Origin of the sequence: Pseudomonas sp. NC02 (genome assembly GCF_002874965.1) — a bacterium.
In the GTDB taxonomy this organism is placed as follows: Bacteria; Pseudomonadota; Gammaproteobacteria; order Pseudomonadales; family Pseudomonadaceae; genus Aquipseudomonas.
On the sequence record NZ_CP025624.1, the window covers coordinates 4451313 to 4681998 of the forward strand.

The 230686-nt window shown below is 62.0% G+C and carries 202 protein-coding genes, 4 tRNA genes and 1 pseudogene (2 of these 207 only partly in view); 104 read left to right on the plus strand and 103 right to left on the minus strand.

Annotated elements, in window-relative coordinates:
- Positions 1 to 956 carry the 5' portion of a non-ribosomal peptide synthetase gene (locus C0058_RS20865; RefSeq protein ID WP_102369470.1) on the minus strand. 5326 nt of this gene lie to the left of the window's left edge, so 956 of the gene's 6282 nt are visible here — the first part of the coding sequence; it begins with the start codon at positions 954 to 956; the stop codon falls past the left edge of the window.
- A gap of 486 nt (positions 957 to 1442) precedes the next feature.
- Here C0058_RS20865 and C0058_RS20870 point away from each other — a divergent pair, with 486 nt between their 5' ends.
- Both C0058_RS20870 and C0058_RS20875 read left to right on the plus strand, forming a co-directional pair.
- On the plus strand, positions 1443 to 2237 hold the full coding sequence (locus tag C0058_RS20870; RefSeq protein ID WP_008430236.1) for a helix-turn-helix transcriptional regulator: 795 nt from the start codon (positions 1443 to 1445) through the stop codon (positions 2235 to 2237).
- The gene (locus C0058_RS20875) at positions 2237 to 3718 is read left to right on the plus strand and encodes an efflux transporter outer membrane subunit (protein ID WP_256579502.1); all 1482 of its coding nucleotides are present in this window, start codon (positions 2237 to 2239) and stop codon (positions 3716 to 3718) included. The genes C0058_RS20870 and C0058_RS20875 overlap by 1 nt, the downstream gene beginning before the upstream one ends.
- A gap of 186 nt (positions 3719 to 3904) precedes the next feature.
- Here the strand turns inward: C0058_RS20875 and C0058_RS20880 are convergent, their stop codons facing one another.
- The 6 genes from C0058_RS20880 to C0058_RS20910 all read right to left on the minus strand — a co-directional run bounded on the left by C0058_RS20880 (position 3905) and on the right by C0058_RS20910 (position 9950).
- Positions 3905 to 5245: a sorbosone dehydrogenase family protein gene (locus tag C0058_RS20880; RefSeq protein ID WP_087692536.1), complete on the minus strand. Its 1341-nt coding sequence runs from the start codon at positions 5243 to 5245 to the stop codon at positions 3905 to 3907.
- Between the two features lie 133 nt (positions 5246 to 5378).
- Positions 5379 to 6344 (minus strand): pyridoxamine 5'-phosphate oxidase family protein, encoded by a 966-nt coding sequence (locus C0058_RS20885; RefSeq protein ID WP_102369472.1) that lies wholly within the window; start codon positions 6342 to 6344, stop codon positions 5379 to 5381.
- Between the two features lie 2 nt (positions 6345 to 6346).
- The gene (locus tag C0058_RS20890; protein WP_102369473.1) at positions 6347 to 7246 is read right to left on the minus strand and encodes a LysR family transcriptional regulator; all 900 of its coding nucleotides are present in this window, start codon (positions 7244 to 7246) and stop codon (positions 6347 to 6349) included.
- Positions 7246 to 8163, minus strand: a complete 918-nt coding sequence (locus C0058_RS20895) for a LysR family transcriptional regulator (RefSeq protein ID WP_102369474.1) — start codon at positions 8161 to 8163, stop codon at positions 7246 to 7248. The genes C0058_RS20890 and C0058_RS20895 overlap by 1 nt, the downstream gene beginning before the upstream one ends.
- 168 nt (positions 8164 to 8331) lie before the next feature.
- On the minus strand, positions 8332 to 8952 hold the full coding sequence (locus C0058_RS20905; protein WP_102369476.1) for a glutathione S-transferase family protein: 621 nt from the start codon (positions 8950 to 8952) through the stop codon (positions 8332 to 8334).
- Between the two features lie 125 nt (positions 8953 to 9077).
- Positions 9078 to 9950: a LysR family transcriptional regulator gene (locus C0058_RS20910; protein WP_003208273.1), complete on the minus strand. Its 873-nt coding sequence runs from the start codon at positions 9948 to 9950 to the stop codon at positions 9078 to 9080.
- Between the two features lie 191 nt (positions 9951 to 10141).
- Here C0058_RS20910 and C0058_RS20915 point away from each other — a divergent pair, with 191 nt between their 5' ends.
- Complete coding sequence (locus C0058_RS20915; protein ID WP_087692542.1) at positions 10142 to 10915, plus strand: glucose 1-dehydrogenase; 774 nt, start codon at positions 10142 to 10144, stop codon at positions 10913 to 10915.
- Between the two features lie 13 nt (positions 10916 to 10928).
- Positions 10929 to 11975 carry an L-idonate 5-dehydrogenase gene (locus tag C0058_RS20920; protein WP_102369477.1) on the plus strand — a complete coding sequence of 349 codons (1047 nt, stop codon included), beginning with the start codon at positions 10929 to 10931 and terminating at the stop codon, positions 11973 to 11975.
- 61 nt (positions 11976 to 12036) lie between these two features.
- Here the strand turns inward: C0058_RS20920 and fetB are convergent, their stop codons facing one another.
- From fetB to C0058_RS20935, 3 genes are all read right to left on the minus strand, one after another.
- Complete coding sequence (gene fetB / locus C0058_RS20925) at positions 12037 to 12831, minus strand: iron export ABC transporter permease subunit FetB (protein WP_003208279.1); 795 nt, start codon at positions 12829 to 12831, stop codon at positions 12037 to 12039.
- Complete coding sequence (locus C0058_RS20930) at positions 12828 to 13505, minus strand: ATP-binding cassette domain-containing protein (protein ID WP_003208280.1); 678 nt, start codon at positions 13503 to 13505, stop codon at positions 12828 to 12830. Before C0058_RS20930 ends, fetB begins: the two co-directional genes overlap by 4 nt.
- A 231-nt stretch (positions 13506 to 13736) precedes the next feature.
- The gene (locus tag C0058_RS20935) at positions 13737 to 14201 is read right to left on the minus strand and encodes a metallophosphoesterase family protein (RefSeq protein ID WP_102369478.1); all 465 of its coding nucleotides are present in this window, start codon (positions 14199 to 14201) and stop codon (positions 13737 to 13739) included.
- 193 nt (positions 14202 to 14394) lie between these two features.
- Between C0058_RS20935 and C0058_RS20940 the strand changes: the two genes are divergently transcribed.
- The 14 genes from C0058_RS20940 (at position 14395) to C0058_RS21005 (ending at position 31654) form a co-directional block, all read left to right on the plus strand.
- Positions 14395 to 15600: a DUF1835 domain-containing protein gene (locus tag C0058_RS20940; RefSeq protein ID WP_102369479.1), complete on the plus strand. Its 1206-nt coding sequence runs from the start codon at positions 14395 to 14397 to the stop codon at positions 15598 to 15600.
- Between the two features lie 59 nt (positions 15601 to 15659).
- Positions 15660 to 16586 carry a LysR family transcriptional regulator gene (locus tag C0058_RS20945; RefSeq protein WP_003208286.1) on the plus strand — a complete coding sequence of 309 codons (927 nt, stop codon included), beginning with the start codon at positions 15660 to 15662 and terminating at the stop codon, positions 16584 to 16586.
- A 111-nt stretch (positions 16587 to 16697) separates the two neighbouring features.
- Positions 16698 to 17981, plus strand: coding sequence for an NAD(P)/FAD-dependent oxidoreductase (locus C0058_RS20950; RefSeq protein WP_102369480.1), 1284 nt, complete (start codon positions 16698 to 16700; stop codon positions 17979 to 17981).
- A 13-nt stretch (positions 17982 to 17994) separates the two neighbouring features.
- Positions 17995 to 18708: an SDR family NAD(P)-dependent oxidoreductase gene (locus tag C0058_RS20955; protein WP_003208289.1), complete on the plus strand. Its 714-nt coding sequence runs from the start codon at positions 17995 to 17997 to the stop codon at positions 18706 to 18708.
- Positions 18709 to 18799: 91 nt separating this feature from the next.
- Positions 18800 to 20149 (plus strand): MFS transporter, encoded by a 1350-nt coding sequence (locus tag C0058_RS20960; RefSeq protein WP_008433139.1) that lies wholly within the window; start codon positions 18800 to 18802, stop codon positions 20147 to 20149.
- 8 nt (positions 20150 to 20157) lie between these two features.
- The gene (locus C0058_RS20965) at positions 20158 to 20550 is read left to right on the plus strand and encodes a Rid family hydrolase (RefSeq protein ID WP_003208292.1); all 393 of its coding nucleotides are present in this window, start codon (positions 20158 to 20160) and stop codon (positions 20548 to 20550) included.
- Between the two features lie 147 nt (positions 20551 to 20697).
- Complete coding sequence (locus C0058_RS20970; protein WP_102369481.1) at positions 20698 to 21618, plus strand: ABC transporter substrate-binding protein; 921 nt, start codon at positions 20698 to 20700, stop codon at positions 21616 to 21618.
- On the plus strand, positions 21615 to 22733 hold the full coding sequence (locus C0058_RS20975; RefSeq protein ID WP_102369482.1) for a phosphotransferase: 1119 nt from the start codon (positions 21615 to 21617) through the stop codon (positions 22731 to 22733). The genes C0058_RS20970 and C0058_RS20975 overlap by 4 nt, the downstream gene beginning before the upstream one ends.
- Positions 22730 to 23602: a sulfurtransferase gene (locus C0058_RS20980; RefSeq protein ID WP_102369483.1), complete on the plus strand. Its 873-nt coding sequence runs from the start codon at positions 22730 to 22732 to the stop codon at positions 23600 to 23602. Before C0058_RS20975 ends, C0058_RS20980 begins: the two co-directional genes overlap by 4 nt.
- 126 nt (positions 23603 to 23728) lie before the next feature.
- Complete coding sequence (locus C0058_RS20985) at positions 23729 to 25876, plus strand: TonB-dependent siderophore receptor (RefSeq protein ID WP_102369484.1); 2148 nt, start codon at positions 23729 to 23731, stop codon at positions 25874 to 25876.
- Between the two features lie 12 nt (positions 25877 to 25888).
- Positions 25889 to 26725, plus strand: coding sequence for a 5'-nucleotidase, lipoprotein e(P4) family (locus C0058_RS20990; RefSeq protein ID WP_102369485.1), 837 nt, complete (start codon positions 25889 to 25891; stop codon positions 26723 to 26725).
- A 15-nt stretch (positions 26726 to 26740) separates the two neighbouring features.
- The gene (pnuC, locus tag C0058_RS20995) at positions 26741 to 27307 is read left to right on the plus strand and encodes a nicotinamide riboside transporter PnuC (RefSeq protein WP_102369486.1); all 567 of its coding nucleotides are present in this window, start codon (positions 26741 to 26743) and stop codon (positions 27305 to 27307) included.
- A gap of 38 nt (positions 27308 to 27345) precedes the next feature.
- Entirely contained in the window at positions 27346 to 28077 is a 732-nt protein-coding gene (locus C0058_RS21000; protein ID WP_003208308.1) for a UTRA domain-containing protein, read from the plus strand.
- A gap of 106 nt (positions 28078 to 28183) precedes the next feature.
- The gene (locus C0058_RS21005) at positions 28184 to 31654 is read left to right on the plus strand and encodes a hypothetical protein (protein ID WP_102369487.1); all 3471 of its coding nucleotides are present in this window, start codon (positions 28184 to 28186) and stop codon (positions 31652 to 31654) included.
- Positions 31655 to 31738: 84 nt separating this feature from the next.
- On the opposite strand, the gene C0058_RS21010 is transcribed toward C0058_RS21005, so the two are convergent.
- The 13 genes from C0058_RS21010 to C0058_RS21070 form a co-directional block, all read right to left on the minus strand.
- A complete protein-coding gene (locus tag C0058_RS21010; RefSeq protein WP_102369488.1) occupies positions 31739 to 32785 on the minus strand; it encodes an EscU/YscU/HrcU family type III secretion system export apparatus switch protein in 1047 nt (348 codons plus the stop codon).
- 3 nt (positions 32786 to 32788) lie between these two features.
- Positions 32789 to 33601, minus strand: coding sequence for a type III secretion system export apparatus subunit SctT (sctT, locus tag C0058_RS21015; RefSeq protein WP_003208312.1), 813 nt, complete (start codon positions 33599 to 33601; stop codon positions 32789 to 32791).
- A gap of 6 nt (positions 33602 to 33607) precedes the next feature.
- Positions 33608 to 33877, minus strand: coding sequence for a type III secretion system export apparatus subunit SctS (gene sctS, locus C0058_RS21020; RefSeq protein WP_003208314.1), 270 nt, complete (start codon positions 33875 to 33877; stop codon positions 33608 to 33610).
- Between the two features lie 10 nt (positions 33878 to 33887).
- Positions 33888 to 34541 (minus strand): type III secretion system export apparatus subunit SctR, encoded by a 654-nt coding sequence (gene sctR, locus C0058_RS21025; RefSeq protein WP_003208316.1) that lies wholly within the window; start codon positions 34539 to 34541, stop codon positions 33888 to 33890.
- Positions 34538 to 35539, minus strand: coding sequence for a type III secretion system cytoplasmic ring protein SctQ (gene sctQ / locus C0058_RS21030; RefSeq protein WP_102369489.1), 1002 nt, complete (start codon positions 35537 to 35539; stop codon positions 34538 to 34540). Before sctQ ends, sctR begins: the two co-directional genes overlap by 4 nt.
- Entirely contained in the window at positions 35536 to 35985 is a 450-nt protein-coding gene (locus C0058_RS21035) for a hypothetical protein (protein WP_102369490.1), read from the minus strand. Before C0058_RS21035 ends, sctQ begins: the two co-directional genes overlap by 4 nt.
- Before the next feature lie 192 nt (positions 35986 to 36177).
- Positions 36178 to 37500, minus strand: a complete 1323-nt coding sequence (locus C0058_RS21040; RefSeq protein ID WP_102369491.1) for a FliI/YscN family ATPase — start codon at positions 37498 to 37500, stop codon at positions 36178 to 36180.
- Positions 37497 to 38075 carry a FliH/SctL family protein gene (locus tag C0058_RS21045; RefSeq protein ID WP_102369492.1) on the minus strand — a complete coding sequence of 193 codons (579 nt, stop codon included), beginning with the start codon at positions 38073 to 38075 and terminating at the stop codon, positions 37497 to 37499. The genes C0058_RS21040 and C0058_RS21045 overlap by 4 nt, the downstream gene beginning before the upstream one ends.
- Positions 38068 to 38685 carry a hypothetical protein gene (locus C0058_RS21050; protein WP_003208324.1) on the minus strand — a complete coding sequence of 206 codons (618 nt, stop codon included), beginning with the start codon at positions 38683 to 38685 and terminating at the stop codon, positions 38068 to 38070. Before C0058_RS21050 ends, C0058_RS21045 begins: the two co-directional genes overlap by 8 nt.
- Complete coding sequence (sctJ, locus tag C0058_RS21055) at positions 38682 to 39464, minus strand: type III secretion system inner membrane ring lipoprotein SctJ (RefSeq protein WP_003208326.1); 783 nt, start codon at positions 39462 to 39464, stop codon at positions 38682 to 38684. The genes C0058_RS21050 and sctJ overlap by 4 nt, the downstream gene beginning before the upstream one ends.
- A gap of 4 nt (positions 39465 to 39468) precedes the next feature.
- On the minus strand, positions 39469 to 39906 hold the full coding sequence (locus C0058_RS21060; protein WP_003208328.1) for a hypothetical protein: 438 nt from the start codon (positions 39904 to 39906) through the stop codon (positions 39469 to 39471).
- A 9-nt stretch (positions 39907 to 39915) separates the two neighbouring features.
- Positions 39916 to 40146 (minus strand): hypothetical protein, encoded by a 231-nt coding sequence (locus C0058_RS21065; protein ID WP_003208330.1) that lies wholly within the window; start codon positions 40144 to 40146, stop codon positions 39916 to 39918.
- Between the two features lie 31 nt (positions 40147 to 40177).
- Positions 40178 to 40744: a type III secretion protein gene (locus C0058_RS21070; protein ID WP_102369493.1), complete on the minus strand. Its 567-nt coding sequence runs from the start codon at positions 40742 to 40744 to the stop codon at positions 40178 to 40180.
- Positions 40745 to 40792: 48 nt separating this feature from the next.
- On the opposite strand from C0058_RS21070, the gene C0058_RS21075 reads away from it, so the two are divergent.
- Positions 40793 to 41557 (plus strand): tetratricopeptide repeat protein, encoded by a 765-nt coding sequence (locus C0058_RS21075; RefSeq protein WP_102369494.1) that lies wholly within the window; start codon positions 40793 to 40795, stop codon positions 41555 to 41557.
- 473 nt (positions 41558 to 42030) lie between these two features.
- Here C0058_RS21075 and C0058_RS21085 read toward each other — a convergent pair whose 3' ends face one another.
- The 7 genes from C0058_RS21085 to C0058_RS32825 all read right to left on the minus strand — a co-directional run bounded on the left by C0058_RS21085 (position 42031) and on the right by C0058_RS32825 (position 47728).
- Positions 42031 to 42411, minus strand: a complete 381-nt coding sequence (locus tag C0058_RS21085) for a hypothetical protein (RefSeq protein ID WP_003207261.1) — start codon at positions 42409 to 42411, stop codon at positions 42031 to 42033.
- Positions 42412 to 42425: 14 nt separating this feature from the next.
- Positions 42426 to 43706, minus strand: a complete 1281-nt coding sequence (locus C0058_RS21090) for a type II and III secretion system protein family protein (protein ID WP_008433173.1) — start codon at positions 43704 to 43706, stop codon at positions 42426 to 42428.
- Positions 43703 to 45841, minus strand: coding sequence for a type III secretion system export apparatus subunit SctV (gene sctV, locus C0058_RS21095; RefSeq protein WP_008433174.1), 2139 nt, complete (start codon positions 45839 to 45841; stop codon positions 43703 to 43705). Before sctV ends, C0058_RS21090 begins: the two co-directional genes overlap by 4 nt.
- Positions 45838 to 46173 carry a lipopolysaccharide assembly protein LapB gene (locus tag C0058_RS21100; RefSeq protein WP_003207267.1) on the minus strand — a complete coding sequence of 112 codons (336 nt, stop codon included), beginning with the start codon at positions 46171 to 46173 and terminating at the stop codon, positions 45838 to 45840. The genes sctV and C0058_RS21100 overlap by 4 nt, the downstream gene beginning before the upstream one ends.
- Positions 46173 to 46529: a hypothetical protein gene (locus C0058_RS21105; protein ID WP_003207269.1), complete on the minus strand. Its 357-nt coding sequence runs from the start codon at positions 46527 to 46529 to the stop codon at positions 46173 to 46175. Before C0058_RS21105 ends, C0058_RS21100 begins: the two co-directional genes overlap by 1 nt.
- A 28-nt stretch (positions 46530 to 46557) precedes the next feature.
- Entirely contained in the window at positions 46558 to 47451 is an 894-nt protein-coding gene (locus C0058_RS21110; RefSeq protein ID WP_102369495.1) for an FHA domain-containing protein, read from the minus strand.
- A 115-nt stretch (positions 47452 to 47566) separates the two neighbouring features.
- Positions 47567 to 47728, minus strand: a complete 162-nt coding sequence (locus C0058_RS32825; protein WP_003207273.1) for a hypothetical protein — start codon at positions 47726 to 47728, stop codon at positions 47567 to 47569.
- 563 nt (positions 47729 to 48291) lie between these two features.
- On the opposite strand from C0058_RS32825, the gene C0058_RS21115 reads away from it, so the two are divergent.
- Together C0058_RS21115 and C0058_RS21120 are read left to right on the plus strand one after the other, a co-directional pair.
- Positions 48292 to 51510, plus strand: a complete 3219-nt coding sequence (locus tag C0058_RS21115) for a type III effector HrpK domain-containing protein (RefSeq protein WP_102369496.1) — start codon at positions 48292 to 48294, stop codon at positions 51508 to 51510.
- A 72-nt stretch (positions 51511 to 51582) separates the two neighbouring features.
- Entirely contained in the window at positions 51583 to 52035 is a 453-nt protein-coding gene (locus tag C0058_RS21120) for a winged helix-turn-helix domain-containing protein (protein ID WP_102369497.1), read from the plus strand.
- A 752-nt stretch (positions 52036 to 52787) separates the two neighbouring features.
- Here C0058_RS21120 and C0058_RS21140 read toward each other — a convergent pair.
- On the minus strand, positions 52788 to 53648 hold the full coding sequence (locus C0058_RS21140; protein ID WP_102369500.1) for a Dyp-type peroxidase: 861 nt from the start codon (positions 53646 to 53648) through the stop codon (positions 52788 to 52790).
- A gap of 159 nt (positions 53649 to 53807) precedes the next feature.
- On the opposite strand from C0058_RS21140, the gene C0058_RS21145 reads away from it, so the two are divergent.
- On the plus strand, positions 53808 to 55433 hold the full coding sequence (locus tag C0058_RS21145) for an NADP-dependent glyceraldehyde-3-phosphate dehydrogenase (protein ID WP_102369501.1): 1626 nt from the start codon (positions 53808 to 53810) through the stop codon (positions 55431 to 55433).
- 154 nt (positions 55434 to 55587) lie between these two features.
- Positions 55588 to 56649, plus strand: a complete 1062-nt coding sequence (locus C0058_RS21150) for an FUSC family protein (protein ID WP_003211716.1) — start codon at positions 55588 to 55590, stop codon at positions 56647 to 56649.
- Here C0058_RS21150 and C0058_RS21155 read toward each other — a convergent pair whose 3' ends face one another.
- Both C0058_RS21155 and C0058_RS21165 read right to left on the minus strand, forming a co-directional pair.
- Positions 56650 to 57249 carry a LysR family transcriptional regulator substrate-binding protein gene (locus tag C0058_RS21155; protein WP_256579503.1) on the minus strand — a complete coding sequence of 200 codons (600 nt, stop codon included), beginning with the start codon at positions 57247 to 57249 and terminating at the stop codon, positions 56650 to 56652.
- A gap of 373 nt (positions 57250 to 57622) precedes the next feature.
- Entirely contained in the window at positions 57623 to 58399 is a 777-nt protein-coding gene (locus tag C0058_RS21165) for a TetR/AcrR family transcriptional regulator (protein ID WP_102369502.1), read from the minus strand.
- A gap of 363 nt (positions 58400 to 58762) precedes the next feature.
- On the opposite strand from C0058_RS21165, the gene C0058_RS21170 reads away from it, so the two are divergent.
- The 4 genes from C0058_RS21170 to C0058_RS21185 are packed head-to-tail and all read left to right on the plus strand — an operon-like array spanning position 58763 to position 63395.
- On the plus strand, positions 58763 to 59470 hold the full coding sequence (locus C0058_RS21170) for an ABC transporter ATP-binding protein (protein ID WP_023658970.1): 708 nt from the start codon (positions 58763 to 58765) through the stop codon (positions 59468 to 59470).
- Entirely contained in the window at positions 59467 to 60666 is a 1200-nt protein-coding gene (locus tag C0058_RS21175) for an ABC transporter permease (RefSeq protein WP_003211725.1), read from the plus strand. The genes C0058_RS21170 and C0058_RS21175 overlap by 4 nt, the downstream gene beginning before the upstream one ends.
- Complete coding sequence (locus C0058_RS21180) at positions 60659 to 62140, plus strand: TolC family protein (protein WP_102369503.1); 1482 nt, start codon at positions 60659 to 60661, stop codon at positions 62138 to 62140. Before C0058_RS21175 ends, C0058_RS21180 begins: the two co-directional genes overlap by 8 nt.
- Complete coding sequence (locus C0058_RS21185) at positions 62130 to 63395, plus strand: efflux RND transporter periplasmic adaptor subunit (protein WP_102369504.1); 1266 nt, start codon at positions 62130 to 62132, stop codon at positions 63393 to 63395. The genes C0058_RS21180 and C0058_RS21185 overlap by 11 nt, the downstream gene beginning before the upstream one ends.
- A 103-nt stretch (positions 63396 to 63498) precedes the next feature.
- Here the strand turns inward: C0058_RS21185 and C0058_RS21190 are convergent, their stop codons facing one another.
- The 6 genes from C0058_RS21190 to C0058_RS21215 form a co-directional block, all read right to left on the minus strand.
- Entirely contained in the window at positions 63499 to 64917 is a 1419-nt protein-coding gene (locus C0058_RS21190; RefSeq protein WP_102369505.1) for an FAD/NAD(P)-binding protein, read from the minus strand.
- An 86-nt stretch (positions 64918 to 65003) separates the two neighbouring features.
- A complete protein-coding gene (locus tag C0058_RS21195; RefSeq protein ID WP_003211733.1) occupies positions 65004 to 65591 on the minus strand; it encodes an AMP-binding protein in 588 nt (195 codons plus the stop codon).
- Positions 65592 to 65714: 123 nt separating this feature from the next.
- On the minus strand, positions 65715 to 67130 hold the full coding sequence (locus C0058_RS21200; RefSeq protein ID WP_003211735.1) for an LLM class flavin-dependent oxidoreductase: 1416 nt from the start codon (positions 67128 to 67130) through the stop codon (positions 65715 to 65717).
- A complete protein-coding gene (locus C0058_RS21205; RefSeq protein ID WP_003211737.1) occupies positions 67130 to 67471 on the minus strand; it encodes a hypothetical protein in 342 nt (113 codons plus the stop codon). Before C0058_RS21205 ends, C0058_RS21200 begins: the two co-directional genes overlap by 1 nt.
- 12 nt (positions 67472 to 67483) lie before the next feature.
- Complete coding sequence (locus C0058_RS21210) at positions 67484 to 68680, minus strand: SfnB family sulfur acquisition oxidoreductase (RefSeq protein ID WP_003211739.1); 1197 nt, start codon at positions 68678 to 68680, stop codon at positions 67484 to 67486.
- Positions 68681 to 68834: 154 nt separating this feature from the next.
- Positions 68835 to 69398 carry a helix-turn-helix domain-containing protein gene (locus C0058_RS21215; protein ID WP_003211741.1) on the minus strand — a complete coding sequence of 188 codons (564 nt, stop codon included), beginning with the start codon at positions 69396 to 69398 and terminating at the stop codon, positions 68835 to 68837.
- A gap of 92 nt (positions 69399 to 69490) precedes the next feature.
- On the opposite strand from C0058_RS21215, the gene C0058_RS21220 reads away from it, so the two are divergent.
- Positions 69491 to 70411, plus strand: coding sequence for a DMT family transporter (locus C0058_RS21220; RefSeq protein ID WP_008432448.1), 921 nt, complete (start codon positions 69491 to 69493; stop codon positions 70409 to 70411).
- A gap of 6 nt (positions 70412 to 70417) precedes the next feature.
- Here C0058_RS21220 and C0058_RS21225 read toward each other — a convergent pair.
- Positions 70418 to 71995 (minus strand): annotated as a pseudogene (locus C0058_RS21225) (ATP-binding cassette domain-containing protein).
- A gap of 186 nt (positions 71996 to 72181) precedes the next feature.
- On the opposite strand from C0058_RS21225, the gene C0058_RS21230 reads away from it, so the two are divergent.
- The 10 genes from C0058_RS21230 to C0058_RS21275 all read left to right on the plus strand — a co-directional run bounded on the left by C0058_RS21230 (position 72182) and on the right by C0058_RS21275 (position 81844).
- Complete coding sequence (locus C0058_RS21230; RefSeq protein WP_003211746.1) at positions 72182 to 75103, plus strand: monovalent cation/H+ antiporter subunit A; 2922 nt, start codon at positions 72182 to 72184, stop codon at positions 75101 to 75103.
- The gene (locus C0058_RS21235; protein WP_003192163.1) at positions 75103 to 75447 is read left to right on the plus strand and encodes a Na+/H+ antiporter subunit C; all 345 of its coding nucleotides are present in this window, start codon (positions 75103 to 75105) and stop codon (positions 75445 to 75447) included. Before C0058_RS21230 ends, C0058_RS21235 begins: the two co-directional genes overlap by 1 nt.
- Positions 75444 to 77126: a monovalent cation/H+ antiporter subunit D gene (locus C0058_RS21240; RefSeq protein WP_102369506.1), complete on the plus strand. Its 1683-nt coding sequence runs from the start codon at positions 75444 to 75446 to the stop codon at positions 77124 to 77126. Before C0058_RS21235 ends, C0058_RS21240 begins: the two co-directional genes overlap by 4 nt.
- The gene (locus C0058_RS21245; RefSeq protein WP_003211750.1) at positions 77123 to 77611 is read left to right on the plus strand and encodes a Na+/H+ antiporter subunit E; all 489 of its coding nucleotides are present in this window, start codon (positions 77123 to 77125) and stop codon (positions 77609 to 77611) included. Before C0058_RS21240 ends, C0058_RS21245 begins: the two co-directional genes overlap by 4 nt.
- Entirely contained in the window at positions 77608 to 77886 is a 279-nt protein-coding gene (locus tag C0058_RS21250) for a K+/H+ antiporter subunit F (protein ID WP_003211751.1), read from the plus strand. The genes C0058_RS21245 and C0058_RS21250 overlap by 4 nt, the downstream gene beginning before the upstream one ends.
- Positions 77883 to 78251, plus strand: a complete 369-nt coding sequence (locus tag C0058_RS21255; protein WP_003211753.1) for a Na+/H+ antiporter subunit G — start codon at positions 77883 to 77885, stop codon at positions 78249 to 78251. The genes C0058_RS21250 and C0058_RS21255 overlap by 4 nt, the downstream gene beginning before the upstream one ends.
- A 106-nt stretch (positions 78252 to 78357) precedes the next feature.
- Complete coding sequence (locus tag C0058_RS21260; RefSeq protein WP_003211755.1) at positions 78358 to 79293, plus strand: alpha/beta hydrolase; 936 nt, start codon at positions 78358 to 78360, stop codon at positions 79291 to 79293.
- A 115-nt stretch (positions 79294 to 79408) separates the two neighbouring features.
- Positions 79409 to 80338 (plus strand): hypothetical protein, encoded by a 930-nt coding sequence (locus C0058_RS21265; protein WP_168197515.1) that lies wholly within the window; start codon positions 79409 to 79411, stop codon positions 80336 to 80338.
- 134 nt (positions 80339 to 80472) lie between these two features.
- Positions 80473 to 81225: a 3-oxoacyl-ACP reductase family protein gene (locus C0058_RS21270; RefSeq protein WP_102369508.1), complete on the plus strand. Its 753-nt coding sequence runs from the start codon at positions 80473 to 80475 to the stop codon at positions 81223 to 81225.
- 31 nt (positions 81226 to 81256) lie between these two features.
- Positions 81257 to 81844, plus strand: coding sequence for a TetR/AcrR family transcriptional regulator (locus C0058_RS21275; protein ID WP_102369509.1), 588 nt, complete (start codon positions 81257 to 81259; stop codon positions 81842 to 81844).
- An 8-nt stretch (positions 81845 to 81852) separates the two neighbouring features.
- On the opposite strand, the gene lepB is transcribed toward C0058_RS21275, so the two are convergent.
- Positions 81853 to 82521, minus strand: a complete 669-nt coding sequence (gene lepB, locus C0058_RS21280) for a signal peptidase I (RefSeq protein WP_008432435.1) — start codon at positions 82519 to 82521, stop codon at positions 81853 to 81855.
- A 160-nt stretch (positions 82522 to 82681) separates the two neighbouring features.
- On the opposite strand from lepB, the gene C0058_RS21285 reads away from it, so the two are divergent.
- On the plus strand, positions 82682 to 83233 hold the full coding sequence (locus tag C0058_RS21285) for a dihydrofolate reductase family protein (protein ID WP_102369510.1): 552 nt from the start codon (positions 82682 to 82684) through the stop codon (positions 83231 to 83233).
- Positions 83234 to 83489: 256 nt separating this feature from the next.
- On the opposite strand, the gene cysS is transcribed toward C0058_RS21285, so the two are convergent.
- Together cysS and C0058_RS21295 are read right to left on the minus strand one after the other, a co-directional pair.
- A complete protein-coding gene (gene cysS, locus C0058_RS21290; protein WP_008432427.1) occupies positions 83490 to 84878 on the minus strand; it encodes a cysteine--tRNA ligase in 1389 nt (462 codons plus the stop codon).
- Positions 84879 to 84898: 20 nt separating this feature from the next.
- Complete coding sequence (locus C0058_RS21295) at positions 84899 to 86599, minus strand: glutamine--tRNA ligase/YqeY domain fusion protein (protein ID WP_008432425.1); 1701 nt, start codon at positions 86597 to 86599, stop codon at positions 84899 to 84901.
- 246 nt (positions 86600 to 86845) lie between these two features.
- Here C0058_RS21295 and C0058_RS21300 point away from each other — a divergent pair, with 246 nt between their 5' ends.
- Together C0058_RS21300 and lpxH are read left to right on the plus strand one after the other, a co-directional pair.
- Entirely contained in the window at positions 86846 to 87349 is a 504-nt protein-coding gene (locus tag C0058_RS21300; protein WP_003211783.1) for a peptidylprolyl isomerase, read from the plus strand.
- A complete protein-coding gene (gene lpxH / locus C0058_RS21305; RefSeq protein ID WP_102369511.1) occupies positions 87346 to 88095 on the plus strand; it encodes a UDP-2,3-diacylglucosamine diphosphatase in 750 nt (249 codons plus the stop codon). The genes C0058_RS21300 and lpxH overlap by 4 nt, the downstream gene beginning before the upstream one ends.
- Positions 88096 to 88263: 168 nt before the next feature.
- Here lpxH and C0058_RS21310 read toward each other — a convergent pair whose 3' ends face one another.
- The 7 genes from C0058_RS21310 to C0058_RS21340 form a co-directional block, all read right to left on the minus strand.
- Complete coding sequence (locus C0058_RS21310) at positions 88264 to 89796, minus strand: DHA2 family efflux MFS transporter permease subunit (RefSeq protein WP_003211786.1); 1533 nt, start codon at positions 89794 to 89796, stop codon at positions 88264 to 88266.
- A 64-nt stretch (positions 89797 to 89860) separates the two neighbouring features.
- The gene (locus C0058_RS21315; RefSeq protein WP_087694799.1) at positions 89861 to 91078 is read right to left on the minus strand and encodes an efflux RND transporter periplasmic adaptor subunit; all 1218 of its coding nucleotides are present in this window, start codon (positions 91076 to 91078) and stop codon (positions 89861 to 89863) included.
- A 15-nt stretch (positions 91079 to 91093) separates the two neighbouring features.
- A complete protein-coding gene (locus C0058_RS21320; RefSeq protein WP_008432421.1) occupies positions 91094 to 92557 on the minus strand; it encodes an efflux transporter outer membrane subunit in 1464 nt (487 codons plus the stop codon).
- Positions 92554 to 93027 carry a MarR family winged helix-turn-helix transcriptional regulator gene (locus C0058_RS21325; protein WP_003211792.1) on the minus strand — a complete coding sequence of 158 codons (474 nt, stop codon included), beginning with the start codon at positions 93025 to 93027 and terminating at the stop codon, positions 92554 to 92556. Before C0058_RS21325 ends, C0058_RS21320 begins: the two co-directional genes overlap by 4 nt.
- 145 nt (positions 93028 to 93172) lie before the next feature.
- On the minus strand, positions 93173 to 96856 hold the full coding sequence (locus tag C0058_RS21330; RefSeq protein ID WP_102369512.1) for a translocation/assembly module TamB domain-containing protein: 3684 nt from the start codon (positions 96854 to 96856) through the stop codon (positions 93173 to 93175).
- Positions 96856 to 98583 (minus strand): autotransporter assembly complex family protein, encoded by a 1728-nt coding sequence (locus C0058_RS21335; RefSeq protein ID WP_102369513.1) that lies wholly within the window; start codon positions 98581 to 98583, stop codon positions 96856 to 96858. Before C0058_RS21335 ends, C0058_RS21330 begins: the two co-directional genes overlap by 1 nt.
- Positions 98584 to 98647: 64 nt before the next feature.
- Entirely contained in the window at positions 98648 to 99298 is a 651-nt protein-coding gene (locus C0058_RS21340) for an N-acetyltransferase (protein ID WP_102369514.1), read from the minus strand.
- Positions 99299 to 99501: 203 nt separating this feature from the next.
- On the opposite strand from C0058_RS21340, the gene xthA reads away from it, so the two are divergent.
- Positions 99502 to 100314, plus strand: a complete 813-nt coding sequence (gene xthA, locus C0058_RS21345) for an exodeoxyribonuclease III (RefSeq protein ID WP_102369515.1) — start codon at positions 99502 to 99504, stop codon at positions 100312 to 100314.
- Positions 100315 to 100515: 201 nt separating this feature from the next.
- The gene (locus C0058_RS21350) at positions 100516 to 101856 is read left to right on the plus strand and encodes a substrate-binding domain-containing protein (RefSeq protein ID WP_102369516.1); all 1341 of its coding nucleotides are present in this window, start codon (positions 100516 to 100518) and stop codon (positions 101854 to 101856) included.
- Between the two features lie 139 nt (positions 101857 to 101995).
- Here the strand turns inward: C0058_RS21350 and C0058_RS21360 are convergent, their stop codons facing one another.
- Positions 101996 to 103225 carry an acyl-CoA dehydrogenase gene (locus tag C0058_RS21360; protein WP_003211803.1) on the minus strand — a complete coding sequence of 410 codons (1230 nt, stop codon included), beginning with the start codon at positions 103223 to 103225 and terminating at the stop codon, positions 101996 to 101998.
- Positions 103226 to 103375: 150 nt separating this feature from the next.
- Between C0058_RS21360 and C0058_RS21365 the strand changes: the two genes are divergently transcribed.
- The 3 genes from C0058_RS21365 to C0058_RS21375 all read left to right on the plus strand — a co-directional run bounded on the left by C0058_RS21365 (position 103376) and on the right by C0058_RS21375 (position 105683).
- On the plus strand, positions 103376 to 104305 hold the full coding sequence (locus C0058_RS21365) for a LysR family transcriptional regulator (protein WP_003211805.1): 930 nt from the start codon (positions 103376 to 103378) through the stop codon (positions 104303 to 104305).
- Positions 104306 to 104372: 67 nt separating this feature from the next.
- Positions 104373 to 104771: a MerR family DNA-binding transcriptional regulator gene (locus C0058_RS21370; protein WP_102369517.1), complete on the plus strand. Its 399-nt coding sequence runs from the start codon at positions 104373 to 104375 to the stop codon at positions 104769 to 104771.
- 12 nt (positions 104772 to 104783) lie between these two features.
- Positions 104784 to 105683, plus strand: a complete 900-nt coding sequence (locus tag C0058_RS21375) for a hydroxymethylglutaryl-CoA lyase (RefSeq protein ID WP_102369518.1) — start codon at positions 104784 to 104786, stop codon at positions 105681 to 105683.
- Between the two features lie 1369 nt (positions 105684 to 107052).
- Here the strand turns inward: C0058_RS21375 and C0058_RS21390 are convergent.
- Positions 107053 to 108684: an AMP-binding protein gene (locus C0058_RS21390; protein ID WP_102369519.1), complete on the minus strand. Its 1632-nt coding sequence runs from the start codon at positions 108682 to 108684 to the stop codon at positions 107053 to 107055.
- 145 nt (positions 108685 to 108829) lie between these two features.
- Here C0058_RS21390 and C0058_RS21395 point away from each other — a divergent pair, with 145 nt between their 5' ends.
- Genes C0058_RS21395 through C0058_RS21410 form a run of 4 tightly spaced genes read left to right on the plus strand, consistent with a single transcriptional unit; the run spans position 108830 to position 114371 of the window.
- Positions 108830 to 109993, plus strand: coding sequence for an isovaleryl-CoA dehydrogenase (locus C0058_RS21395; protein ID WP_003212472.1), 1164 nt, complete (start codon positions 108830 to 108832; stop codon positions 109991 to 109993).
- A gap of 14 nt (positions 109994 to 110007) precedes the next feature.
- Positions 110008 to 111615, plus strand: coding sequence for a carboxyl transferase domain-containing protein (locus C0058_RS21400; protein ID WP_003212470.1), 1608 nt, complete (start codon positions 110008 to 110010; stop codon positions 111613 to 111615).
- Positions 111616 to 111630: 15 nt separating this feature from the next.
- Positions 111631 to 112437, plus strand: coding sequence for a gamma-carboxygeranoyl-CoA hydratase (locus C0058_RS21405; RefSeq protein WP_102369520.1), 807 nt, complete (start codon positions 111631 to 111633; stop codon positions 112435 to 112437).
- On the plus strand, positions 112434 to 114371 hold the full coding sequence (locus tag C0058_RS21410) for an acetyl/propionyl/methylcrotonyl-CoA carboxylase subunit alpha (protein ID WP_102369521.1): 1938 nt from the start codon (positions 112434 to 112436) through the stop codon (positions 114369 to 114371). The genes C0058_RS21405 and C0058_RS21410 overlap by 4 nt, the downstream gene beginning before the upstream one ends.
- On the opposite strand, the gene C0058_RS21415 is transcribed toward C0058_RS21410, so the two are convergent.
- Positions 114368 to 115015 (minus strand): LexA family transcriptional regulator, encoded by a 648-nt coding sequence (locus C0058_RS21415; protein WP_102369522.1) that lies wholly within the window; start codon positions 115013 to 115015, stop codon positions 114368 to 114370. The two genes, C0058_RS21410 and C0058_RS21415, sit on opposite strands and share 4 nt — an antisense overlap.
- Positions 115016 to 115144: 129 nt before the next feature.
- Here C0058_RS21415 and C0058_RS21420 point away from each other — a divergent pair, with 129 nt between their 5' ends.
- Both C0058_RS21420 and C0058_RS21425 read left to right on the plus strand, forming a co-directional pair.
- Positions 115145 to 115507, plus strand: a complete 363-nt coding sequence (locus C0058_RS21420; RefSeq protein WP_102369523.1) for a DUF6124 family protein — start codon at positions 115145 to 115147, stop codon at positions 115505 to 115507.
- 467 nt (positions 115508 to 115974) lie between these two features.
- Positions 115975 to 117126: a M14-type cytosolic carboxypeptidase gene (locus tag C0058_RS21425; protein ID WP_003212460.1), complete on the plus strand. Its 1152-nt coding sequence runs from the start codon at positions 115975 to 115977 to the stop codon at positions 117124 to 117126.
- 54 nt (positions 117127 to 117180) lie between these two features.
- Here the strand turns inward: C0058_RS21425 and C0058_RS21430 are convergent, their stop codons facing one another.
- Positions 117181 to 117720, minus strand: coding sequence for a cytochrome b (locus tag C0058_RS21430; protein WP_003212459.1), 540 nt, complete (start codon positions 117718 to 117720; stop codon positions 117181 to 117183).
- Positions 117717 to 118799, minus strand: a complete 1083-nt coding sequence (locus tag C0058_RS21435) for a catalase family peroxidase (RefSeq protein WP_008431493.1) — start codon at positions 118797 to 118799, stop codon at positions 117717 to 117719. Before C0058_RS21435 ends, C0058_RS21430 begins: the two co-directional genes overlap by 4 nt.
- Before the next feature lie 171 nt (positions 118800 to 118970).
- Between C0058_RS21435 and C0058_RS21440 the strand changes: the two genes are divergently transcribed.
- Together C0058_RS21440 and C0058_RS21445 are read left to right on the plus strand one after the other, a co-directional pair.
- Complete coding sequence (locus C0058_RS21440; protein WP_003212456.1) at positions 118971 to 119477, plus strand: RNA polymerase sigma factor; 507 nt, start codon at positions 118971 to 118973, stop codon at positions 119475 to 119477.
- Positions 119474 to 120226 (plus strand): anti-sigma factor, encoded by a 753-nt coding sequence (locus C0058_RS21445; protein ID WP_003212454.1) that lies wholly within the window; start codon positions 119474 to 119476, stop codon positions 120224 to 120226. The genes C0058_RS21440 and C0058_RS21445 overlap by 4 nt, the downstream gene beginning before the upstream one ends.
- Here the strand turns inward: C0058_RS21445 and C0058_RS21450 are convergent.
- Genes C0058_RS21450 through C0058_RS21480 form a run of 7 tightly spaced genes read right to left on the minus strand, consistent with a single transcriptional unit; the run spans position 120223 to position 126557 of the window.
- On the minus strand, positions 120223 to 121206 hold the full coding sequence (locus C0058_RS21450) for a spore coat U domain-containing protein (protein WP_256579507.1): 984 nt from the start codon (positions 121204 to 121206) through the stop codon (positions 120223 to 120225). The two genes, C0058_RS21445 and C0058_RS21450, sit on opposite strands and share 4 nt — an antisense overlap.
- A 16-nt stretch (positions 121207 to 121222) precedes the next feature.
- Positions 121223 to 123616, minus strand: coding sequence for a fimbria/pilus outer membrane usher protein (locus tag C0058_RS21455; RefSeq protein WP_102369525.1), 2394 nt, complete (start codon positions 123614 to 123616; stop codon positions 121223 to 121225).
- Positions 123617 to 123657: 41 nt separating this feature from the next.
- Complete coding sequence (locus C0058_RS21460; RefSeq protein WP_102369526.1) at positions 123658 to 124443, minus strand: molecular chaperone; 786 nt, start codon at positions 124441 to 124443, stop codon at positions 123658 to 123660.
- Positions 124444 to 124469: 26 nt separating this feature from the next.
- Positions 124470 to 124970 carry a spore coat U domain-containing protein gene (locus C0058_RS21465; RefSeq protein WP_008431486.1) on the minus strand — a complete coding sequence of 167 codons (501 nt, stop codon included), beginning with the start codon at positions 124968 to 124970 and terminating at the stop codon, positions 124470 to 124472.
- A gap of 4 nt (positions 124971 to 124974) precedes the next feature.
- The gene (locus C0058_RS21470; RefSeq protein ID WP_032898768.1) at positions 124975 to 125511 is read right to left on the minus strand and encodes a spore coat protein U domain-containing protein; all 537 of its coding nucleotides are present in this window, start codon (positions 125509 to 125511) and stop codon (positions 124975 to 124977) included.
- A gap of 18 nt (positions 125512 to 125529) precedes the next feature.
- Positions 125530 to 126072 carry a spore coat protein U domain-containing protein gene (locus tag C0058_RS21475; RefSeq protein ID WP_003212440.1) on the minus strand — a complete coding sequence of 181 codons (543 nt, stop codon included), beginning with the start codon at positions 126070 to 126072 and terminating at the stop codon, positions 125530 to 125532.
- Positions 126066 to 126557 (minus strand): spore coat U domain-containing protein, encoded by a 492-nt coding sequence (locus C0058_RS21480; protein WP_218166240.1) that lies wholly within the window; start codon positions 126555 to 126557, stop codon positions 126066 to 126068. Before C0058_RS21480 ends, C0058_RS21475 begins: the two co-directional genes overlap by 7 nt.
- Positions 126558 to 126786: 229 nt before the next feature.
- Between C0058_RS21480 and zapE the strand changes: the two genes are divergently transcribed.
- Both zapE and C0058_RS21490 read left to right on the plus strand, forming a co-directional pair.
- Positions 126787 to 127902 (plus strand): cell division protein ZapE, encoded by a 1116-nt coding sequence (gene zapE / locus C0058_RS21485; RefSeq protein WP_102369527.1) that lies wholly within the window; start codon positions 126787 to 126789, stop codon positions 127900 to 127902.
- A gap of 10 nt (positions 127903 to 127912) precedes the next feature.
- Entirely contained in the window at positions 127913 to 129235 is a 1323-nt protein-coding gene (locus C0058_RS21490; protein ID WP_102370289.1) for a leucine-rich repeat-containing protein kinase family protein, read from the plus strand.
- Between the two features lie 123 nt (positions 129236 to 129358).
- Here the strand turns inward: C0058_RS21490 and C0058_RS21495 are convergent, their stop codons facing one another.
- Together C0058_RS21495 and C0058_RS21500 are read right to left on the minus strand one after the other, a co-directional pair.
- The gene (locus C0058_RS21495; RefSeq protein WP_102369528.1) at positions 129359 to 130066 is read right to left on the minus strand and encodes a YebC/PmpR family DNA-binding transcriptional regulator; all 708 of its coding nucleotides are present in this window, start codon (positions 130064 to 130066) and stop codon (positions 129359 to 129361) included.
- A 109-nt stretch (positions 130067 to 130175) separates the two neighbouring features.
- Entirely contained in the window at positions 130176 to 131489 is a 1314-nt protein-coding gene (locus C0058_RS21500) for an MFS transporter (protein WP_102369529.1), read from the minus strand.
- Positions 131490 to 131755: 266 nt separating this feature from the next.
- Here C0058_RS21500 and C0058_RS21505 point away from each other — a divergent pair, with 266 nt between their 5' ends.
- Entirely contained in the window at positions 131756 to 132628 is an 873-nt protein-coding gene (locus tag C0058_RS21505) for a LysR substrate-binding domain-containing protein (protein WP_003212428.1), read from the plus strand.
- A gap of 125 nt (positions 132629 to 132753) precedes the next feature.
- Here C0058_RS21505 and C0058_RS21510 read toward each other — a convergent pair whose 3' ends face one another.
- Positions 132754 to 133611 (minus strand): LysR substrate-binding domain-containing protein, encoded by an 858-nt coding sequence (locus C0058_RS21510; RefSeq protein WP_003212427.1) that lies wholly within the window; start codon positions 133609 to 133611, stop codon positions 132754 to 132756.
- A gap of 112 nt (positions 133612 to 133723) precedes the next feature.
- Between C0058_RS21510 and C0058_RS21515 the strand changes: the two genes are divergently transcribed.
- From C0058_RS21515 to C0058_RS21525, 3 genes are all read left to right on the plus strand, one after another.
- A complete protein-coding gene (locus C0058_RS21515) occupies positions 133724 to 134833 on the plus strand; it encodes a 2-aminoethylphosphonate--pyruvate transaminase (RefSeq protein ID WP_003212425.1) in 1110 nt (369 codons plus the stop codon).
- 27 nt (positions 134834 to 134860) lie between these two features.
- Positions 134861 to 135688, plus strand: coding sequence for a phosphonoacetaldehyde hydrolase (phnX, locus tag C0058_RS21520; RefSeq protein ID WP_003212423.1), 828 nt, complete (start codon positions 134861 to 134863; stop codon positions 135686 to 135688).
- Positions 135689 to 135811: 123 nt separating this feature from the next.
- A complete protein-coding gene (locus C0058_RS21525; protein ID WP_102369530.1) occupies positions 135812 to 136372 on the plus strand; it encodes a cytochrome b in 561 nt (186 codons plus the stop codon).
- Between the two features lie 117 nt (positions 136373 to 136489).
- On the opposite strand, the gene C0058_RS21530 is transcribed toward C0058_RS21525, so the two are convergent.
- The 3 genes from C0058_RS21530 to C0058_RS21540 form a co-directional block, all read right to left on the minus strand.
- On the minus strand, positions 136490 to 137389 hold the full coding sequence (locus C0058_RS21530) for a 1-aminocyclopropane-1-carboxylate deaminase/D-cysteine desulfhydrase (RefSeq protein WP_102369531.1): 900 nt from the start codon (positions 137387 to 137389) through the stop codon (positions 136490 to 136492).
- Between the two features lie 57 nt (positions 137390 to 137446).
- Positions 137447 to 139486 (minus strand): NADPH-dependent 2,4-dienoyl-CoA reductase, encoded by a 2040-nt coding sequence (locus C0058_RS21535; protein ID WP_102369532.1) that lies wholly within the window; start codon positions 139484 to 139486, stop codon positions 137447 to 137449.
- 117 nt (positions 139487 to 139603) lie between these two features.
- Positions 139604 to 140542: a LysR substrate-binding domain-containing protein gene (locus C0058_RS21540; RefSeq protein WP_003212414.1), complete on the minus strand. Its 939-nt coding sequence runs from the start codon at positions 140540 to 140542 to the stop codon at positions 139604 to 139606.
- 135 nt (positions 140543 to 140677) lie between these two features.
- Here C0058_RS21540 and hutH point away from each other — a divergent pair, with 135 nt between their 5' ends.
- The 3 genes from hutH (at position 140678) to C0058_RS21555 (ending at position 143940) form a co-directional block, all read left to right on the plus strand.
- Entirely contained in the window at positions 140678 to 142219 is a 1542-nt protein-coding gene (hutH, locus tag C0058_RS21545) for a histidine ammonia-lyase (protein WP_023658981.1), read from the plus strand.
- 92 nt (positions 142220 to 142311) lie between these two features.
- Positions 142312 to 142821, plus strand: coding sequence for a prolyl-tRNA synthetase associated domain-containing protein (locus C0058_RS21550; protein ID WP_102369533.1), 510 nt, complete (start codon positions 142312 to 142314; stop codon positions 142819 to 142821).
- 354 nt (positions 142822 to 143175) lie between these two features.
- Positions 143176 to 143940, plus strand: a complete 765-nt coding sequence (locus C0058_RS21555) for a transporter substrate-binding domain-containing protein (protein WP_003212408.1) — start codon at positions 143176 to 143178, stop codon at positions 143938 to 143940.
- A 522-nt stretch (positions 143941 to 144462) separates the two neighbouring features.
- Here C0058_RS21555 and C0058_RS21565 read toward each other — a convergent pair.
- From C0058_RS21565 to hutU, 4 genes are all read right to left on the minus strand, one after another.
- Positions 144463 to 145254, minus strand: coding sequence for an ABC transporter ATP-binding protein (locus C0058_RS21565; protein ID WP_102369534.1), 792 nt, complete (start codon positions 145252 to 145254; stop codon positions 144463 to 144465).
- 17 nt (positions 145255 to 145271) lie between these two features.
- Positions 145272 to 146009: an ABC transporter permease gene (locus C0058_RS21570; RefSeq protein WP_102369535.1), complete on the minus strand. Its 738-nt coding sequence runs from the start codon at positions 146007 to 146009 to the stop codon at positions 145272 to 145274.
- 16 nt (positions 146010 to 146025) lie between these two features.
- Positions 146026 to 146748, minus strand: coding sequence for an ABC transporter permease (locus C0058_RS21575; RefSeq protein ID WP_003220032.1), 723 nt, complete (start codon positions 146746 to 146748; stop codon positions 146026 to 146028).
- A gap of 100 nt (positions 146749 to 146848) precedes the next feature.
- The gene (hutU, locus tag C0058_RS21580; protein ID WP_008431964.1) at positions 146849 to 148519 is read right to left on the minus strand and encodes a urocanate hydratase; all 1671 of its coding nucleotides are present in this window, start codon (positions 148517 to 148519) and stop codon (positions 146849 to 146851) included.
- Positions 148520 to 148995: 476 nt separating this feature from the next.
- On the opposite strand from hutU, the gene C0058_RS21585 reads away from it, so the two are divergent.
- From C0058_RS21585 to C0058_RS21595, 3 genes are all read left to right on the plus strand, one after another.
- On the plus strand, positions 148996 to 150126 hold the full coding sequence (locus C0058_RS21585) for a carbon-nitrogen hydrolase family protein (RefSeq protein ID WP_003207875.1): 1131 nt from the start codon (positions 148996 to 148998) through the stop codon (positions 150124 to 150126).
- A 4-nt stretch (positions 150127 to 150130) separates the two neighbouring features.
- Entirely contained in the window at positions 150131 to 151165 is a 1035-nt protein-coding gene (locus C0058_RS21590) for an AraC family transcriptional regulator (RefSeq protein WP_008431962.1), read from the plus strand.
- Positions 151166 to 151465: 300 nt separating this feature from the next.
- Complete coding sequence (locus C0058_RS21595; protein ID WP_102369536.1) at positions 151466 to 152485, plus strand: pyruvate dehydrogenase; 1020 nt, start codon at positions 151466 to 151468, stop codon at positions 152483 to 152485.
- Positions 152486 to 152629: 144 nt separating this feature from the next.
- On the opposite strand, the gene C0058_RS21600 is transcribed toward C0058_RS21595, so the two are convergent.
- The gene (locus tag C0058_RS21600; RefSeq protein ID WP_003207868.1) at positions 152630 to 153100 is read right to left on the minus strand and encodes a MarR family winged helix-turn-helix transcriptional regulator; all 471 of its coding nucleotides are present in this window, start codon (positions 153098 to 153100) and stop codon (positions 152630 to 152632) included.
- A gap of 145 nt (positions 153101 to 153245) precedes the next feature.
- On the opposite strand from C0058_RS21600, the gene aceE reads away from it, so the two are divergent.
- Entirely contained in the window at positions 153246 to 155915 is a 2670-nt protein-coding gene (gene aceE, locus C0058_RS21605) for a pyruvate dehydrogenase (acetyl-transferring), homodimeric type (protein ID WP_102369537.1), read from the plus strand.
- Here aceE and C0058_RS21610 read toward each other — a convergent pair whose 3' ends face one another.
- Both C0058_RS21610 and C0058_RS21615 read right to left on the minus strand, forming a co-directional pair.
- On the minus strand, positions 155916 to 156755 hold the full coding sequence (locus C0058_RS21610; RefSeq protein ID WP_003207865.1) for a DUF2242 domain-containing protein: 840 nt from the start codon (positions 156753 to 156755) through the stop codon (positions 155916 to 155918).
- Positions 156756 to 156844: 89 nt separating this feature from the next.
- Entirely contained in the window at positions 156845 to 157744 is a 900-nt protein-coding gene (locus C0058_RS21615; protein ID WP_102369538.1) for a LysR family transcriptional regulator, read from the minus strand.
- A 127-nt stretch (positions 157745 to 157871) separates the two neighbouring features.
- On the opposite strand from C0058_RS21615, the gene C0058_RS21620 reads away from it, so the two are divergent.
- On the plus strand, positions 157872 to 159050 hold the full coding sequence (locus C0058_RS21620) for an MFS transporter (protein WP_102369539.1): 1179 nt from the start codon (positions 157872 to 157874) through the stop codon (positions 159048 to 159050).
- Between the two features lie 115 nt (positions 159051 to 159165).
- Entirely contained in the window at positions 159166 to 160500 is a 1335-nt protein-coding gene (nhaA, locus tag C0058_RS21625; RefSeq protein WP_087693206.1) for a Na+/H+ antiporter NhaA, read from the plus strand.
- 89 nt (positions 160501 to 160589) lie between these two features.
- Here nhaA and C0058_RS21630 read toward each other — a convergent pair whose 3' ends face one another.
- From C0058_RS21630 to C0058_RS21675, 10 genes are all read right to left on the minus strand, one after another.
- The gene (locus C0058_RS21630; protein WP_102369540.1) at positions 160590 to 162464 is read right to left on the minus strand and encodes a SurA N-terminal domain-containing protein; all 1875 of its coding nucleotides are present in this window, start codon (positions 162462 to 162464) and stop codon (positions 160590 to 160592) included.
- A gap of 230 nt (positions 162465 to 162694) precedes the next feature.
- The gene (locus tag C0058_RS21635) at positions 162695 to 162967 is read right to left on the minus strand and encodes an HU family DNA-binding protein (protein WP_003174819.1); all 273 of its coding nucleotides are present in this window, start codon (positions 162965 to 162967) and stop codon (positions 162695 to 162697) included.
- A gap of 146 nt (positions 162968 to 163113) precedes the next feature.
- Positions 163114 to 165510: an endopeptidase La gene (gene lon / locus C0058_RS21640; protein WP_003207858.1), complete on the minus strand. Its 2397-nt coding sequence runs from the start codon at positions 165508 to 165510 to the stop codon at positions 163114 to 163116.
- 151 nt (positions 165511 to 165661) lie between these two features.
- Positions 165662 to 166945 carry an ATP-dependent Clp protease ATP-binding subunit ClpX gene (gene clpX / locus C0058_RS21645; protein WP_003207856.1) on the minus strand — a complete coding sequence of 428 codons (1284 nt, stop codon included), beginning with the start codon at positions 166943 to 166945 and terminating at the stop codon, positions 165662 to 165664.
- 112 nt (positions 166946 to 167057) lie between these two features.
- Complete coding sequence (gene clpP, locus C0058_RS21650; RefSeq protein WP_003174822.1) at positions 167058 to 167693, minus strand: ATP-dependent Clp endopeptidase proteolytic subunit ClpP; 636 nt, start codon at positions 167691 to 167693, stop codon at positions 167058 to 167060.
- Between the two features lie 92 nt (positions 167694 to 167785).
- Positions 167786 to 169096 (minus strand): trigger factor, encoded by a 1311-nt coding sequence (gene tig / locus C0058_RS21655; RefSeq protein ID WP_003207855.1) that lies wholly within the window; start codon positions 169094 to 169096, stop codon positions 167786 to 167788.
- A 401-nt stretch (positions 169097 to 169497) separates the two neighbouring features.
- Positions 169498 to 169573, minus strand: a tRNA-His gene (locus C0058_RS21660).
- Positions 169574 to 169655: 82 nt separating this feature from the next.
- Positions 169656 to 169740, minus strand: a tRNA-Leu gene (locus C0058_RS21665).
- A gap of 56 nt (positions 169741 to 169796) precedes the next feature.
- Positions 169797 to 169872: transfer RNA gene (locus tag C0058_RS21670), tRNA-His, on the minus strand.
- A gap of 32 nt (positions 169873 to 169904) precedes the next feature.
- Positions 169905 to 169981 (minus strand) — tRNA-Arg (locus C0058_RS21675).
- A gap of 230 nt (positions 169982 to 170211) precedes the next feature.
- On the opposite strand from C0058_RS21675, the gene folD reads away from it, so the two are divergent.
- Positions 170212 to 171066 (plus strand): bifunctional methylenetetrahydrofolate dehydrogenase/methenyltetrahydrofolate cyclohydrolase FolD, encoded by an 855-nt coding sequence (gene folD, locus C0058_RS21680; protein ID WP_003207853.1) that lies wholly within the window; start codon positions 170212 to 170214, stop codon positions 171064 to 171066.
- A gap of 208 nt (positions 171067 to 171274) precedes the next feature.
- Positions 171275 to 172207, plus strand: a complete 933-nt coding sequence (gene pbpG / locus C0058_RS21685; protein WP_102369541.1) for a D-alanyl-D-alanine endopeptidase — start codon at positions 171275 to 171277, stop codon at positions 172205 to 172207.
- 45 nt (positions 172208 to 172252) lie between these two features.
- On the opposite strand, the gene C0058_RS21690 is transcribed toward pbpG, so the two are convergent.
- Positions 172253 to 172882 carry a peptidase C39 family protein gene (locus C0058_RS21690; RefSeq protein ID WP_102370290.1) on the minus strand — a complete coding sequence of 210 codons (630 nt, stop codon included), beginning with the start codon at positions 172880 to 172882 and terminating at the stop codon, positions 172253 to 172255.
- Between the two features lie 263 nt (positions 172883 to 173145).
- Between C0058_RS21690 and C0058_RS32830 the strand changes: the two genes are divergently transcribed.
- Positions 173146 to 173307, plus strand: coding sequence for a hypothetical protein (locus C0058_RS32830; RefSeq protein WP_168197517.1), 162 nt, complete (start codon positions 173146 to 173148; stop codon positions 173305 to 173307).
- Between the two features lie 4 nt (positions 173308 to 173311).
- Here C0058_RS32830 and C0058_RS21695 read toward each other — a convergent pair whose 3' ends face one another.
- Positions 173312 to 173722: a hypothetical protein gene (locus C0058_RS21695; protein WP_102369542.1), complete on the minus strand. Its 411-nt coding sequence runs from the start codon at positions 173720 to 173722 to the stop codon at positions 173312 to 173314.
- 216 nt (positions 173723 to 173938) lie between these two features.
- Between C0058_RS21695 and C0058_RS21700 the strand changes: the two genes are divergently transcribed.
- Genes C0058_RS21700 through C0058_RS21710 form a run of 3 tightly spaced genes read left to right on the plus strand, consistent with a single transcriptional unit; the run spans position 173939 to position 179718 of the window.
- A complete protein-coding gene (locus C0058_RS21700) occupies positions 173939 to 177160 on the plus strand; it encodes an efflux RND transporter permease subunit (RefSeq protein WP_087693205.1) in 3222 nt (1073 codons plus the stop codon).
- Positions 177150 to 178316 (plus strand): efflux RND transporter periplasmic adaptor subunit, encoded by a 1167-nt coding sequence (locus C0058_RS21705; protein WP_102369543.1) that lies wholly within the window; start codon positions 177150 to 177152, stop codon positions 178314 to 178316. Before C0058_RS21700 ends, C0058_RS21705 begins: the two co-directional genes overlap by 11 nt.
- Positions 178300 to 179718 carry an efflux transporter outer membrane subunit gene (locus C0058_RS21710; RefSeq protein ID WP_003207839.1) on the plus strand — a complete coding sequence of 473 codons (1419 nt, stop codon included), beginning with the start codon at positions 178300 to 178302 and terminating at the stop codon, positions 179716 to 179718. The genes C0058_RS21705 and C0058_RS21710 overlap by 17 nt, the downstream gene beginning before the upstream one ends.
- Positions 179719 to 179860: 142 nt before the next feature.
- Here the strand turns inward: C0058_RS21710 and C0058_RS21715 are convergent, their stop codons facing one another.
- The gene (locus tag C0058_RS21715) at positions 179861 to 181144 is read right to left on the minus strand and encodes a Zn-dependent hydrolase (protein ID WP_087693198.1); all 1284 of its coding nucleotides are present in this window, start codon (positions 181142 to 181144) and stop codon (positions 179861 to 179863) included.
- Positions 181145 to 181323: 179 nt separating this feature from the next.
- Positions 181324 to 182811, minus strand: coding sequence for an NCS1 family nucleobase:cation symporter-1 (locus C0058_RS21720; protein WP_102369544.1), 1488 nt, complete (start codon positions 182809 to 182811; stop codon positions 181324 to 181326).
- A 601-nt stretch (positions 182812 to 183412) separates the two neighbouring features.
- Between C0058_RS21720 and hydA the strand changes: the two genes are divergently transcribed.
- The 3 genes from hydA (at position 183413) to preA (ending at position 187657) form a co-directional block, all read left to right on the plus strand.
- The gene (gene hydA, locus C0058_RS21725) at positions 183413 to 184852 is read left to right on the plus strand and encodes a dihydropyrimidinase (RefSeq protein WP_102369545.1); all 1440 of its coding nucleotides are present in this window, start codon (positions 183413 to 183415) and stop codon (positions 184850 to 184852) included.
- Positions 184853 to 185015: 163 nt separating this feature from the next.
- A complete protein-coding gene (locus C0058_RS21730) occupies positions 185016 to 186383 on the plus strand; it encodes an NAD(P)-dependent oxidoreductase (protein WP_087694481.1) in 1368 nt (455 codons plus the stop codon).
- Entirely contained in the window at positions 186383 to 187657 is a 1275-nt protein-coding gene (gene preA, locus C0058_RS21735) for an NAD-dependent dihydropyrimidine dehydrogenase subunit PreA (RefSeq protein WP_003207829.1), read from the plus strand. Before C0058_RS21730 ends, preA begins: the two co-directional genes overlap by 1 nt.
- A 119-nt stretch (positions 187658 to 187776) precedes the next feature.
- Here preA and C0058_RS21740 read toward each other — a convergent pair whose 3' ends face one another.
- Positions 187777 to 188397, minus strand: coding sequence for a TetR/AcrR family transcriptional regulator (locus tag C0058_RS21740; protein WP_003207828.1), 621 nt, complete (start codon positions 188395 to 188397; stop codon positions 187777 to 187779).
- A 144-nt stretch (positions 188398 to 188541) separates the two neighbouring features.
- Between C0058_RS21740 and C0058_RS21745 the strand changes: the two genes are divergently transcribed.
- The 10 genes from C0058_RS21745 to C0058_RS21790 all read left to right on the plus strand — a co-directional run bounded on the left by C0058_RS21745 (position 188542) and on the right by C0058_RS21790 (position 197606).
- Positions 188542 to 188985, plus strand: coding sequence for a GNAT family N-acetyltransferase (locus C0058_RS21745; RefSeq protein WP_003207827.1), 444 nt, complete (start codon positions 188542 to 188544; stop codon positions 188983 to 188985).
- 23 nt (positions 188986 to 189008) lie between these two features.
- Complete coding sequence (gene copC / locus C0058_RS21750) at positions 189009 to 189374, plus strand: copper homeostasis periplasmic binding protein CopC (protein ID WP_003207825.1); 366 nt, start codon at positions 189009 to 189011, stop codon at positions 189372 to 189374.
- A 3-nt stretch (positions 189375 to 189377) separates the two neighbouring features.
- Positions 189378 to 190235, plus strand: coding sequence for a copper homeostasis membrane protein CopD (gene copD, locus C0058_RS21755; RefSeq protein WP_102369546.1), 858 nt, complete (start codon positions 189378 to 189380; stop codon positions 190233 to 190235).
- Between the two features lie 148 nt (positions 190236 to 190383).
- Complete coding sequence (locus C0058_RS21760) at positions 190384 to 191652, plus strand: OprD family porin (RefSeq protein WP_102369547.1); 1269 nt, start codon at positions 190384 to 190386, stop codon at positions 191650 to 191652.
- Between the two features lie 341 nt (positions 191653 to 191993).
- The gene (locus C0058_RS21765; RefSeq protein WP_003207819.1) at positions 191994 to 192815 is read left to right on the plus strand and encodes an NAD(P)-dependent oxidoreductase; all 822 of its coding nucleotides are present in this window, start codon (positions 191994 to 191996) and stop codon (positions 192813 to 192815) included.
- A 30-nt stretch (positions 192816 to 192845) separates the two neighbouring features.
- Positions 192846 to 193721 (plus strand): SMP-30/gluconolactonase/LRE family protein, encoded by an 876-nt coding sequence (locus C0058_RS21770; protein WP_003207816.1) that lies wholly within the window; start codon positions 192846 to 192848, stop codon positions 193719 to 193721.
- Between the two features lie 51 nt (positions 193722 to 193772).
- Positions 193773 to 194744, plus strand: a complete 972-nt coding sequence (locus tag C0058_RS21775) for a TRAP transporter substrate-binding protein (protein ID WP_102369548.1) — start codon at positions 193773 to 193775, stop codon at positions 194742 to 194744.
- Positions 194745 to 194811: 67 nt separating this feature from the next.
- Complete coding sequence (locus tag C0058_RS21780) at positions 194812 to 195339, plus strand: TRAP transporter small permease (protein ID WP_003207813.1); 528 nt, start codon at positions 194812 to 194814, stop codon at positions 195337 to 195339.
- Positions 195340 to 196620 (plus strand): TRAP transporter large permease, encoded by a 1281-nt coding sequence (locus C0058_RS21785; protein ID WP_102369549.1) that lies wholly within the window; start codon positions 195340 to 195342, stop codon positions 196618 to 196620. It abuts the gene before it with no gap.
- Between the two features lie 128 nt (positions 196621 to 196748).
- On the plus strand, positions 196749 to 197606 hold the full coding sequence (locus tag C0058_RS21790) for an aldose 1-epimerase (RefSeq protein ID WP_102369550.1): 858 nt from the start codon (positions 196749 to 196751) through the stop codon (positions 197604 to 197606).
- Positions 197607 to 197726: 120 nt separating this feature from the next.
- On the opposite strand, the gene C0058_RS21800 is transcribed toward C0058_RS21790, so the two are convergent.
- From C0058_RS21800 to ercA, 5 genes are all read right to left on the minus strand, one after another.
- Positions 197727 to 198872, minus strand: coding sequence for an HlyD family secretion protein (locus C0058_RS21800; RefSeq protein WP_003207807.1), 1146 nt, complete (start codon positions 198870 to 198872; stop codon positions 197727 to 197729).
- Entirely contained in the window at positions 198869 to 200527 is a 1659-nt protein-coding gene (locus C0058_RS21805; protein ID WP_102369551.1) for an MFS transporter, read from the minus strand. Before C0058_RS21805 ends, C0058_RS21800 begins: the two co-directional genes overlap by 4 nt.
- A gap of 656 nt (positions 200528 to 201183) precedes the next feature.
- On the minus strand, positions 201184 to 202662 hold the full coding sequence (locus C0058_RS21810) for a DASS family sodium-coupled anion symporter (RefSeq protein ID WP_102369552.1): 1479 nt from the start codon (positions 202660 to 202662) through the stop codon (positions 201184 to 201186).
- A gap of 79 nt (positions 202663 to 202741) precedes the next feature.
- A complete protein-coding gene (locus C0058_RS21815; protein WP_003207799.1) occupies positions 202742 to 204112 on the minus strand; it encodes a hybrid sensor histidine kinase/response regulator in 1371 nt (456 codons plus the stop codon).
- The gene (ercA, locus tag C0058_RS21820; RefSeq protein WP_102369553.1) at positions 204096 to 205259 is read right to left on the minus strand and encodes an alcohol dehydrogenase-like regulatory protein ErcA; all 1164 of its coding nucleotides are present in this window, start codon (positions 205257 to 205259) and stop codon (positions 204096 to 204098) included. The genes C0058_RS21815 and ercA overlap by 17 nt, the downstream gene beginning before the upstream one ends.
- Before the next feature lie 237 nt (positions 205260 to 205496).
- On the opposite strand from ercA, the gene C0058_RS21825 reads away from it, so the two are divergent.
- Positions 205497 to 206162 carry a response regulator transcription factor gene (locus C0058_RS21825; protein ID WP_102369554.1) on the plus strand — a complete coding sequence of 222 codons (666 nt, stop codon included), beginning with the start codon at positions 205497 to 205499 and terminating at the stop codon, positions 206160 to 206162.
- A 30-nt stretch (positions 206163 to 206192) separates the two neighbouring features.
- Here C0058_RS21825 and C0058_RS21830 read toward each other — a convergent pair whose 3' ends face one another.
- Entirely contained in the window at positions 206193 to 207008 is an 816-nt protein-coding gene (locus C0058_RS21830) for a sulfite exporter TauE/SafE family protein (RefSeq protein ID WP_102369555.1), read from the minus strand.
- A 9-nt stretch (positions 207009 to 207017) separates the two neighbouring features.
- The gene (locus C0058_RS21835) at positions 207018 to 208262 is read right to left on the minus strand and encodes an FAD/NAD(P)-binding oxidoreductase (RefSeq protein ID WP_102369556.1); all 1245 of its coding nucleotides are present in this window, start codon (positions 208260 to 208262) and stop codon (positions 207018 to 207020) included.
- A gap of 179 nt (positions 208263 to 208441) precedes the next feature.
- Between C0058_RS21835 and C0058_RS21840 the strand changes: the two genes are divergently transcribed.
- Entirely contained in the window at positions 208442 to 209305 is an 864-nt protein-coding gene (locus C0058_RS21840) for an MBL fold metallo-hydrolase (protein WP_003207791.1), read from the plus strand.
- Between the two features lie 122 nt (positions 209306 to 209427).
- Here the strand turns inward: C0058_RS21840 and bkdR are convergent, their stop codons facing one another.
- Positions 209428 to 209913 carry a Bkd operon transcriptional regulator BkdR gene (bkdR, locus tag C0058_RS21845; RefSeq protein ID WP_003212855.1) on the minus strand — a complete coding sequence of 162 codons (486 nt, stop codon included), beginning with the start codon at positions 209911 to 209913 and terminating at the stop codon, positions 209428 to 209430.
- A gap of 195 nt (positions 209914 to 210108) precedes the next feature.
- Here bkdR and C0058_RS21850 point away from each other — a divergent pair, with 195 nt between their 5' ends.
- From C0058_RS21850 to C0058_RS21870, 5 genes are all read left to right on the plus strand, one after another.
- Positions 210109 to 211344 carry a 3-methyl-2-oxobutanoate dehydrogenase (2-methylpropanoyl-transferring) subunit alpha gene (locus tag C0058_RS21850; RefSeq protein ID WP_102369557.1) on the plus strand — a complete coding sequence of 412 codons (1236 nt, stop codon included), beginning with the start codon at positions 210109 to 210111 and terminating at the stop codon, positions 211342 to 211344.
- A gap of 1 nt (position 211345) precedes the next feature.
- Complete coding sequence (locus tag C0058_RS21855; protein WP_003212859.1) at positions 211346 to 212404, plus strand: alpha-ketoacid dehydrogenase subunit beta; 1059 nt, start codon at positions 211346 to 211348, stop codon at positions 212402 to 212404.
- Positions 212405 to 213688, plus strand: coding sequence for a dihydrolipoamide acetyltransferase family protein (locus C0058_RS21860; RefSeq protein ID WP_102369558.1), 1284 nt, complete (start codon positions 212405 to 212407; stop codon positions 213686 to 213688).
- Between the two features lie 3 nt (positions 213689 to 213691).
- Complete coding sequence (gene lpdA / locus C0058_RS21865) at positions 213692 to 215071, plus strand: dihydrolipoyl dehydrogenase (RefSeq protein ID WP_087694490.1); 1380 nt, start codon at positions 213692 to 213694, stop codon at positions 215069 to 215071.
- A gap of 195 nt (positions 215072 to 215266) precedes the next feature.
- A complete protein-coding gene (locus C0058_RS21870) occupies positions 215267 to 216286 on the plus strand; it encodes a branched-chain amino acid aminotransferase (RefSeq protein ID WP_003212864.1) in 1020 nt (339 codons plus the stop codon).
- 140 nt (positions 216287 to 216426) lie between these two features.
- Here C0058_RS21870 and C0058_RS21875 read toward each other — a convergent pair whose 3' ends face one another.
- On the minus strand, positions 216427 to 217323 hold the full coding sequence (locus C0058_RS21875; protein WP_003212866.1) for a GNAT family acetyltransferase: 897 nt from the start codon (positions 217321 to 217323) through the stop codon (positions 216427 to 216429).
- Positions 217324 to 217607: 284 nt separating this feature from the next.
- Between C0058_RS21875 and ctlX the strand changes: the two genes are divergently transcribed.
- The 7 genes from ctlX to C0058_RS21915 all read left to right on the plus strand — a co-directional run bounded on the left by ctlX (position 217608) and on the right by C0058_RS21915 (position 223659).
- A complete protein-coding gene (ctlX, locus tag C0058_RS21885) occupies positions 217608 to 218534 on the plus strand; it encodes a citrulline utilization hydrolase CtlX (RefSeq protein ID WP_087694491.1) in 927 nt (308 codons plus the stop codon).
- Positions 218535 to 218545: 11 nt separating this feature from the next.
- The gene (locus C0058_RS21890) at positions 218546 to 219592 is read left to right on the plus strand and encodes an ornithine cyclodeaminase (RefSeq protein ID WP_003212869.1); all 1047 of its coding nucleotides are present in this window, start codon (positions 218546 to 218548) and stop codon (positions 219590 to 219592) included.
- Between the two features lie 356 nt (positions 219593 to 219948).
- Complete coding sequence (locus C0058_RS21895) at positions 219949 to 220728, plus strand: ABC transporter substrate-binding protein (protein WP_003212870.1); 780 nt, start codon at positions 219949 to 219951, stop codon at positions 220726 to 220728.
- Between the two features lie 160 nt (positions 220729 to 220888).
- On the plus strand, positions 220889 to 221590 hold the full coding sequence (locus tag C0058_RS21900; protein ID WP_087694493.1) for an ABC transporter permease: 702 nt from the start codon (positions 220889 to 220891) through the stop codon (positions 221588 to 221590).
- Positions 221587 to 222300, plus strand: a complete 714-nt coding sequence (locus C0058_RS21905) for an ABC transporter permease (RefSeq protein ID WP_003208574.1) — start codon at positions 221587 to 221589, stop codon at positions 222298 to 222300. The genes C0058_RS21900 and C0058_RS21905 overlap by 4 nt, the downstream gene beginning before the upstream one ends.
- Before the next feature lie 3 nt (positions 222301 to 222303).
- A complete protein-coding gene (locus C0058_RS21910; protein WP_003208573.1) occupies positions 222304 to 223149 on the plus strand; it encodes an ABC transporter ATP-binding protein in 846 nt (281 codons plus the stop codon).
- A 12-nt stretch (positions 223150 to 223161) separates the two neighbouring features.
- The gene (locus tag C0058_RS21915; RefSeq protein WP_003208571.1) at positions 223162 to 223659 is read left to right on the plus strand and encodes an Lrp/AsnC family transcriptional regulator; all 498 of its coding nucleotides are present in this window, start codon (positions 223162 to 223164) and stop codon (positions 223657 to 223659) included.
- A 119-nt stretch (positions 223660 to 223778) separates the two neighbouring features.
- Here the strand turns inward: C0058_RS21915 and C0058_RS21920 are convergent, their stop codons facing one another.
- From C0058_RS21920 to C0058_RS21935, 4 genes are all read right to left on the minus strand, one after another.
- Entirely contained in the window at positions 223779 to 224612 is an 834-nt protein-coding gene (locus C0058_RS21920) for a TIGR03915 family putative DNA repair protein (RefSeq protein ID WP_102369559.1), read from the minus strand.
- Entirely contained in the window at positions 224609 to 225829 is a 1221-nt protein-coding gene (locus C0058_RS21925; RefSeq protein ID WP_102369560.1) for a putative DNA modification/repair radical SAM protein, read from the minus strand. The genes C0058_RS21920 and C0058_RS21925 overlap by 4 nt, the downstream gene beginning before the upstream one ends.
- 68 nt (positions 225830 to 225897) lie before the next feature.
- Positions 225898 to 227235, minus strand: coding sequence for a lysine N(6)-hydroxylase/L-ornithine N(5)-oxygenase family protein (locus C0058_RS21930; RefSeq protein WP_003208565.1), 1338 nt, complete (start codon positions 227233 to 227235; stop codon positions 225898 to 225900).
- A 127-nt stretch (positions 227236 to 227362) separates the two neighbouring features.
- Positions 227363 to 227845: a sigma-70 family RNA polymerase sigma factor gene (locus tag C0058_RS21935; RefSeq protein ID WP_102369561.1), complete on the minus strand. Its 483-nt coding sequence runs from the start codon at positions 227843 to 227845 to the stop codon at positions 227363 to 227365.
- A 256-nt stretch (positions 227846 to 228101) separates the two neighbouring features.
- Here C0058_RS21935 and C0058_RS21940 point away from each other — a divergent pair, with 256 nt between their 5' ends.
- A complete protein-coding gene (locus C0058_RS21940) occupies positions 228102 to 229274 on the plus strand; it encodes an efflux RND transporter periplasmic adaptor subunit (protein WP_102369562.1) in 1173 nt (390 codons plus the stop codon).
- Positions 229275 to 230686: the 5' portion of a MacB family efflux pump subunit gene (locus C0058_RS21945; RefSeq protein WP_102369563.1), read on the plus strand. Its footprint extends 559 nt past the window's final position; only the first 1412 of its 1971 coding nucleotides appear in the window; the start codon lies at positions 229275 to 229277; its stop codon lies off the right edge, out of view.

Consider the following 230686-nt stretch of genomic DNA (forward strand, 5'->3'; position numbering starts at 1 on the left):
TGCCGAAAATCCTGCTGGAGCTGGTCGCGCACGCCACGCACCAGGGCGCTGAAAGGCAGGTCGTCGCGGAACTGCAAGCGCACGGCACTGACCTGGGTGAACAGCCCCAGGGTCGAACGAAAGCGTGCATTGGAACGGTTGAGTATCGGCAGCCCCACCACCCACTCCTGGCGCTGGCCGGTGCGGCTGAAGTACAGGTACATCGCCGCCAATAACACATGGAACGACGACGCCTGGTAATGGTTCGCCGCCCGCGCCATGCGATTGAGCAGCGCCGCCGGAAACGGTGCTACCAGGGTGTTGCTCGGCGCATCGCCCTTGGCCTGGTAACGGCGCGTCAGCAGCGGCTCTGGCAGCGCCTGGTATTTGTCCAGCCAGTAGCTGCGGTCCCGGGCGTAACGGGCCGACTCGCGATAGCGTTCATCGTTGTCGATGAAGTCGATATAGGACGGCGCCGACAGGTCCGGTTGTCGGCCCTGCTCCAGGGCGCTGTAGATACCTGCAAGGGATTGCAGCATCTGGCCAAAGCCCCAGCCATCGAGAATCAGGTGGTGAGCCTGGGTGCCGAGGCGGTAATGCTGGTCATCGAGCTTGACCAGGAAGAAGCGGAACAACGGCTCGTCGACCAGCGCATAGGCTCGCGCCATCTGCGCCTGCAACAAGGCCTCGGCGGCCGCGTGGGGATCCGGCTGGCGCGAGACGTCATGCTGCGGCACCGATACCGCCATTGCCTCGGCAAACGCCTGCCGTGGCAAGCCATCGGCCGCCACTTGCAACACCGTACGCAATGCGTCGTGCTTGGCCACCAGGTGCTCGATGGCTCGCTGGATCAATGCGGGATTCACGGTGCCCGTGAGTTCGATATAACCCCCGATGTTGTACAGCGGCGAGTCACCGAGGCGCAGTTGGTCGAGCCAGATATCCCGCTGGGCGGCGGTCAGGGGGAAATACGTCATAAGATCCTTCTCATGTGAGGTGTCGATAAGGCGCACAACGCCCCATTGAGGCGAAATCAACGGGATTTAAGCATCGCCCCGGAGGGCCGTATGTCACCCGAAACCCGGACAGCCCGGGTACCGCGCCGGGGTTGGCTGATGGTTCAGTGCTGAAACGATTAAATGGATGTAGGAGATTGGCTACATCTGGCCGATGCCATATAGCCGAGCATTTCGAGAAAATTGAGTAAATATGTTTTATATCAACTAGTTAACAAACTCTAAAATCCTTTTACCCTGCAGCTTCAGCCTATATCCCTGTCGGAAATGACGAAATAATGGCGCGCTTTTTATGGCAGGTTGTGTCCCTCGTTTCCGCTACATACGTAGGACAAATCCACGTGGCTAAATGAAGCCTCGAGCACCGACCCAGGTTCAAGGAGAACGGGAGGCCTGCACACGTACGGGCAACCGTTGACGGTTTTCGACATCAAGGATGAGATGGCTATGAGTCTGACCAGCAGTATTCGGAATATGGAAAATCCGCATTTTTATTTCGAGTTGGGAGAGTTGATTTCAAGCACCGGCACTGAACACTTCGCAGCGAACATGCTGCAACTGGTCAACAAGCTGGTACCGGTTCACTTGGTGGACCTCAGTGAATGGACCCTCGACGAGCACCAGGCCTGCGTGCTCGATATCAAGTTACTTGGCAGCGACGGGTTGAAGCAGGACCTGCCGCCACCGCGCACCCTGCATCACCGCGACGATCATCCGCTGCTGAAAAAAATGCTCGGCATGAACGACCCGCTGTTGATCCAGATGAATGCCAAGGCCGACAGCACCCACACCCGCGGCACCTCCCATCAGTGCAACCTGGTATCGCGCCAGGCCAATCGACGCTGCGTGATTTCGTTCTACCGGCCCCACACCCAACGCGCCTTTTCCCTGGCGCAGTTGTCGTTTCTCAAGAGCCTTTCGGAAACCTTGCTGCCGTTGATCGAGCGCCACGCGCAGATCAATCGACAGGCCCCGCCGGTAGCGCCCGAGCCCTCTAAAACTCCGTTGGAGCAGTCGCAATTGCAGCGCGAATTCTATAAACGCCTGTCACTCAGTGACATCACCTTATCGGCGCGGGAACAGGAGGTTTGCCTGGGGTTGTTGACCGGCGGAACCGTACCGCAGATGGCCGAGAAACTCAGCGTGAAAAACAGCTCCATCGAAACCTACCTCAAGCGCGCGGCGGCCAAACTGGGCGTGAGTGGCCGGCATGGCCTGGCCAAATGGATGGTTGGCGCGTGATGAAAAAACTGATGCTCGGCGTGGCGTGTGTGCTTGGCGGGTGTTCGTTGATCCCGGACTATCGGCGGCCCGAGGCACCGACCCCGGCGCACTACCCGGTGCATAACGCGGACCGGGTGGGGCCATCGGCCGCCGGGCCTGACTGGCAACAGTTGTTCCGTGACCCGGTGATGCGGCAGTTGATTGGCCAGGCCCTGGTGAATAACCGTGACCTGCGGGTGGCGGCGCTGAATGTCGAAGCGTTTCAGGCGCAGTACCGCATCCAGCGTGCCGACCTGTTCCCGGCGGTGTCTGCCACGGGTGCCGAAAACCGCCAGAAAGTCCCGCGGCGCGCCACTACCACCGGCAAGTCTGCGATCACCTCTACCTATTCGGCGACATTGGGCGTCAGCGCCTACGAGCTGGATTTTTTCGGCCGTGTACGCAGCCTCAGTGAGCAGGCGATGCTGCAATACCTGGCCACTGAAGAAGCTCGGCGCAGCGCGCAACTGAGCCTGGTGGCCAACGTCGCCAACGCTTACCTGACCTGGCGCGCCGACCAGGAACTGCTGGCCCTGGCCCGGCAGACGCTGGCCTCGGACGAGCACAGCCTGCGTCTGACGTCGCGCAGTAAAACGGCGGGCAAGGCGACGTCGATTGATGTGATCCAGGCCCAGACCAGCGTCGAAAGTACCCGGGCAAGCATTGCACGCTACCAGCGGCAGGTGGCCCAGGACCTCAACAGCCTGGCGTTGCTGGTGGGTGGGCCGGTGCCGGATTCTTTGCCGGCACAGCCGCTGTCCGACGACCTGGTAGCCCGGGTGCCGGCCGGGTTGCCGTCGGACCTGCTGCAACGGCGGCCGGATATTGTGCAGGCCGAGTATCAGCTTCAGGCGGCCAACGCGAATATTGGCGCGGCGCGGGCGGCGTTTTTTCCTTCGGTTACGCTGACGGCCAACGCTGGCACCTCGAGTAAGGATCTGTCGGGATTGTTCCAGGGGGGCTCGGGGAGTTGGGGGTTCCAGCCGCAGATCAATCTGCCGATCTTCAACGCGGGCAGCCTGCGGGCCAGCCTGGATTACGCGAAGATTCAGAAGAACATTTATGTCGCGCAGTATGAGAAGTCGATTCAGACCGCGTTCCAGGAAGTCTCGGACGGGCTGGCGGCGCGGCAAACGTATAACGAGCAACTGGCGGCGCAGCGGGATTTTGTTCGGGCCAACCAGACGTATTACGACCTGGCTCAGCACCGGTATCGCAGTGGGGTGGACAGTAATCTGGTGTTTCTGGATGCGCAGCGGTCGTTGTTCAGTTCGCAGCAGGCGTTGATTGTTGATCGGTTGGCGCAGTTGGTGGCGGAGGTGAATTTGTATACGGCGTTGGGTGGGGGGTGGGAGGGTGATTCTGCTGGGGGTGGGGGTGGGGGCATATCCGTTTCTTCGGTCACGGCGGCTGATGGTTCCGCTCTTACAGCGGCTCACTTTGGAAAAGCCCCAAAGTAAGCAAAAGCAAGAGCACGGCGGCCTGAAAGCCGACCTGAGTGTTAAAAGCAAAAGCAAAGCCGCTTTGCTGTAGGAGCTGGCTTGCCGGCGATGCAGACACCTCGGTGCATCAGGTACACCCAGTTGATGCCATCGCCGGCAAGCCAGCTCCTACAGTGGACCGTGAGCCGCTGTAAGAGCAAAACCCTAAGGCCTTACCCGTGCCACCCGCCACACCTTGTTCCCCACATCATCCGCCACCAGCAACGCGCCCTGCCCGTCCAACGCTACACCCACCGGACGCCCCTGAGCCTCTCCATCACCATTTAAAAACCCAGTCAGGAAATCAACAGGCACACCCGACGGCTTTCCGTCCCGGAACGGAATAAACACCACCTTGTACCCCGCCTGCGGATTACGGTTCCAGGATCCATGCTCCCCCACAAACACCCCATCGGCAAACACCGCTGGCATCCCCCGCGCATCGGAAAAAGTCAGGCCCAACGGCGCAACGTGAGTCCCCAGCGCGTAGTCCGGTGCAATCGCCTGGGCGACCTTGTCCGGACGCGGCGGCTGCACCCGGCTGTCAACGTGAGCCCCGTAATAACTCCACGGCCAACCGTAGAAAGCGCCGTCCCGCACCGACGTCAGGTAATCCGGCACCAGATCGCTGCCGATCTCGTCGCGCTCGTTGACCACCGTCCACAACTGCGTAGAGCCGGGTTTCCACGCCAGCCCATTGGGATTGCGCAACCCACTGGCGAACAGACGCTTCTGCCCACTGGCAAGATCCAACTCCCAGATCGCAGCACGCCCTTCCTCGGCGTCAAGCCCGTTCTCACCCACATTGCTGTTGGACCCGACGGTCACATAAAGCTTGGTACCCTCAGGATTGGCCAGGACGTTTTTGGTCCAGTGATGATTGATCCCGGCCGGCAGATCAGTGACCTTCACCGGCACGGCATCGATGTGAGTCTGGCCCCGAACATAAGGCACCTTGACCACCGCATCGGCATTGCCGATATACAACTCATCCCCCACCAACGCCATGCCAAACGGCGACGTCAGCCCACCGAGAAACTCACTCTTCACCTCGGCACGCCCATCACCGTCGGCGTCCCGCAGCAGCGTGATCCGGTCGGCGCTCGGCGTATCGGCACCGACCCGCCCCATCACAAACCCCATCGCGGTACGACGCGCCCAGGCGAGCAAACCCGTGCCGCCGTCCGTGGCACCTTCAGGCATGGGCGGATGGTTACTCTCGGCTACCAGCACGTCGCCATTGGGCAAGGTGTACACCCAGCGCGGATGGTCAAGGTCCGCGGCCAACGCCGTTACCGTGAACCCATCGGGCGCCGTTGGCTGGGCATTACCGGGCCAGCCGACAGCCTTGGAAACCTTGAGTGTCGGGATCAGTGATGCAGTGGGTTCGGGCAGTTGCGGGCTTGGCCCCACACCGGCCTGAAACGGCAGTTTGGAGGAATCGCCACAGGCGCTGAGGGCAGCCGTGGCGGTGATCAGCAGCGCAAGGCGGCTTGGTGCATTCATTGGGAAACCTCGGGACAGCCCTTTATTGGGCAGGCAAAAACCCGACGGAGTATCGCGTCATTCCCCGACACCAAACACCGCCTACCGCGCAATTGAGTTTTAACTCAGTCGCACGAGTGGCTCGGCAGCACTCTCAGGCTTTCCAAGGCCCCAACGCCAGGCTGTAGGGAGAAAACCCCTCGAACTGCCAACGCAGGGCCAGCGCCGCATCCCGTCGGACCACGTGTTCCACGGTCACCTTCCACAACCGCTCAGCCCCCTCGAACGTGGCCAGTTCATCTCCTTCAAGAATCACCTCGGCCCGCCCGACCACCTGCAACACATCACCCGTAGCAAAATCCACAAACAGCAAGCCCGCAACCGGGTTGACCTGCACATTGCCCAAGGTGTTGAAAAACGAGTTGCCGGTAAAATCGGGAATCGTCAGCACCTCTCCCTCCACGCGCACAAACCCACTGTTGCCGCCTCGGTGTGAAACGTCCACCGAACGCTTGGCCGCATCTCCTTCCAGGTCCACATAGCTGGCGACGAAAAACGTATCAGCGCTGCGAATCAGCGCCCGGTCAGCGTCATCGAGCGAGTTCGCGCGCCGCACAATACCTCCCGCAGCGCGCTGCCCCCGGGCACCCGGATCCACCGCACGCAACTGGATGTACTTCGGGCAATTTCCAAACGTGTGCACCACCGCCACGGTAAATCCGTCGACGCCGGCAGCCCCGATAACCCCGTTCATGCGATTACGCCGCCGCGTATTCAGGTCAATGCCCAACAGCCCGACCGACGCGCCTTGTTTCAGCCCGCTCCCGGCGGGGTCACTCTCCGCAGGCAGGCTGTCGATACGCAAGCTGTAGGGGTCCGGCGAATACGCAAACCCCGGCGTGCCCTCCAGCAGCGTGGCCCAGGGCAGCCCCTGCTCATCCACGGCCCCCACGACCAGATAGGGCAACAACTCATAAAACGCTCGATGCTGCTCCGGCAAGTGATCCCGTATCACCTTTGCGCCGATCACCTCCATGCGCTCGGCCACGCCGGCACTTTGCTGCAACTGCCGCTCGCCGGCATGCCATGGCGAAACGGGGGACGCGTCCTGGTGATTCATGATCAAGCCCTCGGTGAATGAAACGCCGGATGTTCACGCAATGCCGCCACGCTGAAATCGACAAAACTGCGCACCCGCATCGAAGCGTTGCGCCCTTCGCGGTAGACCACATGCACCGGCAGCGGCGGCGGTTCATGGGCCTGCAATACTCGACGCAGTTGCCCGCTCGCCAGGTGCTCGTGCACCGGGTAGCTCAAGCACCGGATCAACCCTGCGCCCTGCACCGCCGCATTGATCGCGCCCTGCACCGTGGTGCAACCGAGACGCGCCCGGGCCTTGATGCTGGCGCCCTGGAAATCCCACTGCACCCAATTCGAATACGCCTGGCTGGCGACCAGCCGATGCTCCTTGAGCGCCTCCGGTTGCACCGGTTCGCCATGGCTTTGCAGATAGCCGGGGCTGGCGCAGACGATGTTGCGCACATGGCCCACGGGCCGGGCAATCAGGGATGAACCGGGCAGTTCCCCCACCAGGACTGCCACGTCCAGGCCGTCTTCATTCAGGTTCGGATAATGATCGTGGTAATGGGCAAACAGGCGGACTCCGGGATAGCGCTCCAGGTAGCCGGCCAACAGCGGCGCCATCACATAACGGCTGAACAGCAACGGAAAAAACACCCGCAGGTTTCCCTCGGCCTGCGCGTGCGCACCCTGGGCAGATGCTTCGGCGGCGCTCACGCCGTCAAGGATCCGCGAACAGTCGGCCATGAACGTCGCCCCGGCTTCGGTGAGGCGAATGCCCCGGGTGCTGCGCTGTACCAATGGCACCCGCAAGCGCGTCTCCAGCCGGTCAATCGCGCGGATCACAGTGGGCCCCGAGATGCCCAGGCAGCGGGCAGCCGCGGCCAGGCTCGGCTGCCGGGACAGCGCCTGGAAGATCTGCATGTCGCGATAACGGTCCATCAGGCCGGCCGCTGCATCGATGGGTTGAGCGCAGCATCCTGCCCCAGCCGGCTGACCAGAAAATCCACGAACGTGTTGACCTTCGCCGGTACCCGGGCGTTGTTCTGGAACACCACATGGATCGGCAAGGCCGGCGGTTCGAAGTCTTGCAGGACGATCTCCAGTGCGCCTGCACGCACATCGCTGGCCACCTGATAAGACAACACCCGTGTGACGCCCCAGCCCAGGCGCGCGAGGTTGATCGCCGCGTTGTTGGCGGTGACTACCAGGCGCGGCTCAACGGCCACGCTCAACGGCTGGCCGCCTTCCCTGAACTGCCATTCGCTGACCAACTGGCTGGAAGACGACGTGACAATCTTCGCCTCACGCAGTTGCCCGGGGTGCAGTGGCCGGTGCCGCTCAAGGTAAGCCGGCGCCGCGCACACTACGCGACGCACCTCGCCGACCTTGATCGCCTGCTGGCCGGGTTCCTGCAAATGCCCGATGCGCACGGCCACATCGACGCCTTCATCGGTCATGTTGACCACACGGTCCACCAGCAAGGCGTTGATGCTGACCTGGGCAAACAGGTCCAGGTACTCCCCCAGGATTGGCGCGACGAACAACTCGCCGAACAACACCGGCGCGGTGACCGTCAGGTGCCCCCACGGGATCGAGAAGCTGCCTGCTGCCGCTTCTTCGGCCTCAGTCAACTCCGCGAGGATGCGCCGGCAATCGTCGAGGTAACGCTGGCCGGCCTCGCTCAGGTGCAGGCTGCGGGTGGTGCGCGAAAGCAACTGGGTGCCAATACGCGCCTCCATCGCGGCAATTGCGCGGGTCACGCTGGGGGGCGAGATGTTCAGGCGCCGGGCCGCCGCGGCAAAGCCCAGTTCTTCGGCGACGGCGAGGAAAATCTGCATTTCCTGGAAACGGTCCATGGGTCCCCTTTAATCGAATGGCGTACGCCAGCCCAGTGGCTTCGCAGCGGTTGTGGCGAGGGAGCTTGCTCCCGCTGGGCAGCGTAGCGGCCCCAAAATCCTGGGAGCGCTGCGCACTGGCGCGCCAACCCGGTCCAGCGGGAGCAAGCTCCCTCGCCACAAAAATCTTCAAGCCTTGGCCAAGCCCACAGCCGTGCGTTGCATACCGATAAAACCCGGCAGCGCCTCGATGCTGTCCAGCCAGGCGCGAACCTGCGGATAGTCGTCCAGCGCGACATTCCCCTCCGGCGCATGGGCGATGTAGGTGTAGTGCGCGATATCGGCAATCGTCGGCAGGTCACCAGTGAGAAAACGACTCTGCTCCAACTGGTGCTCTACCACTTTGAGGAATGCGTGGGAGCGGCTGATGGTCGCCTCGGCATCCAGCGCGGCACCGAACACAGTGATCAATCGCGCCGCAGCCGGCCCGGTGTGCAGTGGTCCTGCCGCAGCCGAGAGCCAACGCTGCACACGGGCCTGGGCCAAAGGCTCGGTCGGCAGCCACTGGGCGGTGCCATATTGGCCGGCGAGGTACACCAGGATCGCGTTGGAGTCCGCCAGCACCACGCCGTTATCATCGATCACCGGCACCTGGCCGAAGCTGTTGAGGGTGGCCAGGAACTCAGGGGTTTTGTGCGCGCCTTGCTTCAGATCGACGTGCACCCGCTCAGCGGGCACGCCCAGCAGCGACAGCATCAACTCAACCCGGTGGGAATGGCCAGACAAGGGGTAACGGTACAGTTTGATCATGACGGGCTCCGCGATGTGCCAGGGACTCGACCCGGTGATCGGGTCGATAACGCTTATGTTCCACCGCTACGGCACGCAGCAGAATAGCCAGTTTTTACAATCCAGCATTTCACCGGATGAAACAATCAATCGCCAAACAACTCGTCGATCAGGTTGAACAGGGTGGTTTTCACCGGGCTGTCGAGCTCGGTCCACGCCAGGCCGGTCCTGGCCCGGAACGCCCCCAACGCCAGGTGCCTGGACACGCAATTGGCCGGCAGCGCCCGGGCCGCCTGCAGCGGCAACACACCCACACCCAGCCCGGCCGAGACCAGCGCCAGCATGGTGGTGAACTCGCCGAGTTCGGAGGCGATCTCCAGCGGCACGCCCATCGCCTGCACGAATTCATCGTAGAAACCCGGTGCATAACGCCGGGCCAGGATGAACACCGGCACCTTGAGCAAGTCCGTCGGCTGAATGGTTTCCTGGGTTGCCAACGGATGCTCGCCGGGCAAGGCGACCACGAAGCTTTCCTGCAGCACCTCAAGGGTCTGCACGCCGGGATAGGCCGCCGGCAAACGCATCAGGCCGAAATCCAGCTGGCCGTTTTTCAACGCAGCCGCCTGATCCGGGCCGGGCATGTCCTTGAGCTCCAGTTCAATTCGCGGATAGCGCTGGTGCACCGCACGAATCAACCCGGGCAGCAATTGCGGCAATACCGACGAGACAAACCCCAGGCGCACCCGGCCGATCTCCCCGCGGTTCGAAGCCCGGGCGGCATCGGCGGCGCGGGCAGCCTGGTGCAGGGTGGCGAGGGCTTCCGGCAGAAACACCCGCCCGGCTTCCGTCAGTGTGACCGAGTGCCGGTTGCGGTCGAGCAGGCGCACGCCCAGGCCGCTTTCGAGCAGTTTGATCTGCATGCTCAGCGCCGGTTGCACGATCGACAGCTGCGCGGCCGCCCGGCCGAAATGCAGTTCCTGGGCGAGCACGACAAAGGCACGCAGGTGCTTGAGTTCCATCAGGTTGGCTCCGGTTATCACGGTTATTGATCACCCCATCACAAATGAAAATTGGACGCCGGGCCCTGGCTGCGCTGAAGTAAGGCCCGTGATGCACGATATGACAGGGTTTGACGTATAACAATGAGAGCGGCGCCCCGCACTCGGATTGATAGTGTTGATCACCTGTCTCAGTCTTCGGAGATCGCCCCATGCAGCGTGTTTTAGACAGTTTCCGCCTCGACGGCCGCCTGGCCTTGATCACCGGCTCCAGCGCCGGCATCGGCCTGGCCATCGCCCGTGGCCTGGCCCAGGCTGGCGCACGGGTAGTGCTCAACGGGCGCAACCGCAGCACCTTGCGTGACAGTGCCGCGTTGCTGGCGGCGGAAGGCCTGGAGGTGCACACCCAGGCGTTCGATGTCACCGACGGCGCGGCGGTGTTGGCCGCCGTGGCGGAGATCGAAGAGCGCCTGGGCCCGCTGGACATCCTCGTCAACAACGCGGGCATGCAACGTCGCGGGCCGCTGGAGGACTACAGCGAAACCCACTGGCGCGAGTTGATGAGCACCAACCTGGACAGCGCCTTCCTGGTCGGCCAGGCCGTGGCCCGGGCGATGATCCCGCGCAAGCGGGGGCGCATCATCAATATCTGCTCGGTGCAAAGCGAACTGGGGCGCCCGGGCATCGCCCCGTATGCCGCCAGCAAAGGTGCGCTGAAAATGCTCACCAAAGGCATGGCCATCGACTGGGGCCCCCACGGGCTGACGGTCAATGGCATCGGCCCCGGCTATTTCAAGACCGAACTGAACGCCAACCTGGTGGCCAACCCCGAATTCAGCGACTGGCTGGTGCAGCGCACACCGAGCCGGCGCTGGGGTGACGTCGCCGAACTGGCGGGCGCTGCGGTTTTCCTTGCCAGCGACGCGGCAAGTTTCGTCAACGGTCATATCCTGTACGTGGACGGTGGCATCACCGCCTCGCTGTAACCTGGAGAATTTCATGCACGCGATTGTCTGCCATGCCTCGAAAGACCTGCGGGTAGAACCGCAAACCGAACCCCAGGCACTGACGCCCGACCAACTGCGGGTGCGCATTGCCCGGGGCGGGATCTGCGGCTCGGACCTGCATTACTACCAGCACGGCGGCTTCGGCACCGTGCGGTTGCGCGAGCCGATGGTGCTCGGCCACGAAGTATCGGCGGTGATCGAGGCGGTAGGCCGTGAAGACGGGCCGTTCAAGATTGGCCAACGCTTGTCGGTCTCGCCGTCGCGGCCTTGCGGGGGTTGCCATTATTGCCATCAAGGGCTGCCGAACCATTGCCTGAACATGCGTTTCTACGGCAGCGCGATGCCCTTCCCTCACGTGCAGGGTGCGTTTCAACAAAGCCTGGTGATCGAAACGCACCAGGCGCACCCGTTGGCCGATCATGTGAGCCTTGCCGAGGGTGCAATGGCTGAACCGTTGTCTGTGGGTTTGCATGCCATCCAGCGTGCCGGGGTGGTGTTCGGCAAACGGGTATTGGTCACCGGGTGCGGGCCCATCGGCAACCTGTTGATCGGTAGCCTGCGGGCAGCGGGCGCGGGGGAAATTGTTGCGGTGGACCTGTCCGCCGGGCCCTTGGCCTGCGCCGAAAAAATGGGCGCCAGCCGTACTCATAACCTGGCGGAAGACGCCGACGCGTTGAAGCGGTATACCGCCGAAAAAGGCTACTTCGACGTGATGTTCGAAGTCTCCGGCAGCGCCCAGGCCCTGCGCAACGGCCTGGAGTGCATGGCCCCGCGCAGCGTGCTGGTGACGGTCGGTCTGGGTGGCGAGGTCTCGCTGCCGTTGAATATGCTGGTGAGCAGGGAGATCGACTTGCGGGGCACCTTCCGCTTCCACTCGGAGTTTGCCCAGGCGGTGGATTTGCTCAATCGCCAGGTGATTGATGTGCGTCCGGTGATCTCCCACACCGTGCCGTTCAGCGAGGCGGTGCAGGCGTTTGAACTGGCGGCGGACAAGAGCCAGGCGATGAAGGTGTTGCTGGATTTTGGTGTGGGTGATTGAACCGGATCTCGACAGCTCCCACAGGGTTGCGGTGCATTTTGGGGATCCGATAGCGCCTGCGCTACACCCGCTCTTCGAGCCTGAACCGCAGGAAACGATGGCTGGCTGAAAACAGTCGACGGTAGGTCAGCAACACCGCACCTACCGTGCCCAACGCCGACGACGCAGCGATCAAAAACATAATCACAATCTGATAACGTACCGCGTCCACCGGACTTTCCCCGGCCAGCACCTGGCCAGTCATCATCCCCGGCAAGCTCACAATCCCCACCACCGTCATCTGGTTCAGCGTCGGAATCATCCCGGCCCGCACAGCCTGGCGAATCGCATCCTGCGCCGCCTCCCAGCGTGAACCACCGAGGGCCAGAATCATCTCGATGGTATTGCGACCGGAGGTCAGCTCCTGAGTCATACGCTCAATCCCCAGAGACACCCCGGTAAGCGTATTACCCAGAATCATCCCAAGGATCGGAATCGCATACTGCGGCTCGTACCACGGGTGAATCCGGATAATCGCGAACAGGCCAACAGCCGTCACCAACCAGGAACTGCCCCACACCGACACAATACTGTCGGCCCGCTGCCCCGCATAGGTCCGCTTCCCACGCCCGGCAGCCGAGAGCCCGGCGATCAGAGTCATCAGGCACATCAGCGGCAGCACCACATACCAGTAGGCAAATTCAAAGACCCAGCCCAGCAGGTAACCGATCGCCAACAACTGCACCACCGTGCGCACAGCCGCCCAGAACAGCTGACGCTCCAGCCCCAGCCGCAACAACAGCGACAGCGCACCGTTGATCAGGATCAGCGAGGCGGCGATGGCCATGTCCAGTGCCGTGAGGTCGTGATAATTCATGGCTGCACGGCCCCCGTCAGCACGCCGGCGTCCATATGCAAATGGGTGGTGCTCATGCGTTGCGCCTGCTCAAGGTCGTGGGACACCCAGATATAGGCGTGAGCGCTATCCGCTTCGGCCCAGGCACTGATCAACGCCTCGACCTCCCCGGACGATGCCGGGTCGAGAGCGGCGGTAGGTTCGTCCAGCAACAGCACATCGGGATTGAGTTGCAGGGTACGGATCAGTGACACCACCTGGGACTCACCACCGGATAAATCCCCGGCATTTTTTGCCAGAAAACCCGACTCCTTGCCCGCGTGGGCCAGCAGCGCCTTGACCGCCTGCGGGTCGAAACTCAGGTGATGCAAGGCCTTGAGGCTGTAGGGGAAACGCAAGTTGTCTTCCACCGTGCCTTCGATCAGCGCCGGGCGTTGGGAGAGGTAGCTGATGCGGCTGCGATACTGCGGGACTTGCGCGTTGGCGATGGGCTGCCCGTTCCAGAGGATATCCCCTGAGGTCGGCGCGTCGAGCAAGGCGAGCGCCCGAAGGAATACACTTTTGCCGGAGCCGGATGAACCGGTGATGGATAGGCGGTCGGCGCGGTGCAGCTGGAAGTTCGTGGGCTGCAGCAGTTGCAGCTGGCGGCGCTCGTCCATCCGCGTGAGCGCCCGGGTTTCGACTAATACGCTCATGGCGTTGATGATCCTTGTTCCTGATTCAGACGCAAATGGTAAGACAGGGCACGTCCCCCGTGGCGAGGGAGCTTGCTCCCGCTGGGCTGCGAAGCGGCCCCAATAAAGCCACTGCGATACACCTGAAAAAACACCGTTAATTTCTTGGGGCTGCTGCGCAGCCCAGCGGGAGCAAGCTCCCTCACCACAGCAGCTCCCTCACCACAACAAGCTCCCTCGCCTCAGCGTTCTTCAGCGCTTGGGCTCCAGCGACACCAGGCGCGGCTTGATGGATTTCTCGCGCACCTCAAGCAACGCCAGGGTCACCGGCAACTTGAAACGTCGCCGCCCTGCACTGCCAGGGTTGAGAAACAGCCGCTCGCCGTGCCACTCGATCAATGGTTTGTGAGAGTGGCCAGTGATCACCAGCCGGATGCCCGGATCAAGCTCCTTCGGCACCTCGGCAATGTCATGCACCAGCAACGCCCGCCAGCCGTTCAAGTCAAAATCCAGCCGGTCAGCCAAATGCTCTGCCCACGCGGCGTCGAGGTCGTTATTGCCGCGCACCACATGCAATGGCGCAATCGAGGCCAGCAACTCAAGGATCTCCGGGCTACCGATGTCCCCGGCGTGAACAATCTGCTCGCACCCTTCCAGGGCCGCCAGGGCCTCGGCACGGAGCAAGCCGTGGGTATCGGAAATCACACCAACTTTCATGAACGTCTCCTGTGCAAAACCCCGGCGCGATCCACCGGGCGGCTTGCAATCAATCATTGCACTGCCTATATTTCCCGCCTGGCGCCATCTACGCCACCATCCGCGGAAAGGGCTGCGCCCAAGACCTTGACTGAATATCACATTTCTACGACTCCCAACCTTAAAGCGGACAAGGTTTGTACAAGGAGATCGTATGTCGCAATCATTCTCGTCCACTAACGGCCGTATCAACCTTGAGCAGCAACGCAAGCGCGCCAAGGAACTTTTGCAGCGCCTGAAAAGCGCCGATGCCGCCGCAACCCCGACCTTATCCGATGCCCAATGGTCGATCGCCAAGGAACTCGGTTTTCCCAGCTGGCCCAAGCTCAAGGCCCACGTCGATGCGGTGGATTTTGCCGCCCGCCATCCAGGTTTCGACGCCAGCGATGAAGCCCGCACCACTCACTGGCGCTGCGGCAACGATATCGCCCACAGCCTGGGGGTGGCGGGGTTCAAGGGCCGCTTCCGGATGCTGATTGACCCATTGTGCATGGGCCCGGTGCAGGACCTGCCTGCCGAGCAATACCAGGCCGTTCGCAGCCGCTATATCAGCCAGGTGTTTGCCATGGATGAGGCCGAAGTGGCGCGCCGGCATGCGGACGAATATCACCATCTTGAACAACTGGGCAGCGCCGGCCACAGCGTGTTGTGGTGTGAGGCGGATGCGTACGATCAATTGTTCCTGATTCGCGCGCTGGCTGGGCTTGAGCATCTGCCTGAAAAACTGGAGTTGATCGAAGTCGATCGTATCCCCGGCGTGCAGCGTTTTATCGGCATTGGCCAACTGGCGCCTGAAGTATTGGCGTGGTTGTGGCCGCAGCGCCGACAGGTCGACGAGGACATGCTGCAACTGGCGCGACAGGCCTGGCTGGCGTATTGCGCCAGCTCGCCGATCAAGCTGGCGGAACTGGCCCGGAGTAGCTCCACCTCCCTGCCCTTCCTGGCCCCGGCATTGCGCCGACAGTTGCAGGAGTTACCAGGTGTGCAGGACGGTTTGTCCCTGACCGAGCGCCTGTCCCTGCAATACGTGGATGAAGCCGGGCCGGTGCCGTTTGGCCGGGTGTTCGCCGAGCTGATGGGCAAGCGTGAACCGCTGCCGTACCTGGGAGACATGATGTTTCATGCGCTGATGCGGCCGTTGATCGATGGCGAGAATCCCCTGTTGATCGAGTCCGGGGCCCAGTTGCCATGGCCACAGCGGGTGTTGGCGCTGACTGCGCTGGGTCGCCAGGTTCTGAACGGCGCAGCCTACTGGCCGGATCATGCAACGGAAGAACGCTGGGTAGGTGGCGTCTGCCTGCGACCGCGCCACCCGCACTGGACAATTGACGAACATGGCATGCCCGTGTGGCGTGATTGATTCTTCGCGACAGCTTTGATCTGTGTCATGTTGAGCCAAACAGGTAACGGTTCAGCGCGATGACCTTACAACAGCTCAACTACTTTCTCGCCGCCATCGAGCACGGTACGTTCTCCAAGGCGGCGGAAAGCCTGCATATTTCCCAACCCTCATTGTCCGAGCAGATCCTGCGGCTGGAGGAGCACCTGGGTACCCACGTGTTCATCCGCACCAATCGCCGACTGATGCTCACCGAAGCCGGACGCCGCCTGCAGCCATTTGCACAAGGCATGGTGACGTCAGCACGCCAGGGCTATGAAGCGGTGCAGGCTGTGCGTGAACTGTCCGGTGGCGTGGCCAGTTTTGGCACCTTCGGCACCGCCCACCACTATTTCCTCACGGACCTGATCGAGCAGTTCCGCACCCAGCACCCGGATATGCGGATCAAGATCGTCGGCTATAACTCCTCGGAAATCGCCGAGCTGGTGAGCCAGGGCGAAATTGAAGCGGGGCTGGTGATGCTGCCGATCAAGCAGCAGAACCTGACCGTCAGCGAGCCGGTCTGGTCGGCCCAGGTCGGCTATATCAGTGCCGACCCGGAGCGACTCAAGGGCCCGAAAACCATCAGCGACCTGGCGGTAGCACCGTTGATTCTCACCGAGGCGCGCTGGCGCACCGCCGACCCGATTCGCCGGTTGTTGGGGCAATTGGCGTCCAAGGGCGGCGAGGTGCTGGACCCGATCATCGAAGTGGAGCACCAGATCACCGGCTTCGAGCTGGCTGCGCGCGGACTCGGCGATGTGATTGCCACGCGCCCGATCCTGCATCAGCTGGGCTTCAATGATCGCTTGGGCTGGGTGCCGATCAGCCCGGCGATCTTCGAGGTATTCGGCTTTATCCATCGCCACGACACGCCTATTTCGCCGCCCACCCGGGTGCTGATCAACCTGATGCGCAGCCACTTGAGCCGCATCCAGAACCTGTATGCGCACCTGGAGACGCTCTAGCCATAGGGATCACCTATAGGAAACACATGACTTAGCCCATTCATCCACCTCTTGCCGAGCGGGATACTCCAGCCAGCGACGCCACAACAGGCGCTTGAATGGGGAGCCAGCATGTCCAATCACTACTGCATCATTGGTGCCGGGGCCGCAGGGCTGGCGGCGCTGAAGACCATGACCGACGCCGGTTTCGAGGTGGACTGCTTCGAAAAGTCCGCGAACATCGGCGGTCACTGGAACAGCGACTACGATGCCTTGCACCTGATCACCCCCAAGAGCAGTTCCTTCTTTGACGGGTTCCCGATGCCCGCTGACTATCCGGTGTACCCGAGCCGCGATCAGGTCAAGGCGTACATGAACGCCTACACCGACACCTTCGGCCTGCGCGAAAAGATCACCTTCAACACCGAAGTGCGCAGCCTGAAGCCCCTGGACGAGAACGGCGAAGCGGGCTGGCAGGTGACCCTGGCAGACGGCACCCACAAACACTACAGCGGCGTGCTGGTGGCCAACGGTCACCTGTGGGATTGCAAGATCCCGCAAGTAAGCAAGGGGTTCACCGGCGTGTCGATTCACTCCGGCGAATACCGCAATGTGCAGCAGGTGCAAGGCAAGGTGCTGGTGGTGGGGTTTGGCAACTCCGGATGCGACCTCGCAGTAGATGCCGCCCAGGCTCGCCTGGACACCACCATTGCGATCCGACGCGGCCAGCTGTTCCAGCCCAAGACCCTGTTCGGCCTGCCCCGGGGCGAGCTGCCGCTGCTGGGGCAATTGCCGCCAGAACAGCAGAACATGCTCATGAACATGCTGATCATGGCCAGCGTCGGCACCCACAAGAATTACCCCGGGCTACCGGCACCGGATACCTACGACCTGGATGCGCAACCGCCGGTGGTCAACACCTTGCTGCTGTACTGGATCCAGCACGGCCGAATCAAGGTCGCACCGGGTATCGAGAGCATCCAGGGCAAGACTGTCACGTTCACCGATGGCAGCCAGGTCGATTACGACACCATCGTCTGGGCTACCGGTTTCAACACGCGCCTGCCGTTCCTCGATGAACGCCTGCTGCAATGGCGCGACGGTGTTCCGCTGCGTACCGCCGCGATGACCTTGCCGACCAACCTGGAAGGCCTGTTCTACATCGGCCTGGGCGCCCCACGTGGCCCGCAATGGCCGGTGTATTGCGAGCAGACCCGGCTAGTGATGCGCTTTCTCACCCTGCGCGAGCGTGGCATGCAAGGCCTGGCGGCGAAGTTTGCCCAGTTGCAGCCGGCCGACTCACGCATCGATATCGTCAAGCGCGAATGGCTGAGCAACTACCAGGACACCCAGCGCCAACTGGATGTGCTGGAACTGGCTCTGCAACCCGGCACCCCTCTTCCTCAATACGCCTGATCGGATAGCCCTTATGAACACTGCACCGCACTCCAGCGTTATCGTCACCGGGACTTCCTCGGGCATGGGCCAGGCCGTCGCACAGCGCTTTCAGGCTGAAGGCTGGCACGTCGTCGCTGTGGACGTAACACCCAGCACACAGCCGGCGAGCCCCTTGTTTTCGCCAGTGGTCGGCGACATCACCCAGGAGGCCACACTGGCCCGTACCCTCGATGCCGCCCTGGACGGCAAGGCACCGCTGCGAGCCGTAGTGAATGCGGCGGGGATCTTTCCCACGTCATCCCTGGATAGCTTCAGCGAAGCGCTGTACCGCAAGATATTCGACATCAACGTGCTGGGCTCACTGAACATCGCACGTATCGGCACCCGTCACCTGAAAGCCGCCGGCGGAGGCGCTATCGTGTTCTTCGCCTCGGTGGATGCGTTCACCGTGTCGAAAAACCAGTTGCTCTACAGCGCCTCCAAGGCTGCTGTGGTGTCGATGACCCGCTCCCTGGCCATCGAACTGGCCGGCGACAATATTGTGGTCAACGCACTGGCCCCGGGCTGGGTGGACACCGAAGGCACCCGTGCCGGCGGGCGCATCGAGGCCGCCATCGAATCGATCCCCTTGAAACGCGCCGCGCGGGTCGAAGAAATCGCCGACTGGGTCTGGCAACTGAGCGCCAAACCCTCCTACATAACAGGCGAATCATTGTGCATCGCCGGGGGCGTGTATATGCGATGACCCCAGCCTCCGCAGGCCCCGCGCATCAGACGTGGGCCTGCCACTCCCTATTGACTGCTGCCTCACTACAATTATTCCAGAGGGCAATATCATGGGCGAAGTTCACGCTTCCTCGATTCATCAAGGGTTTCCCGCCGACCGTGCATCGGCTGAACCCTCACGCAAACGGCTGACCAAAGCGGTCGTCGGCGTGACACTGGGCAATATGGTCGAATGGTTCGACTTTGCGCTCTACTCCTCTCTCGCCGGCATCATCGGCAAGACGTTCTTCCACAACGACAACCCGACCACCCAGTTGATGGCGATCTACGCCACCTTCGCGGCGGGCTTCCTGATTCGGCCACTGGGCAGCCTGGTGTTCGGTCCCATCGGCGACAAGTTTGGCCGGCGCACGGCGCTGTCGCTGAGCATCACGCTGATGGCCGTCGCAACCTTCGCCATTGCCTTGATCCCGAGTTACGCGAGCATCGGCCTGTTTGCGCCCGTCCTGTTGATTCTCATGCGTCTGCTCCAGGGCCTGTCGGCGGGTGGCGAGTACGGCGGCTCCTGCACGTTCATCGCCGAGCATTCGCCGGACGAGCGACGCAGCTTTTTCACCAGTTGGCTGGAATTCGGCAATATCTCCGGGTTCCTGCTGGGCGGTGCAGTGGTCAGCCTGTTTACCCTGGGCCTGGGCGAACAAGCCATGCAGGACTGGGGCTGGCGCGTGCCCTTTGCGATTGGCGGCCTGCTCGGCCTGATCGCCCTCTACTTGCGCCTTGGCCTGGAAGAAACACCAGTGTTCAAGGAAATCCAGGCCAACGAAAAACTGCGAAAGGCGACGGGCGCCGAACCCAGCCTGTTCAGCTTACTGGTCAACGAATGGCCGAAAATCCTGCAATGCATGGGCCTGGTCACCGTGTTCAACGTGACCTACTACATCATCCTCGGGTACATCCCGGGTTATCTGGAAAACGTACTCGGGTACAGCAATACGTTCGCCAGGAACCTGGGGATGGCCGCGACGCTGTTCATGCTGGTGTTGATCCCGGTTTCAGGCTTGCTGGCCGACCGACTGGGCCGGAACCGGATGATCATTACCGGCTGCGTGCTGCTGATCGTCATGGCGTTCCCCTGCTTCATGCTGCTGCATACCCAGAGTGTCGGGTTGCTGCTGGCCGCCCTGCTGATCCTGACCCTCGCCCAGTTGTTTTTTGAAGGAGCGATGCCGGCCACCATGACTTCGCTGTTCAAGGCCCGCGTGCGCTACAGCGCCCTCGCCTTGAGCTACAACGTCGCGGTCTCGCTGTTCGGAGGCACGGCCCCGCTGATCAATACCTGGCTGATATCGATCACTGGCAACCAGATGATTCCCGCCTGGTACCTGATCGGCGGTGCCGTGGTCGGCCTGATTTCGATCCTGTTCGTAAAGGACTCCACCGGTAAACCCCTCCCAACATGAGAACCACCATGACCAGTAAAACCACAGCGCGGCAAACTATTTCCTCGGGCGGTCAGTACGAAAACGTGTTCGGTTATTCCCGCGCCGTTCGCGTGGGCAACCACCTGCACATCTCCGGCACCTGCGCCTCACCCGATTACGAACACAGCAATGCTTACGAACAGGCCCAGGCCATTCTCGTCACCGTCAACAAGGTGTTGGCCGAGGCGGGCATGGGCCCTGAAGACGTAGTGCGCACCGTGGTCTACCTGCGGGATATCAACGATGCCGCCTCCGTCGCCAAGGCACACAGCGAGGTGTTCGACGCCATTCGCCCGGCCAGCAGCCTGATTCAGGTGGATTCGATGCTGCGCCCCTGGCAGAAAGTCGAAATCGAAACGTACGCCATCGTTGCCGATTGACCCAGGCGATGAGTAAAAAACCGCGGCTTGGGCCGCGGTTTTTTTTGGTCCCGGTTATATCCATAGCAATAAACGATATTGGTATATACCAGATTGCTCCCTTATAAATCGCCCCCATCAAAAGACTGCAGGCTGGAGAAGCAAGCGATGGTGTCGGTAAAGGTAATGCTGGAGTACTTTCATCCCTGGCCGAATTCGGCGGGTTTGTACCTGGCGCGGGAACGCGGCTGGTACGCCGAGCTGGGCCTGGATGTGGAGTTGGTGGTGCACGACCCCTACCGTGGCGACACCCTTGAGCACCTGCTGACCGGCGCGGCGGACTTCGGCATTTTCCCCAGCAACCGCCTGCTGGTCCGGCGCGGCCAGGGGCAAGCCCTGCAAGGCATCGCGGCGATCAATCATGCGGGCCTTGAGTCGATTCAAACCCTGACCGACTCCGGTATCCGCCGCCCACGAGACCTGGTGGGCAAGCGCCTGGCGCTCAACCCCACGCCACGGGGTTTGGCGATGGTGCGTCACCTGGTGAGCAACGACGGTGGCGACCCTGATGGCGTGATCCTGGTGGACAGCGGCGTACGTGAGTTGCGGCCCGAACAGTTGGCCGAAGGCATCGCCGATGCCAGTTTCGGCGGCTACTGGGCCTGGGAAGCGTTGATGCACAGCCCCATCGAAGCAGAACGCCGGGTGGTGTTGCCGGTGGATCAGATTGGCGCACCGGCGTATCACAGCTACCTGTTGGGCGCCCACGAACAAACCCTCGCCGAGCAGCCCGGGTTGGTGCGTGATTTCCTCGCGGCCACTGCCCGTGGCTATCTCGCCGTGGCCGAAGAGCCAGCCATCGCGCTGGCAGCCTATGAGCACACTACACCGTATTTCCCGGCGGAATTGCTCAGCGCATCCCTGCACAAAATCGCTCCGACCTGGCTGCATGACGGTCGTTGGGGCGAGCAACGCCAGGCGCTGCTGAAACCTTATGCCGAGTGGCTGCACGAGCACGCGGTGCTCGACAATCCGCAGGTGTGGCAAGGGGCAACCAGCAACGCCTATCTGCCCGGGGCGACGGCATGAATCCACAACGCACCGCCCATGGCCTGGGGCTTGATCCGGTAGCTGCCGACTGGCCAGCGCTGCACGAAGCAGATATCCAACAGCTGCTGCACGAGTACCCGCAACTGGGTCAACTGCGCAGTTTGCATTGGCACAGCCCGCGACCGTTCTCCGCTGCCGGGCTGATCAATACCGGCAGCGCCACCCTGTTCGTCAAACGGCATCACCGGCACGTGCGCAAAGCCGCATGGCTGGAAGAAGAACACCGCCTGATCGCCCACCTGCATCGCCACGGCGCACCGGTTGCCGCAGTGGTGCCGAACCGCCACGGTGCAACGGCCACGACGCAAGGTGAATGGACCTACGAGATTCACCATGTCGCCGAGGGCCTTGACCTGTACCGCGATGCGCTGTCGTGGTCGCCCTTCCAAAGCACTCAACATGCGCAGGCGGCGGGTGTGGCGCTGGCTCGATTGCACCTGGCAGCCGAGCACTACAGCGCACCCCGCCGTCAAACAGAAGTGCTGCTGGCCAACGCCCGGGTGATCGAACAACCCGCGCCACTGGCCGCGATCGCCAACACCCCCGCGCTGACCGAGTACCTCGCCGACAAGGATTGGCACGCACGGCTGACCGAGTTGCTGTTGCCCTGGCACGCGCCCCTGCAACCCTTGCTGCACCAACAACCGGCGCTCTGGACCCATAACGACTGGCACGCCTCGAACCTGCTGTGGCATGCAGACGGCAACGTCGCCAGCGTGCTGGACTTCGGCCTCGCCGACCGCACCTTCGCCCTCTACGACCTGGCGACCGCCATCGAACGCAACGCCGTGCCCTGGCTGGACCTGGACAGCGGTGGACTGGCAGCAGCGGACCTCGACAGCGTCGACGCATTGCTCACCGGCTATCATCGGGGCCGGCCATTGAGCGCCCAGGACCTGCACACCCTGAGCGCCCTGCTGCCGTTGGTGCATGTGGATTTTGCCCTGTCCGAAATCGCGTACTACCAAGGCGTAGTGGGTTCCACCCGCAGCGCCGACGTGGCCTATCACGCCTACCTGCTGGGCCATCTGCAGTGGTTTGCCAGTGCCCAGGGGCAACGATTGCTCAACCACCTGCGGCGAAAATCCGTATGAGTATCCTGGTCGATACCGATTGGCTGCATGCCCACCTCGGGGAGCCCGGGCTGGTGATACTGGACGCCACCGTCGTCCTGCCGTCCCCGCGTTTTGACGGTGATTACCGGGTCGCCAGCGGACATGCCGGTTGGCTGCACGCACATATCCCCGGCGCACGGCATGCCGATTTGCTGACCGATCTGGCCGACGTTCAAGCGAGCTACAGCTTCGCCCTGCCAACACCGCAAGCCCTGATTCAGGCACTGGCGAATCTGGGTGCAGGCGTCGGCAGCAACGTGGTGATCTACGATCGCGCCGACGGTTTCTGGGCCGCACGCCTGTGGTGGATGCTGCGCGGGCTGGGCATTCACGCCGGCGTGCTGGACGGTGGTTTCAACGCCTGGCAACGGGCGGGGTTACCGCAGCACAGCGGGCAGCCTGCGAACACACCCGTCGTCGAACCCTGGCCAATCAGCACCTACGCACCACTGTGGATCGACCGCGCAGGCGTTGAGGCGGTGGCCGCAGGACAAGCACCCGGCGTACTCGTCTGCGCGTTGGGCAGCGCCTTGTTCGACGGCACCGCAGCCACCCGCTACGCCCGGCGCGGGCACATTCCCGGCAGCCACAACCTGCCGGCACGCACGCTGTTTGATGCACAGGGTCGCTACCTGCCCAAGGACGCCCTGGCCGTGGCTATCGGACCCACGCTGCTGCACAGCGACGGTCCATTGATTCTGTACTGCGGCGGCGGAATTTCCGCGGCGGCCAACGCCCTGGCCCTGACCCTGCTGGGTCGCCAGGACCTCGCACTCTACGACGGCTCGCTGCAGGAATGGGCCGCCGACGCACGCTTACCAATGACTACCGGAGCAGCTCCGGCCTGACGCCCTTTGCGGCGACCCCGGCTTTTTAATTTCGTACTGGCAACCCGTCCGTTGCGCAGCGCTGGGCCCCTTTGCGCCCAATAAAGCGCGAGGCGCCAGCGGGCAGGCCCTTGGAGCGCTCCTTTTATGGCAACACCGTACCGTCACACCCTGCTCGCCCTGAGCATCACCCTCGCCGCCACGGCCGCCCACGCCCAGGACGCGACCCTGGACACCGTCACCGTAGTCGGTGAACAGGCCACCGACTACCAGGCGAAAAAGGCCGCTGTCGCCGGCTTCGATAACGCCCCGCTGCTGGACACCCCGGCCTCGGTGGCGGTGATCACCGAGGCTCGCCTGAAAGACCAGCAAGCCCGCCTGCTCAGTGAAGTATTGAAGAATGACGCCTCGGTCGGCGACAGCTATGCGCCGGTGGGTTACTACGAGAATTTCGTGGTGCGCGGTTTCTCGTTGAACCCGGCCAGCAGCTACAAGATCAACGGTCGCACCATCACTGGCGAACAGAACGTCGCACTGGAAAACAAGCAGCAAGTGGAAGTGCTCAAGGGCCTGTCCGGGCTGCAAAGCGGCGTGTCCGAACCCGGCGGCTTGATCAACTACGTAAGCAAGCGCCCGGAGAACGTGCGCTCGGTGACTGTCTCCACCAACGAACACGGCGAGCGCTACCTGGCCACCGACGTCGGCGGCTGGCTCGGTGCCGAGCAGCAGGTGGGGGTGCGGGTCAACCTGGCCCACGAAGACATCCGTTCCTACGTCGACCACGCCGACGGCCAGCGGGATTTTGCCTCCCTGGCCCTCGACTGGAACATCAGCCCCAACGCCCTGCTGCAACTGAACGCCGAATACCAGAACCGCGAGCAACGCTCGGTGCCCGGATACCAATTGCTCGGCGGCACCACCGTGCCCCACAACGTGTCGCCACGGGATCTGCTGGGCTACCAGAGCTGGTCGAACCCGGTGGGCATCAAGTCGCTGAACCTCGACGGCCTGTTCGAATACCGCTTCAACGAGGCCTGGAAAGCCAGCTTCAGCGCCTCCCGCAGCCGCGTGGTGATCGACGACTACAGCACCTTCGCCTGGGGTTGCTACGGCGCCGCCAGTTGTGCCAACACCGCAGTGCCCAACCACTTCAGCGCCGAGGGCGACTACGACATCTCGGACTACCGCAGCCCCGATGACACCCGCAGCAACGAAGAAGCCCAGGCCGCCCTCAACGGCCAGTTCGACACCGGTTTTCTCAAGCATGACCTGACCTTCGGCACCACTGCCTTCCGCCGCCTGGTGGACCGGCGTGAATCGGTCAACGAATACATCGGCGAGGGCAATATCTACGAAAAGCCGCCGGTGCTTGACCCCTACGAGGGGCCGCTGGGCCATACCTACCGGCGCCTGGACAGCCGCCAATACGGGCTGTTCGCCAGCGACCGCATCAGCTTCAACGAGCAGTGGCAAACCATTCTCGGCGGGCGCCAGGTGCGCCTCGACGAAGAAACCTACGACCAGGCCGGCGACACCACCCGCCATACCCAGCGCAGCGTATTCCTGCCCCAGGTGGCGCTGATCTACAAGCCGCGCCCGGACACCACCCTGTACGCCAGCTACAGCAAGGGCCTGTCCCTGGGCGGCACCGCGGCATGGTTCAGCAGCAACGCCGATGAGGTCTTGCCACCGACCACCTCGCGCCAGCTGGAAGTGGGGATCAAGCGTGACTTCCAGCGCCTGAGCCTGACCGCCGCGCTGTTCCAGATCACCCAGGACCTGCAATACAACCGGCCCAACGATGACGGCAGCATCACCTTCGTACAGCAGGGCCAGCAGAAGAACGTCGGCCTGGAGCTTTCGGCCAATGGTCGGGTGACCGACAACCTGCAAGTGTCCGCCAGCGTGGCGGCGATTCGCGCCCGGGTGAGCGGCAGCGGTACCGACGACTACGACGGCCACCAGGCGATCAACGTGCCCAAGCTGCGCGCCAGCCTGCACGGCGACTACAGCATTCCCGGAATCAAGGGCCTGGCCCTGCTCGGCGGCGTGCAATACAGCGGCAGCAAGTACGCGAACCGCGAGGCCAGCGTGAAGGTCGACGACTACGCGGTGTTCGATGTCGGCGGACGCTACAGCACCAAAGTCGGTGATTACGATACTGTGCTGCGCCTGACCGTCGACAACCTGTTCGACAAACGCTACTGGCGCGATGTGGGTGAATCGGCGGGCGATGGCTACCTGTTCCTCGGCGCGCCACGCACCGCGCGGTTATCCGCCACCGTCAATTTTTGAGGCTGACTGTTCATGCGTAATCTGATTTTTGCCAGTGTGTGCCTGCTCTCCACCGCCCTCGTCGGCTGCCAGCAGCAACCGCCCGCCAACGACCAGCTGGATGCGGTGCTGTGGACCCAGACCTCCATCGAGCACGAGCTGATCTACCGCCAGGTGTTCGCCAACGCCACTCGCCAACTGGACGTGGCCCTCAAGACCCCGGACTGGGACGCCCTGCCCTTGCCACCGCGCAATCTGGCCGGGCTGCCGCCAGCGGTGATCATCGACATCGACGAGACCGTGCTCGACAACATCCCGCTGAATGCCCGGGACGTCGTCAACAACCAGGTCTACTCCTACGACCGCTGGAACACCTGGGTCGACCAGGCCAAGGCCCAGGCGCTGCCGGGCGCCGTGACGTTCCTGCAGGCCGCCAAACACAAAGGCATCACGGTGTACTACATCACCAACCGCGAGCAAAGCCAGGTCCAGGCCACCGTCAACAACCTGCGCCTGCGGGGCTTTCCGGTGGACAGCGAGCAGCAGGTACTGGCTGCCGGCACGCCCATTGGCGGCTGCGAACACGCCGGCTACGGCAAGAACTGCCGACGCCAATGGGTCGCCCAACACGCCCGCGTGCTGATCCTGGCGGGTGATTCCCTGGGGGATTTCGTGCAGGCCGAACACAACACCCTGGACGCCCAGCGCAAGGCCGCCGAACCCTACCTGGGCTGGCTCGGCCAGCGCTGGTTCGTGCTGCCCAACCCGACTTACGGCAACTGGTACAGCGCGCCGTATGGCGACCAGGAAAAACTGCCCTTTGAACGCAAGCGCCAGCTCAAGCAACAGGCGCTGCACCTGCAAAACTGACCCTGAGGGGACCGTATGACGCCGCTGGAAATAGTCGCTGTGATCTTCAATATTGCCGGGGTGTGGCTCACCGCCCGACGGGTGCGCTGGTGCTGGCCGGTCAGCGTGGTCGCGGTGTTGCTGTACGGCTGGATCTTCTTCGACGTGAAGCTGTATTCCGACATGCTCCTGCAACTGGTCTTCGCTGTGTTGCAGGGCTACGGCTGGTGGCGCTGGAGCACCGGGCGCATCGACGCGGGCAAGGTGCGGGTGGAACGGCTGCCGGTCCAGGAAGCATGGCGGCACCTGCTCGCCGGGGTGATCGGCGCGCTGCTGCTGGGCGCCGCCATGCACCACTTCACCGATGCCGCACTGCCGTGGCTCGACTCGCTGCTCACCGCTTTCAGCCTGGTGGCCAGCCTGTGGGCGGCGCGCAAGTATGTGGTGAGCTGGTGGCTGTGGATCGTGCTGGATACGGTCTACGTGGGCCTGTTTGTGTACAAGGACCTGCAACTGACCGCTGCGCTGTATGCCGGGTTTGTGGTGCTGGCGGCGTATGGGTTGGTGTCGTGGCAGCGTGACCTGCGCCAACAGGAACGGTAGAGTCACGCCCACGCCAGGCCTGCACACGGAACCCCAGGATGCCTTTCGACCCGATTTCACCGCACTACCAGCGCATTCGCGAACAGATCGCCCACGATATCGCGGCGGGTGTGCCGCAGGCGGATGAGAAATTCCCGTCCGAACGGGAGATGATCGAGCGCTTCGGCTGCACCCGGGTCACCTTGCGCCAGGCCTTGCAGCAGCTGGAAGCCGAAGGCCTGGTGTACCGGGAAAACCGTCGCGGCTGGTTTGTCAGCCCCCGGCGCATCCGCTATGACCCGACGCGCATCAGCGGCTTCATGGATTATGTGAGTGCCCAGGGCCGCACGCCGCGCACCGAATGCCTGCACGCAGAGCTGCGCCCCGCGGGCGACTGGCTGGCCAGGCGGATGGGCCTCGCGTCGGCGGATGAGCCGATGTTTTTCCTGCAACGGCGGCGCTGGATCGACCGGCGGCCGGTGTTGCTGGAGTTCAACGCGCTGCTGGCCAGCTGGTGCCCTGGGCTGCTGGACGCCGACTTGAATACCTCGCTGACCCAACTGCTGCGGGAGCGGTTTTCCCGGGTGCTGTCGCGGTGTGAGCTGGAGATGCACATTGGCACGGTGAATGAAGAACAGGCCGAGTTGCTGCAATTGTCCACCGGTTCCACCAGCGTGTATCTGGAACGCTTGAACTTCGGCGAGGATGACCAGCCGGTGGAGTTTGACCAGGAATTCTGGCGTCCGGATGCATTGTCCGTCGTGATGGAGACGCGCTACCCCGGGACGTGAATTTCACACCTGTGAAAGCTTGTGACTTGTTGCCAACGAACCCGTTTTCACTCGCTTGCAGCCCCTACTATCGAGTCCTCGTGCGCCCCTCACATGGACTGAACCGATGATCACCCGCCCCGAAAAATCCGCGTCGCCCCGCGTCGATCAACCCAACGCTCCCGAGCGGGTTTTCGACGCCGTCCTGAACAAAGCCAAAATCCTTGCCAGCACCGGGCCGGGCGACAAAACCCTTAAGCCCGAGGACTACAAGGAAGTCACCGCCCTCCCGGCCAAGCTCGACATCGACAAGCTCAAGGTCATTTCCGAAGACAAGGACGCCGGGGTGATCTACTTCGAACAGGACGGCGCCAAATACAAGATCAGCGCCGAGGGTGCGGCCAACGCCCAGGACGGCTTCGACGTATTGAAGAACCTGCGCTTCGGCCATGCCGTAGCCCCGGTCAACCAGGGCGGGCCCGACGAAGGTACCCCGCTGTACACCTTCCTCCAGACCCTGGCCGAAACCCAGGGCACCCCGGCCGGCAAGGCCATCGTCGAAAGCCTGAAGAACCCCGACCAGCAACTGCTGCGCGAAGACGGCGACGGCGTGCGCCTGGCCAACATCAAATCCGTGGGCAAGGCTGAAGACGGCATCCTCAAGGTCAGCCTTGAAAACGGCAAGACTCTGGTCATTTCCGAATTGCTCACGCCCCAGGCGTTCAGCACCTACACCCAGGCCGGGGTGACCAAGGAAGCCCTCAATGACGGCAAATCCAAAGGTTATGAAGAAGTCACCAGCCTGCCGGGCGACCTCGATTTCAGCCAGTTGAAAGTGGTGTCCGAAGACAGCAGCGCCGGAGTGATCCTGTTCGAACACCAGGGCCACAAGTACGCGATCAGCAAGTCCGAAGCCGACCTGCCGCAGCCCGGCGCCGACCTCAGCAACCCCAACCCCAACGCGGGCGGCACCTTCTACAACTTCCTCCACGCCGTGCACGCCAGCGAAGGCTCGCAGGCCTTCGACTACATCAAGAACGCCCAGTCCCTGCCCGGCCAGGAACTGCTGCGCAAGGACGAGGCCAGCCTGAAGCTGGGCGACATCAGCAAGGTCGACGCGCCCATGGACGGCATCCTGGTGGTCAACCAGGCCGACGGTAAACTGCTGGTGGTGTCCAAGGACATCACCCCCGAAGCCTTCGCCGCCTACACCAGCAAGGGCCAAACCCTGGCCGGCATCGAAAAGGCCAAGGGCGACGGCTACACCCTCGCCGCCCCGGACGCTTACCTGGCCTCCACCGAAGACATCATGAGCGTCGGCGGCGCCGGTGATTATGGCCCGGGCCTGATCGCCTTCACCCAGCACAAGCCGGGGGGCAGCGAAGAGAAAATCGTGGTGTCGCAAGACAGCAATCCACAGCTGTTCGAGCAGATTTCCAGCTACCGCAGCGACATCGCCGCGCAAACCACCGACGTCGACAAGCTGCGCACCGACAACGGCCTGCCGCCCCTCAAGGACGTCTCCGTCGATAACCTCACCACCACCGAAAAAGATGAAGGCGGCAACCCGCTGTCGGTGCAGGACCTGTCGATGAAAACCCTGGTGGACAGCTACCGCGCCGGGGTCAAGGACGGCAGCATCGGCAAGGACGACCCGCGCGCCAAGTTCCTACGGGCGGTGGAAGCCAGGAGCATGGCCGACAATGGCATGTCGATCATTCCCGAGCACGGCTTCGGCAACCAGGGCATCGCCACCACGCCCATCGACGTGACCTCGCGGGATGTACGCGACAACATCTTCGACACCAAGGCCATCGACCAGACCATCAACGACCTGCTCGGCGACTCGACCATCCAGCACGACATCAAGGCCAACCACGACGCAGCCCTGGGCAAGGTCGACGGCGGCCAGGCGAAGGTCGATGAGACCAGGCAGCGCCTGATCGACAGCACCTCCTCGGAGAACTTCACCCAGTACATCAAGTCCCTGCAGGACAGCGGCAAGACCGAACTGGCCACCCAGGAAATCCAGACCGCCTACACCGCCCTGGCCGATATCGACCCGGCCAAGGCCGACAACTTCCTGCAAAACCTGCAGATCGACGGCTACACCGATGCCGTTGAACAGCTGATGGACGATCCCACCAAGATCTCCGACGACAACACCGCCCTGGCCACCACCGACAACACCATGGCAATCCTGTCGATGCTCAAGGGCAGTGCCGACGGCCTGCCGCGCCAGGCGCTGGGTGTGTATTCGAAGTTCGTCGACCAACTGCTCAAGGACAAAAACGCCGCCGCCGATTTCGGCAAGGCGATGATTTCCCTCGGCGACACCTGGCAGAAAAACGGCGTGATCAGCTTCAGCGACATCGACAAGGCCGTGAGCAAGGAGATCATGCCGGGCCTCAGCGAAGAGAACCGCAGTTCGTTCGTGAAGAACCTCAACTTCCTCAAGGACAACGGCGTACTCGGCTCTGTGGGCGGCGCAATCGGCATGGGCCGTATCGTCTACCAACTCGCCGGGCAAGGCGGCAAGCTGGCGGATACGCCGATGAAGCGCCTGGGCATCGCCAACGACTTCCTCGGCTTCCTCGGCACCGGCTCGCACTTCGCCACGCTGGGCCTGAAGGTCTACGACAAATTGCGCGGCACCAACGCCTACAAGCTGATGGGCTTCGACCGTTCCCTGCCCGACCTGTGGGCCAAGCCCGGCGAGGGGTACCACGCGCTGCCCAAGGACGCCGAGGCGGTGCAGAAGAAGTACTTCGAGATCGTCGACCAGGCCATGGACGACGGCAAGGACGTGGGCAAGGCCCTCAACAGCGGCGGCTGGAGCGACGAAGGTGCGGCGAAGATCCAGGAAGGCATTGAAAAAGGCATCGCCAGCCGCGGCGGCGTGGCCGGGGCCGGGTTTGGCGCGAAGTTCGCCAGCAGCGCGATCAAGGTGATCGGCATGGCCACCGACGTGGCAGGCGGCGTGATCAGTGTGGTGCAGGCGGCGTTTACCTTGCGTGATGGTGTGCGCGAGAAAGACCCGGTGAAAATCGCCTCGGGCTCACTGTCGATGGCCGGTGGTGTCAGCAGCCTGGTGGGCGCGGCCGGCGGCGTGCTGGGCACGCTGGGGGTGACCGGGCGGATCATTCCGTTCCTGGGACCGGTGGGTTTCTTGATCTCCGGCGCGTTGTCGTTTGTCGGGGCGATCTTGAGCACGGTGCAGTCCCACAAGCTGCACAAGATCTCGATGCAGAACTGGGACCAGATCCAGGATTTCAAGCAGGACGGGCTGCTCAAGCCCAACGGAGATGAAGCGTACGTGTGGTTGCAGACGTACCTCTCCGACTGGGGCCAGCGGGATGCGCCGCAGGACCAGAGCATTTTTGATTTCCGCAAGGAAGAGTGGGATGCGCGGTCGAGTATCCGCGGGGGCGACCATCGGCGGGACCACCCGGACTTTATCGGGGACGGGAATAACCGTAACTCAGAGGACTACAAGTACTCGCTGAAACCGTCGGAATGGACCAATGAGAACCACGACATTATCTGGCGGGTGGGGGATGGGTATGGGGGTGAGTACCATGATGTGGACAAGCCATAACTGAACTTCCTGACACCCGGCAGAACCCATGTGGGAGCGGGCTTGCTCGCTCCCACATTTTGATCGGTGTTCGGCTCAAGATCGTCAGATCAACCGCGCCGCCACCAACCAGTCCGCCACCGCCTGGAACGAAGCATCCGGCACCGGATCCCCCGGCACCGTCTTGCGCGCAATCGCTTCCGCCAAGCCCTTGTCCGGCGCTTGCGGTATCCCTAAATCAAACGCCTCCTGCAACATCCCCAACGCGTCCTCCGGCGAAGCGCGGCACACCACCACCGGCACCGGCGTTTCACCACGCACATAACGCACGCCTATCACCCAGCCATCGGTGGTGCCGATCATCATCGACGCCCGGCCCAACCCCAGCTTGGTGGCCAGCGCCTGCATCTCCTGGCGCTGGCGTCGCCGTTCGCTCTTGATCAACGGGTCGCCGTCAATGTCCTTGCGCTCGCGCTTGGTCTCGCTGCGGGTCATTTTCATGTCGCGGCCGAACAGCCAGCGTTGCATCAACACATCCACCCCGCCCACCAGGATGAAGGCCGCGAGTACGGTAAACACCAGCGGCTTGAGCACCAGGAAAAACGTCGACTCGATACACCCCGCGCCACACCGCGACGACTCCATCAACGCCTGCAACGCATGCCGCCCCACCACGTAGAACGCCACGGCCAACACATGCACCTTGATCAGGCCCTTGATGAACTCCACAAAGTTGCGCAGGGCAAACAGCTTCTTGAAGCCTTCCGCCGGGTTGATACGCTTGAACTCCGGCTTGATCGGCTCCACGGAAAACACAAAGCCACGCATGGTGATGATATTGGTCAGGATCACCACCCCGGTGGTCACCGCCATCACCGGCAGGGTAATGCCGATCACCAGTTGCTCGGCATGGTCCAGCACCCGTGGCCAAACCGTGGCGAAGGGTTCGATGTAGATCTGCGCAGTCAGGTCGATCAGCGCCGTGACCTGGGCCTGGGCCCGGGGCGCGAGGATGGAAATGCACAGGGTGCAGAACAGGATGACCATGCCCGAGACCAGGTCCTGGCTCTTGGCGACCTGGCCTTTCTTTCGCGCGTCCTTGAGTTTTTTATCCGTGGCCGGCTGGGACTTCTCTTCGCTGGTATCGCCCATGCGCTACTCCATGCCCGCCAGGGTTTTCAGCAGCTCCACGGTGCCGCGAAATTCCGCCAACTGGTCCAGCATCAACGGAATCAGGAAGCCGATGTAGATCACCATCAGGATCGAGAAAAACAGGTTTTTCACCGGCAACGACAGGTCGAAAATATGCAGGTTCGGCGCCATCCGCGACAGGTACGCCAGCATCAAATCAGTGACCAGCAGCGAGATGATCAGCGGCGACACCATCAGCACCCCGACGCGCATGATCTGGTCGAGAATCGACAACACCGCCAGCAACGCCGAGCTGGCAAATACCGGTGTAAACGCGGTCACCGGCCACAGCTGGTAGCTGTGGTAATAACCGTCGACCATCAGGATAAAACCGCCGGACATGAAGAACAGCGTGATCAACATCACCGTCAGCAAGGTGGACATCACACTCGACTCCCCGGTGGACAACGGGTCCACCAGTTGCGCCATGGTCGAACCGCGCTGCAGGTCGATCAACTCCCCCGCCACTTCCGCCGCCCAGAACGGAATGCCGAACAACAGGCCGATCAGGATACCGATCAGGAATTCCTTGATCAGCAACCCGGCGATAAACAGGCTGCCGTGGTTGGGCATCGAGGTCATGGCGTCGAACACCGGCATGAACATCGGGATCGAAATCGCCACGGCCACGCAGCCGCGAATCATTCCGGTGAGCCCGAGGCGGTTGAACGCCGGGGTGATCACCACCACGCCCATGGCCCGGCAGGCCGCCAGCGAGGCCGAGCTGATCACCGGGTAGGCGACTTCGAGAAACTGTGCGGTAAGGCTGGCATCCATGGGCGGTCAGCGCGTCCACAAGGGAAAATTGTCCAGCACCTGGCTGCCGAGTTCCGCCACTTGCCCGGCCAGCACCGGGCCGAGAAACACGATAGTCAACAATACCGCCACCAGCTTCACCACCTGGGGCAGGGTCTGGTCCTGGATCTGGGTCAGCGCCTGGAACAGGCCCACGCTCAAACCCACGATGATCGCCACCCCCAGCGCAGGCGCGGAGAGCATCAGCACGGTCATCAGTGCCTGTTTCATCAATGACAGGAAAACGTCCTGGCCCATGGGTCGTGCCTCAGCCGTAACTCAGAATCAAACCGTGCATCAGGCGCGACCAGCCGCTCAATGACACGAACAGGAAGATTTTCAGCGGGATCGAAATCAGGTTCGGCGAGACCATCGACATGCCCATCGCCATCAGCACGTTGGACACCAGCAAGTCCACCACCAGGAACGGGATGTACAACAGGAACCCGATCTCGAAGGCCCGGGTCAGCTCCGAACTGACAAACGCCGGGATCAGCACCACGAGGTCGTCATCCCGCAGGTCGGCACGGGCTTCCGGCGACCAGATGGTCTCGGTGGCCTGCACAAAAAAGCCGCGCTCGGACTCGTTGGCAAACCGTGCCAGGTGCGCCTGTAGCGGCGGGCGCAGGGCGTCGCCGAGGTCCTTGAGTTGCTCGACGTGCTCGATATTCAGGTCGCGGCCCTCTACCTGGCGGTACATGTCGCCAATCAACGGCGTGGTGACGTACACCGAGAGAATCAGCGCGATGCCGTACAGCACCAGGTTCGGCGGCGTCTGCTGCACGCCCAGGGCGTTGCGGATCAGGAACAGCACCACCGAGATTTTCATGAAGCCGGTGAGGGTCACCACCGCCAACGGGATCAACCCGATGGTGGCAACCACCAGGATGATCTCGATCAGGTTCGGCTGATAACCGGTCATGGGGTGGCGAAACTCAGCAGGCGCACGCCCAGGCCGTCACCGATTTTCACCAGTTGGCCCTGGCCGACGCGACGGCCGTTGACCATCAGGTCGACGCCATCCACGGTCGGCGTATTCAGTTGCAGCAGGCTGCCCGCCCCCAGTTCCCGCAGTTGCGCCAGGGTCAGTTCCAGGCTGCCGACCTGGCACACCAGCTTGAGGGGCAAATCGTCCAGGGCCGCGGCGGCATCGACGTCAGTCATTGTGTTCTCCATGTCCAAAAGGGGCGTGTTCAGAGGTTCCTGCACCTGCAGCGACGAGCCGTCGCGCTGGCAGCGGGCTTGCAGGCGGCCCTCAAGGTCCAGCAGCCAGCCGCTGCCGGGTTCGAGCATCAGCACATCGCCGGGCTGCAGGCTGCGCAGCTCGCCGAGGCTCAACCATTGCCGCCCGGCCACTACCGACAGCGTGTGGCGCAACGCCGGCAACGGGTCGGCGTCGATCTGGCCGTGCTGCTCCAGCAACTGGCCCACCAGCACTGCAGCGCTTTCACTCAAGTCCAGTTGGGCGGCCATTGGTGGGTTGTTGCCGAAGGTCAATGTCAGTGCCAGATGCACTGCATAAGGCCGCAGGTCGTCACTGGTTTCGAGCAGTTGCACGGGGTGGCCGAGCAACGGTTCGAGGCGCTCGATCAGGTCCAGCACGGCCAGTTCCAGCAGCAGCGAACGCGGTAATGCCGGCAGCACTTGCGCGTCGAACTGCAACGCCAGCGGCACCAGTACTTGTTCCAGGGCGGCAGCCGAGAGTCGCAAGCGCACCGGTGACTGGCCGAGCAACAGCAACACATCCCGGGGTGTTTTCAGCGGCTGGGGATCGGCGGCCCAGGCGACGCTCAGATCCTGCCCGGCGCAGCGGCCCTGCCACGCATGCCGCCGGCGGTGCAATTGGTTATGCAGCGTGAGCAGCGCCGGGTCGTAGTGCTCAAGCCAGGGCGCCAACGGGTCGGCAAGGGCCACGATCATGTGCCGAGTCCTTGTTCTTCACGCAGCTCGCCGGCCACCCGTTCGCTGCTTTCACGCCCGTCCAGCAGGCTTTGCCAGGCATCGGACTGGCGCTGGCGGCTCAGGCGCTCCTGACGGAACAGGTCGCGCTCACGCTCCTGGGTTTGCAGGGTACTGGACACGTGGCTGACGTCGCCTTCAAGCACCTGCTCATCGTCGGCCAAGCCACGCAGGCGATCCTGGGCGGCCTGCCAACTGGCCACCGACAGGCCTTCGGTCAGCGAGGCGTAAATCTCGCCGGCTTCATGAGCAACGGCCTCACGGTGCAGGCGCAGTTGTTCCTTGGCGTCGGTCAAGGCGCCGTGGGTTTGCGCGCAGCGTTGCTGTTGCGCCGCCAACTGGCTCGCCGCCCGCTGTTCGCGCAGCACCCGCAGGGTTTGCAGGGTGCGCAGTTGTTCAGTCTTCATCGGTTCTTTTCTCCATCGTCATACCAACAGCGCACTCACTGAGTGCATGAAGATCGAATGTGGGAGCTGTCGAGCCCCGGCGAGGCTGCGATAGCGGTGGGTCAGGCAACATTGATGTTGGCTGTGCTGACGCCATCGCAGCCTCGCTGAAGCTCGACAGCTCCCACACTGGAGCTTGCTGCGCTTTCGGGCTCATGCCAGCACCTGGCGCATGCGGATCAAGGTGTGTTCGGGGCTGCTGGGTTCGTCGGCGTTCTGGCGCAGGAAGGCTTCGATTGCCCCATGGCGGGTGATCGCTTCGTCGGCCAGCGGGTCGCTGCCGGCGGAGTACTCGCCGACGCGGATCAGCATTTCGATCTCGCCGTAGCGCGCCATCAATTCACGGATGCGCATCGCCAGGCGCTTGTGTTCGTCACCGGCGACCTGCTCCATCAAGCGGCTGCGGCTGCGCAGCACGTCCACCGCCGGGAAATAGTTGCGCTGCGCCAGTTCGGCGCTGAGGGCGATATGCCCGTCGAGGATCGAACGCGCTTCCTCCGCCACCGGATCGCTGGCGGCGTCGCCTTCGGTGAGCACGGTGTACAGCGCGGTGATGCTGCCGGCAGGGCCCGGGCCGGCGCGCTCGAGCAACTTGGGCAAGGTGGCAAAAAACGACGGCGGATAACCGCGGCGGGTCGGCGGTTCACCCACGGCCAGGCCAATTTCGCGCTGGGCGCGGGCGAACCGCGTGAGGCTGTCCATCAACAGCAGTACATTGCGGCCCTGGTCGCGGTGGTACTCGGCCAGGGTGGTGGCGACAAATGCCGCGCGCACCCGCTCGGCGGCCGGGCGGTCGGAGGTGGCGACGACAGCAACGGTGCGTGCGCGGGCCGTGGCGTCCAGTTGCACATCCAGCAGTTCGCGCACTTCCCTGCCCCGCTCGCCGATCAAACCGATGACAATCACATCGGCCTCGCTGTTGCGGATGATGCTCGCCAACAAGGAGGATTTGCCCACCCCGGGCTCGCCGAAGATGCCCATGCGCTGGCCCTGGGCGAGGGTCAGCAAGCCGTCGATGGAGCGGATGCCCAACGCCATGGAGCGCACGATCAATTGCCGGGAGAACGGGGCCGGTGGCTCGGCATGCAAGGGGTAGGTCTGCAGGTTCAGGGTTGGCGGTACACCGTCACCGTCGAGAAACTCGCCCATGGGGCTGATCACTCGCCCCAATTGCGCATCGCCCACGGCCACACCCAGGCTTTCGCCGGTGGCAGTGATTTGCGTGCGGGTCGACAGGCCTTCCATGGAACCGATGGGCGACAGGATCGCTTCGTCGCCATCAAAACCGATCACTTCGGCGCTGAGGCTGCGGCCACTGACCGGGTCGCGCAGGTGGCATAGCTCACCGATGCTCGCGCCCGCCACGCTGGCCCGCAGCAACACCCCGCGAATGCTCAGCACCGTGCCCTGCATCGGACGCAAGCGGGCCTGGGACAGCCGCTCGGTCAGGCGCGGCAGCAGTTGATCGAGGTTCATGCCACGCCCTCTTCGGCAAAGGGCAACAGGCTGCGGCGCAGGCTTTGCAGTTGCGCCTCCAGTCCCAGCTCAACCGAACCCGCCGGGCTGCTCAGGCGGGCCTGGCCGGCGCCCAGTTGCGCATCGGCCTCCACGGCGATGCCGTCCTTGAGCAACTGTGGGCGCAGGGCGTTCACTTCGGCGGGCGGCACCCACAACGTCAAGCCCTGGCCCTGGCGAAACGCGCTCAGGGCCTGGCGTGTGCAACGCACCACGCGGTCGGTGTCGTCCAGTTCGCCGAGTACTTCACGCACGATGCCCAGGGCCAGGTCCGCCAGCGACGCCTCAAGCCCGGCCAGGTAATGCTGGACCTGGGCCTGGGTTTCCAGCAGCAACTGTGCAACCTGTTCGGCACCTTCGCGGCGCGCACTTTCAAAACCCTCGGCGCGGGCGGTGTGCAGCCATTGGTCGCTGTCGGCCTTGATCTGCTCGGCGTGCGCCCTGGCGGCTTGCACAAAGGCAAAGCCATCGGTCCATAACGCCGCTTCATCGGCGCGCAAAATCCGCGCGGCTGGACGGCTGGGTAATTCACTCATGGGCAAGCTCCTCGGCGAGTAACCGGGCGGCGACGGTCTGGACGATCTCCAGGTCGCGGGGCAAGCGCCCGCTGTAGCCCTTGGGTGCGACAAACCGCAGGGGCAGCCAGCCTTGCAACTCGGCAGGCTGGGCTTGCAGCCAGGCGGCGACACAGGTGAGGCCATCGCGGTCGATGGCGTCGATCAACTCGGCGGGCTCGCGCAGCAGGTCGGCCGCGCCGCCCAACTGCCGGTGCGCGAGGGCCAGGGCAAAGGCTTCCTGGCCAAGGCCCTCGCGCAATTCATTCACCACTTCGCGGCGGATCTCCCGGCTCAGGGTCGAGCCATGCCAGATCGCACCACACAGCCTGGGCAGACGCGCAAATTGCGCCGGGCTCAGCAGCAGCACCGGCAAATCAGCGGCGGGCGGCGTGACCAGATGCGCCAGCGGCGCCAGCTGATAATGGCTGGCCAGCAGTTGCTCCAGCCGCGAGCGAAAACGCGGCTGCCCATGCAGGGCTTGCAGCACCTCGACCGGCAGGCCTTCGCCAAAACACTCGCCAAGGCTTTGCTCGCGCACAAACTGCAACGGCTGGGCGATCAGCCCCTGCCAACGCTCAACCAGGCTCATTCACCCTCCTTGAGCACATACAACGCCTGGGCCTGGCGCCGCGCCCATTGCTGGCGGGCCAACACACCACCCGCGCCGAGGGCGAGCAGCAGCAAGCCACCGAACAGCAACCGCGCCTGGTTGAGGTTGTCTTCCAACAGCCACAGGCCCATGAAACGCGCGAGTCGCGGTTGCGCCGGGTTCTGGCTGATGGACACCGCGGCCTTGATCGCGGTCACCGACACACCGTCATAGCTCAGGCCGGAAATGCCGTTGGCAACCAGGGTCTTGATCTGCGGAATCAGCGTGTTGATGTCGGTGCCCGGGTCGTAGCGCACCAGCACCGAGGCCGACGACGGCGAAATCACCCGCTTGAGCAGGTCATTGTCCGGCAGCACCACGTGCACCCGCGCCGAGACGATGCCGTCGATCTGCGACACCGAGTGAGACAGTTCTTCGCTCAAGGCATAGATCATCTGCGCCCGCTCCTGCACCGGCGACGACACCAGGCCATTGCCCTTGAACACCTCGCCCATGTTGGAAAAGCTCTGCTGCGGCAGGCCGGCGTTGTCCAGCAGGGTCATGGCCTCGGCGAAGCGCTGTTCGTCGACCACCACTTTCAACTGGCCGTTGTCCTGCACCTTGCGCGTCGCCGGTATGCCGTCGCGCAGCAGCACCGCGACCATGGCGTTGGCGTCGCGCTCGCTGAGGTTGGTGTAGAGGTCCATGTCGCAGGCCTGCAAGAGGCTGGCGAGCACGCCGATCAGCAGCAGGCGCAGGGCACGATTCGGGCTTGGCATGGCGTTATTGACCCTTGAGCAGCGTGTTGGCGGAACCGGAAATCTGCGTCGCACCGCGCACCACCATCTGGGTTTCGATGGAGTAGTCGAACATCTTGCCCAGTGAATGGACGATCTGGTCGACCTGCTGCTCGGCGACTTTCTTGCCCGGTTCTGCGGTGGGCGAGGCACCCGAGGTGCGGATATCCGCAGCGGCCACTTGCGGCGGCGCCGAGGGGTTATTGGTGAGCAAATCGGCGCGCTCGGAAAAGGTCCGGGAGCGGTCGATAAAACTGTTCAGGCGCTCCATCAGCCCCGAGCCGATCTGATGGGGGCTGGCGCCCTCGGGCATGCCCTTGGCCGTATTGGCCATGTGCTCGAACAGATTCTGCGAGGCCCCGGCGGGCCCCGCGCCGGCGGACGGCGGCAAGGCCGTGGCGCTGGCAGCGAGACTGATGGTCATGGGTGCGCCCTACTCTTCGTCGTCATCGGACATGGCGTCATTCAGCATTTCCTGGGCCTTGGGCATGATGATGAATTGGCCGCCGATGGTGACTGCCTGAGTGATCAGGGCATCGGTGAATTCGGCGTCGGTCATCTCCGGTTTATCGGCGCTCTTGGCGTTGTCCACCGCGGCGTTGAACTTGGCTTCAGGGCTGGCGCCACCGGGGGCGAGGTTGCTGTCTACGGCGGTTACGGACATGGTCATGCTCCTTTACTGGGGTTGGGGTGAATCAAGGGGTTTCGGTGCTCACCTGGGCGCCGCGAAACACCCGCACGCCGTGCTCGCGCGCCACCACCGGCGCGGCGGCCTTGGGCTGCAGGTGATCCACATGCTGCTGGACCAGCGCCAGGTACGGCGGCGGCCCGGAGACGAAGACTTCATCGCCCTCGGGGCCGTTACGCATCGATAACTGCTGGCCGAACACATCGAGGTTGTTCAGATAGGCCTGCAACTGATCCAGGTTCAGGGCGTTGGCCTTGAACAGCCGGGTGGTGATTTCATCGCTGGCATTGAGGTACAGCAGGTTGCCGTCGAAATACCAGGTCAGGCCATTGGTGCTGCACAGCGTCTGCAAAAACTCCCCGGCGGTGGCTGCACGCACGGTGCTGCGGGCCTTGCCGCGGACCTTGTCGGAGAGCACCAGCGGGATATCGAGGTTGTGGCCGAACTCTTCGAGGGCGGCGCGCACGTCCTGGTCCACCAGCACATAGGCGTAGGGTTTGGCGAACCATTCGGGTTCTTCGTCGGCGTGGGCGATCGAGGCACCCAACAGCACCGACAGACATAGGAGCGCCATGGAAAATATGCTTACATGACGTCCGCCTTCGCCCAACGAGTTGTGACGATGACCAAACACTTTTTGCTTGCCGGCAGCCTGTTGCTGGCTGCCTGTTCCAATACTGCGCCGAGCGATTCCGACCGCTCGCTGAAGCTGGCCGACGACCTGAACAAACGCGGCGACTACGCCAGCGCGGCGGCGCTGTACGAACGTGCGGCCCAGCAACCGGGCGCAAGCATCGACTTGTGGCTCAAACTCGGCCAGGCACGGCTCGACGGCAACGACGCGGTCGGTGCCGAGCGCGCCTTCCAACAGGCCCTCGGCCTTCAAGCCCACAACGCCGACGCCCTGCTGGGACTGGGCACCGCGCAACTGCGCCTTGGCAAAAGCCAACGCGCCGTGACCGCCCTGGGCCAGGCCGCCGAGGCCAGCCAGTCGCCGGTCGCCTACACCCGACTGGGCATTGCCCAGGTGTTGAACGGCCAGGCGGTCGCGGCACAAACCGCGTTCGCCAAAAGCCTGGGCCTGCAACCCGACGACCTCGACAGCCGCTGCAACCTGGCCCTGGCCTACGCCCTTGGCGGCCAGGCGCAGCAGGCCTTGGACACCATCGCCCCCGTCACCCAATCGCCCCGCGCGTTGCCACGGCATCAGCGTAATGAGTTGTTGGTGCTGGTGTTGGCGGGTTACGAACAACGGGTGGCCAGCTTGCCGCTGGACGATATACCGGCGGCTGAGCGCGCACGCCTGATCACGGAAGCCAACCGCATCAAAGCCATCAGCAATCCGATTGCGCAAGCGCGGGAATTGGGGCTGGTGGATACGCACTAAATCCAACTGCTTTTGATCTTGCTGTTGCCCTGCTTTTGACGTTGCTTTTGATCTATCAGGCCCCGTTAAACCACGCTGGCCGAACGCAGGCTTTGGAGCGTGGGTAACCCGGCAGGACGCCGGGTTAGCCGCGCTGGGCCAGGGATGGCCCATCGCGGCGGCCCACGCTCCAAAGCCGGAGTGAGGGCACACCGAGCCTGAGCGAGGTGCCGAGTGGTGGGGCAAAGACCTTTTGGTTACTTTTGGGGCGTTTGCCAAAAGTGACCCGCTGTAAGAGCGGAACCCTAAGTGGCCGTTACCGCAGGAATGGATATGTACGCGGTAAGCTTCAAGATCCGGGTCGCCTATCAGTCCGCTTTCGCGAGCAAGCCCGCTCCCACATTTGGATGGTGGTGTGGCAGATGGATCTGCTGGGCCTGGAATACCGCTATCGCAGGCAAGCCAGCTCCCACAGAGGACATGTGAACGCAGGTTCATTGCTCCGCTCCCGGAGCGCCCGCCTTGGCCTCTTGCTGAGCCTGACGCCGCTGCAACTGCTCCCGATCAAACCCCTCGATATACACCTGCGCCGCCCGCCCAACCGGCGCCGCCATCGCTGGCCCGGTGGCCCGCCCCTGATTCAAATCCTGGCGCTGCTCCACCATCTGCATCAAATTCAGATTATTGGCGCAGCCTAACGGCAAGGTCGCCTTGAAATCCTCGTCCAGTCCAATCTCGTCCTTGGCCGGCGGCTGCTGGCACTGGCTTGGCACCCCGTCCGCCTGATACTGCGGCGAGTAATACACCGGCGCCAGATGCGTCTTGCAGCCCACCACCAACAGGGGCAAACACATCAACAAACGCGAAACTTTCATGCCATGCCCCCTCATCAATTCATGTAGAAACCAAACGCCCCACCACTGCGCGGCCCCGCCGCTGCGGCGGTCGCAGGCTGCGCATCCAGCGGCGTGGCCAGGGTGCGACTGCGCACCGGCTCCACCAGGTACGGCGTAATCAAAATCACCAATTCGGTTTCATTGCGCTGAAAACGCTTGGAGCGAAACAGGTTGCCCAGGATCGGCAAGTCCCCCAGCAACGGCAGCTTCTCGATGTCCTGGCTGCTCTCACGCTGGAACAAACCGGCAATCGCAAACGTCTGCCCGCTGCCCACTTCCACCCGCGTATCGGCGCGGCGCACACTGAACGACGGCACATGGAAATTGCCGAAATCCACCGTGCCGCCACTCACCACACTGCTGACCTCAGGGCGCACTTGCAGGGCGATCCGGCCGTTGGGCAGCAGCGTCGGGTTGAACAACAGCGACACGCCGAACGACTTGTATTCGATCCCCACCAGGTCCCGATTCACCGGCACCGGGATCGCCACTTCGCCGCCCGCCAGGAAGCTCGCGGTTTGCCCGGTCATGGCGGTGATGTTCGGCTCGGCCAGGATTTGCAGGATCCCGTTGGCCTGCAACGCGTCGAGCATGCCGTCGATATTGGTATTGCCCGAACCGCTGCCCGCTGCCGCCAGGCCACCGGCGGTGGCGGCGGCCAGCGGTCCGCCGGTGATCAGGCCAAAGGAGAACGTGCCGTTGCTGAACATGGCGTTCCAGTTAACCCCGTAATGCAGCAGTTCCGAGCGGGACACTTCAGCAAAGCGCACACGCAAGTTGACCTGGGCGGCACCGGCGTACTCAGTGGTGTTGACCGCGCTCTGGAAGCCCTGGCCCTGTGGGTTGAGCAAGGCATTCAAATCCGTCGCTTCTCCAACCGAACGCACCGTGCCCTTGGCGATCAATCGGTTACCGGCACCGCTGATCTGCGCGCCATTGCCGGGATGCAATTCCTGCATCGGCGCGGTCACTGCCTGGGTCGCGCTGCTGACCGCCAGGCTCAGGCTGGCAAGCTGTTTGCCGTCGCTGCCGAGGGCAATCAGGCTGGTATTGCCCGGCGCCTTGCCGAAGATATAGATCACCCCGGGCGACACCACTTGCAGGTCGGCAATCCCCGGCTCGGCCACCAGTACCGACTCCACCGGGGCCACAAAATGCAGGATCCGGCCTTCACCGGAGGCCAGGTTGATAGACCCCTGGGCACCGTTGGCGATGTCCTGGGCACTGCAGAAAAACGAGGTCAACGTCAGCAACAGCAGACAAAAACGGATCATGAGGCAGACGCCAGGGAAGTGACGGAAGCCGCGGCAGGTGCACGGCGGTTGGAGATATCGGTAAGGCTGATGGTCACCAGCGCTTGCAGGTTGTATTCGGTGGCCAGTTCGCGAAACGACAACACCGCCAGCTCCAGTTCACCGCGCAGCACCAGGCGCCGCAGGCTGCGGCGCAGTTCCGGGTGCACCAGCAATACCGCACTGTTGGCTTCAGTGGTTTTGTCGCAGGCCTGGCGCAGTTGGGCGAGCAACGCGCGGTTGACTTCCTCGGGGATCACTTCACGGCTGGGCTCCTGGCGACGCAGGGACGCACGCAACTGGTCTTCCAATCCCGGCGCCAGCACCAGGGCGCCAATCACCCGATTGCGGTCGGCGTACTGATGGCTGATCTGCCGCGCCAACCCTGCACGCAGGTGTTCGGCCAGGCGGCCGGCATCGGTTTCCCGGGCGCCCCACTCCACCATGGCTTCGAGCAAGGCCCGCTGATTGCGGATCGACACGCCCTCTCCCACCAGCAGGCGCAGGGTCTCGGCCACCCGCTGCAACGGCACCAGGCGCAGGGCTTCCTTGACCAGTTCGCCGTAGGTGGCTTCGGTGCGTTCGAGCAGCAGGCGGGTTTCCTGGATGCCGAGGAAGTCCGCGGCATAGCGGCGCAGGCTGCGTTCCAGCACGCCACGCAGGACTTCGTCCGGCAGCAGGAAACCGATGCCGGCGTTGCGCAGTGCGTCTTCGTGCTGACGCTCGATCCAGTGCGCGGCACGGCCGTTGAGGGGCGAATCGGCTTGCAGGGTGGCGATGTCCAGCAACTGCACATGCACTGGATCGTCCTGCAACAGCAGGCAGTTGATCGGCATCTCGCCTTCGCTGACGGGTACGCCTTCCAGTGACACGCGGTAGCTGCCCGGCGTGGCCTTGGCGTCCATGTGAATGCCCGGCACCGGCATATCGACGCCGAGGTCGCTGCGAATGTCGTGACACAGCGCTTCGATGCGTTGGCTCAGTAGTTGGCGCGGGGCGCTGAGGGCCAACGCACTGCCGAGGGTCAGCAATACCCGAGTGTCGGGGGCCACGCCATAATCCTGCTCGGCCTGCACTTCAACCACCGGTTCCAGGGTCTCGACCAGCGCTTCAGGCTCTACCTGGTTTTCACGGGTATGACGGCGGTACATCACGAAGGCCGCACCACCGAACACCAGCGACAACCCGAGGAACACCCAGGTCGGAAAGCCCGGTATCACGCTGACGCCGACCATGATCAGTGCGGTCAAACCGAGGGCGCGGTAGCTGGCACCCAACTGCTTGAGAATCTCGCTGCCGAGGTCACCCGCTTCGCCGTCGCTGTTGACCCGCGTGACCACGGTGCCCGCCGCTACCGAGATAAGCAGCGCCGGGATCTGTGCGATCAAACCGTCGCCCACGGTCAGCAGCGAATAGGTGTGCACCGCCGCGCCGAAGGCCATGTCGCGCTCGATCATGCCGATCAGCATGCCGCCCAGCAGGTTGACCGCGAGGATCACCAACCCGGCAATCGCATCGCCCTTGACGAACTTCATCGCCCCGTCCATCGCGCCGAACATCTGGCTCTCGCGCTCCAGGCGGGAGCGCCGGCGGCGGGCTTCGGCCTGGTCGATATCGCCGTTGCGCAGGTCGTTGTCGATGCTCATCTGTTTGCCGGGCATCGCATCCAGGGTGAAGCGCGCCGCCACTTCCGCGACCCGCTCGGCGCCCTTGGTGATCACCACGAACTGCGCCACGGTGATGATCAGGAATACCACCATGCCCACCACCACCTGGCCGGCAATCACGAAGTCACCGAAGGCCTTGACGATATGGCCAGCGTCGCCGTGCAGCAGAATCAAGCGGGTGGTGGTGATCGAAAGCGACAGGCGAAACAGGGTGCTGAGCAGGATCAGCGGCGGCAGCGCGGAGAATTCCACCGAGTGGCCGATGTAGAACGCCACGATCAGGATCAGGATGCTCAGGGCGATGTTCAAGCCGATCAGCATGTCCACCAGGTAGGTAGGCAGCGGGATGATCATCATCACGATCGCCATCAGCATGAACGCGACGATGATCACGTCGGTACGCTGGGCGGCCATGCGCGCGATGCCGTTCAGGCGATTGAGCAGGTTCATGGCGCGGCTCTCCGTGCAGCGAGGTAGCGTTTGAAGCACTGGCGCGCTTCGTCCTTGCGTTCGCCGTACCACAGCGCCCGGGCACGCAGCAGCAACAGGCTGGCAGACTCACCCTCCAGCGCGACCAGCCGATCCAGGGCCGCGAGTGCGCGGGTGAAGTCGCCGCTGTCGGTGAACGCCAGCACCAGCGAGCGCAGCAGCAGGCCATCGTCGGGCGCGACACTCACGGCAATCAGCAACATCACCAGCGCGCGCTGGGACTGGCCGTTGCGCCGGTACAGCTCGCCAATGCCCTTGAGCAATTGCACCGCGTCGTCGTTGTCCCGGGGCATCAGGCCTGGACCTCCGAGCGTTGTTGTTCGAGGGTGCGGCGCATCTCGATTTCCTCGCTGATCAGGTCATGGGCCAGCGCCTTGATCTGCGGCTCGGCGTCGAGGTTCGGCAACAGGTGCTGCATCACGTGTTCCAGCAGTTCCAGGGAACGTGCGCTGCCGAACAGCAGCGAGTCGACGCCAGCGGCGCTGGTGAGTTCTTCCAGGTCACTGCGCAGGGAGCGGCGGGACTGGACCTTGCGGGTTTTCAGCAACGCTTCGAAAGCCGTGGCCTGACGCGAGTTGACCGGGCGGATCGCCTCGACCGGCGCGCTGCGCACGTCACTGGGAATCAACGGACGGGGTTCGACTTTCATCCCGGGGCCTTAGCTGAAAAAAGCAGCGTCATAGGGTGAAGGTGAAGCGTTCTTCGCCACGGGCGAGGATCACCTGGTTGTTCTCGATGCGCTCCAGTACCCAGTTGTCCGCCAGGGCCGCGCCGGGGTACAGGCGCTTGCCGCTGTCATTGATCACGTAGGGGTTGGCGCCGAACCACACGGCTTGAAAGCGCACCCGTGGCCGGGCTGCATCTGCACGCACGGCGACCCGCGGGTTGAGCACGATCTGCTGGCCGTAACGCTGGTCGAAGGCTTGTTGCAGGGCGACCCATTGAGGCTTTTGCGCGCGCTCAAAGGAGCCGACGGCGTTGAGTTGGCCATCGATGTCGTTGACCTTCACGGCGTCCAGGTGGGCGGCCTGCAATTGCCCTTCGAACCAGGCCTTGGCCTCGGCACGGGAAGGCTTGGCTGCGGTTGTTTCGGCAACCGGCATTACGGTTTGCGCTTGCGGTGGATCGTTGCGAAATGCCAGGGCGCCAGCGCACACAAAGAGCAACGCGGTGGCGATGATCCAGGGCGTTAACGTGCGTGTCGTCGCAGGCGTTTTTTCAGGGCTGCCCGGCAGCGCCAGGCTCACACCCGCCGTGCCGATACGCAGTTGCAGCGGCAGCCGCGCGCGATGGCCGCTGCCTTGGGGAATACGGATATCGCCGGCAGTGCCGGTGATCAGTACATCGCCGCCGAGGGCCTCGACGGCCACCTGGGCCCCTTCAAAACGCAGGCGCAGGTGCAACTCGGCAATCCCGGGATCGCTGAGCTGGAGGTCGGCCGCCAGGGCGGCGCCAAGGGTGTAGACCGGCTGGTCGAGCATCAGGGAACTGCCCTGGTGCAAACCGTGGGTCACAAGCAGGGTCGGCGCGCCGTTCGCGGCGGGCAGGCCCAGGGAAATCAAGGCTGTCATGGTTGGGTTTGCCCCCTTGAGAATCACAGGCCGCAACGACGCCTGTGCCGATCAACAACGGTGCAACGGGGTAAGGCAGGTATACGGGCAGCGCCGGCGCTGCCCGCATGGCGAATCAGTTCTGCGGACGCTGTTTGGTGGCGTCGAGCTCTGCTTTTTTCGCGGTGCTGATCTCGGTGATCTTGGCCGACTTCTCGATGGCCATGTTGAAAGTTGCTTCCATCTTCGCGATAGCGTCGTCGGCGCCGCCTGCACTTACTGGTGGAGTAGTAGCCATGTTCAATCTCCTTGCATCGATAGGGAAGTTAAGCCGCATGCAAACCGAAACAAACTCCCAGCGTCAGACAGTGAGTTGGCCATGCAGCCATCGGTTTGCATGGGAACCATACTACTCACGAACAAAACGCCTTCGCTGTGAAAGCTTGTGAAACGTTCATGGCAGGTGCTGTGAAAAATCCGGCTCAACGTGCCGTTGAGAAAATCTCATCGCCGCGCGGGCGTGGAACCTTTGTTAAAAAACCAATACACGACGAGACCCAATGTTTACGGGGGCACAACCTGGAAAACGAACCAACTCGAACAATTTACGAGCCCGTTACCCCTGGGTAAAAACGTTGATCACTCAACAATTCCAGAAAATAAATCCGACAACTTCACACTTTTAACTAATAGCCATTTGCCCAACTTTGCAGATATTTCCATTTGTAACAAAACCGACTTGATCATCGCGTTTGATAGCTCGGCGCGGGTTAACCCAATAACACTTCGCAACTTTCGCCCGCCCCAGTTAGTGCACTTGCACTAAATATCGACTGATATAAAACAACTTCCAGGTGATCTATGACTGCGATCCCGAATGGCCTTGACCCTGCCGACAACAAAGGCCCGGATGGCTCCCGGAGCACGTTCGAAAAAGCCCTGTTCACCGCCGTCGACAAGCCGGTATTCGACCCCTCGAAAATCCGCGGGCCGTCCATTCCGCTGCCGTACCAGAACGTGCAGGCACCGGTGAACAACAGCATTACCTACACCCCGCTGGGCAGCGACAAACCGGTGACCCTCAAGCAGATCGACAACCCCAGGCTGTTTGAGCAATTGGTCAACCAGTACAACGCACAGCAAAGCGACGCGACCCTTGAGAAGAATCTGGCCGACAGCAAAGGCGCCGGCTACAAGGAGGCAGACGCCAGCACCGTGGCGCCTGGCCTGGGCAACTACAAGGCGATCGGCAGTACCACCGAATTGGGCCCCGGACTGATCCGCTACGAGACCAGTGCCGGCGACAAAATCGTGGTCAGCCAGAAGGAAACACCCGCGCTGTTCGCCCAGGTCAGCGGCGACTCGGCCAAGCTCTTTGCGATCAATGCCAGCCAGGCCGAGGGCTACCGCCTGGCCGGCCCCACGGAAACCATGGACCCGGCAGCGAATATCGGCCCGCCCGAAGAAGTCGGCCCGGGCCTGATTCGCTATACCACGGCGTCGGGCGACAAGGTGATCGTGTCCCAGGACATCACCCCCGCGCTGTACGACCAGGTGGCCAAACTGTATGCCGGCAGCACCGGCGCGGCGGGCGCCTCGGACACGTCCTGGATCGACACCTCATCGTTTGGCGTGTCGGGTGCCAAGGACTGGGACACCATCACCGGCAACACCAGCGGCACGCCGACCAAGGAAGAACTCGACCTGAACCGGCCCAAGGCGGCCGCGCAATTGCTCTCGCAAAACTGGGACGCCTGGGGCCTGCATGGCGCGCCGATCGACTTCGCCAACCCACCCACGACACTCCCCCCCGAGGCTCAGGCCGTACTCAAGTACGTGGCCAGCAGCCCGAGCCTGATGGCCGCGCTGGATACCGGCGGGCGTGGCAAGGCCGACAATGTGATCACCCATTCCGATGTCGACCATTTCATCGACAACGCCGGCAAGGACCTCGGCGCCGCGTCGAAATCCTATGGCAGTTTCCTCGGCAGCAAACCCGGTGACCTGGCCAAGGCGAATGCCAAGTCGGCGGCAATCCTGATGGCCAACGAGAGCCTGGCCGCTGGCGCAGGTCCGGCGATGCGCCCCGGTGACGCCAACCAGCGCAGCAACGACGGCATGCTGCGCAGCGACAACCTGCAAGCCTTGGGCAGCGATTCGGCCCTGAGCACCGAGCTGACCGGCGCGGCGGCCATGTGGTCCAGACCCGGGATGTTCCACGCCCTGGAAACCGGCGGCGACAACCCCGCCACCGGCAAGTCGGACGGCATCGGCACCCGCGACAACATCGGCGCCTGGCTCGAAAAACAGGCGCCGAAAACCGACAGCGACACCCTGACCTTCCTCGACGGTGCCGCCACTCGTGATGCCGTCGCCGGCGTCGACACCTCGGGCCTGACCGCCGACATCCTGGCCAACCCGCAGAACTACAGCGGCGAACAGAAAGCCGCGGTGCTGGTGCAGTTGACCGATGCACAAACCCGCCTGCTGGTCAGCGACTACGTGCCCCACGCCGGGTTGATGGACAAGTACACCTCGCCCCACTACGGCCTGAACCCCAACGAAGACAAAATCAAGGCACAGCTGCAAAGCGGCATCGAAACCCTCTCGGCCGACCCGGACGTGCAAGGCTTCCTGCAAAACAATCGCGGCCCGGCACTGGCCGACATCGTCGACAGCAACCCGGCGATGAAAGTCGCGATGCAGAACTACTACACCGACGACATCGAGACCGGCAAAAACCTCACCGACAATCTCAACGCCAAGGACCAGAACGGCAAGCAGATCGACATGGGCATGGGCCTGCAAAACGCGGCCAACGATACGACCATCGCCAACCTGGCGCTGGGGGGCAACGGCCATGTGGACCTGACCGGTATCGCCGACAAGGCCGGGCAAAGCGACAACATCCAGCAGTACTACAAAAACCAACTGGTGACCGGCAAGGCCTTTACCGACGCGGTGGCCGGCGGCATGGACCCCACCGTGGCGGCCAGCAGCTTCGCCGCCAGCACGGCCTCGGCCCAGGCCTTCCTCGGCGACAAGGCCTCGGCGGATGACGCCGCCACCTTGCAGGTGAATTTCAACGAAGCCCTTGGCGACGCCCTGCTCGGCGGCGCCACCACCGACACCCTGAACATCACCCTGGGGGACGGCAAGGGCAACTTCGACGAAGCCAAGGTCACTGCCGCGATCAACGACGCCCAGCAAAAAGATCCAGAGATGTTCGTCACCTCGGATGGCGGCAAGATCGACCCGGCGCAAGTGGTGTCGATGCTGCGTTCGGTATGGGACATCGGGCGCCAGGGCAACAAGATCGCCGACGCACTGCCCAAGGCCATCGAAGGCATGAAGTTCGGCGACGTCAGCCCGGCATTCAAGCAAGGCCTGCTGCACATCGGCAGTGCGGTGTTGATGAGCGGCGTGCTGATGGCCCGTTCGGCCAGCGGCAGCAACACGCCGGTGGCGGACGCGAACCGGGTATCCGCCGGGCTGCAATTTGCCGGGTTGTTGATGGAGGGCGGCACCAAATACGCCAAGGAAGCGGGTTACGGCATCACCTGGGTCAACCGCCCGGATGGCGGCACCATTGGTGACTTCCCCGGCAAGGTACCGGTGGGCAAAGGCCCGTTGAGCCCGCAGCAAATCGCCAACCTCGGCGCGGCCGGCAAGATCATTGGCTCGGCGGGCGGGATTATCGGCGGTGTGATCGGGGTGATTGGCGGTGTCGACTCGTTGAAAAAAGGCGACTACCTGAGCGGCAGTTTCTCGGTTGCCACCGGCGTGCTGGGTACGGGTGCGGCGGTGGCCGGGTTGGTGGAAGCCGGGGCCGGGTTGTACGGGGCCACGGAAATCGGCGCGGTGGCCGGGACCATCAGCGGGATCCTCGGCGGGGCTACGGCGATCCTTGGCGGGATCGGCAGCGCGTTCCTGCCCTTCGCCCTGGCTGATGCCCATGGCAAGGCGCAGGACGCGTTCTATGGCCAGCTTGCGCCGGTGCTCAAGCAATACGGCTTGACTGGCGGGCCTACGGAGCCGGGTGATTATCCTGAAGACCCGATCCCGGCGATCAACACCTGACCTTCCCTTGCAGCCTTGCGCGAAGGGAGCCGCGCGGGGTTGTGTTTTTGAACATGCACAAAGGTTAATCACATGACGTATTCACACCGCGGCCACCTTGAAGACAGCGCTATTGAAATCCACTTTGGCCCTTATCAACTGCTGCCCCGACGTCATCTGCTGCTGAAAAACGGTGAGCCGGTGAGCCTGGGGAGTCGGGCCCTGACGTTGCTGATTGCCCTCGCTTCGCGGCCTGGTGAGCTGTTGGAGAAGACCCAATTGCTGGACATCGCCTGGCCACGGTTGGTGGTGGAAGAGTGCAACCTGCGGGCGCAGATCAAGGCGATCCGCCGGGCGTTGGGGGATGATGATTCGGTGTATATCGCGACGGCGACGGGCCAGGGGTATCGGTTTGTTGCGCCGACCTGGGTGGAGCGTGGGGAGCAGAAAAAGCCGGTGGTGTTGGGGGTTTATAGTTGTCGGCGTTGTTTGGGGGGTGAGGTGAAGCCGGTGCTCGGCGTGCGGCAGGAGAGGCTTAACAGTTGAGGGGGGGATTTGGATCGGGGGCATATCCATTATTTGGGTGATGGCTTATATCGGTTCCGCTCTTACAGCGGCTCACTTTTGAACAGCGCAAAAGTAAGCAAAACGCTCTTGCCCCACCACTCGGCACCTCGCCTGGGCTCGGTGTGCCCTCACTCCGGCTTTGGACCGTGGGCCGCCGTCATGGGCCATCCTTGGCCCAGGACGGCTAACCCGGCGTCCTGCCGGGTTACCCACGCTCCAAAGCCTGCGTTCGGCCAGCGTGGTTTAACGGGGCGCCCAAGATCAAGATCAAAAGCAGATCAAAAGCACAGCGGCCTACCGGCCGGCTTGAGTGTTTAAAAGCCAAATCAAAAGCTAAAGCGGGCACGGTCCACTGTAGGAGCTGGCTTGCCTGCGATGGCATCACCTCGGTGTACCTGCAAGACCGAGTTGCCTGCATCGCCGGCAAGCCAGCTCCTACAGAAAAGCAGATCGGTTTTCGCTTTGGCTTTTGATCTGGCTTTTAACACTCAGGTCGGCTTTCAGGCCGCCGTGCTTTTGCTTTTGATTTTGATCTGCGAGCCCCGTCAACCACGATGGCCGGAGTGCGGGCATGCCGAGCCTAAGCGAGGCACCGAGTGGTGGGGCAGAGACCCTTTGGTTACTTTTGGCTGGGCCGGCATTCCGGGCGTTTGCCAAAAGTGACCCGCTGTAAGAGCGGAACCATAGGCGGCCGTTACCTAAATAATGGATATGTACCCCGAACAAAAACCTCAGCGCACCAAGCTCAAATCCACCCGCCCATCACGCACCGGCGGACACCAGTAATACCCCCCAGTCAACGGCTTGCTAATGCGATACAACCCATCAACAATCCCATCCTCAAGCCCACTCATGCGGCGCAGTTGGGCTTCAAACGCATCAAACGAATGCCCAAACGCCAGGAACATCAACCCCGCCTGACCATTCTCGGCCCATGGCATCGACCGCCGCACCACAAACGCCTCCGGGGTAAAACTCTCCTGAGCCGTACGCTTGGTGTGCGCCGACTCCGGCGCGTCCTCCAGCTCCTCATTATCGCCATGGCGCCGACCAATAATGTGGTCCCGCTCCAGAGCTGGCAACGCCGCAAACCCATCCAGATCATGCTGCCACTGCTGGATCGCCGCAAAACTCGCACCACCCTGCGCCACCGCAGCCTCCACCGCCGCATCATCATGCGGATTCTCAGTGCCGTCCTCATAGTCGGTCAGGTCAAACCCGGTCTTGTAGCGAAACCCCTCGGTCATCTGCACCAGACCAAACCCCGGCGCCAGGGCCTTCTCGAACGCCCGGCTGCGCAACAGCAACTCACCGCGATCCACACCGTGCAACCAGACCCACAGCGCCTGCTGGGTCGACGGATTCTCCGCCCCCGGCCCGCTCACATGAGGGAACGCCCGCAACCCGTCAATCCGGGCGCCAAGGGCATTGACCAGCGGCTCACCAAAACCGACCACCGCACTGGCGTCCACCAACTGCACCAGCGCATCCAGTGCGGCAGGCACGGCATCCAGCGACTCAATGGCAAAAAACAGATGGCGTGCCTGCAACGGCACCGGTGCGGCAAGAATGCCCGGCTGGTACTGACTCATGTGAACTCCTTCAAGAAAGCCGCGCAGTTTACCCGGCGAGCTCACGGTTGTGCTCAAGGTTTTCCAAGGTTCGCGGGTTAATGCGTCTAGCCCTTGCCACACGGGGCGTTGATGGGTGAATCTCTAGTCACGTTTTGCAACCACTCCAGGGGTAGCGACATGACCACCGACAACCTGCTCGCCCAGCTGTTTCCCACTGCCGCCGAGATTCCCGAGCAATTCCGGCTCGCGGCGCCCATCGAACAACGTGATTACCTGGTCGGCGGCCAGTTACATGTGTGGAACGGCCCTTTGGCCGAAGTACGCAGCCCGGTGCAGTTGCGCGGCACCGACGGTGACACGCCGGTGATCATCGGCAGCACCCCGCTGCTGGACGCCGACACCGCCTTGACCGCCCTCGACGCTGCCGTGGCCGCCTACGACCGTGGCCAGGGCGCGTGGCCGACCATGCGCGTGGTGGATCGCATCCAGCACGTCGAAGCGTTTTTGCGGCGTATGCGCGAACAGCGTGACGCAGTGGTCAAGCTGCTGATGTGGGAGATTGGCAAGAACCTCAAGGACTCGCAGAAAGAGTTCGACCGCACTTGCGACTACATCACCGACACCATCAACGCCCTCAAGGAACTCGACCGCCGCTCCAGCCGCTTCGAGCTGGAACAGGACACCCTGGGGCAGATCCGCCGGGTGCCGCTGGGCGTGGCGCTGTGCATGGGCCCCTACAACTACCCGCTGAACGAGACCTTCACCACGCTGATCCCGGCGCTGATCATGGGCAACACCGTGGTGTTCAAGCCGGCCAAGCTCGGCGTGCTGCTGATTCGCCCGTTGCTGGAGGCGTTCCGCGACAGCTTCCCGGCCGGCGTGATCAACGTGATCTACGGCAGCGGCCGCGAAACCGTCAGCGCGCTGATGGCCAGCGGCAAGATCGATATCTTTGCGTTTATCGGCACCAACAAGGCCGCCAGCGATTTGAAGAAACTGCACCCGAAACCGCACCGGCTACGCGCGGCGTTGGGCCTGGATGCAAAGAATCCCGGGATCGTGCTGCCGCAGGTCGACCTGGACAATGCGGTCAACGAAGCTGTCACCGGTTCGCTCTCGTTCAACGGCCAGCGTTGCACCGCGTTGAAGATCCTGTTTGTGCATGAGGACGTGGTCGACAGCTTTATCGAGAAATTCAACCGCAAGCTGGCGACCCTCAAGCCTGGCATGCCGTGGGAAGACGGTGTGTCGCTGACGCCACTGCCCGAGCAGGGCAAGGTGGATTACCTCGGCGGCCTGGTGACCGACGCACTGGCCCATGGCGCCAAGGTGGTGAACGAGAATGGCGGCGCCAGCCGTGGCTCGTTTTTCTACCCGGCGGTGCTGTACCCGGTGAACCCGCAGATGCGCGTGTACCACGAGGAGCAGTTCGGCCCGGTGGTGCCGATCGTGCCTTACCGCGACCTGGAGACGGTGATCGACTACGTGCTGGAGTCGGACTTCGGCCAGCAACTGAGTATCTTCGGCACCAGCCCGAGGGAAGTCGGGCGCCTGGTGGACGCGTTCGCCAACCAGGTGGGCCGGATCAACATCAATGCCCAGTGCCAGCGCGGGCCGGACAGTTTCCCGTTCAACGGGCGCAAGAACTCGGCCGAGGGCACGCTGTCGGTACATGATGCGTTGCGGGTGTTTTCGATCCGTACCCTGGTGGCGACCAAGTTCCAGGCGAGCAACAAGGAACTGGTCAGTGACATCCTGCAGGAACGCACGTCGAGCTTTCTGACCACTGACTATATTTTCTGAGCCCGACACCGATCTAAAAATGTGGGAGCGGGCTTGCTCGCGAAAGCGGTGGTTCAGTCACCGGATGTATTGACTGACACGCCGCCTTCGCGAGCAAGCCCGCTCCCACATTGGAACTGAGTGAAGCCTGAACAACGAGGTTACCCTGATACCAATGAATCTCCCTCTCTTCGCCCGCCGCTTGCTGCGTCCCTTGCTGGACCCGTACCGGCGCTACCGTCACGCCAAGTTGATCCACGCGGTGCGGGTTTCCATTGGGTTGCTCGCAACGATCCTGCTCACCACCGGCATCAACCTGCCCCATGGTGAGTGGGCCTCGGTGACGATGCTGATCGTGATCGGCGGTTTGCAGCACCACGGCAATATCGGCAAGAAAGCCGTCGAGCGCGCCTACGGCACGTTGATCGGCGCCAGCGTCGGTTTGCTGCTGGTGCTGCAACAGGCGTATCTGGGGCAGCCACTTTTGACCTATTTGCTGATGTCGGTGGTGTGCGGGTTCTTTTCCTATCACGCCATCGGCAAGGGCGGATACATCGCGTTGCTGTCGGCCATCACCGTATTTATCGTTGCGGGCCATGGCGATAATCCGATATCGGACGGGCTGTGGCGCACGGTCGACATCCTGATCGGGATCGTCCTGGCCCTGGCGTTTTCCTTCGCCCTGCCGCTGTATGCGGTGTATTCCTGGCGCTACAACCTGGCCAGTGCCTTGCGCGATTGCGCGGCGATTTATAGCCGGATCATCAGCGGCCAATCGGTCACCGATGATGAACACCTCAAGCTGCTGAATCGCCTGAACGCCGCGATGCTGCAACTACGCTCGCTGATGCCATCGGTCTCCAAGGAAGTGCGGATTTCCATGACCGAGCTGGACACCCTGCAGCGGCATTTGCGGATGTGCATCAGCACCCTGGAGATCCTCGGCAACACCCGCCCCGACCCACGGGACAAGGAAGCCCTGGCGCGCATGCAGGTGGCGTTGAAAGCCGAGCACCGGCAGATTCGGGTGCAGTTGATCGGGATGGCGCGGGCGTTGCAATCCGGGGCCACCGACCGGCTGGAACGTCCGAGCACCACGCCGACCCACGAACAGACCTTTGAAGTGCCGGTGGTCAACGCGTTGGACGGTTACCGGTTATTGACCCTACAACTGGCAGCCAATATTGACGCCATGCGCCAGCGCCTGGCCAAGAGCGCCAGCCACTGGAAAATCTGATCAGCCCCGGTGCAGCGCCTGTATCAACAGCTGCTGCAACGCCTGTAACCGAGGCGCGGGGCTGTCCTCGGCAAAGCGCAACACGTTCGCCACTTCGGGCAGCGGCATCCGCTGGTCGAAGGGGCGATACACTTCCACGCGCTTGTCGAGATGGTCACTGCTGAGCAGGCCGATGCCCAACCCGGCGGCGATGGCCGATACCACACCCTCCACCGACCCACATTCCACCACCACCTGCCAGCGAATGCCCAAGGCGCTCAGGCGTTCCTGGGCCAGTTGCCGGTAAAAACAGCCGGGGCCGAAGGTGATGAGCCGCACGCATTCGTCAGGCGCAGGCTGCCAGCCGGGCCGGGCGCACCAGTGCACCTGTTCGGTCCACAGCAATTGGTCCCGCGCTTCGATACGCGGGATAAAATCCTGATGCAGCGCCAGGTCCAGCTCGCGGTCCACCAGGGCCTGGCGAAGCACGTGGCTCTGCTCCACCACAATTCGCACATCCAGTTGGCGGTGTTGCCGGGAAAACTGGCCGAGCAAGTTCGACAACTCGGCCATCGGCACCTGTTCGGTGGCGCCCAGGCGGATGGAACCTTGTAACTGCACCGGATTGAAATGCGTCAGCGCCGCGTCGTGGGCGCCTGCGCAACGACATCCGTGGGGCCGTGCTGCAGGTGGTGCAAAACGCCGGGCACTTTCTGATGGAGGATACGCCGGAACGGGTGAGTGAGTACCTTGTAGACTTTATCGGCCAGGTTCACAGTAAACGCTGACTGCCATTTGTCGGGATTACACAAGCCAATAGACTTCACACTTTCTCTTACATATTTTTCACGTTTTATTCACATCCAGAGACGTAGGGTAAAGCCTCATCCGTTACAAACGTTGTAGTTAAAAACCCGCCGCCCCAGCGGGTTTTTTTTGCCCGGGATTTGAGTGGCCACACGGTTTCTGAAGAGAGGAGTCGAAGCAAACCGGCTCATTGCGAGCCGGTCTTGATGGGGCAACGAGCCACCTTGTTGACAGGCGACGCCGCTTGCTCACGTATCGCGCGCTGGGTATCGAGCACCCGCGCCAGGGCCGTTTCGGCTTCAGGACTTTGCTGCGGCACACGAATCGCCGCCGACACCAGGGTAATCAGCTTGGCCATGACCTCGGCATCCGTGGCCGGGCGTCCCAGGCTCATGGAGTTCATCAGCAAACGCAGCTCGGTACCGGCCATCACCCCGGAGATCGCCTTGAGGGCAAATTGCAGGCGCACCCCCAGCTCGTTGCGCGGCAAGTCCGGAAGCGCCAGGGCGAAGGCTTCGAAGAAGCGCTGGAACACCGGCTGGTAATGCACCTTGAGGTATTCCTGGATAAACGGCGACGTGTCGCTGTACACCCGCCCCAGGAACCGGATGAATGAACGCCCTTCCCCGCTGGCCGGGTCGCTGCGTTCCAGGCCCATGGCCGGGGCGAACAGCACCCCGAGCAAGGTGTCGCAATCCAGCGGGCCGTCGGATTCGGCTTCGCACCGGGCGAGCAACTCCAGGCGCTGCTCGTTGAGCGGCTCCAGGCGCTGCATCAGCAGGGTTTTCATCAGGGAGTCCTTGTCCCCGAAGTGGTAATTCACCGCAGCGAGATTGACCTGGGCCCTCTCGGTTATCTGCCGCAACAAAACAGCGTCATAGCCGTATTTGATGAAAAGAGCCTCTGTCGCATCCAGCAATCGGGTCTTGGTAACGTTTGGAGCGCTGAGTTTCTTCGCGACCATAGGGATTGGGGTTCCACTGCGGAAATATTGTTTTAAAAATTAATTTGATTTTTTATACCGGGGCCGCTGCCTGAAAGCAAGTAGTGACACAGCGCCATACTATTCAAAGCCAACAGCAACGGGCTCATTGAGGATAGCTGATGGATTTTTGCAGCGCCGGAAACGTCCCTTTGAAGAATCGTTTCAAAGGGTAAAACCGCTCTATATCCATGGCTGGCGGAACGGCTGGATCGCGGTTAGTATTCAAACAATATTTTAAAAACAAGAAATAAAACCAGTCCGTGACGTGTACCAGGCAGCTCCTGAACTTGTTACAAGGATTTTCGGGGGAAGCACGGCGCTGTCGAGGCTGCAGGCGTAGTCATGATGACAGATACCCCCGCGCACCCAGGCTTTATCTCCTTGCAAGGCATCGGCAAAAGCTATCAGCTGGCCGGTCAACACCTGTCGATTCTCAATGATGTATGCCTGGCCATCGAAACCGGTGACAGCTGCGGCATCCTCGGCGCCTCCGGCTCCGGCAAAAGTACCCTGCTCAATATTCTCGGCCTGCTGGATTTGCCCGACTGCGGCCAGTACCGCTTTGCCGGCCATGACATCTTCAGCGCCAGCCCCGATCAATTGGCGGCGATCCGCAATCAGCAGATCGGTTTCGTCTTCCAGAGTTTCAACCTGCTGCCACGCCTCAGTGCCCTGGACAACGTCGCCCTGCCCCTGAGCTACCGCGGCGTGTCACGCCACGACTCGGTGGAACAGGCCCTGCGCATGCTCGACCAGGTGGGCCTGGCCGAGCGCGCCCACCATCGCCCGGCCGACCTTTCCGGCGGCCAGCGCCAACGGGTCGCCATCGCCCGGGCATTGGTCGGCAACCCGTCGGTGATCCTCGCCGACGAACCCACCGGCAACCTCGACAGCACCACCGCCCAGGAGATCATGGACCTGTTGCTGGCGCTCAACCGCGAGCAGCAGGTGACGCTGATCATCGTCACCCACGACCCGCACATTGCCGAACGCCTGAATCGCAAGATCCTGGTGCGCAATGGTGTGGTGCAAGAGGCCGGGCGCCTATGAGCCTGCGGGTCGAACAAAGCCTGAGCCAGTTGCTGCACGAGGCGTTTGTCAGCCTGCGCACCCTGGGCAAGCGCTCGATCCTGGCCTTGCTGGGCATCGTCATCGGCAGTTCCTCGGTGGTGGCGCTGATCAATATCGGGCACAACGCCGCCGAAGACGCGGCGATGATTTTCAAGGACATGGGCACCGACACCCTGGTGGCGCAATTCCCGCCCAGGGGTGCCAGCACTGCGCAAATGCCCGCCAGCCTGGACCTGGAAGCCGTGCGCCGCAGCGTTCCAGGCATTGCCCATATCGGTGCGGTCTCGCTGTTCAGCGGGCCAGTGGTGTTCCATGGCCGTACCTGGAACGCAAGCCTCGTCGGCAGTACGCCGGACCTCAAGGATGCCATGCGCCTGTCGGTGCGCGACGGGCGCTTCCTGTCGAGTTTCGATGCTGGGGAAACCTATGCGGTCGTCGGTGACCAGGTCGTCCAGGCCTTGAGCGTGCCCGGCGACCCGCTGCAACTGGGCGACCGGGTACGTATCAACGATTACCTGTTCCTGATCGTGGGCATTCTGCACAGCCAGCCCCGGGCAATGCTGATTCCCGTACAGGCCAACGAATCGCTGTTCGTCCCCGCCCCGGGCATGCGCCGGATCTACGCCAGCCCGCAAATCGGCAACGTGATCATCCGTGCCACCCCCGGCCAGGATATGGAACGCCTCGCCCAGGACTCAGCCGTGGCACTGCGAGCCCAGCTCACCGACCACGATGTCGACATTCAGGTGCCCCAGCAAATGATCGATGGCATGACCCGCCAAAGTCGGACCTTCGCCTACCTGCTGTTGGCCCTGGGCGCGATCTCCCTGGTGGGCGGCGGCGTCGGCGTGATGAACGTGATGCTGATGAACGTCTCGGAGCGGCGCCGGGAAATCGGGATTCGCATGGCCCTCGGGGCGCGCCAGCGCGACATTCGCAACCTGTTCCTGCTGGAAGCCGTGACCCTGACCGCCGTGGGTGCGGTATGCGGCGCGGTACTGGGCATGACCGCCGCGTACCTGTATGCCAGGCTGTCCGGCTGGCAGTTTTCCCTGGCAGTGGCCGCGCTGCCGCTCGGGGTCGGCAGCACGTTGCTGGTGGGGCTGTTTTTCGGGATCTATCCGGCGGTGTCGGCCTCGCGGCTGCAGCCGGTGGAGGCCCTGCGCGATGAATAAACGGCTGCTGTTGTTGACCGCCTTGGTAAGCCTGCACAGCGTGGCCGCCGACGTGGTGATTCGCCCCTCCGCGCCCAGTACCACCCGCAGTGGCTATGAACGCAGCGTGTCGCTGAATGCCCAGTCCACCACCCTGACCCTGGGGGATGCGGTGTACCTGGGCCTGCGCAACAACCCGGCGATTCGCAGCGCGTACCTGCAACGGGTGGCGCAGAAATTCGACCTGCGGGTAGCTGAAGACACGTTCAACCCCAAGCTGACCCTGAACAGCTACTACCGCACGACTAAAGGCACTGAAGACAGCTCCCGCAACGCTAACCTCGCGCCTAATGCCACCTTGCTCGGTGAGTACGGCACGCGCCTGAGCATGAACTGGACCCAACAACTGAACAACGCCGATCGCGCCGGACGCTACCGCAGCGACGGCCTCGACCTGTCACTGATCCAACCGCTGATGCGCGGTGCCGGCTGGGACGCCACCACCGCCCCGCTGCGCCTGTCACGCCTGTCGGAACAGGCCAACCGCCTGAACCTCAAGGCCAACGTGGCGCAGACCATCAGCAACATCATCGCCACCTACCGCGAGTTGCTGCGGGCCCAGGAACAACTGAGCATCGTGCAGGACGCCCTCAAGCGCTCCGGCACCTTGCTTGAAGTGAACAAGGCGCTGATCAGCGCCGGGCGCATGGCCGAGTTCGAGATTGTGCAGACCGAAGCCGATATCGCCACCCAGCAACTGGGGGTGGAAGAAGCCCAGAACCAACTGGACACCAGCCGCCTGGCCCTGCTGCGCCTGCTGGCGCTCGACCTGTCGACACCGATACGCGCCACCGAGGCCCTTGAAGCCAAGCCCATGGACATCGACAAACGCCAGGCTTTCGTGCTGGCGCAGAACCAGCAGCCGGAATACCTCGCCACCCTGCTCGGCAGCCAGCAGGCCGACCTCAACCTGGTGATCGCCAAGGACTCCGGCCGCTGGCAAGTGGACCTGGTGGCCGGTGCCAACCAGATTCGGGCCGCCACCAATGACGATAACGGCTACAACAGCAATCGGCGCTGGGACAGCTACGCCGGCGTGCAGGTGCAGATTCCCATCGGCGACATCAGTACTCGCCAGGCCGAGGTGCACGCGCGGGTCGATGTGGAAAACCAGGAGATCATCATCGCCGACGCCCGCCAGCAACTGGAGCGCGACGTCAACGATGTGGTGCGCGACCTCGGTACCCGCTGGCGCCAGTATGAAATTTCCCAGCGGGCGGTGGAGTTGTCCAAGCGCAAGATCGAAATCGAACGGGAAAAACTCAGCGCCGGGCGCTCCACGAACTTCCAGGTATTGAGTTTCGAAACCGACCTGCGTAACGCCGAGAACTCACGGCTCAATGCGCTGATTGCCTATTTGAACGCCCAGACTCAGCTCGACCTGACCCTGGGCATGACGCTGGAAAGTTGGGAAATCGCCCTCAATGACTACTAATAAGAAGCGCCTGTTGGGCGCCGTGTTGATTGTGCTGGTGGCCGGCGTCGGCATCACGCTGCTCAGCCGTCAAAGCCCGGCCGCCAACCAGCCCGGCAACGCCGAGCAGTGGCTGGCGGTGAAGGTCGACCCGCTGGTGCATCAGATCGGCCTGGTGGGCAAGATCGAGCCTGACACCACCATCACCCTCACCGCGCCGTTCGACGGTAATGTGCAGGCCAACCTGGTGGAACAGGGCCAGCGGGTCGAGGCCGGCCAGGTGCTGCTGCGCATGGACCCGGCCACCCTCGAAGTGCAACTGCGCGACGCCCTCTCCGCCCAGCTCAAGGCCCGGCGCACGGTGCAGGAAATGCAGGACTGGGACAGTGGCCAGCAAGTCGGGCGCGCCCGCCGCACCCTGCGCACTGCCGAAATGACCGCCAGCAACACCCAGCGCAAACTGACCGAAAGCGAGAACCTGTTCAAGCGCGGCATCATCCCGCGCAACGAACTCGACGACCTGAAACAGCAGGCCACCCAGCAACAACTCGACCTGACGGCCGCCCGCGCTGAGCTGCAACAGGCAGTTGAACAAGGCCAGGGCGAATACCGGCAGATCGCCGATATGGAGCTGACCAACGCCACGGTGAAATATGAAGCCCTGCGCACCCTGCTCGATGGCAAGGAGGTCAAGGCACCGTTCTCCGGCATTGTGGTGCCGGCGCCGGGCAGTAACTCATCGACCCAGGGCGGCGGGAGCAATAGCGCGCCGGTGCAGGCCGGGAGCAAGGTCAGCCAGGGCCAGGTGCTGTTTGGACTGGCGAATATCGAGAAACTGAAAATCGTCGCCAAGGTGTCGGAGCTGGACATCAACCAGTTGCACCAAGGGCAAGCGGTGGAGGTGATGGGCGACGGGTTTGATGGGGAACGGCTGACGGGGTCGGTCAGCGTGGTCAGTGGCCTGGCAATTGCCAGCGACAGCCAGGGCAGCGCGCAGTTTCCGGTGACCCTGTCGATTCCCAAGCTGACCCCACAACAGTTGCAACGGGTAAGGTTGGGGATGAGTGCGCGGTTGACCATTGTGACCTACAACAATGACCAGGCGATTGTCGTACCGGCCCAGGCGATCAGTCGCGGGGATGGGGTGATGACGGTGGAATATCGGGCAGCGATGGATAAACCGGTGGAGCGGGTGACGGTGACCACCGGGCAGTCGACGGCCCAGGGGGTTGAAGTGTTTGGGTTGAAGCCTGGGTTTGTGAAGGTCGGTCCATGAACCCGACCTGCAGGAGCTGGCTTGCCTGCGATAGCAATCTCTCAGTTGATAAAGATGCAGCTGACCCACCGCTATCGCAGTCAAGCCAGCTCCCACATTAGATTCAGAGGTGTGCCAACCTCGCGGCCAGCGCCTTGGCCTGAATCGCGACATCCGTCACTGCGGTACTTTCCCACCACATCCCGCGCAACGGCGGGCCCATGGCAAACAGCCGCCGGCTGACATTCCCGTGGGCATCCAGCACCGCCCCCGACACATCCGCCGCAATCCCCAACGCCAACGGCCCGGGCTGAATCAGCCCGCGCTTGAGCAACTGCCTGGGCAACGGCCGGGCCACGCGCCGCCAGTCATATTCAATCCCGCTGGAGTTGATCAGCGCTGCCCCTGACACCTGCACCACATCCTGCTCTCCACGATGACGCAGGCGGATCGTCACCTCACCTTGCGAAGGTACCAGCCCCTTGTACGAAGCCGCCCGGATCCGCAGCCGCCCTTCCCCATGCAACCGCGTCACCAACTCGGCACTCAACGGCGGCGAACGGTGGTGGTGGCTTTCCCACCAGGGCCGCACATGCCGCACGAACTGACGTTTCTCGCCCTCGCTGGCCTGGCTCCACAACCGCCCGATGTTGGCACGCACGGTGTCCAGCGGCGCTTGCCAGTCAATCCCCTGCTCCAGCGCGAGCCGGCATTGGCGCCGCACCTCCCGCAGCAATTGCCGGGGGCTGCGCAGGCTGTGGTCTTCTCCCAGGAAGTCGACCCAGGCCGGCGGCTGCCGACGGACATGGGGCAACAGGCCGTGGCGCGAAAAAATCTCGATGGGCCCGCGATGGCCGGCCTGTTCCAGGGACACCACGGCGTCCACCATGGTCAGCCCGGAACCGATGATCAGCACGGTGGATTGGGGGTCCAGTTGGGTCATGGCCGGTACATCCCACGGGTCGACGGCAGCGGCATTCAAGCCGCTGGATTCGGTCTGTGGCGTGCGTGCCGCCGGGAACATGCCGGTGGCCAATACCGCACAGGCACCGCGCAGTTGCTGGCCGTCGCTCAAGGTCAGCCGTGTGGCGTGTTCATCCACCTCAAGGTCTGTCACCTCGGCGCGAATGTGCTCGACGGTCGACGCGGAAATCGCCTTGGCCTCGGCCAGCCGCTGCTGCGCGTACAGGCCAAAAATCCCGCGGGGCGGAAACAGTTCGCTGATGGGCACGTGCTGCTGGTCCGACTCGGGCCAGCCGCCGCCGGCGATGTAGGCGGTCAGCCACTGGGTCAGGTCATCGGCGTTGTCCGGGTCGACGCTCATGCGCGCGGCGTTGCCGTTCAAGGTGTGCCCAAGCTCTACCGCACTGTAGGCCTCGCCGCGCCCCAGTTCCTGGCGCGGCTCGATCACCAGGATCTGCCGCGTGCCCGGCAGGCGCAGCAACTGCACCGCCAGCATCGTCCCGCTCAGGCCGCCGCCGACAATCAGCACATCGGCGTTGCGAATGGCGCTCGTCGCCTGTCCGCGTTCGGTTTCACTCATGAAATTGCGCCCTTACTGTCTGCCTGAATGGTTGTGGTAAAAATCGCCCCGTGCAGTATCCAGCACATCGACCCGGGACGCCTAGTTCAGCCCGACTGCGGGAAGCCCAGGCTCTGGCCGCTAATCAGCCATTGCTCCAGCACCGTCGCCAGGCCGCCTTGCCAATGGGTGCTTTCCCCGCTCCACAATTCGGTCTTGCCCGAAGGCTGCCACCAGCGACAGAGCCGTTGTGAGGTGTCCACAGGGTCGATCCGTCGCACCATCGCCAACGTCTGGAACCCAGGGGCATACGCGTGGGTAGGCCGGATGCGCCACACTTGTTGCTGCAGGGCAGCGGGCTCGAGGTCATCCGCCAGGGTCAGGATCTGGCCACCGATCACCTGGGCGGCCAGGGCCAGCAGCAATAGGCCGGGTTCGAAGGCACCGCTGAGGGCCAGCCGCGACTGCTCGGTAAAGCCCTGCTGACGCAAGCCATCAGCCAGGCGCTCGACATCCCGCAACGCATCAATCCAGCGCCAGGCATACCACTGGCCGTCACGTTTGTGGCGCAGGGCGCTGTGCAAAGGGGTCACCTGTGCCCAATGGCGCAACTGCGCCAACGCCTCGGGCAACACCGTGACCCGTTCGGCGGGCCATTCCACATCCAACGCAAGTTCAAGTTCATGCACGCTCATAGGGTGATGCTCCTATTGGTGAAACAAGCATGCGGTGGTCCGCTGGCCGGATTTATGTGGGCGGCGGTGGGACGGCTCGACTCGCTCGCGAAACGGTGCGTCAGGCAACATCAATGCTGAATGTCAGTCCGCATTCGCGAGCAAGCCCGCTCCCACATTTGTTTTATGTACACCCGACAAATCACGATAGCTGGCCCCCGGATGGTTGTCCGCCAACCGCGCGCCGTCCCCAAACAATTTCTCCCGCAGGGTGCCCTGGGCATATTCGGTCTTGTATACGCCGCGCTTCTGCAACTCGGGCACCAGCAACTCGACCGCGTCGATAAAGGTCTCGTGGGTCAGTGCATAGGCCAGGTTGAAGCCGTCCACATCGGTCTCTTCAACCCATTCCTGCAACAGATCGGCCACGGTTTCCGGGCCGCCGACGAACAACGGGCCGAAGCCGCCGATGCCGACCCAGTCTGCCAGTTCATTCGGGGTCCAGACCTTGTTCGGGTCGGCAGTGGAGAAGGCTTCCACCGCCGATTGAATGGCGTTGGTATGCACATGCTTGAGGGGTTCATCGGGCTTGAACTGGCTGAAGTCGATGCCGGTCCAGCCGGAGATCAGGGCCATCGCGCCTTCGTAGCTGACGTAGGATTTGTATTCGTCGAATTTGGCCTTGGCCTTGGCATCGGTCTCGCCAACGATCACCGTCTGCAGGTTGAAGATCAGGATTTTCTTCGGATCACGGCCTGCCTCAGCCGCACGCCGACGGATGTCAGCGACGGTTTTCTTCAGCAGCACTTTCGACGGTGCGGCAACGAACACGCATTCGGCCTGTTCGGCGGCGAACTGTTTGCCACGGCTCGACGCCCCGGCCTGGTACAGCACCGGCGTGCGTTGTGGCGACGGTTCGCACAGGTGAATGCCGGGCACCTGGAAGTGTTTGCCGACGTGGCGGATCTCGTGGATCTTGCTCGGGTCGCTGAAGATCCGCCGTTCGCGGTCGCGTAACACCGCGCCCTCTTCCCAGCTGCCTTCCCAGAGCTTGTAGCAAACCTCCAGGTATTCCTCGGCGTAGTCGTAGCGCGCATCGTGTTCGGTCTGGGCTTTCTGGCCGAGGTTCTTCGCGCCGCTTTCCAGGTACGAGGTGACGATGTTCCAGCCGACGCGGCCCTTGGTCAGGTGGTCGAGGGTGGAAAGGCGCCGGGCGAACGGGTACGGGTGTTCGAAGGACAGTGAAGCGGTGAGGCCAAAACCCAGGTGTTCGGTGACCAGCGCCATGGGTGCGATCAGCGACAGCGGGTCGTTGACCGGCACCTGGGTCGCCTGGCGAATCGCTGCGTCACCGTTGCCGTTATAGACGTCGTAGATGCCCAGCACGTCGGCGATGAACAGGCCGTCGAACTTGCCGCGCTCGAGAATTTTTGCCAGGTCGGTCCAGTATTCCAGGTCCTTGTACTGCCATGAGCGGTCACGCGGGTGGGCCCACAGACCCGGCGACTGGTGGCCGACACAGTTCATGTCGAAGGCATTCAAACGGATTTCACGAGGCATTAAACGTTACTCCGGGGGGCGACACCGTTGAGGTGGTAGTTGCCGACAATCTGGTATTTCCAGCGCAGGGGATCATCAAGGGTCGGCGGCAGCGCAGTACGCTGGCCGGTGAGTTCGAATTCGGCGTTGCTGACAGCGATGAGGGCCTCGGCAGCCGCTATCTGGGCTTCTGTGAGGGCCACCGGGCCTGGGTGGGTTTCGGCACGCTCAAACAAAGCAGCCGCTACCTCCACGCGAATCTGCAAATCGCCAAAGCGGCTGATCACGTAGGGGTCATCACTTTTCTCGACAAAGCGCCGGGTGCTTTCCAGCAGTTGGCGCGCCTGATTCAGTGCGGTCATGGATGCAGCTCCTCAGTTCCAGGCATGGCGTGCGGGCTTGACGCCGTTGAGCACGAAGTTGCCGATCAGGTGGTATTTCCAGCGGGCCGGGTCGTGCAGGGTGTGGGTACGCGCGTTGCGCCAGAAGCGGTCGAGGTTGTGCTTGCCGGACACCGAGCGGGTGCCGGCCAGTTCGAAGAGTTTGCTGCTGGCGAGCAAGGCGGTTTCCGCCGACAGCACTTTGGCCTGGGCGACGACCAACGAGGCATTGGCCACGGTGTCTTCGTTGGGGTTGGCCAGGGCCTGGTCGACGGCAATGCCGGCCTTGGCGAGGATCGCTTCGGTGCCGTGGACCCGCCATTCCAGGTCGCCGATGGCGGCGATGGTGAACGGGTCTTGCCAGCCGTGATCCTGCTGGCTGTCGATCCAGGGCCGGGCCTGGCGTGCATGAATCTTGGCTTGTTCCAGGGCCCCGAGGGCGATGCCGGTGTCGACGGCCGCCTGGATGATCTGCGAAATCGGGCCGTTGGCGGTGGGTTGGTCGAAGGCCTGGTGCGCGGGGATCACCGCACTCAGCGGCACCTTCACACCGTCGAGGGTCACGCCGCCGCTGGCGGTGGTGCGCTGGCCGAAGCCGTCCCAGCTGTCGATCACTTGCAGGCCCGGCGCGTCCCGTTCGACAAAGGCGATGAACGCCTGGTCCTTTTCGTTGACGCCCACCGTCGGCACGATATGGGCGAACAGTGCGCCGGTGCAGTAGAACTTCTCGCCGTTGATGTACGCACTGTCGCCGTCAAAGCGCACTTGTGTGTCAAACGTGCCGGCGTTCTTGCTCTTGGCTTCGGAGAAGGCATTGCCGAACCGATAGCCCAGCAGGACCTTGGCGAAGTAGTGCTGCTTTTGCTCCTCGCTGGCGGTTTGCAGGAGGATGTCGACGACGCCCAGGTGGTTCTGCGGAATCTGCCCCAGGGACGGGTCGGCGGCGGAGATCAGCTTGATCACCTCGGCCACCGTCACATAGGACACTCCCGCGCCGCCGTAGGCCTTGGGAATGGTGATGCCCCACAGGCCACTGGCAGAGAATTCGTCCAGCTCGGCCACCGGCAGGCGTCGCTCGCGGTCGCGCACGCCGGCGTCCACGGCAAAACGCTTGGCCAACTCGGTGGCAACCGCAATGGCCTCGGCGTCCGAACGGATGATGTGGGCAGGTTGTAGGGGTTGGGCTGACATGGGCCGACTCCAGGCTCCAGAGAGATACTGGAGTGATTGCAGGAGTCGTGCCCGAATGCAATGTGCAATGAAATCAGCGGGTTGCCGGTATATCAGGGAAGTCGTTGGCGGTTCAAAACAGCAAAGTGTCCAACCACTGTTGCACTGCCAACAGTTAAATCACCACGTTGCGCACAAACCGCACCGCCACGTCGCCGTCATTGCGATAGGCGTGAAGGTAGCGGCTGGCGAACATCAGGAACTCACCGGTGGCGACGTTTTTTTCCTCATCCCCCAGCACCAGCGTCAGGGTGCCTTCGAACACAAACAACTGCACGCTCCAACCCTCGGGGTCCGGTTCAGGCATGTAGCGATCGCCGGGCTCCAGGCGCATCTCCCATAGTTCCACTTCGCGACGCGCGGTGGCCTTGGCCAGCAGCACGGCTTTGCTGCCGGGGATGTCACCGGCCCAGGCCAGTTCGTTGATACGGCTGTGATCAGCGGCATCCGGGGCCTGGATCAAGTCGCTGAAGGCCACGTCCAGGGCTTCGGCCACCCGGTCGAGGGTCGACAGGCTGACGTTTTTCTCCCCCGCCTCGATTGCCACCAGCATGCGCCGGCTGACGCCGGATTTTTCGGACAGCGCCGTCTGGCTCAACTCAGCCGCATGGCGCAGGCGCCGAACGTTCTGGCTGACGTGTTGCAGGACCGAGGCCCGTTGCGGATTTTCTTTGTGCACTATATTGCTCACAGGGTGGGGTTGCGCAGTATACTGCCCAGCTTGCGGCGCATTGTGCGGTCCGCGCCCTTCCTGTGCAAGACCGAGCCGCCATGACCACCTCCCCATTGTTTTCCCGTTTCAGCAAAGCCGAATGTGTATTGGTGGTGATCACCATGTTTTGGGGCGGCACCTTTTTGCTGGTGCAGCACGCCATGGCGGTCAGCGGCCCGATGTTTTTCGTCGGCCTGCGTTTTGCTGCAGCGGCGCTCATCGTCGGGGCGTTCTCATTCCGCAGCCTGCGGAACCTGACGCTGTTTGAATTGAAGGCTGGCTGCTTTATCGGTGTGGCGATCATGTTCGGCTACGGTTTGCAGACCATTGGCTTGCAGACGATCCTGAGCAGCCAGTCGGCATTTATTACTGCGCTGTATGTGCCATTCGTGCCGCTGCTGCAATGGCTGGTACTGGGACGGCGGCCGGGGTTGATGCCGAGCATCGGCATCATGCTCGCGTTTACCGGGCTGATGCTGCTGACCGGCCCGGCCGGGGCATCATTGAATTTCAGCCCCGGTGAAATCGCCACGTTGATCGGTGCGGTAGCGATTGCCGCCGAGATCATCCTGATCAGCGCCTTTGCCGGGCAGGTGGATGTACGCCGGGTAACGGTGGTGCAACTGGCCACGGCGTCGGTGCTGTCGTTCCTGATGGTGGTGCCGATGGGCGAGGCGCTGCCGGGGTTTTCCTGGTTGCTGCTGTTCAGCGCGGTGGGCCTGGGGCTGACCAGCGCGGTGATTCAGGTGGCGATGAACTGGGCGCAGAAAAGCGTCTCGCCGACTCGCGCCACGCTGATTTATGCCGGGGAGCCGGTGTGGGCCGGCGTAGTCGGGCGGATTGCCGGGGAGCGCTTCCCGCCGATTGCCATGGTGGGCGCGGCGTTGATCGTGGCGGCGGTGATTGTCAGTGAGATGAAAACCCGCCGGCAGCGGCTCGCCGAGCCCCAGGCCGAACTGGAACATGAAAACCAGGGTTAAGCGGCCTCAGAGGCGCAACTCACCGTCCAGGTTGATGGCCTGCAGGAACGCCTCGTCATGGGACACCACGATCAGCGCGCCCTGGTACTGATTGAGCATTTGCTCCAGGGCAATCCGGCTGGGCAAATCCAGATGGTTGTCGGGTTCGTCCAGCAACAACAATTGAAGCGGATGCTCGGCGTAGAGCTGTGCGGCCAGGGCAATTTTCAGACGCTCGCCGCCGCTCAGTTGGCAGGTGTCGAGCATCGCGCGGTCAGCATCAATGCCCATTTGCGCCAGCCGTGTACGCGCTTCGCTTTGCGCCAGTAGCGGATTACTTTCGTAAAGCCATTGCACCGCCGTGCGCTCGGGGTGCTCCAGCCCGGCGTGTTGGTCCAGCCAGCCGATATGGCAACTGCGCGCCAACTCACCGGCAGCCACCGGCAACTGGCCGGCAATCACCCGCAGCAGGGTCGACTTGCCACTGCCATTGGCTCCCAGGATCGCCATGCGCGTCGGGCCGGTCAGGGTGAGATTGATCGGCGCCGGGCTGCCAAACGGCAACACCACGTCGTTCAACTGCAGCACCAGCTTGCCCTGGGGCACCACGCTTTCCGGCGACAGCATCATGCGCTGGATCTCGGGCGCACACCGCGCACGCGCCTCGGCGATCCGCTGCTGTTGCTGCTCACGCGCCAGCTGCTGATTGAGGCGCAACTTGCCCTGGCTGTTTTCACTGCGCTCTTTCTGGGCGTTGGTGATCAGTTTGCTCTGGTTGCCATCCCGGGCCTGGCGGTCGCCCCGGGCATTGCGGCGCTGCTGACGCTCCATCTGGATAACCGCTTCACGCTGCTCACGTTTGGCGTGCGCGCGCTCCCCCTGCAACGCCGACTGGAACGCCTGCTGCTCCTGCTCTCGTGTCGCCGCATAGTGGCTGTAATTACCGCCGTACACCGCCAAGCCCTTGGGCGACAGTTCGACAATCTCGCCCATGTGCTCCAGCAACCCGCGATCATGGCTGATCAGCACCAGGCCGCCGGACCAGCGATCAATCTGCTGGGCAAGCTTGTGCTGCTGATCGATGTCCAGGTGGTTGCTGGGCTCATCGAGGATCAACCAGTCTGCCCTCGACAACCAGGCGCCCAGCAAAGCGACGCGCTGGCGTTCGCCGCCACTGAGGGCCGCGGTTGGCGAGTCGGCAGTCAAGTGCCCCAGGCCGATTTGCTCCAGGGCCGCCGCCAGTCGAGGCGCTCAATCCCATTGATCAACGGCCAGTGCATGGTCCTGTTCGTCCACGCTGCCCTCGGCGATGCGCGCCAACGCCGCCAGCACTTGGTCGACACCTGCCAGCGCCGCCACGCTGGAATAGCGTTCGGGCTCCAATAGTTGCGTCACCGCGTACACACTGCCCTCGCGGCGCACATGCCCGCGGGTGGGCTGCAGGGTGCCCGCGAGCATTGCGCCCAGCAAGGACTTGCCCGTCCCGTTGGCCCCCACGAGGCCGGTCGCCCGGGCGCTGAAGGCATGGTTCAGATTGTCGAACAGGCTGCGTCCATCCGGCAGGCTGCAGGCGACATGGTCAAGGTGGAGCAATCGCTGGGTCATCACACGTCCTTATGCAACAGGCTGAAAAAAACCTTTAAACAGCATACCTGCCCTGGATACGGGCATTGAAACAATGCCAAACAGCCTTTTTCAGCCTACCTTGTAGGATCCTGCCACATCTTGCCGTTTGGTGATCAAGATTCCGGCACGTATGATGCATCCCAAACTCCCGCAGATTAGAAGCCTATGTCCCTGATAGTTCTACTGCTTCTGCCTTTTATCGGCAGCTGTCTGGCGGCCTTGCTGCCGCACAACGCACGCAACACAGAGTCCCTGCTGGCCGGCCTTGTGGCCCTGGTCGGGACGGTTCAAGTCGCCCTGCTCTACCCCCAGATCGCCCACGGTGGCGTGATACGTGAAGAATTCATGTGGTTGCCCAGCCTCGGGCTGAACTTCGTATTGCGCATGGACGGTTTTGCCTGGTTGTTCTCGATGCTGGTGCTGGGCATCGGGACCCTGGTGTCGCTGTACGCCCGGTATTACATGTCGCCGGAAGACCCGGTGCCGCGCTTCTTCGCGTTTTTCCTGGCCTTCATGGGTGCGATGCTCGGCCTGGTGATCTCCGGCAACCTGATCCAGATCGTGTTTTTCTGGGAACTCACCAGCCTGTTCTCGTTCCTGCTGATCGGCTACTGGCACCACCGCGCCGATGCCCGGCGTGGCGCCTATATGGCGCTGATGGTCACCGGCGCAGGCGGCTTGTGCCTGCTGGCGGGGGTGATGCTGCTCGGGCATATCGTGGGCAGCTACGACCTGGACCAGGTCCTGGCTGCCGGTGATCAGATCCGTGCCCATTCGTTGTACCCGATCATGCTCGCCCTGGTGCTGATCGGCGCCCTGAGCAAAAGCGCGCAATTCCCCTTCCACTTCTGGCTGCCCCACGCCATGGCTGCACCGACGCCGGTGTCGGCCTACCTGCACTCGGCAACGATGGTGAAGGCCGGCGTGTTCCTGCTGGCCCGCCTGTGGCCGTCGCTGTCCGGCAGCGAAGAGTGGTTCTGGATTGTCGGCGGTGCCGGTGCCATTACCCTGCTGCTCGGCGCTTATTGCGCCATGTTCCAGAACGACCTCAAAGGCCTGCTGGCCTACTCCACCATCAGCCACCTCGGGCTGATCACCTTGCTGCTGGGCCTCAACAGCCCGCTGGCCGCTGTCGCCGCCGTATTCCATATCCTTAACCACGCCACTTTCAAGGCGTCGCTGTTCATGGCGGCGGGGATCATCGACCACGAAAGCGGCACCCGTGACATCCGCAAGCTCAGCGGCCTGTTCAAGCTGATTCCGTTTACCGCCACCCTGGCGATGGTCGCCAGTGCGTCCATGGCCGGCGTGCCGCTGCTCAACGGCTTCCTGTCCAAGGAAATGTTCTTCGCCGAAACCGTGTTTATCTCCGCCACTGCCTGGGTTGAAATCGCCCTGCCGGTCATCGCAACTATCGCCGGTACCTTCAGCGTGGCCTATGCCCTGCGCTTTACCGTGGATGTGTTCTTCGGCCCCAAGGCCACCAACCTGCCCCACACCCCGCACGAGCCGCCACGCTGGATGCGTGCGCCGGTGGAGTTGCTGGTGTTTACCTGCCTGCTGGTGGGGATTTTCCCCGCCCAGGTGGTCGGTTCGATCCTCGCCGCAGCGGCCCTGCCGGTGGTCGGCGGCGAACTGCCGGAATACAGCCTCGCCATCTGGCACGGCTGGAACGCGCCGATGATCATGAGCCTGGTGGCCATGTCCGGCGGCGTGGTGCTCTATCTGCTGCTGCGCAAGCAACTCAAGTTGGGCCGCTTCAAATACCCGCCGATCATCAGCTACTTCAATGGCAAGCGCGGCTTCGAGCGCTGCCTGGTGGTGATGATGCGCGGGGTGCGCAAGATCGAAAAACGCATCAGCACCAAACGCCTGCAAACCCAGCTGTTCCTGCTGGTGCTGGCGGCGGTGATCGCCGGGTTGATCCCGATGCTCTACAGCGGCATCAGTTGGGGCGACCGGCCGAAGATCCCGGGCTCCATCGTGTTCGTCACCCTGTGGCTGCTGGCAATCGCCTGCGCCCTGGGCGCCGCCTGGCAAGCCAAGTACCACCGGCTGGCAGCCCTGACCATGGTCAGCGTGTGCGGGATGGTGACCTGCGTGACCTTCGTCTGGTTCTCGGCGCCAGACCTGGCGCTGACGCAACTGGTGGTGGAAGTGGTCACCACCGTGCTGATCCTGCTGGGCCTGCGCTGGCTGCCACGGCGGATCGAAGAAGTTTCCCCACTGCCCAGCTCGCTGCGCAAGGCACGCATCCGCCGCCTGCGGGACTTCCTGCTGTCCACCGTGGTCGGTGGCGGCATGGCGCTGCTCTCCTACGCGATGCTGACCCGCCAGACGCCCAACGACATCTCCTCCTTCTACCTCAGCCGTGCCCTGCCAGAAGGCGGTGGCAGCAATGTGGTGAACGTGATGCTGGTGGACTTCCGGGGCTTCGACACGCTGGGAGAAATCACCGTGCTCGGCGCCGTGGCGCTGACCGTCTACGCCCTGCTGCGCCGCTTCCGCCCGTCGAAGGAAAGCATGGAACTGCCCGCGCAACAGCGCCAACTGGCACCCGACGTGGCCACCGACCTGATCAACCCGCGCCAGGCCAGCGACACCGCCCTGGGCTTCATGATGGTGCCGGCGGTGCTGGTGCGCCTGCTGCTGCCGATTGCGCTGGTTGTCTCGTTCTACCTGTTCATGCGTGGGCACAACCAACCGGGCGGCGGGTTTGTCGCCGGCCTGGTGATGTCCGTCGCGTTCATCCTGCAATACATGGTCGCCGGTACCCAGTGGGTCGAGGCACAGATGAGCCTGCGGCCGATGCGCTGGATGGGCTTTGGCTTGTTGTCGGCAACCCTGACCGGGCTGGGCGCACTGCTCGCCGGCTACCCGTTCCTCACCACGCACACCTGGCACTTCAGCCTGCCGGTGCTGGGGGACATCCACGTCGCCAGCGCGCTGTTCTTCGACGTCGGTGTGTACGCCATGGTGGTCGGCTCGACCTTGCTGATGCTCACCGCCCTCGGCCACCAATCGGTGCGCGCCCATAAACCCAGTAACCAGGCGAAAGCCGTTGCCAGCCCAGGAGGAGCCGCCTGATGGAAGAAGTCATCGCAATTGCCATTGGGGTCCTGGCGGCCTCCGGCGTCTGGCTGATCCTGCGGCCACGGACGTTCCAGGTGGTGATGGGCCTGTGCCTGCTCTCCTACGGGGTCAACCTGTTCATCTTCAGCATGGGCAGCCTGTTCATCGGCAAGGAGCCGATCATCAAGGATGGCGTGCCGCAAGACTTGCTCAACTACACCGATCCGCTGCCCCAGGCCCTGGTGCTGACGGCAATCGTGATCAGCTTCGCCATGACCGCACTGTTCCTGGTGGTGCTGCTGGCATCCCGGGGCCTGACCGGCACTGACCATGTGGACGGCCGGGAGCCCAAGGAATGACCTGGATGAATCAACTGATCATCGCGCCGATCCTGCTGCCGTTGCTGACCGCCGCGCTGATGCTGATGCTCGGAGAGAAGCACCGCCCGCTCAAGGCGCGGATCAACCTGTTCTCCAGCATGGTGGGCCTGGGCATCGCTGTGCTGTTGCTGTACTGGACCCAGAAAGGCGGCCCCGGCTCCATCGGTGTGTACCTGCCGGGCAACTGGCAGGTGCCGTTCGGCATCGTGCTGGTGGTGGACCAACTCTCGGCGATGATGCTGGTGCTCACCGGGATCATTGGCGTCAGCGCCCTGCTGTTCGCCATGGCCCGTTGGGATCGGGCCGGCACCAGTTTCCATGCGCTGTTCCAGATTCAGCTGATGGGCCTGTATGGCGCCTTTCTGACCGCCGACCTGTTCAACCTGTTCGTATTTTTCGAAGTGCTGCTGGCGGCCTCCTACGGCCTGATGCTCCACGGTTCCGGCCGGGCGCGGGTGTCGGCGGGGCTGCATTACATCTCGATCAACCTGCTGGCCTCGACCTTGTTCCTGATTGGCGCGGCGCTGATCTATGGCGTCACCGGTACCCTGAACTTTGCCGATCTGGCACTGAAAATCCCCCTGGTGCCGGAAGCCGATCGCGGCCTGCTGCATGCCGGTGCGGGCATCCTCGCCGTCGCCTTCCTGGCCAAGGCCGGGATCTGGCCGCTGAACTTCTGGCTGGCGCCTGCCTACTCCTCGGCCAGTGCGCCAGTGGCGGCGATGTTTGCGATCATGACCAAGGTCGGCGTGTACACCGTGCTGCGTCTGTGGAACCTGCTGTTCTCCGGCCAGGCGGGTGCCTCGGCGCTGTTCGGTGGCGACTGGCTGATCTACGGCGGCATGGCGACCATCGTCTGCGCGGCGCTGGCGATGATTGCCGCGCAACGCCTGGAACGCATGGCCAGCCTGAGCATTCTGGTGTCCGCCGGGATCCTGCTGTCGGCGGTGGGTTTTGCCCAGCCAAGCCTGACCGCCGGGGCGCTGTTTTATCTGGTCAGCTCCACCCTGGCGCTGAGTGCGCTGTTCCTGCTGGCCGAATTGATCGAGCGTTCGCGCTCGGCCAACGACATGCCCCTGGACGACGAAATCGAAGCCCTGCCCAAGGCCATGGAATCCCTGCATCCACCGCCCGGCACCAACCTCGACGATGAACAGAAAGCCGTGGTCGGCCAGGTGATTCCCTGGACGGTGGCGTTCCTCGGCCTGAGTTTTATCGCCTGCGCCCTGCTGATCATCGGCATGCCGCCGCTGTCCGGGTTTATCGGCAAGCTCAGCCTGCTCAGCGCCTTGATCAACCCGTTGGGCCTGGGCAATGCCATCGACGAACCGGTGCGTCCGGCCGCCTGGGGCCTGGTGGCACTGCTGATCTTCTCCGGCCTGGCTTCGCTAATCGCCTTCGCCCGCCTCGGCATCCAGCGCTTCTGGACCCCGGAAGAACGTCCATCGCCGCTGCTGCGCCGCTTCGAATGCGTGCCGATTTTCTTCCTGCTGGGCCTGAGCATCGCCCTGACGTTCAAGGCCGAGCCGCTGATGCGCTATACCCAGGCGGCCGCCGAGAGCCTGAACAACCCGGAACACTATGTGATGGCGGTCATGGCGACGCGTCCGGTGCCGAGCCCTGAAGCCAAGGCCGCCGCCCTGGAGGTGCAGCCATGAAGCGCCTGTTCCCTGCCCCGTGGCTGTCATTGGCATTGTGGTTGTTGTGGCTGGTGCTGAACCTGTCCGTCAGCCCCGGCAACCTGCTGCTGGGGGCAATCCTCGGCTTTGCCGCACCGCTGATGATGGCGCCGTTGCGCCCGCTGCCGATCCGCATCCGCCGCCCGGGGGTGATCATCCGTTTGTTCTTCCTGGTGGGACGTGACGTGATCATCTCTAACCTCGCCGTGGCCTGGGGCATCCTGACCTGCGGCTCGCGCCCACCGCGTTCGCGCTTTATCAAGATCCCCCTGGACCTGCGGGATGCCAACGGCCTGGCCGTGCTGGCGATGATCACCAGCGTGACGCCGGGCACCGTATGGTCGGAACTGGCCCTGGACCGCAGCGTCCTGCTGATCCACGTGTTCGACCTGGATGACGAAGCGCAGTTTATCGAGCACTTCAAACACGCCTACGAACGGCCCCTGATGGAGATCTTCGAATGAGCGCCCTGCTCTCCAATGCGATCCTGTTCAGCCTGTTCCTGTTCTCCCTGGCCATGGTGCTGACCCTGGTGCGCCTGTTCAAAGGCCCGTCGGCCCAGGACCGGGTGCTGGCGCTGGATTACCTGTACATCCTGGCCATGCTGATGATGCTGGTGCTGGGTATTCGGTATGCCAGTGACACGTATTTTGAAGCGGCGCTGTTGATTGCGCTGTTTGGCTTTGTGGGGTCATTTGCCCTGGCGAAATTCCTGCTGCGTGGGGAGGTGATCGAATGATCAATGTCGACGTGTTGCCGCTGTGGGTTGAAGTGATCGTCGCGGTATTGTTGGTGCTTAGCAGCCTGTTTGCGCTGATTGGGGCGATTGGGTTGTTGCGGATGAAAGACTTCTTCCAGCGCATGCACCCGCCGGCGTTGGCTTCGACCTTGGGCGCCTGGTGTGTGGCGCTGGCCTCGATCATCTACTTTTCGGTGCTCAAGTCCGGGCCGGTGTTGCACGGTTGGTTGATCCCGATCCTGCTGTCGATCACAGTGCCGGTGACGACGTTGCTGCTGGCACGCACCGCGTTGTTCCGCAAGCGCATGGCCGGGGATGATGTGCCGGCTGAAGTCAGCAGCCGTCGCACTGACAGCGGCAGCTGATCCCCACAGGCGCCGCAGTGGTGAAATTCGTTCTCCAATAGAATCCATAAAATAGAACCTCAATCGCTAATCCCGGTATCGGGATCACTTTATGAGGTTCTCCCCCATGGCATTCACTCCCCTTGTCCAGGCCCATCTCGACGCGTGGGTTGCCTGCGCCGCTGACTTCGGCCCATTTCTCACGGGCCAGGAAACCACCCTCACCCTCAATGAGCAGCGCAAGGCTTATGAGCAGGTGCTTTGTTCCCATCCGATTCCCGCCGGTGTCAGCTTTTGTGACGTCGATATGGGTGGCGTACCGGGCATGATGGTCGTGCCGGATGGGTTTGAGGGTGACCGGGTGCTGCTTTACATCCACGGCGGTGGTTATGTCGGCGGCAGCCCGCGGGGCTACCTGGGCCTTGCTGGCCACTTCGCAAAACTGCTGGGTGCAAAAGTCTACCTGCCCGACTACCGCCTGGCGCCCGAGCATCCGTTCCCCGTACCTATTGATGACACGTTGCAGGCTTATCGCTGGCTGCTCGACCAGGGCAATGACCCCAGGTCCATCGTGTTCTCGGGCGATTCGGCCGGCGGCGCAATGGTGGTGTCGGTGATGGTCAAGGCCCGCAACGCAGGCCTGCCACTGCCCGCCGGGGGCGCCGCCTTGTCGCCGTGGGCCAACCTGGAACACACCGGCGCCTCCATCGACAACCGTGACGGCCTCGACCCGCAAGCCTCCCGCCTGGGGCTGACGCTGCTTGCAAAAGCGTTTCTCAACGGCGCGCTGCCGAATGATCCCGATGCATCGCCGGTGTTCGCGGACGTCCGGGGATTGCCGCCCATTCTGGTGCAGATCGGCGAAAACGAAGTCATGCTCAGCGACGCCATGCGCCTGGCCACCCACCTGGGGGAAAACCGGGTACGCGTGTCGCTGGAGGTTTGGCCCGGGATGTTTCATGTCTGGCATTTGTTTGCGGCAATCTTGCCCGAAGGCATGCAGGCCGTGGCGAATGCGGCGTTGTTTCTGGACCAGGCAATACGTGGCAGCCGTAGCGCTTGAGGGGTTGCCCAGAGCGCGGGAAAGGCAGCGCTCCTGCCGATAACTATCTGTCACCTGGGACCCCACCGCCCCACCTACCTTTATCGGACAACGTATCCCGATACAGGTAATGATCATGTATACCCATTCCGATGCACTGACCACGCTGTTTGATTTGCTCAACTCGCTGAATGCGCTGATTTCACATTTGACGAGCCAGCAACAGGCAGCCAAGCAGCGGGGTCTCGAGTTGTATCAACTCGGTGAATTCGAAGAGTGCGAAACCCATTTGACCATCTCCGCCTCGGCCGGCGATGCGCCGTCCCAATACGCCCTGGGCGAAGCCATCCGGCGCCGGGTCGGCAGTGTCGACCCCGAGGCCCAGGCGTGGTACCGCCTGGCCGCCGCCCAGGATCATGTGTACGCCCTGATGCGCCTGGGTGGCGAAACCAACCTGGCCAAGGCCAAGGCCCTCGCCCAGGCAGGTGCCGATGCTGGCGACGGCGCAGCGATGCTGCAGCTGTATGAACTGACCAAAGATCGCTCGTGGCTGAGAAAGGCAGGTGATGCCGGCTGCGCCGAGGCCTATTACATTGCGGCGCTGTTGTACGACAAAAACCCGGAGGCCAGTGACAACCGCGACTCCATGCTCAGGTATGCGGCCTTCAAGGGCTTCCCGCAAGCGATGAAGTGGCTGGCCAACATGCAGACCTACTACCGCAACCTCTCCTACCAGCGCATACACCTGGAAAAACGGCTGGCGCTGAATGACCTTGATGGCGTCATGACCTATGCCGGTGCGCTCGGCGGGTTCGATATCGATGAAAGTGGCACCAACCGCTATCACTACCCCGAGAACAAAATCCACGCCTATGGGCTCTACTGGCTGGTCATGGACAGTACCCGGCAAAACCCACGGCACGCCGATGCCGCAGGCTACCTGCAACAACTGGCCAGCGCGCTGACTGCCGAAGAAATGGAAACAGCCAAGGCGTATGGCCGCCAGTGGAAAACCGAGCACCCGGCGCTGTCGGAGTTCAGGTTGACCTACAGCGACCTGAAATGACCGGCGTCTGATGAAGGATTCGAGAGCACATCCGGCAGTTAAAGATTAATTAATCCAAAAACAGCTTGGCTAAGTATTTCCAGGCTGGTACGGTTTAGTGGATTATTTAATCCACTAAACCTCAGGCCTCCCCCATGACAGCTCACACCCCTCGCTTCAACCACAAAGTCGCCCTGGTCACCGGCGGTTCCCGCGGTATCGGCGAAGCGATTGTCCGCCGGCTTGCAGCTGAAGGTGCAGCGGTCGCGTTTACCTATTCCTCCTCTGCCGACAAGGCGCAAGCGCTGGTTGGCCTGATCGAAAGCAAGGGCGGAAAAGCCTTGGCGATTCAGGCCGACAGCGCCGATGTGGCGGCAATAGATCGGGCGGTCGCGGCCACTGTCGAGCACTTCGGCGCCTTGAATATCCTGGTCAACAACGCCGGGATCCTGCTGATGGGCACCGTCGACACCTTCAGCCTGGAAGACTTCGACCGAATGTTTGCGGTCAATGTGCGGGCCACGTTTGCGGCGGCCAAGGCCAGCTCGGCGGTGATGCACACGGGTGACCGAATAATCACCGTCGGCAGCGTGGTCGCCCAACGTTCGGGCTTCCCGGGCTCCAGCGTCTATAGCATGACGAAGTCGGCGATCGCCGGTATGATCCGCGGCCTGGCGATTGATTTCGCGCCGCGCGGCATCACCGTCAACAACGTGCAGCCGGGCCCCACCAGCACCGACATGAACCCGGCAGACGGGCCCCATGCGGACATGATCAAAAGCCTGATCCCCTTGGGCCGCGTGGGCACCGCCGACGATGTTGCCGGCATGGTTGCTTATCTCGCGTCCGAAGAAGCGGCATTTGTCACCGGCGCAAGCATGACCATCGATGGCGGCTACCTGGCCTGAGCCTTCACCTGCATTTTCCCCCGAGGTAACCATGGCAAGACCCAGAGCATTCGACCGCGACCAGGTGCTGCGCGAGGCCATCCGGGTTTTCTGCGACAAGGGTTTTGCCGCGGCCTCGACTGAAGAACTGATGCAGGCCATGGGACTGAGCCGCCAGAGCATGTACAACACCTTTGGCGACAAACGTCAGTTGTACCTGCTGGCGATGGCCGAGTATCAGCGCACCGGCGTCGACGACTTGATCGAGCGCCTGAACCAGGGCCCGACCCCGCTGCAGGCACTGCACGACACCCTGCAATCCTTCGCCACCCGCGCCCTGCGGGAAGGAACGGCGGGTTGCATGGGCGTCAATGCCATCTGCGAGTTCGGCCTGGAAGATGATGAGATCAATCAACTCACCGCCCACAGCGCCGAACGCTTGCGCAATGCATTCGAACAGACGCTGGAGCGTGCGCAGGAACAAGGCGAATTGACCGTCGGCACCGATCTCTCGGGCGCGTGTGATTTTCTGATGGCCACCCTCAGCGGCATGAAAGTCGCCAGCAAGGGCGGCGCCACCACTGAGCAGCTGGAGCGCATTGCGGGGTTTGCACTGCGGGCGCTGAGCGCAAACGCGTGATCAGCCCACTACAGGATCGGCGCGCCAAATCGGCCCAGTCGTGGCATCCAGTGGTCCAGGATCTGCGCTGACGCCAGGATATGGTGCGCATGCCCGATCAACAGCCGACGCGGCACAAACCCGATATAACGGGAGTCATCGCTGTTATCGCGATTGTCGCCCAGCATGAAGTAACTGTCGGCAGGCACCACCACCGGGCCGAAATCGCGCAGCGCCCGTACTGTCGGCATGAACTGCACCGTGCGCTGGCTGCTGTTCGCACGCTCAGTCACCTTGATACCCGGAACTGTTTGGCCAGGCGCGATGGGCTCGCTGATGTCCTGCCCATTACTGTAGGTGGCCGGCGTACCGTTGACCCACAACACCTCGTCGCGCATTTCCAGGGTATCGCCGGGGATACCGACAATGCGTTTGATCAAGCGCGTGCCGTCCTTGGGCGAAGAGAACGTGACGACATCTCCGCGCTGGGGGTTATCCAGTCTCGCCAGGGAAATATCGGTGAGGGGCAATTTGAGGTCGTACGCGACGCGGTTGACCAGCACCACATCGCCCTCAAGTAACGTCGGGCGCATGGAACCGGACGGGATGGGATTCCAGTCAGCCAGGGAGGTGCGGAAAACCCCGAAGCACAGCCAGAAAATGATCGCGTAACGGTAGCGGATTAACCAACGGCGCATAGATCCTCGCAATACGAAAAGGCACACCGGCTTGCGCCGGGTACCCACGGTGATTTTTGGCAATGCTCGCTTATTGCATCGGAAGATTAAATTAACATTAGCGTTGCCGACCCATGACAGTCGATATTTTCAAGCACACAGAAAAGGAGTTTCACGCCCCATGGATAGCAAATGTTCGGTCTTTATCGCAGCCAGCGTCGACGGCTTTATTGCCAGGCCAGACGGTGATATCGAGTGGCTTCATCGCCCTGAGTACGAAGGCGCCGAATTGAACGGCGTGACCTATGAACACTTCATCGCCAGCGTGGATGCGCTGGTGATGGGCCGCAAGACCCTGGAAAAAGTGTTGTCCTTTCCGGAGTGGCCCTATGAGGGCACGCCGGTCATAGCACTCTCTCACCAATCGGTTGAGCTACCTGCAGCTTTGAAGGGCAAGGTTGAGGTGGTGAGCCAGGATGTCACCAGCCTCGTGGCAGCGTTGGCCGAGCGCGGGATGAAACACCTGTATATCGACGGAGGCCAGACGATTCAGCAGTTTCTTGAGGCGGGTTTGATCGACGAGATGATCATCACGCGTATTCCGGTTGTGCTGGGCCAGGGGATCCCCTTGTTCAGCCAGTTGGGTGGCGAGCATGAGCTTCGGCATATCGGCACGTATGCGTCGGATAATGGGTTTGTTCAAAGCCGGTATGAGGTCGGTGGCAAGCGCTGATGCTCATTGAGTAATTGGGTTAAATCGAGGTGTCTGTATTGCAGGCAAGCCAGCTCCCACATTAAGCAGCTATGCGCTTGATCCTGAACCGGCCTGATCTGTCCTTGAATGTGTCAACTATGTCCCCGCACAGGCGTCCGGCCCGTGGTCCGCTGCAAGCGCGGTCGCCATAGCAGCCAATACCCGAATAACGGATAGACAGGCCAAAAAAAACGCCCCGAACCAGTCGGGGCGTTTTTTATTCAGCATTCACTCATCAAGCCTGATCAGCCAACCGCCACGTCGTACCGCCCTTCCCGTCTTCCAACACCACACCCATCGCGGTCAGTTGGTCACGGATACGGTCAGACTCCGCCCAGTCCTTGTTGGCCCGGGCAGTCAAACGTGCCTGGATCAGCGCATCAACTTCAGCGGCATCCACACGCCCTTCAGCGCCCGCCTGCAGGAAGTCATCGGCTTCCATCTGCAATACGCCCAGCACGCTCGCCAGCTCTTTCAAACGTGCGGCAAGCCCCGCCGCTGCGTCGAGATCGCTCTCGCGCAGGCGGTTGATCTCACGCACCATTTCAAACAGCACCGCGCAGGCCTCAGGCGTACCGAAGTCGTCGTTCATCACTTCGGTGAACCGCGCAACAAACGCTTCGCCGCCCGCAGGCGCCACGGAGGGCAGGCCTTTCAACGCGTGGTAGAAACGCTCCAGGGCGCCCTTGGCGTCCTTGAGGTTGTCTTCCGAGTAGTTGATCGCGCTGCGGTAATGGCTCGACACCAACAGGTAGCGCACCACTTCCGGGTGGTACTTTTCCAGCACGTCGCGAATGGTGAAGAAGTTGTTCAAGGACTTGGACATCTTCTCGCCATTGATGCGAATCATGCCGCAGTGCATCCACGCGTTGGCGTAGGTCTTGCCGGTGGCCGCTTCGCTTTGGGCGATTTCGTTTTCGTGGTGCGGGAACTCAAGGTCGCTGCCGCCGCCATGAATGTCGAAGGTCTCCCCCAGGCAGCAGGTGGACATCACCGAGCATTCGATGTGCCAGCCCGGGCGCCCGGCGCCCCATGGCGACTCCCAGCTCGGCTCGCCGGGCTTGGTGCCTTTCCACAGCACGAAGTCCAGCGGGTCTTGCTTGGCTTCGTCGACTTCGATCCGCGCACCGATGCGCAGGTCTTCGATTTTCTTGCGCGACAGCTTGCCGTAGCCCATGAACTTGGCGACGCGGTAGTACACGTCGCCATTGCCCGGGGCGTAGGCGTAACCCTTGTCGATCAGGGTCTGGATCATCGCGTGCATGCCCGGGATATGGTCCGTGGCGCGCGGTTCCATGTCCGGCTTGAGGATGTTGAGGCGTGCCTCGTCCTCGTGCATCGCAGCAATCATGCGCTCGGTCAGCGCGTCGAACGACTCGCCGTTTTCGTTGGCGCGATTGATGATCTTGTCGTCGATGTCGGTGATGTTGCGCACATACGTCAGGTCATAACCGCTGAAACGCAACCAGCGGGTCACCAGGTCGAAGGCAACCATGCTGCGGCCGTGGCCGATGTGGCAGTAGTCGTACACGGTCATGCCGCACACGTACATGCGCACCTTGTTGCCATCCAGCGGCTTGAAGACTTCTTTGGTCTTGCTGAGTGTGTTGTAGATCGTTAGCACGACAGTTCCTTAAAACAGAATCACTGGCCCCACGAATCACGCAAGGTCACGGTACGGTTGAATACCGGAGCACCGGGTTTCGAGTCCTTGATATCCGCGCAGAAGTAACCTTCGCGCTCGAACTGGAAACGGTCTTCCGGCTGTGCGTCGCCAAGCGATGGCTCGGCACGACAACCCGTGAGAACTTGCAGCGAGTCAGGGTTGATGTTGTCCAGGAAACTGGCACTGTCTTCGGCCTTCTCGGGATTCGGCGAGCGGAACAGGCGATCGTACAGGCGCACTTCGCACTCGACGCTGGCCGCCGCCGGCACCCAGTGCACCACACCTTTGACCTTGCGGCCTTCCGGGTTCTTGCCCAGGGTGTCCGGGTCGTAGGAGCAACGCAGTTCGACGATGTTGCCATCGGCGTCCTTGATCGCTTCGTCGGCACGGATCACGTAGCTGCCGCGCAGGCGCACTTCGCCGTTCGGCTCCAGGCGCTTGTAGCCTTTTGGCGGCTCTTCCATGAAGTCATCGCGGTCGATGTAGATTTCACGGGCGAACGGCAGCTTGCGCACGCCGAGTTCTTCTTTCTGCGGATGACGTGGCAGTTCGAGGTTTTCGACCTGGCCTTCCGGGTAGTTGGTAATCACCACCTTCAACGGACGCAGCACGCACATGGCGCGCGGGGCGTTCGCGTCGAGGTCCTGACGGATGCTGAATTCGAGCATGCCGTAGTCGACCACGCCGTCGGAGCGGTTGGTGCCGACCATTTCGCAGAAATTGCGGATCGATGCCGGGGTGTAGCCACGGCGGCGGAAGCCCGACAGCGTCGACATGCGCGGGTCGTCCCAGCCAAACACGTGCTTTTCATCGACCAGTTGCTTGAGCTTGCGCTTGCTGGTGATGGTGTAGTTCAGGTTCAGGCGGCTGAACTCGTACTGACGCGGGTGCGCCGGTACCGGCAGGCTGTCGAGGAACCATTCGTACAGAGGACGGTGGCTTTCGAACTCCAGGGTGCAGATGGAGTGGGTGATGCCTTCGATGGCGTCCGACTGACCGTGGGTGAAGTCGTAGTTCGGGTAGATGCACCACTTGTCACCGGTCTGGTGGTGATGGGCGTGGCGGATGCGGTACATGATCGGGTCGCGCAGGTTCATGTTCGGCGAGGCCATGTCGATCTTGGCACGCAGTACGCGGGCGCCGTCCGGGAACTCGCCGGCGCGCATGCGGTTGAACCAGTCCAGGTTCTCTTCAACCGAACGGTCGCGGAACGGGCTGTTCTTGCCCGGCTCGGTCAGGGTGCCACGGTATTCCTTGGCTTGCTCCGGGGTCAGGTCGTCTACGTAGGCCTTGCCGGCCTTGATCAACTCGACGGCCCAGTCGAACAACTGGTCGAAATACTTGGAGGCATAGCGCACTTCACCGGACCATTCGAAGCCCAGCCACTTGATGTCGCTCTCGATGGCGTCGATGTATTCCTGGTCTTCCTTGGCCGGGTTGGTGTCGTCGAAACGCAGGTGCGTGACGCCACCGAACTCCTGGGCCAGGCCGAAGTTCACACAGATCGACTTGGCGTGGCCGATGTGCAGGTAACCGTTGGGCTCAGGCGGGAAGCGGGTGACGATCTGCGTGTGCTTGCCCGAATCCAGGTCCGCCTGGATGATCGGGCGCAGGAAATTGACCGGGACGGCAGGTCCGGCCTTGGAATTCGAGGTAGGGTCGACAGTGGGCTTGCTCATAGGATCCTTGAACAGACGAAGTACTTGGCCGGGTGAGGCCGACAAACAAAGGGCTTATCATAGCCGATGCTGTCAAGGCCCTGACAGAGCGTGGCCAAAAACTGCTGCATTTATTGCATGGGCGGTAAAAAACCACCTCGAAATTCCCGCAGGTCACGCTAAACTGCGCGCCTTGGCTGCCGTTTTTGCCAAGCAGGTAAGGCGCAAAACGCCCAAACCCACGAATTCCTTGAAAGAGTAGTGAACATGACTCAAGTCAAACTGACCACCAACCACGGTGACATCGTCATCGAGCTGAACGCCGAGAAAGCGCCGATCACCGTCGCCAACTTCATCGAGTACGTTAAAGCCGGCCACTACGAAAACACTGTTTTCCACCGTGTCATCGGCAACTTCATGGTCCAGGGCGGCGGTTTCGAACCTGGCATGAAAGAAAAGAAAGACAAGCGTCCAAGCATCCAGAACGAAGCGGACAACGGCCTTTCCAACGACAAGTACACCGTCGCCATGGCCCGTACCATGGAGCCGCATTCGGCCTCCGCGCAGTTCTTCATCAACGTCGCCGACAACACCTTCCTGAACCACAGCGGCAAGAACGTGCAGGGCTGGGGCTACGCGGTATTCGGTAAAGTCACCGAAGGCCAGGACGTTGTCGACAAGATCAAGGGTGTGCAAACCACCGGCAAGGCAGGTCACCAGGACGTTCCGGTAGAAGACGTTATCGTCGAGAAAGCCGAGATCGTTGAGTGATATTGCTGATTTCAGATTTGCATCTGGAAGAGGAGCGCCCGGACATAACCCGGGCGTTTCTGGATTTACTGCACGGCCGCGCCCGTTCTGCCCAGGCGTTGTACATTCTGGGGGACTTCTTTGAAGCCTGGATTGGCGACGATGGGATGACGCCCTTCCAGCGTTCGATTTGCCTGGCCCTGCGCGAGCTGAGCGACAGCGGCACCCAGATTTTCATCATGCATGGCAACCGGGATTTCCTGATCGGCAAGGCGTTCTGCAAAGCCGCAGGCGCAACCTTGCTCAAGGACCCGAGTGTGGTGCAACTCGCAGGCGAGCCCGTGCTGTTGATGCACGGCGACAGCCTGTGTACCCGCGACCTTGGCTATATGAAGCTGCGGCGCATCCTGCGTAACCCCATCACGCTGTTCATCCTGCGCCACCTGCCCTTGCGCACGCGGCACAAGCTGGCGCGCAAGCTGCGCAGTGAAAGCCGCGCGCAGACGCGGATGAAGACCAACGACATTGTCGATGTAACGCCCGAGGAAGTGCCGAAGGTGATGCAGCAGTTCGGCGTGCGTACGTTGGTGCATGGCCACACCCACCGCCCGGCGATTCACAAGTTGCAGATTGGCGAGCAAGCGGCCAAGCGCATTGTGCTGGGGGATTGGGACAAGCAAGGGTGGGCATTGCAGGTGGATGAGCAAGGGTTTCAACTGGCGGCGTTTGACTTCGTCAACCCGCAGTTGGCCTTGCCCGGTGCTTGACCCAGATCGTTCCCACGCTCTGCGCGGGAATGCATCCTGTGACGCTCTGCGTCACGACCTTCAAAAGCGGACGCAGAGCGTCCAAAGCGGCATTCCCACGCAGAGAGTGGGAACGATCATCAAAGCGGCATTCCCACGCGGAGCGTGGGAATGATCATGGATTGAGGCTTAGTGGCCAGAAGCCTCCGGCCCCGCCTTCGCTGCAAACGGCGGTTTCGCCAGCCATACAATCACGATCAACGCCATGAACATCCACCCCAGCAACGTGAAGTAATCCACGGTGGACATCATGTACGCCTGGCTCGTCAGTATCTGGTCCAACTGCGCATACGCCTTGTGCCCTGCCCCGCCGAGCGCCTGCAAGGCGTCCCGGGTGGCCGAGTCGTAGGTGGTCATGTTTTCGCTCATGTAGGCATGGTGCTGGTCCGCCCGGCGAATCCAGATCCAGGTGGTCAACGAGGCCGCAAAGCTGCCGCCCAGGGTCCGCAGGAAGGTCGCCAGGCCAGCGCCGTCGGCGATTTGCGCCGGCGGCAGGTCGGACATCAGGATGCTCAAGGTCGGCATGAAGAACAGCGCTACGCCGATCCCCATGAACAACTGCACCAGGGCGATGTGGGTGAAGTCCACTTCATTGGTAAACCCGGCGCGCATGAAGCAACTCAAGCCAATCGCCAGGAACGCCAGCCCCGCCAGCAGCCGCAGGTCGAACTTGTGCGCGTACTTGCCCACAAATGGCGACATCAACACCGGCAGAATCCCGATCGGCGCCACCGCCAGGCCCGCCCAGGTGGCGGTGTAGCCCATCTGGGTTTGCAGCCATTGCGGCAGGATCAGGTTGATCCCGAAGAAACCCGCGTACCCGAGTACCAACACAATCGTGCCGATGCGAAAGTTGCGATAGGCGAACAGCCGCAGGTTGACCACCGGGTGCTCGTCAGTCATTTCCCAGATCACGAACACCGCCAGGGCGACAGCCGAGATCACCGCGCCGATGATGATGAAATTCGACTCGAACCAGTCCAGGTCGTTGCCCTTGTCGAGGATGATCTGCAAGGCGCCGACGCCGACGATCAGGCTGAGCAAGCCGACGTAGTCCATCGGCTGGTAGCTGGTGACCACCGGGCGTTTCTTCAGTTGCGAGCGCACCACCATCACGGCAAAGATGCCGATGGGTACGTTGATAAAGAAGATCCACGGCCAGCTGTAGCTGTCGGTAATCCAGCCGCCGAGGATCGGCCCGGCAATCGGCGCCACCACCGTGACCATCGCCAGCAACGCCAGGGCCATGCCACGCCTGGCGGGGGGATAGACCGCGATCAGCAGCGTCTGGGTCATCGGGTACAACGGGCCGGCAACCAGGCCTTGCAATACCCGAAAGCCGATCAGCTCGGGCATCGAGGTGGAAATACCGCAGAGAAACGAGGCCAGCACAAACAGGATGGTGGCCCACAGAAACAGCTTCACCTCGCCGAAGCGACGGCTCAGCCAACCGGTGAGCGGCAGCGCGATGGCGTTGCTCACGGCAAACGAGGTGATGACCCAGGTGCCCTGCTCCGAACTCACGCCGAGGTTGCCGGAAATCGTCGGCAATGCCACGTTGGCGATGGTGGTGTCGAGCACCTGCATGAAGGTCGCCAGGGACAGGCCGATGGTGGCCATCAGCAAGCTGGGCGGCGTGAAGGAGGCGTTAGCGTTACTCATCGCGAATCCTGTGCAACATGATTGGCGCTACGGCCGCCGGGGCCGCAGCTGATGGATTGGCGAATCAGCGCTGGGCAGCCTTGGGAGCGGCGACGCTGTTGTCATGGATCAATTGGGTGATCATCGCGTCGGCTTCGGCCAACTGGCGGTCGTAAACGTTGGTGGTGAACGACGCCTTCTGCGGCGCCTGCTGGGCCAGTACCGGGCCGCTCTGGTCGTGCAGGTCGACGTTGACCACGGTGGACAGGCCCACCCGCAGCGGGTGCTTGGCCAACTCATCGGCGTTCACATGGATACGCACCGGCACCCGTTGCACGATCTTGATCCAGTTACCGGTGGCGTTCTGCGCCGGCAGCAAGGCAAATGCACTGCCGGTCCCCGCGCCGAGGCTGTCGACGGTGCCGCTGAATTTCACGTCGCTGCCGTAGATGTCGGATTCGATATCCACCGGCTGGCCGATACGCATATTGCGCAGCTGGGTTTCCTTGAAGTTGGCGTCGATCCACAGTTGATCCAGCGGAATCACGGCCATCAGTGCAGTACCCGGCTGGACCCGCTGGCCCAGTTGCACGGTACGCTTGGCCACATAGCCGGTCACCGGTGCGATCAGGGTGCTGCGGGCGTTGGTCAGGTAAGCCTGGCGCAACTGTGCGGCGGCAGCCTGCACGTCCGGGTGGGACGAAATCACCGTGTCATCCACCAGGGCGCTGCTGGTCTTGAACTGTTGCTGCACGTTGGCCAAGGCGTTTTGCGCCGAGGTCAGGTCGTCACGGGCGTGGGACAGTTCTTCCTGGGAAATCGCCCCGCCGGCAGCGAGGTTCTTGCGTCGGTTGTAGTTGTCCTGGGCCTTTTGCACGTTGGCTTGTTGCGCCAGCACCTGGGCTTTCATGCCATCGACGTTGCTGTACAAGCCACGCACCTGGCGCACGGTGCGGGCCAGGTTGGCCTGGGCACTTTGCAGGCCGACGGCCGCGTCGTTGGGGTCGAAGTTGATCAGCACCTGGCCTTCATGCACCAGGTCGCCGTCGTCAGCGCCGATGCTCACCACGGTGCCGGTCACCAGCGGGGTGATTTCCACCACGTTGCCGTTGACGTAGGCGTCGTCGGTGCTTTCGCTGAAGCGACCATACAATTCGTACCAACCCCACACGCCCAAGGCGCCGAGGATGACGATCAGCGCCAGCACAAACAGCATGACTTTGCGTTTGCGCGGGTTGCTGTTGTTGGGTTGTTCAGCCTTGTTTGTTTCAGGAGCGTTGTTGCTGGTTTCGGCAGTGGCCATGACAAGTACCTTGAATTATTCAGTGCGCGTGGCTGGGGTGGTCGAGGCCACGTTATCGGCGTGGAAACCGCCGCCCAGGGCCTGCATCAGTTGAATCGAAAGATCGATTTGCTCGGCATTCAGGGTGGCCAACTGACGCTGGGCCTGGAGCAGTTGCTGTTCGATGCTGAGCACGTCCAGGTAATTGCCGATACCTGAGCTGTAACGCTGGACGCCGGTGTCGTAGGACTGCTGGGCAATGTCAGCGGCGTGTTGCTGGGCCTGGATCTGGCGGCCGGTCTCGCGCAATTGCGAGAGTGTGTTGCCGATATCGCCCAAGGCTTGCACCAGGGTTTTGTTGTACTGGGCCACGGCCAGGTCGTAGTCGGCGTCGCGAGCGTCGAGGTCGGCGCGCAGTCGGCCGCCGTCGAAGATCGGCAGCGAGACGGTCGGCGCAATGCTGAAGAAGCGGCTGGCCGAACCAAACATCGCATCCCCCAGCAACGACTCGGCCCCGGCGCTCGCGCTCAGGTTGAGGTTGGGGTAGAAACGGGTCTTGCTGGCCGCGATGTTCTTGCTCGCCGCCTCCACCCGCCAGCGTGCGGCGATCAGGTCCGGGCGACGGCCCACCAGCTCGGCAGGCAACACCGAAGGCACCGCAACCGCGCTCGGCTTGAGCACGTTGGGGCGTACCAGTTCGCTGCCACGGTCCGGGCCTTTGCCGAGCAACACCGCGAGGGCGATCTTCGCGCTCTGCAGTTGTTTTTCCGCATCGATCAGTTGCGACTGGGAGCTGGCTTCCAGGCTTTCGGTTTGCTGGTACTGGTACTGGCTGTCGATCCCGGAGTTCAGGCGACGCTGGCCCAGGTCGAGCATCTGCCGGGTGCGCTTGAGGTCATCATTGGCCAGGTCACGCACGATATGGGCCTGGCCCAGGTCGCTGTAGGCCTTGGCGACGTTGGCCGCCAGGGTCAGGCGCGCGGCCTGTTGGTCGACTTCGGCGGCGCGGGCCTGGCCCAGCGCGGCTTCCCAGGCGGCGCGCTGGCCGCCCCACAGGTCGAAGTTGTAATTGAAACTGGCACCGATGTTGCGCACGGTGGCGTAGGCATCGCCCTGGCCCAACGGGTCCTGGTCCTTGGCCAGGCGCGAACGGCTGACACCGGCGCTGGCATCCAGGGTCGGCATGCGCTCGGCGTCGGCGGCATAGGCAGCGGCTTCGGCCTGGTGAGCGCGGGCGCTGGCCACTTGCATGTCGGGGCTGTTCTGCAGGGCTTCCTGGATCAGGCCGTCGAGCTGTGGATCGCCAAGGCCTTTCCACCAGTCGGCGGTGGGCCAGGCAGCGGTGGACAGGGTCACGCCGCTGAGGGATTTGCCGGTTTGCAGGTTATTGGCTTCGAGGCGTTTGCCTTCTGTGTCCAAGCCGCTGAAATTGGCACAACCGGCCATAGTCATGGCCACCAGCACAAGGCTGAGGCCGGCACGCAAGGAGCGATTGTTCATGCACTACCTACCCGCTGGATGGTGATGGGGTCACCCGCAGCTATCAGAATTTTCTTCAGGATTTTTTCCAGGGTTTGCAATTCACCCGGCTCCAGCGCGCCCGCCAACTGGTTCAAGGCCTGGGCACCGATGTGCGGCAGCATGTCGGCCACGCGCTGGCCTTCGGCGGTCAGCACCAACTGCACCTGGCGCCGGTCCTGCTCGGAACGCTTGCGCGCCAGCAGGTCCTTTTGTTCCAGGCGGTCGAGCATGCGGGTCATGGAGCCGCTGTCCAACGACAGGTTGCGGCACAGCTCGGCCGGGGTGTCGACGCCGTACTGGGCCATGATGATCAACACCTTGAACTGCGCGGCCGTGATGCCGTGGGGTTCCATGTGGGTGTCGATGATCTTGTCTTTGAGCAGCGCAGCCCGGCCCAGCAGCAGGCCGAGGTGGCAGTTGTGGAAGTTTTCGGGGGTGAAGTGCTTCATCGTGACCAGCCTATTAACTGCCTAAGCAGTGAATGTGTGACACGATGTTACTGCCTAGGCAGCGAATGTCAAACGAATAGTTAGGTTGCTTGCTAATTAGCGGATAAATGGTGGGAGCCGGGCTCCCACCATTACCGTGGACGGATCAGAAATCGCGCTTGTAGAAAATATCCAGGGAGCTGGCCACGCCGCTGGCCACTTCCAGGTACACCTTCTTGCTCAGCAGGTAGCGCAAGGCAATGGTGTTGGCCGGTTCGAAAACCCCGACGCCATAACGCAGGCTGAGCTTCTCGGAGATCTTGCCGCTGGCCACCACGGCGGTGTTGTTGCCGCTGCCCTGGGTGTCCAGCTCAAAGTCCTGGATGCCCAGGTTCTTGGCGATGTCCGAGGTGACACCGGCACTGCCCATCAACCCGAGACCCAACGCCGCTTCAGCCAGCATGTTGTTGTCCTCACCGTTGGTGGTGCGTGATCGTCCCAACACCAGGTACGACAAGGCATCCTCCTGGGCCATCGCCGGCTCCGAGAAGATTTGCGTCGTCGGCTGCTCGGCACTGCCGCTCAGACGAATACCGGCGGTGACGGTCCGGGACGGCTCGGTGGTGATCCGCACCGCTTCGATATCCAGGAACGGCTGGTCAATCGGCCCGGCAAACAACAATCGCGCGCGGCGCACAGTCAGGCGTTGGCCGTAGGCCCGGTAGCGGCCGTCGTTGAGCCACAGTTCACCACGGGTGTCCATGTTGTCGCCGATGTGCACATGGCCTTGCAGGTTGGCGGTAAGGCCAAACCCGGCGAAGCTCAGCTTGTCCTTGCCTACCTCCACATCGATGTCCATCGCCATGGCCATCGGCGGCTTGCCCTCTTCGGTCTGGCTGCCGACGATCACCGTGTCATCCGAGACCTTGACCGTCGATGGGGGCAATTCCCGCACGGTGATCTCGCCCTTGGGAATCTGCACCTTGCCGGAGATCGCCAGCTTGTCGTTCTTCATGCTGATCTTCAGGTCAGGCGCCACCTCCAGGGCCGCGTACGGTTCCACGGTGACCGGCAGTTGCGTGCCTTGCAGCGCGATATCCACCGCCAGGGCCTGGCCCCAGTCGATCTGCCCCTTGATAGTGCCCTGCCCGGCCTTGCCGCTGCGCCAGCCGCCATTGAGCTGCACGCTTTCGCCGGCAATCAACGCCTGGATATTCAGGCCTTCAATGCTGGTGGGCAGTTCCGGGCCGGAGATTTCACCCCCCACCAGGTTGATGCTGCCGTTGACCTGAGGCGCCAGCAGGCTGCCGCCAATTCGCCCGTTACCGTTGAGCTTGCCGTTGAGCTTCTCGACCATGGGTACAAAGGGGCGGGCCACCGCGAGGTCGAGGCCGGTCAGGGTGAAGTTGCCGGTGATCGGCTTGTTCTTCGCCAGCGGATTGAGCTGCGCCTGCAACAGCAACTCGCCGAGCTTGCCGCCACGGAAATTGAGCTGGGTGTCGATGCGCGTGGGGTTGAGGGTGGTTTCCAGCTTCAGCGTGTCGTAGGGGAAATCCAGCCACTGGTCCTTGTCCTTGACCCGCAGGGTACCGCCGCTGGCGTCCACCGAGACCACGCCTTTGGGGCCGCTGGCCGGCAGGTCGAGCTGCACGTCGGCATTGAGCTTGCCCTGCCAGGCGAAATCCTTGGGCAACCACTGCGCCAGGCTGTCGATTGGGAACTGCTTGAGGTGATAACGCAGCTTCGGCTCGGGCATCAGGCGCTGGTCTTCGCCGCACAGGCTCGCCGGGCCGGAGACCCAGCAGTGCGCCGCAAAGGTCAGCTTGCCATCGGCCAGGCGCTCGATCTTCGCCGGCGCTTGCAGCTTCCAGTCCTGGCCACCGGCTTGCACATCGCCGCTGGCCAGGCGCCCGCGCCAGTTGCCTTTGTCGAGGTTGCCGTCCAGGGCCAGGGCCAGCTTGAGCAACGGGCCGGCCAGGTCGAGCTGGACTTTCTGGCTTTTGATATCGCCCTGGGCGCTGGCACTGAAGGTGCCGAGCTGGGTTTCACCGGCCTGGATGCCACTGCCTTTCAGGTCGACTTTGGCGCGCTGGGCATTATCCAGGTTCGCGTCCAGGGTCAGGTTTTGCAGGCGGTTATCTTCAAACGCCAGTTGCTGGCCAACCAGGTTGAGCTTGCCTTGCGGCGCTTTCAGGGTGCCGGCGACGTCGAGGCGACCATTCATCTGCCCGCGCAGTTGCGGCCAGAGCTGGGCGAGGCGCGTCAGCTTGATGTCGATCTGCCCGGCAAGGCGCTGTTGCAGGCTGCCGCTGCCATAGATGCGGTTGTCGCCGAGGTGGATGTCCAGGGTGCCGAGGGTCCATTGCTCGCCAGCGCCTTCGGCCTTGGCCTGGAGCACGGCAGGTTGGCCACGCAGACGGCCCTTGAGGTCGAGGTCGGCATTGAGCTTGAGTTGCTCGTTCTTCATTTCACCCTTGCTGCGCAACGGGCCCGCGAGGGTGCCGGGCAACTCCGCGACCCAATACGCCGGGTTGATCGCCGACAAGTCCAGCGCCGTGTCCCAGGCGATGCCATCGGCAAATTGCAGGTTCAGGTGGCCTTCGGCCTTGCCCTGACCAGCCGCGAGTTTCAACTCGGGGAGGAACACTTGCTTGAGGTCGCCACTGAACGGGCTGGCCAGGCTGAACTTGCCCGCAGGGCCGTCGAGGTCGGCCTTGAAGTTGCCCAGGTAGTTGCCGTCCTTGTAGGAAACTTCACCATTGAAGGTACGCAAGGCCACCTGGGGTTCGTCGATCACCGGGTACAGGCGATGCCACGGGAAATCCAGCCAGTCGATTTTTGCGTCGGCGCTGAAGCCGTGCTGCCAGTCCAGATTGGCACTGAGCTTGAGGCTTTGCTTGTCACCGGCATTCAAATCCAGCCCGGCGATCTGCGCGCCCTTGGCGTCGACCTTGCCTTGCAGCAGCAGGTCCACCGGGCCTTTTTCCGCGGGCAGTACGGCTTTGCCCAGCAACTGGTAACCGTTGCTCAGGTCGCCCTTGGCGGTCAGGTCCAGCTGATTGAGTTGCAGGGTATCGGGCAAATCGGCGCTGGGTTTGAAGCCGTCGGCGGTGATGCGCAGTTGCGCCGGCAGGTTTTCCACCAGCGGTTGCAGTTCGCCGCTGAGCTTGGCCGGCAGGTAGCCGCTGCTGTCGGCGTCGAGCTTGAGGGTCTTGAGCAAATCGCCATCGACCTTGAGCGCCAGCGCCCAGGGCGCACCGCCCGGCGCGTAAGGCAGGCTCAGGTTACCGCTGGCGGTCAGCGGCCAATTGCCGGTGGGTTGCAGCAGGCCGGACAGGTCAAGGACCAAACCGTCCCGTTGCAGGTGCACCGAATCGATCTGCATCCCGGCGGCAGTCCAGTGCGCCGCCAGCTGCAGGCCCTGGAGCTCTTCGCTGCCATTGAACAGCAGGCTGCCAACGCGGATGTCCCCCAACTGAAGGGCGACCGGCAGTTTCAGGTCCGGCAGGGTAATCGGGCCGCTGCTTTCTTCGGTGCCGGGTGGAAATTGCAGGCTCACCTGCTCCACATCCAGTTGGTTGATGCACAAGGTCATGCGCATCAAACAGGCCGGCGACCAGTCGAACTTTGGCGACTGAAGCTCCACGCGGCTGCTGTCCTGCTGCCATAACAGATGGTCGGCACTCCACTGCCCGCCCAGGCGACCCTGGAAATTCTCCACGGTCAAACCCGGCACCTGGCCCAGCACCCACCGGCTGCCGGCTTGGGTACCCAGCACCGTCCACAGTGCCAGCACTATCACCGCGAGGACCGCCAGAATGGCCAGCCCCGCTATTTTCAAACCACGCATCACAGCTCAGGCCCCATGGAAAAGTGCAAACGAATGCCGCCCGGATCTTCGAGGGCATGGGCCAGGTCGAGGCGGATCGGGCCAACCGGCGACACCCAGCGCACACCCACACCCACACCGGTTTTCAGGCTTGGCATTTCCAGGGTGTTGAACGAGTTGCCTTGGTCGATAAAGGTCGCGATCCGCCATTTTTCGGCGATGGAATATTGGTACTCGGCGCTCAGGGCCACCATGTAGCGGCCGCCGATGCGGTCGCCACGATCGTTTTCCGGGGACAGGGTCTGGTACTCGTAACCCCGTACGCTCTGGTCGCCACCGGCAAAAAAGCGCAACGACGGCGGCACGGATTTGTAGCCGTTGGTGGCACTGCCGCCAAACTGCGCCCGGGCCAGGAAACGGTGGTTGTCCCACAGGGTGGTCAGGCCCTTGATCGTCGCCGTGCCGTAAAGCAGATTGGTGTCGGAACCCAGGCCTTCCTTGGCGACCTTGGCGTCGAACAGCAGGCGATAGCCGTTGTGCGGGTCGATGCGGTTGTCGCTGCGCAGGTAGGAATAACTGATGCCCGGCATCAGCAGCGTACTCAGGCCCGAGTCGTTGCCCAGGCGATACTCTTCGCGCTGCCATTTGAGCGAGATCACCCGCGTCCAGCCGCTGGGCAACTTGCTGTGCCACTCGGGGCCGAGGGTGAGCAGTTTACTCAGGGTGTCGGTGTTGGCGATTTCTTCATTCTGGTAACCGCCGGCAAAGCGAAGTTTGTCGGTCAGTGGCGGGTCCATGGGAATGTCGTACCACAACCCGACGTTCTGCCGAGGCGCGGAAAGCTCGGCTTCCCAGCCATAACTGTGGCCCTGGGGGTTGACCCAGTGGCGCGTCCAGTTGGCCTTGCCCCGCGGGCCGACGTCGGTCGAGTAACCGAGGCCCAGGCCCATGGTGCGCGGCTTGCGGGTTTCCAGTTGCACGGCCACCGGGATCACGTCATTGGTCGAGGCCGCCGGGGCGGCGTCCACGCGCACGCCCTCGAAAAAGCCGCTGGATTGCAGGTTCTGGTTGAGTTCGGCGATCAGTTCGGAGTCGTAAGGCGCGCCGCTCTTGAACGGCACCATGCGTTGCAGCAGGTCGTCATCAAACGGCGTGTCGCCGGCAAAGCTGACCTTGCCCAAGGTGTAGCGTGGGCCACTGTCGTAAATGAGTTCGATATCGGCCACCCCCGCCTTGGGGTCGACCGAGAGTTTCTGGCTGGTGAAGCGCCCGCTGAAAAAGCCGTAGCGTGACGCCTGGTTCTGGATGACGCGCTTGGCGTCTTCGTAGTTGCCGTGGTTGAGCACGGCGCCGGATTTGAGTTGGTCGCTGGCGGGCACGCGAAAGGCCTTGAGGTCGGCGGCCTGGCCGTCGACCCGAATGGTCACATTGCGCAAATGCACCGGTTCGCCGGGGTCGATGGTGAGGATCAGGCGCGGGTTCTTGCCGCCCTTCACATCGCTGGCAATCTGCGGTTGGTAGTAGCCCAGCGCCTGGGCGGCCTTGCGGGCCTGCTCCTCGGCGCCACGGCTGAACCGCAGCAGGGCTTCTTCGTCACGATCGCCGACCCCGCCGATATAGCCTTCGATGTTGGCTTTCAACGCGTCGTTTGAAGGCTTGATGCGCACATCCAATTCGCTTTGCGCCAAGGCGCCGCAGCTCGTGAACAGCAGAATCAAGCCGCTGGTAAATCTTCCTGGAAACTTCATAGCCCGGGATGCTACACGAGCTTGGGAGCGAGTTAGAACCCGGATTTGTCTGAATAATTCTGTCTTAAACCGTTGCAGCCTGTAACACCTGCGGATTTGCGTGAAAGAACACGTGTTCCAGTACCGGTCCTACAGCGACCTCGCCGATCTCTTCATAGCCCTGGCGCTTATAGAATTCCAGATAGCGAGAATTCCCCGTGTCCAGCACCACGCCCGAGGAATGCGGGTCTTCGGCGCACCAGTTGTGCACCGCTTCCAGCAGTTGCTCACCGTAGTGCTTGCCCTGGAATTGCGGGTGAATCCCCAGCAACGGCAGCACATGCACCGAATCCGAGGGCAGGCACGCCAGCACTGCCTGATGGTATTCCAGGTAACGCCGGGTACCGCGCACACCGGTACTCAGCCACATGCGCAACTGCCAGGTCCAGCTTTCGGTGATGCCCAGGCGGCGGGTCGGTGGCGCGATCAGGGCGATGCCGATCAGCCGGTCGTTGACCAACAGGCCAATCGCCGGGAGTTTCTGGAAGAAGTGCTGCTTAACCAGTTCACGCACCGTGGCGCGCACCCGCTGTTCGTAGCCGGGACGTTCGGCTTCGAAGATGTAGGCGAACGTCGGCTCATGGCGATAGGCCTGGTACAACAGCGAACGGGCTTCGCGGGAATAGCCGCTGTCGAGCATGTGGATCTGGGCGATGGCAGTCGAGGTGTCAGGCATAACAGTGAATCTCCCCTGGGCGCTGACTCAAAAGGTCGCGCTCTTGTTATTACGAACGTCTGCGGCACTGTTTCGTTCAGTGTAGCCACCAGAGGCCGCTTCGCAGCCTAACGCAGCCTCGTACCTCGGCAGCTGCTACAAGGCTGGCTCCCGTCCTACATTGTCGGCTAGCATCGCCCTTTTGCCAGACTGGACCGCCGACCATGAAAATCGTGTCTTTCAATATCAACGGGCTGCGCGCCCGCCCTCATCAGCTGGCGGCACTGATCGAGAAACACCAGCCGGACGTGATCGGCCTGCAGGAAACCAAGGTCCACGACGACCAGTTCCCGCTGGATGAGATCAAGGCCCTCGGCTATCACGTGTATTACCACGGGCAGAAAGGCCACTACGGTGTTGCCCTGCTCTCGCGCCAGGAACCGCTGGCGCTGCACAAAGGCTTTGCCAGTGACGAAGAAGACGCCCAGCGCCGGTTTATCTGGGGCACCTTCGCCGACGCCAACGGCAACCCGATTACCATCATGAACGGCTATTTCCCACAGGGCGAAAGCCGCGACCACCCCACCAAGTTCCCGGCCAAGCAGCGCTTCTACGAGGACCTGCAAACCCTCCTGGAGTCGCAGTTCAGCAATGAACAGGCCGTGGTGGTAATGGGGGATGTGAATATTTCCCCGGAAGACTGCGACATCGGCATCGGTGCCGACAACGCCAAGCGCTGGCTGAAGACCGGCAAGTGCAGCTTCCTGCCGGAAGAACGCGAGTGGATGGCCCGCCTGAAGAACTGGGGCCTGGTGGACAGCTTCCGCCACCTCAACCCGGATGTGGCAGACCGCTTCAGCTGGTTCGATTACCGCAGCCGTGGTTTTGAAGACGAGCCAAAGCGCGGGCTGCGAATCGACGTGATCCTGGCTTCCCAAGGCTTGTTGCCCCGGGTGAAGGATGCCGGTGTGGACTACGACCTGCGCGGCATGGAAAAACCCTCCGATCATGCACCGATCTGGCTGGAATTGAGCTGATTTCTTAACAGCAGCGCCGTTAAATGTGGGAGCGGGCTTGCTCGCGAATACGGAGTGTCAGTCACCGGATACGTCGACTGACACACTGTATTCGCGAGCAAGCCCGCTCCCACACTTTTTGACGGCGTGATGCCGGTCATATTGCTGAAACCTCTCTGACTTAATCTCGCGGCACTCCCTTTGGCTTGAGAAGGTGCCGGCATGATGCTGCGCGTTCTATCCCTGCTGGCACTGTTCAGCGCATTTCCCCTCGCCGCTTTTTCCACCCCTCTGCCCTTCCCCGAACATGGCCCGGCCTTGCGCATCCAGGGTTCCAACACCATCGGCGCGGCGCTTGGCCCGGCGCTGGTCAAGGGGCTGATGGAGCAACAGGGGTTGCAAGCGGTGCACAGCGAGCCATCTGACCAGGCCAACGAACAGCACATCGTCGGCAAGACTCGCCAGGGCCAGAAGGTGACGGTGGAAGTGGCGGCCCATGGTTCCAGCACCGGGTTCGCAGCCCTGAAAAACGCCAACGCCGACCTCGCGGCGTCTTCCCGGCCGATCAAGGACAGCGAACTGGTGGACCTCGAAGCCCTCGGCGACCTGAAAAGCCCCGACGCCGAACAGGTCATCGCCATTGACGGGCTGGCGATCATCCTCAACCCACGCAACCCGTTGGGGACGCTGAACACCGCGCAACTGGCGCAGATCTTCAGCGGCGAAGTCTCGACCTGGGAACAACTGGGCAGCATCGGTGGCCAGATTCACCTGTACGCGCGGGATGATCAATCCGGCACCTATGACACCTTCAAGGAACTGGTGCTCAGCCGGCGCGGCAAGTCGTTGGATGGCAGCGCCAAGCGCTTCGAATCCAGCGAGCAGTTGTCGGATGCTGTCAGCCATGACCCCCAGGGCATCGGTTTTATCGGATTGCCCTATGTGCGCCAGGCCAAGGCGGTGGCCATCGTCGATGGCGACTCGCAGCCGATGCTGCCGCTGAACAGTTTGATCGCCACCGAGGACTACCCACTGTCACGCCGGTTGTTCTTCTACCTGCCACCTGTTGCACAAAACCCCTGGGCCAAGGCCCTGGTGGACTTTGCACAAAGCAGCAAGGGCCAGGCGATCGTCGCCGCCAACGGTTTTATCGCACAGCAGGTGCAGGCCATGGCGGTGGAACCACGGGCGCCGATGCCCGGGGATTACCAGGCGATTGCCCGACAAGCGCAGCGCCTGACGGTGAATTTCCGGTTTGAGGAAGGCAGTGCCAGCCTCGACAACAAGGCGCGCCAGGACCTGATGCGGGTAGTGGCTTATATAAAGAGCCACGGCAAGCTGGACAAGCAGGTGACGCTCGTGGGGTTTGGGGATGCCAAGAGTGATGCGCAGCGGGCGGCGCTATTGTCGAAGTTGCGAGCGATGGCGGTGCGCCGGGAATTGGTCAAGAGCGGCGTGGTGCTGAGGGACATTCAGGGGTTCGGTGCCGAGATGCCGGTGGCGGCAAATACAGCGGATGAGGGACGGATCAAGAATCGGCGGGTGGAGGTTTGGGTGTATTGAGGACGCGGAGCGTCCGGGGCAGCATTCCCACGCAGAGCGTGGGAACGATCAAATGGCCTCATCGCGGCAAGCCCGGCTCCCACAGTTGACTGCATTCCCCTGTGGGAGCTGGCTTGCCTGCGATGAAGACACCTCGGTTTTACTGCCCGCTGCGCATCATTTCCCGCGGCACATACTTGCCGATCTCGAACTTGCCGATTGCTGCGCGGTGCACTTCGTCCGGGCCATCGGCCAGGCGCAGGGTGCGCTGCATGGCGTACATGTAGGCCAGCGGGAAGTCATTGGATACGCCGGCGCCACCGTGGATCTGGATGGCGCGATCGATCACCCTCAACGCCACGTTCGGCGCCACCACCTTGATCTGGGCGATTTCGCTTTTCGCGACCTTGTTGCCCACGGTGTCCATCATGTAGGCAGCTTTCAGGGTCAGCAGGCGCGCCATGTCGATTTCCATCCGCGAGTCGGCGATCTTGTCGATATTGCCACCCAGGCGGGCCAGCGGCTTGCCGAAGGCGGTACGGCTGACGGAACGCTTGCACATCAGTTCCAGCGCGCGCTCGGCCATGCCGATGGAACGCATGCAGTGGTGAATACGGCCCGGACCAAGGCGCCCCTGGGCAATTTCAAAGCCCCGGCCTTCGCCCAGCAGGACGTTTTCGTACGGCACGCGGACGTTTTCAAACAGCACTTCGGCGTGGCCATGGGGTGCGTCGTCATACCCGAACACCGGCAGCGGGCGCACGATCTTCACACCGGGCGCATCCACCGGTACCAGGATCATCGAGTGCTGCTGGTGGCGCGGCGCATCCGGGTTGCTCAGGCCCATGAAGATCAGGATCTTGCAGCGCGGGTCGCAGGCGCCGGAGGTCCACCATTTTTTACCGTTGATCACCCACTCGTCGCCGTCGCGCTCTGCACGGGCGGCCATGTTGGTGGCATCGGAGGAAGCCACGTCCGGCTCGGTCATGGCAAATGCCGAGCGGATTTCGCCGCGCAGCAGCGGTTCGAGCCAGCGCTGTTTTTGCTCTTCGTTGGCGTAGCGCACCAGCACTTCCATGTTGCCGGTATCCGGTGCCGAGCAATTGAACGGCTCCGGCCCCAGCAAGGAGCGGCCCATGATTTCGGCCAGGGGTGCGTATTCCAGGTTGGTGAGGCCGGCGCCCAATTCGGATTCCGGCAGGAACAGGTTCCACAGGCCTTCGGCTTTAGCCTTGAGCTTCAACTCTTCCATGATGGCGGTGGGCTGCCAGCGGTCACCTTCGGCAACCTGGCGTTCGAACACAGGCTCGGCCGGGTAGACGTAGGCATCCATGAACGCGGTGACGCGTTCACGCAGTTCCTGAACCTTGGGCGAATAGGCGAAATCCATGGGCAGCACCTTCTCAATGGAGGTTGTTGAGGTCATGAATCGATGCTAGAACAGCGTTGATAATTTACCTAGCCTATTCTCGGCGTGTATTAACATTCATCACCGATATATGATCGGCGTATGGACACCTAACAATAAGAGCGCAGCGAAATGAATCTGAGCAAGGTCGACCTCAACCTCTTCATCGTCTTTGACGCGATCTACACCGAAGCCAACCTGACCCGCGCCGGGCAGATTGTCGGGATTACTCAACCTGCGGTGTCGAACGCTCTGGCCCGCCTGCGGGAGACCTTCAACGACCCGCTGTTCGTGCGCACAGCCCAAGGCATGGTGCCCACACCCATGGCCCAGAACATCATTGGCCCGGTGCGTAACGCGCTGTCGCTGCTGCGGGTGTCGGTACAGGAAAGCCGGATCTTCAACCCGCAACAGGCGGCCAAGACCTACCGCATCAGCATGACCGACCTCACCGAAGCGGTGATTCTGCCGCCGCTGTTCCAGCGCCTGCGCCGCCTGGCACCGACGGTGGTAATCGAGAGCTTCCTGTCCAAGCGCCGGGAAACCACCAAAGAACTGGCGGCCGGTCGCCTGGACTTTGCCGTGGATGCGCCGCTCAACACCGACCCGCAAGTGCGCCACGTCAAGCTCATGGAAGACCGCTACGTGTGCGCCATGCGCAAGGGCCATCCGATGGCGGGCAAGGACAAACTGACGCTGGATGACTACCTGTCGCTGACCCACATTCATATCTCCAGCCGGCGCAACGGCCTGGGCCATGTCGACCTGGCGCTGGGCAAGATGGGCCTGCAACGCAAGATCGCCCTGCGCTCCCAGCACTACCTGATGGCCTCGCAGGTGCTGCAGCAAACCGACATGGTAATGACCGTGCCGGAGCGCTTCGCACGGCGCCATGAACTGCACTGGTTCAACCTGCCGGTGAATGATGTGCCGATGGTGGAAACCCATCTGTACTGGCATGAAAGCACCGACCAGGATCCGGCCAACCGCTGGATGCGCGAGCAGATGATCGAGTTGTGCCAGCAGGTGACGGCCCATGAGAAGAAGCTGGACAAACTGTAGGAGCGAGCTTGACGTTAACGTCAACCAGCCATTAGCTTAACGCTCAAGACACTCCTTGAGCGCCCTCATGAGCACGACCTACAGCATCTCCGACCTCGCCCGCGAGCTCGACATCACCACCCGCGCCATTCGTTTCTATGAAGAACAAGGCCTGCTGTCCCCGGAACGCCGGGGCCAGGAGCGCATTTATTCGCCCCGCGACAAGGTCAGCCTGAAGCTGATCCTGCGGGGCAAGCGCATCGGTTTTTCCCTGGCCGAGTGCCGGGAACTGATCGAACTCTACGACCCTACCAGCGGCAACCAGAAACAGCTGCACAGCATGCTGGCGAAAATCGCCGAGCGCCGCGAGCAGCTGGAACAACAGTTGCTCGACATCGAACAGATGAAGCTCGAACTGGACACCGCCGAAGAACGTTGCATCCAGGCGCTGGAACAGACCATTCAGGGCCAGGTTGGCCATTCATAAAAGGTAGCTGCCATGTCCCTCCCCTCTCATGTGCGCCTGGTGGAAGTGGGCCCCCGCGACGGCCTGCAGAATGAAGCGCAACCCATCAGCGTCGCCGACAAGGTGCAATTGGTGGACGCCCTGAGTGCCGCCGGCCTGGGTTACATCGAAGTCGGCAGTTTTGTGTCGCCCAAATGGGTACCGCAGATGGCCGGGTCGGCCGAGGTGTTTGCGCAGATCCAGCGCAAGCCGGGCGTGACCTATGGCGCGCTGGCGCCAAACCTGCGGGGTTTTGAAGATGCACTGGCGGCGGGCGTAAAAGAAGTGGCCGTATTTGCGGCGGCTTCCGAGGCGTTTTCCCAGCGCAATATCAACTGCTCCATCAGCGAAAGCCTGGAACGCTTCGTGCCGATCATGGACGCGGCCAGGCAGAATGGTGTGAGTGTGCGGGGTTATGTGTCGTGTGTGTTGGGTTGCCCTTATGAAGGTCAGGTCGCGCCGGAACAGGTCGCGGCAGTCGCTCGCGAGCTGTTCGCCATGGGCTGCTATGAGGTGTCCCTGGGCGACACGATTGGCACCGGCACTGCAGGCGCAACACGCCGGATGTTCGAGGTGGTCGGCGCGCAGGTGCCACGGGACAAGCTGGCCGGGCACTTCCATGACACCTATGGCCAGGCCATCGCCAATATCTACGCCAGCCTTGAGGAAGGTATCCAGGTGTTCGACAGCTCTATTGCGGGCCTCGGCGGGTGCCCCTATGCCAAAGGGGCCAGCGGTAACGTTGCCACTGAAGATGTGTTGTACCTGCTCAATGGCTTGGGCATCGAGACCGGTATCGACATGGACAAGCTGATTCTGGCGGGTCAGCAGATTTGTACGGTACTCGGCCGCCCCACCGGTTCGCGCGTGGCGAACGCTCGCAGCGCCGGTTGAGTAGTGCGCTTGTGACGATGTGTTACCTCGCGGCTACACATCGGGTAACACGGGAACATATTTTGTCGCATTTCCTGAAGGAAATTTCTCACCAAAAAATCAAGGCATTGATTTTAAAGGACTTTATAAAGTTGGCACGGCTTCTGCTATCTCTATTGCATAACAAGAATAAAAAGCACCAAACCTAATAAAAATAAGACGTAACGACTCTGACATAACAAAAACAACACGGCAGAGACGCAGCTAACAGATTTTTTTGGAGAAGATGTGCTTCGCAGGGTACGGCTTGCCGAAACCCGCAACCGGATAGAGAAGAACAAAAAACTACCTCAAGGTAGCTACCCACTGGTTGGATCGCGTGCGAAGAAGCAGATCAGCGCTCAAAAAAATACGTTTGCTCTTGACCCCGGATGGGGGTCGCCAAAAACAGCGGTAAAGGGCCACGGTTGCCAAAAACAACAATAGACCGCCCCTCAATAATAAAAAAAGAGCACGCAACGACAAATTAAAGGGGACCTTCGGGTCCCCTTTGTGCTTTCTCGGGGAAGGTGATTTGCGTGTATATCCGTTTTTTGGGTGATGGCTGAGATTGGTTCCGCTCTTACAGCGGCTCACTTTTGAAAAGCGCAAAAGTAAGCAAAACGCTCTTGCCCCACCACTCGGCACCTCGCCTAGGCTCGGTGTGCCCTCACTCCGGCTTTGGAGCGTGGGCCGCCGTCATGGGCCATCCTTGGCCCAGGACGGCTAACCCGGCGTCCTGCCGGGTTACCCACACTCCAAAGCCTGCGTTCGGCCAGCGTGGTTTAATGGGGCGCCCAAGATCAAGATCAAAAGCAGATCAAGAGCACAGCGGCCTCCCGGCCGGCTTGAGTGTTTAAAAGCCAAATCAAAAGCTAAAGCGGGCACGGTTCAAATGTGGGAGCGGGCTTGCTCGCGAAGGTCGTTAACGATGACGTGGGTATCCTGATTCAACGCGGCGCTCTCAGGTTTTTCGCGAGCAAGCCCGCTCCCACATAAAAGCAGATCTGTTTTCGCTCTGGCTTTTGATCTGGCTTTTAACACTCAGGTCGGCTCTCAGGCCGCCGTGCTTTTGATTTTGATCTTGCTCTGACTGCCCCAATAAGCCCGAGGCCGAACGCAGGTATTGCGGAGCGGGTAAACCGGCAGGACGCCGGTTTAGCCGCGCCGGGCCATGGATGGCCCGTCGCGGCGGCCCGCGGAGTAATGCCGGAGTGAGGGAACACCGAGCCTAGGCGAGGTGCCGACAGGCGGGGCAGAGCGCTTTGGTTACTTTGCCGCTTTTGCAAAGTGACTCGCTGTAAGAGCGAAACCATAAGCCGCCGTTACCTAAATAACGGATAAACACCCCTCACCCCCCCTTCAACTCTTCAATCATAATTTCCCGCATCCGAAACTTCTGGATCTTCCCCGTCACCGTCATCGGAAACTCATCCACAAATTTGAAATGCTTGGGCATCTTGAAGTGCGCAATCCGCCCCTTGCACCACGTCTGCAGCTCAAGCTCATTAGCCAAATGCCCCGGATGAAACTTGATCCACGCCACAATCGCCTCACCATAGCGCTCATCCGGAATCCCGATCACCTGCACATCCGCCACCGCCGGATGAGTAAAGAAAAACTCCTCCAACTCCCGCGGGTACACGTTCTCACCTCCGCGAATGATCATGTCCTTGTTACGCCCGGCGATGCACACATACCCATGTTCATCCATGGTCGCCAGGTCGCCGGTGTGCATCCAGCCCGCCTCGTCGATAGCCTCACGAGTGCTGTCAGGATTATTCCAGTAACCGAGCATCACGCTGTAGCCCCGGGTACACAGCTCCCCTACCTGGCCCCGAGCAACCGTGTTACCGGCGTCATCGATAATCTTGCTTTCCAGCTGTGGCTGGGTCCGGCCAACCGTCGTAACACGCCGCTCAAGGTCATCATCCGGCCCGGTCTGCAACGACACCGGGCTGGTTTCCGTCATGCCATAGGCAATCTGCACCTCACTCATGTGCATCTCGCTGATAATCCGGCGCATCACCTCGATCGGACAAGTGGCGCCCGCCATGATCCCGGTGCGCAGGCGCGACAGGTCGAACTCGGCGCGGCGCGGGTGATCAAGCATGGCGATAAACATGGTAGGCACCCCGTATAGCCCGGTGGCCTGTTCTTCGGCGACGGCAGCCAGGGTCAGCAATGGGTCGAAACCGTCACTCGGGTAGATCATCGTGGTGCCATGGGTGATGCAGCCCAGGTTACCCATCACCATGCCAAAGCAGTGATACAGCGGCACCGGGATCACCAGGCGATCTTGCGCCGTCAGGCCCAGGCTTTCGCCAACCATGTAGCCGTTATTGAGGATGTTGTGGTGACTGAGGGTGGCGCCCTTGGGGAAGCCGGTGGTGCCGGAGGTGTACTGGATATTGACGGGTTGATCGAAGTGCAGGCCGGCCTGGCGGATCTGCAATTGCTCGGGCGGGACGCCTGCCCCGAGGGCCGCCAATTGCGACCAGGGCGTAAACCCCGGGGGCGGGCTGGGATCAAGGCTGATGATGCCGCGCAGGTCAGGTTGAAGCTCCTGCAACATGCCGTGGTAATCGGAGGTCTTGAACGACCCGGCGCACACCAACCACTGGCAACCGGATTGCTTGAGTACGTACTCCAATTCACTGCTGCGATACGCCGGGTTGATATTGACCAGAATCACGCCGATTTTGGCGCTGGCGACCTGGCTGATGCACCACTCGGCGCAGTTGGGGGCCCAGATGCCCAAGCGGTCGCCGGCCTGCATCCCCAAGGCCAGGAACGCACGTGCATGCAAATCAACCGTCTCTGCCAGTTGCCGCCAGGTGTAGCGACGCTGTTGATGGCCCACGACCAAGGCTTCGCCGTCGGAGTAGCGCGAAACCGTTTGATCAAAGGCCTGGCCGATAGTCATGGCCAGCAAGGCCTTGTCCTGACAGCCGCGGCTGTAGCTCTGATTCGATTGATCCATAACGACCCCTGTTGTCTTTTTTGTAGGTTGACGTAAACGTAAACTACGATTGACAGGCCCGCAACGCAAGTTTACGTTAACGTAAAGGTGATCGCCCTCCCCGGCGTATTGGCCATACAAAAACAACGCTAGAAGGTGCCCGTCCATGAGTTACCCCTCCCTGAACTTCGCCCTCGGTGAAACCATCGACATGCTGCGCGACCAGGTGCAGTCCTTCGTGGCCAAGGAACTGGCGCCGCGCGCTGCGCAGATCGATATCGACAACCTGTTCCCCGCCGATATGTGGCGCAAGTTCGGCGATATGGGCCTGCTGGGCATCACCGTGCCGGAAGAATACGGCGGCGCCGGCCTGGGCTACCTGGCCCACGTGGTGGCCATGGAAGAAATCAGCCGGGGCTCGGCTTCGGTGGCGTTGTCCTACGGCGCGCACTCCAACCTCTGCGTCAACCAGATCAACCGCAACGGCACCCATGAGCAAAAACTCAAATACCTGCCCAAGCTGATCAGCGGCGAACACATCGGCGCACTCGCCATGAGCGAGCCGAACGCCGGCTCCGACGTGGTCTCCATGAAGCTGCGCGCCGATAAACGCGGCAGTGTGTATGTGCTCAACGGCAGCAAGACCTGGATCACCAACGGCCCTGATGCCAATACCTACGTGATCTACGCCAAGACCGACCTGGAAAAGGGTGCCCACGGCATCACCGCGTTTATCGTCGAGCGCGACTCGAAGGGCTTCAGCCGCAGCAACAAGTTCGACAAGCTCGGCATGCGCGGCTCCAACACCTGCGAGTTGTTTTTCGATGACGTCGAAGTGCCGGAAGAAAACATCCTCGGCGCACTCAATGGCGGCGTGAAAGTGCTGATGAGCGGCCTCGATTACGAACGCGTTGTGTTGTCCGGCGGCCCGACCGGGATCATGCAGGCCTGCATGGACCTGATCGTGCCCTACATCCATGACCGCAAGCAGTTCGGCCAGAGCATCGGCGAGTTCCAGCTGATCCAGGGCAAGGTCGCCGACATGTACACCCAGCTCAACGCCAGCCGCGCCTACCTGTACGCCGTGGCCCAGGCCTGCGAGCGCGGCGAAACCACGCGCAAGGACGCCGCCGGCGTGATCCTCTACAGCGCCGAACGCGCTACCCAGATGGCCCTCGACGCGATCCAGATTCTCGGCGGCAATGGCTATATCAATGAATTCCCGGCTGGCCGTCTATTGCGTGACGCCAAGCTGTATGAAATCGGTGCCGGCACCAGTGAAATCCGGCGCATGTTGATCGGTCGCGAACTGTTTAACGAAACCCGCTGAACGGAGCGCGCACCATGGCTACCCTGCACACCCAGCTCAACCCGCGCTCGGCGGAATTCGCCGCCAACAGCGCGGCGATGCTCCAACAGGTCGACGCCCTGCATACCCTGCTCGCCCAGGTGCAGCAAGGCGGCGGCGCCAAGGCCCAGGAGCGGCATACGTCGCGGGGCAAGCTGTTGCCCCGCGAGCGGATCAATCGCTTGCTCGACCCTGGCTCGCCGTTCCTTGAACTCAGCCAGCTGGCGGCTTATCAGGTGTACGGCGAAGACGTGCCCGCTGCCGGGGTGATTGCCGGGATTGGCCGGGTGGAAGGCGTCGAGTGCATGATCGTCGCCAACGACGCCACGGTGAAAGGCGGCTCGTACTACCCGCTGACCGTCAAGAAACACCTGCGCGCCCAGACCATCGCCGAGCAGAACCGCCTGCCGTGCATCTACCTGGTGGACTCCGGCGGCGCCAACCTGCCGCGTCAGGATGAAGTGTTCCCGGACCGCGAGCACTTCGGACGAATCTTCTTCAACCAGGCGAACATGAGCGCCCAGGGCATCCCGCAGATCGCGGTGGTGATGGGCTCCTGCACTGCCGGTGGTGCCTATGTGCCGGCGATGGCGGACGAAGCAATCATGGTCCGCCAGCAAGCCACCATCTTCCTCGCCGGCCCGCCGCTGGTGAAGGCGGCGACCGGAGAAGTGGTCAGCGCCGAAGACCTGGGCGGTGCCGATGTGCACTGCAAGATTTCCGGGGTGGCCGACCACTATGCCGACAGCGACGAACATGCGCTGGCCCTGGCTCGGCGCAGTGTGGCCAACCTCAACTGGCGCAAGCTGGGGCAATTGCAACAACGCACGCCGCTGGCGCCGCTTTATAGCAGCGAAGAGCTGTACGGCGTGATTCCGGCCGACGCCAAGCAACCGTTCGACGTGCGCGAAGTGATCGCGCGATTGGTGGACGGCTCGGTGTTCGATGAATTCAAGGCGTTGTTTGGCACCACACTGGTGTGCGGCTTTGCGCACCTGCACGGCTATCCGATTGCGATCCTGGCCAACAACGGCATTCTCTTCGCCGAGGCCGCGCAAAAAGGCGCGCACTTTATCGAACTGGCCTGCCAGCGCGGGATTCCGCTGTTGTTCCTGCAAAACATCACCGGCTTCATGGTCGGCCAGAAATACGAAGCCGGCGGCATCGCCAAGCACGGCGCCAAACTGGTGACAGCGGTAGCCTGTGCCAAGGTGCCGAAGTTCACCGTGATCATCGGCGGCAGCTTCGGCGCCGGTAACTACGGCATGTGTGGACGCGCCTACGACCCGCGCTTCTTGTGGATGTGGCCCAACGCACGCATCGGCGTGATGGGCGCCGAACAGGCCGCCGGCGTGCTGGTGCAGGTCAAGCGTGAGCAGGCCGAGCGCGCCGGCCAGGGTTTCAGCAGCGATGAGGAAGCGGCGATCAAGCAGCCGATCCTCGACCAGTACGAAACCCAGGGCCACCCCTACTACTCCAGCGCACGGCTGTGGGATGACGGCGTCATCGACCCGCTGCAGACCCGCGACGTGCTCGCCCTGGCCCTGTCCGCCGCGCTGAACGCCCCCATCGAGCCGAGCCGCTTCGGCGTGTTCCGCATGTAAATGGAGCTGCACCCCATGAGCGATTTCAACACCCTCGAACTGATCACCGACCCCCGTGGCTTTGCCACGCTGTGGCTCAGTCGTGAAGCCAAGAACAACGCGTTCAATGCCGAAATGATCCGCGAACTGATCATTGCCCTGGACCGGGTGCAAGGCGATCCGGCCCTGCGTTTTCTGGTACTGCGCGGGCGCGGCAAACACTTCAGCGCCGGCGCCGACCTGGCCTGGATGCAGCAGTCGGCCGAACTGGATTACCACACCAACCTGGACGATGCCCGAGAACTGGCGGAGCTGATGTACAACCTCGCCAAGCTGAAGATCCCGACGCTGGCGGTAGTCCAGGGCGCGGCCTACGGCGGTGCCCTGGGATTGATCAGTTGCTGCGACATGGCGATTGGCGCCGACGATGCGCAGTTCTGCCTGTCGGAAGTGCGCATTGGCCTGGCGCCGGCGGTGATCAGCCCGTTCGTGGTGCAGGCGATCGGTGAGCGGGCTGCCCGACGCTATGCCCTCACGGCAGATCGCTTCGGCGGCCAGCGGGCGCGGGAAATCGGGTTGTTGGCGGAGAGTTATCCCGCTGATGAGTTGGACGTACACGTCCAATTGTGGATTGCCAATCTGCTGCTCAACAGTCCGGCGGCCATGCGTGCCAGCAAGGACCTGCTACGGGAAGTCGGCCACGGTGCCCTGACGCCAGCGTTGCGTCGCTACTGCGAAAACTCCATCGCCCGGATCCGTGTCAGCGCCGAAGGCCAGGAAGGCCTGCGTGCCTTTCTGCAAAAACGCGCGCCCAACTGGCAGCCTCAGGAGCCGCGTTCATGAAGACGCTTACTACCGTATTGGTAGCCAACCGTGGCGAAATCGCCTGTCGGGTGATGCGTACCGCCAAGGCCATGGGCCTGACCACCGTGGCCGTGCACAGCGCCACCGACCGTGACGCGCGGCACGCCCGCGAGGCTGATATTCGTGTGGACCTGGGCGGCAGCAAGGCCGCCGACAGTTACCTGCAAATCGACAAACTGATCGCCGCGGCCCAGGCCAGCGGCGCCCAGGCGATTCACCCGGGTTATGGGTTTCTTTCGGAGAACGCAGGGTTTGCCCGCGCCATTGAAGCCGCCGGGTTGATCTTCCTCGGCCCGCCCGCATCGGCCATTGATGCCATGGGCAGTAAATCGGCCGCCAAGGCGTTGATGGAAACCGCCGGCGTGCCGCTGGTGCCCGGTTACCACGGCGACGCACAGGATCTGGAGACTTTCCGCCAGGCAGCCGAGCGTATCGGTTACCCGGTGCTGCTCAAGGCAACGGCAGGCGGCGGCGGCAAGGGCATGAAGGTGGTCGAGGACGTCAGCCAACTGGCCGAAGCGTTGGCCTCGGCACAGCGTGAAGCACTGTCCTCCTTTGGCAATGCGCAGATGCTGGTGGAAAAGTATTTGCTCAAGCCGCGTCACGTGGAGATCCAGGTGTTCGCCGACCAGCACGGTCACTGCCTGTACCTCAATGAGCGCGATTGCTCGATCCAGCGCCGCCATCAAAAAGTCGTCGAAGAAGCCCCGGCGCCGGGCCTGAGTGCCGAGCAGCGCAAGGCCATGGGCGAAGCGGCCGTGCGTGCGGCCCAGGCCATCGGCTACGTGGGCGCGGGCACCGTGGAGTTTCTGCTGGACGCCCGGGGCGAGTTTTTCTTCATGGAGATGAACACCCGGCTGCAGGTGGAACACCCGGTGACCGAGGCCATCACCGGCCTGGACCTGGTGGCCTGGCAGATTCGCGTGGCCCAGGGCGAGCCGCTGCCGATGACTCAGGAGCAAGTGCCGCTGCTGGGGCATGCGATTGAAGTGCGCCTGTACGCCGAGGACCCGGCCAACGATTTTCTGCCGGCCACCGGGCACCTGGCGCTGTACCGCGAATCCACGCCAGGGCCCGGGCGCCGGGTAGACAGCGGCGTCGAACAAGGCGACAACGTGTCACCGTTCTACGACCCGATGCTGGGCAAGTTGATTGCCTGGGGCGAGGACCGCGAACAGGCGCGCCTGCGGCTGCTGGGCATGCTCGATGAATTTGCCGTGGGTGGACTGAAGACCAACCTGGGCTTCTTGCGGCGCATTATCGGCCATCCGGCGTTTGCCGCTGCCGAGCTCGATACCGGGTTTATCCCGCGTTATCAGGATGAGCTGCTGCCGGCGCCTGGCGAATTGAGTGAGGCATTCTGGCAGGCCGCCGGCCAGGCGTTCATGCAGACCCAACCGAGCACTGACACCCGTTCGCCCTGGGCCGACACCCGAGGTTTTCGCGCAGGCTTGCCGGGCGAGGTTTCCCTGCACCTGAGCTGCAACGGCCAGGATCGCCTGGTAATGCTGCAAGCCGGCGTCAACCCGCCCCAGTTGCACGGCGAACAATTGCTGATCGACCAGCACAGCGTGCGCCGCTCCCATCTGGCGGTACGCGAGGGCGGCAGTGTGTTTTTGCGCTGGGACGGCGAGGTGCACAGTGTCAGCCTGTTCGACCCGATTGCCGCCGTCGATGCCAGCCAGTCCCATCAGGGCGGCCTGGCCGCACCGATGAACGGCAGCATCGTGCGAGTGCTGGTGGAAGTCGGGCAAACGGTTGAAGCCGGTACGCAGTTGGTGGTGCTGGAGGCCATGAAGATGGAACACAGCATTCGCGCGCCCCATGCCGGCGTGGTCAAGGCGCTGTACTGCCAGGAAGGCGAAATGGTCGGTGAAGGCAGCGCACTGGTGGAGCTGGAAGCCGCGAGTTAAAACCTCGTGACCGCCTGCGCCACCACGCCGATGATCCGGCACTCTTCACTGAACAGCATCTTCGGGTACGTAGGGTTGAGCGGCACCAGGTAAAGCTGGCCGCTCTGCCTGACCCATTTGCGCAAGATCGCCTGGGAATCAAATGCCCATTGGGCCACCACCAGTTTGCCGGGCTCGGGCTGGATGGCCGGGTCCACCAGAATCATCGTGCCTTCATTGATACTCAAGCCGCTGGGGGCGGTCATGGCGTCGCCAGTCACGCGCATCCAGAACGCCTTGCCACGGGCGTGATAGTCGCTCATCTGAAAACGAGTAACGCCGTACGGCCGAGGTTCTTCCTGCAATGGGTAGCCTCCCTTCCCTTCGCTCACCGGGTAACGGTAATTCGGGTTGTAGTGCGGCGCCGGCTGCAGTTCCTCGGCAACCGCCGCGAGCGCTTTTTCGCGAACCACCAGCGCGACCTCGAGCCCATCCAGGCCCAGCTCCTGCATCACCCGGTTCATATCGGCAAGGCTCGGCACCCGACGCTTGTTCAGCCAGTGGCCGACCCCGCCCTGAGACATGCCCAGGCGCGACGCCAGTTGGTCCTGCGTGACCTTGCGGTCTTTCATGTTGGCCTTGACCAACGCTATCCATTTATCCATGGGCCCTGACAATACGTTGTGTACTCACCACGACAATAAACAGTTTGTAGTAATCAATAAAACGCCATAAATACGATTAGTACTAATATCGATTGCAGGCTTTCGACACCCACACAGAGCACTGCCCTTATGACGACCACCCCGTATACCCTGCCCGACACCTGCGATGAAGACGAACGGCTGTTCCTGCGCAGCAGTGGCGCCGCCCAACGCGCGCTGGACTATTACCTGAAAGAGGATGCCGCACCGCCCTCCGTTGACGACACGTTGTTCGAGGTCAAGCCCGGCATCAGCGACGAGGAGGCCCTGGTCCACGCCTCCGACCTGCTGCGCAGCGCCGCGGCCACTGCGTACGAATCGGCAAACAGCGCCCACGGCAATAGCCGGGACCTGGCGTTTTCAGTGGTCTATTTGATCGATATGGCGAAGGTGATGGTGGAGCGGTCACTGCGGCTTTCGGCGAGGGGTGCCGAACAGCCGGCCAGCCTGTAACAGGCACGCGGGAAAAATATTTCTATCCAAGGGATAAAAACATTTGACTTGCAAATGATAATGATTATTATTGGACCTAGCTGATCGCGAGATCAGTCGATAGACCAAGAGACCTTAGGTCGGACTCTTGGAATATCTCCTCATCAGGCTAATCACGGTTTTTGACCCGGCTCTTTGGCCGGGTCTTTTTTTTGCCAGTTTTTCCCTGGCGTGACTTCAGGCTAATGAAGACTGTGTGTTGCTTGATGGCGCGCATGGTAGCAAAAGACCATCGCCAAAAGAAAGTCGATCGAGCGCTTTAGGCCGGTTCTTTCAAAAATAGCACTTGAGAATCAATCTCATAGATTCTAAGCTGCGGCGGCGTCATGGACGACGCCCCCCTCTTCACCCGCAAAAATTGCATCCAGGCTTTGCCCCGCTCCGGTGTAAAATGCCCGCCACAACACTCATATTCAGGCAACCAGACTATGACCGTGGCCTTGACCTCCATCAAGATCAGCACCGACTTCGACAGTGGCAATATCCAGGTGCTCGACGCCAGTGATGCTCACCAGTTGCTGCTGGCGATAAAGCCCGATACGCGCAGCCAGCACTACCAGTGGTTCCACTTCAAGGCCGAAGGCATGCATGTGGGTCACACCCACACCTTCCGCCTGAGCAATGCCGGCCACTCGTCCTACAAGCACGCCTGGAGCGGCTACAACGCCGTGGCGTCCTACGACCATATCAACTGGTTTCGGGTGCCCACCCGCTTTGATGGCGAGACGCTGCACATCACCCTCGAAACCCGTGAAAAACAGGCCTGGTTCGCCTACTTCGAACCCTACAGCCGCGAACGCCACGACTGGCTGATCGACCAGGCGCTGAACCGCGCCGGCACGCAATTGCTGGCCACCGGCAAAAGTGTCGAAGGCCGTGATATCCAACTGCTGCGCCGTGGCAAGGGCGAGGCCAACAAGCGCAAGGTCTGGATCATCGCCCAGCAGCATCCCGGCGAGCACATGGCCGAATGGTTTATGGAAGGCATCATCGAGCGCCTGCAACAGGACGGTGACGCCGAGCTGAAAAAGCTCCTGGCCGCCGCCGACCTGTACCTGGTACCGAACATGAACCCCGATGGCGCGTTCCATGGGCATCTGCGCACCAACGCCATGGGCCAGGACCTCAACCGCGCCTGGCAGAGTGCGAGCCAGGAGATCAGCCCCGAAGTACTGTTCGTCCAGCAACAAATGGAAAAGTACGGCGTTGACCTGTTCCTGGATATCCACGGCGACGAGGAAATCCCCTATGTGTTCACCGCCGGTTGTGAAGGCAACCCGGGCTACACGCCACGTATCGAGCAGTTGGAAAAACACTTCCGCAGCCACCTGAGCAACCTCACCCGGGATTTTCAGACCGCGCATGGCTACACCCGCGACCTGCCGGGCGAAGCCAATATGACCCTGGCGTGCAACAGCGTCGGCGAGAAGTTCGATTGCCTGTCCCTGACCCTGGAAATGCCCTTCAAGGACAACGACGACGCGCCCAACCCGCACACTGGCTGGTCGGGCAAACGCTCGATGCAGTTGGGCAAGGACGTGTTGAGCAGCGTGGCGGATATCGTCGGCGTATTGCGCTAAACATCCACGATCCCGGCGACGGCTGCATCACAGCAACCGTCGCCGGGGAAGGCTTCAGTCCTTGCTGCCGGTCATGCTTTGCAACACACCGTCACGCCGGATCAAACCGTGGAACAGCGCCGCCGCCAGGTGCAACAACACCGTCAGAAACAGCAAATACGCCAGGTAACCGTGAGCCTTGCGCAACACGGCAAACAACGGCGCATTCGCCCCCACCAGCGCCGGCAACTGCACCGAACTGCTGAGCATCACCGGGTCGCCGGCCGCTGAAATCATCGCCCAGCCCAGCAGCGGCAACACCAGCATCAACGCATACAGCACCACGTGGGAGGCCTTGGCCGCCAGCACTTGCCACAGCGGCAAGTCGGCAGGCAGCGGCGGCTGGCGCGTGGAAAAACGCACCACCAGGCGCACGATTACCAGCGCCAGGATCGCAATGCCCAGCGGCTTGTGCAGGTGGATCAGCCACTCATGGCGTTCGGAAACCGAGGCCACCATGCCCGCGCCGATAAACAGCATGGCGATGATCATCAACGCCATCAGCCAATGCAGCAGCCGCGCCAGCGGGGCGAAAAACCGGGGTTGGGCATTCATGGCTTCGACTCCTGAGGGGCGCTGTGCAGCTGGCTGACTTCGCTGGTGCGACGCAGGTAGGAACTGGCGTACGCCGCCGAACGGGCGGCCAGCAATGGGTCATTCGAGGCTTCGATACCGCTCGGCAGCACCAGTGGATCAAAGTTGATGTCACGGCAATCACCGTCCATTTGCGGCTGGCTGCTTTCCAGCACCAGGGTCCCGGCATTCAGCACCTTGTGCTCACCGGTCCAGGTCTTGCTGGCGTCATCTACCGGGTCGCCCGGGTTGGCCAGGGTGAGGTTCAACTGCCAGCGCAACGGCCCGGCTACCAGGCGCTGGGCCAGGTCTTTTTCGAGGAAGTCGCTGCCGGCGGGCGCCGTAGCCCCCGCAGCATCCTGGCTTTGCGGTACGACGCCCCAGCGCACGGCCTGGCGTTGGCCGCTGGCGTTTACCAGGTAAAACGCGTTGATGCCGTTATAGGTTTCAGTGGCATAGCTGGCAGACGGCTTGGCGGTCTTGACCCAGGCCAGGAACGGCGCGGTCTCGGGGTGCGCCGCGAAGAACGCCGGCATGCCTGCCGGGTTCGGCTTGCCGGTGGCCGGGTCAGGTGCGCCGGCCTTGAGCATCTCGAAGAAGGCCTCGGGCGTGCCCACCGGGAACACCGGCATGCTGTTCATCCCGGTGCGCCATTGCTGGCCGTTGGCCAAGTTGAACTGCAAGGCAAAACTGCGGATCGGCACGCTGCTGTCCGGCGCATACGGGTTGCCGCTGGGCAGCGCAAAACGCCCGATAACCGGGGTGCGCGCCTCGCTGAATACCTGGGCACTGGAGTACTGGCGCGCTTCGGGGCTGCTCTCGAAATAACCGGCCACGCACACGCCCTTGGCATGGTTACGCCGGTAGCCAGGGTGCAAGCCGTTGTTGGTTTCCAAGGCATTGACCAGGGTTTTGGGACGCAACCGCTGTGGGTCGAGGCTTCCGTTAACGTAGGCAAACGCCCCGGCCACGACGGCAACCACCACGCCGATGCTGGCCAACCGAATTATCAGGCTTGCGGTGCTCAACGGCGGACGGGGCGGTGATGAGTGATCTACCATGAAATAACTCCAGGGCCCAAGGCCTTGAGTGGGTGAAACATAAGGTCGGAACACTTGGGACGAACGCCAGCGCACTCTATTCCCTGGCCTGCTGTTTATTTTTATTGGCCTGGAATAACCTTCAACGCCGGACGTCTTCCTAGTCCCAGCGTAGTGACTAGCCAGAATCCCATGCACGAACTCGACGAACAGTTACGTGAACTCATCCCCAGGTTGCGGCGTTTTGCCGTGTCCCTGACGCGTAACACCAGCAGCGCCGACGACCTGGTGCAGGCGAGCCTTGAGCGCGCGATCATCAGTTGGGCCGACAAACGCCTCGAAGGCGACTTGCGCGCCTGGCTGTTCTCGATCCTCTACCGGCAGTTCCTCGACGCCCATCGGCGCTCCCGGCGGTACACACGCATGCTGGAATTTTTCACCGGCCGCGATGATTCGCAGCCGTCGGTCGAGCGCACCGTCATCGCGCAATCGACCCTGCAAGCCTTCGACAAATTGAACACCGAACAGCGCGCCCTGCTGCTGTGGGTCTCGGTGGAAGGCTTGAGCTACAAAGAAGTCGCCGACATCCTCGAGGTGCCCGTGGGCACCGTGATGTCTCGCCTGTCGCGCGCGCGCCAGGCCCTGCGCCAGCTCAGCGACGGCGAAATCACCAGCCCTGCCCTGCGGATACTCAAATGATCAGCCTGCCTCCCAGCGAACGCGATTTGCATGCCTACGTCGATCACCAGCTCCTGGACGCCGACCGCCGCCAGCTCGAAACCTGGCTGGCGGCCCACCCGGACGTCGCCGCCCAGGTGCACGCCTGGCAACAGGACGCGCAGCACCTGCGGGCATCGTTGAGCGGCGCACTGCAACAACCCGCCAACCCCGAGCTGGACCCGGCCCTGATTCGCCAGCGGGTCAAGCGCCAGTCGCGCCGCCATCTCGCAACCGCCGCCATGCTGTTGATTGCCGTCAGTGTCGGCGGCCTCGGCGGCTGGCAGGCCCGCCAGGCTACGCTGCTCGAGAGCATGGCGCCCATGAGCGACGCGATGCAGGCCTACCGCCTGTTTGCCCAGGACGGCATCTTGCCCGCCGACTACCACGTGCAAAGCGGTGGCGACATGCAAGGCTGGCTCGACCGTTATTTCAACCAGGCCTACCGCCTGCCGGACCTGAGCCAGGCCGGGTTCAAGGCGGTCAGCGGGCGCCTGCTCAGTACCGAACAAGGCGCGGCGGCCATGGTGCTGTATGAAGACCCCCAAGGGCGGCGCATCAGTTTCTATATCCGCCCGCCGGGCCCGGAAAACAAGTTCCTGCCCCGGGGCAGCCGCAGTGCCGACGGGCTGCAGGCCGAATACTGGTCGGGCGCGGGCTACAACTATGCGATGGTCAGCCCGCAAGACCCGTCGACCACGCAGATGCTCAAGCAGACGATGCGGTTCTAGAAACCCACATCCAGCACCACGTTATCGACGTAGGTACCGGCCGGCGGCGTGGCCTGGTTGCTATAGATCGCCGCGTTGTAGTTGAACACCTGGCTGCCGGTGCCCAGGCCATTCCCGGGGTTCACCTCAGCCGTGGAGCTGGCGCGCCGGGCGGTGGTCACGCTGCCCCAGCGAGTGGTGGTGGCGCTTTTGAAGATGTCGTAATTGAGGAAATTGCTCCCCGAGATCATCCGCCGCTGCCCGCCCACACTCACCGGGTTCTGGCCATCGCTGATGCCCACGGTGTAGGCACTGCCCTTGGTGCAGGCAATCGTGGCTTGCCCGTTCACACTGGAAAAACCACTGATCACCGGCGCGCTGCCGAAGCTGATGTTGGGCGCGGTGATCTGACAGTCGTTGCTCACCGTCATGCTGACCGTCAGGGAGGATGTGCCGGAGCCGGAATCCCGGAAGACACACAGCGACCCAACCCCCAGCACCGCGCAGTAGTTCCAGACCCAGGCGATGCTGAGTGTCTCCGTGTAAAGGCCGGCAGCCACGTTGCTGCCGGTGATCGATCTCAGGTAAAGCGGCAAGGTCTTCGTGCCCGGCCCGGAAACCAAGCCAACGCTTTGGGCAATGCCCGTCGCGCCGAAATCGAACTGGGTGCCACGGTTGATCGGGTAACTGGTGCTGTTATTGGCGTAAATCGTATAACCGATGACATCCCCGGTAGGGCCGACCATGCCGCTGGTGGCCGAGGTGATGGTTGCATAGAAGTGATCACTCGCCGCCAGCAGCGAAATCAACGTGGCCCCGCAGTTCAAGCCAGCGTTGGTGGTGGAACTGGTCTGGGCAGCGGTGCGCACCGTCATCGAACTGATCGAGCCAAAGCTGGCCGGCGACGTAGCTCCCGGCGCCGAACACGCGGCCATTGCCTGTAGCGAAAAACCCAGGCCCGCCAGCACCAGCAGTCCAACTATCCATTCCTTGACCCGCACACCCACACTCCTTGTCTCATTGGCAAACCAGCGGCCCGATCAGCGGCACCTGCTCCTCGTTGATATCCAAGTCGAACGTTGCCTGGCAGGTACGGCCCTCACCCACAGTGACTTGCAAGGTGTTGTGGGCCGCCAGGTTCTCCAGGTACACCAGGCCATCCCACCCCACCACCGCGCGCGCCCCGGTTTGCTCATGACGCACCTGGCTGCCCAGGGGCAGGTCCTGATGCCGGGCATCCACCAGGGTGATACTGGCCGCGATCACCCGGCGCACCGGGAACTCCAGCAGGTAGCCGCTACCGCGCCGCACCGCCACGCGCTGCTCGACATTAGGGGTCTGCACGTTGACCGGCAGGTTCAGCGGGTCGATTTCATACTTGCCGCGGTAGTACGCGCTGCTCCACGGCACCAGCAAGTGCCCGTTGCGGTCGGTTTCCCCCACCAGCTGGTTTTCATAAAGCACCGGCACACCGGAATAGCCGTCGGTGCTCACCACCACAAACGCGTCATTGACCTGGTTGGCCGTGAACACCTGATTGTCCATCCACACCAGCGAGCCACTGGCATCCGCCCAACGGGTCTCGGCGTCACTGCTACCGTACACGCCCGCCTGCAATTGCACCGACTGCATGCGCCAGGTCAGGTCGGCCTGGCGATAGGCCGGGCCGTCGCCACTGGCATAACCCAAGTTGTAGCCCACGCCGCCCTCGGACGGCACCGCCCGGCTGTAGTTGACCCGCTGGCGACTTTCGCCGGCCTGGCTGCGCTCGTTGCTCAAGGCCAGGCTCCCGTAGACGTCGAACGGGATCACCAGTTGCGCCTGCATGGCCCAGTTGCTGTCACCGACCTCACGGTTGGCCGACAGATAGAAACTGGTGTTGCGCCACAGCTGTTTGCTCCAGGTGAGGTTCATCAGCCGGGTGCGGGAGTCATCGGCCGCCTGTACATCGAAATAGCCGGCACCGATGCTGCCGAAATCGTTGAGGTTCAGGCTCAGGGTCACCTGCTCGCTGCGCTTGCTGAGGCTCGCATAAGGCGTGTCGACCAGGGTCAGGTCGGCGTACTGGTCGCGGCGTTCTACTCGCTGGTATGACAGGCTGTAGCGCTGGTTGCTGTATTGATAACCGAAGCTCAGTTGCTGGCCGGTCTCGCCATCAAACTGGCTTTGGCTGAGGGCGGTATTGAGCACCCCGAAGTTGCCCAGCCGCACGTTGCCGCCGAGCCCGCCCAGGGTCAGGTCGCCTGAGGCTTCGGCATGGCTTTCCAGGGTGAAGTAGTCCGACACCCCGTAACGAAACGTGCCGCTGGCCACGCCCGGCCCGTAGCCAAAATCCCGAATGGTGTAGTCGCGGCGCAAATTACCGGCCGCCACCGAAAAATCCGACAGCCCTTTTTGCAACAACGTACTGGTGACGTAGAACGGCACGGTGGTCGACACCTGCCGGCCCAGGGCATCGGTGGTGACCACCACCGCTTCGCCGGCGCCGTTGATAAACGGCACGTTGGTCAAGGTGTACGGGCCCGGCTGCAGATCTGCGCTGCTGGATTTGTAGCCATTGATGAACAGGTCCACCGACGACGGCACCGCCGCCTCCCCGGCAAATTGTGGCAAGGGGTAAGTCACCAGGTCCGGGCGTACGCCGAAATCCCGCGACACTTGCACCCCGCCCAGGCGTACCGAACTGCTCCACGGCAATGCGCTGCTGATCACGTCGCCCGCCTCGTAGGTCAGCAGGCGCTCATCGTCGGAAAAGCGCCAGGTGGTGTCATAGCGCCGGTAGCCATTGTTCAAAGTGCTGCCGCTGGCCTGGCCGCCAAAGGTGGTGCGGTATTGGCCGGTATTGGACAAGGTGCCCCAGGTATCGAACAGCCGCACTTCGTTGAAAATGCCCAGGTATGTGCCGGCGTCATCGGTGTCGTTCAGGTAAGCGTCATAGTTGAGCAACGCACCAAAACTGGTGAGTGCCTGGGCGCGCGGGTAGTTGTTGCGGCTGCCGATGAACTGCGCCGGCAACCACGCCGGCGGTACCGTCAACATCAGGCGCTGGCCCTGGCTGTCGTAATCGGTGTGCAGGCCCGGCAGGTGGTCCAGCGCGACCTCGGTGGTGATCTCGGCCGGCAGCTTCATGCCCACGTCCCGCAAGGTGGCCGCCGGCACAAACAGGCCGCCGGCGCGCTGATCCACGGCCACCACCCGGCCAGTGTCCATCTGGTTGACCACCAGTTCGAGGAACAACTGTGCATCGGCAACAGCCTCCATGTTGCTGGGCGGCGGCGGCAACGGCGCGGCCACGCCAAGCGGCGCAAGCACCAGGCCCGCCAGGCCGCCCACCACCCACACCGATCGCCATCGACTACGAGTCCAACCATGGCTCACCAAGGCATTGTGTCCATCAATGGACATCTCCATCCGTTAAGACCAAGGGCTGCTCCATGCCCTATTCCATTGCGTTACCGTCCCGGCGCAAGGTTCTCCAGTTGCGCTGCGCCATTGACTCGCACCTGCAGCGGCTGATCGCCCGCGACACCTTGTGGCACCGGCCAGCGCATGGTTGCGCCCGGCAGTACATAGCCGAGCAGGCCGTCTACCAGCGGCCGGGTCTGCCCGCCCTGTTTGAACGCCACATCGGTGAGCCGCGCGTGCACCGCGCCCTGGTTGCGCATCTCCACATAGTTGCGCCCGCCGACGGTGACTTTTTTCCAGCTCAGGTCAGGCTTGCCCGCGCCCTTGGGGTCGCGCTGGCGCGTCGCGTCTTCCTTGCTCCACAGGCCTGCGCCGTAGGCGAACAACGGCACCGAATAACGCATCTGAAAGCGGATGGCTGCGGCCGTCTTGCCATCGGCTGCGGGGGTTTCAGGGGTGGCGGCGGGGATTTCGTCGATGATGATCCGATAGGCCAACTCCTGGCCCGGCGGCACTTCCCGGGTCCGGGTCAGGCGCACCAATTGCTTCTGCCCCGGTTCGATCTTCGCCACCGGCGGGCTGCCGATCACGTCGCGCTGGTTCTGGTACTGCTCGTCAAACCCGCCCTGGCTCCAGGCAAATACCCGGATCTGCAGGTTGGCAGTCTCTGTACCGCGGTTCTCCAACCACAAGGCGCTGGCCTGTTGATCGGCCTCCAGCACCGGGTCAATGGGCCAGATCAGCACCGAACTGGCGGCCTGGACCTGCCCGGCGCCCAACGTCACCAGACCGATAAAACCCGCAACCCAATACCGCCGGGAAGCTGCAAACATAGATTCCACTCCTCATGCCAATCGCCTTACCAGGACAGCTGCACCTGCAGCACGTCGCTGTACGTCCCCCCAGGCTGATTACCCGGTAACACCACCCGGCCGTAAATCGGCAGGGTTATATTGTTCGCGTTGCTGTAGGCCACGCTGACGCTTTGACTGATCCCCAGGCTCTGGCTCAGGGCCGCGTCCTGAAACAGCTGGTACGCCACTTGGGCACTGCCGCTATTGAGTTGCATGTGCCGGCCACTGGCGTTGTACAAGCCGCCGTTGACGCTCATGTTCAAGGTGACTCCCGGAGTGCATTGCAGCGTTACCCCGCTGCTCAGCGCCACCGACACCGTGCTGGTGGACAACGACGAATAGCTGCCGAACGCCAGGCTGCCGTAGTTCGTGCCGCCGCCCACCACCAGGCAGCCTGCGGCAATCGTCGCGCTGACCTGGATCGTCTGGCTGGTCACCGCCAGCAACGACAACGGCATCCCCCAACCCGTGATGACCGCCAGCGTCGCCCAGCAGGCCCGCTTCATCGCACTAGAACGTCAATTGCACGGACACCGTGTCGGTGTAGGTACCCGCCGGCAGACCTGCCTTGCCCACGGCCTGGCCGTAGATGTTCACGGTTTGCGCAACGCCCGTGCTCGCGCCTACGTTGATGGTTCCGTTGATCGCCAGGAGCGTCGAATGCCCGGTGTCGGTGTAGAAGTCATACGGCACATAGTTGGCCACGCCGTCGTACAGCGCCCGGGTGCCGCCCGTGGACTGGCCGTCATGGGACCCGGCACCCACAGTGATCACCGGCGAGGTGCCCGAGGAACACTGGATCGACAACGCGCCTCCACCGCCACCCAGCACCTGGCCGGACTGCGTGGTGAACTGGCTGTTGGTGGTACCGAAATTGATCGTACCGAAGTTCAAACCGGTGGTGCCGCCCACGCCATTGACCAGGCAACTGTTGGTCAGGATCAGCGTGGAGCTGATCTGCCCGGTGACCGTCGTGGCCGCCTGGGCACCCGATACCCAGGCCAGTGCGACCAATGGGAGAACTGCTTTAGATACAAGTGCATGCATGATGTCCATCCTCATGAATTACCAATCCAGAGTCACCGTCAGGGTGTCTGTGTAGATGCCGGCCGGTAGGGCCCTGGTATTCGCCACCACCGAGCCGAATACCGGGATCGGTACCTGTGCGCCCTTGGTCACGACGAAATTGCGTTGCTGGCCGATGCTGTAGGTGCTTCGGCCCGCAGGATCGGCCGACAGCCGATACGGTATGGTTTGCCGGCCATTGCTCAAGCGCCGGGTGATGCCGTCGCCATGGGCGCCGCCGTCGATGGTCACGGTGAAACTGCTCACCACCGACGGGTTGCAGGACACAGCGAGCGCGGCCTTGTCGCCATCACTGATGCCGGCACCCAGGCCCTTGTCCCAAGTGGGTCCGTGGCTGCCGAAATCCAGCAAGGCCGAGCCGCCATCCGGGCTCACCGGCGCGCTGTCGGTGCCTTTGCTCACCTGGCAACTGGCGGTAATCACCAGCCGTGCGTGAATCTGCCCGGCGACCGCCGCCTGGGCGTCCTCGGCCAGGAGCAACAGGCCGCCCAGCGCGATGCAGGCCAGGGCGCGGCTTACCATGTCACCGTCACTTTGAGCAGGTCGGAATAACGCCCCACGGCCGGTATTTCCTTGAGCGGCTCGATGCGTCCATAAAGTGGCAAGTCCACCGTGCCGGAATCGGGCACACGGCCGCTCAACGGTACGTCCACGGCCAAGGGGATGCGGCGTGCGGCATCGGCATAAATTCGATAGGGAATGGGTTTGATCGAGGGGGCAGCAGCGCCCAGGTAACGTACTTCGCCGATGCCGCCATGCAGGCCGCCGTCGACACGCATCTGATACGGCGTATCCGGGTTGCACTCCAGGCGTGGCTGGCGCTGGCTGATCAAGGCTGCACTCAACGGGCCTGCCGGGTCATCCAGCCGGGAGCCGCTGCCGAAATCCAGTACGCCGAGCTGCTCGATCCCTGCTTCACGCGTGGTGCCGACCAATTGGCACCCCCGCTGCACGTCGATACGCACCTCAACCTGGAGCTGGGCACCATAAACCGTGTTGCAGAGCATCGCGCTCATGATTGCCAAGACTGCGTGTCCCTTCACTGCCCCAAATCCTTATACAGGGGTGACTGCTGTGTATGAGGTTAGTCACTTGAAGGGAATCCGCCAGTCAGGTCGGTGTTTTGGATCCATTGACCCATGCCTTTTCCAGATAGCTCGCGCCGTGCTTCTCTATTGGTCAAACCGCAACCGGCGCTCTAAAGTGAGCGACCACCGACATACAGAGTGACTGACATTGGCTGCTTTACCGCCCCTGCTCAAACGGTTGCTGGGTAAACCCGCGGCGACCACCGCCGCCCCCGGTATCACCGCATTCTTCCAGGGCAAGGCCCGGCAACAGGGCTATACCCTCAGCCCAAGCCAGCAACAGGTGATCGAGACCATGGCCCGGCAAACCGACCATCTGCTGGCCGGGCGCCCTACCCGCAGCCTGTACCTGCACGGCGCCGTCGGCCGGGGCAAGAGCTGGTTGCTGGACGGCTTTTTCCAGGCGTTGCCGATTGCCGAGAAACAGCGCGTGCACTTCCACGACTTTTTCGCCCGTCTGCACCAGGGAATGTTTGCCCATCGCCAGCAGCGCGATGCATTGGCCGTGACCCTGGATGAGTTGCTCGATGGCTGCCGCGTGCTGTGCTTCGACGAGTTTCACGTACATGATATCGGCGATGCGATGCTGATCAGCCGCCTGTTCAAGGCCCTGTTCCGGCGCGGAGTCTGGGTGCTGGTAACCTCCAATTATCCGCCCGCCGGGTTGCTGCCGAACCCCTTGTACCATCAGCGGTTCAAGCCGGTGATCGAGCTGATCAGCGCGCGCATGGACGTCATGGAGGTCAGCGCCCCCCAGGATTTTCGCAGCCTGGCCCAGGCCCATGGCGATCAGCGGTTCAGCGCTGGCCAGTTCGTGTGGCCGGGGACTGCCGCGCAACGCCAAGCCCTGGGCCTGCCGTCAGCGGATCAGGCCCCGGTCAGCCTGACCGTCGGAGCCCGGCAATTGACTGCCCGCTGGTACCAGGACCGCAGCATTGCCTTCACCTTCAGCGACCTGTGCGAACAACCGACCGCCGTCATGGACTACCTGCAGCTGTGCCGCGACTATGAACGCTGGATCATCGACGGCCTGCCGCACCTGGCGGACTGTCCGATTGCCGCCCAGCAACGGTTCATCAACCTGGTGGACGTGCTCTACGACCAGGACAAGCAATTGGTGCTGATCGGCGAGCAGCCGCTGGAGCAATCCCTGAGCGGCCAGGCCATCGATTTGGCGCGCACCGCCAGCCGCCTGGGGCAGTTGCAGAAGATCGGGCCGCAACCCGCTATCATGAGCGCCATTCACGCCCCTATTGCCGAGTGACGCGCCGTTCATGGATACCCTTGCCCAACTCAAGGCCGGCCAACTGGCCGGTATCAAACGCCTGGACCTGCGCTGTGGGCTGACCGAGTTCCCTCGGGAAATCTTCGACCTGGCCGACTCCCTGGAAATCCTCAACCTGACCGGCAATGCCCTGAGCAGCCTGCCGGATGACCTGCACCGCCTGCCCCATTTGCGCGTGCTGTTCTGTTCGGAAAACGCCTTTACCGAACTGCCGCAATGCCTGGGCCAGTGCGCGCAGTTGAGCATGATCGGCTTCAAGTCGAACCAGATCAGCAGTGTCCCGGCGACGTCGCTGCCACCCTTGCTGCGCTGGCTGATCCTCACCGATAACCACATCAGCCAATTGCCGGACGAACTGGGTGAACGGCCTTTGCTGCAAAAACTGATGCTGGCCGGTAACCACCTGGAGCAGTTGCCGCAAAGCCTCGCCCAGTGCAAAAACCTCGAATTGATCCGCATCGCTTCCAACCGCATGACCCGCCTGCCGGACTGGTTGCTGGGTTTGCCGAGCCTGACCTGGCTGGCCTACGCCGGTAATCCGGTAGAGATGGCCGTGGAAGAGGCCCGCCATGACGCGACGCCAAACATTCCCTGGTCCGAGCTGGAATTGAGCGAAGTGCTGGGGGAAGGCGCTTCCGGAATCATCCGAAAAGCGTACTGGGCCCCGTCAAACGGGCCGGTCAAGGCGGTCGCGGTCAAACTCTATAAAGGCAGCATTACCAGTGACGGCTCGCCCCTGCACGAAATGCACGCCTGCATCGCCGCCGGACTGCATGCCAACCTGATCAAGGTAGAAGGCCGTGTCGTCGACCACCCGGAAGGCCAGGCGGCGCTGGTGATGCAACTGATCGAACCGAGCTACCGCAACCTCGCGGCCCTGCCGAGCCTGGCGTCGTGCACCCGGGATATCTACGAGCCCACCACCCGTTTCAGCGCGGATGTGGCGCTGCGCATGGCCCGGGGCATCGCTTCGGTGGCGGCGCACCTGCACGCGCAAGGCATCACCCACGGTGATCTGTACGGCCACAACATTCTGTGGAATGAAGCCGGTGAATGTCTGCTTGGGGACTTTGGTGCAGCGTCGTTTCACGCCACGGTCGACAGCCAGGAAACCCGCGCGTTGCAGCGCATCGAAGTCAGGGCGTTCGGGGTGTTGCTGGGAGAATTGCTGGAAAGGATTGATGCGGGGTTGAGCGAGGAAAAGCGCGTGGCGCTGGAAACCTTGCGGGACAACTGCTGCCAGCCGGATGTGTTGGCCCGGCCTGGGTTCGAGGAAATCACAAGCTTGTTGCAGTCTTCCAAACTCCGCTAAACCCAATGTGGGAGCGGGCTTGCTCGCGAATGCGGTGTGTCAGTCAATACATGCTTGGCTGGTACACCGTATTCGCGAGCAAGCCCGCTCCCACATTTGGACCGGGTTCACATCAAATCAGAATCAACCCGCCAACCCGACGAACATGTCCTGCACGTCGTCATGGTTGTCCAGGCCTTCGAGGAAGGCTTCGACTTCGGCCATCTGCTCATCGCTCAAACCGCTCACCGGGTTCTTCGCGATGTAGCCGAGCTTGGCCGACAGCACGGTGAAACCCTGCTCCGGCAAGGCTTTCTGCACGGCGTCCAGGTCGGTGGTCTCGGTGATGAACAAGGTCGTGCCCTCTTCTTCGCCTGCCTCGAAATCCTGGGCACCGGCCTCAATCGCGGCCATTTCCGGATCGGCTTCCGGGCTGTCCGGCGAGGCTTCGATCAGGCCTACATGGTTGAAGTCCCAGGCCACGGAGCCGGACGCGCCGAGTTGCCCCTTGCGGAACGCCACGCGGATTTCCGCCACGGTGCGGTTGATGTTGTCGGTCACGCATTCAACGATCAGCGGCACCTGGTGCGGGGCAAAACCTTCGTAGGTTACGCGGTGGTATTGCACGGTCTCGCCGAGCAGACCGGCGCCTTTCTTGATCGCGCGTTCCAGGGTTTCCTTGGGCATCGAGGCCTTTTTGGCCTGCTCCACCACCAGGCGCAAGTGTGCGTTGGTGGCGGTGTCGGCACCGTTGCGGGCGGCAATGGTGATCTCTTTCACCAGCTTGCCGAAGATCTTGCCCTTGGCATTGGATGCCGCTTCTTTATGTTTGACTTTCCACTGTGCGCCCATGACTCACTCTCTTCTGTCCATCGCGCCGAGACGTCTACTGGCCGGCGCTTTGGGGGCAGAGTTTATAGCGCTGAAACACTCTAATCCACCAAAAAACCGGCCATGCCCCTCAGGTCCGCAAGGGATTGATGGCGCGCTCACGGTCGGGCACGAAGTCGCCCACCTGCGCCAGCACCGCCGGCCTGGCGTTCCAATAGGGCATCAACACCAGGGAGGAAAACAGCGCGGCACCGGCAAACACGATAAACACCGTGACCGTATCGAAGTAGCCCGGCAGCAAGCCGCCAAGAATCGCCCCCACCGAACCGCAGCCGTTGACGAACCCCGCCGCCGTCGCGCCGGCCTTGGCGGTGCCGAAGTCGATGGCGGCGGTGCTGCTGATCATCGAGTCCGGCCCGTACAGGGTCAGGCCCATCACAAACAGCAGCGCCATCACCAGCGCCACACTGCCGGTGTGCAAGGCGCCCATGAACAACGCCAGGGCCACGGTCAGCGCCAGCAGGCTGAGGACACAGGCCGGCATGCGCCGCGCGCCGAACAGTTTGTCGGACGCCATGCCGATCATGATCGGCCCCAGCAACCCCGCCAGCTCGAACGCCGTCGGCACAATCGCCGCGCCGACCTTGCCCACCGACGGCATCTGCTCATACACAATCACCGGCCCCCACAACAGGATCGCGTAACGCGCCGGTTTCAACAGAAAGTACGCCAGCCCCAGGGTCAACACCGTGCGGTTGCGCAAGATGGCCCGCAGCGGCTCCAGCACACTGGCGTTCTTCTCGGCGGCAGTCTGTTCCGGTTCCGGTTCCACTGCCGGTAACCCCACATCCTGTGGCGTGTTGCGCTGGAAAATGAAAAACAGCACCGCGACCACGAAGACCACAGCCGCACTGGAGATAAATGCCGCATGCCAGGTGCCGATCAGCGTATACGCCCACCATCCGGCAAACGGCGACGCCACCAGGCCACCAAAGGCGTAGCACGAGCTCCATAAACCCAGCACCCGGCCACGCTGCTGCGCCGGGAAGAAACTGCCAAGGTTCTTGCACAGCCCGGACCAGCCGGTGGACTGGGCCAGGCCCTGGATCAACATGCACGTGACAAAGATCGGTAACGTGGCAAACGTGCCCATCACCAGGGCGGCGGCGGCTGAAATCAGCAACCCGCCGAGTACCACCACACGCGGCCCGAAACGGTCGGCGAGCATGCCCCAGGTGAATTGGCCAACGGCGTAGGCCGCCAGGTAGATGCCATCCAGGTTGGCCATCATCATCTTGTCCAGCGGGAAACTCGGGTCGTCGACGATCCCCAGCTTGGCCACCGAAAAAGCCTTGCGGGTGAAATAGAAGGCCGCGTACGCCAGCCAGGTGATGGCGAAAATCTGCACGCGCCAACGCTTGATGTGACTCAAGGGAGTATTCATGGTGGTTCTGACCTCGGGTGTGAGTGTGCCGGCAGAATGAAAAGCAAACGCCTGTATTTTTATTGTTGAGCACTGCAGTACCGGCGCTTGGAGGGGCGCGGTATTGGTCAGATGAGTCCCGCTGGTGAGCACGCAGAAGACCCATGGCCGCCGAAGGTGTAGGACTCGACCTACGGCGACTGGGGCTATCAAAGCAATGGCTGACTAATAGGTAAAATCGATTTATCGTATTTCAAATATAAGCTGAGCTTGTAAGAGGATTCGCGATGTCGGTGTCTCACGCGCAACTCAAAGCCTTCCATGCGGTGGCCGTACACGGCAGTTTTACCCACGCCGCCGAACGCTTGTTCCTCAGCCAGCCGGCCATTTCCGACCAGGTGCGCAAGCTTGAGGAACGTTTCGGCGTGCTGCTGTTTCATCGCAACAAACGTTCGGTGCGCTTGACCGACCTCGGCGAGCGCCTGTTGAGCATCACCCAGCGTCTGTTTGCCGTCGCGGCGGAAGCCGAAGAGCTGTTGCAGGATTCCCGCGCCTTGCAAACCGGCACCCTGACACTCGCGGTGGACGCCCCGGTGCATGTGCTGCCGCAGATTGCGCGCTTCTGCCAGTTGTACCCGGGCATCAGCGTGAAGATCGAAACCGGCAACACCGATGAATCACTGTTTCGCCTGTACAACTACCAGGCCGACCTCGCGCTGCTGGGGCGCGATGTGGACGACGAGCGGCTGCTGTCACTGCCGCTGCCCGATGACCAATTGCTCGCGTTTGTCGCCCGCAACCACCCGTGGGCGGGCCGCGAGTCGATCTGCCTGGCGGACCTGGACGATACGCCGCTGGTGTTGCGGGAAATCGGCTCGGTGACCCGCCAGACCCTGGAGCAGGAAATGCACCAGGCCGGGCTGCGCATTCGCCCGGCGATCCAGGTGGAAGGCCGCGAAGCCGCGCGGGAGGCGGTGGTGGTGGGGATTGGCGTGGGCGTGGTGTCGGCTGCGGAGTTTGGCGCAGATTCGCGGGTGTATGCGATGCCGATCCGTGACTGTACGCAGCGGATGAAGGAAACACTGGTGTGCTTGAAGGAGCAGAGTTCGCGGCGGGTGGTGGCGACGTTTCTGGAGATTGTGCGGGAAAGTTTGCGGTGAAGTTGAGGGCCCCTTCGCGAGCAAGCCCGCTCCCACAGTTGACCGAGTTCTACCGATGGAACGCGGTCGAATGTGGGAGCGGGCTTGCTCGCGAAGGGGCCAACTAGATCTCAAGCCAACACCCTCTAAGGCGCCAACTCGAAAAACGCCTGAATCAACCGCAACTCCCGGCGCCGCTCCATGCACCCGATCACATGCCGGTTCACCAGCCCCTCGCCCTGGATCGGAATCGCGTGCACCCGCGGATCCCGGCTGACTTCCATCGACGACACCACCCCAACCCCCAACTCGGCCGCCACCGCTTCCGTCACCGCCTCACGGCTGTCCAGTTCCAGCAACACCCGGGGCTGCACGCCGGCCTGGGCGCAGGCATCGTCAAAGGTCCGCCGCGTGATCGAGCTGGGTTCACGCAACACCATGATCACCTGATCCAATTGCTCCAGCCGAATCCCCGCAGGCTCCGCCAGCCACGGATGCCCCGCAGGCACCAACGCGCAAATCCGTGACTCGATCAACGGCTGCAAGTGCAGGCCCTTGCGCGGCTCCACCTCGGTCAACACCGCCACGTCAGCCCGCTCCGACAACAGCGCCGCGAGGGTTTCCTGCGCATTGCCCAGACGCAAATTGACAGTAATCCCCGGATACCGCTGCCGTAGGCTGGCCAGCATCGGCATGACCATGTGCGGCCCGTCCGCCGCCACTTCCAGGCGCCCGGTAAGTAATTGCCGGTTGGCCTCCAGCAACGTCTGCGCCTCTTCCACCAGGCCGAAGATCGCCCGGGTGATCGCCGCGAGTTTGGTGCCCTCCTCGGTCAACTCCACCCGCCGCGCGGTACGCCGCAGCAGCGCGATCTGGTAGTGCTCCTCCAGCGCCTTGATATGCCCGGTCACCGCCGGCTGGCTGATGAACAGGCGCTCGGCCGCCCGGGTAAAACTGCCCTCGCGGGCCACCGCATCAAACGCACGCAGTTGAAACAGGTTCATAGCTATCGGCCTCACTGATAGCTCGCATAACAACAAACAATTTGATTGATGACAAGCCAAACTGCAATTTAGGCGCCGTAACTTCATCCCAATGTTTTGCGAGGACACACGAATGAGCACTGCCGCGCCGATCCTGCTGACCCCGGGGCCCTTGACCACCTCGGCCCGCACCCGCCAGGCCATGATGGTCGACTGGGGTTCATGGGATGACCGCTTCAATCAACTGACCGCCAGTCTTTGCGAGCAACTGCTGGTGATCGTCAACGGCACCGCCAGCCACCATTGCGTGCCATTGCAAGGCAGCGGCACCTTTGCCGTGGAAGCGGCCATCGGCACCCTCGTGCCACGGGACGGCAAGGTGCTGGTGCTGATCAACGGCGCCTACGGCAAGCGCCTGGCGAAGATTTGCGAAGTGCTCGGCCGCGAGTTCAGTACCTTTGAAACTGCCGAGGACGAACCCACCACCGCCGCCGACGTCGACCGCCTGTTGCACGCCGACAAGGGCATCACCCACGTCGCACTGATCCATTGCGAAACCAGCACCGGGATTCTCAACCCGTTGCCCGAGATCGCCCAGGTCATCGCCCGCCACGGCAAGCGCCTGATTATCGACGCCATGAGCTCCTTCGGCGCGCTGCCGATCGACGCCCGCGAGGTGCCGTTCGACGCGCTGATCGCCGCCTCCGGCAAGTGCCTGGAAGGCGTACCGGGGATGGGTTTTGTGTTCGCTGAAAAGCAGGCGCTGGCTGCAGCCCAAGGCAACTGCCACTCCCTGGCGATGGACCTTTTCGACCAGCACAGCTACATGGCCAAGACCGGCCAATGGCGCTTCACACCGCCGACCCACGTGGTGGCGGCGCTGCACGAAGCGCTGCTGCAATACAACGAAGAAGGCGGCCTGCCCGCCCGGCACCAGCGCTACGCCGACAACTGCCAGGCATTGCTGGACGGCATGGCCGAACTGGGCCTGCGCAGCTTCCTGCCCGCCGCGATCCAGGCGCCGATCATCGTTACCTTCCACGCGCCGAAAGACCCGCGCTACCAGTTCAAGGAGTTCTACGAACGGGTCAAGGCCAAGGGCTTCATCCTTTATCCCGGCAAATTGACCCAGGTGGAAACCTTCCGCGTGGGCTGCATCGGCCATGTGAACCAGGCCGAGATGCAAGCCGCGGTAGCGGCGGTAGCCGAGGTGCTGCAAGAAATGAACGTGCTCGACATCTGACTGCCCACTACTCACAGGATCTGAACCATGAACTACGCAAACCCAACCCAGCTTCAAGCCGCGATCCTCGACTGGGCCGGCACCGTGGTCGATTTCGGCTCGTTCGCGCCCACGCAGATTTTTGTCGAAGCCTTCGCCGAGTTCGACGTGCAGGTCTCCATCGAGGAAGCCCGTGGCCCGATGGGCATGGGCAAGTGGGACCACATCCGCACCCTGTGCGACCAGCCGCAGGTGGCCGAGCGTTACCGCAAGGCCTTCGGCCGCACACCGACTGACGATGATGTGACCGCCATCTACCAGCGCTTCATGCCGCTGCAGATCGAGAAGATCGCCGAGCACTCGGCATTGATCCCCGGTGCCCTGGACACTATCGCCAACCTGCGCCAGCAAGGGATCAAGATCGGTTCGTGCTCCGGCTACCCCAAGCAGGTGATGGACAAGGTTGTCGAACTGGCTGCCACCAATGGCTATATCGCCGACCACGTGGTCGCCACCGACGAAGTACCCAACGGCCGACCATGGCCGGCCCAGGCCCTGGCCAACGTGATCGCCCTCGGGATCGATGACGTAGCGGCCTGCGTGAAGATCGACGACACCGTGCCGGGCATCCTCGAAGGCCGTCGCGCCGGGATGTGGACCGTGGCGCTGACCTGCTCGGGCAACGCCCTGGGCCTGACCTACGAGCAGTTCCGCGCCCTCGACGCCGGCACACTCGCCAGCGAACGCACGCGTATCCAGGCCATGTTCGAAGGCTCGCGCCCACACTACATGATCGACACCATCACCGACCTGCCTGCGGTGATCGCCGACATCAACCAGCGCCTGGCACGGGGTGAAATGCCGCAGGGCAACTGATCGGTGTCAAAACATCGCTTCTTCGTCTTCCTCTCACGGGCAAACCTCGTAAAACAGGCTTACATTGAAAGGACTCCGTCGCGAAAGAACGGAGGTTTGCCCTGATGAGTGAGGAAGAAAGCGATGCCCTGGAAAAATTCCGATACGCGTTACAGCACCATGTCGATTGCGTTGCACTGGCTGATGGTGGTGCTGCTGGCGGTGGTCTACGCCTGCATTGAGTTACGCGGGCAGTTTCCCAAAGGCAGCGGCGCACGTACGTTGATCGTGGAAATGCACTTCATGTTCGGCCTGACGGTGTTTGTGCTGGTATGGCTACGGTTGTTCGCCCGCAGCCTGGGCGTGGCACCGAAGATCGTCCCTGCCCCGCCGCAATGGCAAACCCTCCTCGCCACCCTGATGCACATGGCGCTGTACGCCTTGATGATCGGCATGCCCATCGCCGGCTGGCTGATCGTCAGCGCCGAGGGGCATTCGGTGATGTTCTACGGCATCGAGTTGCCGCCGCTGATTGCCGAGAACAAAGCGTTGGCCAAGGAAATTGAAAACTGGCACGTGCTGTTCGGCAAGATCGGCTACTGGCTGATCGGGCTGCATGCGTTGGCCGGATTGGCCCATCACTATGTGCTGCGAGACAACACTGCGTTGAGGATGATGCCCGGCAAGAGAGGGAGCATTCGGTAAGCCCACGGATTGAATGTGGCAGCTGGCTAGTGTGGGAGCTGGCTTGCCTGCGATAGCATCACCTCGGTGCCACTGATACACGGCGGTGTCTGCATCGCAGGCAAGCCAGCGCCTACATTAACCGGGTGCAACAGGGAAACCCCGGCGGCCCTGCAGGCCACCGGTGTGGACGAAGATCAGGCGGGTGCCGGGGGAAAATCTCCCGGCTTCAATCTGTAGTTTCAACGCCAATAACGCTTTGCCGGTATACAGCGGCTCCAGCGCCAGGCCACAGGCTTGCTCGGTAGCGTCGATAAAGGCCAGCAACTCCGGATCAACCTTGGCAAAGCCGCCCCGGCTGGCCTCCAGCAATTCATAACCCTGCTGCACAAGCGCCTGCACCTGTTGCGCCACCCCGTGGTCGTCGGGCACCGCCAGGGCGCCATATACCGGATGCGCGCCCGCCTCCGCCAGCACCAATCCCGCCAATGTAGTACCGGTGCCTGCCGCCAGCCACCAACCGTGATAGTCCGTCCAGCCCAGGCCGTTTAATTGCGCCTGCGCCTGATTCACCAAAACTCCGCAACCCAACGCGCCCGCCAGGCCCCCGCCGCCTTCAGGTACCGGGTGCAGGTGCGGATACTGCTCGCGCCAGGGCAGCCAGAAGTCCGGCTCGTTGCGCGCGCGATAGCCGCCATACCCCAGCCAATGCAGTTGCATGCCGAAGGCCTTGAGGTCGAGCACCGTGGGAGTGTCTTGCGGATGGCCACGCAGCAAGCCAACGGTAGGAAAGCCGAAGCGTTTCCCGGCCGCCGCCAGTGCATGCAGGTGATTGGAGTAAGCGCCGCCCAGGCTGATGATCCCGCTGGCGCCCGCCGCCCGGCCTTGCGCCAGGTGCTCGGTGAGCTTGAACCACTTGTTGCCGCTGATCAGCGGGTCGATGCGATCCAGGCGCAGCACGGCGACTTCCACCGGCCCCATCCAGTCCAGCTTCAGGGGTTCAAGGGGCGCGTGGGGGAGCCAGTCGAAAGGACCCATGAGGGCGGTTCTGCACAAGAAAAGGGGCGGTAGTCTACCACCGCCCCTTTTACGTGCTTACAGCTCGGCCGCCAGGCGCGAACCCTGGTTGATGGCGCGCTTGGCATCCAGTTCGGCCGCCACGTCCGCGCCGCCGATCAGGTGCACGTTCTGCCCGGCCGCCACCAGGCCATCCTGCAATTCCCGCAGCGGGTCCTGCCCGGCGCAGATCACGATGTTGTCCACCGCCAGCACCTTCGGTTCACCCTCGGCGCCGATGCGGATGTGCAGGCCCTCATCGTCGATCTTCAGGTACTCGACACTGTTGAGCATCTGCACCTGCTTGTTCTTCAAGCCGGTGCGGTGGATCCAGCCGGTGGTCTTGCCCAGGCCGTCGCCGACCTTGGAGGTCTTGCGCTGCAACAGGAACACTTCACGCGCCGGCGCATGGCGCTCGGGCTTGATCCCGGCCACACCGCCGCGGGCTTCCAGGTGGGTGTCGATGCCCCACTCTTTCCAGAACGCCTCGCGGTCCAGGCTGGTGGACACGCCCTGGTGCACGAGGAATTCCGAGACGTCAAAACCGATACCGCCGGCACCAATCACCGCCACGCGATGGCCCACCGGCTTACGCTCCAGGATCACGTCGAGGTAGCTCAATACCTTGGCGTTTTCCACGCCGGGAATCGCCGGAATACGCGGCGCGATGCCGGTCGCGAGGATGATCTCGTCATAACCGCCCGCAACAAGCTGCTCAACGTCGACCCGGGTGTCCAGGCACAGTTCGACGTGAGTGGTCTGCAACTTGCGCTTGAAGTAGCGCAGGGTCTCGAAGAACTCTTCCTTGCCCGGCACACGCTTGGCGATGTTGAACTGGCCGCCGATCTCGCTGGCCGAATCGAACAGCGTCACTTGATGCCCACGTTCGGCGGCGACGGTGGCGGCCGCCAGGCCCGCAGGACCGGCACCGACCACGGCGATTTTCTTGATCTGCTTGACCGGCAGGTAGTTGAGCTCGGTCTCGTAGCACGCACGCGGGTTGACCAGGCAGGTGGTCAGCTTGCCGCCGAAGGTGTGGTCCAGGCAGGCCTGGTTGCAGCCGATGCAGGTGTTGATCTCATCGGCGCGGCCTTCGGCAGCCTTGTTGACGAAGTCCGGGTCGGCGAGGAATGGGCGAGCCATCGAGACCATGTCGGCATCGCCTTCGGCCAAAATCTGCTCGGCGATTTCCGGGGTGTTGATTCGGTTGGTGGTGATCAATGGAATCTGCACCGCACCGCGCAACTTCGCGGTGACCTTGCTGAACGCGCCACGCGGCACCTTGGTGGCGATGGTCGGGATCCGCGCTTCGTGCCAGCCGATGCCGGTGTTGATGATCGTTGCACCGGCCTGCTCGATGGCCTTGGCCAACTGCACGATCTCTTCCCAGGTGCTGCCGCCTTCCACCAGGTCGAGCATCGACAGGCGGAAGATGATGATGAAATTCGGGCCTACGGCTTCGCGCACCCGGCGCACGATTTCCACCGGCAGACGCATGCGGTTTTCGTAGCTGCCACCCCAACGGTCGGTGCGGTGGTTGGTGTGGGCGGCGAGGAACTGGTTGATGAAGTAGCCTTCCGAACCCATGATTTCCACGCCGTCGTACTCGGCGACCTGGGCCAGCACCGAGCAGGTGACGAAATCATTGATCTGTTTTTCGATGCCTTCTTCGTCCAGCTCTTTGGGCTTGAACGGGTTGATCGGCGCCTGGATTGCGCTCGGTGCCACCTGCTTCGGGCTGTAGGCATAACGCCCGGCGTGGAGGATCTGCATGCAGATCTTGCCGCCCGCCTCGTGCACCGCCCGGGTGACGATCTTGTGCTTCTGCGCTTCTTCGTCGGTGGTCAGCTTGGCCGCACCGCCATACACCCCACCTTCATCGTTGGGGCCAATGCCTCCGGTGACCATCAGGCCCACGCCGCCACGGGCACGTTCGGCAAAATAGGCCGCCATGCGCTCGAAGCCACCGGGTTTTTCTTCAAGGCCGGTGTGCATCGAGCCCATCAGGGTGCGGTTGCGCAGGGTGGTAAAACCCAGGTCCAACGGGGCCAGCAAGTGCGGGTAGGCAGCAGCGGTCATGGTACAGCTCCACAACGGATCATCACGGGACGTGGAGCGCTCGAATGGCACTCCATCGGTTTATGTCCCACAGACTAAGAGTCCGCCGGCTGGCGCTCAATGACCGTAAGTGACAACTTAATGATCAAAGTGCGCAGCAGAAAGCATGGCAGCGGTAATTTTCTCCTGTTTCTGCCCCTGCCCAATCATCCAGCGTTGAAACCCACGGCACTGCTGTTTGTGCAGGGTATTGGGGTGCCAACTCAGGTAGTACGGCGCCGCCAGCGGCACGGCGAACCGCCAGGGAATCACCAGCCGACCGGCGCGCAGGTCCCCGGCGATCATTGAGAACTGCGCCAGCACGATGCCTTGCCGGTCGATGGCCGCCTGGATCGCGGTAATCGATGATGAGTAATTGCGGCGGATCACGATGGGCTGGCCGGTTTGCCCTTCCAGCTCGCTGAACCATTGGGTCCACGAAGGCGGCGAATCGAATTTGGGCCGCGAGTCGATGCCGATCAGGCGGTAATCGAGCAAGTCCCGCGCGCACGCAACCCGTTCCAGCAACTGCGGTGAACAAGTGGGCACCACACAATCGCGGAACAGCGGCACGCTATGCCCGGCATGCTCGGGGTGCTCGCCATAACCGATGCGAAAGTCGGCACTTTCCTCCCCCGATGCATCATCGAGGGTGCTGTCGAGGTAGATGTCCAGGTCGGTTTCGTCCTGCCCCCACTCGTCGATCAGCGGCGACAGCCATTTGGTCATCAGCGAAGGCAGGCAACTGATATACAGGTTGTTGGGATTCTTCGCCCGCTCGGCCTCGGCCACCGCCAGCCTGAGTTCTTCGAACGCCGCGGTGCAGCGGGCGTGCAGGCGTTCGCCGACGCTGTTCAAGCGCAGGCGCTGGCCGTCCTTGAGCGTCAGCTTCATGCCCAGGGCATCTTCGAGCAGTTTCATTTGCTGGCTGACAGCGCCCACCGAGATCCCCAGGCGAATCGCCGCCTGGGACATACCGGCGCAGTGGCCCACCACTTCAAACACTTGCAACGCGCGCAACGGCGGTAAACGGCTCATGGGGAATCTCGCGACTTCAGCAGTTTAGATTTTCTACTAAAAGTAACAGAAAACCTCATATTTTCTTCAGTCAGTGCAACCCGTAGAGTTAAACCACTTCCCACCCCATTGCGTTACGCCCTGCTGGAGTCGCTGATGAAAACCCTGCCTGAACAAATTACCCATGTCGTGTTAGGCGACAGAGAACCCAGCATCGAAGAGTTCGTGGCGATCGCCCGCTATTCGGCCACTGTTTCGTTTGCCGACAGTTACAAGAACCGGGTTAAAAAGTCCCGTGGGTTGATCGAGCGATTCCTCGATGAAAACCGTTTGGTGTACGGCGTGACCACCGGTTTTGGCGACAACGTGCGGCATGTGATCTCGCCGGAAAACGCCAAGGAACTGCAAGTCAACATCGTGCGTTCCCACGCTGTTTCCGTCGGCGAACCGCTGGTGCGTGAACAGGTGCGGGCGATCCAGTTGATGGTGTTGATCAGCCTGGGCAAAGGCTACTCCGGGGTGCGCCTGGAACTGCTGGAACTGATCGCCGGCCTGCTCAACCACGACGTGGTGCCCTTTGCGCCGGGCGAAGGCTCGGTGGGTTACCTCGCGGTAGAAGGCCACCTGGCCCTGGTGCTGCTCGGCGAAGGCCGCGCCAGCGTCAAGGGCGGTGCACTGGTGGATGGCGCAACCGCCCTGCAACAGGTCGGCCTGCAACCGACCGACCTGCAGTGCAAGGAAGGCCTGGCGATGTTGAACGGCACCACGTCGGTGACCGCCATCGCTACGCTGGCGCTGTACAACGCGATGCAGGCTGCCGACCTGGCGGACGTGGCGGCGGCCATGTCGCTGGAGGCGCTCAAGGGCACCATCCGCGCGTTCGACCCGCGCTACCACTCGATCAAGGCTCACCCCGCACAGGCCGCAACCGCCGCCAATATCAAGGCTATTCTGCACGACAGCCAGCTCATCGCAGACAACATCGATTACCGCCTGCAGGACGTCTACAGCCTGCGTGCCATCCCCCAAGTGCATGGTGCTTCCCGGCAGTTCATCAACTACGCGCGGGAAACCATCGAGCGCGAAATCAATTCTTCGGGCGACAACCCGGTGATTTTCCCGCTGGACGACGGTGACGGTATCGCGATTTCCGGCGCCAACTTCGACGGCACCTACATCGGGATTGCAGCCGACACACTGTGTGTGGCGCTGACCAACCTGGCGAAAATTTCCGAGCGCCGGACCGACCGCATGATCAACTCGCACTTCAGCGAAATGCCGGCCTTCCTGGTGCGCAACCCGGGCCTGAACAGCGGCTACATGATCGTCCAGTACACCGCCGCCGGGCTGTACGCCGAAATGAAAACCCTGTCGATGCCATCGTCGATCGACAGCGTCTCTACCTGCGGCAACCAGGAAGACCCGGTCAGCCTGGCCTACAACGCGGTGATCAAGGCCTACAAAGTCTCGCAAAAACTCCAGTCGGTGGTGGCCATCGAAGTGCTGGTCGCGTGCCAGGCCCTGGATTTCCACGATGTGAACAAGGCATCGACCGCGACCAAGGCGGTCTATGACCTGGTGCGCAGTGAAGTGCCGGTGGCGGATAACGACCGCGCGTTTTACGCTGACATGGCCAGTGTGATTGACCAGGTGCGCAGCGGGAAAATCAACGACCTGGTGGCCCATCACCTGAACTGACAACCACGCCGTCAAACGGCCTGCCCTCCTTTTCGGACGGCGGGCCTTTGCCATTTTTGGCGCAGACAAAGCGATACCCGGGGACCTTGCCAATGCTTCAACCCAAAGACGTTCTACACCTGCTCGACACCTGCTCCATTGCCTATGAATACGTGGAACACAGCGCCGTGCGCACCTGCGAAGAAGCCGACAAACTGGACATCGGAATCAGCGGGCAGGCGGTCAAGAACATCTTCCTGTGCGATGCCAAAGGCTTGAATCCCACCCTGGTGGTGCTCAAGAGCGAGCAGCGCCTGGACCTGCGTGCACTCTCGCAAACCCTCGGCCTCAAGGGCCTGAGATTCGCCTCGCCGCGCCGCCTGATGGAAACCCTGGGCGTGGAGCCGGGAGCGGTGTCATTGCTGGGGTTGTGCAATGACGTGCAGCGCGTCACCCAGGTTGTGATCGCCGAAGAGGTGTGGAACGGCGACAGGATTCTCTGCCATCCACTGGTGAATACCGCGACCCTGTCGATCGCAGTCCGCGATATGGCGCGACTGCTTGAGCACCTGGGATTCACGCCAATACTCACCGCGAACCCTGCCCCCACGCCTGACACCTGACAGCGCACGGGTGGGTGCAAAACGCTACCTATCGACCCAAAACAGGGCGAAAAAACCGCGCACATTTTCTAACCATGTTTAATTTCCTTGAAAATCAACAGGTTATTTATTTTTAAAAGCTGGCAAATATTTTGCAATGACATGTATGTACATGTGGAGTCATGTGCAGACTGGAGAGCGAATCGGCCAGTCCCCAAACCTGTATGCGTTCGAGAAAAAAGTCCTAAGCCCACATCAAAACATTGGTAGGAAATAGAAATGACCGCTAAAAAATCGAATTGGTTAGGCTCTGTTGCTGTAGCGACCCTAGTGATGGCAAGTGCTTCCGGACTGCAGGCAAAGGACTGGACGTCCGTGAACATCGCGACCGAGGGCGCGTACGAGCCCTGGAACCTGACATTGCCAGGCGGGAAGATCAGTGGTTTCGAGCCTGAGCTGATGGACTACCTGTGCGCCAAGATGAAGCTGCAGTGCAAGATCACCGTGCAGAACTGGGATGGAATGATTGCCAGTCTCAACGCAGGGAAGTTTGATGTGTTGATGGATGCGATCGTTATCACTGACGACCGTAAGCAGGTCATGGATTTTTCGATTCCCTACGCGCAGACGCCGGCCAACTTTGTCGCGCAGGATGCGGCGTTGCTGCCGGGTAAAACCGGGGCGGCGAATGCGATTACGCTGAGTGCTGATCCGAAGGCGATTCACGATGCGATCGAGCCGTTGCGTCAGGCGCTGAAGGGTAAAACCATCGGGATCGCTTCAGGCATCATTTACACCAAGTTCATTGATGAGAACTTCAAGGACGTGGCGACGATTCGTGAGTACAACACGTCGGCCGATGCGATTCTTGATCTGCAATCGGGCCGTATTGACGCGATTTTTGATGACGTTACGTTCCTTGATTCGATCATGTCCAAGCCTGAGAACAAGGGGCTGGCGTATACCGGGCCGCAGATCAAAGGCCCTATCTGGGGTGATGGCGAGGGCCTGGGTTTTCGCAAGAGCGATCCGGAGTTGAAGGCCAAGTTTGATGCGGCGTTGAAAGAAGCGATTGCTGATGGGACTGTTAAGAAACTCAGCGAAAAATGGTTCAAGGTGGATTTGACGCCTAAGTCCTGAGGCGTTCCTGGTTGGGGTGGGGGCATATCCGTTATTTGGGTGATGGCTGAGATTGGTTCCGCTCTTACAGCGGCTCACTTTTGAACAGCGCAAAAGTAAGCAAAACGCTCTTGCCCCACCACTCGGCTCCTCGCTTAGGCTCGGAGTGCCCTCACTCCGGCTTTGGAGCGTGGGCCGCCGTCATGGGCCATCCCTGGCCCAGGACGGCTAACCCGGCGTCCTGCCGGGTTACCCACGCTCCAAAGCCTGCGTTCGGCCAGCGTGGTTTAACGGGGCGCCTAAGATCAAGATCAAAAGCAGATCAACAGCACAGCGGCCTACCGGCCGGCTTGAGTGTTGTGAAGCAAAGGCACAAGCAAAAATCAAAAGCGGGCACGGTCCACTGTAGGAGCTGGCTTGCCGGCGATGGCATCAACTGGGTGTACCTGATACACCGAGGTGTCTGCATCGCCGGCAAGCCAGCTCCTACAGAAAAGCAGCTCTGCTTTCGCTCTGGATCTTGCCTTTGCTTTTAACACTCCACTACTCCGCACTACGCTGCGTATGACTCGATACAAACTGCCGAAACCGCTCCGTCGGCAACCCCTCAAACAACTCCGCCGGCGTGCCCTGGGCATCAATCAACCCATTGGCCATAAACACCACCCGATTGGACACATGCCGCGCAAACCCCATCTCATGGGTCACCACCAACATGGTCCGCCCTTCCTCGGCCAGCGACCGCATCACCCGCAACACCTCCCCCACCAACTCCGGGTCCAGCGCCGACGTCGGCTCATCAAACAACATTACTTGCGGGTTCATCGCCAACGCCCGGGCAATCGCCACCCGCTGCTGCTGCCCACCCGACAAATGCGCCGGGTAATAATCACGGCGATCATAAAGCCCCACCTTGTGCAGCAGTTGCTCAGCTTCCTCCACACACTCGGCCTTCGAACGCTTGAGCACCCGCATCGGCCCCTCGATGACATTTTGCAAAACCGTCATATGCGACCACAGGTTAAAACTCTGGAACACCATGCCCAGCTTGCTGCGCATGGTCTCCACCTGCCGCGTGCTGCCAGGCAACAACCGACCGTTGCGCTGGCGCTTGAGCTCGATGGTTTCGCCGTCGAGCACAATACTGCCCTCGTCCGGGATTTCCAGCAGGTTGATACAACGCAGGAAAGTGCTCTTGCCCGAACCGCTGGCACCGAGGATGGAAATCACGTCACCTTTGTGAGCCTCCAGCGAAATCCCCTTGAGAACCTGTGCCGAACCGAAAGCCTTGTGAATGTTGTTAACCGTAAGGGCGCTCTGAATCTGAGTACTCATGACAAGCTCCGCTGCAATCAGGAATGAGAAATAGGTTCGGGGGTTTGCTTGACCGGCAGGTCTTTCGGCCGCTCACGCAGATGGGGCGACAGACGATGTTCAATCCAGGCCACCACACGCACCACCAGGAAATTCAGGATCAGGTAGATCAACGCCGCACAAATGAACACTTCCATGGTGCGGTAGGTACGCTGGATGATTTGTTGCGCCACGCCGGTGACGTCCCACACGGTGACCAGGCTGGCCAGCGCGGTGGACTTGACCAGCAAGATGGCCTCGGTGGAATAGGCCGGAAGCGCCTGGCGCAAGGTGACGGGGCCGATCACTCGCCACAGCAGGGTCCAACGCCCCATGCCTACCGCCTGCCCCGCTTCGATCTGCCCTTGAGGCACGCTCAGCAGGCCACCGCGAATGATTTCAGCGGTGTAACCGGCGGTGCACAGCGCCAGGGAGACCACGGCGCAGCCATAAGGCGACCTCAACACCACCCACAGGAAGCTGTCGCGAATCGCCGGGAACTGCCCCAGGCCGTAATAGATCAGGAACATCTGGATCATCAGCGGCGTGCCGCGAAACAGCATGATGTAGAAACGCGCCGGGTAGCTGAGGAATGGCCAGCGGCTGACGCGCATGGACACCACGCCCAGCGACAGCAGCAACCCCAGGGTCAGGGACGAAAAAAACAAGGCCAGGGTGATGGGCAAGGCACCCAGCAACTTGAGCATGGTGTCGGCAAGAAAGGCGAAATCGATCATGGCAAACGGTCCCTTCTCACGACTGTGCAGGATTGCGCCGCTGCGTACGCTGTACGCGCGCTTCGGCAATATTGAAAAGACGGCCCGAAAGTCCGGTCAGAATCAGGTAGCACACGCCGCCGACGATGTAGAACGTGAAGTACTGGCGCGTGGAACCCGCCGCCACCTGGCTGGCGCGCATCAGTTCCACCAGGCCAATCACCGAAATCAGCGCGGAGTCTTTCAGGCTCATTTGCCAGACGTTGCCCAGGCCCGGCAGCGCGTACCGCCAGATCTGCGGGATCAGCACCCGGCGAATCCGCGTTGCGCGGTTCATGCCGATCGCCAGTGCTGCCTCAAGCTCACCCTTGGCCACCGCGATAAAGGCACCGCGATAGACCTCAGCCTGATACGACGCCGAGATCAATCCGACGGCGATGGCCCCCACCATGAACGGCGGGACATCGACATAGCCTTCACCGCCAAACCAGTGATTGACGGCCGTCACCACACTGGCACCGCCGAAATAGAACAGGTAGATCACCAACAGCTCCGGAATCCCCCGGAACAGGATGGAATACGCATCCCCCAGGTATCGCAAGGCACGCTTTTTGGAAAGCTTGGCCATGGCCACCAGGCTGCCGACCAGCGCACCGACCACCAGCGCCGCAAGGGTCAACAACACGGTCATGAGGGCGGCCTTGAGCAAGGCCATCCCCCAACCCGTGTCGCCAAAACTGAGCATCTGCATGAGACTCATCAAGTCACTCCTACCGAAAACACATAAAGCACCGGAACCTTGAAATCCGTCTCAACCTGCCCGACGTCCATGAAGCAAAGGGTGCAACTGCCTGCCTGGTTTACTTGACCATCGGCAGGTTCAAACCCTGCTCCTTGGCGCAATCAATCGCGATCTGGTAGCCCGCATCCGCATGACGCATCACGCCGGTCGCCGGGTCGTTGTGCAGCACGCGCGCGATACGCTCGGCGGCTTCGTCGGTACCGTCGCAGACAATCACCATGCCCGAGTGCTGGGAGAAGCCCATGCCGACGCCGCCGCCGTGATGCAACGAAACCCAGGTCGCGCCGCTGGCGGTGTTGAGCAGGGCGTTGAGCAGTGGCCAGTCGGACACGGCGTCGGAGCCGTCCTGCATCGATTCGGTTTCACGGTTGGGGCTGGCCACCGAGCCGGAGTCCAGGTGGTCGCGGCCGATCACGATGGGTGCCGACAGCTCGCCGCTGCGCACCATTTCGTTGAATGCCAGGCCGAGCTTGGCGCGCTGGCCCAGGCCAACCCAGCAGATACGCGCCGGCAGGCCCTGGAAGCTGATGCGCTCGCGGGCCATGTCCAGCCAGTTGTGCAGGTGCGCGTCGTCCGGGATCAGCTCTTTGACTTTGGCGTCGGTCTTGTAGATGTCTTGCGGGTCGCCCGACAGTGCCGCCCAACGGAACGGGCCGATGCCACGGCAGAACAGCGGACGGATGTAGGCCGGGACGAAACCCGGGAAGTCGAAGGCGTTTTCCACGCCCACTTCTTGCGCCATCTGACGGATGTTGTTGCCGTAGTCGAACGTCGGGATGCCTTGTTTCTGGAACTCGAGCATGGCCTTGACGTGCACAGCCATCGACTGCTTGGCGGCCTTGATCACTTCGGCCGGTTCGGTCTTGGCGCGGGCGCGGTATTCGTCCCAGGTCCAGCCGGCGGGCAGGTAGCCGTTGAGCGGGTCGTGGGCGCTGGTCTGGTCGGTGACCATGTCCGGGCGCACGCCGCGCTTGACCAGTTCCGGAAGGATTTCAGCGGCGTTGCCCAGCAACGCGATGGAGATCGCCTGGCCGGCCTTGGTGTATTTGTCGATGCGCGCCAGGGCGTCGTCAAGGTCGGTGGCTTGTTCGTCGACGTAGCGGCTGCTCAGGCGGAAGTCGATGCTGACCTGCTGGCATTCGATGTTCAGCGAGCAGGCACCGGCCAGGGTCGCGGCCAGTGGCTGGGCGCCGCCCATGCCGCCGAGGCCGGCAGTCAGGACCCAACGGCCCTTGAGGTCATCGTTGTAGTGCTGGCGACCGGCTTCGACGAAGGTTTCGTAGGTGCCCTGCACGATGCCCTGGCTGCCGATGTAGATCCAGCTGCCGGCTGTCATCTGGCCGTACATGGCCAGGCCCTTGGCATCCAGTTCGTTGAAATGCTCCCAGCTCGCCCAGTGCGGTACCAGGTTGGAGTTGGCGATCAGCACGCGCGGGGCGTTGCTGTGGGTCTTGAACACGCCGACGGGTTTGCCGGATTGCACCAGCAGGGTTTCGTCGTCGTTGAGGTTGGTCAGGCTTTCGACGATCTTGTCGTAGCATTCCCAGTTACGTGCCGCACGGCCGATACCGCCGTACACCACCAGTTCTTTCGGATTTTCGGCAACCTGCGGGTCGAGGTTGTTCATCAACATGCGCAGCGGCGCTTCAGTCAGCCAGCTTTTGGCGGTCAGCGTGTTGCCGCGTGCGGCACGGATTTCAACGTCACGGTATTGGGTAGGCTTGGTCACAAAAAAATCCTCAACGATCAATGCGCGAACATTGATGGGTGCGAAGAGGATGTTCATGGACTCTTACGCACACATCTTTACTTGTACATACAAGCATATGCAAGGTTGTTGCCAACTCCACGCGTCGTTGAACAGAGAGGCCTGTAAGGCGCTGAAACACCTGAGTTGCGCGGCCAGCCCTCCGCGAACCCATCGCGCGAATCAACCTTGGCGAGGAACTTGCGCACGGTATTGAGGCACAAAGTAACAATCTGCCAGAAGCTGGTGCGCGCACGAGTAACATCCCACGGCATTGACCAGCGCGCGTGCACCTGTGGTCACAACCCGTTACTGTCGACCCTGGAAGATCCGGCCCGCGGCGAAAACACGCACTCAAGGCTTTTGAGATTTTCGTGCCAAACCACGGTTTTTCGTACCCAGCCCAGAAATTTGAGAGAAAATGCAAACCCAGCACACGGTCCGTTGTCATTTGCCCCATGCGTAAACTTCTTGGCTTCACCCTCATCATGGCCCTGGTCGCCGCCGTTTCCGCCTATCTGGTCTGGACCCAGGAGCGCCCCGTGGGCCATTACCTGTCCGACCTGCGGATCAACCTGGCCGTCGACCAGGGCGTGCCCGCCGACCGCGGCAACCTGCTGGGCATCCAGCCGGAACTGTTCCCCGCCGACTACCAGAGCCTGGAACGCCTGCACCTCAAGCTGGCGGCCTACCTGCAAAACGCCCGTGACCAGGGCCTGATCAACGACAAGACCATCGTGGTACTGCCGGAACATATCGGCACCTGGCTGATGGTCAGCGGCGAAAAGAACGAGCTGTACCAGGCCACCAACCTCAAGGAAGCGATGAACTGGTTGTCGGCGAGCAACCCGCTGCTGTTCCTGCGGGCCTTGATCAGCGCCAAGGGTGACGACCGTATCGACGACGCCTACCTGCGTATGAAGGCCCCGGCCATGGCCCGCGACTATCAAGTGCTGTTCGGTGGCCTGGCCAAGGAATTCGGCGTGACCCTGGTGGCCGGCTCCATTGCCCTGCCCAACCCGAGCGTCAGCCAGGGCCAGCTGCAGATCGGCCATGGCGCGCTGTACAACACCAGTGTGGTCTTCGACCGCGATGGCTTGCCGCTGGGCCAGCCGCAACGCCAGCTGTATCCGATTTTTGACGAGCGCGGCTTTATTGAGCCGGGCGATGAAAACAGCGTCAGCGTGGTCGATACCCCGGCCGGGCGCCTGGGCATCCTGATCGGCAGCGACAGCTGGTACCCGGACAACTACCGCAAGCTCAACGAGCAAGGCGCCCAGTTGGTGGCGGTGCCGGCCTTCGTGATTGGCCGCGAGACCTGGGACAAGCCGTGGCGCGGCTTCAAAAGCGTGTCGACGCCAGCCGAGATCAGCCTCAAGCCCGAAGAGCTCAGCGAAGGCGAAGCCTGGCACCGCCTGACCCTGATCAGCCAGCAACCCATCAGCCAGGCCACCGCCGGCATGAGCGTGTTCCTGCGCGGGCAGTTCTTTGACATGGGCAGCGCCGGGCAAAGCTTCCTCAGCAGCAACGGCCAGGTGTTCGCCGACGGCAATGCCCGTGGCGCGCGCCTGCTGAACGTGTGGCTGTAACTCAATGAAGCCGGTGCGGCTTGGGGATTTGTCGGTGGGCTTCGTCCACACCTTGGCCGATGCGATCCACAGCCATGGCCTGGACCCGCAACCGTTGCTGCTGCAATACGGCCTTGACCCGGCACGCCTGGCCGAGGCGGGTGCACGCTTGTCGATCCCGCGCTATATGCGCCTGGGCTTTGCGGCCATCCAGTTGACCGGCGACGCCAGCCTGGGCCTGCGCATGGGCCAGCTCAGCCGCCTGAGCCAGGCCGGGCTCGCCGGGGTCACCGCCGCCCAGGCGCCCACCGTGCGCGAAGCCGCCCGTACCCTGACGCGCTTCGAAGCCTTGTACGGCTCCAACTATCGCGGCCAGTCGAGCTTTCACGAGGACACGGATGGCGCCTGGTTGCGCTTCTATTCCATCAGCCCCTACAACGCCTACAACCGCTTTGTGGTGGATTCGATCATCGCCGGGTGGCTGCATCAGTTGTCGAGCCTGAGCCTGCAACCGGTGCAGGCGCAACGCATCGAAATCGAATTCGAAGCACCGGACTACAGCGAGCGCTACAGCGTGCTGGGGGACTGCCCGATCCAGTTTGGCGCCGAGCACAACCAACTGCGCCTGAGCCAGAAAACCCTGGCCCTGCGCAACCCGGAACACTGCCCGAGTACCTGGCAATTACTGGTGCAGTTGTGTGAACGGGAACTGGAGCAGTTGACGCGCACCCGCAGCCTGCGCGAGCGCATTACCCGCTTGCTCGGGCCGATGCTCAATGGTGGCCGGGAACCCGACCTGGAAGAAGTGGCGTCACGCTTGAAACTGCCGACCTGGACCCTGCGGCGCAAGCTGGCGGAAGAAGGGACTCAGTTCCGGGCGATTCTCAACGACACTCGCCGCGACCTGGCCATGACCTACATTCGCGATACCGAACTGGCGTTCGGTGAAATTGCCTATTTGCTCGGTTTTGCTTCAGCGGAAGCCTTTCAACGGGCGTTCAAGCGCTGGAACAGCCAGACCCCAGGGGAATTTCGCCGCAGTCAGCGGCATTCCGCCTGACGTCTGTCTTACAGCTCGGTGGCATCATCGGCCGGATCCAGCGGATCCAGTTCAAAGGCGTGGTACTCGAGCAATTCTTCCTGGTAATCGTCCATGGTTGACTCCTTGTTTTATGAAAAGGGGTTGCTTAGTGACCTGCACAACCAGCCTAAAGTGCCGTCATGACGAAAAAATGTCCGTGGCATGACGTTCCTGCACTTCAGGATTAAACGTAGCAGGATTGCCTTGATTTAGCCGGATGAATTTTAGATGCAACTGCAATCATTGCAATTGCAATCGTAAGCCGAATTCCTTTAGGGTATGGGCACCCGTTGCCAAGCGACCCTGCTCATGACTGCCAGCACCGAACGCTCTGCCCTGATCTGCATCGACGCCCTGAATGCAACGCAGCAGCCCCGCTGCTCGCCCCTGTATAGCGTGATGACCATGGCCAACACCCTGGAGTCCAGCCGGCAGGCGTGGGTGATTCGCGGCCAGTCGCGCTCACGCCGAGTGGTGAGCTGGCCCACCTGGTTCGCGCGCAATACCGGGGAAAAACCCATGCTGTACCTGCACACGGCCGCGTCATCGGCGCAGTTGCGTGCGCTGTCCGGCGAGACCCGTCAGCGGGGCATCCTGTGCAACGACAATGCAACCCAGCCCTCCCCTTCACTGCCCTTATGGCTGGCCAGCAATCCTCACTGCACACCTTATGACCCGGCCTCCGGCGAGGAAGCCCGGGCGATTGTGCTGGCGGGTTTGCAGGCGCTGTATGTCGACGGCGAGCCGGGGTTCTACTACCTGGCACTGCACGATCAACACGAAGGGCCAGGGCTGAGCCCGCAGGATAGTGAGCATGCGCTCAGGGGCATGTACCGGGTCTGGCGCTCATACACCAGTGAATTGAGGGTGCGGTTGCTGGGTGCGGGTCGAGCGTTTGAAGAAGTCGTGCACGCCGCGCAGTTGCTCGAGACGGATTGGAACGTCGAGGCGCAACTGTGGAGTTGCCCCAGCTATACACGGCTGGCCCGCGAAGCGGATGCAGCGCAACGCTGGAACCGCCTGCACCCGTTGGCACCGAAGCGCAGTTGTCATCTAAGGGATTGCCTGGCTGGGGATGGCGCGCCGGTGGTCGCAGTCACCGGGTATCCGCAGCCTATCGTCGATCAATTGGCGGGGCATGTGGATGCGCGTTTTGTAGCATTGGGTGCGGGCTCCGTGGAAACGTCAGCACCCAGTCGATATTGGGTAGCGGTGCTGGCATTGAAGGCGTTGGCGGATGACGGCTGGATCGAAGCAGAACAGGTGGAGAACGCCCTGAATCGATATCACCTGAAATGACGATCTGCAATCCATCGCAGATCAAATGTGGGAGCGGGCTTGCTCGCGAAGACGGTGTACCTGTTGATATTACTGTTGCTGACACACCGCTTTCGCGAGCAAGCCCGCTCCCACACGGAATCCGCGTCGCCTGGAGTCTTTGCTTCAGGTCTTACGTCGCCCGCGGGTCTGCACGCCCGCCTCCATCGCCAGCCCCGCGGTACGTTCCAATGCCTCGGCAAAAACCCGGCGTTGCTCGCTGTCGAGCTGCGACAAAAACAATTCATCCACGCTGCTTTCGTAGATTTTCCACATCTTTTTACGCAATACCCGGCCCGCGTCGGTGATCGAGACAAAGGCAGCACGCCCGTCACCGTCGGAGCGCGAACGCACCACCAGGCCGTCCTTTTCCAGGCGGTCGACCAGGCGCGTCAGGTTGTAGCGTTCGATGGCCAGCACATCGGCCAATTCGTGCATGCGCCGGGTGCCATCGGGGCCACTTTCCAGGCCCCACAAAGCGTCGTACCAGGCATACGGCGGCAGACCGGCATCGGCCAGGCGCCGTTCGATTTCACGGATGACCGTCCTGTGGGCCCGAACAAAACGGAACCAGACATCAGGCTCTTTCGACGACATGCAACACCATCCGGGGAATTTCAAGAAGGTTGCAATAGTAGCTCATCCCGCGCTAGATTCAGCCATGTAGTTGCAATTGCAACTACATTCGCAAAGCTCCCACAAGGAGCCCACACGCTGAAACCCGTCCACCCTGGAGCCTGACATGACCCCGAACACTGCAGTACGCCTCGACGACGATCCACAGGAAACCCGCGAATGGCTGGAGTCCATCGAATCGGTGCTGTCCACCGAAGGCCGCCCGCGCGCGCATTACCTGATTGATCAGTTGCTGGATTTCGACGTGGCGCGGCATGGCGACTTCTACGGGCGGGTGACCACCCCGTACGTCAACACCATCCCGGTAGACCGCCAGTTGCCCTACCCCGGCAACCTGGCCACCGAGCGCCGGCTGAATGCGTTTATTCGCTGGAACGCCATGGCCATGGTGCTGCGCGCGGGCAAACATTCCGGCGTGGGCGGGCATATCGCAACCTATGCGTCGGCTGCGGTGCTGTATGACGTAGGCTTCGACCATTTCTTCCGTGGCCGAACTGAAAGCTTCGATGGCGACCTGGTGTACATCCAGGGCCACTCCGCGCCGGGCATTTACGGGCGGGCGTACCTCGAAGGCCGGATCAGCGAAGCCCAGCTGGACAACTTCCGCCGGGAAGCCGGTGGCGACGGTTTGTCATCCTATCCGCACCCTCGCCTGATGCCGGACTTCTGGCAGTTTCCTACGGTTTCCATGGGCCTCGGACCGATTACCGCCGCGTATCAGGCGCGCTTCATGCGCTACCTGGAGTTCCGCGACCTCAAGCAGCACCAGGGCCGCAAGGTGTGGGCGTTCCTCGGTGATGGCGAGATGGATCAGCCGGAATCCCTGGCGGCCATTTCCCTGGCCGGGCGCGAGAAACTCGACAACCTGATCTTCGTGGTCAACTGCAACCTGCAACGCCTCGATGGCCCGGTTCGCGGCAATGCCAAGGTGATCCAGGAATTCGAAAGCCTGTACCGCGCCGCCGGCTGGAACGTGATCAAGGTAATCTGGGCCGGCGGTTGGGATGCGCTGCTGGAAAAGGATAAAAGCGGCTTGCTGCGCCAGCGCATGATGGAGTGCGTGGACGGCGACTATCAAAACTACAAATCACAAAACGGCGCCTACGTGCGGGAACACTTCTTCGGCAAATACCCGGAGTTGCTGGCGCTGGTGGCAGACATGTCCGACGACGACATCTGGAAACTCTCACGGGGCGGCCATGACCCGGACAAGGTCTACAACGCCTATGCCGCCGCCGTGCGTCACAGCGGCCAGCCGACGGTGATCCTGGCGAAAACCGTCAAGGGCTTCGGCATGGGCGAGGCCGGCGAAGGCCAGAACATCAACCACCAGCTGAAAAAGATGGGCGCTGAAGCCGTCAAAGCCTTCCGCGATCGCTTCGGGCTGGAAGTGGCCGACGACCAACTGGCTGAAATCCCGTATCTCAAACCGGCCGCCGACAGCGAAGAGGCCCGCTATTTCGCCGCCCGCCGCCAGTCACTGGGTGGCTACGTGCCGGCTCGCCATAGCGCGGTCGAGTCGCTGAAGATCCCGGAACTGGATGCCTTCGCCACCCAGCTCAAGGACACCGGCGAGCGCGCGATCTCCACCACCATGGCCTTTGTGCGCATCCTCGGCACCCTGCTCAAGGACCCGAACCTGGGCAAACTGATCGTGCCCATCGTGCCGGACGAGTCCCGCACCTTTGGCATGGAAAGCCTGTTCCGCCAGATCGGCATTCACTCCGCTGTCGGCCAGCTCTACACCCCACAGGATGCGGGCCAGCTGTCCTACTACAAAGAGAGCAAGGACGGACAGATCATGCAGGAAGGCCTGAATGAATCCGGCGCCATTTCCTCGTGGATCGCAGCGAGTACGTCCTACGCCAACCACGGCTTGATGACCGTGCCGTTCTACATTTTCTATTCGATGTTCGGCTTCCAGCGGGTTGGCGACCTGGCCTGGGCCGCGGGCGATGCACGGGCGCGGGGCTTCCTGCTGGGGGCGACGGCCGGGCGCACCACGCTGATGGGCGAAGGCCTGCAGCATGACGATGGCCACAGCCATGTGCTGTCGTCGGTGATCCCGTGCTGCATTTCCTACGATCCGACGTTTGCCTTCGAGCTGGCGGTGATCATTCGCGAAGGCATGCGCCGGATGTACGTCGAGCAAGAGGACATCTACTACTACATCACCCTGCTCAACGAAAACTACCCGCACCCGGCGATGCCCGAAGGCGTCGAGGACGGGATTCTCAAGGGCATGTATCGGTTGAAGGCGGCTGAAGACACCAAGCAACCACGGGTACAGCTGATGGGCAGCGGTTCGATCCTGCGGGAAGTCATCGCCGCCGCGGACCTGCTGCGCGATGATTTTGCCGTGGCCAGCGATGTGTGGAGTGTCACCAGCCTGACCGAGCTGCGCCGGGAAGGTCATGCCGTGGAGCGCTGGAACCTGCTGCATCCTGAAAGCGAACCGCGTACCAGCTATGTCGAGCAGTGCCTTGAGGGCCAGCCTGGGCCCGTGGTGGTCGCCACCGACTACATGAAAATCTTTGCCGATCAGATTCGCCCGTTTGTACCGGGCCGGCGCTTTGTGGCGCTGGGCACCGATGGCTTCGGGCAATCGGATACCCGCGAAACCTTGCGCCAGTTCTTCGAGGTGGACCGGTATTTCATTGCCCTGGCGGCCTTGAAGGCGCTGGCGGATGACGGCCTGATCAGCCGCGCCAGGGTGGCGGAGGCGATCAGCCGCTACGGGATCAACGTCGACAAGGCCAACCCCGTAGCGGTGTAGTTACTGCGCAGGCGTCGGCAGAGGCGGAATCGCTTCGGTCGGCGCCGGCAGCGCAGGAGTGGTGGCCTCTGGCGCAGGTGCCGGGGCTTCCTTTGGTGCAATCGGCGCAGGTTCCGCCGGTGGTACCACCGGCTCCGATGCCGCTGGCACTACCGCCGGCGTCACTGGGGCTGCCGGTGTGGCCGGCGCTTCTTTTGGCACTTCTTTCGGCGCTTCAACCTTATCGGCCTTATCGGCCGCCGGAGCTGCCTTAGGTTCCGGGATGCCCAGGTCAGCCTTGGGCTTCTCTGGAATATGCGCTGCCTTTTTCACTTCCTGGGGCAGGAAAACGTCCACCAGGGCGAAATAACGCTCATAAAACTTCGGCGCAGACACCGTCTCGCTGGCCACCTTGACCATGGAGTCGTCGGTGGAGCCAATCGGCATCGACACCGAACCCAACACACCCACACCGAGGCTGGCGGAGTTGTTGACCTTCTTCAAGGCGTAGCGATCCTGCAAGGCGTTGGCGAACATCGTCGAGTGATGATTGCCGCTGCCATCGTCGGCACACACCACGTTGAAGCTGATCTGCAGGTGAGTTTCGCCGGTCTGCTGGAAGCTCTTGTTACCCGCCACCAGCTTTGGATCGCTGCTGGTGATGATGTAACCCTGGCTCAACAGCGCACGCCGCGCCGCTTCGCAGGCCGCCGTGTCACTGACCGGGTAATCACGGGAAAACGTGCCGGAGTCGTCGAAGTTCTCATGTTCATAAATAGCGGTCTTGGGTGACGAGCAGCCCGCAGCGCCCGCCAGCACCAGCGCCAACCCGAGGCTACGCAAGTGAAATGATGTCGACATCGAAAATCCTGAGGAAAACAGTCAGGGCGGTATTGTGCAACAGAACGTGGCCTCGGCGCGCGAATTCCTGTCGGTAAAACGTCACAGCCTTACGGGACGGTGTCCGCAGGAAAAAGCCGCTCGCCCATATGGTCGATAAACACGCGCAATTTCGCCGAGGCATGGCGACTTGATGGCCAGAGCATCCAGAAGCTGCCGCTGTGCTCCAGGTAATAGTCCAGCACCCGTTGCAGCCGGCCCTGCTCCACCGATTCGCGGACCATGAAGTCTGGCAGGCAGGCAATCCCCAGGCCTTCATGGGCCACGTGCATCAGTGATTCGATGGTGGTGGAGACCAGCGGCGCACGCAGGGTCGGCTCCGGCAGGCCCGGCTCCGGGCGCAGTGGCCAGGTTTCCAGTTTGCCGGTGGCGCAGAATTTGTGGCGCAGGCAGGCGTGGTCGCTCAAATCCCGGGGCTGGCGCGGCGTACCGTGCAGGCGCAGGTACTCCGGGGACGCCACCAGCACCAGGCGGTAATACCCGAGGTGGCGCGCCATCAAGCGTGAGTCCTCGGGTTTGCCGGTGCGGATCACCGCGTCGAAACCCTCCTCGATCACATCCACCATGCGGTCGGAGAAGTCCACGTCCAACTCGATCTCGGGATAGGCGCGCATGAAATCCGTCAGTACCGGCATCAACAAGCCGCGCACTTGCGGCAGGCTGACGCGCAACTTGCCTCTGGGGGTGGCGGATGCCAGGCTCAGTTCCTGTTCTGCGGCTTCGACTTCCGCCAGGATGCGCCGGGAGCGTTCGAGAAACAGCGCGCCCTCGCTGGTCAACGTGATACTGCGGGTGCTGCGATGGAACAGCCGCACCCCCAGGCGCTCTTCGATGCGCGCGATGCTTTTGCCAATCGCCGAGGACGACACCCCCAGCATGCGCCCGGCCTCGGTAAAGCTGCGGGTTTCGGCCACCTGCACAAACACTGAAATACTGCCCAGGCTGTCCATCGTCTCGCTCCCGAGGATTGCGGACATTGGCGTCCGATAAGTTCGGAACCTTAGCCTGTTTTTCTCCACCGTGCAGCACCCTACTCTGGCTCCCTGCCCTTTCGTCTGAAAACCGGAGCCAAGAAACATGAGCGACAGCGCCCTATCTTCCACGACCCCCACGGTGAGCCGTGAACGACTGCCTCTGGGCGGTCTGTTGGCATTGGCTACCGCCGGTTTCATCACTATCCTCACCGAAGCCATGCCGGCGGGCTTGCTCCCGCAAATGGGCGCCGGCCTCGGGGTGCCCGAAGCGTTGGTGGGCCAGTTGGTGACCCTGTACGCCCTGGGCTCGCTGTTGGCCGCGATTCCCCTGACCATCGCCACCCGGGGCTGGCGCCGGCGGCCATTGCTGATGATTGCCATCGGCGGGTTTGCCTTGGTCAACAGTGTGACGGCGTTTTCCAGCGATTACCTGCTGACCCTGGTGGCCAGGTTCTTCGCCGGGGTGTTCGCGGGATTGCTCTGGGCGCTGCTGGCCGGTTATGCCAGCCGCATGGTTGCGCCGCACCTGCAAGGCAGGGCCATTGCCGTGGCCATGCTCGGCGCGCCATTGGCGCTGTCACTGGGTGTACCGGCCGGGACATTCCTGGGCACCACGGTTGGCTGGCGCCTGAGCTTCGCGATCATGTCCGGCCTGACGGTTGTGCTGCTGGCCTGGGTGCGCTGGCAGGTCCCGGACTTTGCCGGGCAACAGGCGGAAAAACGCCTGGGGCTGCGCCAGGTGCTGGCACTGCCAGGGATTCGTCCGGTGCTGTTTGTGACTTTCACCTACGTACTGGCTCATAACATTCTCTACACCTATATCGCGCCGTTCCTGGTACCTGCCGGGATTGCAGCGGACATCGACCAGGTGCTGCTGGTGTTTGGCCTGGCGGCGCTGCTGGGTATCTGGATCGTCGGCGCGCTGATTGATCAGCGGCTGCGCGCCTTATTGGTAATCAGCTGCGCAATGTTCGCGCTGTCGGCCCTGGCGCTGGCGTTCTGGATCACCTCGGCGACGGTGATCTACACCACGGTGGCGTTATGGGGGCTGGCGTTTGGCGGTTTGCCGGCATTGCTGCAAACGGCGCTCGCCAAGTCGGCCGGGGATTCAGCCGATGCCGCGCAGTCGATGCTGGTGACGGTGTGGAACCTGGGCATCGCCGGTGGCGGACTACTCGGCGGCATGTTGTTGCAAGGGTGGGGAGTGACATCGTTTCCATGGGCGGTCGCCGCGTTGGTCGTACTGGCGCTGATCGCGACGCTGCGTTTAACCGATGTTTAAACGAAACGTGACGTGATGTTTCTTAACTCTTATGATCGCACCGGGTGCGCTGCTGCATACGGCACAGCGCAGGTTAAAGTATAAGCATTGGTCGGGCCGCCAATGGAGACTTGTCGTGCCTGATAAACACCCTGCTATTCCGCGCCCCCAGGTTCTGGTCGAAGGCGCCCTGTCCGCATTGGAGCGGTTTTCAAGGATCGAAGCAGTCAGCGGTATCGTGTTGCTGCTGGCAGCGATCGTCGCGCTGGTCTGGGCCAACAGCCCCGTCGCAGATTCCTACGAACACTTCTGGAACACCCCACTCACTATCGGGCTGGGAGACTTCACGGTCTCACGCTCGTTGCACTTCCTGGTGAACGATGGGCTGATGACCATCTTCTTCCTGGTGGTGGGCGCCGAGATTCGCCAGGAGATCAGGGACGGCGCACTCGCCAACCTGAAACTGGCCACCCTGCCCCTCGGCGCTGCGCTGGGTGGCGTGCTGATGCCGGCACTGATTTACACCCTGCTCAACCATGGCACCGTAGCGGCCAGTGGCTGGGCAGTGCCCACTGCCACCGACATTGCATTTGCCGTGGGTGTGCTGGCGCTGTTGGGTAAATCCATCCCCGCCGGCGTGCGCATCCTGTTGCTGGCTTTGGCGATCATTGATGACATCGTCGCCATCCTGATCATCGCGATTTTCTATACCGCCAGCCTGGACTACATGGGCCTGGTGATCGCGGCCTGTGGGTTGGCGTTGGTGCTGGTTTTTCAGCGGATGGGCATTGGCAAGGCCGTTGTGTACCTGTTGCCAGGGGCGATTGTCTGGTTTGGCCTGCTCAAGACCGGCGTCCATCCGACCCTCGCGGGCGTAATGCTTGGCCTGATAACGCCCGTGACTTCCAGACCGACTCGGGAACGCCCTCTGGACACCATCGGGCGCACGTTCAACGAGCTGATGGAGCGGCTTTCACAATCGGCTGAAAGTGCCCATCAAGTCGCCAAACCGTTGAAGCAATTGAGACAGGCCCAGCGGGAAATGCTGCCGCCGGTGCAACGTATTCAAGCGGGCTTGCACCCCTGGGTGGCCTTTGGCGTCATGCCACTGTTTGCCCTGGCCAACGCCGGAGTGAGCCTGCAAGGGTTCAACCTGGACGATCCACTACCCCACGGCGTGTTCATGGGCGTGATACTGGCGCTGGTGCTCGGCAAGCCGCTCGGTGTGATGCTGGCGAGCGTGGTGCTGGTCAAACTGAACATCTGCCAATTGCCGGAGGGCGTGACCTGGAACGGCGTCGCCCTGGTGGGCCTGCTGGCGGGAATTGGTTTCACCATGTCGATTTTCATCTCGTCGCTGGCCTTCTCCGATCCGACGCTGCTGTCGGCTGCCAAGCTCAGTGTGCTGAGCGCTTCGACCCTGGCGGCTGTGATTGGCCTGAGTTGGGGCAAGCTCAAGTTTGCGCGTTGAATCAAGACTGGTTGAGTCAGCTGATTAGTGGATAAAAAAAGACCCCGGCCTCTTCAGGCCGGGGTCTTTTTATTCAGGCTGTTACGAGATCAGAACTTCTTGATCTCAGCCTTGGTTTCCAACTGCTTGCGATAGGCGGCGAAGTCTTGCTGGCCGACACGGGACGCGAGGAAGCGGCGGTACTGAGCCTTCTCGTCATCGGTCGGTGCAGCGGCTTCATTGACCGCGTTCAAGCGCACGATCACCAGGCTACCGTCTGGCAGTGTCACGCTGGTGAAGGTCGGCTTGTCCTTGGCCGCAGGCTTTGGCATGCGGAACAGGGCTTGCAGCACGGCTGGCTCGACGCCTTCCTGGCCACGGGTGGCCGCTTCGGTGACTTTCCAGGCCTGGCCATCCACCGGCTCGTTCAGCGGGGTCTTGCCATCACGCAGGTTGGCAATCAGCTCGTCCGCGTGAGTCTTCGCCGCAGCGCTCGCGCGCTCCTTGGTCAACTGGGCACGGATGGCAGTGGCAACGCTTTCCAGCGGCAGCTGGGTAGGCTTCAGGTGCTCTTTGGCACGCAGTACCACGATGGTTTCCGGGTCCAGTTCGATGGCGGTGCTGTTGGCACCCTCATCCAGTACTTCAGGGCTGAATGCAGCGGTCACCACGGCACGGTTGGCAGCGATGCCTTCGCCACCTTCACGGCCAAACGGCGCGGAGGTGTGCACGGTCAGCTTCAGATCCGACGCCGGCTGGGCCAGGTCGGAAGCTTCGAATGCAGCGTCTTCCAGTTGCTTGGTCGCGTCGACGAAACGCTGTTCAACCTGCTGGGTCTTGAGCTCGCGGGTCAGCTTGTCTTTCAGGCTGGCGAACGATGGCACTTCAGGTGCTTCAACGCCCAACAGCTTGATCAGGTGCCAGCCGAAGCTGGAACGCACCGGTGCCGAGACCTGGTCCTTGTTCAGTGCATACAGCGCTGTTTCGAAGGCAGGGTCGTAGACGCCAGGGCCAGCGAAACCGAGGTCACCGCCGTTGTTCGCAGAACCCGGATCCTGGGAGAACTCCTTGGCCAGGGCTTCGAACTTCTCGCCCTTGGCCAGGCGCGCCTGGATTTCTTCGATCTTGGCCTTGGCCTGCTCGTCGGTGGTCTTGTCGTTGACTTCAATCAGGATGTGCGCCGCGCGACGCTGTTCAGCGAGGTTGGCGGTTTCTTTCTGATAGAGGGCTTGCAGCTCATCGTCCTTGACCGCGACCTGGTCGAAGAAGGAAGCCTTCTTCAGCTCCAGATAGTCGATGACCACCTGGTCCGGGGTCATGAACTCCTTGGCGTGCTGGTCGTAGTAAGCCTTGACCTCGTCGTCAGTGATCTTCACTGCTGCAGGGTCGGCCTTGACGCTGACGGTGGCAAAATCGCGGGTCTGTTTTTCCAGACGGGCGAACGCGAGCACTTCGGCATCAGTCACAAAACCGCTGCCGGCAATGCCTGCACGAACCTGGCCGATCAGCATTTCCTGGCTCAGCATCTGACGGAATTGCATACGGCTGTAGCCCAGCTGACGGATCACCTGGTCGAAACGCTCAGCGTTGAACTCGCCATCCACCTGGAATTCCGGCGTCTGCAGGATCACTTGATCCAGCGCAGCTTCGGAGAAAGCGAATTTCGAATCGGCCGCGCCTTGCAGCAGCAGCTTGCGATCGATCAGGCCCTTGAGGGCGGCGTCGCGCAGCAGCTTTTCGTCCAGCAAGGAAGCATCGAAGTCCTTGCCCAGCTGTTGCATCAGCTGGCGACGTTGCATGTCGACGGCCTGGCCCAGTTCGCTTTGGGTGATTTCTTCACCGTTGACCTTGGCCACGTCCTGCTTGTTGTTGGTCGAAGCCTGAAAAATAGCCTCGATACCGGTGAACGCCATCAATGCGACGATGATCCCGATAATGGTCTTGGCAATCCAGCCTTGTGAATTGTCCCTGATATTCTGCAGCATGCGTCCCCCAGAAACGGTTGAACTTCAAAATTAGGCAACCGTGGAGCGTGGGTAGAGTCCGGATAGAAGAAAGGCGCATCCGAGGATGCGCCTTCTCGTAACTGGCGGAGCGGACGGGGGTTTGAACCCACACCCCCGGCGTGGCGACCCGATGGATACTCGGGTCAGCTGCCGCTCCGCTGCCAGGTCAGACCTGCGTCCGACCCGGATGGGTAAGGCTTGAGCGAAGCTTAGTTAACGGCTTCTTTCAGGGCTTTACCGGCTTTGAAACCTGGTTTTTTGGCAGCGGCGATTTGCAGAGCCTTGCCAGTCTGTGGGTTACGGCCAGTGCGAGCTGGACGATCGGTCACAGAGAAAGTACCGAAACCAACCAGTACCACAGAGTCGCCGGCCTTGAGAGCGCCAGTGACGGATTCGATTACTGCGTCCAGCGCACGGCCAGCAGCGGCTTTCGGGATATCAGCAGATGCAGCGATAGCATCAATCAGTTCCGACTTGTTCACTCTAAGTCCCCTTATATCTATTGAGTATGATTCTAAGTTTTTTGGTGAAAGCAAAAACCAGTGCTGAATGGCCTACAGACACTTAAGAGCCGCTTTATAACAAGGGCTCTAAAAAGCTGTCAAGGAAGCCCCCAGGCTTAAACGTATTAATGCGTGCTAATTCTTTCCTTAGAGTCAGTCTCGCGTTTTTCATCCTTTGCAACTATCTCAGGAGCCACATCCGGCAAGGGCTCCGGCGCGTATTGCAGCGCAATTTGCAGGACCTCGTCAATCCATTTAACCGGTTTAATCTGCAGATCCTGCTTGATGTTGTCAGGAATCTCCTTCAAGTCGCGAACATTCTCTTCAGGAATGATCACGGTCTTGATACCACCGCGGTGTGCAGCCAGCAATTTCTCTTTGAGGCCACCAATGGCCAGTACCTGGCCACGCAGGGTGATTTCCCCGGTCATGGCGACATCGGCGCGCACCGGAATGCCGGTCAGGGCTGATACCAGTGCCGTGCACATGCCTACGCCTGCGCTAGGACCGTCTTTCGGCGTTGCCCCTTCCGGCATGTGGATGTGGGTGTCGTGCTTCTCGTGGAAGTCCAGGGGGATCCCCAGGCTCTTGGCGCGGCTGCGCACCACGGTCTGCGCGGCGGTGATGGATTCAACCATCACGTCACCCAGGGAACCGGTCTTGATCAGTTGCCCTTTGCCCGGGATCACGGCGGCCTCGATGGTCAGCAATTCGCCGCCCACCTGGGTCCACGCCAGGCCAGTGACCTGGCCTACCTGGTCCTGCTGCTCAGCCAGGCCGTAGCGGAATTTGCGCACGCCCAGGAAGTGTTCCAGCAGGTCAGCGGTGACCTTCACCGAGAAGCGTTTTTCCAGCGCATGTTCCTTCACGGCCTTGCGGCAGATCTTCGCCAGTTGACGCTCAAGGCCCCGTACACCGGCCTCGCGGGTGTAGAAACGAATGATGTCGCGGATCGCGTCGGCATCAAATTCGATCTCGCCTTTTTTCAGGCCGTTGGCCGCAATCTGCTTGGGCGAGAGGTATTTGACGGCGATGTTGATCTTCTCGTCTTCGGTGTAACCCGGCAGACGAATCACCTCCATCCGGTCCAGCAAGGCTGGCGGAATATTCATCGAGTTGGAGGTGCACAGGAACATTACGTCGGACAGGTCGTAGTCCACTTCCAGGTAATGGTCGTTGAAATTGTGGTTCTGCTCGGGGTCGAGCACTTCCAGCAAAGCAGACGCCGGGTCGCCACGCATGTCGCTGCCCATCTTGTCGATTTCATCGAGCAGGAACAGCGGGTTGCGCACACCCACCTTTGTCATCTTTTGAATCAATCTTCCTGGCATCGAACCGATGTAAGTCCGGCGATGACCACGGATTTCCGCTTCATCACGCACACCGCCCAGGGCCATGCGCACGAATTTGCGGTTGGTGGCGTGGGCAATCGACTCCGCCAGCGAGGTTTTACCCACACCAGGAGGACCGACCAGGCACAACACCGGACCACGAATCTTCTTCACGCGCTTTTGCACGGCGAGGTATTCGAGGATGCGTTCCTTGACTTCCTCGAGGCCGTAGTGATCGGCATCGAGAATATCTTCGGCGCGGGCCAGGTCCAGGCGCACTTTGGTCTGGGCCTTCCACGGCACCTGCACCAGCCAGTCGATATACGAACGAACCACGGTGGCTTCGGCCGACATCGGCGACATTTGCTTGAGCTTGTTCAGCTCGGCAGTGGCCTTGGTCAACGCGTCTTTCGGCAGGCCGGCGGCATCGATGCGCTTTTTCAGCTCCTCGATTTCGTTGTGGCCTTCCTCGCTGTCGCCCAGCTCTTTCTGAATGGCCTTCATCTGCTCATTCAGGTAGTACTCGCGCTGGCTGCGCTCCATTTGCTTTTTGACACGGCCGCGAATGCGCTTCTCAACCTGCAGCAGGTCGATTTCGGCATCCAGCAGCGCCAGGACGTGTTCGACCCGGGCCGACAAATCGATGATCTCGAGAATGTCCTGCTTCTGCTCGATTTTCAGCGCCATGTGCGCGGCCATGGTGTCGACCAGGCGGCTTGGCTCATCAATGCTGTTGAGGGAAGAGAGGACTTCTGCGGGGACTTTCTTGCCCAGTTGCACGTATTGCTCGAACTGGGACAGCAGGCTGCGAACGAACACTTCGGATTCGCGCTCAGGGGCGTCGACTTCGTCGATCAGCGCCACTTCGGCACGCAGGTGGCCGTCCACTTCCATGAAGCGCTCGACCGCACCGCGCTGCTCGCCTTCCACCAGCACCTTGACGGTGCCATCAGGCAGCTTGAGCAGTTGCAGGACAGTTGCAACGGTACCAACGCGATACAGGGCATCTTCGCCCGGATCATCGTCAGCAGGATTTCTCTGGGCCAGCAGCAGGATCTGCTTGTCGCCCGTCATCGCGGCCTCGAGGGCTTCGATAGACTTCTCGCGCCCCACGAACAGCGGGATAACCATGTGCGGATAGACGACGACATCACGCAACGGCAGGAGAGGCAATTCGATGGTTGTCTTCATGATTTCGCCTCTATGACAGATGAAAGTAAGCTTGAAACCAAGATGGGGGCTGCCTGCAAAAAAAACAAGCGTAATGGCATCAGTTAAACGCAGTAAAAACAAAGGGGCCCCTTAAGGCCCCTTTATTTTGTACAGCTCGGCAGTGCAACGCTTACGCGTCTGGCGCAGCCTTGGCAGCCGGCTCACTGTTTTCGTAGATATACAGTGGCTTGGACTTGCCTTCTATAACGCTTTCGTCGATCACCACTTTACTCACCTCGGACTGCGAGGGGATTTCGTACATGGTGTCGAGCAGTACGCCTTCGAGGATCGAGCGCAAACCACGGGCGCCGGTCTTGCGCTCCAGTGCCCGCTTGGCCACCGATTTGAGCGCGTCAGCACGGAACTCGAGGTCCACACCTTCCATCTCGAACAGCTTGGCGTATTGCTTGGTCAGGGCGTTTTTCGGCTCGGTGAGGATCTGCATCAACGCAGCCTCATCCAGCTCGTCCAGCGTCGCCAGGACCGGCAGACGGCCAACGAATTCAGGGATCAGACCGAACTTGACCAAATCGTCAGGCTCGACTTCACGCAGGGATTCACCGACTTTCTTGCCTTCTTCCTTGCTGCGTACTTCTGCACTGAAGCCAATGCCGCCACGGGTGGAACGGTTTTGAATAACCTTTTCCAGGCCGGAGAACGCACCGCCACAGATGAACAGGATGTTGCGCGTATCAACCTGAAGGAATTCCTGCTGCGGGTGCTTGCGGCCGCCTTGTGGCGGTACGGAAGCAACCGTGCCTTCGATCAGTTTCAACAGCGCTTGCTGCACGCCTTCACCGGAAACGTCCCGGGTGATCGACGGGTTGTCGGATTTGCGCGAAATCTTGTCGATTTCATCGATGTAGACAATGCCCATCTGGGCCTTCTCCACGTCGTAGTCGCATTTCTGCAGCAGCTTCTGAATGATGTTCTCGACGTCTTCACCTACGTAACCGGCCTCGGTAAGAGTGGTTGCGTCGGCAATGGTGAAGGGAACGTTCAGCAGGCGAGCCAGGGTCTCTGCAAGCAGGGTTTTACCCGAGCCTGTAGGGCCGATCAGCAAGATGTTGCTTTTGCCGAGCTCGACGTCGTCACTTTTCTTGTCACGCTGGTTCAGACGCTTGTAGTGGTTGTACACCGCTACGGCCAGAACCTTCTTTGCACGCTCTTGACCAATCACATACTGATCAAGGATGCCGCTGATTTCTTTAGGCGAAGGCAATTTATGCGCGCTGCTTTCGGCCTGGGCTTCCTGCACCTCCTCACGGATGATGTCATTGCACAGGTCGACGCACTCGTCGCAGATAAAGACCGAGGGGCCGGCAATCAACTTGCGTACTTCATGCTGGCTTTTGCCACAGAAGGAGCAATAGAGCAGCTTGCCGTTGTCCTCGCCGTTGCGGGTGTCAGTCATTCGTTCGATCCAAATCCGATAGGCTTGCAACACAAGATGAAGGCTATTGAGGGCTTTTTCAAGTCCACTGGTGGTCGGACCTGCCGACCAGCCCTATTTTGAGCTGCTTATATTAAGCGGGGCGCTTTTCGATCACTGCGTCGATCAACCCGTACTCACGAGCCGCTTCGGCGCTCATGAAATTGTCACGGTTGGTGTCGCGCTCGATCTCTTCCAGGGTATGCCCGCTATGTTTGGCCATCAGCGTGTTGAGACGCTCACGAATAAAGAGGATTTCCTTGGCATGGATTTCGATGTCCGATGCCTGGCCCTGGAAACCGCCCAGTGGCTGGTGAATCATCACGCGAGAGTTCGGCAGGCAGTAACGCTTGCCCTCAGCACCAGCGGTCAGCAGGAAAGCACCCATGCTGCACGCCTGACCGATACAGGTGGTCGATACGTTCGGCTTGATGAACTGCATGGTGTCGTAGATCGACATGCCCGCTGTCACCGAACCGCCCGGGGAGTTGATGTAGAGATGGATGTCCTTGTCCGGATTTTCCGCTTCAAGGAACAGCAGCTGCGCACAAATCAGGTTGGCCATGTAGTCCTCTACCGGACCAACCAGAAAGATCACTCGCTCCTTGAGCAGGCGCGAGTAGATGTCATAGGCGCGTTCGCCACGAGCAGATTGCTCGACAACCATCGGGACCAGGCCGCCAGCGGCCTGGATATCAGAGTTCTGCTGAATATACGAATTACGGAACATGCTCTGCAGTTACTCCCAAATAGTCATGTCTTGAATACGCATAAGCCAGCGCGAGGCTGGCTTATGGGTGTATTTTCAAACGAGTTGAGCGATCAGTCGGCTTGTGCTGCTTCAGCCGGCTTGACTGCTTCTTCGTAAGAGACCGCTTTATCGGTCACCTTAGCCTTCTGCAGAACAGTATCCACAACTTGCTCTTCCAGCACAACCGAACGCACTTCGTTCAGCTGCTGGTCGTTCTTGTAGTACCAGGACACAACAGCCTCAGGCTCCTGGTAGGCCGAAGCCATTTCCTGGATCATTTCGCGAACGCGCGTTTCGTCAGGCTTGAGGTCGAATTGCTTGACCACTTCAGCCACGATCAGACCCAGTACAACGCGGCGCTTGGCCTGTTCTTCGAACAGTTCGGCCGGCAGTTGGTCAGGCTTGATGTTGCCGCCGAACTGCTGAACAGCCTGCACGCGCAGACGATCAACTTCGTTGGACAGCAGGGCCTTCGGCACTTCGATCGGGTTGGCAGCCAGCAGACCGTCCATCACCTGGTTCTTGACCTTGGATTTGATGGCCTGGCGCAGTTCACGCTCCATGTTCTTGCGAACTTCGGTGCGGAAACCTTCGATGCCGGTTTCCTTGATGCCGAACTGGTTGAAGAACTCTTCGTTCAGTTCTGGCAGCTTGGGCTCGGAAACGGTGTTGACGGTCACGGTGAACTCGGCGGTTTTGCCAGCCAGGTCCAGGTTCTGATAGTCAGCCGGGAAAGTCAGGTTCAGAACGCGCTCTTCGCCGGCTTTGGCGCCAACCAGGCCGTCTTCGAAACCAGGAATCATGCGGTTGGAACCCAGCACCAGCTGAGTACCCTTGGCGGAGCCGCCAGCGAATGCTTCGCCGTCAACCTTGCCTACGAAATCGATGTTCAGCTGGTCTTCGTTCTGGGCAGCACGATCGGCCACTTCAAAACGGGTGTTCTGCTTGCGCAGGATTTCCAGCATGTTGTCCAGGTCGGAGTCAGCAACATCAGCGCTCAGGCGCTCGATGGCGATCGAATCGAAACCGGCAACTTCGAACTCAGGGAACACTTCGAAGATTGCAACGTATTCCAGATCCTTGCCTGCTTCCAGGGACTTGGGCTCGATGGAAGGCGAGCCAGCCGGGTTCAGCTTTTGCTCGACAACGGCTTCGTAGAAGGAAGCCTGGATCACGTCACCTACAGCTTCCTGACGTGCATCAGCACCGAAGCGGCGCTTGATTTCGCTCATTGGCACTTTGCCTGGACGGAAACCAGCGATCTTGGCCTTTTGGGCAGTCTGCTGCAGACGCTTGTTGACCTGGGTCTCGATGCGCTCGGCCGGCACGGTGATGCTCATGCGGCGCTCAAGAGCAGAAGTATTTTCAACAGAAACTTGCATGGATATTCCTCGTTGCACAGACGTTAGCTGGCCGTTTCCGACCCCAGAATCAAGGGCATGCATTCTAGTGGGTCAAACTCAAGAAGTCACCCTACTGAAAACGGGTAAAAAAACAGCAGGCAATTTATAGGTGCGAATGCACGAGTGCAGCTCGCCCCGGTGGCAAATACATCCCATCATGCCAGGGCTCTGCGCCAACCCTTCTATATATAGAAGCGCTTGCCAATCATCTCCCTGACAACCGACCCTGCGGACAAGGCCGGCAAGCAGTGCGGCATCATCGCGAAACATAAATACGACGAAACGCCCTGCCCTGCAGCCCAACACCTGCGACTGCGTTGAAACTCAAACCGCTGAAACAAAAAAGGCGCCAGACTATTAATCTGGCGCCTTTCGAAATATGGGGTGGACGAAGGGGATCGAACCCTCGACAACGGGAGTCACAATCCCGTGCTCTACCAACTGAGCTACGCCCACCATATTGCGTGACCAAAAAGCCCGTCAAAAAGGCTATTTGTTGAGCTTCGCGCCGACCCGCAGGCCTTCACGAAACTTTATTTGGTGCGGATGAAGAGACTCGAACTCTTACACCTTGCGGCGCTGGAACCTAAATCCAGTGTGTCTACCAATTCCACCACATCCGCGCTTGAAGCTTTTAAAGCAAAGGCGCCAGACTATTAATCTGGCGCCTTTTCAAATATGGGGTGGACGAAGGGGATCGAACCCTCGACAACGGGAGTCACAATCCCGTGCTCTACCAACTGAGCTACGCCCACCATATTGCGCTACTTGTGCCAAAGCTGCCTAATGGCGCACCCGGCAGGACTCGAACCTGCGACCATCCGCTTAGAAGGCGGATGCTCTATCCAGCTGAGCTACGGGCGCCTTATTAATCTGTACTCTTGGAGGATTACAAACTAACCAGTGCTAGGCTGTGCCCGACAAGTGCGACGAATAGTATAGATGGACCCGAAACCCGTCAAATCCTTTTTATAAAAAATTCATTTTATTTAAGGGGTTAGGGGAATTTGCAGACCAAGCGCCTTTGCCCTCACGCCATGGCATGCGAGAATGCGCGCACTTTTCTTCCCCCTCTCGATGGTTAATCACGCGTAATGACTGCACAACTTATCGACGGCAAATCAATCGCCGCCAGCCTGCGCCAGCAGATCGCCAAACGAGTCGCCGAGCGCAGCCAACAAGGCCTGCGCACGCCGGGCCTCGCGGTGATCCTGGTCGGCAGCGATCCTGCCTCTCAGGTTTATGTCTCGCACAAGCGTAAAGACTGTGAAGAGGTCGGCTTTATTTCCAAAGCCTACGACTTGGCTGAAGACACCACCCAACAGGCCCTCACCGACCTGATCGACAGCCTGAACGACGATCCGGCCATCGACGGCATCCTGCTGCAACTGCCATTGCCCGAGCATCTGGACGCGTCGAAATTGCTCGAACGCATCCGCCCGGACAAGGACGTCGACGGTTTCCACCCTTATAACGTCGGCCGCCTGGCCCAGCGTATCCCGCTGCTGCGCCCGTGCACCCCGAAGGGCATCATGACCCTGCTGGAAAGCACCGGCGTCGATCTGTATGGCCTGGATGCCGTCGTCGTCGGCGCCTCGAACATCGTCGGTCGCCCGATGGCCATGGAACTGCTGCTGGCCGGCTGCACCGTGACCGTGACCCACCGCTTCACCAAGGACCTGGCCGGCCACGTTGGCCGCGCCGACCTGGTGGTCGTCGCCGCCGGCAAGCCGGGCCTAGTCAAGGGTGAGTGGATCAAGGAAGGCGCCATCGTCATCGACGTGGGCATCAACCGCCAGGACGATGGCAAGCTCGTGGGCGACGTGGTGTACGAAACCGCCCTGCCCCGTGCCGGCTGGATCACCCCGGTACCCGGTGGTGTCGGCCCGATGACCCGTGCCTGCCTGCTGGAAAACACCCTGTACGCCGCCGAAACCCTGCACGTCTAATAACCAGCCGTTCTGAAAGAGCCCTGCCTTATCGCAGGGCTTTTTATTGGCCGAAAAAAAGTAGTTTTTTCTTTGTTTTTAAGGGGTTTCATCTGTTTTCAGAAGAACATTCGACAGTTTCTGATCCATACTCCTAAAATGTAACGGCATTTATCAGAAAGTCCGTGCAGAACGGTATATCCCTACTTTTTTTAGCGAGTTCATCCGCGTGAAAATTCATCTTTCCATTGTCAGCCTATTTTTTGCATTGACAGGCACCTTCGCGAGCGCAAGCGAAACCACCACCACTCCCCGCGACATGTCCACCCTGCACATCGCCTCCGGCAGTGCGATGGTGGTAGACCTGCAGACCAACAAAGTCATCTATGCCAGCAACCCGGATGTCATCGTGCCGATCGCCTCGGTGAGCAAACTGATGACCGGCCTGATCGTGCTGGAAGCCAAGCAGAACATGGATGAATACATCGACATCAACATCAAGGACACGCCAGAGATGAAAGGCGTGTTCTCCCGGGTCAAGATCGGCAGCGAGATGCCGCGCAAGGAGATGTTGCTGATTGCCCTGATGTCTTCGGAAAACCGCGCCGCCGCCAGCCTTGCCCACCACTATCCGGGCGGCTACCCGGCCTTCATCGCAGCGATGAACGCCAAGGCCAAGGCACTGGGCATGACCAGTACCCATTACGTGGAACCAACCGGCCTGTCGATCCATAACGTGTCCACCGCCCGCGACCTGAGCAAGCTGCTGGCCGCCGCACGCAAGTACCCGATGCTCAGCCAGTTGAGCACCACCAAGGAAAAGACCGTCTCGTTCCGCAAACCCAACTACACCCTGGGTTTCTCCAACACTGACCACCTGATCAACCGCGCCAACTGGGACATCAAGCTGACCAAGACCGGCTTTACCAACCAGGCCGGCCATTGCCTGGTGCTGGTGACCAGCATGGGTAATCGCCCGGTGTCGCTGGTGATCCTCGATGCCTTCGGCAAATTCACCCACTTTGCCGATGCCGGGCGCATCCGCAGCTGGGTCGAAACCGGCAAGAGCGGCTCGGTGCCAGACGTCGCATTGCGCTACAAGGCTGACAAGAACCTGAAGAACCGCCCACGGGCGAATGTTCAGGTCACCGAGTCCCGCTGATCCGTAAATAGCGACATAAAAAACGGCGCCCTTGAGCGCCGTTTTTTATTTGGCCTGACTGGCCAGTGCCTTGACTGCTTGGGCCGCCGCCTGTTCCTGACCCGCCTGGGCTGTGGCGCTGGCAGCCTGCTGCCAGCGCTGGGCGTCGACCTTGACCGGCAACTGGGTGGGCCGCTGAATCAGTACCGCCCACTTGCCGCCGTCTTTCCACGCCGACTCAAACGCACTGAAATCCATCGGCATGCGTCGCGCCAACCCTGTACGCAGCAACACCATGCTCTTCTGCTTGTTGTAACCCACCACCACGACATACCGCGGACCGGCCCAGAAGGTTGAGCCCTGGGTGATACGCGCCATCACCGGGTACCCGGCCGCGACCTGTGCCAGCAGCGCCGGCAACTGATCTTCCAGCGGGTACACCAACATCCCGTATTCACGGGCCAGCACCTGCATGTTGCGCTCAAGGTCCGCTTCAGCGCCCGGCAAATGCAGTGGCTTATCCAATAGCCCCGGTGTAATCACAATGCCTTGTTGAGACAGCATGCTGGCCAGAGCGGCTGGGCCACCGAGGTAAGTCTCACCACGAAACGCCGGCACGCCCTTGAGCTCGACACTCTCCGGCAGCCCCGGGATGCTCGTGGGTTTTGGATGCGAGGAACAGGCCGCCAGCCCCATGAAACAGGCGGCGACCCACCAGGAGGTTTTAATGTTCGAGGGAAACCGCAACTTCTTCACTCACTTGATCAACGGTCGACGTGGGCCCTGATCATAGGACGCTCCGGGGCGCGGGTATAGCCTTGCAGCGCAGTAAAAGGCCGGCGATAGAGCAAACAAGTTGGACGCACACGACCATTGGTCAATAGCAGGCAACCTGCGGATAGCTAGACTGTCCATTGAGAAGACAGTGTGTGCCCGGCACCGGGCGAAAGGAGGCACTTATGAGCCTGACAACAACGATTCTGCTTTTGATCTGTGGCTGGCTGGCCGTCTCCGCCGCCATGCTGTGGGGCGTGATGCGCGTGACCCGCCGGCACCATCACCCACACGTAAAACCCGCAGCACCCGGCAAGCTGCACAAACCCGCCGGGCACCACGCCTGACGCCTTAGCCAGGCATGCAACTGAAGTCTTCGGTCTGCGCCAACTCCTTGCCGTGGCTATCCTTCAACTCGGCACGCACCGACGTACCCAGGCTGGATTCCACCAGGGTGTAATGCTCGCCGGCCTTGAAGTTGCCGTAGGTCACATGCCCGCGACAATCCTGCTGGTTATCATCCCCCGCCTCTTCTTCAAACAAGGTGACGTCCAGGCGATGCGCGCCGGGTTTCACTTCGAAGTAGCGGCCATCATTAATGTTTTTACCGTCTACCCGCTCGGCCATCAGGTCGTTGGGTGCCTCCTCTTGCAAGCCGATCCAGGCTTCGCTCGGGTCCGCCTTCGGCATCGGGCCGGCACACGCCGACAACAACAGGACCGCACTCAAGGCCGGGATCAACAACAAGGGTTTAAGCGACATGGCAGAACTCCAAATGGATAAAGAGTGAACAGGCGAAACAGCTCCCGTTCGATCGGTATCCAGCTTGTTACTGTCACCATTGTTGAACAAATGAATACATATGAAAGGATCTTCAGCCGTTAACTAAATCTTCCTTCACCTGGCTGAAAGGTGCGTGTTAGGTGGGTCCGTCAAGACTGCGAGCGTTTGCAATCCAACTCCTTTGGAGGTTACGGCATGCTCGGGCTGGTAAAGACCGCACTGCTCAAGCCCTACACGTTTATCGTGCTGGCAATTTTCATCTGCATCATCGGGCCCATGGCGGCCTTGCGTACCCCCACTGACGTATTTCCCGATATTGGCATCCCCGTCGTTGCGGTGGTTTGGCAGTACAACGGCCTGTCTCCGGACGCCATGGCCGGTCGCGTGATCTACACCTACGAACGCTCCCTGAGTACCACCGTCAACGACATCGAGCACATTGAATCGCAGTCGTTACCCGGCATGGGCATCGTGAAGATTTTCTTCCAGCCCGGCGTGGATATCCGCACCGCCAACGCCCAGGTAACAGCGGTGTCACAAACCGTGCTCAAGCAGATGCCACCGGGCATTACGCCGCCGCTGATCCTCAACTACAGCGCCTCTACGGTGCCGATTCTGCAGATGGCGTTCTCCAGCCCCAGCTTGTCGGAAGCGAAGATCCGCGACCTGGTGCAGAACAACATCCGCTTGCCCCTGAGCGCCCTGCCCGGCCTGGCCATGCCCACGCCAATGGGCGGCAAGCAACGCCAGATCACCCTCGACCTCGACCCGCAGGCGCTGGCCGCCAAAGGCCTCTCGGCGCAGGACGTAGGCAACGCCCTGGCCCTGCAGAACCAGATTATCCCGGTGGGTACCGCCAAACTCGGCCCCAACGAATACACGATTTTGCTCAACAACAGCCCGAAGGCGATTGATGAGCTCAACGACTTGCCGATCAAGACAGTCGACGGTGCGATCATCACCATCGGCCAGGTGGCCCACGTGCGTGACGGCTCGCCGCCGCAGACCAACATCGTGCGCGTCGACGGCCACCGTGCGGTGCTGATGCCGGCCCTGAAAAACGGCAGCATCTCCACCCTGTCGATCATCGACGGCATCCGCCAGATGCTGCCGCGCATCAATGAAACCCTGCCGCCGTCGCTGAAGACCTCGCTGCTCGGCGACGCCTCGGTGTTCGTCAAACAGTCGGTGGGCAGCGTGGCCCAGGAAGGCATCATCGCCGCCTTGCTGACCAGTGCGATGATCCTGCTGTTCCTCGGCAGCTGGCGCTCGACCATCATCATCGCCGCGTCGATTCCCCTCGCGGTGCTGTCGGCCATCGCCCTGCTGGCGGCCACCGGGCAAACCCTCAACGTCATGACCCTCGGCGGGCTGGCGTTGGCGGTAGGGATCCTGGTGGACGACGCCACAGTGACCATCGAGAACATCAACTGGCACCTGGAACAAGGCAAGGCGGTGAAGGACGCGATCCTCGACGGCGCCAAGCAAATCGTCGGCCCGGCGTTCGTGTCCCTGCTGTGTATCTGCATCGTGTTTGTGCCGATGTTCATGCTGCAAGGCATCGCCGGCTACCTGTTCCGCCCGATGGCATTGGCGGTGATTTTCGCCATGGCCAGCTCGTTCATTCTGTCGCGAACCCTGGTGCCGACCCTGGCGATGTTCCTGCTCAAGCCGCACGTGCCGGAGCAAGGTGAAGGTCATCACCCGGAAGATGAGTTCATCAACCATCACGAGGGCGACCAGCACAAACCGCAGCGCAACGCGGTGCTGCAATCGGTGCTGAATTTCCAGCAGGGTTTTGAGCGTCACTTCTCCAACGTGCGGGACGTTTATCACGGCCTGCTGACCCTGGCCCTCGGCGCCCGCAAGCGCTTCATCATCGGCTTCCTGGCGTGCATCCTCGCCTCGTTCCTGTTGCTGCCAAGCCTGGGCCAGGACTTCTTCCCTGCCACCGACGCCGGTGCCATGGCCCTGCACGTGCGCTTGCCGCTGGGCACACGCATCGAAGAAAGCGCCGCAGCATTTGACCGGATCGAAGCGCGGATTCGCGAGATCGTTCCCGCAGATGAACTGGACACCATCGTCGACAACATCGGCATCCCGCTGAGCGGCATCGACATGGCCTACAGCAGCAGTGGCACCATCGGCCCACAGGACGGCGATATCCAGGTCACCCTGAAAAAGGACCATGCGCCCACCGCCGACTACGTGAAAAAACTGCGTGAAGCGTTGCCCGAAAGCTTCCCCGGCAGCCAGTTCGCATTCCTCCCGGCAGACATCAGCAGCCAGATCCTCAACTTCGGTTCGCCGGCCCCGCTGGACGTGAAAATCTCCGGGCGCAGCGATGAAGAAAACCGCGCCTACGCCATCGAACTGGAACGTCGCCTGAAACACATACCGGGCATTGCCGACCTGCGAATCCAGCAGTCCACCGGCTACCCGTCACTGCAAGTCAACGTGGACCGCATGCGTGCCAACGGCCTGGGCATCACCGAGCGTGACGTAACCAACAGCATGGTTGCGTCCCTGGCCGGCAGCTCGCAAACCGCACCAACGTTCTGGCTCAACCCGGCCAACGGCGTGTCGTATTCGATCGTGGCAGCCACCCCGCAATACCGCCTCGACAGCCTGCCGTCCCTGGAAGCGTTGCCGGTAACCGGTGCCGATGGTCAGTCGCAGATCCTCGGCGGCGTGGCGACCATCTCGCGGGTACAAAGCCCGGCGGTGGTGACCCACTACAACATCGAGCCGACCCTGGACCTGTACGCCAACGTGCAAGGCCGCGACCTCGGCGGCGTCGCCAGCGATGTGCAAAAAGTGCTGAACGACATGGCCCCGATGCGCCCCAAAGGCGCGACCATCAGCCTGCACGGGCAGATCGATGCGCTGCATGAAGCGTTCAACGGCTTGAGCTTCGGCCTGCTCGGTGCGGTGGTGCTGATCTACCTGCTGATCGTGGTCAACTTCCAGTCCTGGACCGACCCGTTCGTGATCATCACCGCACTGCCGGCAGCGCTGGCGGGGATCGTGTGGATGCTGTTCCTCAGCGGCACGTCATTGTCGGTGCCCGCACTCACGGGGGCCATCCTCTGTATGGGCGTGGCCACCGCCAACTCGATCCTGGTGGTGAGCTTCTGCCGAGAGCGCCTGGCCGAACATGGCGATGCACTCAAGGCCGCACTGGAAGCCGGCTACACCCGTTTCCGCCCGGTCTGCATGACCGCCCTGGCGATGATCATCGGCATGTTGCCGCTGGCCTTGTCCGAAGAACAAAACGCGCCGCTGGGACGTGCCGTGATCGGCGGCCTGATCCTCGCCACCACTGCCACTTTGCTGTTTGTACCCGTGGTCTTCAGCCTGGTCCACGGTCGTCACCCTACTCGCGCTGCTGCTGGAGAAACTTCACATGTCGTCTGATCACAAACCCTCGCGCAAGCGTCTGATGCTCATGGGTGTCGGCGGCCTGACACTGGCTGCCCTGTTGGTCGCCAACGGCCTGCACGCCCGTACGATGCATGAAAAATCCGTCACCGCCTGGACCGAAACCGCCGCCGTGCCGCAGGTGCTGGTGTTCCAGCCCAAACAGAACGCGGCCGGCGACACCCTGCGCCTGCCCGCGCATCTGGAAGCCTGGAGCAAGGCACCGATTCATGCACGGGTCAGCGGTTACCTGAAAGACTGGAAAGTCGACATCGGCAGCCAGGTCAAGGCCGGGCAGATTCTCGCCGAGATCGACAGCCCCGACCTCGACCAGCAGGTAGCACAAACCCACGCGCGCATGGTGCAGGAACAGGCCAATGCACGACTGGCGCAAACCACTGCCACCCGCTGGAAAAACCTGCTGGACAGCCATTCGGTATCGCGCCAGGAGGCCGATGAAAAAACCTCCAACGCGCTGGCGGCCAAGGCCAACGCCCAGGCCGCCGAGGCTGACTATGCGCGGCTCTCGGCCCTGGAAGACTACAAGACCATTCGCGCGCCATTCGCCGGTGTGATCACCGCGCGCAACACTGACATCGGCCAGTTGATCAAGGCTGACAGCGACAGCGATCCGGAACTGTTCGACATCGCCGACACCCACCAACTGCGCCTCTACGTGCCGGTGCCGCAGAACTACGCCGCGGTGATTCATCCCGGGCTGGCCGCCCAACTGACGGTACCCGAGCACCCCGGCGAACACTTCAGCGCGAAGCTGATGGGCGACTCCACCGCCATCGACCGCCGCTCCGGCACCCTGCTCGCACAGTTCGTGGCCGACAACCCGGACGGCAAGTTGCTGCCCGGCGACTACGCCGAAGCCACCCTGGCGATTCCGGCGGATACCCATGGCGTGAGCATCCCGGCCAGCGCCCTGATCTTCCGCGCCGAAGGCACCCAGGTCGCGGTACTGGACGCCAAGAACCACGTGCACCTGCAAGACATCCACATCGGCCTCGACCTCGGCGAGCGCCTGGTGATTGACCAGGGCCTGAAACCCGCCGATCGCGTAGTCGACAACCCACCCGACGCACTGCGCGAAGGCGACGCCGTGCAAATGGCCGATGCCGGAGGTGCCCATGCGCCCAAGGCTTAAACCCCTCGCGGCCCTGGTATTGGTGGCACTGCACGGTTGCTCGCTGGCGCCCACCTACAAGGCGCCGACCATCGACCTGCCGGCCAAGTACCGCGAACAGACCAGCGACGGTCCGTGGCACAGCGCACAACCGTCCGACCAACTGGCGCCGAAGTGGTGGCAGCTTTACCAGGACCCACGCCTGAACGACCTGCAGGAACAACTGCTCAAGGCCAACCCGGACCTGGCCGCAGCGTTGGCGCATTTCGATGCGTCACAAGCGTATGCCAGCCAACTGCATGCCGGGCTGTTCCCGCAAATAACCGCCAGCGCGCAACCGTTGCGCCAGCGGCAATCGGACAATCGGCCACTGCGGGGTGATACCCAGCCTTCGGTGTACAACAGCAACACGGCGGGGTTTGCGCTGAGCTTCGATCTGGATCTGTGGGGCAAAATCCGCAACCAGGTGGCGGCTGGCGATGCACAGGCCCAAGCCTCCGGGGATGATTTGGCGGTGGCACGCCTGAGCCTGCAGCATCAGTTGGCGACGCTGTACGTGCAGCTCAACGGACTGGATGCCCAGAGCCGGATTCTCAGCAGTTCGCTGGATGATTTTGGCCAGGCGCTGAAACTGACCCGCAGCCGGTACGAGGGGCAGATCGCCTCGGAGCTCGACCTGACCCGGGCGCAGAATCAGCTGGCTGAAGCACAGGCGCAGCTTGACGATGTGCGCGGTCAACGCAATCTCACCGAGCATGCGATTGGTGAATTGGTGGGCGTATCCGCCAGTGAATTCCAGCTGCCGCCGAGCCAGCAATTGATCGCGCTGCCGGGGATTCCGCAACAACTGCCGAGCCACCTGCTGCAACGCCGGCCGGATATCGCGGCAGCCGAGCGACGGGTGTTTGCGGCCAACGCGAATATCGGCGTGGCCAAGGCGGCGTGGTACCCGGATTTCAGTTTGACCGGCTTGATTGGCGGGCAGACCCAAGGTGTGGGCAACTTGTTCTCCGCCGCCAATCGGTATTGGGCGCTGGGGCCGCTGGTGAATCTGCCGATCTTTGATGGCGGCCGGTTGAGCGCCAATGAGCGCCAGGCCAAGGCGGAGTTTGAAGAGGCTTCGGCGCACTATCGCAGCCAGGTGTTAAGAGCCGTGCGTGAGGTGGAAGACAACCTTGGGCAACTGCGCGACTTGCAGCAGGAGGCGATGGACGAACAAGCCGCCGCGAATGCCGCCGAACACACACAGGCACTGGCGATGAACAGTTACCAGGCGGGGGCTGTGAGTTACCTGGATGTGGTGACGGCGCAGACGGCGGCGTTGCAGGCGCAGCGCACGTTGCAGGCGGTGCAGACGCGGCAGTTGCAGGCGAGTGTGGGTTTGGTGACGGCGCTGGGCGGAGGCTGGAAGCCCGACGCCTGATACCTGTCTCAAGAACGACAGTGATCAACTGTGGGAGCGGGCTTGCTCGCGAAGGCGGTGGGTCAGCACCGGATATGCTGGCTGACACACCGCCTTCGCGAGCAAGCCCGCTCCCACATTTTATCGCAGTGACTGGACGTACTCAGGCAGCCAACTTACCGCTGGCGATTGCCACCGAAGCTGCCACCATCGCCCTCAGCAACACCGCACACCCCGCCGCCAAATCATCCGGCGCCGCGTTCTCGATTTCGTTATGGCTGATGCCACCTTCACACGGCACAAAGATCATCCCCGCGGGCCCCAGTTCCGCGACGAAGATCGCGTCGTGCCCTGCCCCGCTCACGATATCCATGTTGGACAACCCCAACCCATTGGCCGCATCACGCACGGCATCCACGCAGCCTTTGTCGAAGTACAGCGGCGGGAAGTCAGCGGTGGGTGTCATCTCGAACGTGAGGCCGTGCTTGGCGCAGGTTTCGTCAATCACTTTGCGCACCTGGGCAATCATCGAATCCAACCGCGCCGGTTCCAGATGGCGGAAGTCCAAGGTCATGCGCACTTCGCCAGGAATGACGTTGCGTGAGCCCGGATACGCTTGCAGGCAACCGACGGTGCCGCAGGCGTGAGGCTGATGACCCAACGCCGCCGCGTTAACTGCAGCCACCACGGCCGCGGCACCGACCAGGGCATCCTTGCGCAGGTGCATCGGGGTCGGCCCCGCATGCGCCTCGACACCCCGCAGTTTCAGGTCGAACCATTTCTGGCCAAGGGCGCCCAGCACCACACCGATGGTTTTCTTTTCATCCTCAAGAATCGGACCTTGCTCGATATGTGCTTCGAAATATGCGCCCACCTTGTGCCCGCTCACCGGGCGTGATCCGGCATACCCAATGGCATTCAGCGCATCGCCCACGGTCACGCCGTCGGCATCCGTCTTGGCCAGCGTGTCGGCCAGGGTGAATTTCTCGGCAAACACCCCGGAGCCCATCATGCATGGAGGAAAGCGCGAGCCTTCTTCGTTGGTCCACACCACCACTTCCAGCGGCGCTTCGGTTTCCACCTTCAGGTCATTGAGGGTGCGCAATACCTCAACGCCCGCCAGCACGCCAAAACAGCCATCAAACTTGCCGCCGGTGGGCTGGGTGTCGATATGGCTGCCGGTCATCACCGGCGGCAACTGGGGATTGCGCCCCGGCCGGCGGGCGAAGATATTGCCGACGCCATCGATGGTCACGGTACAGCCCGCTTCCTCGCACCACTTCACAAACAGGTCGCGGGCCTGGCGATCGAGGTCGGTCAGGGCCAGGCGGCAGACGCCGCCCTTGGGGGTGGCGCCGAGCTTGGCGAGTTCCATCAGGGACAGCCACAGACGATCGCGGTTGATGTGCTGATGGGTGGATTGCAGAACGTCTATGGCAGCGTTCATGGGGATCTCCTCAGGCAGTAGTTCTTATGAATTTGACCAGACTCTCACTGGAGGACTGCGATCAAAAATGTGGGAGCGGGCTTGCTCGCGAAGGCGGTGATTCAGCTAACACATCTGGCGACTGGCACACCGTATTCGCGAGCAAGCCCGCTCCCACATTTGATTGCATTCCACATCGATTAAAGCGGTGTTTTCACCGCGACCACACGAGCCCCGCGTTTCATGCAGAGGGCGTAATACAATAGGCCACCGAGCGCCGAGCCGGTGAACCAGCCATAGCTGTAGAACCAGCTGAACGCGTCGCTGCCCAGGGACAGCAACGTCAACACCACCGGCACGCCAAACGCCAGGAAGCCATGCCAGTTCCACGCCGGGTACACGTCATCGCGATACAAACCGGCGAGGTCCAGTTGCTGTTTCTTGATGATGAAATAGTCCACCACCATGATGCCGGCGATCGGCCCCAAGAGGCTTGAGTAACCCAGCAACCAGTTGGAATAGACGGTTTCCAGGCTCACGTCGGAAATGATCAGCCCGAGCTTTTTCAGCAGTTCGTGGGCCATCAGCGCCAGGCCCACCAGGCCGGTGAGCACCACCGCCGTGGTGCGGTTGATCAGCTTGGGGGCGATGTTCTGGAAGTCGTTGGTGGGCGAGACGATGTTCGCCGCGGTGTTGGTGGACAAGGTGGCGATGATGATCAGCGCCATCGCCACGGCCACCCACACCGGGCTCTGGATATGGCCGATCAGGGTGACCGGGTCGGAGACGCTGACGCCCACCAGTTTCACCGAGGCGGCGGTCATGATTACGCCGAGGGCGGCGAACAGGAACATGGTCAGCGGCAGGCCGAAAATCTGCCCGAGGATCTGGTCTTTCTGGCTTTTGGCGTAGCGGCTGAAGTCGGGAATGTTCAACGACAAGGTGGCCCAGAAACCCACCATCGCCGTCAGGCCCGCCATGAAGTAGCCGGTGAGGCTGGCGCCTTCGGGACGTTTGGGCGGGATCGCCATCAGCTCGGTCAGCGACACATTCGGCAGCGCCCACACCAGCAGCCCGATACCCACCGCCACCAGCAGCGGTGCCGACAGGGTTTCCAGCCATTTGATCGACTCGGCGCCACGCAATACCACCCACAGGTTCAGGGTCCAGAAGATCATGAAGCCGATCACTTCACCGGTGCCACCAAGGGACTTCCAACCCTCGAAAACCGAGCCCAGGAACAGGTGGATCGCCAGGCCGCCAAACATCGTCTGGATACCGAACCAGCCACACGCCACCAACGCGCGGATCAGGCACGGCACGTTGGAGCCGAGCACGCCGAAGGACGAGCGCAGCAACACCGGAAACGGGATGCCGTACTTGGTACCGGGGAAGGCGTTGAGGGTCAGCGGGATCAGCACCACGATATTGGCCAGCAGGATCGCCATCAGCGCCTCGCCCACCGACAACCCGAAGTACGCGGTGAGCACGCCGCCCAGGGTGTAGGTCGGCACACACACCGACATGCCGATCCACAGCGCGGTGATATGCCACTTGTTCCAGGTGCGTTCGCGCACCTTGGTCGGTGCCATGTCGTGGTTGTAGCGGGGGCTGTCGAGGACGTCGGGGCCGGCGTCGAGTTCGTACAGGCCGTTGCGCTCAATGACTTGCGATCTGTTCTGTTGCATGGCCGCTCCACGGTTTTTTCGAATTATTTTTGCTCATCCCGTGACGTGCACGGGATGGCCGGAGTACCTCGTTGACAACATGACATCCGGGACCCGGCCAACCGCCACCGCACTCAATAACCGTGCCGTAAACCGTCAACCTGCCCGCACCGCTTATATAACTTGCTGATGTTTATCAGCTTTATTGTCTCGACCGAAGAGCCCCTCGTTACTTTCAGCGTTACTCAGGCCAAATAACGCAGAAGTTGTCCGAACCATCAGGACTCAATCTGGTGCAACACAATTATTTTTATTTACCGGCCCCGTCAAGAGGCATGTCTCAAGCGTCTGATTTGCAATAGGAAATGTTGCTCATATTGGGAACCTGTCAAGTGCGTCAAAATGGTGAGAGGTCGCTACATTTTGGTGATTTTGATTTTTTATCGTTAAAATTCAATCAGTTATTACATACATAAGCTTATAAAAAATATTCTTGCTCATTCGAAAAACTCGGGCTAGTTTCTATTCCTGTCACCGCTGACAGGAATTAATTTTCCAGCGGCGCGATGCATGACAACACTTAGAACTGGCACAAGCCGGTCAAGCCTGTGAGGAACTCGACATGTCGCTGTTGATCCGTGGCGCTACCGTTATTACCCATGATGAAAGTTACCGAGCCGATGTTTTATGCGCAGACGGTCTAATTCGCGCCATTGGCACTGATCTGGATATTCCCGCCGGCACCGAGATACTCGACGGCAGCGGTCAATACCTGATGCCCGGCGGCATCGACCCCCACACCCATATGCAGTTGCCCTTCATGGGCACCGTGGCCAGTGAAGATTTTTTCAGTGGCACGGCCGCCGGGTTGGCGGGCGGCACCACGTCGATCATCGACTTCGTGATTCCCAACCCGCAGCAATCCCTGCTGGAAGCCTTCCATCAGTGGCGCGGCTGGGCCGAGAAGTCGGCGTCCGACTACGGCTTTCACGTCGCCATTACCTGGTGGAGCGAGCAGGTCCGCGAGGAAATGGCCGAGCTGGTGAGCCAACACGGCATCAACAGCTTCAAGCATTTCATGGCGTACAAGAACGCGATCATGGCCGCCGACGACACCTTGGTGGCGAGTTTCGAACGCTGCCTGGAACTGGGTGCGGTACCGACGGTGCATGCCGAAAACGGCGAGCTGGTGTATCACCTGCAACGCAAGCTGATGGCCCAGGGCATTACCGGGCCTGAAGCGCATCCGTTGTCGCGGCCTTCGCAGGTGGAAGGTGAAGCCGCCAGCCGGGCGATCAGGATTGCCGAAACCATCGGTACGCCGCTGTACCTGGTGCACGTGTCCACCAAGGAAGCGCTGGATGAAATCACCTACGCCCGCAGCAAGGGCCAGCCGGTGTACGGCGAAGTATTGGCCGGGCATCTGCTGCTGGACGACAGCGTGTATCAACACCCCGACTGGCAGACCGCCGCCGGCTATGTGATGAGCCCGCCCTTCCGCCCGCGCGGGCATCAGGAGGCACTGTGGCATGGCCTGCAATCGGGCAACCTGCACACCACCGCCACCGACCATTGCTGCTTCTGCGCCGAGCAAAAAGCCGCCGGGCGGGATGACTTCAGCAAGATTCCCAATGGCACTGCCGGTATCGAAGACCGCATGGCGCTGTTGTGGGATGAGGGCGTGAACACTGGGCGCTTGTCGATGCAGGAATTCGTTGCGCTGACGTCTACCAACACGGCGAAGATCTTCAACCTGTACCCGCGTAAAGGTGCGATCCGCGTGGGGGCCGATGCTGACCTGGTGCTGTGGGACCCGCAAGGCACACGGACCATTTCCGCGAAGACTCACCACCAGAAAGTCGACTTCAACATCTTCGAAGGCAAGACCGTGCGCGGCGTGCCGAGCCATACCATCAGCCAGGGCAAGCTGGTCTGGGCGGATGGGGATTTGCGCGCCGAACGGGGTGCGGGTCGGTATATCGAACGGCCGACGTATCCGCCGGTGTTTGAGCAGTTGAGCAAGCGGGCGGAGCGTTCCAGGCCGCTTGCTGTGAAACGCTGAGGCCGCCATTCGCGAGCAAGCCCGCTCCCACATTCGACTGCATTTATCCTGCTGGAATGGGGACGAATGTGGGAGCGGGCTTGCTCGCGAAGAGGCCGGTACAGGCAACAAAAAAACCACTGCCCACCAGAGGCAGCACCTCAAAAACCGTGAGGCCAATACCGTGATCCAGACCCTGAACCATCTTCCCCACCCCCATGAAGATGCGGCGGCCCTCGCCGCGCATTTCACCGACCTGGCGCCGCCGCTCAATGCCCGGCAAGCCCAACTGGAAGCCTCGCGCTGCCTCTACTGCTACGACGCACCGTGCGTCAACGCGTGCCCCAGCGAGATCGATATCCCGTCGTTCATCCGCAATATCCACACCGAAAACGTCCAGGGCGCCGCGCAGAAGATTCTCTCGGCGAATATCCTCGGCGGCAGTTGCGCCCGGGTCTGCCCGACGGAAATCCTCTGCCAGCAAGCCTGCGTGCGCAACAATGCCGAGGAATGCGCCCCGGTGCTGATCGGCCTGTTGCAGCGTTACGCGGTGGACAACGCGCACTTCAGCGAACACCCGTTCCAGCGCGCCGCGCCCACCGGCAAGCGCATCGCGGTGGTCGGCGCCGGGCCTGCGGGGTTGTCCTGCGCCCATCGCAGCGCCTTGCACGGCCATGACGTGGTGATTTTCGAAGCCCGGGAAAAAGCCGGCGGCCTGAATGAATACGGGATCGCCAAGTACAAGCTGGTGGATGACTTCGCGCAAAAGGAACTGGATTTCCTCCTGCAAATTGGCGGCATCGAGATCCGTCACGGCCAGCGCCTGGGCGACAACCTGACCTTGAGCGAACTGCACCAGCAGTTCGATGCAGTGTTCCTCGGCCTTGGCCTGGCTGCCAGCAAACAGCTCGGCCTGCCACACGAAGACGCCCCCGGCCTGCTCGCCGCCACCGACTACATCCGTGAACTGCGCCAGGCCGACGACCTCAGTCAACTGCCCCTGGCCGACCGTTGCATCGTGCTCGGCGCCGGCAACACGGCCATCGACATGGCGGTGCAAATGGCCCGCCTCGGTGCCCGTGACGTCAACCTGGTGTATCGCCGTGGCCTGGCTGAAATGGGCGCCACCGGCCATGAGCAGGACATCGCCAAGGCCAACCAGGTACGCCTGCTGACCTGGGCCCAGCCCGAAGAAGTGTTGCTCGACGACCAGGGCCATGTGCGCGGCATGCGCTTCGCCCGCACCCGCATGGTCGATGGCCGCCTGCAAGCCACCGGCGAGACCTTCGAACTGGCCGCCGACGCGATCTTCAAGGCCATCGGCCAAGGCTTCGACGACGAGGCGCTGCACGACCCGCTGGCCCACCAACTGCAACGCCAGGGCGATCGGATCTTCGTCAACGAACAGCTGCGCACCAGCATCCCCGGTGTGTACGCCGGCGGCGATTGCGTCAGCCTCGGCCAGGACCTCACCGTCCAGGCCGTGCAACACGGCAAGCTGGCCGCGCAAGCCATGCACGCCCAACTCATGCTGAATGTGGAGGCTGCGTAATGGCCGATCTCTCGATTGTATTCGCCGGTATCAAAGCCCCCAATCCGTTCTGGCTGGCCTCCGCGCCGCCTACCGACAAGGCCTACAACGTGGTCCGCGCCTTTGAAGCAGGCTGGGGCGGCGTGGTCTGGAAAACCCTCGGCGAAGACCCGGCAGCGGTCAACGTCTCATCGCGCTACTCGGCGCACTTTGGCGCCAACCGTGAAGTGCTCGGCATCAACAATATCGAGCTGATTACCGATAGATCCCTGGAGATCAACCTGCGGGAAATCACCCAGGTGAAAAAAGACTGGCCCGACCGCGCACTGATCGTGTCGCTGATGGTGCCGTGTGTTGAAGAATCCTGGAAACACATCCTGCCGCTGGTGGAAGCCACAGGCTGCGACGGCATCGAGCTGAACTTCGGCTGCCCCCACGGCATGCCGGAACGCGGCATGGGCGCGGCGGTGGGCCAGGTGCCGGAGTATGTGGAACAGGTGACGCGCTGGTGCAAGACCTATTGCTCGCTGCCGGTGATCGTCAAGCTCACGCCGAACATCACCGACATACGCGTGGCGGCGCGGGCAGCGTATCGCGGGGGCGCGGATGCGGTGTCGCTGATCAACACCATCAACTCCATCACCAGTGTCGACCTGGAGCGCATGGTCGCCCTGCCGATGGTCGGCACCCAAAGCACCCACGGGGGTTACTGCGGCTCGGCGGTGAAACCCATCGCACTGAACATGGTGGCGGAGATTGCCCGGGACCCACAGACACAAGGCTTGCCGATCTGCGGGATTGGCGGGATTGGCAACTGGCGCGATGCAGCGGAATTCGTTGCGCTGGGCTGCGGCGCGGTGCAGGTGTGCACGGCGGCGATGCTGCATGGGTTTCGGATTGTCGAAGAAATGAAGGACGGGCTGTCGCGGTGGATGGACAGCCAGGGTTACAGCAGCCTGCAGGAATTTTCCGGGCGGGCGGTGGGCAATACGACGGATTGGAAGTACCTGGATATCAATTACCAGGTGATCGCCAAAATTGACCAGGCGGCATGTATTGGCTGTGGGCGTTGCCATATTGCCTGTGAAGATACGTCGCACCAGGCGATTGCCAGCTTGAAGCAGGCAGATGGGACACATAAATACGAGGTGATCGATGATGAGTGCGTGGGGTGCAACCTGTGCCAGATCACCTGCCCGGTGGCGGACTGTATCGAGATGGTGCCGGTGGATACCGGGAAGCCGTTTTTGAACTGGACGCAGGACCCGAGGAACCCCTACCGCGAGGCGGTGTAGCCTGAATGATCGTTCCCACGCTCCGCGTGGGAATGCATCCGTTGACGCTCCGCGTCACGACCTTAAGAGCGGACGCAGAGCGTCCAGGGCGGCACTCCCACGCGGAGCGTGGGAACGATCTAGGGCTCCAACCCGATCCCCCGCAGGATCACACTCGTCACCGTCTGCACCGCCCGCTCAAACTGCATGTCCGACAACGGCTGATGGTCATTCAGGATCTTCACCTGATGATCAAAGTCGGCATAGTGCTGGGTCGACGCCCAGATCATATACAGCAGGCTCGACGGCTCCACCGGCAAAATCCGCTTGTCCTCCACCCACTGGCGAATCTTCGCTTCCTTCATCTTGGCCCAGTCATACAGGCTCACATCCAGCGCCTCCCCCAGGGTTGGCGCGCCGTGGATGATTTCATTCGCCCAGACTTTCGAACCATAAGGCCGGCTGCGGGAATGTTGCATCTTGGCGCGGATGTAGCTACTGAGCACCACCCGCGGGTCGTCGAACATCTCGAAGCACAAGGCGTCCTGCTTCCACACCTCCAGCAGGTCGAACAACACCGCGCTGTACAGCTCGCTCTTGGTACTGAAGTAGTAATGCAGGTTGGAGCGCGGCAGTTGCACTTCTTCAGCGATGTCGGCCATGGCGGTGCTGCCATAGCCCTTCTCGGCGAAGACCTTTTCAGCCGCCAGCAGAATCTTTTCGACGTTGACCCGACGAATACCGATCTTGTGATTGCCCATAAGGGCTCCCTGACAACAACATGGCTTCAAGACTACCATCCGCTCTAGATCGCGGCGACACGCCACTGTGAAACTTCGTACAAGAACCTTCCCCGTCGATAGCGGATTGGTTAGCATCGCCATCCCCTCGAAGGATCATCCCCCATGACTATTCGACAGCGAAGCGCGTGTGACGACCCGGTGCTGGGTGCACTGTGGGAACGCTCGGTGCGCGCCACCCATGACTTTCTCAGCGAAGACGACATCCAGCGCCTGCTGCCCCTGGTACGCGACTGCTACCTGCCGATGCCCGCACTTGAAGTGTGGGTGTACGAAGATACCCAAGGCATTGGCGGCTTCGTCGGCACCGGCGGCAATAATGTCGAGATGCTGTTTATCGACCCGAACCGACGCGGCCAGGGCATCGGTCGCCAGTTGCTGGACTTCGTACGCGCCCGCCACGACACCCTGCGGGTCGACGTGAACGAGCAGAATCCACAGGCCGTGGGTTTCTACCTGCACTATGGTTTTATCCAGACCGGCCGCTCGCCCGTCGATGGCGAAGGCAAGCCCTTCCCCTTGTTGCACATGGCACTACCGAACGACTGACTCTCACCTGAAGGTATTGAACAATGTTGATCAAGAAGACCCTCACCACCGTCGCCCTGCTCGCTTCCCTGCTGGGCGCCTCGGCCGCGTTTGCCCACGCCCACCTGAAAAGCTCGGAGCCTGCCGCCGACAGCAGCGTCGCCGCGCCCAAGGACCTGCGCCTGACGTTCAGCGAAGGCGTTGAAGCGACCTTCACCAAGGTATCCCTGAGCAAGGACGGCACCGAAGTCGCGATCAAGGGCCTGGAAACCCCGGACGCCGACAAGAAAGTATTGGTGGTGACACCGGCCGCACCCTTGGCCGCCGGCACCTACAAAGTGGTGTGGAACGCGGTCTCGGTGGATACCCACAAGAGCAACGGTGAATACAGCTTCAAGGTCGGCCAATAATCCATGGCCACCCTGCTGGTGCTGTGCCGTTTCCTGCATTTCATCGTCGTGCTGTTGATGTTCGGGGCCTGTGTGTTCAGGCCCTGGCTGCTGGGCGCGGGACCGCAACCGGTGCTGGACCGCCAACTGTCGCGCATCACCCAAGGGTTGGCGTGGCTGGCATTGGTGTCGGGGGTGGCGTGGCTGCTGTTGATCAGCGCGAGCATGGCCGGTGTCGGGCTGGGCGCGCTGGAATGGTCGACCGTGCAGTTGGTGCTGGGCAAAACCTTCTTCGGCCAGATCTGGACCTGGCACTTGCTACTGAACGTGCTGCTGGTGCTGGGCCTGATGACGCCGTGGAAGGCGTTGCGCCTGCCGCTCTGTGCATTGCTGCTGGCGACACTTGCACCGGTGGGCCATGGCGCCATGCTCAATGGCATGGCCGGACAGTTGCTGATCCTCAATCAGGTGGTGCACCTGGTGTGTGTCGGTGCCTGGCTGGGCGGCCTGCTCCTGCTGGTGTTGATCCTCAGGCAATCGCCCCGCTATCCGTTGGAGCCGATCCTCAAGCGCTTCAGTGGCATCGGTTATGGCCTGGTGACAGGGCTGCTGGTGACCGGATTGATCAACGTGCGGGTGCTCACCGGGCAGTTCTGGCCGACGCCCTTGTTCACAGGGTTCGCCCTGATCCTGTTGATCAAGGTGCTGCTGGTGTTCGGCATGCTCGCCCTGGCGCTGCTGAACCGCCTGCGGATTCACAACTGTGAGCAGCGGCTGCCTGCCTTGAAGGCCAGCGTGATGATTGAATGGTTACTAGGTGTTTCAGCTGTAGCCGCCGTTTCGCTGCTTGGCACCTTGCCGCCCATGGTTGCAGCGGGATAACTCCTTCCCCACTGACTCCCTTCACGCAGGGAGTCATCGTATAACTTTCGATTGACAACCCCCTGAAACCTCGCAAATATCGTGCTCAATGTTGTACGACAACGTATAACAAAAAATAAAAACAACAAAAAGACAAGGGAGCGTCACTGTGAGCCAACACGTCCGCCATTTCTCCGGCACCACCCGTTTTGCCGCCATCGGTTTGAGCAGCCTGGCCTTTACCCTCCCCGCCACCGCCTCGGCAGAAGGCTTCATCGATGACGCCACCGCCACGCTCAACCTGCGCAACGCCTACTTCAACCGCAACTTCACCAACCCCGCCTACCCCCAGGGCAAGGCCGAGGAGTGGACGCAAAACTTCATTCTCGATGCCAGGTCCGGCTTCACCCAAGGCACCGTCGGTTTCGGCCTGGACGTGCTGGGCCTGTACTCGCAGAAACTCGACGGCGGCAAAGGTACCGCCGGCACCCAACTGCTGCCGACCCGCAGCGATGGCCGCCCTGCCGATAACTTCGGGCGCCTGGGCGTGGCGCTGAAAACCAAGCTGTCGAACACCGAATTGAAAGTCGGCGAATGGATGCCGGTACTGCCGATCCTGCGCTCGGATGACGGCCGCTCACTGCCGCAAACGTTCCGCGGCGGCCAGGTAACGTCCAGGGAAATCGCCGGCCTGACCTTGTATGGCGGCCAGTTTCGCGGCAACAGCCCGCGCAACGACGCGAGCATGGATGACATGTTCCTCAACGGCAAAGCCGCATTCACCTCGGACCGCTTCAACTTCGGCGGCGGCGAATACACCTTCAACGACAAGCGCACCCAGGTTGGCGTGTGGTACGCCGAACTCAGTGACATCTACCAGCAACAGTATTTCAACCTGACCCACAGCCAGCCCGTGGGCGACTGGACCCTGGGCGCCAACCTCGGGTTCTTCACCGGCAAGGAAGACGGCAAGGCCCTGGCCGGCGACCTCGACAACAAAACCGCGTTCGCCCTGCTCTCGGCCAAATACAAAGGCAACAGCTTCTATATCGGCCTGCAGAAACTCACCGGCGACAGCGCCTGGATGCGGGTCAACGGCACCAGCGGCGGCACCCTGGCCAACGACAGCTACAACGCCAGCTACGACAACGCCAAGGAAAAATCCTGGCAGGTGCGGCACGACTTCAACTTCGTGGTACTGGGCATTCCCGGGTTGACCATGATGAACCGCTACATCAGTGGCGATAACGTGCACACCGGGGCGATCACCAATGGCAAGGAGTGGGGCCGTGAGTCGGAACTGGCCTACACGGTACAAAGCGGTCCACTGCGGGACCTGAATGTGCGCTGGCGCAACGCAACGATGCGCCGGGATTTCAGTACCAACGAGTTTGATGAGAACCGGATATTCATCAGTTACCCGCTGTCGTTGTTATAGCGGTTTACAAACAACCGGAAAGGCTTTTGTGGCAAGGGAGATTGCTGTGGGGGGGAGCTTGCCGTGGGGAGGGAGCTTGCTGTGGCGAGGGAGCTTGCTCCCGCTGGAGTGCGAAGCGCTCCCAAGATTTTGGGGCCGCTGCGCAGCCCAGCGGGAGCAAGCTCCCTCGCCACAGCAAGCTCCCTCGCCACAGCAAGCCCTCTTGCCACAGCAAGCCCCCTCGCCACAGGACAGCGATGAGCCTCTATCAACTTCGACCAATAGTGCGTTGACAAGTGTAGGAAACCCTAAGGATACTTCGGATCAGTCATACGACAACCTACAACAATAACGGGATCACCATGACCACCACAACCGCCCCTACCCCGTTCAACCGCTTGCTGCTCACCGGTGCCGCCGGTGGCCTGGGCAAAGTCTTGCGCGAACGCCTGCGTCCTTACGCCAAGGTACTGCGCCTGTCGGATATCGCCGACATGGCCCCGGCCGCTGACGACAGCGAAGAAGTATTGCCTTGCGATCTTTCCGACAAACAAGCCGTGCACCAACTGGTGGAAGGCGTCGATGCGATCCTGCATTTCGGCGGCGTATCGGTGGAACGCTCGTTCGAGGAAGTGCTGGGCGCGAACATCTGCGGGATCTTCCACATCTATGAAGCGGCGCGCCGCCATGGGGTCAAGCGCGTCATCTTCGCCAGCTCCAACCACGTGATCGGCTTCTACAAGCAGGACGAAGCCCTCGACGCCCACTCCCCGCGCCGCCCCGACAGTTACTACGGGCTGTCCAAATCCTACGGCGAGGACATGGCCAGTTTCTACTTCGATCGCTATGGCATCGAGACCGTCAGCATCCGCATCGGCTCCTCGTTCCCGGAACCCCAGAACCGCCGGATGATGCACACCTGGCTGAGCTTCGACGACCTCACCCAACTGCTCGAACGCTCGCTGTACACACCGAATGTCGGGCATACCGTGGTCTACGGCATGTCGGATAACCTCGATGTGTGGTGGGACAACCGCTTCGCCGCGCACCTGGGCTTCACCCCGCGGGACTCTTCCGAAGTATTCCGCAAACAGGTGGAAGCCCAGCCGATGCCCGCTGCCGACGACCCGGCGCGGGTGTACCAGGGGGGCGCGTTTTGCGCCGCCGGCCCGTTCGGTGACTGACCACAGACCAACCCAAGGGAATGAGTGGCCATGCAAGCAGAACTGATTGTCGACGCCCGCAACGCCGTGGGTGAATGCCCGGTGTGGGTACCCGGGGAAAACGCCCTGTACTGGGTGGATATTCCCACAGGCGAACTGCAACGCTGGAACGCCACCAGCGGCCAGGCGCAGGCCTGGAAAGCTCCGCAGATGCTTGCCTGCATCGCCCGCACCTCAGCGGGCGATTGGGTCGCGGGCATGCAAACCGGGTTTTTCCGGCTGACGCCCCACAACGATGGCAGGCTCGACACTGCGCCCCTGGCCAGCGTCGAGCACGCCCGCCCGGACATGCGCCTGAACGATGGCCGCTGTGATCGCCAGGGCCGGTTCTGGGCCGGCAGCATGGTGCTGAACATGGCCGAGAATGCGGCCGACGGTGCACTGTACCGCTACGAAACAGGCCGGGCGGTTCACACCGCACTCAACGGTTTCATCACCCCCAACGGCCTGGCCTTCAGCCCGGACGGGCGCACGATGTACCTCTCGGATTCGCACCCGTTGGTCCAGCAGGTCTGGGCCTTCGACTACGACATCGACAGCGGCACGCCGTCCAATCGGCGGCTGTTTGTGGATATGCACCAGTTCCTCGGCCGCCCCGACGGAGCCGCCGTGGATGCCGAAGGTTGCTACTGGATCTGCGCCAACGATGCCGGGCTGGTCCACCGCTTTACCCCCGACGGCCGTCTCGACCGCTCACTGGCCGTGCCGGTGAAAAAACCCACCATGTGCGCCTTCGGTGGCAGCCGCCTGGACACCCTGTTCGTCACCTCGATCCGCGACGACCACAGTGCCCAGTCGCTGGCCGGCGGCGTGTTTGCCCTCAACCCCGGGGTCACCGGATTGCCGGAGCCCACCTTCATCCTCTAGCTGCATCGCTGTGCCTTGAATAAAACAATAACAAGACTGGAGAGACACCCCATGGACTTCAAACGCACTTTGCTCCTCGCCGCACTCCCCTTCACCTTCGTCTTCGCCGGTGCCGCCCACGCGCTGGAAATCAAATTCGCCGACATCCACCCCGCCGGCTACCCCACCGTCGTCGCCGAAGAACAGCTGGGTAAAACCCTGGTGGCCGAAAGCAACGGCGGCCTGACCTTCAAGATGTTCCCCGGCGGCGTGCTGGGCTCGGAAAAGGAAGTGGTGGAACAGGCCCAGGTCGGCGCGATCCAGATGGCCCGGGTCAGCCTCGGCATCGTCGGCCCGGTGGTGCCGGACGTGAACGTGTTCAACATGCCGTTCGTATTCCGCGACCAGGTGCATATGCGCAAGGTCATCGACGGCGAGATCGGCGATGAAATCCTCGCCAAGATCACCGACTCCGAATTCAACCTGGTGGCGCTGGCCTGGATGGACGGCGGCACGCGCAACCTCTACACCAAGAAACCGGTGCGCAAGATCGAAGACCTCAAGGGCATGAAGATCCGCGTGCAGGGCAACCCGATCTTCATCGAAACCATCAACGCCATGGGCGGCAACGGCATTGCCATGGACACCGGCGAGATCTTCAGCGCCCTGCAGACCGGCGTGATTGACGGCGCGGAAAACAACCCGCCCACCCTGCTGGAACACAACCACTACCAGAACGCCAAGTTCTACAGCCTGACCGGCCACCTGATTCTGCCCGAGCCCATCGTGATGTCGAAAATCACCTGGAACAAGCTCACCCCCGAGCAACAGGTGCTGGTGAAGAACACCGCCAAAGCCGCGCAGATCCAGGAGCGCGAGCTGTGGGACGCCAAGTCTGCCAGCAGTGAAGCCAAGCTCAAGGCCGCCGGTGTGGAGTTCATCGACATCGACAAGAAACCGTTCTATGAGGCCACCGCTTCGATCCGCGACAAGTACGGCGCGCCCTACGCCGAACTGATCAAGCGCATCGAAGCCGTCGAGTAACCCTCCTTCCCCTCATAGATAAGGCCCGGCGCGGTCGGCATCGACGCGCCCGGTTACGGTGAACGCCATGAAGAATTTACTGCTGCGCATCAACGACCGCATTTACATGAGCTGCATCTGGATCGCCGGCCTCGCCGTTCTTGGCGTCGCGCTGATCATTCCCTGGGGCATCTTCGCCCGCTACGTGCTCGGCACCGGCTCCAGCTGGCCGGAGCCCACCGCTATCCTGCTGATGCTGGTGTTCACCTTTGTCGGCGCCGCCGCCAGTTACCGCGCCGGGGCGCACATGTCGGTGGCCATGGTCACCGACCGCCTGCCGCCCGGCCAACGCCGAATCGTCGGCATCGTCTCACAATTGCTGATGGCAACCATCTGCCTGTTCATGACGATCTGGGGCAGCAAATTGTGCCTGTCGACCTGGAACCAGTTCATGAGCGCCATGCCGACCTTGCGGGTGGGCATCACCTATATGCCGATCCCGATCGGTGGCTTGCTGACCCTGGTTTTTGTGCTGGAAAAACTCCTGCTGGGTGACCAGAGCAATCGTCGGGTCGTGCGCTTCGACCTGGTTGAAGAAAGTGAAGGGGCTGCCTGAATGGACGCATTGATTCTGTTGGGCAGCTTTATCGCCCTGATCCTGATTGGCATGCCGGTGGCCTACGCCCTGGGGCTTTCTGCGCTGATCGGCGCGTGGTGGATCGACATTCCGTTCCAGGCCCTGATGATTCAGGTGGCCGGCGGGGTGAACAAGTTTTCGCTGATGGCGATTCCGTTCTTCGTGCTGGCCGGGGCGATCATGGCCGAGGGCGGCATGTCGCGCCGGCTGGTGGCGTTTGCCGGGGTGCTGGTGGGCTTTGTGCGCGGCGGCCTGTCCCTGGTGAACATCATGGCCTCGACGTTTTTTGGCGCGATCTCCGGCTCGTCGGTGGCCGATACTGCGTCTGTCGGTTCGGTGCTGATTCCGGAAATGGAACGCCAGGGCTATCCCCGTGAATTCGCCACCGCCGTCACCGTGAGCGGCTCGGTACAAGCCTTGCTGACGCCTCCGAGCCACAACTCGGTGCTCTACTCCCTGGCGGCGGGCGGCACCGTGTCCATCGCCTCGCTGTTCATGGCCGGCGTGGTCCCGGGCCTGCTGATGAGCGCCTGCCTGATGGTGCTGTGCCTGATCTTCGCGAAAAAGCGCAACTACCCCAAAGGCGAAGTGATCCCCCTGAAACAGGCACTGAAAATCTGCGCCGACGCATTGTGGGGCCTGATGGCCATGGTGATCATTCTTGGCGGGATTCTGTCGGGCATCTTCACCGCCACCGAGTCGGCGGCGATTGCGGTGTTGTGGGCGTTCTTCGTGACCATGTTCATCTACCGCGACTACAAATGGAGCGAGCTGCCCAAGCTGATGCACCGCACGGTGCGCACGATCTCCATCGTGATGATCCTGATCGCGTTCGCCGCCAGCTTCGGCTACATCATGACCCTGATGCAGATCCCGGCGAAGATCACCACGATGTTCCTGACCCTGTCGGACAACCGCTACGTGATCCTGATGTGCATCAACGCCATGCTGCTGTTGCTGGGTACGGTGATGGACATGGCGCCGCTGATTTTGATCCTCACGCCAATCCTGATGCCGGTGATTCTCGGTATCGGCGTCGACCCGGTGCAGTTCGGCATGATCATGCTGGTGAACCTCGGCATCGGCCTGATCACTCCGCCAGTGGGCGCAGTGCTGTTTGTGGGGGCGGCGGTGGGCAAGGTCAGCATCGAGAAGACCGTGAAGGCACTGCTGCCGTTTTATGGCGTACTGTTTTTGGTGCTGCTGGCCGTGACCTACATTCCGGCGTTGTCGTTGTGGTTGCCTGGGCTGGTGTTATGAACTGATCGTTCCCACGCTCTGCGTGGGAACGCCGCCATGGACGCTCTGCGTCCGCTCTTAAAACCTTGACGCAGAGCGTCACAGGATGAATTCCCACGCAGAGCGTGGGAACGATCAAGGGTGCGCTGATGCTTGAACTCGAAGACAACCTCACCCACCTGACGCTGGCGCCAGCGTTGGGTGGCAGCCTCGTCAACTGGACCGTGCGCAGCAGCGGCCAACCCTTGCTGCGCCCTACTGATCAACACGCACTGGGCACCGGTTTGCCGGGCAAGCTGGGGTGTTTCCCACTGGCGCCCTGGTCGAACCGGGTGGCCGAAGGTGGCTTCGATACCCCATCAGGATGGTTGGGACTTGAGCCCAACAGCCCGCTGGACCCGCTGCCGATTCATGGCAGCGCCTGGCAACAGGTGTGGCAGGTGGTCAGCCAGACGGCAGACGAAGTGGTGTTGCAACTGGACAGCAGCACACCCTTTGCGTATCGCGCCGAGCAGCGAGTTCAGTTGAAGGACGGCAAGTTGAGCATCACCTTGCGCGTCACGCACCTGGCAGAAAACGCAGCGTGGCATGGCCTGGGATTGCATCCGTATCTGCCCCGCAGGCCTGGCACACAATTGCAGGCCAAGGCTTCGCAGGTATGGATGAGTGATGCGGCGAAATTGCCGACGGGCCTGGCTGCCGTGCCCGCCGAGTGGGATTTTCAACGGCTCAAGTCGTTGCCCGAGGCGCTGGTGGATAACGGTTTTGGCCAATGGGACGGGCGCTGCGTCATCCAGCAGCCAGACCTGGGTTACACCCTGGAATGCCAGGCCACCGGCAGCGACTATTACCTGCTGTATTGCCCGCCGGGGCTGGATTTTTTCTGCTTCGAGCCGGTGAGTCATCCGGTGAATGCCCATCACCTGCCGGGCAGGCCGGGATTGAAGCTGTTGGAACAAGGCCAGTCGGCAGAACTCAGTTTCAGCCTGCAATACAAAACCCTCTAACAACACAAAACCCATGTGGGAGCGGGCTTGCTCGCGAATGCGGTGGATCAGGCAGTACATCTGCGACTGATACTCCGTATTCGCGAGCAAGCCCGCTCCCACATTTTGATCTCCAGTGTGTCAGGGAGGAGTGTTTTTTAAACGCCCCGCCGTGTCGATACTCACCACCACCGATAACCCCGGTCGCAGCCGTTCACTCTGCTCCTGCCCCGGATCCACGGTAATCCGCACCGGCACCCGCTGGGCGATCTTGACGAAGTTGCCGGTGGCGTTATCCGCCTGCAACAGGCTGAACTCCGACCCGGTCGCCGGGGAAATGCGCTGCACCGTGCCGTGAAACTTGCGGTGGTCCAGGGCATCCACGGTAAAGGTCACCGGCTGGCCGACCTGCACGTTGTCCATCTGGGTTTCTTTCATGTTGGCAATCACCCACAGCTGGTTCGGCACCAGCGCCATCAACTGTGCGCCGCTGTTGACGTAAGCCCCGAGGCGCACGCCAATCTGCCCCAGTTGCCCGTCACGCGGGGCGATGATGCGGGTGTTCGACAGGTCGATACGTGCCAGTTCCACCGCCGCATCGGCACTGGCCACCGCCGCCTCCAGCGAACCGCGATTGACGATCACTGTCTGCAAATCCTGCCGGGCGATTTCCAGGTTGGCCTGGGCCTGGGCCACGGCTGCGATGGTTTGCGCATTGGCGGCGCGGGTCACGTCCAGCTCGCGTTTGGACACCGACCCATCGCTGATCAACTCCTCATTGCGGCGCAAATCCGCGGTGCTTTTGCGGGCCTGGGCCTGGCTGTCCATCAAGGCCGCCTGACGCAGCTTGATGGTCGCCTCAGCGCTGTTGCGTTGCTGCACCACATTGGCCAGGGACGCCTGCTGCACCGCCAGTTGCGCCTGGGCCTGATCAAGGCGCTGCTTGTAGATACGGTCATCGAGGCGCACCAGCAAATCCCCGGCCTTGACGTACTGGAAGTCCGTCACCGGCACTTCATACACGTAGCCGCTGAGCTGCGGCCCGATGATCGTCACCTGGCCGCGCACCAGGGCGTTTTCGGTGGTTTCCACGGCGCTGCTGAAGGGCGGCAACTGCCAGGCGTAGAGCACGATCAGCACGCCGATAATCGCAATCGCGGCAAAGCCCATGGAAGAGATGATGCGCACCCGCAAGGAGCGCGGTTCGGTGGCCGGCATGCTCGGCGGCGCGGTGCCTTCCGGCGTGGAAGCGATGGCGTTGGTGGTGGTCGTCGTCGGTTCGGTCATGAAGAAAGTGCGCCGCTGGGTTGAACGGGAGGCGCTGCACTGGCGGCAGCTTTAGTGGTACTCATCAGCCAGAGGCTGCGGATAAAGATCCAGATCATGGTGAGTATGGCGATGATCGCGATCAGCATGAACACATCGTTGTAGGCCATCACATTCGCCTCGCGGGTGGCGGCCGTGGCCAGGCTGCGAATGCCCATGAGGTTGCGCAGCTCGGGGTCGGCGATCACCCCGGCATAGGCCGAGCCGCCGCTGGCCACCCGTGCGGCCACACGCGGGTCGAGCAGGGTCAGGTGTTCGACGATCATGCTGGAATGGAATTTCTCCCGCACGATCTGGAACGTACCGAGCAATGCCGCACCGATCAGGCCGCCGAGGTTCTGGCAGATCCCGAACAGCACCGAGAAACTCACCAGGTTCCTGGGGTTGGTCAGTACGTTCTTCGTGCCCAGGACCATGGTCGGCCCGAGGAAGAACGTGCCGCCAAAGCCTAGCAGGAACTGGCTGATGTACATGTTTTGCGGACGCGTGAGGTTGCTGGAGAAACTGTCCATCACCGAGCCCACGGCCATGAAGGCCAGGGAGATGATCAGCGGCATCAGCAAATGCGCGGGGTTGATGGTCAGCGCGCTCACGGCCAGGCCGGCAATCGCCCCCGCCAGCATCACCCAATACAGCGTGCGCATCTGCTCGTTGCTCATGTTCAGCATCTGCATGAAGCCCACGGCGCCGGTGGACTGCTCCGAGAGCACCATGCGAATCAGCACCACCGCCAGCGCCAGGCGAATCATCGCCCCGCTGCCCAGCCAGCGGGTCATCAGCAACGGGTTGGAGCGGTTATGCTCGATGGCCAGGCCGGCCATGATCAGCACCAGCGAGCAGGCCGAGGCGATACCGATCCACGGCGCTTCCAGCCACCAGTCGATACGGCCCAGGGAAAGCACCGCGCAGAGCAAGGCGACGCCGGTGGCGAGGATGGCGAAGGTCAGGAAGTCGAGTTTTTCGAAGGTCTTGAAGCGGTCGCCCGGTGGCAGCTTGAGCAGGAACACACAGCCCAGGCAGGTCAGCGCCATGCCCAGTTCGAACAGGTACAGGCCGCGCCATTCGGCGATTTGCAGCAGGTCTTCGGAGAACAGTCGGGCCAGGGGCAACGCCAATTGCGCGGTGCCCAGGCCGAGCACCAGGGCTTTCATCCGCCACTTTGCGGGAAAGGCCTGGATCATGTAGTAAAGGCCCAGGGAACTGAGGGCGGCGCCGACCATGCCGTGGGCCGCGCGTACGGCGATGGCCGAGCTGAGGTCGTTGACGAACAGGTGGCCGAAGGTGACCAAGGCGTAGAGCACCAGGAACACTTCGGTGAACGCACGCAGGCCGAATTGCTGGCGGAATTTTACCAGCAGCAGGTTCATGGAGACGTTGGTCATGACGTAGGCGGCGGGGAGCCAGGCCATCTCGGCCGTCGTCGCGCCCAGGGCGCCCTGGAGGTACACAAGGTTGGCGATCACCAGCGAGTTGCCGAGGCCACCGGTGATTGCCACGAGTACGCCGACGAGGGCGTAGGCCCAGCGCTTGCGGGTGGAATGCAGCGGCGTCGACGGCGAGCCCGGCAGGCTCGGGCGCTCGTGGGGCTGCCAGGTGTGGGGGGTGTATTTGTCCATTCGGTGGCCTTGATGACCGGCGTTTGGGGCCGGTGGAACGGTTACTCAGGGAGTAGTAAACCTGAGTGGAGTTCAACTTGCCATCTTGGGAGGGATTTGGGCGGTTGGGGTGCATATCCGTTGCTGCGGTAACGGCTGCTTATGGTTCCGCTCTTACAGCGGCTCACTTCTTAACAGCGCAAAAGTAAGCAAAACGCTCTTGCCCCACCACTCGGCACCTCGCTAATGCTCGGTGTGCCCGCACTCCGGCCAGCGTGGTTAACGGGGCGCCTAAGATCAAGATCAAGATCAAAAGCAAGAGCACAGCGGCCTCCCGGCCGGCTTGAGTGTCAACAGCTAAAGCGGGCACGGTCAAATGTGGGAGCGGGCTTGCTCGCGAAGGTCGTTAACGATGACGCGGGCATCCTGAATGAACGCGGCGCTCTCAGGTTCTTCGCGAGCAAGCCCGCTCCCACAGAAAAGCAGCTCTGCTTTCGCCCTGGATCTTGCCTCTGTTTTTAACACTCAAGCCGGCCGGTAGGCCGCTGTGCTTTTGCTTTTGACCTTGATCTGACTGCCCCAATGAGCCCGAGGCCGAACGCAGGCAGTGCGAAGCGGGCCGCTGTAAGAGCGGAACCATAAGCGGCCGTTACCGAAATAACGGATATGCCCCCACCTCAAATCCACCCCAACCAACTCCAATACGTAGCCGCAAACACCAACATCAACCCATATCCAATCAACGTCACCAAAATCCCGACCTTGGCAAACTGCCGCGCGGTAAACGTGCCGGTCCCCAAACACACCATATTCTGCGGCGCATTGATGGGCAGGATAAACCCGTAGCTCATTACAAACCCCAGGAGCATCGTCATCCCCAGCCGACTGAACTCCCCGGGCAACGTCTGCAACACCGCAATCAAAATCGGCAACAACGCCGAGGTCAACGCCGTGGCACTGGCAAACCCCAAATGAATCACGATCAAAAACACCCCCAGAATCGCAAACACCCCCAGCGGCCCCACCTGGTCCAACCCGGTATGCGCCACCACCTGCGACCCCAGCCACTGCCCCGCCTGGGTGGTCAGCAACGCCGTACCCAGGCTGATGCCAACCCCAAACACAATCACCGTGCCCCACGGAATCCGCGACTGCACATCCTTCCAGGTCATCACCCCAATCCCCGGCATCAGCAAGAACACCAGCCCGGCATACGTCGTCGAGGTCGTATCAAAGCTGTGCAACCGCCCCTCAGTCGCCCACGCCAGCAACAGCAGCACCGACACCGTCAGCAAGCGCTTCTGCGGCCCCGTCATCGGCCCGATGTCCACCAGCGATTGCGCCACCGCCTCCTTGCCTCCGGGAATGCTGTCACTCTCCGGCGGCAGCAGCTTCAACACCAAAAACAACAACACCGCCGACATGATCAGCGCCCACGGCGCCCCAGCGATCAACCAGTCGATCCACGACACCCGCTGCCCCAGCATCTTGTCCATAAAGCCAACCGTCAGCAGGTTCTGCGCCGCCGCCGTCTGGATACCGACGTTCCAGATGCTCGTACCCTGGGCCACGACGATCATGATCCCGGCCGCAATATTCGAACGCTTGTCCACGCCAAACGCGGCAATCACCCCCATCATGATCGGCACCACACACGCACTGCGGGCCGTGGCGCTGGGCACCACCAGGCTCAAGAGGATGGTCACGGCAACTGCCCCGACGAGAATGCCCCGGGTGCTGGTACCCACCCGGGTCAGGGTGACCAACGCGATGCGCCGGTCCAGCCCGGTATGGGTCATGGCTGCGGCGATAAACAGCGCGCCGGCCACCAGCGCCAGCGCCGGGTTGGAAAACCCCGTCAACGCCATGCTGATGGCCGGGCTGGAACCGATCAGGTGCGTCGGCTCTTGCAGCGACGGCGCAGTGCCGAGCAAAAACGCCATCAGCGAGGTGATCATGATCGCGCTGGCCTCGTAGGAGACCGCTTCGGTGATCCATACCACCACCGCAAACGCGAGGATCGCCAGCATCCGGTGCCCGGCCACCGGCAAGTCGGCCGGCAGCGGCAACAGCAGCACGCCGACCATCACCAGTACGCCGACCACCAGGCCCAGGGGCAACTTGAATGAAGCAGCAGTTGTTGCGGGGGCACTCATGGGGTTCTCCGTCGGCCGTGAAGTCTGGCCCACAGCATGAGGCAAAGCGTCACGCCCGGTGTTGACGGGTATCAAGTGGCTAGGCCAATAACTGGGTCAACACCGCTCGCAACTTGCCGGGCTTGACCGGCTTGTTCAGCAATGGCACGTCCAGGCGCTGCAATGCACGGCGGCATTGGTCGGTGCGGTCGGCGGTGATAATCACTGCCGGAATCCTGCAGCCAAAATGCTCGCGCAACTGGTGCACGACCTCACAGCCCACCACGCCATGGTCCAGGTGATAGTCCGCGAGAATCAGCTCCGGTGCCCTGCCCTGCAACGCAACCAGTGCGCCGGCCTGATCGGTCGCAGTGACCACTTCGCAGCCCCACTGCCCAAGCAGCGCGCTCATGCTGTCGAGGATGCCGACTTCGTTATCCAGCACCAGCAGCCGCCTCCCCGGCAGCGGGTTGCCGGTGCTCGGTTGCGCGGCCACCACACTGATGGGCAGCGGCATGTCCTCGCTGATGGGGACTTCGATGCTGAACATCGAACCGCGCCCCGGCCACGAACGCACCGCCACCGGATAACCGAGGACCTCGGCGATACGCTCGACAATCGCCAACCCCAGTCCCACGCCCTTGCGGTCGGCGGCGCGGCCCACGTCCAGTTGATTGAACTCCAGGAAGATGGCGTCCAGGCGGTCCGCCGCAATTCCGCGCCCGGTGTCCCACACCTCCAGGCGCAACCGCTCACCCCGGCGGCGGGCGCCCAGCAGGATGGAGCCCGCGCTCGTGTAGCGGCAGGCGTTGCTGAGGAAATTGCGCAGGATCCGCGTCACCAGCCGCAGGTCGGTGTTGATTGCGTAATGGCCTGTACGCGCCCGCAGGTTCAGCCCGGACGCCGCGGCCACCGACTGGAATTCCGAGACCAGCGGTGCGAACAGTTCGTCGAGACGGTACAGGGCGATGTCCGGCTTGACCGCCGCTTGATCGAGTCGGGAAATGTCCAGCAAGTCGGTGAGCAAATCCTCGGCGCCTTCCAGGGCCTGATGGGTGCGCTCCACCAACACGTGTTCGACGCTGGGCAAGTTGCGCTCGCGCAGGGTGGAAATCAGCAAGCGTGCGGCGTTGAGGGGTTGCAGCAGGTCATGACTGGCGGCGGCAAGGTATTTGTCCTTGCTGCGGTTGGCGGCCTGGGCGGCATCCCGAGCATCGCGCAAGTCCTGCTCGATCTTCTCGCGCTGGGCGATTTGCTGTTGCAGGTTGCGGTTGGCTTCCAGCAACTCGTCGGTACGCGCCGCGACCCGCTGTTCCAATTCGTCGTTGAGGCGGATGTAGCGATTGCGCTCGGCTTCCAGCTCGTCGAGGCGCGCGGTCAGTTCGGGGTAATGACTCTTGCGCGCCGAGTGGTTGCCCAGCCCCAGCAGACCCGCGAGTGCCCGTTGCTGATCGTCAGAGAGCTTCGCCATAGACGACCTCGACGTCACGCTGGCTGGACTCACGCGGGTTGGTAAGGATGCACGGGTCGTGCATGGCGTGCTGCGACAGAAAGGGAATGTCCGCCACTCGAATCCCATGCAGGCCGAGGGTTTCATGGAAGCCGATCGCATGCTTCAACGCGATCAAATGGTCCACCAGCCGGCCGCAGATTTGCCGGTGATTGAGGCCCCGGCAATCAATGCCGAAGGTCTCGGCAATCACCTTGAAACGCTCCGGTGCCGCGCTGTAGTTGAACGCCACCACATGTTCCACCAGCACCGCGTTGCACAGGCCATGGGGCAGGTCGAGAAAGCCGCCAAGGCTGTGGGACATGGCATGCACCGCGCCGAGGATCGCGTTGGAAAACGCCAGCCCGGCCTGCATGCTGCCCAGCATGATTTTCTCCCGCAGGGCGATGTCGCCGGGGTTGGCGATCATCTGCACCAGGTTGCCATTGATCAGGCGCATGGCTTCCAGCGCGTGGGGATCGGTCAGCGGGCCGTGGCCGGTGGACACGAAGGCCTCGATGGCATGCACCAGCGCATCGATGCCGGTACAGGCCGAGAGAAACGGGTCCATGCTCGCCGTGGTTTCCGGGTCGATCAGTGAAACATCGGGCACCACCGACTTGCTGACGATGGAGAACTTCATGCGCTCCTGCTGGTTGGAAATGATCACGAACTGCGAGACATCCGCCGAGGAGCCCGCGGTAGTCGGGATCAGGATCAGCGGCGGGCTCGGCACGCGGATGGTGTCGACGCCTTCGAAGTCGAGGATGCTGCAGCCATGGGCGACCACGATGCCGATGGCCTTGCCGCAGTCCATCGGGCTGCCGCCACCGACGGCGACGATCACGTCGCAATGGTTTTCACGGTAGACCTCGGCGCCGAGCATCACCTCTTCAACCCGGGGGTTGGGCGAAACGGCGGTGTACAGGCAGTAGTCGATGCCGATGGCTTGCAGGCTGGCCTCGACATCGGCCACCCAGCCGACAGCAACCACGCCGGGATCACTCACCACCAACACCTTGCGCGCGCCAAAGGTCTTGGCGTAGTTGCCTACGTTGTGCCGGCAGCCGGCGCCAAAGATGATTTCAGGGGAAACGAATTTACGCAGGAGACTCAGGTTTGGGCTCATTGGTAAGCCTGTTTTTATTATTCTGGAAGATGCGCCCCACACTAACCCATCCGACACTGATTGCAATCAGACCAATGGGGGGCGCTGAAACCGCGACGTACGGCACGATCTACTACTTTGGTACTGATTCCCCTCTCTATCGTCGCATTCCCAAGGCATCGAGACTGGCATGTAATGGGCGCATGACCCTATGGATCGGACCTGCTTGAATAAGCAAAAATAATAAGGCGAACGTCCATGTACAAAATTCTGATAGCCGACGATCACCCACTGTTTCGCGAGGCGATCCACAACGTCATCAGCGACGGGTTCCCGGGCAGCGAAGTGATGGAAACCGGCGACCTGGACAGCGCCCTGGCCCTGAGCCAGGAGCACGACGACCTGGATCTGATCCTGCTGGACCTGAACATGCCGGGCATGCACGGCCTCAATGGCCTGATCAACCTGCGCAACGAGTCGCCGACGATTCCGGTGGTGATCGTGTCTGCCGAGCAGGACAAGCAGGTCGTGCTGCAAGCCATCACCTATGGCGCGGTGGGGTTTATCACCAAGTCCTCGCCCAGGCTGCAGATGACCGAGGCAATCCAACAGATTCTCAACGGCAATGTGTATTTGCCGCCGGAGATTATTCGCAGCCAGAAAATCAGCGGGCAACGGCGCATGAATGATTGCCTGGGGCTTGCGCCGGAGCTGCTGCAGGCCCTGACCCGCAAGCAATTGCTGGTGCTGGAGCGGATGACCAAGGGTGACTCGAACAAGCAGATCGCCTATAGCCTGGAGATTGCCGAGACCACGGTGAAGGCCCATGTCTCGGCAATCCTGCGCAAGTTGAACGTGCACAATCGGGTGCAGGCGATTCTCAGCGCCGGGGACATCGACTTTGGTGCCTACCTGCGGCGCTGATACCCGTAGGGGCGGGATGCTGACCGCATTTCAAGGCACCTGCATGAGGGCCCGAAACAGCATGCCCGCCGCCACCAGCACACACAGGGTGGCAAAACCCACCTGCAAGGTGCGCGCCTTGATCACCGAGCACAGGCGCCGCCCCGCCAACATGCCGACAATGCTCGACCCGATAAACACCCAGCCCATCGGCTCGATACTGACCCCGGCATGAAACGCGCCGATCACACCGATCAACGAGATCAGGCTGATCACCATCAGCGAGGTGGCGACGATGCCGCGCATCTGCACATCGGTCAGTTGCTTGAACGCCGGTACGATCAGGAAGCCGCCGCCCACGCCGAGCAAGCCCGACACCGCACCGGTCACTGCGCCGAGTGCTGCCAGGGTGGCGGTGCATTTGGCGGTCCAGGAAAAGCGCCCGGTCTGTTGGTCGAGCATGCAGTTCTTCTGGCCCCACGACGCGGTGCCGTGGTCGCTCGGCCCGGCCTCAAGCTTCTCCCGTTGCAGCATGCGCCAGGCCACCAGCACCATCAGCGCACTGAACAGGCCCATCAGGACTTTCTCCGACATCTGGTGGGCGAAGAACACCCCCAGCGGCGAAAACAGCGCGCCAAGCAGCGCAATCAGCAGCGCCGCGCGGTAACGCACCAGGCCATGGCGCAAACCGTCGACAGCCCCCACGGCAGCGGCCGCGCCCACCGCGAACAACGACACGGGCGCGGCCTGGGTCATGGTCAACCCCAGCCCCAATACCAGGGCCGGGACACCAAGAATGCCGCCTCCGGCACCGGTCAGGCCCATGACCAACCCCATCAACACGCCCAGAAAACTTGCCAGCAGCATAGGGTTGCCTCAATCCACCTTGGCCAGACGGGTCAGCCACTCGCGGCCCTTGAGCATGCCGTTCCAGTAGAACCACGGCAGGAAACTCGCCTTGAGGAACCACGCCGAACGCCGCGCCACAGTCGGGTCGAGGGGAAAGGTCGGCAGCAACTTGCCGCCATAGCCAAACTCGGCCAGCACCACCTTGCCCTTCTCCACGGTCAGCGGGCAGGAGCCATAGCCGTCGTACTTGAGGGGCAACGGTGCCTGTCTACGCAGGGCCAGCAGGTTTTCCGCCACCACCACGATTTGCTTGCGCACCGCCGCGGCGGTCTTGGCGTTGGTGGTGGAACACACATCGCCCAGGCCGAAGATGTGCGGGTAGCGCAGGTGTTGCAGGCTCTGGGGATTCACTTCGCACCAGCCGGCGGCATCGGCCAGGGGGCTGTGGCGAATGAAGTCCGGCGAGACCTGTGGCGGGACGACGTGCAGCAGGTCGAAGGTTTTCTCTTCGACGCGCACATTGCCTTCGGCGTCCTTGATTTCGAACCAGGCCTTGCGCGCGGGGCCGTCGACCTTGACCAGGTTGGAGTTGAATGCCAGTTGCGCCGAGTACTTTTCAACGTACTTCATCAGCGGCGGCACGAAGGTCGGCACGCCGAACAAGGCGGCACCAGCCAGGTTGAATTCGACCTTGATGTTTTTCAGGTCACCCTGGCGGAGCCAGTGATCGCACGACAGGTACATGGCTTTTTGCGGAGCGCCGGCACATTTGATCGGCATGGCCGGTTGGGTAAAGATCGCCTTGCCATGCTTGAGTTGCTGCACCAGTTGCCAGGTGTAGGCGGCGTGTTCATAGCTGTAGTTGGACGTTACGCCATGCCGGCCGAGGGTCTCTTGCAGGCCTTCGATCTTCTCCCAGGCCAGGCGCAGGCCCGGGCACACGATGAGGTTCTTCCAACTGACGCGCTGGCCGCTGTCGAGCACGAGGGTTTGCTCGTCGGGCAGTAATTCGCTGACCGCGGCCTGGATCCAGGTGACGCCGTTGGGCAGCACGTCGGCCATGGGGCGCACGGTCCTGGTAACGTCATAAGCCCCACCGCCCACCAGGGTCCAGGCCGGCTGGTAGTAGTGGTGGTCGTTGGGCTCGATCAGGATGATGTTCAGGTGCGGGTCGCGCTTGAGCAGGCTGGCCAGCAGGCCGATGCCTGCCGAGCCGCCACCGATGACAACGATATCGCCACTGATGGTAGGTCCCCAGTGTTGGTCGTTCATGGTCTATGGCCTTTTTCAGTTAATGCACGCAAGGGTCGTTGCCGTATGGCACCACGCCCTAGCTGTTTGCCACCACGATGCCATCCTTTGCCTCGGGTCCTTTAATTCACTTAAGCTCACAAGGTTATGTGGAAACCTAACTGAATGTAAGTCGCCATTAGCTATCTGGGAAACCCGTCATGTCAGCGTTGATTCAATCCTTTCTGGACGAGGCGTCGTCGACCTACACCTACGTCGTCTATGAAACGGACGGTGGCCCATGCGCCATCGTTGATTCGGTGCTCAACTACGACCCGGCCTCCGGACGCACCGGCACCGGCCAGGCGGACAAGGTGATCGCGTTTGTGCGCGAGCATGGCTTGCAGGTGCAGTGGTTGCTGGAAACCCACGCCCATGCGGATCATCTGTCGGCTGCGCCTTATTTGCGTCGCCAGCTGGGGGGCAAGATCGCGATTGGCCAGTCCATCAGCAAGGTGCAGGGAGTGTTCAAGAACCTGTTCAACCTGGAGCCGGAGTTTCGGGTGGATGGGTCGCAGTTCGACCATCTGTTTGCGCCGGATGAGGTGTTTCACATCGGCAACCTGAAGGCCCAGGCGCTGCATGTGCCGGGGCATACGCCGGCGGATATGGCTTACCTGATTGATGACCAGTTGATTCTGGTGGGCGACACGCTGTTCATGCCGGACGTGGGCACGGCGCGCTGCGATTTCCCTGGTGGGGATGCGCGCCAGCTGTATGGGTCGATGCGCAAGTTGTTGGCCTTCGCGCCTGAAACCCGCCTTTATGTGTGCCATGACTATCCGCCCGAAGGACGCGCAGCCAAGTGCCTGACCACTGTGGCTGAACAGCGGGCGGGGAATATTCATGTGCATGACGGGGTGGATGAGGCGGCGTTTGTCGAGATGCGCACCACGCGGGATGCCGGGTTGGGCATGCCCACGCTGTTGTTGCCGGCGATTCAGGTGAATGTGCGGGCCGGGGTGATGCCGCCGGCGGAAGGAAATGGGGTGGTTTATTTGAAGATTCCCCTCAACCAGCTTTGAAATGCACTACAAAATGTGGGAGCGGGCTTGCTCGCGAATGCGGTGTATCAGTCTATATTTTCGGTGACTGACACTCCCCATTCGCGAGCAAGCCCGCTCCCACATTTTTTTTGTGTCGTTCGTTAGCCGAGGTTGATGCCGTTAGCCGGTAGCGGCAGCGCGGTTTTGTAGCGCACTTGCTTGAGGGCAAAGCTGGAGCGGATGTTGGCGACACCCGGGACTTTGGTCAGGAAGTCCATCATGAAACGCTCCAGGGACTGGATGGTGGGCACCAGCACCCGAATCAGATAATCGGGGTCGCCGGCCATCAGGTAGCACTCCATCACTTCGGGGCGATCCGAAATCGCCCCTTCGAATTGCTGCAATGCCAATTCGTTCTGCTTTTCCAGGCTGACGTGGATGAACACATTGACGTGCAGCCCCAGCAGGTCGGCGTCCAGCAGCGTCACCTGGTCGCGAATCAGCCCCAGTTCTTCCATGGCCTTGACCCGGTTGAAACACGGCGTGGGCGACAGGTTGACCGAACGGGCCAGGTCGGCGTTGGTGATGCGAGCGTTCTCCTGAAGGGCGTTCAGAATGCCGATATCGATACGGTCCAGTTTGCGCATGAGACAAAACCACCTGTTTATTATGTTTATGCAGTTTTTTTATCCCCAAATGATCTCCAACGCAATGAAACAGAGATAAATATTCTCCTGAGCCGAGCCTATGATTGTTGTAGGACAAGATTTCTTCTACCCGAAGAAGGACTGTCAGCTACCGCGCCCACTACAAGAAATTCACAAGATAGAGCGTAGAAAGCCATGACTCAGCAGTACGAACCACTGCGCCTGCACGTTCCCGAACCCTCGGGCCGCCCAGGCTGCAAGACCGACTTTACCTACCTGCGCCTGACTGACGCTGGCCTGGTGCGCAAACCCCCAATCGACGTAGAACCCGCCGACACCGCCGACCTGGCCAAGGGCCTGATTCGCGTGCTCGACGATCAAGGCCAGGCCCTCGGCCCATGGGCTGAAGCCGTGCCGGTGGAGATTCTGCGCAAGGGCATGCGCGCCATGCTCAAGACGCGGATCTTCGACAACCGCATGGTGGTCGCCCAGCGTCAGAAGAAGATGTCGTTCTACATGCAAAGCCTCGGCGAAGAAGCCATCGGCAGCGCCCAGGCCCTGGCCTTGAACATCGACGACATGTGCTTCCCCACCTATCGCCAGCAAAGCATCCTGATGGCCCGGGAAGTGCCGCTGGTAGACCTGATCTGCCAGCTGCTGTCCAACGAGCGCGACCCGCTCAAGGGCCGCCAGTTGCCGATCATGTACTCGGTAAAAGATGCCGGCTTCTTCACGATTTCCGGCAACCTCGCCACCCAATTCGTACAAGGCGTGGGCTGGGGCATGGCCTCGGCCATCAAGGGCGATACCAAGATTGCCTCGGCCTGGATCGGCGACGGCGCCACCGCTGAATCCGACTTCCACACCGCCCTCACCTTCGCCCACGTGTACCGGGCACCCGTGATTCTTAACGTAGTGAATAACCAGTGGGCGATCTCCACCTTCCAGGCCATTGCTGGCGGTGAAGCCACGACCTTTGCCGGACGCGGCGTGGGTTGCGGCATCGCCTCCCTGCGGGTGGACGGCAACGATTTTGTCGCGGTGTACGCCGCCTCCGCCTGGGCCGCCGAACGCGCCCGCCGCAACCTGGGCCCGACCCTGATCGAGTGGGTGACCTACCGCGCAGGCCCGCACTCCACTTCCGATGACCCGTCCAAATACCGTCCCGCCGACGACTGGAGCCACTTCCCGCTGGGCGACCCGATTGCCCGCCTCAAGCAGCACCTGATCAAGATTGGTCAGTGGTCCGAAGAGGAACACGCGGCGGTCAGTGCCGAACTTGAAGCCGAAGTGCTCAAGGCCCAGAAAGAAGCCGAACAGTACGGCACCCTGGCCGGTGGCCAGATTCCAAGCGCCGCGACCATGTTCGAAGACGTTTATAAAGAGATGCCGGAGCACTTGAAGCGCCAGCGTCAAGAGTTGGGGATCTGACATGAACGATCACAACAACAATATCGAGCTGGAAACCGCCATGACCACCACGACCATGACCATGATCCAGGCCTTGCGCTCGGCCATGGATGTGATGCTTGAGCGAGACGACAATGTGGTGGTGTTCGGCCAGGACGTCGGTTACTTCGGCGGCGTGTTCCGCTGCACCGAAGGCCTGCAGAACAAGTACGGCACCTCGCGGGTGTTCGACGCACCGATCTCCGAAAGCGGGATCGTCGGCGTGGCGGTCGGCATGGGCGCCTATGGCCTGCGGCCGGTGGCCGAGATTCAGTTCGCCGACTACGTGTACCCCGCCACCGACCAGATCATTTCCGAAGCGGCCCGCCTGCGTTACCGCTCGGCCGGCCAGTTCACGGCACCGCTGACCATGCGCATGCCCTGCGGCGGCGGCATCTACGGCGGCCAGACCCACAGCCAGAGTATTGAAGCGGTGTTCACCCAGGTCTGCGGCCTGCGCACGGTGATGCCGTCCAACCCGTACGACGCCAAGGGCCTGCTGATCGCCTCCATCGAAAACGATGACCCGGTGATCTTCCTCGAACCCAAGCGCCTGTATAACGGCCCGTTCGACGGCCACCACGACCGCCCGGTAACCCCGTGGTCGAAACACCCGCAAGCGCAGGTGCCGGACGGTTACTACACCGTGCCGCTGGATGTGGCCGCCATCGCCCGCCCGGGCAAGGACGTGACGATCCTCACCTACGGCACCACGGTGTATGTGTCGCAAGTCGCCGCCGAAGAAACCGGCATCGACGCCGAAGTCATCGACCTGCGCAGCCTGTGGCCGCTGGACCTGGAAACCATCGTCAATTCCGTGAAGAAAACCCGTCGCTGCGTGATCGTTCACGAAGCCACCCGTACCTGCGGGTTCGGCGCCGAGCTGGTGGCGCTGGTGCAGGAGCATTGCTTCCACTACCTGGAAGCGCCGATCGAGCGCGTCACCGGTTGGGACACCCCCTACCCCCACGCGCAAGAGTGGGCGTATTTCCCTGGCCCGACCCGAGTGGGCGCGGCTTTGCATCGGGTTATGGAGGTCTGAATGGGCACGCACGTTATCAAGATGCCGGACATTGGCGAAGGCATCGCAGAAGTTGAATTGTCGGTATGGCACGTCAAGGTCGGCGACCTGGTGGTAGAAGACCAGGTGCTGGCGGACGTGATGACCGACAAGGCCATGGTGGACATTCCGTCGCCGGTGCACGGCAAGGTGATTTCCCTCGGCGGCGAGCCGGGGGAAGTCATGGCGGTGGGCAGTGTTTTGATCAGTATCGAAGTGGAAGGCGCGGGCAATACCAGGGAGTCGGCGTTGTCGGCGGTGGTTGAAGAGGTCGCGCCGGCACCGGCTCCTGCACCGAAAGTCGAAGCCAGGGCCGCGCCGGTGGTTGAACCCAAGCCGGCAGCCAAACCTGCGGTGGCGGCTGCGCAAGCGCCCGTGGCCCGCGAGGCCGATGACCGCCCGCTGGCCTCCCCGGCCGTGCGCAAACATGCGCTGGATGCTGGCATCCAGCTACGACTGGTCCAGGGCTCCGGCCCGGCCGGCCGGATTCTGCATGAAGATCTGGACGCTTACTTGCTCCAGGGTCCGGCGAAAAATTCCGGGGCCTCCAACCCGTACGCCGAACGCAACGACGAGCAGCAAATCCCGGTGATCGGCATGCGCCGCAAGATCGCCCAGCGCATGCAGGACGCCACCCGGCGCGCCGCGCATTTCAGCTATGTGGAAGAGATCGACGTCACGGCCCTCGATGAGTTGCGCGTGCACCTCAACGAGAAACACGGCGCTACCCGCGGCAAGCTGACCCTGCTGCCGTTCCTGGTGCGGGCCATGGTCGTCGCATTGCGCGACTATCCGCAGATCAACGCGCGTTATGACGACGAAGCCCAGGTCATCACCCGCCTCGGCGCGGTGCATGTGGGTGTCGCCACCCAGAGCGATGTCGGCCTGATGGTGCCGGTGGTGCGTCACGCCGAAGCCCGCGACCTGTGGGGCACGGCGCAAGAAATCAATCGCTTGGCGAATGCGGCGCGCAATGGCAAGGCCAGTCGCGATGAGCTGTCGGGCTCGAGCATCACCCTGACCAGCCTCGGTGCGTTGGGCGGGATTGTCAGCACCCCGGTGCTGAACCTGCCGGAAGTGGCCATCGTCGGGGTCAACCGCATTGTCGAGCGGCCGATGGTGATCAAGGGCCAGATTGTGATCCGCAAGATGATGAACCTCTCCAGCTCCTTCGATCACCGGGTGGTCGATGGCATGGACGCGGCGCAATTCATCCAGGCCATCCGTGGCCTGCTCGAACAACCCGCCAGCCTGTTCCTGGAGTAACCCATGTCTCAAACATTGCACACCACGCTGCTGATCATCGGCGGCGGGCCTGGCGGTTACGTGGCAGCGATTCGCGCCGGCCAGCTGGGCATCCCGACCATCCTGGTGGAAGGCCAATCGCTGGGCGGCACCTGCCTGAACATCGGCTGCATTCCGTCCAAGGCGCTGATCCATGTCGCCGAACAGTTCCAGCAAACCGTGCACCACAGCCAGGGTTCGCCGTTGGGTATCGAAGTCGATGTGCCGACCCTGGACATCGGCAAAAGCGTTGAATGGAAAGACGGCATCGTCGACCGCCTGACCACCGGCGTAGCCGCGCTGCTGAAAAAACACAAGGTCCAGGTCATTCAGGGCTGGGCCAAGGTCGTGGACGGCAAGACCGTCGATGTCGGCGACCAGCGCATCCAGTGTGAACACCTGTTGCTGGCCACCGGCTCGAAAAGTGTCAACCTGCCGATGCTGCCGATTGGCGGGCCGATCATCTCCTCCACCGAAGCCCTGGCGCCGAAACGCATCCCGAAACGCTTGATCGTGGTGGGCGGCGGCTACATTGGCCTGGAATTGGGGACTGCCTATCGCAAGCTCGGTGCCGAGGTCAGCGTGGTTGAGGCCCAGGACCGGATTTTGCCGGCCTACGACGCCGAACTGACCCAACCGGTGGCCGAATCCCTGAAGCAACTGGGGGTGAAGGTGTTCCTCAAACACAGCGTCACCGGTTTTGAGCACAACACCCTGCAAGTGCGCGACCCCAGCGGCGAGACGCTGTCGCTGGAAACCGACCAGGTGCTGGTTGCCGTTGGTCGCAAACCCAACACCCAGGGCTGGAACCTCGAAGCCTTGAACCTGGACATGAACGGTTCGGCGATCAAGATCGACAGCCGCTGCCAGACCAGCATGCGCAATGTGTGGGCCATCGGCGACCTCAGCGGTGAACCGATGCTCGCCCACCGGGCCATGGCCCAGGGCGAAATGGTCGCCGAACTGATCAGCGGTAAATCCCGCGAATTCAACCCGGCCGCGATCCCGGCGGTGTGCTTCACCGACCCGGAACTGGTAGTGGTCGGCAAGACCCCGGACGAAGCCAGGGCGGCCGGGCTGGACTGCATCGTGTCGAGCTTCCCGTTCGCCGCCAATGGCCGGGCCATGACCCTGGAGTCGAAAACCGGCTTCGTGCGGGTAGTGGCGCGCCGCGACAATCACCTGATCGTCGGCTGGCAGGCGGTAGGCGTTGGCGTCTCGGAACTGTCCACGGCCTTCGGCCTGAGCCTGGAAATGGGTTCACGCCTGGAAGACGTGGCGGGCACCATCCACGCCCACCCGACCCTCGGCGAAGCGGTACAGGAAGCAGCCCTGCGGGCTCTGGGGCATGCATTGCATCTATAAAATGGCGAAGTTCAAATGTGGGAGCGGGCTTGCTCGCGAAAGCGGTGGATCAGCGCCGAATGCATCGAATGACACGCCGCATTCGCGAGCAAGCCCGCTCCCACACAAGCCAAGAATGAAGTATTGTTGCGCCCATCCAGAAATAAACCATAAGCCTGCCTTCGACCAGGCGGTTGACAAAAGATAGAGGGTGTCATGGGTAACGAAAGCATCAATTGGGACAAGCTGGGTTTTGACTACATCAAGACCGACAAGCGTTTCCTCCAGACCTGGAAAGACGGCGAGTGGCAAAAAGGCACCCTGACCGACGACAACGTGCTGCACATCAGCGAGGGCTCCACCGCCCTGCACTACGGCCAGCAATGCTTTGAAGGCCTCAAGGCCTACCGCTGCAAGGACGGTTCGATCAACCTGTTCCGCCCCGACCAGAATGCCGCGCGCATGCAGCGCAGCTGTGGCCGCCTGCTGATGCCACAAGTGCCGACCGACGCCTTCATCGAAGCCTGCAAGGAAGTGGTCCGCGCCAACGAGCGGTTCATCCCGCCGTACGGCACCGGCGGCGCGCTGTACCTGCGCCCGTTCGTGATCGGCACCGGTGACAACATCGGCGTGCGCACCGCGCCGGAATTCATCTTCTCGATCTTCTGCATCCCGGTCGGCGCCTACTTCAAGGGCGGCCTGACCCCGCACAACTTCCTGATCTCCGGCTACGACCGTGCGGCTCCCAACGGCACCGGCGCAGCCAAGGTCGGTGGCAACTACGCCGCCAGCCTGATGCCCGGTTCCCTGGCGAAAAAAGCCAACTTCGCCGACTGCATCTACCTCGACCCGGCCACCCACTCGAAGATCGAAGAAGTCGGCTCGGCCAACTTCTTCGGGATCACCCACGACAACAAGTTCGTCACCCCGAACTCGCCGTCGGTGTTGCCAGGCATCACCCGCCTGTCGCTGATCGAGCTGGCAAAATCGCGCCTGGGCCTGGAAGTGGTTGAAGGCGACGTGCTGATCGACAAGCTGTCGGACTTCAAGGAAGCCGGCGCCTGCGGCACCGCCGCCGTGATCACCCCGATCGGCGGCATCGAGTACAAAGACAAGCTGCACGTGTTCTACAGCGAAAAAGAAGTCGGCCCGGTCACCCAGAAGCTCTACAAAGAGCTGACTGGCGTACAGTCCGGCGACGTCGAAGCGCCTGAGGGCTGGATCGTCAAGGTCTAAGCAACACTGCAAAACCAAACTGTGGGAGCGGGCTTGCTCGCGAAAGCGGAGTGTCAGTCGACAGATTTATTGGCTGATCCACCGCATTCGCGAGCAAGCCCGCTCCCACATTTGGTTTCCAGCGTTTGGAAAACCGGGCTTCAGGCCTTATCCATCGGGATGTTTTCCAGGATCTTCTTGCCCATGCTGATCCGCGGCTCCGCGCCATAACCCAGCGCCTCATAAAACCCCATCACCGCGTCATTGCCACTGGTGATCTGCAGGTTGATCTTCATGCAACCCAGCGCCGTCAACGCCTGCTCCGCATGCCGCACCAACGAGGCGCCCAGGCCCTGGCGGCGATAGTCGTTGTGCACCGCCACTGAATACAACCAGCCACGATGCCCGTCGTAGCCGGCGAGGATAGTGCCGATCACCGCCTTCTTGTCGGTGGCCACGAAGAACAACCCATCGTTGACCGCCAGCTTCTTGTCGATCGCCAGGCTCGGCAGGTTATGCGCCGCGTCATAACCAAACGCCGCCTGCCACAACGCCACCACCTGCGCCCGATGGGCCCGATCGCGATAGACGCCGATGGGATGGCGGGATGACAACGCCTTCTCCATCACCAGCGTGCGTTCATTGCCATGGTAGACATCGCGCACCGTGTGGAAACCCAGCTTGGTGTAGAACGGCTCGGCCGTCAGCGAAGACGGCACATGCAACAAGGTCACCCCGGCTTCCCGGGCGCGCAGCTCGATTTCAATCATCAGCAAGCGCCCGATGCCCTGCCCTTGCAGCGCCGGATTGACGAAGACCGAGCGCACCACATTGGCGTCAAGTGCCGCCGTGGCAACGATCACCTCATCCTGAACAGCCACCAGCACCGTTCGACGCGCGAGCAACGCCACGACAGCCTCGGGAGTAAAGTTGCTCGCCACCCGCGCAATCACATCCGCCGGATAATCCCGGGCGTTGCTGTCATGCAGGGCCGCCAGGATGACCTGGCTGATGCCCTCGGCATCGGTAGTTTGGGCGAGACGAACTTCAGTGGGCATGGTTTCTCCATCCAGACAAAAAACCTCAGGCAACACAATACCAATGTGGGAGCGGGCTTGCTCGCGAAGGCGGTGTATCAGCCACCGAATTTATTAACTGACCCACCGCTTTCGCGAGCAAGCCCGCTCCCACATTTTGATCTCCACTCACCTCCACAGCCGATTCGGCTGCTCTACCCCACTTTTCAGCTTTCCCGGCTGAGCCACCCCCTCAGTTCAGCCGGGATTCTTCCTTCACACCGCACAAAATAGCCTCACTGCCCACCCCATGGACCCGTGCCCCCATGCAAACCACCAACACTGTCCTGATGATCCGCCCGGCGCACTTCGCCTTCAACCCGGACACCGCGATCAACAACCGCTTCCAGCGCGCGCCCCTCGACCCATTGGCCGCACAGCAGAAAGCGCTGGAAGAGTTCGACGGCTACGTCGACACCCTGCGCCACCACGGCGTGGAAGTGCTGGTGGTACAAGACACCCCCGCTCCCCATACCCCGGATTCGATCTTCCCCAACAACTGGTGGAGCAGCCACGCCGACGGCAGCCTGGTGCTGTACCCGATGGAAGGCCGGAACCGACGACTGGAACGCGACAAAGGCGTGCTGCAAGTGCTGGAGCAACGCTTCGCGATCCACAACACCATCGACTTCAGCCACCTCGAACAACAGAACATGTTCCTCGAAGGCACCGGCAGCATGGTCCTCGACCGCCAGCACCGCATCAGCTACGCCTGCCATTCCGGGCGGACCCATCAGGATGCCCTCCGCCAGTTCGCCGAACGCCTTGACTACCAGGTCTGCGTATTCCACGCCGTCGACCGCCACCACGCGCCGATCTACCACAGCAACGTAATGATGAGTGTCGGCCGCGACCTCTCCGTGGTGTGCCTGCAAGCCCTGCCCGATGACCACGAGCGCCAGGCCCTTGAACGCTCCCTGCGCGATACCGGCAAAGACATCGTCGCCCTGGACTTCGATCAGTTGGAAGCCTTCGCCGGCAACATGCTGGAAGTCCACGACCGCGACGGCCAGCCGCTGCTGGTGATGTCGGCCAGCGCCTGGGGCTCGCTCAAGCCCGCCCAGCGCCAGCACGTGGAGCGCCACACCCGGCCGGTGGTGGTGAACATCGACAACATCGAACGCATCGGCGGCGGCAGTGCCCGCTGCATGTTGGCGGAAGTACATCTGCCCGCCCGCCCCTCATTTCAATAAGGAGTCTTCCCATGACCCGCTATATCGACGTCAACGACTTGAGCTACCTGGTTTCGCAAAAAGGCCTGCAAACCTGCATTACCGAGATGGCCGAGTACATCCGCGCCGACTACCTGCGCTGGCAGGACTTTGAAAAATGCGCACGCCTGGCCAACCATTCCCCCGAGGGCGTGATCGAGCTGATGCCGGTGTCCGACGCGTCGCTGTACGCCTTCAAATACGTGAACGGCCACCCGAAAAACACTCAGAGCGGCATGCTCACCGTCATGGCCTTCGGCGCCCTGGGTGATGTGGACACCGGCAAACCGGTGCTGCTGGCGGAAATGACCCTGACCACCGCGATCCGCACGGCCGCCACCTCGGCCCTGGTGGCGCGCTACCTGGCCCGGGACAACAGCCGCAGCATGGCGCTGATCGGCAACGGCTCCCAGAGTGAGTTCCAGGCCCTGGCCTTCCACGCGATGCTGGGCATCACTGAAATCCGCCTGTTCGACATCGACGCCAAGGCCACCGCCAAACTGGCCGCCAACCTCAAAGCCTTCCCGGCGATCAAGGTGATCCTGGCAGGCAGCGTGGCCGAAGCCGTGAAAGGCGCCGACATCGTCACCACCGTCACCGCCGACAAGGCCTACGCCACCATCCTCACGGACGAGATGATCGAACCGGGCATGCACCTGAATGCCGTCGGTGGCGACTGCCCCGGCAAGACCGAACTGGACCGACGAATCGTCGAACGGGCCCGCGTGATTGTCGAGTACGAGCCACAAAGCCGCATCGAAGGCGAGATCCAGCACATGCCGGAGGATTCGCCAGTCACCGAGCTGTGGCAAGTGATCAACGGCCAGGCGCCAGGCCGCGAAAACGCGCGCCAGGTCACCCTGTTCGATTCGGTAGGTTTTGCCATCGAAGACTACTCCGCCCTGCGTTACGTACTGGACGTGGCCAAGGCGCTGGACGTGGGCAGCGAACTGGAACTGGTGCCGGACCTTGCCGACCCCAAGGACCTGTTTGCCCGCCTGGCCCAAGCACCGGTGGCACAGCAGAAAAAGCGCGCCTGAGACCGCTCTGGCCTGCCGCTTTGCGTGAAAGGCAGGCCGGAAAAACCCGGTCAACAAGCCGATTCAGCGGGTGCCGCAGCCGTTTCCGCTGTGACCCGCGTTTTAACAGCACATTCCGCCCGCCGCGGCAGGGGTAAACGACACAAAAAACGCACCATCTTGAAGCATTCTCTCTGACAACAAACAGCCCAATGTGGCGAGGGAGCTTGCTCCCGCTGGAGTGCGTAGCGCTCCCGGGATTTTGGGGCCGCTGCGCAGCCCAGCGGGAGCAAGCTCCCTCGCCACAAAAGCCAGCTCGCCTTAGCTTTCAACTTTTCTACTGCCCTGACATCAATTACAAAATATAGGGAATACACATGACTCCGCTCCGATCACTTTTCGCTGCGCTGCTCCTGCCATTGGCCGCAACCGCTGCCCAGGCTCAGGAATGGAAAGAAATCCGCTTTGGGGTTTTCCCCGAATACCCACCGTTTGAATCCGTCGCCGCCGACGGCAGCCTGCAAGGTTTCGACATCGACCTGGGCAACGCCATCTGCGCCAAGCTGGAAGTCAAATGCGTGTGGGTCCACAACGAATTCGACGGCATGATCCCGGCCCTGCGCGCCCGCAAGTTCGACGCCATCATGTCCTCCATGGCCGTGACCCCGGCCCGCCAGAAAGTCATCGACTTCAGCGACCGGCTGTTCCTCAGCCCGACCTCGGTGATCACCCGCAAAAGCGCCGACTTTGGCGACACCCCCGAATCCCTGAAAGGCAAACAGGTCGGCGTGCTGCAAGGCTCGCTGCAGGAAGCCTACGCCCGTGCGCACCTGGCCAAGCTCGGCGCGCAGATCAAGGCGTACCAGTCCCAGGAACAGAACTACGCCGACCTGCAAAACGGTCGCCTCGACGCCACCCTGACCGACAAGCTTGAAGCCCAGCTCAACTTCCTGTCCAAACCTGAAGGCGCCGACTTCAAGACCGGCCCGGCCTTCAAGGACCCGACCCTGCCGCTCGACATCGCCATGGGCCTGCGCAAGAACGACAAGGACCTGGTGGAGCTGATCAACAAAGGCATCGCCGCCGTCCAGGCCGATGGCACCTACACACAGATCCAGAAGAAATACTTCGGCGATCAGGATATCTACAACGAGTGACGCCTCCTGTGGGAGCGAGCTTGTGTGGGAGCGGGCTTGCTCGCGAAAGCGGTGGGTCAGTCACACATGTATTGACTGAAACTCTGTCTTCGCGAGCAAGCCCGCTCCCACACAAGCTCGCTCCCACCGTAAAACTCTGCGCCCCATCGAGATACTTCCCATGAATGAACTCCTCAACTTGCAAGGCTTCGGCCCGCTGCTGGCCCAGGGTGCCTGGATGACGGTCAAGCTGGCGTTCCTGGCGCTGCTGCTGAGCCTGTCCCTGGGACTGCTCGCCGCCGCCGCCAAGCTCTCCAGCGTCAAGCTGCTGCGGGTTCCGGCCACGCTCTACACCACGCTGATTCGCAGCGTGCCGGACCTGGTGCTGATCCTGCTGATTTTCTACAGCCTGCAATTGTGGCTGAACGACCTGAGTGAAATGCTCGGCTGGGCCTACTTCGAAATCGACCCGTTCACCGCCGGTGTCATCACCCTCGGTTTTATCTACGGTGCGTATTTCACCGAAAACTTTCGCGGGGCGATTCTCAGCGTGCCCGCCGGCCAACTCGAAGCCGCCACCGCCTACGGCCTGAGCCGCTGGCAGCGCTTTCGCCTGGTGCTGTTCCCGCAACTGATGCGCTTTGCCCTGCCGGGCCTGGGCAACAACTGGCTGGTGTTGCTCAAGTCCACCGCGCTGGTGTCGATCATCGGCCTGTCAGACCTGGTCAAGGCCGCACAAAACGCCGGCAAGACCACCAATGACCCGCTGTACTTCCTGATCCTCGCGGGCCTGGTGTACCTGGTGATCACCACCCTCTCCAACCGCATCTTCAAACGCCTGGAACGGCGCTACAACGTGGGCATCAAGGGGATGGCGCGATGATCGAACTGATCCAGCAATACGGCCTGGCCTACCTGTTCACCGACGGTAACGGCTTTTCCGGGGTGGCGATGACCCTGTGGCTGTTCATTATCTCGGTGGTGCTGGGCTTCATCCTGTCGATCCCGCTGGCGATCGCGCGGGTGTCGGAACACTTCTGGATTCGCTGGCCAGTGGAGGTCTACACCTACCTGTTTCGCGGCACACCGCTGTATATCCAGTTGCTGATTTGCTACACCGGCCTCTACGGCCTGGACGTGGTGCAGGACAACGCCCTGCTCAACCAGTTTTTTCGCAATGCACTGAACTGCACGCTGCTGGCGTTTGTACTGAACACGTGCGCCTACACCGTGGAAATCTTTGCCGGGGCGATTCGCAACATCCCCCACGGCGAGATCGAAGCCGCCAAGGCCTACGGCCTGCATGGCTGGCGCCTGAACCTGTTTGTGGTAGTGCCCGCCGCACTGCGTCGCGCACTGCCGGCCTACAGCAATGAAATGATCCTGATGCTGCACGCCACGTCCCTGGCGTTCACCGCCACCATTGCCGACATCCTCAAGGTGGCCCGCGACGCCAACGCCGAGACGTTCCTGACGTTCCAGGCCTTCGGCATCGCTGCCCTGTTGTACATGCTGCTGTCCTTTGCACTGGTGGGCCTGTTTCGACTGGCCGAACGTCGCTGGATGCGTTTTCTTGTTCCTACCCGAGGCTAACCCATGAATCAGTCCGCGCAGGCCCTGGCCGCTTATCCCACCGATGTACGCCCCGCTACCCAGCCGGTCGCCGTGGCCGAAAACGCCAACGTCAAACTCCAGGTCGAAGGCCTGCACAAACGCTATGGCGAGCATGAGGTGCTCAAGGGCGTTTCACTGAACGCGCGCAACGGCGACGTGATCAGCCTGATCGGCGCCAGCGGCTCCGGCAAGAGCACGATGCTGCGCTGCATCAACTTCCTCGAACAGCCGGACGCCGGGGTTATCACCCTCGATGGCATCAGCATCGAAATGCAGCAAGGCCGCGCCGGCACGCGCGCGCCGCACCAGGCGCAATTGCAGAACCTGCGCACCCGCCTGGCCATGGTGTTCCAGCACTTCAACCTGTGGAGCCACATGACCGTGCTGGAAAACATCACCATGGCGCCGCGCCGGGTGCTGGGGGTGAGCGCCGCCGAGGCGGAAAAACGCGCACGCCTGTACCTCGACAAGGTCGGCCTGCCGGGCCGGGTGGCGGACCAATACCCGGCATTCCTCTCCGGCGGCCAGCAACAGCGCGTGGCCATCGCCCGGGCCCTGGCGATGGAACCGGAGATCATTCTGTTCGACGAACCCACTTCGGCCCTCGACCCTGAACTTGTAGGAGAAGTGCTCAAAGTCATACAGACGTTGGCGGAGGAAGGTCGTACCATGCTCATGGTCACCCACGAAATGGGCTTTGCCCGCCAGGTGTCCAGCCAAGTGCTGTTCCTGCATCAGGGCCGCGTCGAGGAACAAGGCGGAGCCGAAATCCTCGACCAGCCGAACAGCGAACGCTTGCAGCAATTTCTTTCCAACCGATTGAAGTGAACACCACACACCATGGATACCAAGGCCACCGGACCGAACGCCTCACCTGTGCTGGACCGCATCGATGAAGCCATCATCGACGTGTTACGGCACCAGGGACGCATCACCTACGAAAAACTCTCGTCGCTGGTGCACCTGACGCCCAGGCCGTGCCTGGAACGGGTACGCAAGCTGGAACGACGCGGGGTCATCCGGGGTTATGGGGCGATCATCGACGTGCAGATGGTCTCGCCGGGGCTGTCACTGCTGGTGCTGGTGGCCCTCTCCAACCAGAGCGGGCGCTCGGCGCAGAAGGCGTTCGAGGCATGTGTCAAAGCCTGCCCGCAAGTGTTCGAGTGCCAGTTGATCAGCGGGCCGTTCGACTACAGCCTGCGCATGCGCTGCCGGGACATGGAGCACTACCGCGTGCTGACGGAAACCTGGCTGAACAATGATGAATTGCACATTGACAAGTTGGTGGCGCATCCCGAGCTGGCGGTCGTAAAAAACACCGCCACCGAACTGGCCTGAATCCGCCCCTACAGGCAATAGAGATCAAATGTGGGAGCGGGCTTGCTCGCGAATGTGGTGTATCAGTCGCTGGATGTGCCGCTGACACACCGCATTCGCGAGCAAGCCCGCTCCCACACTTAACCGTGCCCGCTTGAAATTCGCTTGCCTGGACGCGCCCCAATCAGCTTCGCCTGCCCATCCCGCTGCTTGCCCGTACGCGCCTCGCTGATCAACCCCGGAATCAACTTGCCCTCCGGCAGATTCTTCCAGAACCGGCTCGGCAAATGCCCTTCCATCACCTTCGGATTCAACCGCGCCGGGTTAAAGATATGGCTGTAGTACGTCAACCACATCGCACTGTGGGGATCCTCGACATTCTGCGCCAACGCCTGCCATTCCACCGGGCATTGCCGCTGGTGAATCAACTGCTCCCCGTCGTAATAAACCCCATCCAGGGGCGTGGCGATCATCCAGCGATGACGCCCCATGCGCCCGACAAAATGCTGGCTGGCCACCTTCAAGATATCGTGGGCCGGCTCATGCCACGCCACGTACTCCGGCAACTGCGGCCCCGCCTCTGCCGGCAATGCGATAAACCGCACAAACGCATGCAGGTGATGGGCCTCGCGCTGCACCTGCTTGATCCGCCGCTGCAATTCGCTGCCCAGCTTGTCCCCCGACATCATCGCCGTGCGGTCCCCATGGCTGACGCGCCACAGCACCTCATACAACAGGCTCCAGCGCTGTTCACCGTGATAACACGCGGCAGACTCCAGCAGCTCCAGCAGCGCCTTGGGAATCCGCGCCTGGAACGGCCCGCACTCGGCCGGGTACTGCTCGTCGGTGGCAAACAGGTCCGCCACCTCGGCCACGCCCCAACTCACGTGGCTGGGGTCGATCTGATGGCTGAGCAACCAGCGCGCCTGCTCGCGCCAGGTGCTGAACAGGTTGTCGCATTCCAGGCTGATCATCCCCACAGCCCCATTTGCTGCGGCTGCGGGCGGTCGCGCAGTTGTTCGCGCAGCAGCACGCTGGTGCTTTCCGCTTGCTGCGGGTGGTAGTCGCTGGTGATGAAAAACGGCTTGGCCTTGGTCAGCACACACCGCATGCGCGCCAGGTCTTCGAAGCGGATCTTGCGCTGGCGACGCAGGTCCACCAGCCGCTGGGTGGTACGCAGGCCAATTCCGGGAATGCGCGCAATAAGCGTCGGCTCGGCCCGGTTCAAGTCCAGCGGGAACACCTCGCGGTGCTCCAGCGCCCAGGCCAGCTTGGGGTCGATATCCAGGGCCAGGTCGCCCGGCCCTTCAAACAGTTCATTGGCGCTGAACCCGTAGCTGCGCAACAGGAAATCCGCCTGGTACAAGCGGTGCTCGCGCATCAGCGGCGGCGCGGCCAGGGGCACGCTTTTCGGGCTGTTGGGGATCGGGCTGAACGCCGAGTAATACACCCGGCGCAGTTTGAAATTGCCGTACAACGCCTCGGCGCTGTGGAGGATGATGCTGTCGTCGGTGTCATCGGCGCCGACGATCATCTGCGTGCTCTGCCCGGCCGGCGCGAAACGCGGCGCGCGGGGTTCGTTGAGCACCGTCTGCTCACCGGTATAGATGGTTTGCATGGCCTGCTTGATCGAGACGATCTGCTTCTCGGGCGCCAGGGTTTGCAGGCTCTTGTCCGTTGGCAACTCGATATTCACGCTGAGGCGATCGGCATACCGCCCCGCCTCGGCAATCAGTGCCGGGTCGGCTTCGGGAATGGTCTTGAGGTGGATGTAGCCGCGAAAGTCATGCTCTTCGCGCAGGAGTTTGGCGACCCGCACCAGCTGCTCCATGGTGTAGTCGGCCGAACGGATGATGCCGGAGCTGAGAAACAGCCCGCTGACGCAGTTGCGCCGGTAAAAGTCGAGGGTCAGGGTCACCACCTCCTCCGGGCTGAAGCGTGCACGGGGCACGTCGCTGGAGCGGCGGTTGACGCAGTATTGGCAATCGTAGAGGCAGAAGTTGGTCAGCAGCACCTTGAGCAACGACACGCAGCGACCGTCGGGCGTGTAGCTGTGGCAGATGCCCATGCCATCGGTGGAACCCAGCCCCGCCTTGCCTTCCGAGCTGCGCTTGGGCGCACCGCTGCTGGCGCAGGACGCGTCGTACTTGGCGGCGTCGGCGAGGATGCTGAGTTTTTCGATCAACTGCATGGGGCTTCTACCGATACTGGTTTTTTGTACAGTATCAGCAGCCGCCCCCGCGGTTCAAGTGCAGCCTGTCAGCTGGCGGTGGCCAGCAACACGTCCTGCACCGAACGGCTCTTGCCGCGGCTGCGGTCGTGTTCGTACAGCGACGCGGCAATCTCGTCGGCACGGATCGGCAGGATCGACAGCAAGGTATCGCTCAGGCCATGGCTGGCCTGGCTGAAGCCCTGCATGTAGATGCCGGCCTTGCAGCGCTCGTCGGTGACGATGCGGTAGTCGCGGCTGACTTCAAAGTCGCCCATATAGTCGGCCAACGGTGCGAGCAACTGACGATGCATCTGGCGCTCGTAACCGGTGGCCAGTACGACGGCATCGTAATGGTTGAGGCTGGTTTCGCCGGTGGCGTTGTTGCGCAGCGCCAACTCCACACCCAGCGGCCCGGCCGTGGCTTTTTCCACGGTGGTCAGGGTACGGAACGCGTGACGGGCAATGCCGGAAACTTTCTGGCGGTAGAAGATCCCGTAGATGCGCTCGATCAGGTCCAGGTCCACCACCGAATAGTTGGTGTTGTGGTACTCGTTGACCAGGCGCTCGCGCTCGCTGCCGTTCTGCTGGAACACCAGGTCGGTGAACTCCGGCGAGAACACTTCGTTGACGAACGGGCTGTCATCCGCAGGCTTGAGGGCCGAGCCGCGCAGGATCATGTCGACCTGCACCGACGGGAAGCTGTCGTTGAGGTCGATAAACGCCTCGGCTGCGCTCTGGCCACCACCGATGATCGCGATGCGCATCGGCTTGCCGTCGACACACGGTTGCTGGGCCATGCGTTCCAGGTACTGGGAGTGATGGAACACCCGACCGTCATCCTTGAGCGCCTTGAACGACGCCGGAATACGCGGCGTACCACCGGCGCTGACCACCACCGAGCGGGTGGTGCGCACGTGCTGTTCACCCTGGGCGTCCCGGGAAATCACCCGCAGCGCCTCTACCTGCTGCTGATGCAGGATCGGCTCGATGGCCAGCACTTCCTCGCCGTAGCGGCTTTGCGCCTGGAACTGCCCGGAAACCCAGCGCAGGTAGTCGTTGTACTCCATGCGGCACGGATAGAAGGTACCCAGGTTGATGAAATCCACCAGGCGCCCGTGGGCTTTCAAGTAATTGACGAAGGAATAAGGGCTGGTGGGATTGCGCAGGGTCACCAGGTCCTTGAGGAAGGAAATCTGCAATTCACTCTGGGTGACCAGGGTGTTGCCGTGCCAGCGGTAGTCGGCCTGTTTGTCGAGGAACAGCACGTCCAGTTTGCCCTGGGCTTTCTCGCGTTCCTGCAGGGCGATGGCCAGCGCCAGGTTCGAAGGGCCGAACCCGATACCGATCAGGTCGTGAACGGCGGGCGATGCAATTGCCTGTGTCATTCCAGTGTCCTCTGGATAAGCCCCGTGGCAGTGGGGCGGGAAAGCCTCAGAGACCTGAAGGCACAGCAACAGGTCGTGTGTTGATAGGAGACGAGGACAATGAAATAAAATTTAGCTAACGCTGGAATCAGTGCGCATCCCACTCACGCATGCGCGCCCGGCAATGCTTCATGGCATTGACGATGTGTTTTTCCACCAGCGCGCGGGAAATACCCAGGCGCTCGGCGATTTGCAGGTGGGACAGGCCGTCGAGCTTGCGCAGCAGGAAGCTGTCACGGCAGAGCGGCGGCAACTCGGCCAGCGCGCGCTCAAGCATTTCCAGGCGCTGGCCGTGGTCCAGGCAGTGATGGGGCGAAGACAGCGAAAAACGCTCCTCGCTGTCGAGTACTTCCAGGGGTTCATCCTGGCGCAGGGCGTTGCGCCGATGCCCGTCAATCACCAGGTTCAGCGCCGTGCGATAGAGAAACGCCCGGGGCTGCTCGATCGGGACCTCACTGGCACGCCCCAGCACCCGCACATAAGCGTCATGCACCACATCTTCGGCCACCTGACGGTTGCCCAGCTTGGCGTTGAGGAAACACACCAGCTCGCGATAGTAGTTTTCCAACATGACTCCCGACCGCCTGTAGGCGGCATTAGGTCCTTTGAGTACGAAGATAACGGCCGATGCGATGATGGCAGTTTGAGGTGCGTGTAATTTATAGTAATTCTCATCTAGTTTTAAACAAGACTTGCAACGCCGGCCAATTATTTTGCCTGACACACCTGTAACGGCATATGTAACGGCCTAAATCCCCGGACAATTTCCTCGTCTACCTGTCAGCTTCCCGCTCCTGCGGGCCGATCTTTCCTGGCTGGAACTCTGCATGAAACGTCCTCGACCTGCCCGACGCGCCCTGCTTGTGGTCGCGTGCCTGATCCCCGTCATCGCTTTAGCTGCCTGGCAGGTCCTGCCGCCGGGCCGGGACAAGCTGGCGACCGTCACCGTGACCCGGGGCGATATCGAAAGCAGCGTCACGGCCCTGGGCACCCTGCAACCCCGGCGCTACGTCGACGTGGGCGCCCAGGCGTCCGGACAGATCCAGAAGATTCACGTCGAGGCCGGTGCCCAGGTCAAGGAAGGCCAATTGCTGGTAGAGATCGACCCCTCCACGCAAAAAGCCAAGCTCGATGCCAGCCGCTACGCCATCGAGAACCTGGAGGCCCAGTTGCAGGAGCAACGGGCCCAGCACGAACTGGCCCGCCAGAAGTACCAGCGCCAGCAACGCCTGGAAGCCGGTAACGCCACCCGGGAAGAAGACGTGCAAACTGCCAGGGCCGAACTGAGCGCCACCCAGGCGCGGGTCGACATGTTCCTGGCGCAGATTCGCCAGGCCAAGGCCAGCCTGCGCAGTGACGAGGCAGAGTTGGGCTACACGCGCATTTATGCGCCAATGAGCGGCACCGTGGTCGCGGTGGACGCCCGGGAAGGCCAGACACTCAACGCCCAGCAGCAAACCCCGCTGATCCTGCGGATCGCCAAGCTTTCGCCGATGACCGTATGGGCCGAAGTCTCGGAAGCCGACATCGGCCATGTCAAACCCGGCATGACGGCCTACTTCACCACCCTGAGCGGCGGCAGCCGGCGCTGGACCAGCACCGTACGGCAGATTTTGCCGATCCCGCCCAAGCCGCTCAACGAAACCAGCCAGGGCGGTGGCAGCCCGAGCAGCGCCAGCAAAAGCGGCACCGGGCGAGTGGTGCTTTACACGGTGCTGCTGGACGTCGACAACACCGATAACGCCTTGATGGCGGAAATGACCGCCCAGGTATTCTTCGTCGCCGGCCAGGCCAGGGACACCCTGACCGCGCCGGTCGCCGCCCTGCAAGGCAGCCTCGGCGGCGACAAACAGATCGCCCGCGTGGTGGCGAAAAACGGCAGCATCGAGCAACGCGAAATCCGCCTGGGCCTCAGCGACCGCCTGCGAGTCCAGGTGCTGGAAGGCCTGAACGAAGGCGATCACCTGCTGATCGGCCCGGCCGATGGCAGCGGAGGTTGAATGTCGACCCCACTGATCGAACTCAAGGGCATCCGCAAATCCTACGGCGGCGGCGACACGCCGCAGGTTGATGTGCTGCGCGGCATCGACCTGGCGATCCATGCCGGGGAATTCGTGGCGATTGTCGGCGCCTCCGGCTCCGGCAAATCCACGCTGATGAATATCCTCGGCTGCCTCGACCGCCCCACCGAGGGCGACTACCTGTTCGCCGGGGAAAACGTCGCCCGGCTCGACAGCGACGAACTCGCCTGGCTGCGCCGCGAGGCCTTCGGTTTCGTGTTCCAGGGCTATCACCTGATCCCATCCGGCTCGGCCCAGGAAAACGTCGAGATGCCGGCGATCTATGCCGGCATCAGCGCCGCCGAACGCCATGCCCGCGCCAAGGCCCTGCTCACGCGCCTGGGCCTGGCCGAGCGCACCGGCAACCGCCCGCACCAGCTTTCCGGCGGCCAGCAACAGCGGGTGTCGATTGCCCGGGCGTTGATGAACGGCGGGCATATCATCCTCGCCGACGAACCCACCGGCGCCCTCGACAGCCACAGCGGCGCGGAGGTCATGACCCTGCTGGACGAACTGGCCAGCCAGGGCCACGTGGTCATCCTGATCACCCACGACCGCGAAGTCGCGGCGCGGGCCAATCGCATCATCGAGATCCGCGACGGGCTGATCATCAGCGACTCTGCCGACACCAGCGAGACGCCCCCCGTGGCCATCTCCGGCGCGTTGCAAGCCGTGGACCTGCGCCAGCGCCTGGCCGATGGCGCCGAGCACAACGGCGCCTGGAAAGCCGAGCTGCTGGATGCCGTGCAAGCCGCGTGGCGGGTGATGTGGATCAACCGTTTTCGCACGGCGCTGACGCTGCTGGGGATCATCATCGGCGTGGCGTCGGTGGTGGTGATGCTGGCGGTGGGCGAAGGCAGCAAGCGCCAGGTGATGGCGCAGATGGGCGCTTTCGGCTCCAATATCCTCTACGTCAGCGGGTCGGCGCCCAACCCGCGCACACCACCCGGCGTGATCACCCTCAACGACGTGGCCGCCCTGGCGGCCCTGCCTCAGGTCAAGCGCATCATGCCGGTGAACGGCGCAGAGGCCGGCGTTCGCTTTGGCAACGTCGACCATATGGCGTATGTCGGGGGCAATGACACCAATTTCCCGGCCATTTTCAACTGGCCAGTGGTCGAGGGGAGTTACTTCACCGAGGCCGACGAGCGCGCCGGAGCCACGGTGGCAGTGATCGGCAAACGGGTACGCGACAAGTTGTTCAAGGATGTGACCGACCCGATCGGGCAATACATCCTGATCGAAAACGTTCCATTCCAGGTGGTCGGTGTGCTCGCCGAAAAAGGCGCCAGCTCCGGCGACAAAGACAGCGACGACCGTATCGCCATCCCCTACTCTGCCGCCAGCGTGCG

Bases quoted from the DNA above. Each gene is read 5' to 3' on its own strand.
- C0058_RS20870 (WP_008430236.1), top strand. From the start codon at position 1,443: ATGAGTCTGACCAGCAGTATTCGGAATATGGAAAATCCGCATTTTTAT.
- C0058_RS20875 (WP_256579502.1), top strand. From the start codon at position 2,237: ATGAAAAAACTGATGCTCGGCGTGGCGTGTGTGCTTGGCGGGTGTTCG.
- C0058_RS20880 (WP_087692536.1), bottom strand. From the start codon at position 5,245: ATGAATGCACCAAGCCGCCTTGCGCTGCTGATCACCGCCACGGCTGCC.
- C0058_RS20885 (WP_102369472.1), bottom strand. From the start codon at position 6,344: ATGAATCACCAGGACGCGTCCCCCGTTTCGCCATGGCATGCCGGCGAG.
- C0058_RS20890 (WP_102369473.1), bottom strand. From the start codon at position 7,246: ATGGACCGTTATCGCGACATGCAGATCTTCCAGGCGCTGTCCCGGCAG.
- C0058_RS20895 (WP_102369474.1), bottom strand. From the start codon at position 8,163: ATGGACCGTTTCCAGGAAATGCAGATTTTCCTCGCCGTCGCCGAAGAA.
- C0058_RS20905 (WP_102369476.1), bottom strand. From the start codon at position 8,952: ATGATCAAACTGTACCGTTACCCCTTGTCTGGCCATTCCCACCGGGTT.
- C0058_RS20910 (WP_003208273.1), bottom strand. From the start codon at position 9,950: ATGGAACTCAAGCACCTGCGTGCCTTTGTCGTGCTCGCCCAGGAACTG.
- C0058_RS20915 (WP_087692542.1), top strand. From the start codon at position 10,142: ATGCAGCGTGTTTTAGACAGTTTCCGCCTCGACGGCCGCCTGGCCTTG.
- C0058_RS20920 (WP_102369477.1), top strand. From the start codon at position 10,929: ATGCACGCGATTGTCTGCCATGCCTCGAAAGACCTGCGGGTAGAACCG.
- fetB (WP_003208279.1), bottom strand. From the start codon at position 12,831: ATGAATTATCACGACCTCACGGCACTGGACATGGCCATCGCCGCCTCG.
- C0058_RS20930 (WP_003208280.1), bottom strand. From the start codon at position 13,505: ATGAGCGTATTAGTCGAAACCCGGGCGCTCACGCGGATGGACGAGCGC.
- C0058_RS20935 (WP_102369478.1), bottom strand. From the start codon at position 14,201: ATGAAAGTTGGTGTGATTTCCGATACCCACGGCTTGCTCCGTGCCGAG.
- C0058_RS20940 (WP_102369479.1), top strand. From the start codon at position 14,395: ATGTCGCAATCATTCTCGTCCACTAACGGCCGTATCAACCTTGAGCAG.
- C0058_RS20945 (WP_003208286.1), top strand. From the start codon at position 15,660: ATGACCTTACAACAGCTCAACTACTTTCTCGCCGCCATCGAGCACGGT.
- C0058_RS20950 (WP_102369480.1), top strand. From the start codon at position 16,698: ATGTCCAATCACTACTGCATCATTGGTGCCGGGGCCGCAGGGCTGGCG.
- C0058_RS20955 (WP_003208289.1), top strand. From the start codon at position 17,995: ATGAACACTGCACCGCACTCCAGCGTTATCGTCACCGGGACTTCCTCG.
- C0058_RS20960 (WP_008433139.1), top strand. From the start codon at position 18,800: ATGGGCGAAGTTCACGCTTCCTCGATTCATCAAGGGTTTCCCGCCGAC.
- C0058_RS20965 (WP_003208292.1), top strand. From the start codon at position 20,158: ATGACCAGTAAAACCACAGCGCGGCAAACTATTTCCTCGGGCGGTCAG.
- C0058_RS20970 (WP_102369481.1), top strand. From the start codon at position 20,698: ATGGTGTCGGTAAAGGTAATGCTGGAGTACTTTCATCCCTGGCCGAAT.
- C0058_RS20975 (WP_102369482.1), top strand. From the start codon at position 21,615: ATGAATCCACAACGCACCGCCCATGGCCTGGGGCTTGATCCGGTAGCT.
- C0058_RS20980 (WP_102369483.1), top strand. From the start codon at position 22,730: ATGAGTATCCTGGTCGATACCGATTGGCTGCATGCCCACCTCGGGGAG.
- C0058_RS20985 (WP_102369484.1), top strand. From the start codon at position 23,729: ATGGCAACACCGTACCGTCACACCCTGCTCGCCCTGAGCATCACCCTC.
- C0058_RS20990 (WP_102369485.1), top strand. From the start codon at position 25,889: ATGCGTAATCTGATTTTTGCCAGTGTGTGCCTGCTCTCCACCGCCCTC.
- pnuC (WP_102369486.1), top strand. From the start codon at position 26,741: ATGACGCCGCTGGAAATAGTCGCTGTGATCTTCAATATTGCCGGGGTG.
- C0058_RS21000 (WP_003208308.1), top strand. From the start codon at position 27,346: ATGCCTTTCGACCCGATTTCACCGCACTACCAGCGCATTCGCGAACAG.
- C0058_RS21005 (WP_102369487.1), top strand. From the start codon at position 28,184: ATGATCACCCGCCCCGAAAAATCCGCGTCGCCCCGCGTCGATCAACCC.
- C0058_RS21010 (WP_102369488.1), bottom strand. From the start codon at position 32,785: ATGGGCGATACCAGCGAAGAGAAGTCCCAGCCGGCCACGGATAAAAAA.
- sctT (WP_003208312.1), bottom strand. From the start codon at position 33,601: ATGGATGCCAGCCTTACCGCACAGTTTCTCGAAGTCGCCTACCCGGTG.
- sctS (WP_003208314.1), bottom strand. From the start codon at position 33,877: ATGGGCCAGGACGTTTTCCTGTCATTGATGAAACAGGCACTGATGACC.
- sctR (WP_003208316.1), bottom strand. From the start codon at position 34,541: ATGACCGGTTATCAGCCGAACCTGATCGAGATCATCCTGGTGGTTGCC.
- sctQ (WP_102369489.1), bottom strand. From the start codon at position 35,539: ATGATCGTGGCCCTTGCCGACCCGTTGGCGCCCTGGCTTGAGCACTAC.
- C0058_RS21035 (WP_102369490.1), bottom strand. From the start codon at position 35,985: ATGAAGACTGAACAACTGCGCACCCTGCAAACCCTGCGGGTGCTGCGC.
- C0058_RS21040 (WP_102369491.1), bottom strand. From the start codon at position 37,500: ATGAACCTCGATCAACTGCTGCCGCGCCTGACCGAGCGGCTGTCCCAG.
- C0058_RS21045 (WP_102369492.1), bottom strand. From the start codon at position 38,075: ATGAGTGAATTACCCAGCCGTCCAGCCGCGCGGATTTTGCGCGCCGAT.
- C0058_RS21050 (WP_003208324.1), bottom strand. From the start codon at position 38,685: ATGAGCCTGGTTGAGCGTTGGCAGGGGCTGATCGCCCAGCCGTTGCAG.
- sctJ (WP_003208326.1), bottom strand. From the start codon at position 39,464: ATGCCAAGCCCGAATCGTGCCCTGCGCCTGCTGCTGATCGGCGTGCTC.
- C0058_RS21060 (WP_003208328.1), bottom strand. From the start codon at position 39,906: ATGACCATCAGTCTCGCTGCCAGCGCCACGGCCTTGCCGCCGTCCGCC.
- C0058_RS21065 (WP_003208330.1), bottom strand. From the start codon at position 40,146: ATGTCCGTAACCGCCGTAGACAGCAACCTCGCCCCCGGTGGCGCCAGC.
- C0058_RS21070 (WP_102369493.1), bottom strand. From the start codon at position 40,744: ATGGCGCTCCTATGTCTGTCGGTGCTGTTGGGTGCCTCGATCGCCCAC.
- C0058_RS21075 (WP_102369494.1), top strand. From the start codon at position 40,793: ATGACCAAACACTTTTTGCTTGCCGGCAGCCTGTTGCTGGCTGCCTGT.
- C0058_RS21085 (WP_003207261.1), bottom strand. From the start codon at position 42,411: ATGAAAGTTTCGCGTTTGTTGATGTGTTTGCCCCTGTTGGTGGTGGGC.
- C0058_RS21090 (WP_008433173.1), bottom strand. From the start codon at position 43,706: ATGATCCGTTTTTGTCTGCTGTTGCTGACGTTGACCTCGTTTTTCTGC.
- sctV (WP_008433174.1), bottom strand. From the start codon at position 45,841: ATGAACCTGCTCAATCGCCTGAACGGCATCGCGCGCATGGCCGCCCAG.
- C0058_RS21100 (WP_003207267.1), bottom strand. From the start codon at position 46,173: ATGCCCCGGGACAACGACGACGCGGTGCAATTGCTCAAGGGCATTGGC.
- C0058_RS21105 (WP_003207269.1), bottom strand. From the start codon at position 46,529: ATGAAAGTCGAACCCCGTCCGTTGATTCCCAGTGACGTGCGCAGCGCG.
- C0058_RS21110 (WP_102369495.1), bottom strand. From the start codon at position 47,451: ATGACAGCCTTGATTTCCCTGGGCCTGCCCGCCGCGAACGGCGCGCCG.
- C0058_RS32825 (WP_003207273.1), bottom strand. From the start codon at position 47,728: ATGGCTACTACTCCACCAGTAAGTGCAGGCGGCGCCGACGACGCTATC.
- C0058_RS21115 (WP_102369496.1), top strand. From the start codon at position 48,292: ATGACTGCGATCCCGAATGGCCTTGACCCTGCCGACAACAAAGGCCCG.
- C0058_RS21120 (WP_102369497.1), top strand. From the start codon at position 51,583: ATGACGTATTCACACCGCGGCCACCTTGAAGACAGCGCTATTGAAATC.
- C0058_RS21140 (WP_102369500.1), bottom strand. From the start codon at position 53,648: ATGAGTCAGTACCAGCCGGGCATTCTTGCCGCACCGGTGCCGTTGCAG.
- C0058_RS21145 (WP_102369501.1), top strand. From the start codon at position 53,808: ATGACCACCGACAACCTGCTCGCCCAGCTGTTTCCCACTGCCGCCGAG.
- C0058_RS21150 (WP_003211716.1), top strand. From the start codon at position 55,588: ATGAATCTCCCTCTCTTCGCCCGCCGCTTGCTGCGTCCCTTGCTGGAC.
- C0058_RS21165 (WP_102369502.1), bottom strand. From the start codon at position 58,399: ATGGTCGCGAAGAAACTCAGCGCTCCAAACGTTACCAAGACCCGATTG.
- C0058_RS21170 (WP_023658970.1), top strand. From the start codon at position 58,763: ATGATGACAGATACCCCCGCGCACCCAGGCTTTATCTCCTTGCAAGGC.
- C0058_RS21175 (WP_003211725.1), top strand. From the start codon at position 59,467: ATGAGCCTGCGGGTCGAACAAAGCCTGAGCCAGTTGCTGCACGAGGCG.
- C0058_RS21180 (WP_102369503.1), top strand. From the start codon at position 60,659: ATGAATAAACGGCTGCTGTTGTTGACCGCCTTGGTAAGCCTGCACAGC.
- C0058_RS21185 (WP_102369504.1), top strand. From the start codon at position 62,130: ATGACTACTAATAAGAAGCGCCTGTTGGGCGCCGTGTTGATTGTGCTG.
- C0058_RS21190 (WP_102369505.1), bottom strand. From the start codon at position 64,917: ATGAGTGAAACCGAACGCGGACAGGCGACGAGCGCCATTCGCAACGCC.
- C0058_RS21195 (WP_003211733.1), bottom strand. From the start codon at position 65,591: ATGAGCGTGCATGAACTTGAACTTGCGTTGGATGTGGAATGGCCCGCC.
- C0058_RS21200 (WP_003211735.1), bottom strand. From the start codon at position 67,130: ATGCCTCGTGAAATCCGTTTGAATGCCTTCGACATGAACTGTGTCGGC.
- C0058_RS21205 (WP_003211737.1), bottom strand. From the start codon at position 67,471: ATGACCGCACTGAATCAGGCGCGCCAACTGCTGGAAAGCACCCGGCGC.
- C0058_RS21210 (WP_003211739.1), bottom strand. From the start codon at position 68,680: ATGTCAGCCCAACCCCTACAACCTGCCCACATCATCCGTTCGGACGCC.
- C0058_RS21220 (WP_008432448.1), top strand. From the start codon at position 69,491: ATGACCACCTCCCCATTGTTTTCCCGTTTCAGCAAAGCCGAATGTGTA.
- C0058_RS21230 (WP_003211746.1), top strand. From the start codon at position 72,182: ATGTCCCTGATAGTTCTACTGCTTCTGCCTTTTATCGGCAGCTGTCTG.
- C0058_RS21235 (WP_003192163.1), top strand. From the start codon at position 75,103: ATGGAAGAAGTCATCGCAATTGCCATTGGGGTCCTGGCGGCCTCCGGC.
- C0058_RS21240 (WP_102369506.1), top strand. From the start codon at position 75,444: ATGACCTGGATGAATCAACTGATCATCGCGCCGATCCTGCTGCCGTTG.
- C0058_RS21245 (WP_003211750.1), top strand. From the start codon at position 77,123: ATGAAGCGCCTGTTCCCTGCCCCGTGGCTGTCATTGGCATTGTGGTTG.
- C0058_RS21250 (WP_003211751.1), top strand. From the start codon at position 77,608: ATGAGCGCCCTGCTCTCCAATGCGATCCTGTTCAGCCTGTTCCTGTTC.
- C0058_RS21255 (WP_003211753.1), top strand. From the start codon at position 77,883: ATGATCAATGTCGACGTGTTGCCGCTGTGGGTTGAAGTGATCGTCGCG.
- C0058_RS21260 (WP_003211755.1), top strand. From the start codon at position 78,358: ATGGCATTCACTCCCCTTGTCCAGGCCCATCTCGACGCGTGGGTTGCC.
- C0058_RS21265 (WP_168197515.1), top strand. From the start codon at position 79,409: ATGTATACCCATTCCGATGCACTGACCACGCTGTTTGATTTGCTCAAC.
- C0058_RS21270 (WP_102369508.1), top strand. From the start codon at position 80,473: ATGACAGCTCACACCCCTCGCTTCAACCACAAAGTCGCCCTGGTCACC.
- C0058_RS21275 (WP_102369509.1), top strand. From the start codon at position 81,257: ATGGCAAGACCCAGAGCATTCGACCGCGACCAGGTGCTGCGCGAGGCC.
- lepB (WP_008432435.1), bottom strand. From the start codon at position 82,521: ATGCGCCGTTGGTTAATCCGCTACCGTTACGCGATCATTTTCTGGCTG.
- C0058_RS21285 (WP_102369510.1), top strand. From the start codon at position 82,682: ATGGATAGCAAATGTTCGGTCTTTATCGCAGCCAGCGTCGACGGCTTT.
- C0058_RS21295 (WP_008432425.1), bottom strand. From the start codon at position 86,599: ATGAGCAAGCCCACTGTCGACCCTACCTCGAATTCCAAGGCCGGACCT.
- C0058_RS21300 (WP_003211783.1), top strand. From the start codon at position 86,846: ATGACTCAAGTCAAACTGACCACCAACCACGGTGACATCGTCATCGAG.
- C0058_RS21310 (WP_003211786.1), bottom strand. From the start codon at position 89,796: ATGAGTAACGCTAACGCCTCCTTCACGCCGCCCAGCTTGCTGATGGCC.
- C0058_RS21315 (WP_087694799.1), bottom strand. From the start codon at position 91,078: ATGGCCACTGCCGAAACCAGCAACAACGCTCCTGAAACAAACAAGGCT.
- C0058_RS21320 (WP_008432421.1), bottom strand. From the start codon at position 92,557: ATGAACAATCGCTCCTTGCGTGCCGGCCTCAGCCTTGTGCTGGTGGCC.
- C0058_RS21325 (WP_003211792.1), bottom strand. From the start codon at position 93,027: ATGAAGCACTTCACCCCCGAAAACTTCCACAACTGCCACCTCGGCCTG.
- C0058_RS21330 (WP_102369512.1), bottom strand. From the start codon at position 96,856: ATGCGTGGTTTGAAAATAGCGGGGCTGGCCATTCTGGCGGTCCTCGCG.
- C0058_RS21335 (WP_102369513.1), bottom strand. From the start codon at position 98,583: ATGAAGTTTCCAGGAAGATTTACCAGCGGCTTGATTCTGCTGTTCACG.
- C0058_RS21340 (WP_102369514.1), bottom strand. From the start codon at position 99,298: ATGCCTGACACCTCGACTGCCATCGCCCAGATCCACATGCTCGACAGC.
- xthA (WP_102369515.1), top strand. From the start codon at position 99,502: ATGAAAATCGTGTCTTTCAATATCAACGGGCTGCGCGCCCGCCCTCAT.
- C0058_RS21350 (WP_102369516.1), top strand. From the start codon at position 100,516: ATGATGCTGCGCGTTCTATCCCTGCTGGCACTGTTCAGCGCATTTCCC.
- C0058_RS21360 (WP_003211803.1), bottom strand. From the start codon at position 103,225: ATGGATTTCGCCTATTCGCCCAAGGTTCAGGAACTGCGTGAACGCGTC.
- C0058_RS21365 (WP_003211805.1), top strand. From the start codon at position 103,376: ATGAATCTGAGCAAGGTCGACCTCAACCTCTTCATCGTCTTTGACGCG.
- C0058_RS21370 (WP_102369517.1), top strand. From the start codon at position 104,373: ATGAGCACGACCTACAGCATCTCCGACCTCGCCCGCGAGCTCGACATC.
- C0058_RS21375 (WP_102369518.1), top strand. From the start codon at position 104,784: ATGTCCCTCCCCTCTCATGTGCGCCTGGTGGAAGTGGGCCCCCGCGAC.
- C0058_RS21390 (WP_102369519.1), bottom strand. From the start codon at position 108,684: ATGGATCAATCGAATCAGAGCTACAGCCGCGGCTGTCAGGACAAGGCC.
- C0058_RS21395 (WP_003212472.1), top strand. From the start codon at position 108,830: ATGAGTTACCCCTCCCTGAACTTCGCCCTCGGTGAAACCATCGACATG.
- C0058_RS21400 (WP_003212470.1), top strand. From the start codon at position 110,008: ATGGCTACCCTGCACACCCAGCTCAACCCGCGCTCGGCGGAATTCGCC.
- C0058_RS21405 (WP_102369520.1), top strand. From the start codon at position 111,631: ATGAGCGATTTCAACACCCTCGAACTGATCACCGACCCCCGTGGCTTT.
- C0058_RS21410 (WP_102369521.1), top strand. From the start codon at position 112,434: ATGAAGACGCTTACTACCGTATTGGTAGCCAACCGTGGCGAAATCGCC.
- C0058_RS21415 (WP_102369522.1), bottom strand. From the start codon at position 115,015: ATGGATAAATGGATAGCGTTGGTCAAGGCCAACATGAAAGACCGCAAG.
- C0058_RS21420 (WP_102369523.1), top strand. From the start codon at position 115,145: ATGACGACCACCCCGTATACCCTGCCCGACACCTGCGATGAAGACGAA.
- C0058_RS21425 (WP_003212460.1), top strand. From the start codon at position 115,975: ATGACCGTGGCCTTGACCTCCATCAAGATCAGCACCGACTTCGACAGT.
- C0058_RS21430 (WP_003212459.1), bottom strand. From the start codon at position 117,720: ATGAATGCCCAACCCCGGTTTTTCGCCCCGCTGGCGCGGCTGCTGCAT.
- C0058_RS21435 (WP_008431493.1), bottom strand. From the start codon at position 118,799: ATGGTAGATCACTCATCACCGCCCCGTCCGCCGTTGAGCACCGCAAGC.
- C0058_RS21440 (WP_003212456.1), top strand. From the start codon at position 118,971: ATGCACGAACTCGACGAACAGTTACGTGAACTCATCCCCAGGTTGCGG.
- C0058_RS21445 (WP_003212454.1), top strand. From the start codon at position 119,474: ATGATCAGCCTGCCTCCCAGCGAACGCGATTTGCATGCCTACGTCGAT.
- C0058_RS21455 (WP_102369525.1), bottom strand. From the start codon at position 123,616: ATGGAGATGTCCATTGATGGACACAATGCCTTGGTGAGCCATGGTTGG.
- C0058_RS21460 (WP_102369526.1), bottom strand. From the start codon at position 124,443: ATGTTTGCAGCTTCCCGGCGGTATTGGGTTGCGGGTTTTATCGGTCTG.
- C0058_RS21465 (WP_008431486.1), bottom strand. From the start codon at position 124,970: ATGAAGCGGGCCTGCTGGGCGACGCTGGCGGTCATCACGGGTTGGGGG.
- C0058_RS21470 (WP_032898768.1), bottom strand. From the start codon at position 125,511: ATGCATGCACTTGTATCTAAAGCAGTTCTCCCATTGGTCGCACTGGCC.
- C0058_RS21475 (WP_003212440.1), bottom strand. From the start codon at position 126,072: ATGGTAAGCCGCGCCCTGGCCTGCATCGCGCTGGGCGGCCTGTTGCTC.
- C0058_RS21480 (WP_218166240.1), bottom strand. From the start codon at position 126,557: ATGCTCTGCAACACGGTTTATGGTGCCCAGCTCCAGGTTGAGGTGCGT.
- C0058_RS21490 (WP_102370289.1), top strand. From the start codon at position 127,913: ATGGATACCCTTGCCCAACTCAAGGCCGGCCAACTGGCCGGTATCAAA.
- C0058_RS21495 (WP_102369528.1), bottom strand. From the start codon at position 130,066: ATGGGCGCACAGTGGAAAGTCAAACATAAAGAAGCGGCATCCAATGCC.
- C0058_RS21500 (WP_102369529.1), bottom strand. From the start codon at position 131,489: ATGAATACTCCCTTGAGTCACATCAAGCGTTGGCGCGTGCAGATTTTC.
- C0058_RS21505 (WP_003212428.1), top strand. From the start codon at position 131,756: ATGTCGGTGTCTCACGCGCAACTCAAAGCCTTCCATGCGGTGGCCGTA.
- C0058_RS21510 (WP_003212427.1), bottom strand. From the start codon at position 133,611: ATGAACCTGTTTCAACTGCGTGCGTTTGATGCGGTGGCCCGCGAGGGC.
- C0058_RS21515 (WP_003212425.1), top strand. From the start codon at position 133,724: ATGAGCACTGCCGCGCCGATCCTGCTGACCCCGGGGCCCTTGACCACC.
- phnX (WP_003212423.1), top strand. From the start codon at position 134,861: ATGAACTACGCAAACCCAACCCAGCTTCAAGCCGCGATCCTCGACTGG.
- C0058_RS21525 (WP_102369530.1), top strand. From the start codon at position 135,812: ATGCCCTGGAAAAATTCCGATACGCGTTACAGCACCATGTCGATTGCG.
- C0058_RS21530 (WP_102369531.1), bottom strand. From the start codon at position 137,389: ATGGGTCCTTTCGACTGGCTCCCCCACGCGCCCCTTGAACCCCTGAAG.
- C0058_RS21535 (WP_102369532.1), bottom strand. From the start codon at position 139,486: ATGACCGCTGCTGCCTACCCGCACTTGCTGGCCCCGTTGGACCTGGGT.
- C0058_RS21540 (WP_003212414.1), bottom strand. From the start codon at position 140,542: ATGAGCCGTTTACCGCCGTTGCGCGCGTTGCAAGTGTTTGAAGTGGTG.
- hutH (WP_023658981.1), top strand. From the start codon at position 140,678: ATGAAAACCCTGCCTGAACAAATTACCCATGTCGTGTTAGGCGACAGA.
- C0058_RS21550 (WP_102369533.1), top strand. From the start codon at position 142,312: ATGCTTCAACCCAAAGACGTTCTACACCTGCTCGACACCTGCTCCATT.
- C0058_RS21565 (WP_102369534.1), bottom strand. From the start codon at position 145,254: ATGAGTACTCAGATTCAGAGCGCCCTTACGGTTAACAACATTCACAAG.
- C0058_RS21570 (WP_102369535.1), bottom strand. From the start codon at position 146,009: ATGATCGATTTCGCCTTTCTTGCCGACACCATGCTCAAGTTGCTGGGT.
- C0058_RS21575 (WP_003220032.1), bottom strand. From the start codon at position 146,748: ATGAGTCTCATGCAGATGCTCAGTTTTGGCGACACGGGTTGGGGGATG.
- C0058_RS21585 (WP_003207875.1), top strand. From the start codon at position 148,996: ATGCGTAAACTTCTTGGCTTCACCCTCATCATGGCCCTGGTCGCCGCC.
- C0058_RS21590 (WP_008431962.1), top strand. From the start codon at position 150,131: ATGAAGCCGGTGCGGCTTGGGGATTTGTCGGTGGGCTTCGTCCACACC.
- C0058_RS21595 (WP_102369536.1), top strand. From the start codon at position 151,466: ATGGGCACCCGTTGCCAAGCGACCCTGCTCATGACTGCCAGCACCGAA.
- C0058_RS21600 (WP_003207868.1), bottom strand. From the start codon at position 153,100: ATGTCGTCGAAAGAGCCTGATGTCTGGTTCCGTTTTGTTCGGGCCCAC.
- aceE (WP_102369537.1), top strand. From the start codon at position 153,246: ATGACCCCGAACACTGCAGTACGCCTCGACGACGATCCACAGGAAACC.
- C0058_RS21610 (WP_003207865.1), bottom strand. From the start codon at position 156,755: ATGTCGACATCATTTCACTTGCGTAGCCTCGGGTTGGCGCTGGTGCTG.
- C0058_RS21615 (WP_102369538.1), bottom strand. From the start codon at position 157,744: ATGGACAGCCTGGGCAGTATTTCAGTGTTTGTGCAGGTGGCCGAAACC.
- C0058_RS21620 (WP_102369539.1), top strand. From the start codon at position 157,872: ATGAGCGACAGCGCCCTATCTTCCACGACCCCCACGGTGAGCCGTGAA.
- C0058_RS21630 (WP_102369540.1), bottom strand. From the start codon at position 162,464: ATGCTGCAGAATATCAGGGACAATTCACAAGGCTGGATTGCCAAGACC.
- lon (WP_003207858.1), bottom strand. From the start codon at position 165,510: ATGAAGACAACCATCGAATTGCCTCTCCTGCCGTTGCGTGATGTCGTC.
- clpX (WP_003207856.1), bottom strand. From the start codon at position 166,945: ATGACTGACACCCGCAACGGCGAGGACAACGGCAAGCTGCTCTATTGC.
- clpP (WP_003174822.1), bottom strand. From the start codon at position 167,693: ATGTTCCGTAATTCGTATATTCAGCAGAACTCTGATATCCAGGCCGCT.
- tig (WP_003207855.1), bottom strand. From the start codon at position 169,096: ATGCAAGTTTCTGTTGAAAATACTTCTGCTCTTGAGCGCCGCATGAGC.
- folD (WP_003207853.1), top strand. From the start codon at position 170,212: ATGACTGCACAACTTATCGACGGCAAATCAATCGCCGCCAGCCTGCGC.
- C0058_RS21690 (WP_102370290.1), bottom strand. From the start codon at position 172,882: ATGGGGCTGGCGGCCTGTTCCTCGCATCCAAAACCCACGAGCATCCCG.
- C0058_RS32830 (WP_168197517.1), top strand. From the start codon at position 173,146: ATGAGCCTGACAACAACGATTCTGCTTTTGATCTGTGGCTGGCTGGCC.
- C0058_RS21695 (WP_102369542.1), bottom strand. From the start codon at position 173,722: ATGTCGCTTAAACCCTTGTTGTTGATCCCGGCCTTGAGTGCGGTCCTG.
- C0058_RS21700 (WP_087693205.1), top strand. From the start codon at position 173,939: ATGCTCGGGCTGGTAAAGACCGCACTGCTCAAGCCCTACACGTTTATC.
- C0058_RS21705 (WP_102369543.1), top strand. From the start codon at position 177,150: ATGTCGTCTGATCACAAACCCTCGCGCAAGCGTCTGATGCTCATGGGT.
- C0058_RS21710 (WP_003207839.1), top strand. From the start codon at position 178,300: ATGCGCCCAAGGCTTAAACCCCTCGCGGCCCTGGTATTGGTGGCACTG.
- C0058_RS21715 (WP_087693198.1), bottom strand. From the start codon at position 181,144: ATGAACGCTGCCATAGACGTTCTGCAATCCACCCATCAGCACATCAAC.
- C0058_RS21720 (WP_102369544.1), bottom strand. From the start codon at position 182,811: ATGCAACAGAACAGATCGCAAGTCATTGAGCGCAACGGCCTGTACGAA.
- hydA (WP_102369545.1), top strand. From the start codon at position 183,413: ATGTCGCTGTTGATCCGTGGCGCTACCGTTATTACCCATGATGAAAGT.
- preA (WP_003207829.1), top strand. From the start codon at position 186,383: ATGGCCGATCTCTCGATTGTATTCGCCGGTATCAAAGCCCCCAATCCG.
- C0058_RS21740 (WP_003207828.1), bottom strand. From the start codon at position 188,397: ATGGGCAATCACAAGATCGGTATTCGTCGGGTCAACGTCGAAAAGATT.
- C0058_RS21745 (WP_003207827.1), top strand. From the start codon at position 188,542: ATGACTATTCGACAGCGAAGCGCGTGTGACGACCCGGTGCTGGGTGCA.
- copC (WP_003207825.1), top strand. From the start codon at position 189,009: ATGTTGATCAAGAAGACCCTCACCACCGTCGCCCTGCTCGCTTCCCTG.
- copD (WP_102369546.1), top strand. From the start codon at position 189,378: ATGGCCACCCTGCTGGTGCTGTGCCGTTTCCTGCATTTCATCGTCGTG.
- C0058_RS21765 (WP_003207819.1), top strand. From the start codon at position 191,994: ATGACCACCACAACCGCCCCTACCCCGTTCAACCGCTTGCTGCTCACC.
- C0058_RS21770 (WP_003207816.1), top strand. From the start codon at position 192,846: ATGCAAGCAGAACTGATTGTCGACGCCCGCAACGCCGTGGGTGAATGC.
- C0058_RS21775 (WP_102369548.1), top strand. From the start codon at position 193,773: ATGGACTTCAAACGCACTTTGCTCCTCGCCGCACTCCCCTTCACCTTC.
- C0058_RS21780 (WP_003207813.1), top strand. From the start codon at position 194,812: ATGAAGAATTTACTGCTGCGCATCAACGACCGCATTTACATGAGCTGC.
- C0058_RS21785 (WP_102369549.1), top strand. From the start codon at position 195,340: ATGGACGCATTGATTCTGTTGGGCAGCTTTATCGCCCTGATCCTGATT.
- C0058_RS21790 (WP_102369550.1), top strand. From the start codon at position 196,749: ATGCTTGAACTCGAAGACAACCTCACCCACCTGACGCTGGCGCCAGCG.
- C0058_RS21800 (WP_003207807.1), bottom strand. From the start codon at position 198,872: ATGACCGAACCGACGACGACCACCACCAACGCCATCGCTTCCACGCCG.
- C0058_RS21805 (WP_102369551.1), bottom strand. From the start codon at position 200,527: ATGGACAAATACACCCCCCACACCTGGCAGCCCCACGAGCGCCCGAGC.
- C0058_RS21810 (WP_102369552.1), bottom strand. From the start codon at position 202,662: ATGAGTGCCCCCGCAACAACTGCTGCTTCATTCAAGTTGCCCCTGGGC.
- C0058_RS21815 (WP_003207799.1), bottom strand. From the start codon at position 204,112: ATGGCGAAGCTCTCTGACGATCAGCAACGGGCACTCGCGGGTCTGCTG.
- ercA (WP_102369553.1), bottom strand. From the start codon at position 205,259: ATGAGCCCAAACCTGAGTCTCCTGCGTAAATTCGTTTCCCCTGAAATC.
- C0058_RS21825 (WP_102369554.1), top strand. From the start codon at position 205,497: ATGTACAAAATTCTGATAGCCGACGATCACCCACTGTTTCGCGAGGCG.
- C0058_RS21830 (WP_102369555.1), bottom strand. From the start codon at position 207,008: ATGCTGCTGGCAAGTTTTCTGGGCGTGTTGATGGGGTTGGTCATGGGC.
- C0058_RS21835 (WP_102369556.1), bottom strand. From the start codon at position 208,262: ATGAACGACCAACACTGGGGACCTACCATCAGTGGCGATATCGTTGTC.
- C0058_RS21840 (WP_003207791.1), top strand. From the start codon at position 208,442: ATGTCAGCGTTGATTCAATCCTTTCTGGACGAGGCGTCGTCGACCTAC.
- bkdR (WP_003212855.1), bottom strand. From the start codon at position 209,913: ATGCGCAAACTGGACCGTATCGATATCGGCATTCTGAACGCCCTTCAG.
- C0058_RS21850 (WP_102369557.1), top strand. From the start codon at position 210,109: ATGACTCAGCAGTACGAACCACTGCGCCTGCACGTTCCCGAACCCTCG.
- C0058_RS21855 (WP_003212859.1), top strand. From the start codon at position 211,346: ATGAACGATCACAACAACAATATCGAGCTGGAAACCGCCATGACCACC.
- C0058_RS21860 (WP_102369558.1), top strand. From the start codon at position 212,405: ATGGGCACGCACGTTATCAAGATGCCGGACATTGGCGAAGGCATCGCA.
- lpdA (WP_087694490.1), top strand. From the start codon at position 213,692: ATGTCTCAAACATTGCACACCACGCTGCTGATCATCGGCGGCGGGCCT.
- C0058_RS21870 (WP_003212864.1), top strand. From the start codon at position 215,267: ATGGGTAACGAAAGCATCAATTGGGACAAGCTGGGTTTTGACTACATC.
- C0058_RS21875 (WP_003212866.1), bottom strand. From the start codon at position 217,323: ATGCCCACTGAAGTTCGTCTCGCCCAAACTACCGATGCCGAGGGCATC.
- ctlX (WP_087694491.1), top strand. From the start codon at position 217,608: ATGCAAACCACCAACACTGTCCTGATGATCCGCCCGGCGCACTTCGCC.
- C0058_RS21890 (WP_003212869.1), top strand. From the start codon at position 218,546: ATGACCCGCTATATCGACGTCAACGACTTGAGCTACCTGGTTTCGCAA.
- C0058_RS21895 (WP_003212870.1), top strand. From the start codon at position 219,949: ATGACTCCGCTCCGATCACTTTTCGCTGCGCTGCTCCTGCCATTGGCC.
- C0058_RS21900 (WP_087694493.1), top strand. From the start codon at position 220,889: ATGAATGAACTCCTCAACTTGCAAGGCTTCGGCCCGCTGCTGGCCCAG.
- C0058_RS21905 (WP_003208574.1), top strand. From the start codon at position 221,587: ATGATCGAACTGATCCAGCAATACGGCCTGGCCTACCTGTTCACCGAC.
- C0058_RS21910 (WP_003208573.1), top strand. From the start codon at position 222,304: ATGAATCAGTCCGCGCAGGCCCTGGCCGCTTATCCCACCGATGTACGC.
- C0058_RS21915 (WP_003208571.1), top strand. From the start codon at position 223,162: ATGGATACCAAGGCCACCGGACCGAACGCCTCACCTGTGCTGGACCGC.
- C0058_RS21920 (WP_102369559.1), bottom strand. From the start codon at position 224,612: ATGATCAGCCTGGAATGCGACAACCTGTTCAGCACCTGGCGCGAGCAG.
- C0058_RS21925 (WP_102369560.1), bottom strand. From the start codon at position 225,829: ATGCAGTTGATCGAAAAACTCAGCATCCTCGCCGACGCCGCCAAGTAC.
- C0058_RS21930 (WP_003208565.1), bottom strand. From the start codon at position 227,235: ATGACACAGGCAATTGCATCGCCCGCCGTTCACGACCTGATCGGTATC.
- C0058_RS21935 (WP_102369561.1), bottom strand. From the start codon at position 227,845: ATGTTGGAAAACTACTATCGCGAGCTGGTGTGTTTCCTCAACGCCAAG.
- C0058_RS21940 (WP_102369562.1), top strand. From the start codon at position 228,102: ATGAAACGTCCTCGACCTGCCCGACGCGCCCTGCTTGTGGTCGCGTGC.